This window comes from Firmicutes bacterium HGW-Firmicutes-1 (genome assembly GCA_002841625.1).
GTDB lineage: Bacteria > Bacillota > Clostridia > Lachnospirales > Vallitaleaceae > HGW-1.
Map to the genome: position 1 here is coordinate 230,687 of PHAG01000009.1, position 192,366 is coordinate 423,052.

General features: G+C 33.3%; 147 protein-coding genes, 1 other RNA gene and 3 pseudogenes (1 of these 151 running past the window's edge). 110 read left to right on the plus strand and 41 right to left on the minus strand.

Annotated elements, in window-relative coordinates; all coding sequences use genetic code 11:
- Together CVU84_12065 and cls are read right to left on the minus strand one after the other, a co-directional pair.
- Window positions 1–1,067, minus strand: the 5' portion of a protein-coding gene (locus tag CVU84_12065) for an argininosuccinate synthase (GenBank protein ID PKM94191.1). 145 nt of this gene lie to the left of the window's left edge; the window shows 1,067 of its 1,212 coding nt (coding positions 1–1,067); the start codon lies at window positions 1,065–1,067; the stop codon falls past the left edge of the window.
- 106 nt (window positions 1,068–1,173) lie between these two features.
- Complete coding sequence (gene cls / locus CVU84_12070; protein ID PKM94192.1) at window positions 1,174–2,631, minus strand: cardiolipin synthase; 1,458 nt, start codon at window positions 2,629–2,631, stop codon at window positions 1,174–1,176.
- Window positions 2,632–2,815: 184 nt separating this feature from the next.
- Between cls and CVU84_12075 the strand changes: the two genes are divergently transcribed.
- Complete coding sequence (locus CVU84_12075; protein PKM94193.1) at window positions 2,816–3,271, plus strand: histone acetyltransferase; 456 nt, start codon at window positions 2,816–2,818, stop codon at window positions 3,269–3,271.
- Between the two features lie 54 nt (window positions 3,272–3,325).
- Window positions 3,326–3,573 (plus strand): annotated as a pseudogene (locus CVU84_12080) (IS3 family transposase).
- A 118-nt stretch (window positions 3,574–3,691) separates the two neighbouring features.
- Here CVU84_12080 and CVU84_12085 read toward each other — a convergent pair.
- Both CVU84_12085 and CVU84_12090 read right to left on the minus strand, forming a co-directional pair.
- Entirely contained in the window at window positions 3,692–5,752 is a 2,061-nt protein-coding gene (locus CVU84_12085; protein PKM94194.1) for a hypothetical protein, read from the minus strand.
- 234 nt (window positions 5,753–5,986) lie between these two features.
- Window positions 5,987–6,994, minus strand: a complete 1,008-nt coding sequence (locus tag CVU84_12090) for a sodium:calcium antiporter (protein PKM94195.1) — start codon at window positions 6,992–6,994, stop codon at window positions 5,987–5,989.
- A gap of 518 nt (window positions 6,995–7,512) precedes the next feature.
- Between CVU84_12090 and CVU84_12095 the strand changes: the two genes are divergently transcribed.
- The 7 genes from CVU84_12095 to CVU84_12125 all read left to right on the plus strand — a co-directional run bounded on the left by CVU84_12095 (window position 7,513) and on the right by CVU84_12125 (window position 17,665).
- Window positions 7,513–8,556, plus strand: a complete 1,044-nt coding sequence (locus CVU84_12095) for an N-acetyl-gamma-glutamyl-phosphate reductase (GenBank protein ID PKM94196.1) — start codon at window positions 7,513–7,515, stop codon at window positions 8,554–8,556.
- Window positions 8,557–8,583: 27 nt separating this feature from the next.
- Entirely contained in the window at window positions 8,584–9,804 is a 1,221-nt protein-coding gene (locus CVU84_12100) for an ornithine acetyltransferase (protein PKM94197.1), read from the plus strand.
- Window positions 9,805–9,818: 14 nt separating this feature from the next.
- Window positions 9,819–10,691, plus strand: coding sequence for an acetylglutamate kinase (gene argB, locus CVU84_12105; GenBank protein PKM94198.1), 873 nt, complete (start codon window positions 9,819–9,821; stop codon window positions 10,689–10,691).
- A gap of 112 nt (window positions 10,692–10,803) precedes the next feature.
- Entirely contained in the window at window positions 10,804–11,982 is a 1,179-nt protein-coding gene (locus tag CVU84_12110) for an aspartate aminotransferase family protein (protein PKM94199.1), read from the plus strand.
- Between the two features lie 80 nt (window positions 11,983–12,062).
- Window positions 12,063–13,151: a carbamoyl phosphate synthase small subunit gene (locus CVU84_12115; GenBank protein PKM94200.1), complete on the plus strand. Its 1,089-nt coding sequence runs from the start codon at window positions 12,063–12,065 to the stop codon at window positions 13,149–13,151.
- Complete coding sequence (locus tag CVU84_12120) at window positions 13,144–16,338, plus strand: carbamoyl-phosphate synthase large subunit (protein ID PKM94201.1); 3,195 nt, start codon at window positions 13,144–13,146, stop codon at window positions 16,336–16,338. The genes CVU84_12115 and CVU84_12120 overlap by 8 nt, the downstream gene beginning before the upstream one ends.
- Before the next feature lie 28 nt (window positions 16,339–16,366).
- Window positions 16,367–17,665, plus strand: a complete 1,299-nt coding sequence (locus tag CVU84_12125) for a glutamate-5-semialdehyde dehydrogenase (GenBank protein ID PKM94202.1) — start codon at window positions 16,367–16,369, stop codon at window positions 17,663–17,665.
- Window positions 17,666–17,795: 130 nt separating this feature from the next.
- On the opposite strand, the gene CVU84_12130 is transcribed toward CVU84_12125, so the two are convergent.
- The gene (locus tag CVU84_12130) at window positions 17,796–20,480 is read right to left on the minus strand and encodes a hypothetical protein (protein ID PKM94203.1); all 2,685 of its coding nucleotides are present in this window, start codon (window positions 20,478–20,480) and stop codon (window positions 17,796–17,798) included.
- 317 nt (window positions 20,481–20,797) lie between these two features.
- On the opposite strand from CVU84_12130, the gene CVU84_12135 reads away from it, so the two are divergent.
- From CVU84_12135 to CVU84_12165, 7 genes are all read left to right on the plus strand, one after another.
- Entirely contained in the window at window positions 20,798–21,661 is an 864-nt protein-coding gene (locus CVU84_12135; GenBank protein ID PKM94204.1) for a glucose-1-phosphate thymidylyltransferase, read from the plus strand.
- Between the two features lie 33 nt (window positions 21,662–21,694).
- The gene (locus CVU84_12140) at window positions 21,695–22,570 is read left to right on the plus strand and encodes a glycosyl transferase (GenBank protein PKM94205.1); all 876 of its coding nucleotides are present in this window, start codon (window positions 21,695–21,697) and stop codon (window positions 22,568–22,570) included.
- A gap of 63 nt (window positions 22,571–22,633) precedes the next feature.
- Window positions 22,634–23,506 carry a glycosyl transferase gene (locus tag CVU84_12145; GenBank protein PKM94206.1) on the plus strand — a complete coding sequence of 291 codons (873 nt, stop codon included), beginning with the start codon at window positions 22,634–22,636 and terminating at the stop codon, window positions 23,504–23,506.
- Complete coding sequence (locus tag CVU84_12150; protein ID PKM94207.1) at window positions 23,385–24,542, plus strand: hypothetical protein; 1,158 nt, start codon at window positions 23,385–23,387, stop codon at window positions 24,540–24,542. The genes CVU84_12145 and CVU84_12150 overlap by 122 nt, the downstream gene beginning before the upstream one ends.
- A 24-nt stretch (window positions 24,543–24,566) precedes the next feature.
- A complete protein-coding gene (locus CVU84_12155) occupies window positions 24,567–25,583 on the plus strand; it encodes a hypothetical protein (protein ID PKM94208.1) in 1,017 nt (338 codons plus the stop codon).
- Between the two features lie 115 nt (window positions 25,584–25,698).
- Window positions 25,699–26,625 (plus strand): hypothetical protein, encoded by a 927-nt coding sequence (locus tag CVU84_12160; protein ID PKM94209.1) that lies wholly within the window; start codon window positions 25,699–25,701, stop codon window positions 26,623–26,625.
- Window positions 26,626–26,686: 61 nt separating this feature from the next.
- Complete coding sequence (locus tag CVU84_12165) at window positions 26,687–27,694, plus strand: hypothetical protein (protein PKM94210.1); 1,008 nt, start codon at window positions 26,687–26,689, stop codon at window positions 27,692–27,694.
- A gap of 37 nt (window positions 27,695–27,731) precedes the next feature.
- Here the strand turns inward: CVU84_12165 and CVU84_12170 are convergent, their stop codons facing one another.
- Both CVU84_12170 and CVU84_12175 read right to left on the minus strand, forming a co-directional pair.
- Window positions 27,732–28,697, minus strand: a complete 966-nt coding sequence (locus CVU84_12170; GenBank protein PKM94211.1) for a hypothetical protein — start codon at window positions 28,695–28,697, stop codon at window positions 27,732–27,734.
- 79 nt (window positions 28,698–28,776) lie between these two features.
- Window positions 28,777–29,787 carry a hypothetical protein gene (locus CVU84_12175; protein ID PKM94212.1) on the minus strand — a complete coding sequence of 337 codons (1,011 nt, stop codon included), beginning with the start codon at window positions 29,785–29,787 and terminating at the stop codon, window positions 28,777–28,779.
- Window positions 29,788–29,973: 186 nt separating this feature from the next.
- On the opposite strand from CVU84_12175, the gene CVU84_12180 reads away from it, so the two are divergent.
- The 9 genes from CVU84_12180 (at window position 29,974) to rfbD (ending at window position 39,110) form a co-directional block, all read left to right on the plus strand.
- Complete coding sequence (locus CVU84_12180; protein ID PKM94213.1) at window positions 29,974–30,942, plus strand: hypothetical protein; 969 nt, start codon at window positions 29,974–29,976, stop codon at window positions 30,940–30,942.
- 116 nt (window positions 30,943–31,058) lie between these two features.
- Window positions 31,059–32,198, plus strand: a complete 1,140-nt coding sequence (locus CVU84_12185; protein PKM94214.1) for an aminotransferase DegT — start codon at window positions 31,059–31,061, stop codon at window positions 32,196–32,198.
- Between the two features lies 1 nt (window position 32,199).
- Window positions 32,200–32,727, plus strand: a complete 528-nt coding sequence (locus CVU84_12190; protein PKM94215.1) for a hypothetical protein — start codon at window positions 32,200–32,202, stop codon at window positions 32,725–32,727.
- A gap of 41 nt (window positions 32,728–32,768) precedes the next feature.
- Complete coding sequence (locus CVU84_12195) at window positions 32,769–33,740, plus strand: glycosyl transferase (GenBank protein ID PKM94216.1); 972 nt, start codon at window positions 32,769–32,771, stop codon at window positions 33,738–33,740.
- A 32-nt stretch (window positions 33,741–33,772) separates the two neighbouring features.
- The gene (locus tag CVU84_12200; protein ID PKM94217.1) at window positions 33,773–34,426 is read left to right on the plus strand and encodes a transferase; all 654 of its coding nucleotides are present in this window, start codon (window positions 33,773–33,775) and stop codon (window positions 34,424–34,426) included.
- On the plus strand, window positions 34,423–35,508 hold the full coding sequence (locus CVU84_12205; GenBank protein PKM94218.1) for an aminotransferase DegT: 1,086 nt from the start codon (window positions 34,423–34,425) through the stop codon (window positions 35,506–35,508). The genes CVU84_12200 and CVU84_12205 overlap by 4 nt, the downstream gene beginning before the upstream one ends.
- Before the next feature lie 41 nt (window positions 35,509–35,549).
- Window positions 35,550–36,887 carry a UDP-N-acetyl-D-glucosamine dehydrogenase gene (locus CVU84_12210; GenBank protein PKM94219.1) on the plus strand — a complete coding sequence of 446 codons (1,338 nt, stop codon included), beginning with the start codon at window positions 35,550–35,552 and terminating at the stop codon, window positions 36,885–36,887.
- A 114-nt stretch (window positions 36,888–37,001) separates the two neighbouring features.
- The gene (locus tag CVU84_12215; GenBank protein ID PKM94220.1) at window positions 37,002–38,117 is read left to right on the plus strand and encodes an LPS biosynthesis protein RfbU; all 1,116 of its coding nucleotides are present in this window, start codon (window positions 37,002–37,004) and stop codon (window positions 38,115–38,117) included.
- A 102-nt stretch (window positions 38,118–38,219) separates the two neighbouring features.
- Window positions 38,220–39,110, plus strand: coding sequence for a dTDP-4-dehydrorhamnose reductase (gene rfbD, locus CVU84_12220; protein PKM94221.1), 891 nt, complete (start codon window positions 38,220–38,222; stop codon window positions 39,108–39,110).
- A gap of 27 nt (window positions 39,111–39,137) precedes the next feature.
- Here the strand turns inward: rfbD and CVU84_12225 are convergent, their stop codons facing one another.
- The 5 genes from CVU84_12225 to CVU84_12245 all read right to left on the minus strand — a co-directional run bounded on the left by CVU84_12225 (window position 39,138) and on the right by CVU84_12245 (window position 43,003).
- On the minus strand, window positions 39,138–39,641 hold the full coding sequence (locus CVU84_12225) for a DNA-binding protein (protein ID PKM94222.1): 504 nt from the start codon (window positions 39,639–39,641) through the stop codon (window positions 39,138–39,140).
- Complete coding sequence (locus tag CVU84_12230; protein PKM94223.1) at window positions 39,617–41,155, minus strand: cation transporter; 1,539 nt, start codon at window positions 41,153–41,155, stop codon at window positions 39,617–39,619. Before CVU84_12230 ends, CVU84_12225 begins: the two co-directional genes overlap by 25 nt.
- Before the next feature lie 89 nt (window positions 41,156–41,244).
- Entirely contained in the window at window positions 41,245–41,931 is a 687-nt protein-coding gene (locus tag CVU84_12235) for a potassium transporter TrkA (protein ID PKM94224.1), read from the minus strand.
- Window positions 41,928–42,581 carry a hypothetical protein gene (locus CVU84_12240; GenBank protein ID PKM94225.1) on the minus strand — a complete coding sequence of 218 codons (654 nt, stop codon included), beginning with the start codon at window positions 42,579–42,581 and terminating at the stop codon, window positions 41,928–41,930. The genes CVU84_12235 and CVU84_12240 overlap by 4 nt, the downstream gene beginning before the upstream one ends.
- 26 nt (window positions 42,582–42,607) lie before the next feature.
- The gene (locus CVU84_12245) at window positions 42,608–43,003 is read right to left on the minus strand and encodes a hypothetical protein (GenBank protein PKM94226.1); all 396 of its coding nucleotides are present in this window, start codon (window positions 43,001–43,003) and stop codon (window positions 42,608–42,610) included.
- A 200-nt stretch (window positions 43,004–43,203) separates the two neighbouring features.
- On the opposite strand from CVU84_12245, the gene CVU84_12250 reads away from it, so the two are divergent.
- The 3 genes from CVU84_12250 (at window position 43,204) to CVU84_12260 (ending at window position 46,471) form a co-directional block, all read left to right on the plus strand.
- Window positions 43,204–44,784 carry a histidine kinase gene (locus CVU84_12250; GenBank protein ID PKM94336.1) on the plus strand — a complete coding sequence of 527 codons (1,581 nt, stop codon included), beginning with the start codon at window positions 43,204–43,206 and terminating at the stop codon, window positions 44,782–44,784.
- A gap of 5 nt (window positions 44,785–44,789) precedes the next feature.
- Complete coding sequence (locus CVU84_12255; GenBank protein ID PKM94227.1) at window positions 44,790–45,491, plus strand: DNA-binding response regulator; 702 nt, start codon at window positions 44,790–44,792, stop codon at window positions 45,489–45,491.
- A gap of 86 nt (window positions 45,492–45,577) precedes the next feature.
- Entirely contained in the window at window positions 45,578–46,471 is an 894-nt protein-coding gene (locus tag CVU84_12260; GenBank protein ID PKM94228.1) for an MBL fold metallo-hydrolase, read from the plus strand.
- A gap of 11 nt (window positions 46,472–46,482) precedes the next feature.
- On the opposite strand, the gene CVU84_12265 is transcribed toward CVU84_12260, so the two are convergent.
- Window positions 46,483–46,959 (minus strand): hypothetical protein, encoded by a 477-nt coding sequence (locus CVU84_12265; GenBank protein ID PKM94229.1) that lies wholly within the window; start codon window positions 46,957–46,959, stop codon window positions 46,483–46,485.
- Window positions 46,960–47,121: 162 nt separating this feature from the next.
- On the opposite strand from CVU84_12265, the gene CVU84_12270 reads away from it, so the two are divergent.
- From CVU84_12270 to CVU84_12350, 17 genes and pseudogenes are all read left to right on the plus strand, one after another.
- Window positions 47,122–47,859, plus strand: a complete 738-nt coding sequence (locus tag CVU84_12270; GenBank protein ID PKM94230.1) for a hypothetical protein — start codon at window positions 47,122–47,124, stop codon at window positions 47,857–47,859.
- Window positions 47,860–47,869: 10 nt separating this feature from the next.
- Window positions 47,870–50,086 carry a hypothetical protein gene (locus CVU84_12275; GenBank protein ID PKM94231.1) on the plus strand — a complete coding sequence of 739 codons (2,217 nt, stop codon included), beginning with the start codon at window positions 47,870–47,872 and terminating at the stop codon, window positions 50,084–50,086.
- A gap of 56 nt (window positions 50,087–50,142) precedes the next feature.
- Entirely contained in the window at window positions 50,143–51,297 is a 1,155-nt protein-coding gene (locus CVU84_12280) for an alcohol dehydrogenase (GenBank protein PKM94232.1), read from the plus strand.
- A gap of 241 nt (window positions 51,298–51,538) precedes the next feature.
- Window positions 51,539–52,561: a spore photoproduct lyase gene (splB, locus tag CVU84_12285; GenBank protein PKM94233.1), complete on the plus strand. Its 1,023-nt coding sequence runs from the start codon at window positions 51,539–51,541 to the stop codon at window positions 52,559–52,561.
- 385 nt (window positions 52,562–52,946) lie between these two features.
- The gene (locus tag CVU84_12290; GenBank protein PKM94234.1) at window positions 52,947–56,597 is read left to right on the plus strand and encodes a hypothetical protein; all 3,651 of its coding nucleotides are present in this window, start codon (window positions 52,947–52,949) and stop codon (window positions 56,595–56,597) included.
- A gap of 326 nt (window positions 56,598–56,923) precedes the next feature.
- On the plus strand, window positions 56,924–58,651 hold the full coding sequence (locus CVU84_12295) for a hypothetical protein (protein PKM94235.1): 1,728 nt from the start codon (window positions 56,924–56,926) through the stop codon (window positions 58,649–58,651).
- The gene (locus CVU84_12300) at window positions 58,639–60,186 is read left to right on the plus strand and encodes a hypothetical protein (GenBank protein ID PKM94236.1); all 1,548 of its coding nucleotides are present in this window, start codon (window positions 58,639–58,641) and stop codon (window positions 60,184–60,186) included. The genes CVU84_12295 and CVU84_12300 overlap by 13 nt, the downstream gene beginning before the upstream one ends.
- Before the next feature lie 13 nt (window positions 60,187–60,199).
- A pseudogene (locus CVU84_12305) lies at window positions 60,200–60,274 on the plus strand (zinc chelation protein SecC).
- A 724-nt stretch (window positions 60,275–60,998) separates the two neighbouring features.
- Window positions 60,999–62,618, plus strand: coding sequence for a hypothetical protein (locus tag CVU84_12310; protein ID PKM94237.1), 1,620 nt, complete (start codon window positions 60,999–61,001; stop codon window positions 62,616–62,618).
- A gap of 357 nt (window positions 62,619–62,975) precedes the next feature.
- Window positions 62,976–63,968, plus strand: coding sequence for a hypothetical protein (locus CVU84_12315; protein PKM94238.1), 993 nt, complete (start codon window positions 62,976–62,978; stop codon window positions 63,966–63,968).
- 40 nt (window positions 63,969–64,008) lie between these two features.
- The gene (locus CVU84_12320) at window positions 64,009–64,497 is read left to right on the plus strand and encodes a hypothetical protein (protein ID PKM94239.1); all 489 of its coding nucleotides are present in this window, start codon (window positions 64,009–64,011) and stop codon (window positions 64,495–64,497) included.
- 50 nt (window positions 64,498–64,547) lie between these two features.
- Window positions 64,548–65,060 carry a hypothetical protein gene (locus CVU84_12325; protein PKM94240.1) on the plus strand — a complete coding sequence of 171 codons (513 nt, stop codon included), beginning with the start codon at window positions 64,548–64,550 and terminating at the stop codon, window positions 65,058–65,060.
- An 18-nt stretch (window positions 65,061–65,078) separates the two neighbouring features.
- A complete protein-coding gene (locus CVU84_12330) occupies window positions 65,079–65,273 on the plus strand; it encodes a hypothetical protein (protein PKM94241.1) in 195 nt (64 codons plus the stop codon).
- 110 nt (window positions 65,274–65,383) lie between these two features.
- Window positions 65,384–65,836: an NAD(+)--rifampin ADP-ribosyltransferase gene (locus CVU84_12335; protein PKM94337.1), complete on the plus strand. Its 453-nt coding sequence runs from the start codon at window positions 65,384–65,386 to the stop codon at window positions 65,834–65,836.
- Between the two features lie 367 nt (window positions 65,837–66,203).
- Window positions 66,204–66,599, plus strand: a complete 396-nt coding sequence (locus tag CVU84_12340) for an XRE family transcriptional regulator (GenBank protein ID PKM94242.1) — start codon at window positions 66,204–66,206, stop codon at window positions 66,597–66,599.
- Window positions 66,600–66,601: 2 nt separating this feature from the next.
- Window positions 66,602–67,390, plus strand: a complete 789-nt coding sequence (locus CVU84_12345; protein PKM94243.1) for a peptidase — start codon at window positions 66,602–66,604, stop codon at window positions 67,388–67,390.
- Window positions 67,374–68,003, plus strand: coding sequence for a hypothetical protein (locus CVU84_12350; GenBank protein ID PKM94244.1), 630 nt, complete (start codon window positions 67,374–67,376; stop codon window positions 68,001–68,003). The genes CVU84_12345 and CVU84_12350 overlap by 17 nt, the downstream gene beginning before the upstream one ends.
- A 424-nt stretch (window positions 68,004–68,427) precedes the next feature.
- Here CVU84_12350 and CVU84_12355 read toward each other — a convergent pair whose 3' ends face one another.
- Window positions 68,428–69,039, minus strand: a complete 612-nt coding sequence (locus tag CVU84_12355) for an NAD(P)H:quinone oxidoreductase (protein ID PKM94245.1) — start codon at window positions 69,037–69,039, stop codon at window positions 68,428–68,430.
- A gap of 60 nt (window positions 69,040–69,099) precedes the next feature.
- On the minus strand, window positions 69,100–69,546 hold the full coding sequence (locus CVU84_12360) for a MarR family transcriptional regulator (protein PKM94246.1): 447 nt from the start codon (window positions 69,544–69,546) through the stop codon (window positions 69,100–69,102).
- Window positions 69,547–69,810: 264 nt separating this feature from the next.
- Here CVU84_12360 and CVU84_12365 point away from each other — a divergent pair, with 264 nt between their 5' ends.
- The 4 genes from CVU84_12365 to CVU84_12380 all read left to right on the plus strand — a co-directional run bounded on the left by CVU84_12365 (window position 69,811) and on the right by CVU84_12380 (window position 73,408).
- Window positions 69,811–71,073, plus strand: a complete 1,263-nt coding sequence (locus tag CVU84_12365; GenBank protein PKM94247.1) for a glycoside hydrolase — start codon at window positions 69,811–69,813, stop codon at window positions 71,071–71,073.
- Between the two features lie 74 nt (window positions 71,074–71,147).
- On the plus strand, window positions 71,148–71,573 hold the full coding sequence (locus CVU84_12370; GenBank protein ID PKM94248.1) for a hypothetical protein: 426 nt from the start codon (window positions 71,148–71,150) through the stop codon (window positions 71,571–71,573).
- Window positions 71,574–71,689: 116 nt separating this feature from the next.
- On the plus strand, window positions 71,690–72,649 hold the full coding sequence (locus CVU84_12375; protein PKM94249.1) for a hydroxyacid dehydrogenase: 960 nt from the start codon (window positions 71,690–71,692) through the stop codon (window positions 72,647–72,649).
- Between the two features lie 75 nt (window positions 72,650–72,724).
- On the plus strand, window positions 72,725–73,408 hold the full coding sequence (locus CVU84_12380) for a hypothetical protein (protein PKM94250.1): 684 nt from the start codon (window positions 72,725–72,727) through the stop codon (window positions 73,406–73,408).
- A gap of 14 nt (window positions 73,409–73,422) precedes the next feature.
- Here CVU84_12380 and CVU84_12385 read toward each other — a convergent pair whose 3' ends face one another.
- On the minus strand, window positions 73,423–74,229 hold the full coding sequence (locus CVU84_12385) for a hypothetical protein (protein ID PKM94251.1): 807 nt from the start codon (window positions 74,227–74,229) through the stop codon (window positions 73,423–73,425).
- A 385-nt stretch (window positions 74,230–74,614) separates the two neighbouring features.
- On the opposite strand from CVU84_12385, the gene CVU84_12390 reads away from it, so the two are divergent.
- The 3 genes from CVU84_12390 to CVU84_12400 all read left to right on the plus strand — a co-directional run bounded on the left by CVU84_12390 (window position 74,615) and on the right by CVU84_12400 (window position 77,568).
- Window positions 74,615–75,385, plus strand: a complete 771-nt coding sequence (locus CVU84_12390; protein PKM94252.1) for a cell wall hydrolase — start codon at window positions 74,615–74,617, stop codon at window positions 75,383–75,385.
- A gap of 178 nt (window positions 75,386–75,563) precedes the next feature.
- Complete coding sequence (locus CVU84_12395) at window positions 75,564–77,051, plus strand: threonine synthase (protein PKM94253.1); 1,488 nt, start codon at window positions 75,564–75,566, stop codon at window positions 77,049–77,051.
- Between the two features lie 13 nt (window positions 77,052–77,064).
- The gene (locus CVU84_12400; protein PKM94338.1) at window positions 77,065–77,568 is read left to right on the plus strand and encodes a flavin reductase; all 504 of its coding nucleotides are present in this window, start codon (window positions 77,065–77,067) and stop codon (window positions 77,566–77,568) included.
- A gap of 87 nt (window positions 77,569–77,655) precedes the next feature.
- On the opposite strand, the gene CVU84_12405 is transcribed toward CVU84_12400, so the two are convergent.
- Window positions 77,656–78,537, minus strand: a complete 882-nt coding sequence (locus CVU84_12405; GenBank protein PKM94254.1) for a cation transporter — start codon at window positions 78,535–78,537, stop codon at window positions 77,656–77,658.
- 74 nt (window positions 78,538–78,611) lie between these two features.
- Complete coding sequence (locus CVU84_12410; GenBank protein ID PKM94255.1) at window positions 78,612–80,471, minus strand: OLD family endonuclease; 1,860 nt, start codon at window positions 80,469–80,471, stop codon at window positions 78,612–78,614.
- A 210-nt stretch (window positions 80,472–80,681) separates the two neighbouring features.
- On the opposite strand from CVU84_12410, the gene CVU84_12415 reads away from it, so the two are divergent.
- The 3 genes from CVU84_12415 to ssrS all read left to right on the plus strand — a co-directional run bounded on the left by CVU84_12415 (window position 80,682) and on the right by ssrS (window position 83,382).
- Window positions 80,682–81,773: an HD-GYP domain-containing protein gene (locus CVU84_12415; protein PKM94256.1), complete on the plus strand. Its 1,092-nt coding sequence runs from the start codon at window positions 80,682–80,684 to the stop codon at window positions 81,771–81,773.
- Window positions 81,774–81,961: 188 nt separating this feature from the next.
- On the plus strand, window positions 81,962–83,062 hold the full coding sequence (locus tag CVU84_12420) for an HD-GYP domain-containing protein (protein ID PKM94257.1): 1,101 nt from the start codon (window positions 81,962–81,964) through the stop codon (window positions 83,060–83,062).
- Between the two features lie 146 nt (window positions 83,063–83,208).
- Window positions 83,209–83,382: non-coding RNA, 6S RNA (gene ssrS, locus CVU84_12425), on the plus strand.
- A 166-nt stretch (window positions 83,383–83,548) separates the two neighbouring features.
- Here the strand turns inward: ssrS and aroA are convergent.
- The 4 genes from aroA to CVU84_12445 are packed head-to-tail and all read right to left on the minus strand — an operon-like array spanning window position 83,549 to window position 88,064.
- Entirely contained in the window at window positions 83,549–84,823 is a 1,275-nt protein-coding gene (gene aroA / locus CVU84_12430; GenBank protein PKM94258.1) for a 3-phosphoshikimate 1-carboxyvinyltransferase, read from the minus strand.
- A gap of 11 nt (window positions 84,824–84,834) precedes the next feature.
- Window positions 84,835–85,929 (minus strand): prephenate dehydrogenase/arogenate dehydrogenase family protein, encoded by a 1,095-nt coding sequence (locus tag CVU84_12435; GenBank protein PKM94259.1) that lies wholly within the window; start codon window positions 85,927–85,929, stop codon window positions 84,835–84,837.
- On the minus strand, window positions 85,929–86,942 hold the full coding sequence (gene aroF / locus CVU84_12440) for a 3-deoxy-7-phosphoheptulonate synthase (protein ID PKM94260.1): 1,014 nt from the start codon (window positions 86,940–86,942) through the stop codon (window positions 85,929–85,931). The genes CVU84_12435 and aroF overlap by 1 nt, the downstream gene beginning before the upstream one ends.
- Window positions 86,943–86,972: 30 nt before the next feature.
- Window positions 86,973–88,064, minus strand: a complete 1,092-nt coding sequence (locus tag CVU84_12445) for a histidinol-phosphate transaminase (protein ID PKM94261.1) — start codon at window positions 88,062–88,064, stop codon at window positions 86,973–86,975.
- 609 nt (window positions 88,065–88,673) lie between these two features.
- On the opposite strand from CVU84_12445, the gene fusA reads away from it, so the two are divergent.
- The 6 genes from fusA (at window position 88,674) to CVU84_12475 (ending at window position 93,886) form a co-directional block, all read left to right on the plus strand.
- Entirely contained in the window at window positions 88,674–90,749 is a 2,076-nt protein-coding gene (gene fusA, locus CVU84_12450; GenBank protein ID PKM94339.1) for an elongation factor G, read from the plus strand.
- A gap of 93 nt (window positions 90,750–90,842) precedes the next feature.
- Window positions 90,843–91,175 (plus strand): rubredoxin, encoded by a 333-nt coding sequence (locus CVU84_12455; protein ID PKM94262.1) that lies wholly within the window; start codon window positions 90,843–90,845, stop codon window positions 91,173–91,175.
- 283 nt (window positions 91,176–91,458) lie between these two features.
- Entirely contained in the window at window positions 91,459–92,187 is a 729-nt protein-coding gene (locus CVU84_12460; GenBank protein PKM94263.1) for a DNA-binding response regulator, read from the plus strand.
- A 332-nt stretch (window positions 92,188–92,519) separates the two neighbouring features.
- Window positions 92,520–92,999 (plus strand): hypothetical protein, encoded by a 480-nt coding sequence (locus CVU84_12465; protein ID PKM94264.1) that lies wholly within the window; start codon window positions 92,520–92,522, stop codon window positions 92,997–92,999.
- A gap of 24 nt (window positions 93,000–93,023) precedes the next feature.
- Window positions 93,024–93,380 carry a hypothetical protein gene (locus tag CVU84_12470; protein ID PKM94265.1) on the plus strand — a complete coding sequence of 119 codons (357 nt, stop codon included), beginning with the start codon at window positions 93,024–93,026 and terminating at the stop codon, window positions 93,378–93,380.
- 110 nt (window positions 93,381–93,490) lie between these two features.
- Window positions 93,491–93,886 (plus strand): hypothetical protein, encoded by a 396-nt coding sequence (locus CVU84_12475; protein PKM94266.1) that lies wholly within the window; start codon window positions 93,491–93,493, stop codon window positions 93,884–93,886.
- 23 nt (window positions 93,887–93,909) lie between these two features.
- Here the strand turns inward: CVU84_12475 and CVU84_12480 are convergent, their stop codons facing one another.
- Window positions 93,910–95,286 carry a hypothetical protein gene (locus CVU84_12480; GenBank protein PKM94267.1) on the minus strand — a complete coding sequence of 459 codons (1,377 nt, stop codon included), beginning with the start codon at window positions 95,284–95,286 and terminating at the stop codon, window positions 93,910–93,912.
- Window positions 95,287–96,131: 845 nt separating this feature from the next.
- Between CVU84_12480 and CVU84_12485 the strand changes: the two genes are divergently transcribed.
- Complete coding sequence (locus CVU84_12485; protein PKM94268.1) at window positions 96,132–96,536, plus strand: hypothetical protein; 405 nt, start codon at window positions 96,132–96,134, stop codon at window positions 96,534–96,536.
- 450 nt (window positions 96,537–96,986) lie between these two features.
- Here the strand turns inward: CVU84_12485 and cadA are convergent, their stop codons facing one another.
- Window positions 96,987–99,104 carry a cadmium-translocating P-type ATPase gene (gene cadA, locus CVU84_12490; protein ID PKM94269.1) on the minus strand — a complete coding sequence of 706 codons (2,118 nt, stop codon included), beginning with the start codon at window positions 99,102–99,104 and terminating at the stop codon, window positions 96,987–96,989.
- A 15-nt stretch (window positions 99,105–99,119) separates the two neighbouring features.
- Window positions 99,120–99,494: a transcriptional regulator gene (locus CVU84_12495; protein PKM94270.1), complete on the minus strand. Its 375-nt coding sequence runs from the start codon at window positions 99,492–99,494 to the stop codon at window positions 99,120–99,122.
- A 650-nt stretch (window positions 99,495–100,144) separates the two neighbouring features.
- Here CVU84_12495 and CVU84_12500 point away from each other — a divergent pair.
- From CVU84_12500 to CVU84_12515, 4 genes are all read left to right on the plus strand, one after another.
- A complete protein-coding gene (locus tag CVU84_12500; protein PKM94271.1) occupies window positions 100,145–101,344 on the plus strand; it encodes a threonine ammonia-lyase in 1,200 nt (399 codons plus the stop codon).
- Window positions 101,345–101,414: 70 nt separating this feature from the next.
- The gene (locus CVU84_12505; protein ID PKM94272.1) at window positions 101,415–102,440 is read left to right on the plus strand and encodes an oxidoreductase; all 1,026 of its coding nucleotides are present in this window, start codon (window positions 101,415–101,417) and stop codon (window positions 102,438–102,440) included.
- Window positions 102,441–102,462: 22 nt separating this feature from the next.
- Window positions 102,463–103,134 (plus strand): dihydroorotate dehydrogenase, encoded by a 672-nt coding sequence (locus CVU84_12510; protein PKM94273.1) that lies wholly within the window; start codon window positions 102,463–102,465, stop codon window positions 103,132–103,134.
- Between the two features lie 73 nt (window positions 103,135–103,207).
- A complete protein-coding gene (locus tag CVU84_12515) occupies window positions 103,208–104,179 on the plus strand; it encodes a hypothetical protein (GenBank protein ID PKM94274.1) in 972 nt (323 codons plus the stop codon).
- A gap of 254 nt (window positions 104,180–104,433) precedes the next feature.
- Here the strand turns inward: CVU84_12515 and CVU84_12520 are convergent, their stop codons facing one another.
- Window positions 104,434–105,495: an oxidoreductase gene (locus CVU84_12520; protein PKM94275.1), complete on the minus strand. Its 1,062-nt coding sequence runs from the start codon at window positions 105,493–105,495 to the stop codon at window positions 104,434–104,436.
- Window positions 105,496–105,906: 411 nt separating this feature from the next.
- On the opposite strand from CVU84_12520, the gene CVU84_12525 reads away from it, so the two are divergent.
- Window positions 105,907–107,751: a heavy metal transporter gene (locus tag CVU84_12525; protein PKM94276.1), complete on the plus strand. Its 1,845-nt coding sequence runs from the start codon at window positions 105,907–105,909 to the stop codon at window positions 107,749–107,751.
- Window positions 107,752–107,992: 241 nt separating this feature from the next.
- On the opposite strand, the gene CVU84_12530 is transcribed toward CVU84_12525, so the two are convergent.
- Complete coding sequence (locus tag CVU84_12530) at window positions 107,993–108,898, minus strand: EamA family transporter (protein ID PKM94277.1); 906 nt, start codon at window positions 108,896–108,898, stop codon at window positions 107,993–107,995.
- Between the two features lie 176 nt (window positions 108,899–109,074).
- On the opposite strand from CVU84_12530, the gene CVU84_12535 reads away from it, so the two are divergent.
- The gene (locus tag CVU84_12535) at window positions 109,075–109,410 is read left to right on the plus strand and encodes a hypothetical protein (protein PKM94278.1); all 336 of its coding nucleotides are present in this window, start codon (window positions 109,075–109,077) and stop codon (window positions 109,408–109,410) included.
- A gap of 119 nt (window positions 109,411–109,529) precedes the next feature.
- Window positions 109,530–110,204 (plus strand): cysteine hydrolase, encoded by a 675-nt coding sequence (locus CVU84_12540; protein ID PKM94279.1) that lies wholly within the window; start codon window positions 109,530–109,532, stop codon window positions 110,202–110,204.
- 3 nt (window positions 110,205–110,207) lie between these two features.
- Here the strand turns inward: CVU84_12540 and CVU84_12545 are convergent, their stop codons facing one another.
- The 3 genes from CVU84_12545 to CVU84_12555 form a co-directional block, all read right to left on the minus strand.
- Window positions 110,208–110,939 (minus strand): HAD-IB family hydrolase, encoded by a 732-nt coding sequence (locus CVU84_12545; GenBank protein ID PKM94280.1) that lies wholly within the window; start codon window positions 110,937–110,939, stop codon window positions 110,208–110,210.
- Between the two features lie 16 nt (window positions 110,940–110,955).
- On the minus strand, window positions 110,956–111,231 hold the full coding sequence (locus CVU84_12550; protein ID PKM94281.1) for a DUF1294 domain-containing protein: 276 nt from the start codon (window positions 111,229–111,231) through the stop codon (window positions 110,956–110,958).
- 208 nt (window positions 111,232–111,439) lie between these two features.
- A complete protein-coding gene (locus tag CVU84_12555; protein ID PKM94282.1) occupies window positions 111,440–112,042 on the minus strand; it encodes a hypothetical protein in 603 nt (200 codons plus the stop codon).
- Window positions 112,043–112,133: 91 nt separating this feature from the next.
- Between CVU84_12555 and CVU84_12560 the strand changes: the two genes are divergently transcribed.
- The 3 genes from CVU84_12560 to CVU84_12570 all read left to right on the plus strand — a co-directional run bounded on the left by CVU84_12560 (window position 112,134) and on the right by CVU84_12570 (window position 118,186).
- A complete protein-coding gene (locus CVU84_12560; protein PKM94283.1) occupies window positions 112,134–113,363 on the plus strand; it encodes an exonuclease sbcCD subunit D in 1,230 nt (409 codons plus the stop codon).
- Between the two features lie 17 nt (window positions 113,364–113,380).
- The gene (locus tag CVU84_12565; protein PKM94284.1) at window positions 113,381–116,524 is read left to right on the plus strand and encodes a hypothetical protein; all 3,144 of its coding nucleotides are present in this window, start codon (window positions 113,381–113,383) and stop codon (window positions 116,522–116,524) included.
- A gap of 96 nt (window positions 116,525–116,620) precedes the next feature.
- Window positions 116,621–118,186, plus strand: a complete 1,566-nt coding sequence (locus CVU84_12570) for a hypothetical protein (GenBank protein ID PKM94285.1) — start codon at window positions 116,621–116,623, stop codon at window positions 118,184–118,186.
- Window positions 118,187–118,257: 71 nt separating this feature from the next.
- Here CVU84_12570 and CVU84_12575 read toward each other — a convergent pair whose 3' ends face one another.
- The gene (locus CVU84_12575) at window positions 118,258–118,971 is read right to left on the minus strand and encodes a ferredoxin (protein ID PKM94286.1); all 714 of its coding nucleotides are present in this window, start codon (window positions 118,969–118,971) and stop codon (window positions 118,258–118,260) included.
- Between the two features lie 118 nt (window positions 118,972–119,089).
- On the opposite strand from CVU84_12575, the gene CVU84_12580 reads away from it, so the two are divergent.
- The 3 genes from CVU84_12580 (at window position 119,090) to CVU84_12590 (ending at window position 120,840) form a co-directional block, all read left to right on the plus strand.
- The gene (locus CVU84_12580) at window positions 119,090–119,782 is read left to right on the plus strand and encodes a transcriptional regulator (protein ID PKM94287.1); all 693 of its coding nucleotides are present in this window, start codon (window positions 119,090–119,092) and stop codon (window positions 119,780–119,782) included.
- A gap of 147 nt (window positions 119,783–119,929) precedes the next feature.
- Window positions 119,930–120,139, plus strand: a complete 210-nt coding sequence (locus tag CVU84_12585) for a hypothetical protein (protein PKM94288.1) — start codon at window positions 119,930–119,932, stop codon at window positions 120,137–120,139.
- Between the two features lie 176 nt (window positions 120,140–120,315).
- Window positions 120,316–120,840, plus strand: a complete 525-nt coding sequence (locus CVU84_12590) for a hypothetical protein (protein ID PKM94289.1) — start codon at window positions 120,316–120,318, stop codon at window positions 120,838–120,840.
- 4 nt (window positions 120,841–120,844) lie between these two features.
- On the opposite strand, the gene CVU84_12595 is transcribed toward CVU84_12590, so the two are convergent.
- The gene (locus CVU84_12595; protein ID PKM94290.1) at window positions 120,845–122,248 is read right to left on the minus strand and encodes a hypothetical protein; all 1,404 of its coding nucleotides are present in this window, start codon (window positions 122,246–122,248) and stop codon (window positions 120,845–120,847) included.
- A 1-nt stretch (window position 122,249) separates the two neighbouring features.
- Window positions 122,250–122,711 carry a hypothetical protein gene (locus tag CVU84_12600; GenBank protein ID PKM94291.1) on the minus strand — a complete coding sequence of 154 codons (462 nt, stop codon included), beginning with the start codon at window positions 122,709–122,711 and terminating at the stop codon, window positions 122,250–122,252.
- Window positions 122,712–122,968: 257 nt separating this feature from the next.
- On the opposite strand from CVU84_12600, the gene CVU84_12605 reads away from it, so the two are divergent.
- The 7 genes from CVU84_12605 to CVU84_12635 all read left to right on the plus strand — a co-directional run bounded on the left by CVU84_12605 (window position 122,969) and on the right by CVU84_12635 (window position 135,442).
- The gene (locus CVU84_12605) at window positions 122,969–124,585 is read left to right on the plus strand and encodes an ABC transporter ATP-binding protein (GenBank protein PKM94292.1); all 1,617 of its coding nucleotides are present in this window, start codon (window positions 122,969–122,971) and stop codon (window positions 124,583–124,585) included.
- 829 nt (window positions 124,586–125,414) lie between these two features.
- Window positions 125,415–127,583 (plus strand): hypothetical protein, encoded by a 2,169-nt coding sequence (locus tag CVU84_12610; GenBank protein PKM94293.1) that lies wholly within the window; start codon window positions 125,415–125,417, stop codon window positions 127,581–127,583.
- Between the two features lie 89 nt (window positions 127,584–127,672).
- Window positions 127,673–130,261, plus strand: coding sequence for a hypothetical protein (locus CVU84_12615; GenBank protein PKM94294.1), 2,589 nt, complete (start codon window positions 127,673–127,675; stop codon window positions 130,259–130,261).
- Between the two features lie 548 nt (window positions 130,262–130,809).
- On the plus strand, window positions 130,810–130,935 hold the full coding sequence (locus CVU84_12620) for a hypothetical protein (GenBank protein PKM94295.1): 126 nt from the start codon (window positions 130,810–130,812) through the stop codon (window positions 130,933–130,935).
- Window positions 130,936–131,131: 196 nt separating this feature from the next.
- On the plus strand, window positions 131,132–133,126 hold the full coding sequence (locus tag CVU84_12625) for a hypothetical protein (GenBank protein PKM94296.1): 1,995 nt from the start codon (window positions 131,132–131,134) through the stop codon (window positions 133,124–133,126).
- A gap of 171 nt (window positions 133,127–133,297) precedes the next feature.
- Window positions 133,298–133,561 carry a hypothetical protein gene (locus CVU84_12630; GenBank protein PKM94297.1) on the plus strand — a complete coding sequence of 88 codons (264 nt, stop codon included), beginning with the start codon at window positions 133,298–133,300 and terminating at the stop codon, window positions 133,559–133,561.
- A gap of 276 nt (window positions 133,562–133,837) precedes the next feature.
- Window positions 133,838–135,442, plus strand: coding sequence for a hypothetical protein (locus CVU84_12635; protein ID PKM94298.1), 1,605 nt, complete (start codon window positions 133,838–133,840; stop codon window positions 135,440–135,442).
- Window positions 135,443–135,451: 9 nt separating this feature from the next.
- Here the strand turns inward: CVU84_12635 and CVU84_12640 are convergent, their stop codons facing one another.
- Window positions 135,452–137,104 (minus strand): hypothetical protein, encoded by a 1,653-nt coding sequence (locus CVU84_12640; GenBank protein PKM94299.1) that lies wholly within the window; start codon window positions 137,102–137,104, stop codon window positions 135,452–135,454.
- Between the two features lie 495 nt (window positions 137,105–137,599).
- On the opposite strand from CVU84_12640, the gene CVU84_12645 reads away from it, so the two are divergent.
- The 3 genes from CVU84_12645 (at window position 137,600) to CVU84_12655 (ending at window position 140,938) form a co-directional block, all read left to right on the plus strand.
- Complete coding sequence (locus CVU84_12645) at window positions 137,600–137,971, plus strand: hypothetical protein (GenBank protein PKM94300.1); 372 nt, start codon at window positions 137,600–137,602, stop codon at window positions 137,969–137,971.
- A gap of 298 nt (window positions 137,972–138,269) precedes the next feature.
- Entirely contained in the window at window positions 138,270–140,162 is a 1,893-nt protein-coding gene (locus CVU84_12650; protein ID PKM94301.1) for a hypothetical protein, read from the plus strand.
- 245 nt (window positions 140,163–140,407) lie between these two features.
- On the plus strand, window positions 140,408–140,938 hold the full coding sequence (locus CVU84_12655; GenBank protein ID PKM94302.1) for a hypothetical protein: 531 nt from the start codon (window positions 140,408–140,410) through the stop codon (window positions 140,936–140,938).
- A 218-nt stretch (window positions 140,939–141,156) separates the two neighbouring features.
- Here the strand turns inward: CVU84_12655 and CVU84_12660 are convergent, their stop codons facing one another.
- Window positions 141,157–141,852 (minus strand): hypothetical protein, encoded by a 696-nt coding sequence (locus CVU84_12660; GenBank protein PKM94303.1) that lies wholly within the window; start codon window positions 141,850–141,852, stop codon window positions 141,157–141,159.
- A gap of 236 nt (window positions 141,853–142,088) precedes the next feature.
- Between CVU84_12660 and hydE the strand changes: the two genes are divergently transcribed.
- The 12 genes from hydE to aguB all read left to right on the plus strand — a co-directional run bounded on the left by hydE (window position 142,089) and on the right by aguB (window position 156,240).
- Window positions 142,089–143,132, plus strand: a complete 1,044-nt coding sequence (hydE, locus tag CVU84_12665; protein PKM94304.1) for a [FeFe] hydrogenase H-cluster radical SAM maturase HydE — start codon at window positions 142,089–142,091, stop codon at window positions 143,130–143,132.
- A 142-nt stretch (window positions 143,133–143,274) separates the two neighbouring features.
- Entirely contained in the window at window positions 143,275–143,739 is a 465-nt protein-coding gene (locus CVU84_12670; GenBank protein PKM94305.1) for a GNAT family N-acetyltransferase, read from the plus strand.
- Between the two features lie 23 nt (window positions 143,740–143,762).
- Window positions 143,763–144,383 (plus strand): uridine kinase, encoded by a 621-nt coding sequence (locus tag CVU84_12675; GenBank protein PKM94306.1) that lies wholly within the window; start codon window positions 143,763–143,765, stop codon window positions 144,381–144,383.
- A 26-nt stretch (window positions 144,384–144,409) separates the two neighbouring features.
- Window positions 144,410–145,279, plus strand: coding sequence for a tRNA 2-thiocytidine(32) synthetase TtcA (locus CVU84_12680; GenBank protein PKM94307.1), 870 nt, complete (start codon window positions 144,410–144,412; stop codon window positions 145,277–145,279).
- An 86-nt stretch (window positions 145,280–145,365) separates the two neighbouring features.
- Entirely contained in the window at window positions 145,366–147,606 is a 2,241-nt protein-coding gene (locus CVU84_12685; GenBank protein ID PKM94308.1) for a hypothetical protein, read from the plus strand.
- Between the two features lie 300 nt (window positions 147,607–147,906).
- Entirely contained in the window at window positions 147,907–148,728 is an 822-nt protein-coding gene (locus tag CVU84_12690; protein ID PKM94340.1) for an EamA family transporter, read from the plus strand.
- Window positions 148,729–148,926: 198 nt separating this feature from the next.
- Window positions 148,927–151,338, plus strand: a complete 2,412-nt coding sequence (locus tag CVU84_12695) for a leucine--tRNA ligase (protein ID PKM94309.1) — start codon at window positions 148,927–148,929, stop codon at window positions 151,336–151,338.
- A gap of 59 nt (window positions 151,339–151,397) precedes the next feature.
- Window positions 151,398–152,759 (plus strand): MATE family efflux transporter, encoded by a 1,362-nt coding sequence (locus CVU84_12700; protein PKM94310.1) that lies wholly within the window; start codon window positions 151,398–151,400, stop codon window positions 152,757–152,759.
- Between the two features lie 83 nt (window positions 152,760–152,842).
- Window positions 152,843–153,754, plus strand: coding sequence for a peptidase M15 (locus CVU84_12705; GenBank protein PKM94311.1), 912 nt, complete (start codon window positions 152,843–152,845; stop codon window positions 153,752–153,754).
- A gap of 31 nt (window positions 153,755–153,785) precedes the next feature.
- The gene (locus tag CVU84_12710) at window positions 153,786–154,247 is read left to right on the plus strand and encodes an acyl-CoA thioesterase (protein ID PKM94312.1); all 462 of its coding nucleotides are present in this window, start codon (window positions 153,786–153,788) and stop codon (window positions 154,245–154,247) included.
- A gap of 21 nt (window positions 154,248–154,268) precedes the next feature.
- On the plus strand, window positions 154,269–155,357 hold the full coding sequence (gene aguA, locus CVU84_12715; protein PKM94313.1) for an agmatine deiminase: 1,089 nt from the start codon (window positions 154,269–154,271) through the stop codon (window positions 155,355–155,357).
- Between the two features lie 16 nt (window positions 155,358–155,373).
- A complete protein-coding gene (aguB, locus tag CVU84_12720; protein PKM94314.1) occupies window positions 155,374–156,240 on the plus strand; it encodes an N-carbamoylputrescine amidase in 867 nt (288 codons plus the stop codon).
- Window positions 156,241–156,394: 154 nt separating this feature from the next.
- Here the strand turns inward: aguB and CVU84_12725 are convergent, their stop codons facing one another.
- The 4 genes from CVU84_12725 to CVU84_12740 form a co-directional block, all read right to left on the minus strand.
- Entirely contained in the window at window positions 156,395–156,652 is a 258-nt protein-coding gene (locus CVU84_12725) for a hypothetical protein (GenBank protein PKM94315.1), read from the minus strand.
- A gap of 19 nt (window positions 156,653–156,671) precedes the next feature.
- Window positions 156,672–157,202 carry a hypothetical protein gene (locus tag CVU84_12730; protein PKM94316.1) on the minus strand — a complete coding sequence of 177 codons (531 nt, stop codon included), beginning with the start codon at window positions 157,200–157,202 and terminating at the stop codon, window positions 156,672–156,674.
- Window positions 157,203–157,554: 352 nt separating this feature from the next.
- A complete protein-coding gene (locus tag CVU84_12735) occupies window positions 157,555–157,704 on the minus strand; it encodes a sporulation protein YjcZ (protein PKM94341.1) in 150 nt (49 codons plus the stop codon).
- Window positions 157,705–157,949: 245 nt separating this feature from the next.
- On the minus strand, window positions 157,950–158,342 hold the full coding sequence (locus CVU84_12740; GenBank protein PKM94317.1) for a hypothetical protein: 393 nt from the start codon (window positions 158,340–158,342) through the stop codon (window positions 157,950–157,952).
- A gap of 1,042 nt (window positions 158,343–159,384) precedes the next feature.
- Here CVU84_12740 and CVU84_12745 point away from each other — a divergent pair.
- The 7 genes and pseudogenes from CVU84_12745 (at window position 159,385) to CVU84_12775 (ending at window position 179,819) form a co-directional block, all read left to right on the plus strand.
- Complete coding sequence (locus tag CVU84_12745; protein ID PKM94318.1) at window positions 159,385–164,577, plus strand: hypothetical protein; 5,193 nt, start codon at window positions 159,385–159,387, stop codon at window positions 164,575–164,577.
- A 12-nt stretch (window positions 164,578–164,589) separates the two neighbouring features.
- Window positions 164,590–172,995 (plus strand): hypothetical protein, encoded by an 8,406-nt coding sequence (locus CVU84_12750; GenBank protein ID PKM94319.1) that lies wholly within the window; start codon window positions 164,590–164,592, stop codon window positions 172,993–172,995.
- 94 nt (window positions 172,996–173,089) lie between these two features.
- The gene (locus tag CVU84_12755; GenBank protein ID PKM94320.1) at window positions 173,090–173,731 is read left to right on the plus strand and encodes a hypothetical protein; all 642 of its coding nucleotides are present in this window, start codon (window positions 173,090–173,092) and stop codon (window positions 173,729–173,731) included.
- A gap of 547 nt (window positions 173,732–174,278) precedes the next feature.
- Window positions 174,279–175,203: pseudogene (locus CVU84_12760) on the plus strand (hypothetical protein).
- 252 nt (window positions 175,204–175,455) lie between these two features.
- Complete coding sequence (locus tag CVU84_12765; GenBank protein ID PKM94321.1) at window positions 175,456–175,845, plus strand: hypothetical protein; 390 nt, start codon at window positions 175,456–175,458, stop codon at window positions 175,843–175,845.
- 48 nt (window positions 175,846–175,893) lie between these two features.
- Window positions 175,894–176,256 carry a hypothetical protein gene (locus CVU84_12770; GenBank protein ID PKM94322.1) on the plus strand — a complete coding sequence of 121 codons (363 nt, stop codon included), beginning with the start codon at window positions 175,894–175,896 and terminating at the stop codon, window positions 176,254–176,256.
- 725 nt (window positions 176,257–176,981) lie between these two features.
- Window positions 176,982–179,819 (plus strand): hypothetical protein, encoded by a 2,838-nt coding sequence (locus tag CVU84_12775; protein PKM94323.1) that lies wholly within the window; start codon window positions 176,982–176,984, stop codon window positions 179,817–179,819.
- Window positions 179,820–180,366: 547 nt separating this feature from the next.
- Here the strand turns inward: CVU84_12775 and CVU84_12780 are convergent.
- Complete coding sequence (locus CVU84_12780) at window positions 180,367–180,720, minus strand: hypothetical protein (protein ID PKM94324.1); 354 nt, start codon at window positions 180,718–180,720, stop codon at window positions 180,367–180,369.
- A gap of 204 nt (window positions 180,721–180,924) precedes the next feature.
- Entirely contained in the window at window positions 180,925–181,149 is a 225-nt protein-coding gene (locus CVU84_12785; protein PKM94325.1) for a hypothetical protein, read from the minus strand.
- 395 nt (window positions 181,150–181,544) lie between these two features.
- On the opposite strand from CVU84_12785, the gene CVU84_12790 reads away from it, so the two are divergent.
- From CVU84_12790 to CVU84_12815, 6 genes are all read left to right on the plus strand, one after another.
- Entirely contained in the window at window positions 181,545–182,489 is a 945-nt protein-coding gene (locus CVU84_12790) for a peptidase S8 (GenBank protein ID PKM94342.1), read from the plus strand.
- A 723-nt stretch (window positions 182,490–183,212) separates the two neighbouring features.
- Window positions 183,213–184,592 (plus strand): 2-isopropylmalate synthase, encoded by a 1,380-nt coding sequence (locus CVU84_12795; protein ID PKM94326.1) that lies wholly within the window; start codon window positions 183,213–183,215, stop codon window positions 184,590–184,592.
- Between the two features lie 69 nt (window positions 184,593–184,661).
- On the plus strand, window positions 184,662–185,807 hold the full coding sequence (locus tag CVU84_12800; GenBank protein PKM94327.1) for an isocitrate dehydrogenase: 1,146 nt from the start codon (window positions 184,662–184,664) through the stop codon (window positions 185,805–185,807).
- Window positions 185,808–185,828: 21 nt separating this feature from the next.
- Window positions 185,829–186,521: a GntR family transcriptional regulator gene (locus tag CVU84_12805; GenBank protein PKM94328.1), complete on the plus strand. Its 693-nt coding sequence runs from the start codon at window positions 185,829–185,831 to the stop codon at window positions 186,519–186,521.
- A gap of 103 nt (window positions 186,522–186,624) precedes the next feature.
- Complete coding sequence (acnA, locus tag CVU84_12810) at window positions 186,625–189,333, plus strand: aconitate hydratase AcnA (GenBank protein ID PKM94329.1); 2,709 nt, start codon at window positions 186,625–186,627, stop codon at window positions 189,331–189,333.
- 250 nt (window positions 189,334–189,583) lie between these two features.
- Window positions 189,584–191,881, plus strand: a complete 2,298-nt coding sequence (locus CVU84_12815) for a hypothetical protein (GenBank protein PKM94330.1) — start codon at window positions 189,584–189,586, stop codon at window positions 191,879–191,881.
- Window positions 191,882–192,366 lie beyond the last annotated feature (485 nt).

The window sequence follows — 192,366 nt, forward strand, 5'->3', positions numbered from 1 at the left end:
GAAGTAGCTCCTGCTGGAACGATATTACCTTTGTATAGCTTTAACTTTACAGAACCAGTAATTGTTTGCTGTGTCGAATCAACAAAGGCAGTAAGCGCTTCTCTAAGAGGAGTAAACCACTCACCACTATAGGTTAATTCTGCGAATTTAACAGCAATAGTACTCTTATAAGCAATCGTTTGTTTGTCTAAACAAAGGTATTCTAATTCTTGGTGTGCTGCATATAGAATTGCCCCACCAGGGGTTTCATATACACCTCTCGATTTCATACCCACAACACGATTTTCAACTATATCAACGATACCAATACCGTTTTTGCCACCAATTTCATTCAGTTTAGTAATCATTTGTGATGCAGACATGGATTCGCCGTTTAATGTATTAGGATAGCCTTTTTCAAAGCCAATTTCTACATAAGTAGGTGCATCAGGTGCCTTTTCTGGAGTGACGGACATTTGCAGTAATTTATCATAATTTGGTTCGTTAGCGGGATCTTCAAGTTCAAGACCTTCATGGCTTAAATGCCATAGATTACGGTCTCTACTGTACGTATCGCCTTTTTTCATGGGGGCTTGAATGCCACGAGCATCTAAGTAAGCAATGGCATCTTCACGGGACTTAATATCCCAAATACGCCAAGGAGCAATGATTCTAATATGAGGTGCCAAAGCTTTAACTGTTAATTCAAAACGGACTTGATCATTACCCTTTCCGGTAGCACCATGGCAAATTGCAGTGGCACCTTCTTTGAGGGCGATTTCTACCAAACGTTTTGCGATAACAGGTCGTGCCATAGAAGTACCTAATAAATATTTGTTTTCATATTTAGCACCTGCCTGCATTGTTGGTATAACGTAATCATCAATAAATTCATCAGTAACATTTTCTATATAGAGTTTACTTGCACCTGTTGATAGGGCTCTTTCTTCTAAACCATCTATCTCTTTACCTTGACCTACGTCTACGCAAACTGCAATTACTTCATAATCATAGTTTTCTTGTAACCAAGGAATAATAACCGTTGTGTCTAAACCACCTGAATATGCTAATATAACTTTTTCTTTCATTTATTTTGCCTCCTTATATGCTTAAATACTTATTTGGTATATCATAATGACTAATTATACATTAAAACTAATAATTATGCAAGCTTAAATTAATTTTTTTTTAGAATCAAAGTAGTGGTGAAAACAATCTTGAAACGGTTTCTTTTGTTTTTACAAGAAGTGAACGGTTTTGATATAAAGCTAAAGTCATTTCACGACAATAGTTTAAATCTGCATCAAAAGCTGTTTTTAATTCACTGGTTGTATCTTTGTCATAAATAAAAGCATTTACTTCGAAATTCAACCGAAAGCTTCTGATGTCAAAGTTGCAAGTGCCAGCTGAACAAATAATATCATCAACTACAATGGTTTTTGAATGAAGAAATCCTTTTTCATATATGAAAACCCGCACACCATAGGGAAGTAGTTCACCAATATGAGAGTAGGTTGCCCAATGTACAAATAGGTGATCAGGAATACTTGGAATCATAATTCTTACTTCAACTCCAGATGCTGCTGCAATCTTCAAGGCCTCAAGAATACTTTCATCAGGTACAAAATAAGGCGTTTGGATATATATGTAATTTCTTGCCTTGTTTATCATTTTAATATATCCTTGCTTTATTTGCTCATGAATTGAATCAGGGCCACTGGAGACTATCTGCACACCTGCATGACCTGTTGAGGATGACTCCTTAATATACTGAGTACTAATTTCTAATAGCTTCTTTGATGCATGCCTCCAATCAAGAAAAAATCTTAACTGAAGTGATATAACAGAGTCACCTAGAATTTTTAAGTGAGTATCTCTCCAAAAACCAAATTTCTTTGATTCACCGATATATTCAACACCAATGTTAAAACCTCCGACATAACCTATCATACCATCAATAACTACTATTTTTCTATGGTTACGGTAATTTGCCTTAAAGTTTAAATACTTAAGTTTTGAAGGGAAGAAAAATGCTACTTCGCAGCCATCATTTTTAATGGCTTGAATTAGATGTTTAGGGAGAGATCGTGCTCCCACATGATCCAATAAAATTCTGACCTGAACACCTTCACGAGCTTTTTTTGAAAGTAAGTTTAATAGTTGGTTACCTAGATCATCATTTTTCAATATATAATATAAGACATGAATGTGATGAGTAGCTTTTTCTATTTCCATAATTAAGTCATTAAATTTAGTGTGTCCATCAGTAAAAACGGATATTTGATTGTTTTGAGAGTAAAATGATTCACTTAATCTATTATGAAAAAGTATCATATCGGAAAACCATGCCATATCAACGTCATTAAATTGAAAAGTACCTTCCTTAAAAGATCTGGCTTGCTTGGCTAAGAAGGAAGTATAAAGCTCACTTTCCTCCGCAGTGTATTTGAATATTTTACGTTTAGATATGTTTTGTGATAGTAGTATAAAAAATAGAAAACCTATACCCGGCAAGGATGTCATAAAGAATAGCCAAGCTAAGGTTGCAGTAGGGTTTTTTCGCTCTAAGGAAATAGCAATAGCAGACAACACCAAATTCAGAGCAAATATCGTCATATAATTAATACTTAACGATGTAAAATAGTCAATCATAAGAACCTCCATTTCATCGGGTGATGTTACTTACATTTTACCTATTTTATAGTGGTTGTGGCAACCTTTTTTTCGAAAAGAGGAAAAAAAATGCAACTTGTAACAAAAAAACTTGGATGGTATAATCGGGATAGATAAAGAAACTTAACATATATATGAAAATAAACTTGTACAAGGAGCAAATATGAATGAATTAATTGAAATACACCCTATGCAAGTTGAAGATGCAATATCGGTTCAAAAACTTATAAAAGTAGTTTTTGATTGTTTTGTTGGTCCAGATTATTCTGTGGAGGGTGTACAGACCTTTTATGGATTTATTCATCCTGACAATATAATTGATCGATTTCTTAACAAACAGCATAAAATATTTATTGCAAAAGATAAGGACGAAATCGTGGGAGTTATTGAAACAAGAGATACTAGCCACATTTGTTTATTGTTTGTACATAAGCAATATCAAAGAAAAGGAATAGCCAAAAGGCTATTTAATAAGGCCTTCCTAGATTCCACCTTAGAGCTTACCGTTAATGCTTCCCCATATGCTGTTACGATATACGAAAAATTAGGATTTACAAAAATTGCAGGCGAGCTTATAAAAAACGGTATCACATATATTCCAATGATAAAAGAAAAGTAATGCAAAGGGGACAGGCACTTTTCTCTTATTAGAAGAAGCATTTGCTAAAAACCAGATAATACAAATTTGGTTCTTCATTCAGATCAAGGATGGCAGTATCAGATGAAACGTTATCAATATTTATTACAACAAAAAGGAATAATTCAAAGTATGTCCAGAAAAGGAAACTGTTTAGATAATAGTGTTATGGAAAATTTTTTCGGATTGCTAAAGTCGGAATTATTAAATTTACGTCAATAGAACATTTTAAACAGGAACTAATCAACTATATAGAATATTACAATAATATGAGAATTAAGTGAAAACTAAAAGGACTGTCACCTGTTCAGTACAGATTACAATCCTTGTTAGTTGCTTAATTATGAATGTCTAACTTTTTGGGTTCAGTTCATCCACTTTCTATTTCTTTTTTGATTGCTTCTAATTTAATTTGTATGCACTAAGCTGTTGACCTGCTTGGTAAATGATACACTCTTTAGGAGTATCTTTGCTATCAAATTTAATTTTTACACCATACAACAAGGATTCGAATTCGGTTTCAGATAATGGACTAACTTCAAATGAAGGTTGACCGTCAGCTTGGAAAGTTAATTTTCCATCCTTAACAGAAACAACAAATTCAAATACATTCTTTATCTCGTAAGTACCTGCGAATTTTTTCAGTTGTTCATCAGTGAGCTTAATATATGTTCTATCTGCTGACTTTTCACAAATAGTACGTACTCCAAATACTTGTAGCACAATGGCAGTTACTTCTTGCTTAGTATTTATTGTATATTCAAGTTCAATATCAAAATCTCTTGAATATAACTTCCCTTCTGATTCTGCAACCATTTTACTTGTTAACCCTGGAAGATTCAACATAAGTGTTCCTGAATTATTTACTATATTTACTTCGAAATCTTTCGCTTTAAAGCTTCCAGTATATTTTGTAAGCTCAAGGCTAGGAATAGCATAGCTTCCTCGTTCTTTTAATGGAGTTACGATGTTACCATTTAATATTTTAATTATATTTTCTTTGATACTAACAACGTTAGCATAGCCTTTGTTGGTAAGTATAATAATATGTGCATTTTTATCAGGGAACATTGCATTATCACTTGTAAAGCCAAATGTGTTGCCACCATGTGATATTTCTTCCCCATATGCTCCGGTAGTAAGGCTCCAGCCATAGCCGTAATGACCTATTACTTTTGTTTCTGAATATTTACTAAAGACCTTGGATAAACTTTCCTTTGAGATAACCTGTCCTCTTTGCAAAGCCAAATCCCATTTGTAAAGATCTTCTGCAGTTGAACATAAGAAACCAGCGCCATATGCTGCATTCAATAATATCATATCTAAGCTTTCGGGAACAACGTCCATATAACCGGTGTACCCCTTTGCTTCTACAATTTTTTGATCTAAATCATAAGAGATATTCGTATTTTTCATGCCAACTGGCTCGAAAATATTCTCTTTCATGTAATTTCCAAGAGTTTTTCCGGAAATTTTTTCTACGATTGCACCTAAAACTAGATAACCAGTATTTGAATAACTCCATTTGGTTCCAGGTTCAAAATCTAAAGGCTTATCTTTAATCATGGGTATTAATTTATCGAAGGTCATTTCAGAAGGTTGAATACGATATAACTCAGCAATATTTGTAATATTAAATAATCCAGAAGTATGTGTTAGCAGTTGATGTATCGTTATTTTATCTCCGAAAGGAACATTGCTTAAATACTTTGACACATTATCATTATAGGATAATGTACCCTTTTCAGCCAATTGAGCAATTGCTGCAGCAGTGAATTGTTTGGTCACTGAACCAATTGCAAAGGTAGTTGTATTAAAGGGCTTTATATGATTTTCATAGTCAGCATACCCATAAGAACGGTCTATAAAAATCTTGCCATCCGTCTCAACTAAGATCTGTCCTGAAAAATTTCTATTAAGTTCAAGGCTTGTTAAGTAAGTAGCTAAGTTATCTTGGATTTTTTGCTCTGATTCAGATAACACTTGAGTTTCAAGACTTGCGCTAGGTTTTTGTATGCTCATTGTCTTAGTCTTAGAGTCCAGACTAACTCTAGCGCCTAGGATTTGACTTATAAAATCAGTAGGAACATAGATCCTTGAATTCTTGTTATCAATATTATAACTTAATTTCTTGTCAACACCGTTTATTGTAACAATTTTCGTATCAGGAGTTAAGGAAATTTCACCATTCATGTAAAGAATAACAACACATTTTCTTGTGTTATCCCAAGATACTTCAGCTCCAAGGTTTTCTGCAATTAACCTTAAGGGGTACATTGCTGCTGTATTTTCATTAGAATCGATTGTATAATTTGATGTATCTATAGATTTTCCATCAATTAAGATAGATGAAATCACATCTGTCGATATCGTCTTTGATTGTTCGCTATTTGCAAATGATGTAAATATCGAGGATACAGTAAAAGCAATTGTAATGAATAATACCAATAATCTTTTTTTCATTTTTAATAATCCCTCCAGTTGTTTATAGTTAAATAGTTACCTTATATTAACATAACATACTTAGAGATTGATTAGAAGATTATTAATAAATTCTCTTATCTCCTTTTTCTCTTTATCGATAAACAAAAGCAGCTGTATAATTATTATTTATGCAGCTGCTTTTGTGGGTAGTACCAGCACGCATAGTTATTCATGAACAAAAAAAGACAGGCAAAAGTGCCTGTCCCCTTTAACCTAAACCATCCAGGTAAAGTTTAAAACCAAATAAATTAGATAAAGTGTTAGTAATATGAGTCCTTCTTTTTTGTTAATAGCATTATCCTTACTCTTAGCAAAGAAACGAAATACCAATAAAATAATTAACATTGTAGGGATTTGTAAATAGAAGAAATTTACAGGAACGGTTAAACCTTTTGTTGTTACTGCGGCAGCGGCGCCAACTACAAATAAAACATTTAGAATATCTGCCCCAATGATATTACCAATTGCAAGTTCACCATGGCCTTTTCTAACAGATGATATTGCAGTCATTAGTTCAGGCAGACTAGTACCAAATGCGACTATGGTTGCGGCAATAACGCTTTGAGGAATACCAATACGAATTGCAGTAATCTCAACACTAGGGATAAGAATTTTAGATGATATGATTACTACAGCCACCCCAAAAAAGAGTTTTATTAATTGAAAAAATATTGGGGTTTTTTCTTCATGAAGATCTATTGAGGTATCGCTACTATTTTTAGCCCATTTGATCGAAATATAAATGTAGAGTACGAGTAAAGCCAATAACACAAAGCCCATCCATTGATATATAACCCCTTCATTCCCTTTGCTGAAAAAAGGTAAAGCTAGTATTGCTAATAAAAAGGCTGCACCAATTTGAATAAGTCCTTGTCGATTAATTGTATTACGATCTACAGGCAAGGTTCCTATAAGTGCTGCAAGTCCAATGATTAGACCCGTATCAACAATGATTGAACCGATTGCATTACCTAAAGCTAAATCAGGGTTTCCTTGAATAGCTGCTAGAACTGAAACAGTGGCTTCGGGCAGAGTGGTGCCCAATGAAACAATCGTTGCACCTATAACCATTTTGGGAATTCCCCAATGGACTGAAAGACTTACAGCCTCATCAACTAAAAAATCAGCACCTTTACCTAAAGTAAATAAGCTTGCAGCTGCAATCATAACTAACACTATAGTAGGCAAGTTCTCAAAAAAATTGATTAATAAAGTTTCCATAATACACCTTCCAATAATTTAATATTTTTAATAAAAAAAGACTCACAATCAAAATAGATTGTTGAGTCTTACTAGACGATAGTCATTTAAGCCGGGACATTGTCCGTATTGACGACTTAAATACCTTTTACAAGGCAAGTTACTCCCTCAAACATGTATCTATCATATTCTAATTTAAAATTGCAGAAAAGTCAAACATTTTAATGAATAAAATCTTCCCCAAATTATGAATTCATCTATAGAAGGCATTAAGGATATGATAAATCAATGAAAAAATGGAAAGGTGGAGATTCTTCTATCCATATTTTACCTAAGACAGCACATAACCGAATAAGTTAAGTACCTTGTAACATGAAAATGCGGATGGTATAATCTAAAGTATAGAGCATTCAATTCAAGTTCAGCCAAAACAATCAATAAGAAATAGCAAATAAAAAAATAAAAATTAGGTATTGCATTATTATAAATTAAAATGTATAATTATTAAATAATAAATGATTCTACAAGAGGTGATTGAAATGATTAAAGCAGGTATTGTTGGAGCAACAGGTTATGCGGGTCAAGAACTATTAAGATTATTGACGCAGCATTCTGAATGCGAAGTGAAATATATAACAAGTAGGTCTTATGTAGATCAACGGTTTTCCAGTGTATTTGGTAATTTTGTTAAGATTGTAGACGATGCATGTATAGAAAAAGAAATGATTGAACTTGCAAAGGAAGTGGATGTATTATTCATTGCACTACCACATGGAATCGCATCTGCTAATGTAAACAAAGACTTATTATCAATGACTAAAGTCATCGATTTAGGTGCAGATTATAGGTTAGAAGACATTGAAATCTATGATAAATGGTATAAAACAGTGCATAATAGTGCCGACCTTCTTCAAGAAGCAGTTTATGGTTTATGTGAATTAAATAGAGATAAAATCAAACCAGCAAGGTTAATTGCAAACCCTGGCTGTTACACAACTTGTAGCATATTAGGTTTAACTCCTTTATTAAAGGAAGGATTAATTGATAAAAACAGTATTATAATAGATGCAAAGTCTGGCGTATCTGGTGCAGGTAGGGGCTTAGATATAGGAATTCACTATTCCGAGTGCAATGAATCAATTAAGGCATATAAGCTAGCATCTCATAGGCATACTCCAGAAATTGAGCAAGAATTATCTCATGCAGCAGGAGAAGAAGTTACGATTACCTTTACGCCTCACTTAGTTCCAATGAATAGAGGTATTCTTGTTACCGCATATGCGACATTAAATGATTTTTATTCCTACGAACATATAAAAAATGCGTATGAAAAGCACTATAGGGATGAATACTTTGTAAGGTTATTACCAGAAGGTGTTTTTCCAGAAACAAAATGGGTAAAAGGCTCAAACTTCTGTGATATTAATTTTCAAGTTGATGAAAGAACAAATAGAATTATCGTTGTAGCAGCAATTGACAACCTCATTAAAGGCGCTGCAGGGCAAGCAATTCAAAACATGAATATAGTATTTGGTTTAGATGAAAAAAAGGGTCTAGAATACATCCCGATGTTCCCCGCATAAAAGCAAATGAAAGGATAGGATATATATATGAAAATTATTAAAGGTGGAATAACAGCTCCAAAAGGGTTTAAGGCCTATGGAGATTATGTAGGTATCAAAAAATCAAGAAAAGACTTAGCAGTCATATATAGTGATCAGGAAGCAACATATGTAGGCACCTTCACAACAAATGTTGTTAAAGCAGCTTGTGTTACTTGGAACCTGGAACGGTATCAAAATGAAGATAAAATCTCAGGGGTAGTGGTTAATAGCGGAAATGCCAACGCATGTACTGGAAAAGTTGGCGAGGATAATAATCTGGAAATGGCGCAAATAGCTGCTGAATGCTTTAATCTGAAAAAAGAAAATATACTTGTAGCATCAACTGGTGTAATAGGCAAACAATTACCTATGGATGTAATTGTAGAAGGTATAAAAAAAGTAGCAAAATCAGTAACGAATACCATTGAAGGTGGCTTGGAAGCAGCAACTGCCATTATGACTACGGACACCTTTGTTAAAGAAATTGCAGTAGAGTTTACTATTGGTGATAAAATAGCAACAATTGGTGGCATGGCAAAAGGATCTGGAATGATTCATCCTAATATGGCTACAATGCTTTCCTTTATCACTACAGATATAGCCATTACGAAAGAACTATTAGATAAAGCAGTGAAAGAAAACATTGCAGGGACTTATAATATGATTTCTGTGGATGGAGATACTAGCACAAACGATATGGTAATGCTACTTGCAAATGGGATGTGTGAAAATACATTAATTGAAAAAGAAGGTAAGGATTATGAAGCTTTCAAGGAAGCCCTCAATACAGTAAATGTATTTCTATCCAAACAAATCATACATGATGGCGAAGGTGTAACGAAGGTGCTAGAGGTTCAAGTTGAGGGTGCAAAGGACTTAAGCGATGCTAGACTACTTGCTAAGTCAGTCATTACCTCAAACCTAGTTAAAACAGCTTTTTTTGGAGAAGATGCCAATTGGGGAAGAGTTCTTTGTGCTATGGGTTATTCAGGAGCAAGCTTTGATCCTTCAAAGGTTACTCTATATTATGAGAGTGCAAGGGGTAAAATTAAGCTACTAGAGAATGGTCTTCCAGAGAATTTTAGTGAAGAACTAGCTAATGAGATTTTAAAGGAAAAAGAGATTACAGTACACATTACCCTACAAGAGGGTGAAGCAAGTGCGACAGCTTGGGGTTGTGACTTAAGTTATGAATATGTTAAAATCAATGGTGAATATAGAACTTAAAAGGAAGCGTGAATATGGAAAAAATAATTGAAAAAGCAAAAATATTAATTGAGGCACTTCCTTATATAAAGGAATTCAATAGTAAGATAGTTGTCATCAAGTATGGTGGCAGTGCGATGATAGACGATAGAATTAAAGAAACCGTCATTGAAGACATTGTTCTTATGAAGCTTGTTGGGTTAAAGCCTGTTATAGTTCATGGTGGCGGCAATGAAATTAGCGATGTACTTAAGCAAATGGGTAAAAAAAGCGAGTTCGTTAATGGACTTCGAGTTACAAATGAAGATACAGTAGAAGTAGTTGAGATGGTATTGTCTGGTAAGATAAATAAGGGAATCGTTCAACTAATTCAAAATCATGGTATCAATGCTGTAGGGATTAGTGGCAAGGATGGAAAAACGCTTAAGGTTGTCAAAAAGGAAACAGAGGGTGTAGATTATGGCTTTGTCGGAGAAATCACGGACGTAGATACCAAGCTTATTATGTCCTTGCTTGATAATGATTTTATTCCTGTTATTGCACCACTTGGCACAGATAAAAACGGTCTGACTTATAACATTAATGCTGACTATGCAGCTTCTGCAATTGCTGGAGCACTTAGTGCAGAGAAGCTACTTTTCTTAACAGATGTCGAAGGTGTACTAACGGATGTAGATGATAAAGCTTCACTGATCTCTAGAATTCAAGTTGCAGAGGTAAATAAGTACATTTCAGATGGTATTATCTCTGGAGGTATGATCCCAAAGGTCGAATGCTGCGTTGAAGGAATTAAAGCTGGAGTAAAAAATGTACATATCTTGGATGGCAGGGTCGAACATTGTATGTTACTTGAGATTTTTACAAAAAGCGGCGTAGGAACTATGTTTGGAGAGGTTTTTGATAATTAGTATAACTAGATAATTTTGTTTACCGATGTGCAAGTGAAACTTGCATTCGGTTACGAAACTGTAGCGAATGCGGAGGTTTTGTAACATTGACGCATATATATGAGGTGATAATATGAAAGAAGTTGTGAAAAAAGGGAAGGAAGTTTTTGTGAACAATTACAAGCAATTTCCTGTTGTTTTTGAATATGGAGAAGGCGCCTACTTATTTGATATAGAAGGAAAGAAGTATTTGGATTTTGTATCCGGCATTGCAGTAAATGCACTTGGGTACAACAATACTGAGTTAAATCAAGCCTTGAAAGATCAGATAGATAAATTCACGCATTGCTCAAATTTATACTATAATCAACCTTCCATTGATGCTGCCAATAAATTAATCAATGGAAGTGGTTTAGATAAGGTCTTTTTCTGTAACAGTGGTGCTGAGGCAAATGAAGCTGCATTAAAATTAGCTAGAAAGTATTCCAAAAAGCACTTTGGTGAAGATAAATATGAAATTATTACTATGAAAAATTCTTTTCATGGTAGAACGATTGCAACAATTACTGCTACGGGACAAGAAAAATATCAAAAGGGATTGAGTCCATTATTACCAGGAATTAAATATACTGAGTATAACAATATTGAAGCTCTGAAAAATATTATTTCTGATCATACCTGTGCAATATTGCTTGAAATAATTCAAGGTGAAGGTGGTATTGTAACGATAGATTCAGACTATTTAAAAGCTGTTAGAAAGCTTTGCGATGAGCATAACTTGGTACTCATTTTTGATGAAGTTCAAACAGGAATTGGTAGAACAGGGGAGCTATTTGCATATCAATTATTTAATGTGAAGCCGGATATATTAACTCTTGCAAAAGGCTTAGGGGCAGGAATACCTATTGGTGCAATGGTTGCAAATGAAAAAGTTGCAGATGGCTTTGAACCAGGAGATCATGCGTCTACCTTTGGAGGAAATCCATTGGCTTGTACAGCAGCAAATATTATTTTAGATAAGCTGATAAATGGTGATCTTCAAAGTAATGTTAAAGAGCAAGGTGCATATTTGAATAAAAAATTAATAGAATTAATGAATAAAAAAGATAGTATTATTGATATAAGAGGTATAGGACTTATTCAAGGAATTGCCTTACAAAACGAAGATATTTCAGCTATTATTCATAAATGTATGGAAGAAGGATTATTATTAGTTGGAGCAGGAAGCAATGTAATCAGATTTGTCCCTCCATTGATTATTAGTGAAAAAGAAATTGATGAAGCAATTAAAATATTAGATAAGTGTATATAAAGAAATGAAAAGTGGCTAAAATTGCTCTAGCTTTTTAGCAAATAAGGTCACTTTTCTTTTATTATGAATGGAGGAATCTTATGATAGCAACAATCATTTTAGAAGATGGAACCCTGGTAATAGGTAAAAGTTTTGGGGTAACTGGAACTATTTGTGGCGAACTAGTTTTTAATACAGGTATGACTGGTTACCAAGAAATATTAACTGATCCCTCTTATGCCGGTCAAATTGTTACGATGACATACCCATTAATAGGGAACTATGGTGTGAATGCAACCGATGTAGAATCGAATAAGGTCCAAGTATCGGGCTTTATCGTTAAAGAATATGCTGGCGTGCCTAATCATTGGCAATGTGAAAAAACAATAGATGAATATCTAAAGGAAAACAATATCATTGGTGTTTATGGTATTGATACTAGAATGCTAACAAAGAAAATAAGAATGAAAGGTGCTATGAAATGTATGGTTACAACCCAGGAAATAACACCTGAAAATTTAATAAAGTTAAGAAATGAATTAGAGCAATACAACTTCCCTAAAGATATTGTTTCACAAGTATCTTCAAAAGAAATAACGAATGTGAAAGGTGATGGCAAGAGAGTTGGAATTGTTGACCTAGGTTTAAAGAAAGGCATTGTGAAACAATTGGTTAATCTAGGCTGTGATGTAACTGTTTTTCCATATAATACAACAAGTAGTAAAATCCTTGAAAGTAACATGGATGTACTTTTATTATCAAATGGCCCTGGAGATCCTAAGGATGCAACGCATGCAATTGAAACTACAAAGGAATTGATGGGTAAAATGCCTTTATGGGGTATTTGCTTAGGTCATCAAATCCTAGCACTAGCGATGGGTGCAGATACCTATAAGTTAAAATTTGGTCATAGAGGAGCAAACCATCCAGTAATAGAACTAGAATCTGGAAAGGTCTATATGTCATCACAAAATCACGGATATGCCGTTAAGAGTGAAACGATTACGAATACAATGCAAATTACTCATGTCAATGTGAATGATGAAACCATAGAAGGTATTTCATGTAAAGATTTAGGAGTGCAGTCTGTCCAATTCCATCCAGAAGAAGGACCAGGTCCAGAAGATGCACATTATTTATTTAAAAAATGGTTGGATAACTTAGAAAGGATTGGTGAAAACAATGTCTAGAAATCCTCATATAAAAAAGGTTCTTGTAATTGGTTCAGGACCAATCATCATAGGACAAGCCGCAGAGTTTGACTATGCAGGTACGCAAGCGTGTCAATCCTTGAAGGAAGAAGGCATTGAAGTTGTACTAGTCAATAGCAATCCAGCAACCATTATGACAGATGATAATATAGCAGACAAAGTATATATTCAGCCCCTTACACTAGAGGCTTTAACCTATATTATTGAAAAAGAAAGACCAGATGGCCTACTTGCAACCTTAGGTGGTCAAACTGGTCTTAATATGGCAGTTGAATTAAATGAAGCTGGTGTACTTGGAAAATATAATGTTAAGCTACTTGGTACATCTCTTGAAGCGATTGAAAAAGCTGAAGATCGAGAAAGCTTTAGAAAGCTTATGCTCGAAATTGGAGAACCTATCCCCAATAGTGCTATTGTAAATACGATCGAAGAAGGCATGAAAAGTGCTGAGGAAATTGGTTTTCCAGTTATCGTAAGACCAGCTTATACGCTAGGTGGTCTTGGTGGTGGTATTGCTGATAATAGAGATCAATTAAAAGAATTTCTTCATACGGGATTACTTCATAGTCGAATTAATCAAGTATTACTTGAACAATCTGTAGCAGGTTGGAAGGAAATTGAATACGAGGTTATGAGAGATAGTAATGATACTTGTATTATTATTTGTAATATGGAAAATCTCGATCCTGTTGGTATCCATACAGGAGATAGTATCGTAGTTGCACCATCTCAAACCTTATCTGATGAAGAATATCATATGCTGCGAACGGCATCTCTTAAAATAATTCGCGCCTTAAAGATTGAAGGTGGCTGTAATGTTCAACTTGCCCTCAATCCTCATAGTAAGGAATACATTGTAATTGAAGTAAACCCAAGAGTAAGTAGATCATCTGCACTGGCTTCAAAGGCTGCAGGTTATCCAATAGCGAAAATTGCAGCCAAAATTGCAATAGGTTTGAATCTTCATGAGATACCAAATGCAGTAACAAGAAAAACAAAAGCCTCCTTTGAACCTGCATTAGATTATGTAGTTGTTAAAATTCCAAAATGGCCTTTTGATAAATTCGATTATGCAGATAGAACACTAGGGACTCAAATGAAGGCAACTGGTGAAGTAATGGCTATAGATAGAACTTTTGAGAGTTCACTACTTAAGGCAGTCATATCACTTGAAGGAAAAGAGACAGGTCTTAGAAAAAGCTCGTTAGAGATTCTTTCTAAGGAGCAGTTGACAAAAATGCTTTATAAGGTAGATGATCAACGAATATTTCTTCTTGCAGAAGCCCTGAGAAAAGGGATTACTGTTGCAGAAATCAATGAAATTACGAAGGTAGATCCATGGTTTCTAGAGAAAATCTATAATATTATAAAAATTGAACAACGCTTAGAGTCTGAAACCTTAACAGGTGAACTGCTAGAGCGAGCAGAAAGAATGGGCTTTACTGATTATGAAATTCAAGATTTATCAGATAGTCCTTATGAGATGGTAGATACAATTAGAAGAGCACATGGCCTGTATCCAGTATATAAAATGGTTGATACCTGTGCCGCTGAATTTGAATCTGAAACACCATATTATTACTCAACCTATGAGAAGGAAGAAGAAAATAATATTAGTAAAAAAGAAAAAATTATTGTTATTGGATCAGGACCAATTAGAATTGGTCAAGGAATTGAATTCGATTATTGCTCTGTTCATGCAGTATGGGCTATTCAAGAATTAGGTCTAGAATCCATTATCATAAACAATAACCCTGAAACAGTGAGTACAGATTTTGATATCTCTGATAAGCTATACTTTGAGCCTTTATTTATTGAAGACGTATTTAACGTCATAAGAAAGGAAATGCCAAAGGGTGTAATCGTACAATTTGGTGGTCAAACAGCAATTAATCTTGCCCCTAAGCTAGTAAGTAGAGGGGTTCAAATACTTGGAACATCAATGGATTCAATAGATTTTGCAGAGGATAGAAAGCGTTTTGAAAGACTTCTAAGAGAATTAAACATTCCACAGCCAAAAGGCCGAGCAGTTACTACAATCAAGGAAGCGATTAAGACAGCAAACGAAATTGGATACCCTGTTCTTGTAAGACCCTCTTATGTAATTGGTGGTAGAGCAATGATGGTTGTTAAAAATGAAGAACAACTAAAGAGTTATGTTTACGAAGCAACAGCCCTCTCGTCTGAGTATCCTATTTTAATTGATGAATATCTAGAAGGAACAGAAGTTGAAGTCGATGCAATTGCTGACAGACATAATATTTTAATTCCTGGAATTATGGAGCATATAGAACGTACCGGAGTTCATTCAGGAGATAGCTTCTGTGTTTTTCCACCACAAAATCTATCAGAGGCAGTGATTGCGACCCTAATAGATTACACTGAAAAAATTGCTATGGCCTTACAAGTTATTGGCTTAGTAAACATTCAATTTGTTGTTAAGGATGAAAAAGTATATATTATTGAAGTAAACCCTAGAGCATCTCGTACGGTACCAATTTTAAGCAAGGTGACAAAAATTCCTATGGTTAAAATTGCAATGCAAGTCATTCTAGGAGATAAATTAGCTGATTTACCATATGGCATTGGACTTAGTCCTACAACCAATTTAATCGCAGTAAAAGCTCCAGTATTTTCCTTTGTTAAGCTACCAGACGTAGATGTAGCATTAACACCTGAGATGAAATCAACAGGAGAAGTGCTGGGAATTGATAGTGATTACAGTAAGGCTATGCTAAAAGCCTTTCAAGGGGCAGGTTATGTATTTAGGGAAGAAGGCAAGGTGCTTGTATCTCTAAATGATGAGGTTAAACTAGAAGGATTGCCTTATATAAAGGATTTATCCTCAAAAGGATATACAATTATGGCAACAGAAGGAACCTATAAGTTCTTGAAAAATCAAGGTGTTGAATGTGATTGGATAGAAAAAAATGACTTGCCAGTGATACACGGAATGATGAAAAACAAAGAAATTGCCATGGTCATCAACATTCCTACTAGAGGAAAAGACATTAAAAGAGGCGGTTTTAAAATAAGAAATTTAGCCGAACACTTGAAAGTTCCTTGCTTTACATGTTATGATACGGTAAATGCATATATAAAAGCTATGGAAACTCATATGAAGAAGGAAACAATGACTTATGAGGGCATAGATTATTATATGTAAGCAAAGAGAAATGAAGGAGTGAATAAAAATGTCTATTCAAAATATGGCAAGTGCTGCGAAGGCAGCATCAATACAAACAGCAGCATTAGATGGAGACATTAAAAATAAGGCATTAGAGGCTATTGCATTGGCTTTAGAAGCCAACAAAGAAGCAATTATGAAAGCGAATAGTAATGATTTAAGAAGAAGTGAGCAGGAAAACCTTGAACTTCCACTATTAAAAAGACTAAAGTTCGATGAGCATAAAATTGCTGGAGTAATAGAAGGTATCACTAGTCTAATAGACTTACCTGAACCTGTAGGTCAAACCTTAATGTCTACTGAGCTTGATCAGGGGCTTGAACTATATAAAGTTAGTTGTCCAATAGGTGTTATTGGGATTATTTTCGAATCTAGACCAGATGCGTTAGTACAGATTGCAACCCTTTGTTTAAAGAGTGGCAATGCAGTACTTTTAAAAGGTGGGAGTGAAGCGAAAGAAACAAACAAAATCCTAGCGGACATTATTGAAGAGGCTTCTATAAAAGTTGGAATTCCTACGGGATGGATTCAATTATTAGAAACAAGAGAAGATGTATCAGAGATGCTTAAAATGGATGATTACATAGATTTAATTATTCCAAGAGGCTCAAATGCATTTGTAAAATATATTTTGCAAAATTCGAACATTCCGGTTCTGGGTCATGCAGATGGCATTTGTCATTGTTATGTGGACGATGCAGCAGACCTTGCTAAGGCTGTTGCAATAGTGAATGATTCCAAAACCCAATATGTAGCAGTATGTAATGCCACTGAAACCTTATTGGTTCATGAAGCGATTGCGGGGGAGTTCTTGCCTGCAGTCAAGGTTGAATTAGATAAAAGCAAGGTTATTATTTATGGCTGTGAAAATACATTGAAAATAATTGATTGCCAACCTGCCTCAGACGAAAACTATGCAACAGAGTATTTAGATTATGCCTTATCTGTCAAAGTTGTAAAAAATGTTGACGAAGCAATAGAACATATTAATCACTATGGATCCGGTCATACCGATGCCATCATTACTGAAAATAACGTTGCATCTGATAAATTTATGACACTAGTAGACGCTGGGAATGTGTTTTTAAACTGTTCCACACGTTTTAGCGATGGATTCAAATATGGCTTCGGAGCTGAAGTTGGTATTAGTACGAATAAAATTCATGCCAGAGGACCAGTTGGACTTGATGGCTTACTCATTTATAAGTATAAGATGATTGGAAAAGGTCATATTGCAAAGGACTATTCAGAAGGCATTAGGAGCTTTACACATAAAAAGATAGATAAACCATTTCCTATTCATTAATCAGTGACAATGAATAAGTTCTAAATTATATAAGACTCTCATCAATACCCATTATGATACTTAACGGGTCTGAGAGAGTCTTTTTTTATTATATCAATTGCCTATTCCTTCATGAAGAAGGTTTTATAAATTAATCTAATTCATTTGGTGAATAATTTGTAACTTCGATTTTTACAATTTCATTACCACTTGTCACAAAGGTAACACCTTCGAATGTTTTTCCGTATGTGTAATATTTGAAATTAGTAGATTCATCAACCTCAGTTGGATCTCCATAAGCTTTGAATACTTCTTCGATGGTAGATCTTTCTGTAATTCCTTTTGGTAATTCTAAAGAAATCTCAGCGCCATAGTTGTAGTATTCTATATAAGTAATAAAACAGTGACCTATAGGTGCACCTTTTTCACTATAATTTATAATTTGAGTTCTTAGGATCTGATTATCTTTTCTTAGCTCAATCCCTACTGCACTTCTTTTTCCTGCAACGATTATATCACTATTTGACAGAAGAACCCAACCGTTTTTTTCAAACTCAGCAATAGGAGCTGGTAATTTGTAATAATTTCCACCATACTTTAGTTGGTAAGATAATAATTCTTTACCTATGTTTTTAGGCGTATTATAATTTTTAACTACATCAGGAAATTCTGTAGGAACAGATTTAGATGACGTTTCTTTAGGTGTAACTAGATTTTCCACATCAATACTATCTACGTTGTTACTTTCTTTATCCATTGAAATTTCAACGTTAGAATCGGAATCAGATTGAATGTAATCCTTCAATAATTTTACTCTAGGATAACCTTGTTCGTACTCAATTTGTTCGGGTTTTGCAAGGTTATTATCAAGTAAATAATCATTTATTTTCTTTTCAGCAACAATAATTTTTTTCAAGCATGGGCTTTGCAATACTCTTTTTAACCTTTTGTTAAAGGTAGCGTTATCTATTTCGAAGGATATGTCATTATATAATGCAAAGATAAAAGGAAATTTTCTTTTTTCAACTACGTCTATAAGGGAAGCAGCAGTTGTCAAAGAATCAAAATAGAGCAGTTTAGTATTTATGTAGTCGAGAGCAATAAAGGGGGACAGTTTTCCTTCAGTTTCAGGGAACTTTCTTTTGAAATCAATAATTAACTGATGAATGGTTTCTAAGAAAGCAGTTGTTAAAATTTTCATTGAATGAATGTTTTGAAGATAGCTTATAAATTGTTCATACTTTACGTTTTGTGGATTTGGAAAATCTTCATCAATAATAAGTAGATCATAGCTTTCTAAATACCTTTCATCTCTTCTATGAGCAAATCCGTGCCGCGTTTTGGAGAATTCTACATCATATGTATAATTCAAGAAACGATTATAATCATCAATACACTCGATTGTTTTTTTATTTCTATCATAGGCGTCCTGACTCGACCAAATACCGTGATCATGTTTTCTGTAAAGTGTCATTACAGATTTTATATGACCAATATCCCCTAATTGGGAACAGAAAATATTTAACATCCAATCGCCAACAAACATTTCAAAAAGAGCATCTGGTATTTGTTCTATGAACGGACCATAATAAAAACCACAGGAAATATTTCCAATAATATACCTTTCTAATATATATAATGTGGTAAAAATATCGCCGATAGCTTCTTGTTGCATATTATAAAGCTCTTGTTTTCTTTCATTTTCATAGTCCATAATAATACTATCAAATGAAATTGCACATTCTGGGTGAATTTCCATAAAATTTATATGTCTTTGTATTTTATGATCATGAATCCAGTAATCGTCACCGTCCACCAGCGCCATATATTTACTTCCTTGGCAAGATCTTATCACACGCTTTAAATTTTTTACCATACCTAAATTTACATTGCTTATTAAATGCTCAATAGTAATGTTTTTACTCATTACTGTATTTTTAATATACGTATCTATCATACTCGTTGTTTGATCTGTAGAGTTATCATCACAAATAATAATTTTTAAGTCGAAATCGCCTCGTTGTTTTACAATTGAATCAATACACTCAACTATATATTTTTCGTGATTATAGGCTAATACACCTACATTTATAGTAGGTCTTTTCATTACTGTTTGATTTTCTGTTTCAAGTAATCTTGAATACATATTTTTCAGCTTTCTTGATATAATCGCTGCAGTATCTAAATTTTTCTGAGCTTTATTTTTTTTCATAAGGATGCCAAATTGATTATTTTCAAATAAAACAAGATTTTTCTTTTTAAATTGTTCATAGCATTCTTTTACGGAAGCCCAATTTATTGTGTCGAACACAATAATACCGCCATCTATTACTAAGGGGGCGTAATGATCAATATCTGCTTGTACATTTTTACGATCATGATTACCATCAATATGTAACATATCTATTTTGATTTTTTCGAAATCTAAAACAGCTTGGTTTGAGGTTTTTCTAATGATTTGAACAACATCAGAAAGACCATATTTTTCATTATTTATCAACACATTGTTATACATAGCTTCAAAATCAATACCTTCAAGAAAGGTATTTACCTTATTTCTGAATCCTTCTTCTAAATCATATTCTTTGGCTTCACTGAGACAATATGGATCAATTCCATACGCATTTCCGTTATTGTCCATAAAAGCCTGAGCAACTGAAAATAAACTCTTCCCTTTATATACACCAATCTCAACATAATTTTGCAGCTTAAAGTGAGATGCTAAATAAGCCATTAAATAGCACTTAGGTAGTGGTGAACCCCCACCAAAATCATATAATGAAGTATTACTATGAATCTTTTTCATTCGGTTAAATAAGTTGTCTTCCCCTTGCATTAATATCCTCTCCAATTCGGGTTTTTACCTGTTATTATGGTACATGGTATTATATGCAAAAGTTGTCCTACTCGCAACTGAAATGAACACTGATATTGTATTTTCCACGTAATGCACTTATCCATTTTTGTCTTCATACTATATAATAACTGAGCGCATATCCCATGACTATAAAACTTGGACAAGTAATGAGAGTCAAGGGTACCGAAGGTCCTTGACTTTTCAAAAATGAGAGACAAGGATACCTGAGGTCCTTGACTTCTCAAAATGAGAGTCAAGGGTACCGGAAGGTCCTTGACTTCTCAAAAGGAGGTATCATGAAGGGTATTATATTAGTTAACGGTTCAGAACCATTGCTATTTCCAATAACAAAGGCCCTATCAAAACACATTTTACCAATATATGATAAGCCATTTATTTACTATGAATTGTATATTATGATGATGTCAAATATAAAGCAAATACAGATTATGTTGACTCCAACTGATACAGTTATTCATCAACAATTACTAGAATTACTAGGTGATGGCTCATCATTAGGTATTCAATTAACCTATAAAATTCATGAACAATTAAAGGGAATTGCCGAGCTGTTCCTTTTGGAGAAAAACTTTATTGATAATGAATCAGTTGCATTACTATTGGGAAATACGCTCCTTCTTGGAGAAGAAATAGAAATATATCTGAATAGCATGGATGATTATATTCAGGGAGCTTTCATCTTTGAGGATGGTGCTTATAATTTGGCAGAACGCATTGCATTAAGTGGAAAGAAACCTAAGGAATTGACACCAGACTTAGCTATTCCAGGAATCTATTTTTATGATAATTCAATAGTTGAAATTGTTCACAATTTAAAATCATCATTAACCAGTGGTTTGGAAATTATGGATATAAATCAGGTATACCATGCTCAGCAAAAATTAAAAGTGATACGACTGGAAAAAGGAAGTAATTGGTTTGATACTAGTACATGCATAGGTTTAATAGAAACAGCCAATTTTGTAAGTGAGGCTCAAAAAACAAATGGATATTATATTGGTTGTATTGAAGAGATTGCTTATAAAAAAGGGTACATCTCATATGAACAGCTACAATTACTTGCTAAACCATTAAATCATACGGAATATGGTAAATATCTAGAAAATATTGCAAAGAGACAATGGGAGTGGGAAAGCTAAATATGAATTCATTTATGATTGAGAGGTTTTAAAATGAAGTTACCATTAATATGCTTTATAACATGGAATAGGGCTGGATTAACAGCACTTAATTTAAGAGCACTTCTTGATACGAATGATGATTTTGAATTATACATAATTGATAATAATTCACAAGATGATACCTGGCAGTTTATTCAGAGTGTCAAAGATGAAAGAATTAAATGTAAAAAAAGATTTGATATCAATCGGGGAGAAGTATATGCAATTAATTATGCATTAAGCAAAAGGAATAAGGAGCAATATTTTATTTTAGTTGAAAATGACATACGTATAAAAACAAAAGATTGGGTAACTAAGTTCTTAGATACCATGGAGACCTTTCCGGAGCTAGGATTACTAGGAGCTACGAATCAAGTAATATTAGAGTATGAAGTAAAGCCATTACCAGAATTGATAAGTAAAGGAGAGGTTGGATACTATGGAGTTTATCAAGTTAGAGGGTGTTGCAATTGCTTTCGTCCAGAACTACTTGATCAATTAGGATATTTTAATGAAGAAACCGGATGGGCAGATCGCGATAATTGTTTTCGAATTAATAAATTTACAAACTATGTGACAGGCTATAGTTCATGTATAGAAATTGAATTAACAAAAAGTATACTATGTAATCAATGTTTAATAAAAGATCAATGCTCTCTTCTAAAAGATGCTACAACTTGTTTTGAGGTATATAAAAAAAATGATCAGTATCCACAATTTACTGCAGCAATGAGCGACAAACATGCAGCATATACCCATGAGTTATTAGAAGGAAAACGCTCTATCTACTGTGCATCTATACATGATCCGGAGTCCATTAAGAATCATGTTTATCATAAAGAATGGGCGTTGGATAATTTTCAATTCTTTATAGATAAAGCGAATTAGTGTTGAATACATTTAACCGAATGTGAAGGCTTGTAACATTGACTAGTAAAAAAGGAGAGAATTATGATACCACCAATGGTAAGTTTTGTTACATGGAATAGGGCGGGATTAAATGCACGAAATTTAACCGCACTTTTAAAGACAACAGATGATTTCGAATTGTATATTATTGATAATGGGTCAAAGGATGACACGTGGGAATTTATACAAAGTTTGGAGGATGATAGAATCAAGCTTAGGGAAAGATTCGAGGTTAACCGTGGCTTAGTATACGCAATGAATTATATTTTAAGGAAACGTAAAAAAGAGCAATTTTACATTACATTAGACAGTGATGTCAGTGTATTAACTGAGGATTTTGTTCGTAAATATATGAATGTAATGGATGCCTTTCCTGAGGTTGGCTTGTTAGGTGCGGTAAGAGACACATTTTTTGAAGAAAAAAATATAAAAAGTCAGTTGATTGCTCAAAATGATGAGGGGTTTTACCCCTTTCATATTATAGTTGGATGTTGTATTTGCATTAGACCAGAAGTATTTGAATATTTAGGGTATTGGAATGAAGAAACATGTGGAGCGGACATAGATATATGTGCACGTATTAATAAAATGACACCTTATAAGACTGGCTTTATTCCTACCATTTTCATTGATCAAACCCAAAGGATTTCATGTGACGATTGTTTGCTAAAAGAAAAATGCACATTGATTAAAATGGATGAAAATTGTTTTGACCAATATGATAGGTTGTATAAGCATAGAGAATTTGCAAAAATAATACAGGTTAAAGAAGCTGCCTATTTACAGGAGCTAAATGCAAAAAGACGTACTGCATTTTGTGCTTCTATACATGACCCGGATTCAACAATTGATTATGTATATAATCATGAATCGGCTAAAGAAAACTTTGAATTCTTTATTAAGAATGCAAATTGATTATAGAAATGAGGTGAACAATATGAAGATAGGCTTTTTCTTGTCTTCAAATGAAGATGCAGTTAGTACGTATTCAGATAAAGCCATTGCAATAGGTTTGAAAAAAATGGGATATGATATTGAGATAATTCAAAACAAAGAAGAGAAATTAAATATACTCGAAAACCCTTTTTTTGATGCAATATTTTTTCAAAAAACGATTCAATGTAAAGGTCATACCGAACAATATATTAAGCATCTAAAGGGAAGGGTTCATTTAATTCATATTGATGATGATTTTCAAGATATGGTTGTTAAGGAACATATAGATACCTTGAATATAACCGATCTCATTTTAGTAGGAACCAATCAACATAAGTCAGCATTAGCTCATTATACCTACACACCAGTTGAAGTGTTTTCTTGTGTTGTGGATATTGAAAATTATCCATATACGTTAGTACGTAAAAAAGATAATAATCCCTTAATAATAGGTTGGCAGCAAGGCTGCGCAGATGCTTATGTAAGAGAATTTTTAATGATTAAAGGCCCTTTAAATGCACTACATGAAAGATATGGTATTGAATTACATTTATATGGATGGCACATGGGAAAGGACTATCCAGATAGAAGACAAGTTGTTTTGGAGGCGCTACCTTTTTCAAGATGTGTAGAGTATCAACCTATTAAGGAATATCTTTCAAATATTGTACCTCAAGTTGCAAAATCAGATATTTTTATCATGCCTTATAATATGAGTGATAAAGATCGAATCGGGAAAAGTGGATTTGGATTAAAAAGGGTGATGTCTTTAGGGATTCCAGTAGTTGTAACAAATTCTCTTCATCATAGAAGTTTGATTGAAAATGGCGTAACTGGCTTTTTAGCCTCAACTGAAGAAGAATGGTTTGATAATATTAGTGCTTTAATTGAGAATATAGAATTAAGAGAGAGATTTTCATTGAATGCACGAAGACTAATTGAAGAGCAATATAATGAAGAAGAGGTACTTAAAAGATTTGTTGAATCTGTTAATAAACATATCTCAATATTTTGATAATCAATAGATAGGTGATGTTATATGAAAATTAAGTTTTTTTTATCTGATAATGAAATGGCACCAACAACGATTTCGGGAAAGTTATTTGCTCAGGCTATAAAAAATGAGGGGTATGATGTAGAAGTTATTCAAAATACAGTTGATAAAAAAGACATTCTTGCAAAACCAAATTGTGATGCTATATTTTTTCAAAAAACAATTTATAGTGCACACAGTTATGAAGATATAAAACATCTTAAGGGAAAAGTTTATTTGATTCATATTGATGATGACTTTGTCGGAATGAATCAAATTGAGCACATTAACACCTTAAATGTTACAGATCTGATTTTGGTAGCTAACAAGAAACATGCGGAGCTATTGAAAAATTATGTAGTGACAGCTACTGAAGCAGTTGAAAGTATACCAGATTTTCAAAATTATCCTTATATACCCTTTGAAGAAAGAAAGAATAATCCATTAATTATTTGTTGGCAGAAAAATTTTGCGGATGCTTATGTAGATGATTTGCTAATGATTAAAGATGTTTTAATAAAAGCACATGAGAAATATAATGTAGAATTACATTTATATGGATGGCATTTGGGAAAACATTATGGATGGACCGATCGCAGCTCAAATATTCGAGATGTTCTTCCATTTGCAGAATTCATTCCTTTTCAACCCTCAGAAATTTACTTGAAGGAATTGGTTCCCCAAATTGCAAAATCAGATATTTGTATCGTACCATATTTAAATATACCCGAAAGAGATGGGAAGGGAGCCTTTGGGCTAAAGCCTATGATGATGCTAGGCTTACCTGTTGTTGTATCCGATTTTGAAGTACATAAAAGCTTAATAACGGATGGTGTAAATGGATATTTAGCTTCTACTCCAGAGGAATGGTATCAAAAACTCGAAAGTCTTATTGTATATCCTGAGATTAGAAGAGAATTTTCAATAGCAGGTAGGCATATGATGGAAAGTGAATATAGTTATAATAGCTGTACGAAGGTATTGATCGCTGCATTGAAAAAACATATACCAATATTTAATTGAAAATTTTACTATTAAGGAGGTCATAAAAATAAAAGTATTATTTGTATACTCAGATCCACTATGTGCTAGCACGATAAAATGCTGTTTTGAGCTTTCAAAAGGCATCGAACAACATATGAATAGTTCAGTGATTAGTTATACTCATTTTAACGAAGAACTTGTACTTACCAATGATATTATTATATTTCAAAGAATTGGCGCAAATGGGGTGATGATTTCATCAAATGATGCGAATGGGATTTTTACTTTGATAGATCAATATAAGAACAGTAAAATGTTTATTTATTTATTAGATGATTTGTTATTAGATGATCAAGATGGTTTGCCTATTGAATTTATAAAGCGCTGTAATGCTGTAATATGTTCAAATGACTCTATCGAAAAGCATATCCAGATGTATAATAAAAATGTTCATGTTCTTAGAACATTTGTTGATATGAAGGTTATTGATAAAACACAAGCAATGGAGCTAGCCGGATTTAATATTATATGGGCAAGCACAGGCGGTTTTGGCTTGGATATTATGAAACAAATAATCACTACTATTAGAAATGAATTGGATATAAACTTTATATGTATGGGTGGCAGTGCTAAATTGTTCAAAAGTATTGAGGGTACTACGATTGTTCCAATTGTACCCTTTGAACAAATGGTTTCTTATCTAAAAGGCTGTCAAATACTATTAAATCCAATGATAGCAGATGAAGCGGCTATCATCAGAATACAAAAAAGAAATAGAAGAACGATAAAAGAATTTATTGATTGTAAATCTGAAATAAAATACGCCTTAGCAGGTGCTACCAATACCGCTATTATTTCCAGTAAGACCAGTTCTTATTTATATGCAATCAAGGACAATGAAAACGGTATTTTAGTTGATTCTGCACCAGAAGACTGGATTAAAGCTATTAAGAGATTGTATTATGATGAGAATTTGAGAAGTCATATAATCAACAATGCCTATAACGATGTTGCGAAAAATTATACACTAGATAAGGCAGCGCAGAATATCATAAGCATATTTGGAAAATTGTTTGTGTAGAGAGCAAAAATAGATAGAAGAATAGGATTCTAAAGAATCATTGCTTGGAGGGCGATTTATTATGAAAATAGGGTTTCCTATAGGTACTAACGGTAAAGGAGGTGCAACATCCTGGGTTAAAACCTTTAGCGATTATTGTATATCTATGGGTTATGATGTTTTTTTTAATACTGATGAGGAAGTTGATGTTTTAATTACATTGGCAAACTATTTATCTTTGGAAAAAATTATGGAGTATGAAAAAAGAAATACAAAAATTATCTATAGAATGGATGGTATTTACTTTGATTACTTATTGGAAGACAATAAGAAAGTTGAATTGTTCAATAAGCAAGTTCGGGATTCAATTAGTCATGCTGATAGAGTTATCTATCAAAGTAATTTTTCTAAAGATTTAGTGAAATTGCTTTTTGATGGAAAAGAGATACCCGGAGATATTATATATAATGGTGCAGATACGAAAGTGTTTAAACCAGAAGGAGATGTTTTATTAAGGCCGATAGATAAAAAGATAATTTTATCTATTGCTTATTGGGGCACCCCTTTAATGGCAAATTATAGTATTCATGCAATCTTAAAGATTGCAAAAGAATTTCTCGATAATGAAGCCATTGAATTTTGGATTTTAGGCCTCGCTTATCCAGAAACCGAAAAGCTTATCCAAGATGCTAATTTACCTAATATTACGAAATATGATTTGAAAACACCTATTAAACGGGAAGATATGCCCAAGTATATCAGAACTGCAGATATGATTTTACATACCCGTTCTAATGATGCGTGTTCAAACTTGATTGTTGAAGCAATGAATGTAGGAATACCAATAGTGGGACTCAATTCAGGAAGTACACCAGAGTTATTAGGTGATGCAGGATTGCTGTGTGAGTGCAAACCTTCCTATGATGAATTCCCTGAGATTAATATAAAAGATATGGCTCATAAAATAAGGCAGACCTTTGAACATTATGATGTTATAAAAAATAAAATAAAAGAGCGAGCTATTTTATTTACGCAGGATATTATGTGTGAAAAATATATTGATCAAATTAAGTTACTTGTTAAAGAGTAAATAAAAAGATCCCCCATTTCTTAAGTGGGGGATCTTTTTAAAATCTATTGAAGTTATTGATTGAATTTTCGTAGTCATATTGGTTATTAATCATTGATTCAGCATCATGTATAGAAGCACAATATAAGGAGCGGCTTTTATCTTTTATTTTATCTAAGAATTCATTTGTTTTTACATTTTGTTGCTTATAAAAAGGTGTATAGGATACACTTTTCTTTTTCAAATATTCTTGACAGCACTGACCATCTATTTTTTTATCGTAGGAGCAGTAGTCCTGTGCGATACATTGATTGCAACTTATAAAGTCAATAATATCTATATAAAAGTTTGTTGTAATTGCTGTATAATATTCAGTAAATCTATTTATCCTTCCACACATTTCTGCATCACCTCCATAGACTTCTTCACTCCAGTAGCCTACATGTTTTAATATATTTGGAGTCATATAATTTATATTTCCAAGAATATTAGGAAAAAAGTAAGTAGTTATATTATTTCTACTCATTGGCTTTAAAATAAGAACATTCTTATTCTTCAATATCCATTCGCTATCCATATTAATAGACTCAGAAATAGGAAATCTTCTTTTTAACGATTCTATATATCCTTTTGATACTGCGCCAATTAGAGCTAACTCAGGAAAAGTATCCTGGGTATGCTCGAATTTTTTTACCCAATTTTTATCGAGTATACTTACATCATTTTCTATATGTACAAACGATTGCTTCTCATCTCGGTGGCTTAAACCATAGTTGATCGCACATATACTACCGTAGTTCTTGCGAAATCTTTTTATTTCTTTTATTCGTTCATCCTTTAAGCTCATGATATAATCCCAATTATTTTCCATAGAAAAGTTATCGACGATATATAATTCGAAATCATCTTCTGTTTTAAGTAAAGTATCTAGATTACTAGCTGTAACACCTAGCCTATTATAAGATACAAAGCATACTACTGGTACTGCCATAAAAAGCACCTCCATATATAAAAAAAACCCCATGACAAATATATATATGACTTAACTTTATAGATTATCACTATCTAATTGATTTGAAACCATGGTATGGATTATGTCTAGATTAGGATTCGCAAAGCTTTTTTAGCTTATTTAAATATTTTTCATAAGTTTCCTCTAGTGTAAAAAATTTAGTGCGATCATGCATTTTTTCTTGATAGTAATCTCTTTTTATCAAGGTAATAACAATGTTATTAAACAAATTGTCAATATTTACATCAGGAAACCCCTCTATATCTGTAGTACATTCTGCCAACAATGCAGCATCACCAACCAATTCGGGAAGGCTCCCAGTATTCAGGCCTACCAAAGGCGTTGCAGTATGAATACATTCTATTACAAGGTTTGAACATCCTTCATTTGCTTTTAGATGTAAAACCAAATCAGCAGTTCTTAGATAATAAGGCATTAAGTTATAGTCAATCGGAGTAGTAAGATTGATTACAGAAATATTGGATAGGTTTGCATTTTTAATAAACATTTCGTCTTGAGAAGTTGCTCTACCTAGTACCCAGAACTCAACATCATCTATTCCTTGAAATCTTTTGGCTATATTTAAGAATATTTCAATTAATTTAGCTGAGGTATGAGGTGTTCCCCAATGTGCTATAGCTAATATTAATATTTTATCTTGAGATCTTGAAAATTTATATCCATAACGACTAAAAGCCGATGCATCCGTACTATTATAAATGATGTCTCCATCAGGCTCTTTTCCATTATAAATGCTTCTAAATAAGATTTCTTTAGAAAATTTACTCTGATATACGATTGCATCTGCATAGGAAGTTAGTTCTTTCAAAAGATCATTTTTTCTATCAATCAATACTTTACTTGGATGATCATAGTATAAATAAATTGCGCCGAGCCTCTGAAGAATCTTAATCCCTCTTTCTTTTAACTGCTTTAAGTCAGAAACTGTAGAAATATTCGCTACAGAACAGAATACATCAACATTTAAATCTAAGCCATAACTAATATCGTGTCCTTTATGTTTACAGTAATTACTAAAAGTTTTAATCCAAGATCGAGCACCTCCTGGACCATCAAAATCTGCTGAGAAGCCTATTTTCATTATTACACCTCATTTAAAGATACTTAACTAGCTTACCCTTTCTCATATATATTGATTTTTTGTGTTTTATATGATATCAACTATGAATTTCATTATGTATGATTTCATCTAGGGAACCCAATATATATGTTGTCCATATAATATATTAAATCGCATATAAAAAGTTGATGAAAATAGGGAAGGAGTATATTTATGATCTTAGTGACGGGTTGTGCAGGTTTTATTGGGTTTCATTTATGCCAAAGGTTAATAAAAGAAGGATATGAGATTATAGGAATTGATAATCTAAATAAGTATTATGATGTTAAGCTAAAAAAAGCACGGTTAGAAATAATAAAAAAAAGCGATACATTTGAATTTCATAAGCTTGATATAACCAACAAAGAGAATTTAAATAAACTATTCAGAAAAAATCAAATAACTAAGGTATTTCATTTGGCTGCTCAAGCAGGTGTAAGATATAGTTTGATAAATCCAGGAGCCTATATAGATGCTAATATTCAAGGGTTTTTGAATATTTTAGAGGTATGTAAGGAATATAAAATTGAACATCTTATTTATGCTTCCTCTAGCTCAGTATATGGTGGTAATACTGATATACCTTTTAGTGTTTTGCAAAATGTTGACCATCCAGTTAGTCTGTATGCTGCTACGAAAAAAGCAAACGAGCTAATGGCTTACACCTATAGCTATTTACATAACCTACCTACAACGGGATTGAGATTTTTTACTGTTTATGGTCCATGGGGAAGACCTGACATGGCTCTGTTTTTATTCACCGAGGCTATTCTAAATGATAAACCGATAGAAGTTTTTAATTATGGAAAAATGAAAAGAGACTTCACATATGTTGATGATATTATTGAGAGCTTATTTAGACTCTTAGGAAAGCCTTCAGAAGAAGAGATTCCATATAAGGTATATAACATTGGTAATGGACAACCAGTTGATTTGGAAAAATTCATTGAAGTAATAGAAAAGGAAATTGGAAAAGCAAGCAAAAAAGACTATAAACCGTTGCAACCGGGAGATGTTCCAATAACTTTTGCTGATTGTAAAGAACTGGAGGAGGAAATCAATTTTAGTCCTAATACTTCAGTTGAATTCGGTGTTAAGAGATTTTGGGAATGGTATAAAAGTTATTATAAGCTGTAATACAGTTGATAAATCAAAGGCATGAAAAAATTGTACGTGATAAGAGAACCTTAGTGGATGTCAATTAATATAATGATTGTAGGTCGCATGAAATAATGAATTAAGAGGTTGATAATATGTCAATACAGCTATTCGTTCCAACCTTTAAAGTGGAAGAATGCTTACAAGAGATAAGAGATTGCTTAGAAAAAGGCTGGACAGGCCTAGGCTATAAAACGATTGAGTTTGAAGAAAAATGGAAAGCATATACGGGGTTGTCACATGCTCATTTTGTAAATTCTGCAACGGTAGGCCTTCATTTAGCAGTAAAGATTTTAAAAGATGACCTGGGCTGGCAAGATCAGGATGAAATTATTTCAACTCCGCTCACGTTTATCTCAACAAATCATGTGATTACATATGAAGGACTAAAGGTAGTTTTTGCAGATATTGATGAATCTCTATGTTTAGATCCAGTAGATGTAGAAGAAAAAATAAATGAAAAAACAAAAGCAATTGTATTTGTTGGAATCGGAGGTAATGTAGGTAAGTACAAAGAAATTGTAACACTTTGTAAAAAATACAATTTAAAGCTCATTTTAGATGCGGCTCATATGGCAGGTACTAAGCTTGACGGTGAAAATGTTGGTAAGGAAGCTGATGTTGTTGTTTATTCATTTCAAGCAGTTAAAAATCTACCTACAGCAGATTCAGGAATGATTTGCTTTAAGGATAAGGATATGGATCAAATGGCAAGAAAGTTATCATGGCTTGGAATAAATAAAGATACTTATCTTAGAAGCAATGACAGTGGTAGCTATAAGTGGAGATACAATGTTGAATATGTTGGTTTTAAGTATCATGGAAATTCGATTATGGCTAGTATTGGACTTGTTCAATTGCAGTATCTTGAACAAGATAATAGTTATAGAAGACTAATTGCGAGCTGGTATGATGAAGGTTTTAGTCAGTATAAGGAGTTTATTAGAACGATACCTATCACTGAAGGATGCGAGTCATCAAGACACTTATATATTATTGAAGTGGAAAATAGAAATGAATTAATGAAGGTCCTAAATGATAATGAAATATACCCAGGAGTACATTATATTGATAATACTACATATTCAATGTATTCCTATGCAATGGGAAGTTGCCCTAGAGCCTCTTATAAGAGTGATCATATTTTGTCCTTACCCATACATTTAAGATTAACCAAACAGGATGTTGACATGGTAGTTGGGACTATTATTCAAGCTGTACAAGTAGGTGAGTAAAATGGAACATCAGTATAAGATTTGGGGTGAGAAGATCAACTTAAGACCACTTCTAGAAAAGGACTTAGAAAAAATTAGGTTATGGAGAAATCAAAGGGATATACGAAAGTGGTTTATTGATGCCAAAGAAATTACAATAGAAGGTCAACAAAAATGGTTTCATGAGTATTTGAAAAAGAAGGATGAATTGAATTTTGTAATAGAGGAAATCCAGGGTATAAATCAACCGATTGGAATGCTTTCTTTATATCATATTGATTTGGACAAAAAAGAAGCAGAACTAGGTAGAATATTCATAGGTGTTCAGCAGGCTTTAGGTAAGGGTTATGGCATGGAAGCAACAAAAATGCTTTGCAATTTTGCATTTGAGACATATAAGCTTAAAACTATCCGACTAGAAGTTTTTACAGATAATTCTCGTGCGATCGCTTCTTATCATAAGGTAGGTTTTAAGATTTATAAGGATACTCTTTTAAATGATAGATCGATGCTTCATATGTCTCTGGCATGTAGTGATTTCAAGAAATAGCCTAGTCTACCAAATAAGGAGAAATGAAAGGGTGATACGAAATTAATATACCAAAAATAAGTGTTATTATACCATCCTATAATCATGAAAAATATATTGCCCAAGCAATTGAGAGCGTTTTAAATCAAACGTTTGGGGACTTTGAACTATTAATTGCAGATGATTGTTCAAAAGATAAATCAAGAGAAATTATTGAGAAATACAAGGATCCCAGGATAAAAACTTTTTATACTGAAAGAAATTTGGGAGCAGTAGCTATGTTAGAATCCTTGATTAATCAGTCAAGGGGGGACACGATTGCTTTACTAAATTCAGACGACTATTGGTTGCATGGAAAGCTAGAAAAGCAATATAAAATAATGCAGGATCATCCTGAGTTAGGTGCATGCTTTACTTGGGCAGATATTATTGATGAAAATAAAATGGGTAATGATATAGAATTTGCAGATAAATTAAAACACCAAAACCGAAGTCAAGGAAAGTGGTTACAGCAATTTTTCTATAAAGCAAATTGCCTCTGTCATCCAAGTATATTGATTAAAAAAAAGGTTTACGAAGATGTAGGCTTATATAGATATTATTTGCGCCAATTGCCAGATTTTGATATGTGGGTTAGATTAATCAAACAATTTCCAATTCATATACTACAAGAAACTATGGTTGTTCATCGAAGGCATGGTTCTAATGCAAGTATGAATACCAATGAAAATGTAACAAGAGGAAAACATGAATTGTACCTCATTTACAATTCTTTCTTTGATAATATGAGTGATGAAATTTTCGAAGAAGGCTTTGAGGATAATTTAATCAACAAGAAAGCTACCTTACATGAAGAATTGCTATGTGAACAGGCATTTTTATTACTTAATAATCCAGTATGTGGAAATGTGTGTAGGAGCATCGGCTTAATTAAGCTTGCAAACTTGCTTCAGTATAAAAAAACTAGAGATATTTTATCCTATTGTTATGAGTTTACACCGAACAACTTTTTTGAATTAACGGCAAGAAAATAAAAGATTTAAGTTTAAAAAGAAGGTATAGATATATGGAAGATATAGTGGTTTTTGGCTCTGGTGGACATGCAAAGGTAGTGATTGATATCATTGAAAAACAAAAGCTATACAATTTAATCGGATTAATAGACCCCTATAAAGAGATAAACGATAGGTACTTTGATTATCGAATAATTGGTAATAGCAAAGATTATTCCATTTTAAACAAAGTTTACGGAGGTATCGTTGCGATAGGTGATAATTGGATCAGATTTGAGATGAGCCAAACAATCGATAAAATAGCACCCAATTTTCAATTTATAACCTGTATTCACCCCAATGCTACGATTGGAAGACTTGTAAGGATTGGTGAAGGAACAGTAATTATGGCAGGTGCAGTAGTGAATAGTGATACAACGATAGGAAAGGGATGTATCATAAATACACTGTCTTCGATTGATCATGATTGTAATGTGGGTGATTTTACATCTATTGCACCTAACTCATCAACAGGTGGAAGGGTCATTATACAAAATTATACGGCTATAGGGATTGGGACTAATATTATCCACAACATACACATAGGAGAACATACTGTTGTGGGGGCTGGATCTACAGTAATTGACAACCTACCGTCCTATGTTTTAGCTTTTGGGACACCCTGTAAAGTCATAAAGGAACGATGGAAAGGTGATAAATATTTATGATAAATGTTACAAAGACTTATTTACCAGAGATTGAGAGATATAAGGAGTACATACAGAAAATATATGATAAAGCATGGTTAACGAACAATGGAGAATTTGTAAGAGAGTTAGAGATAAAATTAAGTAAACATTTAGGCGTAAGAAATATACTATTGGTTGCAAATGGAACATTAGCACTTCAAATAGCTTATAAGGCCTTAGCGCTTTCTGGTGAAGTAATAACCACACCTTTTTCATTTGTTGCAACTACGAGTAGCTTGGTTTGGGAGGGATTAACACCGATATTTGCGGATATAGATAGTGATACCTTTAATATTGATCCAGAAAAAATTGAAAGTAAAATAACGGATAAAACCAGTTGTATTGTTCCAACACATGTTTTTGGTAATGGTTGTAATGTGGAGGCAATAGATGAATTATCAAAAAAACATAATCTTAGAGTAGTTTATGATGGTGCGCATGCGTTTGGTATCAATTATAAGGATAATAGTATTTTAAATTATGGAGACATTTCCATTCTTAGCTTTCACGCTACAAAACTATTTCATACTATAGAAGGTGGAGCGCTTATTATAAATAATGATTCCTTATATGAAAAGGTTAAACTGATGATTAATTTTGGTATTAAAGCTTATGAGGAAATAGATGGATTAGGAATTAATGGTAAAATGAATGAATTTCAAGCTGCAATGGGACTTTGCGTGCTAGAAGATATTGATAGAATCAATGAAAAGAGGAAAAAAATCTTTGAGCATTACAAGAATCACTTAAATAATTGTCCACATGTAAGGCTGCAAAAGCATAACGAATTTTGCAATATGAATTATGGATATTTTCCGGTTGTTTTTAACACAGAAGAAGATTTAAATAAAGTGGTTCATAGTCTTAATGATCATCAAGTTATACCAAGAAGATATTTTTATCCATCACTCGACAGGTTACCATATGTTGAACCTTCCGATAATCCGATATCAAATGATATCGCATCAAGAATTTTATGTTTACCCATATATGAGGCACTTGAACTGAAAGATGTTGATAAAATAATTGACATAATACTGACTTGTATAAAATGTTCTTAACAAATATAGTTGCTTTTAATAATCAATAAAGAGGGAATAAAATGAATATACCTGAGATTTCAATAGATTTAAAGGAAGTATTACTAAAGAAAATAATCGAAAAGGTAGCAGTGGTTGGTGTTGTAGGGCTAGGCTATGTAGGTCTTCCGCTTGCGGTTGAAAATGCCAAAGCAGGTTATAAAACAATAGGCATAGATATACAAAAGGAAAAAGTGAATAAGGTGAATGCTGGATGTAACTATATTAGTGACATTATAGATGAAGACCTAAAAAAAGTAGTTGAGGATGGGCGCTTAAAGGCAACAACTGATTTTGCTTTCATAAATGAGTTGGATTGTGTTGTAATATGTGTTCCAACACCACTAGATGAACATCTGCAACCCAATATCAGTTATATAAGACAATCAGTTGAATGTGTTGGACAACATTTACATAAAGGTATGCTAATTATTCTTGAAAGTACTACTTATCCGGGTACTACCGAAGAATTGGTAAAACCTATTTTAGAGAAAATATCGGGTCTAAAATGTGAAGAAGATTTTTACTTGGCGTTTTCTCCAGAAAGGGTAGACCCTGGAAACAAAAATTATCATACTCAAAACACTCCAAAAGTAGTGGGTGGTGTTGGTCAGGACAGTACCAAATTAGCGAAAACTTTATACCAACAAATTTTAGCTAGTGATATTTATGAAGTTTCATCACCAGCCGTTGCAGAAATGGAAAAGCTGTTAGAAAACGTCTATAGAAATATCAATATTGGATTAATAAATGAAATGGCAATTATCTGTAACAGGATGCAAATTAATATTTGGGAGGTCATAGATGCAGCTAAAACCAAACCATATGGATTTGAAGCCTTTTACCCTGGGCCAGGTATTGGGGGTCACTGTATACCACTGGATCCACATTATCTGACCTATAAGGCAAGAGAGTTCAACTACCACACAAAACTGATAGAAACCTCCAGCGAAATTAATAATTATATGCCCGAATATATAGTGGAGAGGATTTCGAAAATACTAAATAGCTTTAGTATGTCTTTAAGAGGTTCGAAAATCTTGATCTTAGGAGTTGCTTATAAGGAGGATATTGATGATTACAGAGAAAGTCCAGTTTTAAAGATTATGGATATTTTAAAAAGACAAGGGGTTCTGGTTACCTATCATGATCCTTACATATCTGAATGTCAGGATGCAGGTATTGTATATATAAATACAGAACTTAATGAAAAAAATTTGAAAGAAGCTAACCTTGTTGTTATTGCAACAAAACATAGTCTTTTTGATTATGATTATATTCAAAGTAATGCAGTTATGATCTTTGATTTAAGAAATGCGATGCATGATGTGCAAAATAGAGAAAATGTCGAAACCTTATAGCACTCATTCCATGGTAAAATCCCATAATAAAGTTAAACAGTGGGATTTTATTATTTGACATAAGAAGTTCTCGAATAGAATATGTAAAAAAATATAATAATTGGAGGGTCTGTTATGAGTAATGTACTTGAAAAAAAGTTAATTATCTTGGATGATTTATTTCCCTATCTTAAGACAGGCTTTAGGGTATCAGAATACAATCATTATCTAGATAAATTTCCTAACTGTGAGATGTATTCCAACGTATATGAAAAATATATTGATGAATATTCCAAAGTCTATCCTCAATATACAGAGAAGATTAAACCAATTGCAAGCTTTGACAGTTCAAGAAGAGATTACGCTTTAATTTACACGGTTTTTATAAATGGTATCATGAATTATCTAAAATTTATTAATGCTACGCATACGCCATTTGTTTTTACACTATATCCCGGAGGGGGATTTTGGTTAAATGATCCAGTTGTAAATAATAAACTCGTGTATGCATTTAAATCTCCATATTTTAGGAAAGTTATAGTTACCCAAAAAAGAACCTATGATTATATTATAGAAAATGGTTTTGTTACAAAGGATCAAGTAGAGATGATCTATGGGATGGTAACACATCCACAGTATTTTAATGAAACAATACCTAAGAAATATTACAAGAAGGATAAGCCTAACTTTGATATTTGTTTTGTTTCACATAAATATATGCCTAGAGGAATCGATAAAGGGTATGATGTTTTTATTGAAGTATGTAAAAAGCTTGCAGTTGATATCCCAGACATTAGATTTCATGTTGTGGGGAATTATAGCAATGGAGATATTGATGTTAGCCAGATTCGAGACAAAATTACGTTCTATGGGTTACAAAACTCGGATTTTTTTCAAAAGTTTTATTCAAGTATGGATATGATTATTTCACCAAATGTTCCGTTTGTATTGGTTAAAGGAAAAAATTTCGATGGTTTTCCAACAGGTTGCTGTATTGATGCAACATTGAATGGTGTTGGTTTATGCTGTACAGATGAGTTGCATCAAAATATATCGTTTAAGCATCATCAAGATATCATAATTGTACAAAGAGATGTGAATACAATTGTTAATCAGGTTAAATACTATTACACTTCACCACAGAAATTGTATAAGTTATCTATGCTAGGCCAATTGAAATCAAAAAAATTATTTGATTTTAATATGCAGATGGAAAAAAGAGTAGCTGTTATCCAAGAAGCAATGCAATAGCTAAAGATACAAATAAATGGAGAATTCAAAGGATATATATGACTAGCTTATCACAGTAGATTCATTGGGATTTGTATTAACTCATATACTGTATAATGAAGGATGATGATTCAATGTCTAGCTATTCTACATCCGAACAGCACATATAGAGGTTATTTAATGAAAAAAGTATTAATCACTGGGGCAGGAGGGCAACTAGGTTCAACGCTAGCCGTACAGAGTGTCCTTTATGATGTTTTCTCTTTTAATAAAAAGCAACTAAATGTTGTAAATAAGCAAGAAGTTTTTCAAGTGTTTAAGGCTATAAAACCACATTTTGTGATTCATACTGCAGCCTATACGAATGTTGATGAGAGCGAAGTCAATAAGCGTATTGCCTTTGAGGTTAATTGTGACGGAACAGAAAACATAGCATTGGCTTGCAAAAAATGGGATTCAGTTATGATTTATATGAGTACAGATTATGTTTTTGATGGTAAAAAAAAAGAGCCTTATACAGAAGAAGATGTACCGAATCCAGTTAATTGGTATGGTTTAACAAAATTAATAGGGGAGGAAACAGTTAAAGTTCTATTGGATAAATATTTTATTTTAAGGACTTCTTGGTTGTATGGTCCTAGTGGCAAAAATTTTGTAAAAACCATCCTTGAGATGGCAGAGACTAGCTTAGAAATCAAAGTGGTGAATGACCAAATGGGTTGCCCAACTTATGTCAAAGATTTGTGTAAGGTCATTTTTCAACTCATCGAAGTCAATGGTTATGGTATTTATCATGCATCAAATGTAGGCGTCTGTTCATGGTATGATTTTGCCAATTCAATACTTAAGATGAGCGGAAATAAAGAGACATTTCTTCTTCCGATTTCTTCAGAAGAACTGAATAGATTAGCAATAAGGCCTCACAATTCAGCTCTTCAAAACACAAAAAGTGTTTATACAATGCCTGAATGGAAAGAAGCTCTAGAGGATTTTATGAAGACTGATCACGAATAGAGAGAGAGGAGATTAGATACGCTCCTCTTAAACCTCTATAGGCTTTTTCATTATTCTATAAAAAAAGTATGCAACGATTACTGCAATGATATTTAAGGTCACTGCGGTAACGATTTTTGTTTGTGTAACTGTTTCTTTCATTTCATAGCCTTCTTCTATAATCTCAAGGCTAATATTATGAACATCTATGTCTCCCCCGTGTTCTATACAGGCTCTACTAAATATCCCTTTTATCTTAATGATGTCACCTTTATGTTTATAATCCCCATAAGTTTTTATTAAATTGGCATCTTCAATTGTAAGCCATATGCCTATTGCATTGGTACCATCGTTTATATTAACCCATGCATAATCGCCTCTTTCCAATGCCTCTCCAATTGCTTCTCCTTGAATAGTAACTTCTTTTTCATCTAACTCTCTTGTGTTTTCGATAAGTTCATTAATTTCTATATAAGATGTCCCGTTGACGATCCCTGTTAAAAGGGTAATGAAAATGAATAATATAATTAATACTTTTGGTTTCTTTCCCATAACTTCTTGATACCTCCGATAAAATAACCGATTAATGCAAAGACTGAAAGAAACTCAAGTCTTCCTAAAAACATAGCAATGATATAGTAGATTTTTAAGAGTGAAGGCATTGAAGGTGAGGTAATTCCAATAGAGAAACCAACATTGCCTGTAACGGATGCTGCTTCAAACGCAGCATCTAAAAGCGGATATCCATAATAGGCCGCTATAGCTGTTCCAATTGTAAAAGTTATCATATAGCAGATGATAATGACAGAGGATGTTTTTATAATTCTGTCGTCTAGCACATGATCCTTTATGTGATGAAACTTATAAGCTTTTACATTTCTTTCAGGGGATAGTAGCCTTTTGACATCTGCAACAATGCCTTTTATAACAATTCCAACCCTGAGTCCTTTAAAACCTCCAGCAGTAGAGCAGGCAGAACCTCCAATTAGCATAGCTACTATCATAATTAAAATTCCAAAGCCACCCCATTCTTTAGCAAACTGCCGAGCATATATAGACCCCAATCCAGTAGTTGTATGAGCAGATAATACATTATATACAACTCTTCTAAATGCAGAGATAGCATTAGAATATATCCCGGTTTTTGATAACCCAATGGCAGCAAAGGTACAGGCAAGAAACGAGGTAATAACGAAGCTTTGTACTTCAATATTTTTAAGTAGTTCCTTTTTTTTGCCTTGCCATATAGCATAGTGAAGACCGAAATTTAAGGAGCCTAAAATGAAAAATACAATTGTAATCACTTCAAAGGAAAAGCTATGATAATACATAATATTCTGAGACATCGGTGAAAAGCCACCAGTGCTCCAGGAAGATACAAACATAAATAGTCCGTGAAAAAATGCTGATACGGGATTTAAACCAATTAACATACCATTTATCCATAAAACAATTGTTCCAAAAATTAAATAGATCATACTGATTTTCCAAATGAGCCTTGTAGTACCTTTTACATTTGGAGCAAGCTCAATATCCTTACCCTCACCGACGTAGAACTTATAGGCGCCACCAACTTGTTTTACTAAAAATGTCAATGCAAGTACTACGACTCCTTGGCCTCCAATAAAAGTAAGCATATGTCGCCACATATTTAAGCTAACAGATATATGATCTAAATCTTGTGTGAGCGCCAAGCCTGTTGTGGTAAACCCACTCATTACATCGAAGCAGGCATCTAGAAATGAAAGGGTATGTCCGCTTAATCTGTATGGAATGGAACACAATACCATTAATAGAATCCATGAAAAGGAGACAACTACAAAACCATGTTTCCATTGTAAAGCTGCTTTGTTTTCACGTATTCGCTGACCGAACAAGACCAAAGACATACCTATAAGAGTAGAAATAACCATAGTGATTGCAAAGTCAAATAGAGGATTCCATTCTTTAAAAACCAAAGAGGTTAGTATCGGTATTATCATAAGAAGAGCTGTTCCCAGAACAATATATCCAGAATAATAACTAATTACCATTGTATTATAAAATCTTATTTTGTTTGTGTTCAAGAGCTCACCTCACTATGATGAAGGTTAATATGAAGGTTAATGATATAAATGAAATAACAGATAAAATCTCAAGGAAGATTCCTTCAAATTCATTTCTTTTGTTTTTCATGATGCACACCTCCATTACGAAACCGTTTCTTTAATTCTTGTAAAACAACATTGTTTGAAACCATTAAAACCCTATCATCTTCAAGAATCTGGTTATCTCCTCTTGGGTAAATGATTTTTTCGTTGCGGAGTATAGAAACGATTATGCATTCAACAGGTAGGTGCAAGTCCCTAATATAAAAATTACACCAAGGGCTACTTTCTTCTATAGATATTTCAACCAATAACATTGCACCCCGTTCAAAGGTCTGCATAATTTTAAAATTATCTCTGTCAAATTCAAATTCAATTAAGTTTGCGATAACCTCAGTACTACAAACTGTTTTATCAACGCCAAGAGCTTTAAACATTACGGTGTTTTTAGGGTTATTAATACGTGCAATTGTTTTATTAATATCAAAATTAATTTTTGATATTTCGCAAATAATCAAATTCTCCTCATCACTACCCGTAACTGCTGCTATAATTTCAGCTTCTTCAATACCTGCATCAATTAATACATCAAGATCTGTGCCATCACCACAAATAATATCAGCTTCAATATCTTCTGCAATTCTACTGCAGGTATTTTTATCTCTTTCTATCATTGTTACATGATAATTTCTATCTTTAAGCGTTTTGAGCAGGAAGTATCCTACCTTACCACCGCCTATAATAATTGATTTCATATTGGCATCTCCTTAGAAATTGAAGATATTAATTTATCTCTGTGTTTTTTATTTATAGTACATATAATTCTGTCGCCATATTTTAAAGGTTCATCTTTTTTAGGAAGAATTATTTCGCCCTCTTTAAGAATTCCAGAAATAATACAGGAGTATTTATCTTCTATGTCTTTTACCAAACAAGGCTTTTCTCTAAGTATTGTAAGCTCAATAATTTCATAATCTTTATCTAATGCTGCAACAATATCAAGACTTTTTACTGTTAATCTGCTTTTAAGTATCTTAACACCTAAGCGAACAGGATTAATCGTGTCAATATCCAGTTTTTCATATATATACTTTTTGTTTGGATCATTAACCCGGGCGATAATATTTGGAACCTTATAAATTTTTTTAGCAATAAGTGCAACAGTAATATTTATGTTATCATCCTGATTCACCGCCAACAAAGCATCTGCTTGTTTAATTCCTGCTTCAATAAGAATGTCATTATCAAATTCTACGCCTTTAATTTTTTGCCCATTAAAACCACTTCCTAAAACGTTTAATTTTTCTCCATTTCTATCAATGATTGAGACGTCATGTCCTGAATCGGTTAACTCCTTAGCTAAATTACTTCCTAATCTTCCACAGCCAATAACTATAATATACATGATTCACACCTTTCTTTTTTGATAAACTAATCCATATCAAAATTAGTGTTGTTATTACCTAAATCAGGTTTTATAGGTTTTTTCCTAAAGGAATAAGTAGTCAGCCTTCTTAGATTTCTGATTGCTGGCAGGTAAGTAGGATCAAGTGCGTTCGCAGCAAGATAATGTCTACCTGCATAACCTAATTCTCCATTTAGTTCCGAAAGGGCACCTAATAAATTGTGTGCTTCAGGAGCATGATAATTTATAGAAATAGCTTTCATAATATTACTTTCAGCCTCTTGGAAAAATTTGTTTTCTAGATAATCAATAGCTTGCAAAATATAATAGTGATATTTATTAAAGTTTTTGATTGTAGCATCCATGTCATTTTTTTCGTTTATTTCATTCAACATGTCATTGATTTCCTGTGCCTTATCCAATCCAATCACCTCGTTTCCAACAAATTAATTTCTACAATATGATGATATCAAGTAACACATGAACAAGGTGTGAAGAATAGGAGTAATGGTGTAAATGTTATGTTAAGATGAGCAAATCTTTATACAATCTTTACATTCTTCTATGATATAATGGCGTTATAAACATAACGGCAATCTAAAGAGGTGAATTTTGAATGAAAATGAAATTATTCGAGCATTTATCTGCAGGTGTTCCTTTTATAGAAGAAGAATGTATACAAAAGAAAGATCATTACAAAAAGGTTCTAAATTTGATGATCACTATTTGTATTATGCTAGGAATCACTTTCTTGTCTTTTGCCTTTAGATTTATTGGATTTCATGAATCCAACATTATTGTTACCTACATTTTAGGCGTATTGCTTGTTGCAAAACAGACAGATGGATATTTTTATGGAATTGTAGCTTCAGTAATTGGCGTATTAACCTTTAATTTCTTTTTTACAGAACCTTATTATACTTTTTATGTCCATAGGGCAGATTATCCGGTAACCTTTGCTATTATGCTGATTGCTGCTATGATCACAAGTACCTTAACTGTAAAAGTCAAGAGAGAAGCCATGCTATCCTATTCAAGAGAACAGAAGACTCAATTATTGTATAAAATTAATAAAAATCTCCTACAGGTAAGAACAATGACCCAAATTGCCGAAGTAGGTGGGAGGGATATTGGGAAATTATTTAGTCGTACGGTGCTTATCGCTACTACTAATCCAGATGATACAAATTATGAACCGTATATTTATGCCCACCATAATGATGAACGAGGAGAGTTGCTGAAATCAAACGATGAAATCATGGCAATCACGAAAGCTTTTCAAACAGGAGAAGCAGTAGGTGCTGGTACGCATGTGTTTTCAAATTGTGTTGCTTATTATTTTCCTATCATAGGTCATGGTAATGTTTTAGGAATTGTAGGTATTGCATGTTTTAATCATCAATATTTATCAGAGGAACAAATTAAGCTATTAGAAACTGTGACAACACAAATAGCTCTTGCAATTGAAAGAGAACGTTTATGGGAAAAACAACAAAAATCTAAACTGGATGTAGAGAGGGAGAGAATTAAGGGGAATTTACTGCGTGCAATTTCTCATGATTTAAGAACACCTTTAACAAGTATATTAGGTGCAACCTCTACAATCTTAGACAATGATCATATTATAGATGGTGAAGTAAAAAGAGAGTTGTTACAAAATATCTATGAGGATACAAGCTGGCTGATTCATACGGTAGAAAATATATTGAGTATAACAAGAATTGATGATGGTAGAATTGAAATTGTAAAGAACATGGAAGCCATAGAGGAAATAGTGGGTGAAGCTGTTTCGCGGATTAAAAAATTATCTACAAATCATACTATAAAAATTAATATACCAGATGATCTGATATTGATTCCTATGGATGGTATGTTGATTGAACAAGTATTGATTAATCTTATAGATAATGCAATTAAATATACACCATATGAATCTACGATTGAAGTTAAGGTATATTTAATCAATAACAAGGTGGTATTTGAAGTCTCGGATGATGGAGAGGGCATTAAAGAAGAAAATAAAGAGGTTATCTTTAATAGATTTTATTCTAATGCACTTGGGAATGATACAGAGAAGCGTGGTACAGGTCTTGGGTTAGCGATATGTAAGTCTATCATTACTGCTCATGGTGGAGAAATATCTGTATTTAATAATTTCTCTGGAGGTGCAACATTTAGATTTATATTAGAGAGTGAGGAGTAAAAGTTATGAATAATAAACCTTTGGTCTTGGTAGTAGAGGACGACAAACCAATTTGTAAGTTTATTTGCGTATCACTTGAGGCTCAAGGGTATGCTTGTGTAGATACTCAAAACGGTAAGACAGCAATATCACTTATTTCATCACACAACCCTGATATTATTATTATGGATTTAGGGCTTCCTGACATTGATGGTATCGAAGTAATTGCAAAGGTTAGACCTTTTACAAAAGCTGCAATTATTGTAGTATCAGCGCGGGGTCACGAAAGAGAGAAAGTAGAAGCTCTTGATAGTGGGGCAGATGACTACTTAACAAAGCCTTTTAGTGTTGCAGAACTATTAGCACGCATTCGTGTTGCTCTTAGGCACACAAATCAAAGTGTTCTTTTTGAAGATGAAGAATCTAAAATTTTTGTGATAGGTGAATTAAGGATTGACTATGAAAGACGACGTGTTTTCATATCAGATGAGGATATACATCTAACGCCAATAGAATATAAATTATTAGTATTGTTGGCAAAACATACCGGTAAAGTATTAACCCATAAGTATATTTTAAATGAAGTTTGGGGGACATATTCAGGTGACGATACGCAGTCGCTTAGAGTATTTATGGCTAACATTAGAAGGAAGATAGAAAAAGATCCTGCGGAACCTAAATATATACTTACGGAAGTTGGTGTAGGGTATAGGATGATTGATGAATAAAGTAGTCTTTGCCATTAAATTGCTCGTATGATATAATTTAACTGGATGACAGATATTTATGTTGATATTTATTTTTGGAGGTTCAAATGGCTAGCTTATCACTTATGCCGATCAAAGGGAATACTTATTATATACCTAGTCCAACTAATATTGGTGTATATGTTCAAAACAATGAAGCAACCATTATTGATAGTGGATTAGATAAAGATGTAGCAAAACAAATTCTTAAACTGCTTGCTGAACAGGGGTGGTCTTTAAGCTGTATTATTAATACTCATTCCCATGCTGATCATATTGGTGGGAATGCTTTTTTGTGCGAAAAAACAGGGTGTCAGGTGATTGCCTCTAAAGGGGAAGCGGCTTTCATCCAAGTACCTTTGCTAGAACCCTCTTTACTATATGGAGGATATCCATATAAGGTATTAAAAAATAAGTTTTTAATGGCCAAAGCTTCTTATGTTACACAGATTATTGAAGCGCCAACTGTTCTAACACACACAAAATTAGAAATTATCCCTTTAAAAGGTCATTCAATAGATATGATTGGCATCAAAACTCCAGATAACATCTTATTTATGGGGGATTCCTTATTTCCTGAAAATATTTTAACTAAGTATAGTCTAACCTATCTGTGGGATATTCGGACTTCTCTAGAAACGATCGATGCATTAAAAACCATCGATGTAGATTTATTTGTTCCAAGTCATGGGGAGCCTATTCAAGATGTATCAGTTCTTTGTGATGTGAATAAGAATAAGATCATTGAAATTGCAAATGTTGTTTATCAGAATTGTGATGAACAAGTAACGACAGAAGACATACTACAAAGAATATGTCTTCATTATCAAACGAGTCTGAATGCGACCCAATATGTTTTGTTATCCAGTACATTACGTTCTTACTTATCCTATTTATATGACGAGGGTAAAATAGAGACTTCCTATGAGAATGGTAAACTCACCTGGATTAAAAAAGCTTGAGTAACACGCTTTTATATAACGCGATTTTCAGTAACTGCTTTTTTATCAAGGTAAAGACCTATCACAAAACCTGCAAGAACACTAACGTACATGCCATATTTTAATGCACCAGGAATGTAGTTTTTTAAGGTGATTGAAACAATAATGCCAAGTACGACACCAATAATTACGCCGAAATTAACATAATGTCTTATCTCAACTATTTTATGTCGTGTTTTTAAATGCTTATAGATCGTATCCATGATTTTAAAATATTGGGTAGTATCATGATTAGATTGGGTTTTGATGAACGAAAGTTCAGTTAAGAGGGTTTCAACTTCAGTCTTTAGCTCACAACATTCGGTACAAGATGATTGAAATAAATCAACCTTAACCAATAGTTTTTTTAACCAATTAATTTGATACTTTTTAGTTTCTTTTTCACTGAATCCGTTGGTTACGGCTTCAATTTTATCTATTAATTCTAAATACCATGTACTTTGTTCCATATGTTTTCTCCTACATTGTAAGTAATCTAGTACTCAGTTTATCTCTTTTGAAGGTTAGTTGTCAATGAAAAGAATTAATGTATGAATGCAAATTTCACTTAAAAAAATACTAATAGTATAGATGTTAAAAAAATAGTGGTATAATAGGGGTATGAAGTATAAGTGGGTGATGTTATTAATCATATGAGTAAGTTTTTTTTTGTGGTAATTGTCATTTTGACTTTAATAGTTATTATAGAAGAGCCATCTGACAAAATAGTAACCGCTTTAGAGCCTCATTTAGATAAGGGGTGTAAGGTAATTGATTATGAAATAATAGACACAAATTTATATGCCATCTTAGGAGATGGACAAGATGCAATTTATGGAAAGACAATAGCAATCTATCAAATTAGAGATGTTGATCAAAAAATCCAATTGATAAAAATATATGAAAATGACTTTTCAAAAATGAAACCTTGGAAAATTGATTGTACAGATCTTGAGGGTGATGGTGAAATCGAAATTGTTATAGGCGTTCATAAGAAAACACATTATGACCAAAATGAAGGTAATAGAATGTTTATTTTCAATTGGGATGGTAAAAAATTATATAAAAAATGGACTGGCTCAAAATTAGGAAATGAACTGCTGCAGTTTGAGTTTATAGAATTGCTAAATCGTCAAGGAGACGAACTAATTGTAATAGATTTAGAAGAAGGAGGTAAGGAAAGAATATTAGTTTATTACTGGTTTGATTTTGGATTTAGCTTGTTGGCAGAAAGCAAAGGTTATGATGATCTATATGATGTGAAACCAATGGGAACAAATTTGTTAGAAATAACGTATAATCATAAAGGGATAAAAAATAAAAAAATAGGTTCAATCATAAAAGGAAAAATGGTTGACACAACCGATTAAGGAGGGAATAATGAAAAGATTATTATGTTTGATTTTGTGTTTAAGCTTTGTTTTAGCAGGCTGTAAGGATAAATACATAGAACCAGTAGAGGAACCATTGATTGCAGTCACTTGGGCTAACTTAGCCGAGTATAAAAATATTGAGGTGCCATATATACCAGTAGCCTATGAGGCAAAGGTGTTGCCATATACAATAGAAAGTGACCTATCTAATATTGAAAATATTGACATGTTTTCTGGATTTTCACAAGAGCAGATTAATATGTTAGTTGATAATGGGTTTGTAGTTTTGCCAAGTAACAATACAAAGTTACATTATACGTATGATGCAAATGAATATTTGCATATTCCAAATTTTGTTACAACAGATTCTGTTCTTCATATGTATCATCAGTTTTATGACAAATCCTTAGCTTATATAGAAGGTGAGTTTCTTGCCGATGACTTAAAACTATTAACTGATAGCATGTTGAAAAAATCAATCAAGGTGAATGAAGCCGTAACGGACACAGAGCTAACAGATTTAACGAAAGAAAATATAGTCTTTTTCTTAGTAGCTAAGATGCTTTTAGCGGGCAATTCCTATGTATCTAAAGAGTATGATAGTGCAATCGTTGAAATTGCAAAAAAAGAATATAATCTAATTCAAGAAGCAGAAGGTTACGTAAGATCACCTTTATTTGACAAGGATTTAGACTACTCCCAGTTTAGAGTAAGAGGCCATTATACAAAAAGTGCAGAATATGAACGCTTTTTTAAGACAATGATGTGGTATGGTTTTGCATCAATGCCTTTAATGGTAAATGAAGGAAAAGGCCTGGATGTTGAAAACGCTCAAAAAGCTATTTTAATGACCTACTCTGTTTTTGTTGATGGGGATCAGGATAATACTGCAAAACTATGGAATTCAATATATGAACCAACAGGTTTTTATGTAGGCTTATCAGATGATTTGAATTTTTTTGATCTTAAGGATGTGTTGATTAAAGTATTTGGCGAAAACCCAGAAATCAATGCCTTTGCAGATAAACAGTATTATGGAGCTCTTTTTGAAGAAATAAGAAAGTTAAGAAATCCTAAAATTAATTCTAAAATTACACAGCAGGATACTGCTAAAGGAAAACAGTTTAGATTTATGGGGCAACGATACGTTTTAGATAGTTATATTTTACAGGAGCTAATGGAACCGATATTAAGACCTGTACCTACAGGACTGGATGTAATGGGAACGATGGGTAGCTTACAGGCAGAAAAAATGCTTTTTGAAGATATGAAACCCCAAGAGCAATGGCCAAAATACGAAACGAATTATAATGAGATTAAAAATGAAATAAGTAAATACGAAGATAGTATATGGCAAAGTAATTTATACAATGGGTGGTTATGGACAATAAAAGCTTCACTTAAGGAATATGATGAAACGTCAAACATGCCTTATTTTATGATGAATGAAGCTTGGAGCAATAAGTCCCTGAATACTGCACTTGGTAGTTATACAGAACTGAAGCATGATACAGTACTCTACGGAAAACAAGCCGCTGCTGAAATGGGCGGGCCAATTGATTATGCCGATCAACATTATGTTGAACCAAATGTAGAATTATATTCAAAGCTATTATGGCTGATGCAATATTCAACAGCCAATCTAGAAGCTAGAGGCTTATTGAATGAGGATTTATTAAAAAGCTCTAAGGAATATATAACAATCCTTGAACTTCTTGTCAACTGTTCAGTGAAAGAGCTTAACAATGAGCCTTTGACAAAAGAAGAAAAAGATAAGCTTTTATGGTATGGTGGTACCTTAGAAAGCATTTCAAATGGATTTTATGTAGGATCAATTCCTAAGGGAGAGGATATACCTCCAGCTGAAAAAAGTGGTATGTTGGTTACGGATGTCGCTACAATAGGAAATGGAAATCTTTCTATGGGTACAGGTTTCTTTGATGAAATATATGTAGTGGTACCTGTAGAAGGAAAGTTATATTTATCAAGAGGTTCGGTTTACTCTTTCTATGAGTTTGTTAGTGATACAAGACTAACTGACCAAGAGTGGTGGGCCTTAAACGGACTCATTATTAAAAGTGAAGAGTATGGAGATGTACTTGAATTCGCAGAACCATCTGTAGACCTTCCAAAACAACCTTATTGGGTAGAAACTTTTAAGACGAATACGAATGAACTTGAAATTGATAGTACCGATATTGACTGGGACGAATTAAACGAATAATATTCAAAAAGGTAGGAAATCAGTTTCCTGCCTTTTTTAAAAGGAGATTATGAAAAATGAAATTTGAATTTATGACTGCAAATAGGATTCTTTTTGAAAGAGGTGCAATTAACCAAATTGGTAAATTAGCAAAAAATATGGGAAACAAAGTATTACTTACCTCTGGAATGTCAACTGAAGATACAGATAAGGTAGTTGGTTATTTGAAAGAAGAAGGGTTAGATACGATTGTGTTATTTGTTCAGGGGGAACCCTCTGTTGAAGGAATAAAAGCTGGCTTAGACCAAGCAAGGAATGAAAAATGTGATATGGTAATTGGCTTCGGTGGTGGAAGCGCGATGGATAGTGGGAAAATCATTGCTGCTATGCTAAAGAATCCAGGAGAAGTCCTTGAATATTTAGAAATTATCGGAGAAGGACGTTCACTCTTAATGCCCTCTGCACCATGTATTGCTATACCAACCACATCAGGTACAGGAGCAGAAGTTACCAAAAACTCGGTATTAAGTTCAAATGAGAAGAAAATAAAAGTAAGTTTACGTAGTCCATTTATGTTGCCTGAATTGGTACTGATTGATCCAGAATTAACAAAGAGTGTCCCGCCAGCAGTAACCGCGAGTACGGGTCTAGATGCATTAACACAAGTATTGGAACCCTTTGTATCGAATGCTGCAAATCCAATTACAGATGCATTTTGTCGTGAGGGAATGTCTCGAGCAGCCAAGTCTTTAAAAAGAGCATTTGATCAAGGAGACGATATCATTGCAAGAGAAGATATGGCAATAGCAAGTCTCTTTGGTGGATTGGCCCTTGCAAACGCAAAACTAGGTGCTGTTCATGGGTTTGCAGGAGTAATTGGTGGTATGTATCCGATACCTCATGGCGTAGTATGTGCAACATTATTACCTCATGTGATTGAAACAAATGTTAAGGCCCTCAAAGAGCGCGACTCTAGTAGTGAAGCGCTAAAACGTTTTGATGAGGTAGCTCAAATATTAACAGGCAATAGCAATGCAAAAGCTGCTGAAGGAGTTATTTGGATTCAAGAACTATGCAATCATCTTAAAGTGCCGGGATTGTCAACATTTGGAATGACTCAAAATGAATTTCCAGCCATTATTGAAAAATCAATGGGTGCAAGTAGTATGAAAGGAAACCCAATTCAATTGACCTATGAAGAATTGGAATATATTTTAAATAAAGCGTTATAACAATTATACACTTTCGTTAAGTTACGATTACTGGTAGGGATCAAACATAAACAACCTCCTTTGATATTTTATATAAGATCAAAGGAGGTCTTTTGTTTTAGAACTTGCAATTTTTACTTGAGTTCAAGTTCACTTGGAAATCTTTCATCATTGGTCAACTATAAATTATTTATTTTATAAATGAAGAAAATAAATTTATCCTAATAGTGACATAATAGTACTCAAAAGGAAGTGAATGATAGTGTTTAAACCAGAAAGAATCATTTTTGAAAAAGATGCATTAAATTATCCCATAGGACAAGAAATAAAAAATTATTTTAATAGCAATGCTAATATTGAACAAACAGTAGTTTCAAGTAACAGGGTAAAAAATTTAATTCCTGGTGATGAATTAAAAGAACAATATGTAAATGGTAAAAAAACATTGGTGGTAGGGGTAAAGAAGGGAATGAAATTTCAATCCTGTAAGCCGTCCGCCCACTATCAGCTACCTTTAGTTTCAGGATGTATGGGTATGTGTCAGTATTGTTATTTGAACACTAGATTAGGCGATAGGCCTTATATAAAAGTTCATGTTAATATTGAAGATATCCTAAATCAAGCTAGAGAATATACTGAGGAACGTATACCTGATATCACAATTTTTGAAGGAGCTGCTACATCAGACCCTATTCCATTAGAACCATACACACATAGTTTGCAAAGGGCAATTGAATTTTTTGGCAATCATGAGTATACAAGATTTAGGTTTGTTACTAAGTATAATGATGTAGATGGTTTATTAGATTTAAAACATAATGGTCATACAGAAATTAGATTTAGCATCAATACGGATACCATTATCAAACAGTACGAACAAGGCACTGCATCTAGAGATAAAAGGATAGAGGCTAGTATAAAAATGATGCAATCGGGATATCCCGTAGGGTTTTTGATAGCACCAGTATTTATTTATCCTGAATGGCAGAAAGATTATCATCAATTGCTAGAGATTCTTAAAGATAAAATACCTAAAATGTTAAAATTCCCTATTACATTTGAAATCATTTCCCATAGGTATACAACTACAGCTAAAAATAGAATTCTTGAAGTATTTCCAGAAACAACTTTACCTATGAATGAAGAAGATAGAAAGTATAAGCATGGTCAGTTTGGATATGGTAAATATATATATAAAAACGAGGATATGAAAGATATTAAAGAGTTTTTTGCACATGAAATTAATCGTTTATTTGATAGTAATGAAATTAAATATATAATATAAACTGAGTTTTTAAAGTTCTGTATTAACGGATTATTATTTTATGAAAAAGAAGTCGAAAATTAAAAGTAAGGCTTGTGACTTGTAAGAAAATGTAATATACTTTTAATAGATATCGGTAAGTAAGGCATGGGAGAGGGTAGTGACAGCTTGAGAATATGACTTATTAGAGAACTATTATTTTATAATTATATATTGATTGTAAAGTTACCCTCGGTGAGCTTTTGAAAGTTTGTAATTGGCAAATTACAGATTATTTAATTGCTGGTTCGGGGGTTTTTTGTGTTGTTTGAAGGTATAAGTAATTATGTCTATAATGCGAAATTTACATTGTCTGATATAAAGCTTGACTATAGCAATAATGGGAAGTAGAGAGGGATGACAAGCCATGGATAATAAACATAATTTTCAAAAATTGACACCAATAAATAAAGCTGACATGGGCATTTACAATGATGCATTAAATTATGTGTTTGACAATCCCGACATAAAAAATGTTGGAATATCTGGTGCATACAGTGCTGGTAAAAGCAGTGTTATTGAAACTTATAAAACACTACGGCCTGATATAAAATTTATGCATATTTCACTTGCAAATTTTCAACCATCATCTGCTGATGCTTATCAAGCAGATAATCAAAATGAGAATGTTCTTGAAGGAAAAATCTTAAATCAACTAATACATCAAATAGAACCTGCGAAAATACCTCAGACTAACTTTAGAGTAAAACGTCAGCTGTCCTCCCCAAAACTATGGCTGGTAACAGCTTTGATTTCGTCATTTTCACTTTTGTTAATATATATATTGAATTTTAGTAGATGGGGCAAATTCATTGGAACACTCACTCCAGCAGTAGTTGGTAAAGTTTTTAGTTTTACTACAGCACCACTAACGGCACTGTTAGCAGGTATCGCTTGTGTCATGATCCTTTTTTATTTGATATTTTCAGTTATTAAAGAGCAATTTAATAGAAACCTGTTTAAGGGAATCAGCGTACAAGGAAACACTATAGAAATCTTCGAGCAAAGTGAAGAATCATTTTTTGATAAGTATCTTAACGAAGTCTTGTATCTCTTTGAAAACTCAGATAGGGATGTTATTGTGTTTGAAGATATGGATAGGTATAATACCAACCAAATTTTCCAGCGTCTTAGGGAAATTAACACGTTAGTTAATAGCCGAAAGAAGAGCACTGAGAAACCTTTACGGTTCTTCTATCTCATGAGGGATGATATATTTATTTCTAAAGAGCGCACAAAGTTCTTCGACTTTATTATGCCTGTTGTTCCTGTTTTGGACGGTTCAAACTCGTACGATCAATTTATTGCCCACTTTAAGAAAGGCATTATTTTCGATTTGTTTAACGAGCACTTTTTACAAGAAATATCATTGTACATTGACGATATGAGAATTTTAAAAAACATTTACAATGAATTCTTGGTTTATCACAATCGCATAAGCACTACTGAACAAGACCCCAATAAGCTGTTAGCAATAATTATTTACAAGAACATCTTCCCGAGAGATTTTAGTGATCTTCAATTAAATAGCGGATTTGTTAATACGCTATTTAGTAAAAAAGATGAGTTCATAAATGATGAGATTGCACGGTTGAGAGTAAAAATTGACACGATTAACAGTATAATAGAAGCTGCTGAAAATGAGCATTTAAAATACGTAGATGAAGTAAATGAGCTTATCAACCCAAAGATTCAAGAACTGCAACGAGTTAATTACTATAATAATAATAATACACAAATAAACATCTTAATTGCAGAAAGAGATCAAAGAATAAGCAATCTAAACAATAGAAGTGATGAAAGGCTAAATAACCTGAAAGGGCAAATCTCCAAAACAGAAAGTGACATCATAGCACTTCAAAATAAGAAACTTCATGAGATTATCAATAAGGAGAATGTGGAACAAATTTTCACTGTAACTTATACAAACGAAATCGGAGAGGAATCAAGCTTTAATGAAATCAAAGGAAGCGATTATTTTGCTCTGATAAAATACCTCATTAGAAATGGATATATTGATGAAACATACCCGGATTACATGACATATTTTTACGAACACAGTTTAAGCCGCATTGATAAGATTTTTTTGCGAAGTGTCACCGATCAAGATGCAAAGGATTATACTTATCAGCTTAAAAATCCAGAGATAGTACTTACACATTTAAGTGTACATAACTTTGAAAAAGAAGAAATTCTTAATTTTGATCTGTCGGCTTACTTGCTTGAGCATCAAACTGATATTAACAAAAATAAGTTGTATAATATGCTCGTGCAGATTAAAGAAGGTAAGAATTATAAGTTTGTTAGTTTATATTTTGAGTCCGGAAAACGTATAGCACCCTTCGTAAAAGTTCTGAATAATGTGTGGACAGAAGCTTTTTACTCTATTCTTTCAGAAAGCAACTTTACAGAAGAACAAAAAAAGAATTACGCATTACAAAGTATTTATCATACTACCACATCTGATTTGGAACGAATGAACTCAGAGAATGCACTTTCAGATTTTATAGCTTCTCACAGTGATTTTCTAGATATTGAGGAACCGGATAGTGAGTGCCTAATAGAGGTATTTCGCTTGTTAGACGTTAAGTTTTTGGATATTGACTACGAAAAATCTAACAAAGAACTGTTCCAAGATGTATACGCAAATGATTTCTATGTTATTGGTTTTAATTTGGTATGTCTCATGTTAAGCAAAGTATATGGTTGTTCGGAAGAAAGCGAATTAAAACAAAAGAATTATACGCTAGTTCTCCGTAAACCTGATGAGCCACTTGTAAGATATATACAAACAAATCTGAATGAGTATGTCAGTGTGATTTTAGAACATTGTGAGGGAAAGATTTCAGATTCGGAAGTAGCGGTTCAGGAACTTCTTAATGATACTGATTTAGAATCATCACTAAAAAGCGATTATATTGACAAGCTCAACACTCCTTTAAGTAATCTACAAGATATTGATGATATCTCTTTTTGGCCTCAACTACTTGATTGCAGATTGATCGTATACTCCGAAAGTAATGTTCTGCAATATTTCTGCCGGAGTGGTAGCGGCCTTGATAAGTCTTTAGCAGATTTCATCAATAGCAAAGGGAACAGTTTTAACTTTTACTATGATGAAATAGATAGTGAATTCGAAAAAGGAAATGGGGCAAAGTTCTTTTATGAGGTAGTGAGGAGCGAGGAGCTGAATATTAAAACTTATGCAAGCATCTTAAATTCTTTAAATAGGCATATTAAATCATTTAATATAGATGGCATATCCGATGCTAAAATGGATGTGCTGATAGACCAGGGAATTGTTACCATGATTCCAGAAGTATTATTATTTATGAGAGGGCACTACCAACATAAGATAATAGATTTTATTAAGCACAATATTCAAGAGTATACAGAAGTCGTTATCTCAGAAGAAACATTTGATTTCAATGAAATGCTAGAAATTTTAGAAACTGATATTGATGACAAATACAAATTATCTATTTTGGTAAATACTGTCGACCCAATATCCGCAATGTTAAATTCCTGCTCAGTAGAAGTTAAAGCATATATTTTACAGAATAATCTAGATTCTAATGATATTCCAAAACTACTTAAGGCATATCCATCTTTTGCCGAAAAACTACAATTCATTGTAAATGATATAGCAATGCAAAACCTTGATGAAATTATCCAAAATAATTTTTTTGTACCATTTCTATTATGCAAACAGTTACTTAGAATGTCTTCAGTCAATACAGATGTCAAATCACAACTTTTTGCAATGACTGTAGATGATTTTTCAGAATCTGAATGCAAAGAATGTCTTTCAATTCTGAATTACACGGATTTGATTAGTGCTTTCAACGGAAAACGGCCTGCTATTCCTATTACAGATACAAACCAAAGAATACTGGATATATTCGTAAAAAAACGCTGGATAGTAGGGTATGACGTGGATAAAAGAGATGAATCTTTGTTCAGAATTAGTAGTAGGCGTATAGCTAAACGAGAAACATTGCCAACAGAATTGCTTTAAATAACTTTCCATTATGTTACGATGGACAAACTTGGTATAGCAATAATGGGAAGTTGAGCCTTATTATAAGTGCTATCTAAACTGAGAAGCTTTGTTTAGAGTTTATGATATGTTGAACCGTATCATAAATGACGGCGTTTTTTTTGATTGCTATGTTTGTAGAAATCAATAGTACCATAAGTAAATGTGATTGTTTTTTAGTTATGTAGAGTATAAATTTTTAAACTATTTGCTGATGAAATTACCAATATAGATAAAGAAGTTTATAACATTTAAATTGTATTGTTATTAAAATATATGGATGATATATAGATAAGGAGGGTTACATGCTACTTAATCACCTAACCATAAAAAACTTTAGAAATTTTGAATCTATAGAATTGTCTCTAACAAATAAGAATGTGGTATTTGGTCTTAATGATATCGGAAAAAGTAATTTTCTTGCAGCAATCAGATTTTTACTAGATATAAACTATAGAAGAAGTGGATTTGTTGATTCTGATTTCTATAATCGTAACACTGATAAAGAGATTGAAATAACCTTAAAAATCGACATATCTGATTTTGCAAATGATGATAATAAGAAGATACGTACTATGATGAAAGGCGCAATTCCATCGAATGAAGATTTTGTTTTTATTCAAGTAAAGTCAGTTTATAATTCTGATATTTTAATCGGAGAGCCTGATATGTTTTGGGGTGTCAATTATCAAAAACTTGAAGCAATTCCGAGTACTCAAACAAGATTTGCACTAGATAACTTTTTTAACATTGTTTACATAGATTCATCGATTCAACTTGATATCACGTTTAGGCGGTACTCAAAAGAGATTTTTAAAAAAGAATCAAGCATCACACAAGATGAAAAGAAAAAACTAGATAAAAGCATCAAAGACTTCAACTCTAGTATAAGTAAGCTAGGCTCTATTAAGTCATTTGAGACAGAAATATTAGATGAATATAAGAGGTTTAGAGAAGAAAAGAATTTAAAAGTTTCAATCCAATCGGAGATTGAAATAAGTAATATTCATAGTAAACTTACACCATTTATTCAAGATGATAAAAGCCAAAATTATCCTACCTCTGGTGATGGTAGAAGGAAGCTTCTGGCATACACACTCGTCACACTAGAAAATAGAAAGATTGAAGATAAAAAAATAAACATATTTCTAATTGAAGAACTTGAAAACCACTTTCATAGGTCGATGCAAATTGCTTTGTCTTATGAACTTTTCAATGATGTTTTATTCAAACATTTGTTTATTACTACTCATTCATCTTTAATTGTTAGCCAGATGGATAACGTCAACTTAATTAAACTATACAAAGAGTGTAAAGTAGTTGGAAAATCTCACGTTTATGTAGTTCCACAAGAGTATAAGAAAATGAAACAAAAGTTGAACCAGAATCTTGCTGAGGCAATATATGCAGATTATGTTTTGCTTGTTGAAGGACCATCTGAAAAAGTGATTTTCGACAGAATATTGGTGGATAAATGTCCAAAGTATGAGAGCTTAGGTGGATATATTTTAGAAGTCGATGGTATTAACTTCAAAGAGTATTATTCAGTATTAAAAGCTTTAGGTATATCCATTATTGCTAAAACCGACAATGATATTCAAAAAGTAAAGTCAAAAGACCTGTATCTATTAACTGGGTTTAACCGTTGCCTTGGATTGATTGGGAAAAGTGCTACACTTCATATGAGTGGATTAGACTTCAACAAATATGAAAATGATTCTAGTTATTCTGTTGATATTAAGAAATCAAATTATGATAAGGCAAAAAGAATTCGAAAGAAATTAAATGACAATCAAATCTTTTTATCTAGAGTCGATTTAGAGAACGACTTGTTTGAAGTAATACCAGGGGTACTGAATAATCTTGCTACTAACAACGGTAGTAAAAAATCTGGTGTTGACTATCTTCAAAGCGCAAAACTTGTAAATATGATAGAACTATGCAAAGATATGACTCCGTACTCCATCAATAAAATTTATTCACATGAACATTTCCAATGCATTAGAAAGTTGGTGAAATTATGCAACCAATAGACTTTGATATCAGAGAAAAAGTTCTTAATGACCAAGGTAATATTGTTATTAGCGCAAGTGCAGGAACGGGAAAAACACATACCACTATCGAAAGAATAAAAGCTGACATTAGCAGATGCAACAACTATCAGACGTTTGCTGCAATCACCTTTACAAACAAAGCATCAAAAGAAATTCAAAACAGACTTGGTCCCAATAAAGGATCAGGTTTTGTCGGGACTAACGATAACTTCATTTTATCTGAGATAATTCAACCATTCATGTATGATGTTTATGGGGAAGAATGCAAGGGAGATATAAAACCTGATTACAGTACTGAAAATCAGATTAAGAGCACAGTTGATGGTATTGAAAAAATAAAAGCAACATTGACAATGTGTAAAGCATCTAATCAAAAGAGAAATTTCCCATTCATTCTTACACTTGATATTTTGACTAAATCTGATTCAGCAAGAAAGTACTTAATGTCAAAGTATTATCGAATATATATTGATGAATATCAAGATAGTGATGTTGACATGCACAGGCTATTTTTATATCTTTGTGATGATTTAAATATTCCTCTGTTTATTGTAGGTGACGTCAAACAGTCAATCTATGGTTGGAGGGGTACGGATAAAGAAGGTTTCATTAGTTTGTTCACTAAAGACGGCTTCACTAAATATGAACTTAGACATAATTTCCGCTCAAATATTCAAATTCAAAATTACTCGAATATACTCATTGAAGATGTAAGACATTATTATCAAAAAGTAGAATTAAAGGATGAAGTTCAGTTATTTGAGTATTCAAGTGAAAATGAAGCGCTAGAATTTATTAAAAGCTGGGTTGATATGAAAGAGTCTTGTGCAATGCTAATATATCAAAATGCACAGGCAGAACGATGGAGTAATATGCTTAAAGCGGATGGTTTAGATTTTTCACACATTCCTTCTTCACCACTAGATAATTCTAACTTAGAAAGTGAACATATTTGGATTGCTCGTGAAATTGCAAAGTATAACTATCGAAGTTCATATAGTGAATACGATTTTATGGATGAAATAGTAACACCTAAAGCATACAAAGTATCAGAAATCAGAAAGCACCTAGAAGATACAGTTTCTAAAAAAGGGAACAAAGCAGAATTGAAAGATTCATATATTGAATTTCTTATTTATCTAGACTATGACGAAGGCACTCTAAACCTAAATCAAACCATTGATACACTATTCAAGGTATTGAATGACGATAAGTATTTCAATACCTATAATCAGGATTTGTTCAAACAGGTGGTTACTACAATTCATTCTGCTAAAGGACTTGAATACAAACAAATCATTATATTTGCGGATAATTATAATTTTCAGGATGATGATAATAGGTTTCTTCATTATGTAGCAGTTACAAGACCAGAAGATAAATTACTAATTTTATGTAATGGTAAATATAGTTTCAACAATTATATGAGAAAAATTAATTATGCAGTTGGTGAAACTAAGAAATTAGGCATTGAGATTGTAGTAGATGGCGTCATTAAAATAATGAACGATTAATGGGGGTACTTAAATGTCAATCGGAAGAAACGACCCTTGCCCATGTGGAAGCGGTAAAAAGTATAAGAAGTGTTGCCTTGACGGTGAGACATCATGGCGACAAGGAATAGTAAATAGTGACATCGAGCAAGCAGTTAAGACTACACTTCTTGGAGCTTATGACTTCATAGTTGAAAAGCAGCTCCAAGGCGGTTGCCATTTGATATCAGCTATTTTATTCATGCTATTATCAGAGCAAGGCTATGAGCCAATTGTTAAGACTGGTGAGGTAGGAATTGCTGATTATCTATTCGACCACTCATGGATAGAATTAGATGGTAAAATTATAGACCTTACAATTATGAACACGTTAGATGACAATAAAAATCTACCACCAATTGTGATGAATAAATCCGTATCGTCTGGATTAGAATCAGACTATAAATATGGGGTATCACCCAACCTTGATTTAGAAGCACAACTTGTTTTAGCTCAGTCGATTGGTCAATACATCCGTGCAGGAAAAGAACATAATGCTTATTTCATTTTTGAATCAATAGCTGAAAAATCTGGCATTCAGATTGAAAATACAGACCTTTTCCTTAAGAAATATATGAAGTCATATAGAAGACGCGCAGTGGCTATACCTAGCGGTGAGCGATAGAAAAAATCGCAGTCTAATATGCCACGTTGAACCGTATCATAAGTAGGAACGGTTTTTTCTATAAGTATTAACAAAGTCTAGAAATTTTGATTTATCTAGCTGTTTTATGTAATCAAGTATGATTGTTATAAAATTAGTATAGATATAAACGGATGAAGGGACAGGAAGTATGAAGAAATATTATGGAGTTATTAAGTCAGACTTTTATAACCAAATCAGGAATAAGTTTTATCAATTTGCAGCATTTACCAGAGGGTACATTCGGTTAGGAAAAGTTAACCGAATTAATGAGAGAAAGAGCTATCATTTTATTTATGAAGAAAAGATGAGTCCAATAAAACATGATAACAGCATACTTGATGGTAAATACTATAGACCTGTCTGCTTCATCGCACATGATATAATTCCAAAAGAGTACCTGGAAGAGTTTTCAAGAAATTTGCAAAAGTTACTGAAGAGACATATGTTTGGTAACCATACAATTATTTTTGAAGATGATAGGATTAAATCAAATGTTAGCATTGATAAACATGTTTGGAATTATGATTCTTGGAATGAAATCGGTTCTATAGATTTTAAGAACGACCGCATTCTAAGTAATCATATCAAATATGTACAATTGAAAACGCTGAATGTATCTGTATCCTATTTTGCCTTGCAGGTTGAAGTGTATTTATCACCAGAACGTCAAGCGGAGATTGAAGAAGTTGTAAATTCCAATTATGATTTAGACAAATACCATACAAGTTTGTTTTTGAGTTCAAAAAAGAATGGTGGGGCGAGAACTCGTTGGACATTGACAAGGTATAATCAAGATCATATGAAGAGTGAAGCTGTTGATGCTATGATGATAGAAACAAAGTGGTTTCTATTCAATAAACTCTCTAAGTGGTTTAGATTACAATTACATGGTAACGGCATTATGCCGCCTAGTGTCAATATTTACAAGACTGATATTCATTATAGTAATGAAGCAGCTACGAGATTCTTTTACTCAGTTGGGCTGAAGAAATTTGATGGTGAATTTCTGAGAGAAAATGCTAAGATATTCTTTGATATAGATCGCTCTTATGGCAACAGAAGCATGTATCAGGATTTCGTATATGTGGTTAATGAGGAAACAGAAGAGAAGCAAGATATGTATGTATCATTTGATCACCAAATAACAACTGAGTTTGAAGAACTTTATACTAAGATATTTAGATTTAGAATTGCAGATTATATTGGAGTTTATTATCATTCTGTATACTCTAAGTATCGTAATATTGTTAAGAGCATGAAATCAAATAAAACAAGCAGAAGGCGAGTGCTGAAAAACATATATAAGTTTGAATCTGATTTTGCCATGTTTGATAGAATCTTTACTGAGATAAAGTGGAAAATAGAAGAGAAGAAGGTGCATAAGTACTTTCCGGAGAAGGAAAAGATTGAAAACGTCCGTCCATGTTTTGGAAATTTCACTACAATAGATTATGCTTCTAGAGTAACGAAAGATCTTAGTATGATTTCGGAAAATAAGACTCAAATACTTGATGAGCTACAAAGAAAGAGCGATTTAATAAAACATAAAAGAGATTTTGAGAATGAGAACCGAAATTTCGCCATATCTGTAGTCATGCTAATGATAACTCTATTGACATTTATGGTTGTTATCTTTGATGGGCTTGCAAAGCCACTTAGTACGTTTATAGTCAATTCATGGGGATGGATAAGTGATAATTATATTATCACCCTTGTTGCGGTAAGTACACTGTTACTTATATTCATTTGGAATAGATGGCAACGATAGGACGTAAAACATAAGAGACCAATTAAGGGATATTATGTTTTTGATATCTGCCTTTATTCTATTCAAAAAAAGACAGGTTATCGTATATTTCTGGTGCTTGTTTTCATTTGTGTAATATCACTTTAGTGCCATTTTATTCGACAATGTAGCCCGACAACTAGAAATTTTATGACAGAGAAGAAAACACAGTTAAGTTCTGACGCTGAATCGTACCATAAATAACTATGAACTTCCGATTATGTTTAAACCCTGTCATGAACCGGTTCGGGACAAATAGTAGCAATAATTGGAAGCTGGATAGATTAAGATTATGTTTAATTTGGGCAATATCAATCATATTAGTGGAGGAGGGCAATAGTGAGTAAATTGCAAGAAGTCTTTAATAATCGTGAGATTGCAGTTGGAATATGGGTTATGTTTGCTGTTGCTATCTCAGTTTTTACAAAACCGGTTCGCCAATTCTTAAAATCAGTATTTCCAATATTATTTTGTCGCAAATTTGTTGTATTTTATATTGTCTTTTTAAGCTATTTTGGATTAGTGACATACGGGTTATATGCCATAGGTTTTTGGGATACTTCATTACTAAAAGACACAATCTTTTGGATCTTGTTTTTAGAGTTACCGTTATTTGTTAAAACAATAGAAAAGGCTAAAGATAACCATTTCTTTGCACAACTAATAAAAGAAAATATAGCATTAATTGTCATCATCGAGTTTATACTGAACTTCTGGACATTTGGAGTAATCACAGAAATTATTATTGTACCAATTTCTGTACTTATTGGTTTTTTATATGCGATATCAGCGAGAGAAAAAAATTACCAGCAAGTTAAACGTTTCCTCGACTGGCTTTTCGTCATTTTTGGTGTAGTGGTAATCATAAATACTGTTGCGAATATTATCCAAACACCGAATGAAATTATAAATGTAACTGTATTAAAAGAGTTATTACTCCCTATTCTATTGATTAACCTTAATCTTCCCATCGTATATGGATTAGCACTATACAATACATATGAACAAGTCTTTACGCGGGTAAAGGGTAATAAATCACAAAAGCCAAAAATTAAACGAAAGGTATTTCGATTCGCGGGAGTTTACCTATCCAAAATTACAGCTGTGCGTAATCATTCAGCACAAACCTTAGTGATTAGTTTAACTGAATCAGATATGAACGCCAATCTAGACAAACTGGAAAAACGGCTATCAATGCAAGTTGGGGAGAATTATATGAAAAGAACACGATTTTATATTATATGGTGCCTAGTCGGTATGCTTGCTTGTATAATCGGTCTTATACTAAGTAACTCTAATGTACCTTTGAAAGAACTATATTCACCGTATTAAGGAAATCATCACATACATTTGCTCTGACGGAATTATCATTTTGTTCTGTTTCTTTATCTATTCCATCGGATTGCGAAAAAAGAAAAACGAAGAAATATCGCAAGTAAAAAAATATTCTCTGCATAATTTGTTTTACCTAATTAAAAGGCAATATAATATATTACAGGAATTTCCACCCATTGACGCACCAAAAGAACTTTTTATGCAGTACATAACTACGGCATACGAATTGAAGTCAGAATGTGATAAATCTGCTGCAATATTCAAAAATCTATTAACAACATGGGAACTGGATATAATAAATCAGTTACAGCAATATATAGCCACATTGGTTCACAATATCGGAATAGACGAAGCTGAAATAAATCAATATACTCCAGATAGCTTCAATTCATATTTTGTGGACAAAAAATTAATGGCACCACAAAATGAAAAAATAAATGTTTTCACACATGATGTTCAAAATGGGATAGAAAAATACACGGAACAGATAAAATTGTGTTTTGAAGAGTTTAAGTCCTATATGTAAATTTAACTTCTCATTATGTTCATTACTTCAGAAAAAAGGAGAGATATATATTGCAAGATAGATATGCAGGTGATGTTGGTGATTTTGGAAAAATTGGCATGTTATGTAAGTTAACTGATAGCGGTTTAAGGATTGGTGTAAATCGGTACCTTACATACAAACTAGAAGAGCATATTAATGCAGATGGCAGACATATCGGATATCTAAATAATATTCTTTTCATATGCTGTGATGATGAACTATTGAAATCTCTTTACGCTATTGCGACTGGGATAAGAGGTGTTGTTCAACTGGAAAATGCAAATCTAATTCCCAAAGCGATTTATTATAGAGAAATACTAAAACCAGGTAGTGATAGAAATTTTAATAGATCAATCTGGTTTAGGAATTCATTAGAAGCATTATCGGAATGTGATATAATATTTTGTGATCCGGATAATGGCTTGATTGTAAAAAGTGTATCACAGAAGTCAAATAAAAGTGATAAGTACATATTACCAGATGAATTGGTTTCTTATTATAAGGCTGGAAAGAGCGTGATTTTTTATAATCATCGATATTGAGAACAAGAGCAGGCATACTTGCAACGGTTTCATACGTTAAAGCAGAGGAATGAACTTGTGGGAGCAGAATTTAAAGGATTAAAATTTGTTCGAGGAACAATACGTGACTTTATTTTTATCCTTCAAGAACAGCACTTAGATTCGATTCGAATAACTATTAAGAATATGATGAAAACAAATTGGCATAAACATTTTTCAGAACTTAATATATAGAACTAAGCATCCTATAATGTTTATTGATGGCTATTTAAAAAAATATATAACAGACAAATTTGAATTTGCATGGAGGACTTAGTATGAATAAACAAAGAGATTTGCTTGAAATGAACAAAGAGGAAGTGACAGAATTGATTACTATATTGCAGGGCGATGAATCCTTGGACTCAGGACCTTACTACCACGGCACAAAAGCCGACTTGAAAATGGGGGACTTGTTGGAAACCAGCCATAGCTCTAACTATGGCAAACGAAAGAAGGCCAACTACGTCTATCTGACCGCGACACTAGATGCGGCTATGTGGGGAGCTGAACTTGCGGTAGGCGATGAACCCGGTCGGATCTATCGTGTGGAACCCACTGGTACCATTGAGGATGACCCCAATTTGACGGATAAAAAGTTTCCAGGGAACCCAACTAGGTCATACCGCACTCGACATCCACTGAGAATAGTGGGTGAAGTCTTGGACTGGGAGGGACACTCCCCAGAGGAGCTCCAGAAAATGCGGAATCACCTTGACGAGCTTAAACGACTCGGTATCGAGGCAACTAACGACTAACTGCGTGTTAGTCGACAAATTCCAATTTGTTTTGCAAATGAACTCACAAGTTGAACTTCTCATTATGTTTATAATGATTGAGTTTAGTCGATGAAGTTTAGAATATGACAGGATGAACCTTACCATAAGTGAGTGCTATTTTAGGCGAGAATGCAAAGAATAAACTATTACTAGACAGGATAAACTATTAATGTTTTGAAAAGGTTACGAAAGATGATGAATTAATATTGAGTGTTACAAGTTTACTTACTAGACAATATATAACTGATAGCAATGTGCGGAAATGATACAAAACATTGACACAAATGTTTAAATGGTGTAATATAATAGTACAGAGGTTTGATATATTAGAGAAGGAGCGATAGTTATGTTAACGTTTGAGCAATTAGGTCTTAAATTGAAAGAGCATAGAGAAAGCAAAGATTTAAGCCAAAAAGAGTTAGCATCTTTATTATTAGAAAAAGGAATAAATTTGACTAGAGAATCTATTAGTAAAATAGAAAGTGGAAAGCGTTTAGTTAATGCAATTGAGTTGAGAGTAATTGCAGAGACTTTGAATACCAATACTGAAACATTATTAGGTGAGGAAGAAGAAGAGATTAATTTAGTTGGATTATGTAGACGAAATGGTGATATAGAAGTGACAGAAGAAGTTGAGTGGGCTTTAGATGACTTATGGTATTTTATGACAACCATTGCTAGACAAAAGAAGCTATATAAAGGCGAAATTAAGATAGAAAAAAATGAACCGAGTTGGGTGTAATTATGGCTAAAGGATATAGTTTTATTGATTATACTAAAGAAGATAAATTATTAAGGTTGGCAATAAGAGAAAAGGCAGAAGAAACATTAATTAGATATGCAAAGAAAGGCATATCTGATATTTTTGATATTGTAGAAAATGAAGCTGTTCTTTTTGTTAGACCAGAAGAAATTGTTAAGATGTCAGGAGCTACGTTATTTAATGACGGTATGCTTTTGATGTTTATTAATTCTGCTTATACTTTGGGGCATCAAAGGTTTACAGCGGCGCATGAGTTAGGTCATATTGTGTTGCACTTGGAAAAAATTAAAGAAGTACATCTATTAAAAAAAGATGAAACTCTAGAGAGAGAAGCAGATTTATTTGCAACAGAGTTCTTAATGCCCGTTAATGGGGTAACAGAAATGTTCTACAAACTAGTTGATGTAGAGCCATTAGATGTAACTTTAGATGATATCATTATTATGCATAATTACTTTAAAGTCAGCTTTAAAGCAATGTTAAAAAGACTTGTCTATTTAGGCTTATGTGCTGTTGAAAATTATGGAGAGTTAGAAGAATGGTGTAGCTTGGATAAGGCTGAAAGTTTGAGGAAAAAAACAGAACAATTGGGTTATAGTTGTGATTTGATAAGTAAGAATAAAAGGTACTATATTAATAAAGAGTACGAATTTATTTTGATGAAAAATTACAAAAAAGGGGTTATTTCTTTTGCGAAGTATGCAGAGACATTAGATTATATGGGTAAAAGTCCCTTGAAAAAGGGGGATTGGGATGCGAGTAACAACTAAGTTTGAAGCAGCAGTTTCAGATACAGACATACTCATAGATTTATACAGAACGGATACACTAGAGTTATTTAGGTTTCTATTTAGTAAGATTGTAATCCCTAACTACATATACACTAGGGAAATACCGAAATCAGCATCAAAGTTTAAAGATGGTACTTTGTTTGGGCTTAAGAAATACATAGAAGAAAGTAAAGGGTACATTGAAATTGTGAAAGATGATGATATGGCAAAAGAAGAGAGGATATTAAAAAAAGCATTAGTAAATGAAATAAAAGATATTGCAGGTAGGGGAGAAGTGGATTGTGTAAGCCACGCTCATGCAACAGGTATAAAAATTGTTATATCAAATAATCATAGGGAATTTGAATATCTTAATAAACCAATACCACCATTAATTAATACATATGCCATTATGGTGAATTACTATCACATATTAACAATCGCTTATATGCATGAGAAAATTGACAAAGCATTGGCTACAGAATATTATAACAAAATTAATGCTGTAAAAGGTTCTTCACACAGCTTTGGACAAAAGATTGACGAATCCATAGAGTATTTTAGAGTGAACAATTATGCAAAAGTTTTGGAGCTGGAAGATGCTATTGATTAGATAATTAAGATTGCTGAGTTGATAAAAACTGCCGTAAATGAAGTCCGGTGAACCTTACCATAATTAGTGGGCTTTTTTCTGAAGTGGTGATCAGTTGGTCTCTTCAAAAGGGACAAGTTGAATAGGAGCTAGGTTACACAAAGTTAAATAAGCTAAAAACTTGCTGTTTTTATCTAGCAATATATATTACTACTGTTAGTGAAAGTCAAAGACACTTGGGAATAATAAATTTTTATGGATAAGAAATTAGCACCATACAAAGAAAAGGTATAATTATTAAAATTGGAAGCGGCAAAAACACCGTATATATATTGCATTTCCTATAAGTAAACAAAATACCTCCTAGTTTTTATACTAGGAGGTATTTTAGCGGATACCACAGTTGAACCTATGACACCCATATATATTAGGGGAGGGGGGGAGATTAGCTAAATAATTTTTTGGCGATTTCAGCTACATGCTTTCCTTGGAATCTTGCACCGTTGAGTTCAAGTTCACTCGGGAATCTTTCGCCACTTCCACCAGTAACCGTTGAAGCTCCATATGGACTACAGCCATTGATTTCGGTTAAGGTCATTTGCTCTTGAAAAGAGTAAGGTAATCCGACAATTACAAATCCATGATGAAGTAAAGTGGTATGGAAGTTCAAAATAGTTGATTCTTGACCTCCATGTTGGGTTGCAGAAGAAGTAAATACGCTTCCAACCTTACCAATTAATTGTCCTTTAGCCCATAAGCCACCTGTGGAATCTAAAAATGATTTCATTTGAGCAGCCATATTACCGAAGCGAGTTGGTGTACCGAAAATGACTGCATCAGCATTTGCCAAATCATCTAGGGTTACAATAGGAACGTCTTCGAAGGCTTTTTGAGCTTCTAATGCTCCTATTGATTCAAGTATTTCTGTAGTCAAAGTTTCAGGTACTCTACGAAGAATTACCTCAGCGCCTTCAACGCTTGAAGCACCTTCGCTAACTGCTGTTGCCATTTTAAATATATGTCCATAGGTTGAATAAAACAATATTAATACTTTCATAGTAAATCCTCCTTGAAAATGTTGAATAAATTGTATTGTTTCAAAAATTCGATCATTTTATTATGAAACTCCACCTAATTTTTTCATGATATTGATGAGTGACTGTTTTTCTTCTGTAGTGAGAACATTAAATATTTTATTGATATTCTCTATATGGTCCGGAAAAACGGTTTCAAATAGAGTCGTTCCTTTGTTAGTTATGGATACGATAGTGCTTCGACGATCATCTGGGGCAGGATATCTAGAAATGAAGCCGTCTTTTTCTAGATTATCGATAACAACTGTCATGTTGCCACCGGTTGATAGCATCTTTTCTATGATTTCATTTATTCTTAAATCGCCCTTATGATATAAAACTTCTAATACACCAAACTGAGATGCTGTTAAGCCTCCTGCCTTTACTGTGTGCATTTCTTTTCTTCTGACAGTTTGAGTACCACGTGTTAGGGTTACAAGAGCTTTTAGATTTATGTCTGTGGATTCGCCGTAACTCAATTTGTTTTTCATAAAATAAGTATAGTACTAATTAGTAGTAATGTCAATAGTAATTATTATTAAATGATAATAATTATCAAACGCATAGTATAACCTCTTTGTCTCTAGGGGATAGGTTGAAAACTATAATAGGTGATGTGAATGGTCATTTTAGATAAACCGTTTGCGTATAATAGGGAAGAGCTATTATATTTATGAAAGATTTTTTTCTTTATTAATAGGGGGATTTATACTATAATTAAGTAGTAACATTAAATATTTGTAAATGAGGTGCTTATGAAGAAGATATGTTTGTTGATGATGATTGCGCTGATTTTCGCAGGATGTGTGAATAGAAATGTACCTTCAAAAGAAGTTTTATCAGAGGTTAAGGATTCGATAAGGGATGTAGAGCCTAAAGAGATTGTTGTTGGTGTAGATGAGAGGGTTGATGTGATTGTTGATTCGATGAGCTTGGAAGAGAAGGTGGGTCAATTATTTGTTGTTGATTTATTTTCGTATAACAATGATCAGGAAGTTGTTGAGATTTCGGAAGAGTTGGAGAGGAAGTTGCTTGATTTTCCAGTTGGAGGTGTGATCTTTTTTTCTGATAATATTGTGAATAGAGAGCAAGTAATTGGTCTTATAGATAAATTGCAAGAGACAAGTGAAGTTCCGTTGTTTATTTCTATAGATGAGGAAGGTGGTAATGTAAGAAGGCTTGGTAAAAATAGTGAAATGGGGATGACGCCGATTCCCGTGGCTTCAATAATTGGAAATACATTAGATATACATAATGCTTATCAAGTAGGGAAAATATTAGGGAAAGAGCTTAATGCATTGGGGTTTAATATGGATTTTGCACCAGTGGCAGATGTGAATACAAATGAGAGTAATCCAGTGATTGGGGTCAGAGCTTTTTCTAGTGATCCTAGTGCAGTTGGTGATATGGTTTCGGAAGAAATAAAGGGCTTGCAGGAACAAGGAGTAGCAGCAGTTGCAAAACATTTTCCAGGGCATGGGGATACCTCCTCAGATACCCATACGGGGGCAGTATTTGTTAATCATGATAAAAAGAGATTGGATGAAGTCGAACTGATTCCTTTTTCTAAGGCTATCAATGTAGGGGTTAAAGGTATTATGGTGGCGCATATTGCGTTACCTAATATAACGAACAATGATGTTCCAGCTTCGTTATCACAACCTATTATTACCGACATTCTAAGAGAAGAAATGAATTATAATGGGTTGGTTATTACAGATGCATTGAATATGGGTGCAATAACTGATTTGTATGAAGCTGATAAGGCGTGTATTCAAGCACTCGAAGCTGGTGTTGATATATTGTTAATGCCAGAGGATTTTGATTTGGCATATGAAGGAATGATCAAGGCGGTAAAAAGTGGTGAGTTAGCAGAAGAAAGAATTGATATTTCAGTAAAAAGAATAATCAAACTGAAGAGTGAGATTGGTTTATTTGAAAAGAATAGGATCAGACAACCGTTAAGCGTTATTGGCTCGAAAGAGCATTTGGATATTATAAATGAAATCATAAAGTGAGGTGGGCAAGTGTTTGAATATTACCCCCATCTTTGGAAACCATAATTAGACAATGTCTAATTAGGAGGTTTGCAATGTCAGGATTAATCTTTGCTATATTAGCGGGAGCATTAATGGCCATTCAAGGGGTTTTTAATACTAGACTAACAGAAAGCAGTAGTATGTGGGTGGCAAATACCGTCGTTCACTCAACGGGGTTATTACTTTGTATACTACTATGGTTTGTCACTGGGAGACTTCCGTTTGAACCAATTTTAAAAGCAAATAAATTATATTTTCTTGGTGGCTTAATCGGTGCTGTAATTGTTTATACAGTCGTTAAAAGTATTTCGAATCTTGGACCAACAATGTCGGTCATGATTTTTCTAAGCTCACAACTGATTGTTGCATACTTAATAGAGTTATTTGGTATATTTGGAACAGAATCAATTGACTTTGAGTTTAAAAAATTAATTGGAATGGCAATCGTGATAGTAGGGATTATCGTTTTTAAAATATAGGGGTTTTACAACAATTAAACAATGCTTTATAATAGAAGAGTAGGAATGTTTGCTAGCCACTAGGTTAGAGTGTTTCTGCTTTTATTTTTATATAAGCTATCGGAGTGGAGGGAAAAATGAAAATTGTTATTTTAGATGCAAATTCCTTAGGTGGGGATCTTGACTTATCAGTATTTGAAGCATTCGGTGAGCTAAATATTTATGGCTTTACTGATAAAAACGAAGTAATTGAAAGAATCCAAGATGTAGACGTCATTATTACAAATAAGGTACAATTAAATGAAACCAACTTAAAATTTGCAGCAAAGCTCAAATTAATTTGTATTACGGGAACGGGAACAAATAACATTGATAAGAGTTATGCGGTGAAAAATAATATGACGGTATGTAATGTCGTAGATTATTCTACGGAAAGTGTTGCTCAACATACTTTTGCTACCTTGTTTTATTTATACGAGAGTTTAGCCTTTTATGATCATTATATTAAGGAAGGTTTGTACATCAATGATGACAAATACCGACATTTCCAAAAACGCTTCTTTGAACTTAAAGGAAAAACATGGGGAATTATAGGCTTGGGAAATATAGGAAAAAGAGTTGCAGAAATTGCGAGTGTATTTGGATGTAAAGTGATCTACTTTTCTACTTCAGGCAAAAATAGGGATAATAAGTATCCGTTAGTGGACCTCAATACTTTGCTAAGAACTTCAGATGTAGTCTCTATTCATGCACCATTAAACGAGCATACATACAATCTAATTACATTAAAGGAACTAAAGATTATGAAACCCACAGCATATTTATTGAATCTTGGAAGAGGCGGAATTGTTCATGAAGAGGATCTTGCCAAAGCGATAGAAGAGGAAGTTATTCTGGGTGTGGGATTAGATGTGCTTGAAAAAGAACCAATGGATATCGATAATCCATTTATTAAATTGAAGGATAATCCAAGATTATTCATTACGCCTCATGTTGCTTGGGCAAGTGTAGAAGCAAGGAATAGAGTAATAAGTGAAGTTTATAAAAATATAGAAGCCTTTCGCAAGGGTGAACAGCGAAACGTGATAACCAAATAATGCCATCGAAATGCCATCAACATATTGTTGAATATGTGATATAATATATGTGGTAAAAATGATTGGAGGATTCACATGAAAAAATATATACCAATATTAATAATATGCTTACTACTGCTGGGTAGTACGGGTTGTAAAAAACAACCAGAAGCAAAAACCTTGATTCAACAACCAAATACGGTTGCAGAGGATGTTTCTAACCAAGGGGTTGAAAGTACAACGGAAGGTGCTCCAGTAACTGATGTTGCAACTGAGGGTACGATTGTGACAAATGAGGGATTATTAACTGAATTACAAGGATTTGTTGAAAAATTTTATTATAATTTTTTGTTTAAACCACAAGCTGAAAATGGAAAATTGACAGATACAGATATGCAGCTTTTTGCTATTTCATTTATTTATCAATTTGAATACAATGAACTTAGATTTGATTCGGAAAAATTTGTACTTTACATACCTGAGGCAAATGTTACAGAGGTTATAAAAAGGTTTTTTGATTATGATTTTACTACACACAAGTATCCAGAAAATTCGCCTATTACGTATGAAGATGGATATTATTTAATGAAAGCTAGAGATGTGAATTTTGGAGCTAAGCCAGTTATTAAGGAAGCGCTTCAATTATCAGAGCATTCTTATAAGATTGTATTTGGATCTTCAGATGCAAATGTGAAGGAAAAATATGAGGCAATCATTGAGGATCGAGATGGTAGATGGGTAGTAATCAGCTATAAAATTGTCAAAGAAGCTGCAAAGTAAATTACAATGATCATTTAAGAAGGAATATATGGTTTTAAATGTAGTATTTTGTATGGAAGTTTGATTTTCTGGTATATTTGATCGTATAATGTTTTATCAACATTATCTAAATAATTTCTAGGGAAAAGCTTATTTGTAATTTTATAATGTTTTAAATAATCAGCAGCCTTGTTAAAAGCAATGGCTGCTTTTTCTTCGGATGTATATTTCCCGACAATAAAATTACCATTAATATGGATTTTAGTGACATATATGTCTTTGCCTTTAGAAGTTACTTTTTCTACGCCATAATATTTATTGATTACGACAATATTGTGGTATCTCATATTATAAGAATTGCCATCCTTGAAATAAAAATCTCTTCCTTCAACAGAGAAATTCTTAATTCCAAATCTTTGTAGTATGTTAGATTGTATTCCAAAGTCATTCACAAATAAATAACCCATTCTTTTGAAGATTTTATGGGTAGAATAATAAAAAAGATCATCAACATCAAATAATAATTCTTGAGATGGATCAATAAAATACGAGAAGTAGTATTTATGCATATATATTGGGTTTTTTATATAATAACCGTTATCTCTGAAGTTGTGTAAAACAATCCATTTCTCAAAAGAAAGCGTAAGGCTGCTGGTATAGTTGTCATAATTATGCTTTCCTTCTAATAATATATCATTAGCATCTAAATAGGCTTGGTGTGCAGATTGTTCATCTTTAAAACTACCAAGGCTTATATGCTTATTTTTATAGGTAATGGATGCTCGAAAATAAAGTGTTCCATCATGTTTAACGGAAGGGTAAACACCTTTTAAATGGGACATGTTCTTTCACCTCACTTGTATTAATTATATCATAGAGGAGGGATTTATTCAAAAATTGGTGGTAAAAAATCAAGGTTTTTGCTTTCTGAGCCATAAAAGTCATAGGCTTTTGAATAATTAAGAATAATAGGGTTATAATAGTAGACAAATCTAATTTATGTAAAACTATACAAAAAAGATATTCTTATAGGCATATTTACCAATATTATCAATGAATATTTCCGATATATGATAATTTTACATAAAGAAGATGGGAGAATTTTCTGAATAATTTTAAAGACTACCAAAAAAACCGAATTGTTATTGACTATTGAAGGAAGGTCTAATATAATTGGCAACGTCCTGACTTTATTAGGAAAATAAATATGTAAGAAGTTTTAAAATCATGATCTCAATATGGATCAAAAAGGTATTACAAAGGAGTTTTCATATGATTAGATTTAAAAAGCTTTTAGGAAAGATTTTCTTAACAATGAAAAGCTTATCCCCAAAAGCATATACAAAAGGACTTGTTATAGTCTCAGCTGGTATGGTGACAGTTCTTTTGTTAGGAACGAATGGATTTATAGTCAATAGTAAAACAAATCCAGAAAAAGTGATTGATCAAGACGAAAAAGTAGTAGAGGAAGTTGACGCAACGAAATTAGAGCAAACAGCTCAAGAAACGGAACTGCCACAGTCTTCTAATTTAATGAAAGAAGAAGAGGACGTAAAAGCAGTATTCGAGGCAGCATCTCAAGAAACATTAAATGAGAAAGAAATTGTAATTTATACTGAAGAGGATTTCATGGCGTTAGTCAAGATTGTCGAAGCAGAAGCTACTGGCGAAGATGTTAAGGGTAAAATCATGGTGGCTAACGTAGTTCTTAACAGAGTAAAAAGTGATCGATTTCCAAATACTATATATGATGTAGTCTACCAAGAATATAATGGTAGAGCACAGTTTTCTCCAATTGATGATGGCAGAATTGACTCTGTAACATTAACGGACGCGACTTATGAGGCAGTTGAAAGAGCGCTACAAGGAGAAGATTATTCAGAAGGAGCAATGTTTTTTGCTGCTCGTTCTATGGCATCAAGCGGAGCGATGAGCTGGTTTGATAATAGCCTTACAAAGGTCGCCCAATACGGCGTACACGAGTTTTACACATATTAGAGCAGTTCAGTAGAGCAGGTGCTCTACTGAAAAGCCAGTAACAACTTAAGTTGGTACTGGTTTTTTAATTTTCTGGAGTCGATTTTCTTTTCTTAGAGTTGTATAGTAAGCTAAAATGTGGTACTATAAAAACAATTATTTTTGGTATTAACGAATACAAGTAAAGGATGGTTACACTATGACTCAAGTTTTGTATAACAGTACAAGAGGACAAGAAAAAAATATAGAAGCATCTTTAGCAATTGTAAAAGGTTTGGCTTGTGATGGAGGGCTTTTTGTTCCAAATCAATTGCCTAAAATGACAACTTCTATGGAAGCTTTATATGCGATGAATTATCAAGAATTAGCCTATGAAGTAATGAAACATTTTTTAACTGATTTTACAGAGCAAGAGCTTAAAGCTTGTATAGCGAATGCTTATGATGATAAATTTGATACGAAGACAATTGCACCACTTGTAAAAAAAGGGGATGCTTATTACTTAGAATTATTTCACGGGAATACGATTGCATTTAAGGATATGGCGCTATCGATTTTACCATATTTAATGAAAACTGCTGCCAAGAAACAAAATATAGATAATGAAATTGTGATTTTAACTGCAACCTCAGGAGATACTGGGAAAGCAGCACTAGCTGGTTTTGCTAATGTTGAAGGAACAAAGATCATTGTATTTTACCCTAAAGACGGAGTGAGTCCAATTCAAAAACATCAAATGGTAACACAAAAGGGAGAAAATACATACGTTATTGGTATTGAAGGGAATTTTGATGATGCCCAAAATGGTGTTAAGGAAATATTTAATGACGAAGCTTTCGGGAAAGAAGTTGAAGCAAAGGGTTATCAATTTTCCTCTGCAAATTCCATAAATATAGGTAGATTAGTACCTCAAATTGTTTATTATTATTATGCATATACATCACTTGTAAATGCAGGTGATCTAAAAGATGGTGAGCCGATGAATGTAGTTGTACCTACAGGCAATTTTGGCAATATCCTAGCAGCCTATTATGCAAAAGAAATGGGATTGCCTATCGCTAAGTTCATTTGTGCGTCAAATGATAATAAAGTACTATTTGACTTTATAAATACTGGAGTTTATGATAGAAAGAGGGAATTTATTTTGACTAGTTCTCCATCTATGGATATATTAATCTCAAGCAATCTTGAACGACTCATTTATCAGATTTCTAAAGGCAACAGTGACTTAACAGCTAATTTAATGAAAATGTTATCAAAAAATGGTGAGTATACGATTACAGATACGATGAAAGATGGTCTGAAGGATTTCTACGGCGATTATGCATCCGATGAAGAAACCCTTGAAACAATAAAAGCAGTATTTGATAAAACAGATTATTTGCTTGATACACATACAGCAGTAGGGTATGCTGTTTATAAAAAATACAAAGCGGCTACCTCAGATACTACGAAAACTGTTATAGCAGCAACCGCGAGTCCATATAAGTTTACACGAAGTGTTATGTTAGCAATTGATAAAGAATATGATAAATATAGCGATTTTGAACTTATAGAAAAGATGGAAGAATTATCACAGGTAAACGTACCAAATGCTATAAAAGAAATCTTATCGGCAGAGGTGCTTCATCGAATGGAATGTACGAAAGAACAAATGAAAGAAAAAATAAATAAAATCCTAAACTAAAAAAGAGGTGATTATAATAAAGGATATAGCGTTTAATGATAAGCTAAAGGAAGTAATGGAGCAATTGGGAAAGGGCGCTTTCTTAACGGTTAAGGTTGGAGAGGAAGTCAATACGATGACAATTGGTTGGGGTATGGTTGGGCTAATCTGGAACAAGCCAATTTTCCAAGTTCTTGTCAGAGAGTCAAGACATACTTACGATTTGCTTGAACGTAGTGAAGACTTTACTGTGAGCTTGCCAATTGGTAAGAATATGAAGGAAGCCCTTGCTTTTTGTGGTAGTACTACAGGGAAGAATATTAACAAGCTTGAACAATCCCTTGTAACAACTAAGAATAGTAAAAAGGTAAAGACTCCAATTATAGGTGAGTGCAATCTCCATTTTGAATGTAGAATACTTGCAAAACATAAACTTGTAGAAGATCAAATTGGAACTGATTTAGGTGTCCTGTTTTATGATAACGCGGATTACCATACCATGTATTATGGAGAAATTGTTGCTTGTTACGAAACATAATTATGAAGGGGCTACTTCAAAAGAGAATTTAATTCTGTTTTGAGGTAGCCCCTTAAGTTATGATTGATTAAGATGGTATTCATATGCTTATGTCATTTGTTCAGGGTGAAATTGTGCTGGATTAACATGGACAACTACATCATCAACATCATCTAATGCCATAAGCTCAAATTTGATTTTATCCGATATTTCATGTCCTTCAAATACGGTTAAGTTAGCATCAATTGATACCTTAACGATTAATAAGAACTTTAAGCCGATTGGTTTAGAAATAATTGCATCAATATGTTCTACGCCTGTTATTTGATTAAGGATATTAGCCATTTTAGTCATAAGTGTAGGGTTGATATTTGTATCCATTAAAACAGAATATGCATCGGTGAATATTCTTACACCTGTGTATGCAATCCAAAAGGAAATTAATATCCCAGCAATTCCATCAACAAATGGAATGTTGTAGTAACCAGATAGGATTCCGATGAGGGTTACCAACGATACAAATACATCGTTTCTATGATCTTGCGCATTTGCCATTGCCAGAAGGCTATTGTATTTTTTACCAATCGATTTCGCAAATATAAATAAGGATATTTTAACGATAATTGTTCCAATTGCAACGACAACTAGCCAGTTAGAATATTGGAACTTGTTTTCTGCGCTTAATGAGTTAAAAGCACTTCTGAAAATAGAAAATGCTACAAGCAGAAGGGAGAAACTAATGATCATTGCAAATATATATTCAGCCTTTCCATGTCCATAAGGATGATCCTTATCTCCAGGTTTGGAGGATATTTTATTTCCAATATATGTCATTAGAGAAGCAAACACGTCGCCTGCGCTATTTAATCCATCAGCTATCATAGCTTGACTATTTGATGTAAATCCAACAATCAATTTTGAAAGTAACAATACTATATTTCCTAGCATGCCAAGAATGGCTACTTTTGTAATTTCTTTGTGCTTTTGCATAAGGTTCACTCCGTATATCAATCTACCTTTTTAGTATTATTACATAATAAGCTATTTGTTGGAAACATACAAGCTTATTTCTTTCGGTTTTCAAAATAAACAAAGGAATCAATGGTATCTAATATATCTTTGAATTCTTCTCTTGGCGCTATTTTAATATATTCTTTTAATATTCGGTTTTGTTCTTCGCGAGATTTGTACCTTCCATAGAATATATCAAAAAGATTATGGCCCCTAATATAAATTTTAATCGTTTCCATGTTATTTTTGAGATCTTCAATGGTGCTAATTTTAACGCCTGTTTTTTCTACCATAATCTTTGCACTTCTTAGATTAAAAATGTATTGTTGGTATCTAGAAAAGAGAATTGTATAAAAATCTTCTTCTTTACTTATGATCCCAAGCTGGGTCATGATCGTTGGATTAAGAAAATAATTTTCGAAGGAGTAATATTTTAGAATCAGTACATTTCTTGGTGTAATACGTGGAATTTTAGCGTCATCATCATGCATTCGTTTAAAATAATAACTACACAACTGCTCAGTTAGAAAATTTGGATCTTTGCCATCACTATCTCTAATCATTAAAAAATTATCTTTTAAATAGGTTTGATTAATATACTTAAGGTTTGCATAGGTTCTAATGTTAGTACAGCTATTTGTGGGAATGATAGCAATCCGATTAAGATTATCTTGTTCATCTCTAATTTCTGAGTAATATTGATCGAGTATTAGGGGTAGCCTATTTCGATCATCCTTTCCTTCAACAATGAATGCAAAGTTTACATTCATTAAATCATTTGCGTTATATCCCAAATCTTCTAAAATAACATCAAGGTTCGTTGTTTCATTTATTGTTGTATGGTGATTTTGATTTAATAGAACTTGTTTAATTTGCTTAGCGGAAAAGTTGAACAACATTGAGGGTGAATGAGTAGTAAAAATAACTTGATTTTTTTTGGAAAGCTTATACAAAATTTCACTCGTAATCTTTTGAAGTTCAGGATGTAAATGAAGTTCTGGTTGGTCAACTAAAATGATACTGCTAACCTTACTCTCTACATCTAAATAGGCTTGAAAGAGAGAAAGGATATATAAGCTTTTCATACTAGTGGAGGCTTGCTGTATGGGCACTTGATGAGGGTTGTTTAAGCTTTTTGCAACTGTATTAATTTTGAGCATTTGAGAGATATCAAAGTTGAATTTATAATGGATCTCGTATTGTTCTCCATAACTTTTTTGGAAATATTTATTAATACCATCTTCATATTTTTTAATATTAGCGCTGTAAAGCTTATGTTTTACCAATAGAAGACTTTCATAAAGAGTTAATGCCTCCGGAGATTTTCTGTTTATGAGTGGAATACAATTAAAACAATCATTGCATTTTTTGCCTTTATCAAATTGACACAAATTATTTTTTACTTCGTCTAAGTCAGTGAAATTTTGAAGGTCTAAAAAGGTATCATTGAGTAAATCAAAGCTTCTGCCTTCATCAACTATATATAGTGAAGGGATTAGCTCTTGAATATAGGCATTGTTGTTTTGAATACCGTCATAGTATTTTTTGCTACCATCAGTATGGATTTTACAGCCTATGTAGACAGATTGATCAGCAAAGGAGGGTATTTTTTTTGTGAAGTCCTCCAACCATTTATCATAATTTTTAAGCTTACTAATCTTTCTAAGGTGATGTAATTCAATTAGATCTTCATTAGATAGTTCCAAGGTCAAATTAATTTCTATATTTTTATTTCGCTGATTGAAATCAAAGGGGGAGATAACATATTGAGATGACATTGCACGTATTGCACTTAAAATTGAGCTTTTACCTGTATTATTTTTACCTACTAAAATCAAGGTATTTTCAATATCGGTTATCGTCATTTCTTCAATAGACTTAAAGTTTTTTATTTGCAAGGTTGTGATTTTCATTTTGGCACCTCGTTGGTTGATTTTTGAAGGTTTATAGTTTATTGTAGCTCTTTTTTTGGGGATTGGGAAGTGCTATTTTGATGAATTCGGTTTATTTTTATTAGGTCAAATATATCAAAACTTGAAAAAAAAAGTACTTTAGTATATAATAAACATATCTATGGTTATTATAAGATGTTTTGGACGAAAAAAGTACTATGGGGGTAACTTATGCGGTACGTGCCAATATCTTGCTTGAGAGAAGGTATGATTGTTGCAAAAAGCCTATACAATACCAATAATAAGTTATTGGTAAGAAGAGGTTTTCCAATTAAGCAGGCATATCTTGAACGGATAAAGAGCCTTGGCTATCAAGGGGTTTATATTGATGATGATTTGTCTGAGGGAATAGAAATCAAAGATATTATTAGTCATGAACTAAGAAGGACAACTGTATATGCTATAAAAGATGTCTTTTCTGCGATGAACATGTCAAAGGATAGTGCTTCTAAAAGTGTTTCTAATAAATTGGATAACACCAAAAAACTAATCGAAAATATCGTTTATGATATTATTAATAATAAAAACGCAATCGTAAATATGGTAGATATTAAAATGTTTGATGAATATACTTTTTATCATTCCGTTAATGTCGCAATACTTTCTATCGCACTAGGACAAGGACTAAAGCTCACAGAAAAGGAATTATACGACCTAGGACTTGCTGCAGTTTTGCATGATATTGGGAAGGTTTATATAGATAAAGATATTTTACTAAAAAATGGTGAATTAACACAAGAAGAGTTTGAAACAGTTCAGATGCATTCAGAATTTGGGTATAGGCACTTAAGAAATTCATATGAAATCCCAATAGCTTCTTATGTAGGTGTATTGCAGCACCATGAGAAATATGATGGAACAGGCTATCCTCAAAAAAAACAAAAGGAAGAAATATCACTATTTGGAAGGATTATTTGTATCGCTGATGTCTATGATGCAATTACCTCAAATAGGCCGTATAGAAAGGCTATGCTACCATCTGAAGCTATGGAATATATAATGGCAAATAGTGGGACTATGTTTGACAGTAATATCGTAAAAATGTTTATCAATAAAATTGCAGCATATCCAATTGGAACGATGGTTAAATTAAGCAATGGTGTGGAAGCTCTTGTAGTAGAAAATAATAATATTACACCTCTTAGACCAGTAGTGAAAATTTACAAAGATGAAAAAGGCGAGCAGATGTTCACTCCCTATATAATTAATTTGGGAGATATGAGTACATCAAAAAATATTACAATTGTCGAATTGGTTTACTAGTCATAATATGACTTTTGTCGCCAAGGATGTATTTAATAATGCATCCTAGTACATAATTACTATTAACAATATCTGAGAATATGATATATTTAACCGTAGCGAATGCGGAGGTTTTGTAACATTGACAAGATGAAGTTTTTGATTTTGTATCCAATCGACCATGAATGATAGAATATAGGAGCGATTTTATGAGATATGTACCAGCTGACGGACTAGTTGAAGGAATGGTGATTGGAAAGAGCCTTTATGATAAAAATCATAATTTGCTGCTCAGTAAGGGAAGCATTATTCAGACTGCATATGTTCAAAGAATAAAAAACTTGGGATATCAAGGTGTATATATAGATGATGAAATTTCCGCCGACATAGAGATCAAAGATATTATAAATGATGAAATAAGAATGAAGATGATTCAAACTGTCAAAGATGTTTGCATACATTCAAATGAAGGTCCAAAGACTAAAAAATCAAGTAAAGACACGATTGAAAAAAAGCTTGATATAACTAAGCAACTAATAGCAACCATTGTAGAGCAATTGCTCATTAATAAGGATACAATGGTTAATTTGATCGACCTAAAATTTTTCGATGACTATACATATTTCCATAGTGTTAATGTTGCGGTTCTTTCAGTTGTGATTGGAGTAGGCCTTGGATTAGATAAAGAAGAGCTTTACAATCTTGGCCTTGGAGCAATTTTACATGATATGGGTAAGATATTTATTGACAAGGATGTAGTGAATAAGCCGAGTAAATTAACTGTTGCTGAATACGAAGAAATAAAAAGGCATTCAGAATTTGGTTATAAATATTTGAAAGAAACTTATCAAATCCCTACTGCTTCCTATATTGGAGTATTACATCATCATGAAAAATATGATGGTAGTGGATATCCATCTAACGTTTCTAAGGATTCCATTTCATTAATTGGGAGAATCATATGCATAGCTGATGTTTATGATGCACTCATTTCAAATCGGCCTTATAGAGCGGCCTTATTACCTTCTGAAGCAATGGAATATATCATGGCAAATGGTGGGCTAATGTTTGATGTAAACATTACCAAAGTATTTGCTAGAAAAGTGGCTCCATTTCCTGTTGGAACGTATGTTAAGTTGAGTAATGGGTATACAGGCATCGTAGCTGAAAACTTTGAAGAGGCATGTATGAGGCCGAGTGTAAAAATAATTCTTGATCCTGAAGGCAAGAAGATAATGCCGCGATTTATTAATCTTAAAGATGATAGAAATCTAAGAGCAGTGACAATAACTGCTGTCAATAATATTTAAAAAAATTGTATTTTTATTATGAAATTGCACATACTATTTTTATTGTATTTGGCATTGTGATTTTCTGATTTACGAAAGAACCACAAATTGACATGTTGAAATTTGTTGCAGTTTATGTTATAATCGTTTTAAGAAACACAGTTGGTAATAACCTGGGATGTACGATAAACCTTATTTTGAACCTACATTATTTATAAGGGAGCTTTATATCGCATATCGGATGTCATGCCCTCAATGCTGGGGAAGACAATAGATATGTTGCGAGCACCCACCTGGCTATGCTAGGGGTCAAAATTGGGTAACGGCATTCTGGGAAAGAACTTCAAAGTTGATAATATTAATTAAAAACCACACGCTAAGCGTGTGGTTTTGTATTTGTATCCAGTAGGAAAGTTCTACTTTCCACGAAGCATAGAACAAAGCGTTAGATAGCATTAATGTTACGTAACACGCTGACAAGCGCTTTGTTCTTGATTTTTTTTATTACTAGAATAAGCTTTTAATGTCTTCAAAAAAGGTAGGATAGGATATATCTATACATCTACTATTCATAAGGGTAGTAGTAGACATTGCATTTAGAGCAGCTATCGTAAGTGACATCGCTACTCGGTGATCATGATAACTATCCACGACAGCCCCTTGTAATGGGTTTCCACCTTCAATAATCATCCCATCATCAGTACCCAAAATATCAACACCCATTTTCTTGAGTTCATTAACCATTGTATCTATCCTGTTTGTTTCTTTCACTTTTAGCTCTGCTGCATCCTTGATTATTGTTTTACCTTCTGCTAAAGCAGCAGCGATTGCAATAATAGGGATTTCATCTATAAGTGAAGGAATGATGCTACCTTCAACAATGGTACCTTTAAGTCTGCTAGATCTAACGATGATATCAGCCACTTTTTCACCACTGATATATCTAATATTATCTAGTTCAATCTGTCCTTCCATGTTTTGGAGAACGTGAATGATCCCATCTCGTGTTGGATTAATTCCAACATCTTTAATTATAATCTCGGAATTTTTTGAAATTAATCCAGCAACCATAAAGTAAGCGGCAGAGGATATATCTGAAGGTACGATTACTTCTTGAGCAAATAACTCTTCTACTGGGTTACATATTACTTTTGTCCCGTTAACTTGGATGTTTCCACCAAAGTGGTTGAGTAGGAGCTCAGAATGGTTTCGTGATGTAAATGGTTCAACTATAGTAGTCACGCCAGTAGTATATAGTGAGGCCAACATGATAGATGATTTGACTTGCGCACTAGAAACAGGGGAAACATAATCAATATTAATAAGCTGTGAGGGCTGTATGTAAAGAGGAGCAAGATTATTTTCATGTATACTCTTAATGTTACCATTCATTTTTGTAAGTGGTTGAATAATTCTTCCCATAGGTCTTTTGATAATTGAGGAATCACCAGTTATGGAACAATCAAAGTCTTGGCCACAGAGTAACCCTGACATGAGTCGCATAGTTGTTCCGCTATTACCAACATCTAAAATTTGTTCAGGTTTCTTCAAACCATGTAGACCATTTCCTTTTACACTTACAGTTTTTTGATTAATACCAATTGAAACTCCCATTTGTTGGAAACATCTAATGGTTGATAAACAATCTTCCCCCATTAGAAAGTCTTTTATAAGAGTATGCCCCTTTGCAACAGAGCCTAACATAACAGCTCTATGAGAGACGGATTTGTCACCAGGTACTTTAATTTCTCCCTTTAATCGATTTACTGGATTGATTTTCATTATTATGCCTCCTAACGTTTGTATACAACGTAATTCATATCATTTAGAACTTCAATACTTTTTTCAAGACAAGTTTCATCATAAAATACAATTTCAAGTACACCACTAGTATGCTCACGGTTATTTATAATACCAATATTTTTAATGCTAATTTCATGATTACTCAAAAGAGTAGCTATTTGCGCTATAATACCGGGTTCATCTACAACATCAACAGTAACAGAATAGGATTGTAAAAGTGCACCAGAAGTCTTTTCTTGAAAAGATTCTCTATATTCTCTAGCACCTTCAAAAAAATCATAAATGTCATGCTGGTTTCCACTTTGAATGGATTTCATTATAGTATCGATATCCTCTTTAAAATGCTTTAATATTTTCACGATGTTGTCTTTGTTGGTAAGACAGATTTGTTGCCACATTACAGGAGAAGACGAAGCAATTCTAGTAATATCTTTAAAACCTCCAGCTGCTAACGTATGTAAATATCCTTCGTCAGAATCAAGGGTTTTAACCATATTAACAAGTAATGCAGCGATGACATGAGGAACATGACTTATCGTTGCAGTAACAAGATCATGTTGATCTGGAGAAATAACAACGGGTAAGGCTTTAATTCCTTTAATCAAATCATATAATATACGCGTTTTAAGTTTATCGGTATCATCAATTGGTGTTAATATATAATATGCATTCTCAAAAAGGTGAGCAGTTGCAGCTGCATATCCATATTTATCTGAACCAGCCATAGGATGGCCTCCTATAAAAGTGCAAGGAGATTTGTGTTTATTGATTTCTTCTATAATATTTTCTTTTGTACTGCCAACATCTGTTATGATACAATCCGGATGAACGATTTGAACTAATTTGTTATATGCTTCAATATTAACATTAACTGGACAGCACAAAAAAATGATAGAACACTCTTTAAAGTGTTCATCAATTCCCTCAGCACAGACATCAACAATATTATCCTGATTAGCTAAAGTCAAGGATAATTTGTCAATATCAAATGCAATTATTTGTTTAGCTAAATTATTTTTTTTAATTGCCTTAGCAATTGAGCCACCTATCAATCCTAAGCCAATAAAGCCAACTTGATCAATCATTAGAAATGCTTTCCTACAAGAGCAGCATATGGACGTAACTCTTCACATAAAGTTTCAAAAGCAGCAGGAGTTAAAGATTGTGGTCCATCAGATAGTGCTGTTGCTGGATTAGGATGCACTTCTATCATTAAGCCATCTGCGCCTGAAGCAATAGATGCCTTGGATAATGGGTTTACAAGCTCTCTAATACCTGTAGCATGACTAGGATCAACAATAATAGGTAGGTGACTCTTTGTCTTAATGATCGGTACAGCGCTTAAATCTAAGGTATTTCTAGTTGCTGTTTCAAAGGTTCTAATTCCTCTTTCGCAAAGTACAACGTTTTGATTTCCTTCGCTCATAATATATTCTGCAGCATTAAGCCACTCTTCAATAGTAGCAGATAAACCTCGTTTTAATAAAACTGGAATATTTGTCTTTCCAACTTCCTTTAGAAGGTAGAAATTTTGCATGTTTCTTGCACCAATTTGAAGCATATCAACATACTTAGCGGCTGTTTCAACGGCTTGCAAGCTAGTTACCTCACATACGATTGCAAGACCAGTTTCTGCTCTTGCAGCTGCCATAAGCTTAAGACCGTCCTCCTCTAAGCCTTGAAAGGAATAAGGAGAGGTACGTGGCTTATAAGCGCCACCTCTTAAAATACATGCGCCAGCTTTTTTGATAGCTCTAGCAGTTTGAATAACTTGGTCTTCGGTTTCAACCGCACAAGGACCAGCCATAATTATGAAATGGTCACCACCAATTTTGTAACCACCTATATCAATTACTGAATAGTCAGCATGAAATTGTTTGTTGGCTAACTTATAACTTTCAGTTACTTGAACAATTTTATCAACACCATCAAGTAGGGTAATATTAGTTGCCAATAGTCTGCTTTTGTCACCAATAACACCAATTATCGTTACTTGAGCTCCACGTGATAAATTTGTTTGTAAACCTCTTTCTTCAACGATAGAAATAACATTCATAACGGCTTTATCAGAGACGTTAGGCTTCATTACAATAATCATTTTATGTTCCTCCTAATAAAATCTGTACATCTATGACATTTGGATAAATTCTTCAACTAGTTCAAAGAAACGCTCCATTTGCTCAATGGTTCCTAAAGTAACGCGTTGATAAGTATTCATTCCAAAGTAAAAACCAGGTCTTACAATAACCCCTTTTTGCTGAAGCTGATTAAAGAGCTCCATACTTGGAAGTTTACAATCTATCATGATGAAATTTCCAAAGGTTTCAATATATGGAAGGCCTAATTCTTGGCATTTCTTATAAGTATATTGTTTGGAAGCTTCATTTAATTGAAAGCTTGCATTCACAAATTCTTGTGCGTCAAGACTAGCACGTGCAGCTTCTTGGGCTTGTGTTGTAACATTAAATGGACCTCTTAGGCGATTCATATATCCAATGATTTCTTTTGTAGATATACCATAGCCGATTCTCAGTGAAGCCAATCCATACATCTTTGAAAAAGTACGAAGTAAAATAATATTATCGTAGTCTTTCATGATAGAAAGGGTATTAGGAAAGCTATCATCTGCTATATATTCATTATAAGCTTCATCCCAAACAACCAATATATGTTTAGGTACTTTTTTCATAAAGCTCACTTGCTCATCCTTTGTAACGATTGTTCCAGTAGGGTTATTTGGATTTGATATAAAAATTACCTTAGTACGTTCATTAATCTTATCCAATATTCCAGCTAAGTCATAGGTGTGGTTTTTTAAAGGCACTTCAATCATCACACCACCCATTGATACAACAGCTGCCTTATATTGTGGAAAGCTTGGAGTACATGTGATTGCTTCATCACCTTGAGTGACAAAGGTTTTACCAATGATAGCGATGACTTCGTCAGAACCACATCCAAAAATCAATTGATCAGATGCAATATTAAGCTTCAGTGATAAAGCACTGCGAAGAGTAGAACAATTACCATCTGGATAAAGGGAAGGGGATTCTAAAGATTTAATTACTGCAGCTTTTGCTGCTTCTGAGCATCCCAATGGGTTTTCATTGGAAGCGAGCTTAATGACATCATCTAAACCATATTCTCTTTTTACATCGTCAATTGGTTTTCCGGGCACATAAGGTGTTAATAATTGAACTTCTTTTCTACATTCTATCATTTCATCTGCTCCTTATTATTCTGATGCTAAAGCCAAACAAAAACGAAGGCTAATTCATCGTATTTTTTTACTAGAAAAGTTCTGCATAAACAATTGGAAAAGCGGCAGAAGTGTAATAAGAATTATAACTTGGTGAAGCCGATTTTCTTGTTTGTTATGAAAGTTCTGCATATGCAATTGGAAAAGCGGCAGAAATGTAACAAGGATTTAGCTCTGCTCAGCCGATTTTCTTGTGATTATTATATCATATTAATCAAGGTATATTAACTTATTTCTCACATTTTACACTTTAAAAAAGGATATGTCAACAGTACATCACTTTAAAGTGCGAAAATGTAAGTGTGAATATTTGCTTGTCGAAATTTGTATAATATGCACAAAAAAGCAATTGTATATTTCTCAATAATAGGATAATGGTTAGTTGTTTTACATAGTTATTTTTCTTTGTGTACAATTTAAATAAAAACTTACAAAGATTTTAAAAAAAATGAAGGAAATTTATGGACCAAGTTGAATATTAATGTTATCGGTAAATTGTAGTTTAACTTATTTGACCTTATGAGAAAAATGATGATTTTCTCAAATAAACCAATGATCGGGGGACAAATTATGAAAGTTTATTCATCGGAAGAAATTCGCAACATTGTGCTGTTAGGCCATGGCGGTAGTGGGAAGACCACATTAGTTGAAGCTATGGCACATGAAGTAGGTATTACAAAACGACAAGGAAAGGTTGAGGAAGGTAATACAATCAGTGACTTTGATAAAGAAGAGATAAAACGTGGATTTTCAATCAATACTTCTTGTGTTCCTATAGAATGGCAAGATTGTAAGATTAATGTGCTTGATGCTCCAGGTTATTTTGACTTTGTTGGGGAAACTAAACAAGCAACGCGTGTTGCAGATAGTGCTATCATTGTTGTATCAGGTAAATCAGGTGTTGAAGTTGGAACCGAAAAGGCTTGGGAATATGCGGATGAAATGAATTTACCTAGAATGATTTTTGTAACGGATATGGATGATGACAATGCGAATTTAAATACTGTATTAGATCAACTTAAAAACCATTTTGGCAAGTGCATAGCACCATTTCATGTTCCTATTCGTGAAGGTGAACATTTTATTGGCTTTGTAAATGTTGTTAAAATGGAAGGAAGAAAATTTATAAAAGATCACATTGAAGAATGTGGAGTTCCAGAAGGCATGGAAGATGAAATAGATCCTGTTAGAGATATGATTTTAGAAGCAGTTGCTGAAAGCAATGAAGACTTAATGGAAAAATACTTTGAAGGCACACCGTTTACGGTAGATGAAATTCAAGATGCAATACATCAAGGCGTTATTGATGGAAATATTGTTCCCGTTCTTATTGGTTCAGGTACGAACAATTTAGGGGTACAAGTTTTATTAAATTCAATCGTAAAATTCATGCCATCTCCAAAAGAAGAGCATACTACTGTTACTGGAGAGCACCCAGATACAGGAGCTGAAATTGAAGTCGTTTGTGATTTAAACGAACCTACGTCAGCTTTGGTGTTCAAAACTATAATTGACCCGTATATTGGTAAACTATCATTATTTAGAGTGTATTCTGGTAGTGTAAAAGCTGATACTCAGTTGCTAAATGCTAACACTGAAGAGATGGAAAGAATAGCCCATGTTTATGCTTTAAGAGGAAAAGAACAAATTGAAGTTTCAGAAATAAGAGCTGGCGATATTGGAGCAGTAGCAAAGCTTATTGATGTAAGCACCGGCGTTACATTATGTGATAAAGATCGTCCGGTGAAATTACAAGGAATAGAATTCCCTGAATCCTTGGCATATAGAGCAATTGTTCCAAAGACGAAAGGTGATGAAGACAAGATCGGTAGTGGTATTCACAGATTAATGGAAGAAGACCCTACAATCAAGTTTATTTTAGATCATGAAAATCATCAAGAACTTTTATATGGTGTTGGTGGACAACATTTAGACATCATTGTCAGCAAGCTTGAATCAAAATTCAAGGTAATGGTTGACCTCAAAAAGCCAAGAATACCTTTTAGAGAAACGATTAAGAAAAAAGTTCAAGTAAGAGGTAGGCATAAGAAGCAATCTGGTGGACATGGACAATATGGTGATGTTGTAATGGAATTTGAACCATCAGGAGATATGGAGAAACCATACATTTTTGAAGAAAAAATCGTAGGGGGAGCAGTTCCTAAAAACTATTTCCCAGCTGTAGATAAAGGTTTAGCAGAATCAGTGAAACGAGGAGTTCTAGCAGGATATCCGGTTGTTGGTATTAAAGCAACCTTAATAGATGGTTCCTATCATCCAGTAGATTCTTCGGAAATGGCATTTAAACTAGCAGCTCAAAATGCTTTTAAAGATGCAATGGCTCAAGCGACTGCAACTTTATTGGAACCAATTGCGAGTGTTACAGTAGTTGTACCAGACCAATACATGGGCGATATTATCGGAGATCTTAATAAGCGTCGTGGTAGAGTGCTTGGAATTAACCCTAACAAAGGAAAGCAAGAAATCATGGCTGAAGTTCCAATGGGTGAATTATATGGTTATTCTACTGACCTTAGATCATTGACTCAAAGTAGAGGAATGTTTACTCAAAAATTTGAACGTTACGAAGAAGCTCCTCGTGAAGTTCAAGAAAAGGTTATGGCTGATAAAGAAGTAGACGAATAAAATATGGAATAATATGGATAATGATTATTATCTGTGTTATAATAAGCATTGAAACTAGATAGTAAAGTAGACATATTTATAGGAGGATGAAAAATGAAATTATTCAAATGTTCAGTTTGTAATTATATTTATGAAGGAGAGGAAGTATTAGATAAATGCCCAATGTGTGGCGCTCCTAAGGAAAAAATGGACGAAATGACTGAAGAAGCTGCTGATAAAATCTATGCTGCTGATTTCACAAATGGACTTCATACTGAGGTTATCAATATGGCAACATCAATTATTTCACTTTGTGAAGATGGTATTGAAGATGAACTTGATCCAATGTGCGTAAAGATATTTAACAAATCTAAGGATCTTGCTTGGGAAATCAAACAATTATCCAAAGCTGAAATTGGAAATCATGTAAGAAAAGAAAAATGGTAGAAAGATAAAGTAAGGCCTTGAAGTTGAAAAACTTCAGGGCCTTTTTTGATACAATCAATATATTTAACTTGTTAAATAAAGGGATTTATTGTATAATATTGCAATAATATATAGAGAGATTTTTTGAGGGTGAGAAAAAAGTTATATAGATAAAAAAGCAGTGTATTTTTAATATAATTGTAGAGCATAGCCCTCGATATAGCTATAAATTTTTCGTTTCAGAATAAACGAAGGATTCATAGTTTTATATTCGAGGATTTTTTATTTGGGAGGAGAAGTTAAGATGGGAATAATATTAATAGTAGAAGATGATTTAAATATCCGAAGTGGTTTGGTTGAAATTGTTAGAAATATTGATGAACATTTTGATGTTTTTGAGACTGGAGCAGCAGTAGAAGCCTTAAAAATTGCGGAAACAAAAGTAGTAGATGCATTTTTCTTTGATATCCAGTTAGAAGATTACACAGGTCTTGAACTTGCCATGCAAATAAGAGAAATCGATCATTATAAATTTACACCTATAATATTTATTACAGGGGATCATTGTAGCGAAATAGAAGCCTTTAAGAATATTCATTGTTATGAGTATATATTGAAACCATTTACTGAAAATGAAGTTATAAAAGTGTTTCAAGATGTTATTACCCATGGAATAGTTGAAAAAAAATCAGATCCCAAATTAGGCATCAAGGAAAAAGATTTTACCTATGTGATTAATCAAGGTGATTTAATCTATGTTGAGATGATGAATAGAAATCTATACATTAAAACGATTCATGAAGAAACAGATATTAGAAATTGTTCGTTATCTAAACTTTTAAAACAATTAACAAATCAATTCATACAATGTCATAAAAGCTTTATAGTAAATCGGTCTTATATAAAAAAAATTGATAAAGCTAATAATCTAGTATATGTTGAGAAAAAGGAAGAGCCGATACCTATAGGAAGAAAATATAGAGATAATGTATTACAGTTGTTGGATAAAACGATAAAAGACTTTGTTGATTGATGAAATAGTCATTTAATGACTCGTTAGACTGTCGACAAAAGCATTTTTTCTGATAGGTGTGTACTCATTATTGGCAGTAAGTGTTCATTTTTCTGGCCTTTCCCTTCGGCCGGTCTGGCGAAAAATGAACACTTACTGCCTTTCGCATTAATTTTGATGAAAAAATGCTTTTATCTCTGAATCGTTAATTGATGTTTCTTTAAATTGTCAACAACCGGAAGAGTCATTTAATGACTCTTTATATTGAAAATACGAATACTTGACAACACTTTATTGGTCGTGATATACTAATTTAGTAAATTACTAAATTAGTAAATAAAAGGGGTGTTAATATGAAAATTCCAGTAACTTTAAAACATAAACCAGTAATCGTAGTCGAAAATTATGATCAAGTCGATGGTCGATATGCATATAATTCAGATGCGAAAGGATTATCCCTTGGACTTGCTCAATGGAATGATCGTGGGAAAATTGAAATTTCTGCCAAAGTATGGCGTTATACTGGTGAAAAATGGTCAAGACAATCAGAAGAACTACCACTGCATAGAGCTCTTGATCTTGCGTTATTAATCTGTAAAACAAGATTACATTTTAAGGAAGCTTATCGCTACGAAAAATTATACGATCCAGAAAATACAACTATCGATAGAATGGGTCTACAAGGTGACGCAATGACAGTAAATGTTTGTACTGATAATCCAATGATTGACGAGGATATCAAGTTATTCAGAGACTGCATTAGTAAAGACGATGAAATGATAGGTGAACGATTAAGAGCTCTATCAGCAATATTAAAAGAGCTAGGTTATTAATGACTGACGAAAGGGTTATAGGAAATGAAATTATCAAGTGATAAAAAGAAGGAATTACAAGAAAAGTATAAGCAAATGAAGTTTGATATGGGATTATTTGCAATTATAAACAAATCCAATTCTAAACACTATCTAGAAACCTCTCAAGATGTGAAAGCATTAATCAATCGGAGAGAATTTACGCTAAAGATGGGAATGCATCCTAATAAAGAGTTGCAAAAGGATTGGCAACAAATTGGACAAGATGGTTTTGAAATCAAAATTTTAGAACAATTAGAATATGATGAGGACGACTCCAAAACGGATTATTCAGATGAATTGGAGTTGCTTAAGATGATTTGGATAGAAAGACTTATAAAAGAAAATATTGAGATGTATTAAGAAACGCCTTTTTGGAATATGCAAGAATAACTATAAATTTACTAAAGGTAGTGCAATAAGAATTGTTAGTTTTGTGAATAGTAAATGTTATCCATTGATTCAATTAATCTATGAATACGATGTTAATCTTGAAAAACTCCATTGTTAATAGAATTTACAATGAGTACCTAGAAGGAAAGAGTTATCAAAAGATTGCTGATGGGCTTGAAGCAGACAGAATTAAGACAGGGGCGCAAGGGTCTAAATGGTGGGACAGTACAATTTCTAAAATACCTCGCAATGAAAAATACTACGGTGAACTGTTGCAACAAAAAACAGTCACCGTAGATTTTTTATCCCATAAAAGGGTTACTAATCGAAACTACGCTGATAGATATATTGTTGAGGATAATCATGAGCCAATAGTTTCAAGAGAAGTATGGGGTGAGATACAAAAGAAAAAAGAGAAAAGGGCTTTAGCAAAAAACAATATTCTTTATGTAATTAAAATCACTTTTAGTTTGTAAAGCGCTAACTTTTGATTGTTCAATCAATCAAGACTGTACAAAATTGTTTTATCTCCCACTAAAGTTGAACCGCTATTTACAAAGTAGAAATTGGATGATGTGTCTAATACAAGCGGGCCAGTCCACGTAATTGCACCAAACTGGCTGCTGAAAATACCTGTTGGAGGCACATCGGCTAAAGCCGAACCAACAATCACAATACCATTGATAAACGAATTTGTAATGTGTGAATATCCATCCATGTCTATGAATCCATCAGATCGGCTATCAACCATACGTTGAATTCTTAAACCATCATGGAACATGTTGTTGATTCGACTGTTGTAAATATAAGTGTTGAGAAGACCTTGATGTGGACCAATTGGAGATGGCATAATGCTTCCTACAACATTAGCGTTTAAAAGTTGAAACTCAATCGTTGTAAAAGGGTCAATGAGATCTACGGTTTGGAAGATAACATCTCCACTAATAATAGCACCGTCAGTGTAATTGGTATGAGTGCTTACAGATGTCCCGTTATCAAAGGTACCAATTACCGTAACAGGTCGTGCGTCAAACGCAGGACCCTGCACAAGGTATACGTTTTCTGCAGCTTGACTTGTTTGGATGGTAACATTTCTAGGAACAGACGATGCAAAATTGGCTAAAGCTGAGTCGCCAAGCACCCATGGGCCTAAGCCAAGTAACTGTACATGTCTTGCTGGTGGTATGACAACATTCTCGTCAAACGAAGAGTTTGCTGCGATAAGAACGATACAACGCGCTCTCATACCATTTGTGACTGCTGTTGCACTGTTAGTTGCTGCATCAATGGCTGCCTGTAAGGAAGTAAATGGATCGAAAGGTGTCCCAGTTCCTGGACCAAGAGCATTTGAATCTGCCCATATAGTGCACTCACCCCATTCAAAGGTGACTGGCGTACTAGCGCTTATCACCTCTAACAGCGATACATCATCCACAACGATATCAGATGTACCAGCTTGGGCTAGCGTACTAATCAATACCATTGCCTGGGTTGTCCCAACAGGGGACGGATCTGTAGTTTCATAGATTGTCAGCCAGTCCTTTGAACTTGCTTGCGGAAGATTACCTTCCGGAATAGTTACTGATAGACCTTGTCCAAGAAAATTATTAGCTGCATCCAGATAACCAATAAACAAAGATGTTAAAGGATTGGACGCTGCCCCAATTCTGGTCAAAGATACAAGAAACTCAAAGCTTTGTTCTGGGGGCACAGGAAGGAATTGCAAAATAAATGAACTTGAGAACCCACCTGCTAACCGTGCGGCAAAGAATCCAGAATGACTAAACTGGGATGTAATAGTTGCACCAGATGAAATCCATGGAAATAAAGCCGCCGTCTCAAAACCACCATTTACGATTTGATCATTAAAAGACATTTAAAACACTCCCTTATATAATTTGTTGTTACATTCTGCGGAAAAAAATACAGTGTAACACATTAATAGTATATGATTTAGTTTACATAATGTGACATAAAGGTTGAAATGCCTTTCTATTGTTCACCACGCTAAATATCAGATTGACAAATGACGTTATTTTGTTAATAATTCTGGAAGTTCCAAAAATGAAAGGTGACGAAGATCAGCTATTTGATAGCAAAAGGATGGAGCTTACCCTAAACTAATTTCACTAACTACGGGATCTGTTGCATCAAAAAACAATCACCGTAGATTTTTTATCCATAAAAGGGTAAAAATCCCCTATACTCAAAATATTAGAATGAATGTTGGAATAATTGCAGAAACAATTTGTAGACACATAAATTGACAAATAAGTAGAATTGACGTATAATGCATTTATACTAAAAAAATGTGTGGGGCAAAGAATGATGAACATATTAGCGAAATCCATTGTATCAAACTCTGAAATGATAAAAAATTATAAAACTTGTAGAGAACACAAAGCATTGGGGAAATATTTGTATTGAAAAAATGATTGCTTCTTTTCCAAAAGCAGGGCGTAAGCAGACCCACTCTCTTGATTATTTGAGAAATCTTTAAGAAGAACATGAATAAATTGAATTTTTACTATGAAATTAAACAACTTGAGAGTTTTAGGGTGTAGATTTAATTTAAAGAAGCACCCTTTAATTATAGATGAAGCCATTTTGCAAGGGTGGTACGCACATGACAGGGTATTAATGAGTAAAGACCCCTGTTTGATTTAAACAGACGGTTTGAGTTATTTTAAATTTCAAATCGATGAAAACGGAGGTTTTATAATGATGAAATTGAAGGATTTAGAAATCTTATTGAGCAAAAAGAAAAGAAAAAAAGAGAGGATAAAGGTAGCAGGAAAATTCGCTCTATTAGTGGGCGTATTAACGACAATAGGTGCGACGGTTGGTATTCTTTTTGCTCCAAAGTCAGGAAAGGAAACACGTGAAAAAATAAAAGAAAATACGATTGACACGGTAGAGACTATTAAAGATACTGTTCAAAAGTCGGCAGAAGCGACAAAGAATTCCATTCATTATGTTGCAGAGGAAGTGCATCAGGTCATCAACGGTGTTCAAGAAAAAGCGGAAGATATAAATAAAGATCTTAAAGACGGCGGTCATGAAATAGCACAAGATATTCATAAAACTGCTGAAAAAATTTCAAAAGAAATCAAGCAACCTTTATAAATATTAATTATAGGAGGACGAAATATATGATATATACAATCGCAATAATTTTAATAGTTCTATGGCTTCTTGGTGTTGTAACAAGTTTTACAATGGGTGGATTAATACATATTCTTCTCGTAGTTGCTATAATTGTAATTCTGGTTAGAATCATTCAAGGCAGAAAGATACTTTAGCTACGTTAGCATACTTTTATAGTATGATGCTGATATCAGTCTAGAGGACGAAAATGGGCATACCGCATTGGATAATGCTAAAGACAAGAAAAACAAAGATATTGTACATAAATTAGAAAAAACAGATTAGGATTAATATTTATAGATAGTATATATTGAGGATAATTTAATTGAAATCGTCCTCAATATATATAAATTTGGACCATAAAAAGAAGGGTACTTATTTTGTAATTTCAAGTATGACTTATTAAGCGTTCTTTAGAATTTCTAACAATTATAAATGATCTACCTTCATAACACGCATTGCATTTAAGATTGCAATAACAGCAACTCCAACATCAGCAAAAACGGCTTCCCAAATGGTTGCGATACCGCCTGCACCAAGCATAAGTACAACACCTTTAATAGCCAAGGCAAATATAATATTTTGCCATACAATATTACGGGTTCTTTTCGCAATTTTAATAGCAGTAACAAGCTTAGATGGTTCGTCAGTCATAAGTACTACATCAGCGGCTTCAATGGCTGCATCAGACCCTAAGGCACCCATGGCAACACCAACATCAGCTCGGGCTAAAACTGGTGCATCATTAATACCATCTCCTACGAAGATTAATTTACCCTTGGATGCTTTATTACTCTCAAGCATTTCAAGCATTTCTACCTTCTGTGCTGGAAGTAGTTCTGAGTATACAAGATCAAGTCCAAGCTCTGAGCCGATTTTATCACCAACAGTCTTACTATCACCGGTTAGCATAACGAGCCTTTTTACCCCAAGCTCTCTAAGTGCAATCATAGTTGATTGGCTATCATCTTTTACTTCATCAGATATTACTATATAACCAGCATAGTTGTGATCTACACAGAGATGAACTATACTACCAAGGCCATTGTATTCATCAAAAGCAATATTTTCTGCCTTCATAAGTTTCGTATTACCGGCAAGAATAACTCTTCCTAATATGTTAACCTTGATACCATGACCTGATATTTCATCATAATCTTGAATGTTATTTCTATCAATTTCCTTACCATATGCTTTGAGTATTGATACTGCTATTGGATGAGTTGAATAGCTTTCAGCATATGCAGCATATTCTAGTATTTGATCATCAGTAAGGGAACCTTTACTAATAATTTCAGTAACCTTAAAAATTCCTTTTGTTAGTGTACCTGTTTTATCAAAGACTACGGTATGTACATTATTCATAGCTTCAAGGTAGTTACTTCCTTTAATCAAAATTCCGTTTTTGGAGGCACCACCGATACCGCCAAAAAAGCTAAGAGGAATTGATATAACCAATGCACATGGACAAGAAACAACTAAAAATACAAGAGCTCTATGAATCCAATCAGTAAAGGTCGCACCTTCAAGTATGAGTGGAGGAAGGATAGCTAAAAAAAGAGCAGAGAAGACTATGATAGGGGTATAGTATTTGGCAAACTTAGTAATGAAGTTTTCGGTAGGTGCTTTTTTACTACTTGCATACTGAACCAATTCAAGGATTTTAGATACTGTCGATTCACCGAATTCTTTTGTTACGCGAACAGTTAATAATCCGTTTTTATTTATGGAGCCAGATAAAATCTCTGATCCAGCTTCAACTTCACGAGGCAAAGCTTCACCAGTAAGAGCTGATGTATCTAAAGTAGAGTAGCCTTCAACGATTACTCCATCAAGAGGGACTTTTTCACCAGGTTTTACTAAAATCAAATCATCAATCGAAACATCATAAGGAGAGACTTTTTTATAATCATTATCAATAAGTAGATTAGCAAAGTCAGGTCGTATATCCATTAATGCAGCAATAGATTTTCTCGATTTATTGACTGCCATATCTTGGAAAAACTCACCGATTTGATAAAATAACATGACCGCTACGCCTTCTGGAAATTCTTTAATTGCAAATGCACCAACAGTTGCAATGCTCATTAAAAAATTCTCATCAAACAATTGTCCTTTAGTCATATTTCTGATTGCTGTTATAAGTACTTCGCCACCAACCAATAGGTAACTTATAAGATATAAGCTTAGCTCAGCCTCAAAAGGGAGTTTTAATAAAACTGCAACTAGAAATAGGATTGCGCCTATAGCAAACCTAGCAATCTTGAATTTGTTAATGCGTTCTGGTGTTGTTATGTTCTCGATCTTATGTATTGATTTTTCATTTACTTTAACATGTGGTTCTAGCTTTTTTATTAACTTGGTAAGTTCAACCACTATATGATCAATGTTTTCTGCGTTTTCACTCTCTACAATTAAGGTTTTTGAAGCGAAGCTTAAGGATGCAATTGATACACCATTTATTTTACCAATACCTTCTTCAATTTTCGTGCCACAATGTGCACAATCAAGGCCTTCTAGTATGAACTCTTTTTTTATTCTTGACATAATAATTCCTTCCTTCTAATTAGTTGTGTCTTCATTTATGTGAGTAAAGCCTTCTTTAAATATGTTATTTACATGGTCGTCATCAAGAGAATAATAGACTATTTTTCCATCCTTTCTATATTTAACTAATCTAGCATCCTTCAAAACTTTTAATTGATGGGAGATTGCAGATTGTGTCATATTGAGTAGTACTGCAATATCACAAACACACATTTCTGATTCTGCTAAGCCTGAGAGAATTTGAATTCTAGTTGTATCACCAAATACTTTGAAGAGGTCAGCCAAATCATATAGATTTTCTTCGGAAGGCATTTTATTTCGTACATTTCTAACCACATCTTCATGTATTACATTACAATTGCATTTTTCAATTTCATTTTTACGAACCATCTTATTACTCCTTTTTCTCTGTCTATTAACATATGAACAAACATTCATATGTTATGGTGTAATTATAGTGCAAATATTAACAAATGTCAAGAATTATATGAATGAACATTCATGCGTCTCTGAACCAGTTATGATAATGTCCTAGTATATCATTTGTGATTATGTCCCATTTCAAATCAATGGTTTATAATATACCCTCATGAATATTTCCATCGAGGCGATAACCACTCAATTAACGAAACAGAGATAAAAGCATTTTTTCTTCAAGATGAATATGAAAGGCAGTAAGTGTTCATTTTTCGCCCGACCGGCCAAAGGGTAAGGCCAGAAAAATCTAGTGCTTATGTTTTAGTTTTATTGGGACATTTTCAAAAATGCTTGACAGAGTTCCATGAACGAACATCCATGTGTTCCTAGAAAAAAATGATTGTGTAGTATATTAAATAATATTTAACATTATATTAGCCAATGTTTGTTGCATTAAACAGGAGTAAGGATTATATTAATAGGAGATGTTTATGCATTTTAAGCGAATGGAATGCGGAAGATTTGCAATATTAACTTAAAGCTATTGCTGTGAAAATAATTATTGTAACATTATATTGATATATATCTTTCTGAAATCATAACTTATCGAAAGGAAGTAAATTATGGAATTTGATAAAGTCAAAGAAGCTCTCATTAATTTAAAAGGAATCATTAAGGAAACAAAACTAATACATAGTAAAGTATTTAGCAAAGAAAGTGGTAATGAAATATATATTAAACCTGAAAACTTGCAAATAACAGGCTCCTTTAAAATTCGCGGAGCTTATAATATGATTCATAATCTTAGTGATGAAAGTAAGAAAAAAGGATTGGTGGCTGCATCTGCTGGAAATCATGCACAAGGTGTTGCTTTTTCAGCTAGAGAATTAAATGTTCCCGCGTGTATCGTGATGCCTAAAACGACACCTTTAATTAAGGTTGAAGCAACAAGAGCCTATGGTGCAGAGGTGATTTTATATGGTGATTGTTATGATGAAGCACACCATAGAGCAATGGCCCTTCAGGACGAAAAAGGCTATACTTTTGTACATCCCTTTGATGATGAAGAAGTCATTGCAGGGCAAGGGACAATTGGTGTAGAGATTGTTGAAGAGCTAAGCAAGGTGGATTATATTATTGTGCCAATTGGTGGAGGAGGTTTGATCAGTGGTGTAGCATTGGCTGCTAAGTCCATCAATCCAAATGTAAAAATAATCGGAGTTGAACCAGAAGGTGCAATGGCTATGAGCCTATCGATTCATGAAAATAGATTAATAGAGCTTGCAAAAGTTGATACGATTGCTGAAGGCGTTGCAGTAAAAAAACCTGGAATAAATACTTTTGAAATTGTGAAACAGTATGTAGATGAAATTGTAACAGTATCGGATGTAGATATTATGGATGCCTTTTTATTGCTATTAGAAAAAGAAAAGTTGATTGCTGAAAATGCAGGTGTACTTTCTTTGGCGGCGTTAAAGAAGCTTAATATAAAAGATAAAAATATAGTTTGCATAGTGAGTGGAGGAAATATTGATGTTGTAACGATATCAGAGCTTATTAATAGAGGCTTGGTGATACGTGGTAGAGTATTTTGCTTTTCGGTTGAGCTTACAGATAGGCCAGGTGAGCTTTTGAAAATTTCTACATTACTTGCTAATTTAAATGCAAATATAATAAAACTAGATCACAATCAATTTAAAACAATAGATCGTTTTAAACAAGTATTTCTTGAAGTGTCGCTTGAAACAAATGGACATAAACATATCCAAGAAATCAAAGATTCTCTGAAAGAAAATGGCTACGAACTTCAAGTAGTATATTAGAATGTGGAATAATTATATAAAAACTGCGGATACTAAAAGTGAAATATAACATTTAAGAGGTGGTTTTTATATGACAAAAATAAGATTAGCAGTAATTGGTACAGGGATGGCTTGGGAAAGACTTCATTTGCCAGCCCTAAAAGAATTAAGTGATTATTATGAAATAGTAGCACTATCTAATGACAATGAAGACAGGCTGGTACAAGCTGCAAATGAAATTGGCTTAACTACGGACCATATTTATACGAATTATCATGATATGCTAAAGGGAGAGGAGATTGATGTAGTTAACATCGCTGTCCCAATAGAAATGAACTATCTTGTTTCTGAAGAAGTTGCAAAAGCAGGGTTTAATATTATTTGTGAAAAACCGTTAGCACCTAGTTTAGACCAAGCAGAAGATTATCTGAAGCTACAGTCTAAATATGGTGTTAAAATATTAATAGCTGAAAATTTCCGTTATAATGAAGAGAATACGATAATTAGAGATCTCATTAATGATAATAAAATTGGAGATGTTCTATATTTTATTAAAAACAATGTTTCGAATTTTGAGGATGCAATGGTTAAGGATACATTTGCAGCAAAGGAATGGCGTCAACATCCTGAATTTAAAGGTGGAGTTATATTAGATGCAAGTGTACATGATATTGCAACCTTAGAGTTTATTTTCGGTGAAGTAGAATCTGTTTCTGCTTTTGGAGTTCCTTTAAAGGAAGATTATGCTCCCTATTCTGTAATCAACTCCATTATGTTATTTAAAAGTGGGCTAATAGGCACTTATAATTACTGTTTGAAAGGAAAAGAGCTACAATATCCTTTGGTTGGCTTTAGAATTTTTGGAACAGAGGGAACGATTTATTTGGAAGATCGTATGTGTGGAGCAATTAACGTAATGTATAAGAAAGACAATAAGCATGAAATATATAATTATACTCCAGATAGAGGCTACTATAATGAATTTAAGAATTTTTATGATGCGCTTACGGCTGATGTGGATGTTGCTGTTCCGCCTAATGTAGAAATTCAAGATGCTAGAATTGTCTTTACTATTTTGAAATCAGCTAATAAAAAGAAAGCATTAACAGTGGATTGATGTGTGATTAAGGAGTACTTTGGTGGAAAATAAATTATTTACTAGAATTCCAAATCATATTGGTATTATCCCTGATGGAAACAGAAGATGGGCGGAGTCTAAAAATTATGAAAAACAACAAGGCTATACTCATGGTATCATGCCTGGATTTGAAATTTATGAATTAATGCTCGAATTAGGAGTAAAAGAAGCAACCTTTTATGGTTTCACTATGGATAATACGAAAAGAGCAAAAGTACAGACACAAGCATTTGTAAAGGCTTGTGTCGATGCTGTGGAGATTCTTGCTAATCGAGATGCAAATTTACTAGTGATAGGGAATGAAGATTCTACAGTTTTTCCCAAAGAATTATTAAAATACGTTAACAAACGAGTGCTTTTCGGACAAGGATTAATGAATATTAATTTTTTAGTTAATTATGATTGGCAATGGGATTTAAGCCACGCATATCATTTAGACAATAATGAGAAAAAAAAGATAGATTTGTATTCTAGTATTGCTTCATCTGATATTTCAAGAGTTGATTTGATTATTAGATGGGGTGGCAGGAGAAGGCTTAGTGGGTTCTTACCGGTTCAATCAGTTTACTCGGATTTTTATGTTGTAGATGATTATTGGCCTGATTTTAAGAAAGAGCAGTTTTATGAAGCTTTGAAGTGGTACCAGACTTCGGATGCTACATTAGGTGGATAAGACTATAAATACAAGCACGTAAATAATTGTGCAACCATATTATGTAGTAAAACAATAAGATAGGTATTTCTCTATGTTCTATTTTCCTAGATCAACGGGGAGGAATTATGAAGATTATGATTCTACCGCGTGTATAAATCAGTATAATAAGATTAGACAAATGAATAATAAACAACCAAAGAATAGTTATCCAATGGATAATGATATACTATTTAATAATCAACCATTGAACGGACAGCCATTGGATAATCAACCATTGAACAATAGACGACCAATGGACAACAATCAACCATTAAACAATAGACGACCAATGGATAACGACCAACCGTTGAACAATGGGCGACCAATGGACAACAATCAACCATTGAACAATAGACGACCAATGGACAATAATCAACCATTGAACAATAGGCGACCAATGGACAACAATCAACCATTGAACAATAGACGACCAATGGACAACAATCAACCATTGAACAATAGGCGACCAATGGACAATAACCAGCCATTGAACAATAGACGACCAATGGACATTAACCAGCCATCAAATAATTTGCGTCCAATCAATGATTATAATGAACAAATAAATGATAATATTCCAATGGATTATTATGTGGATGATTATGATCCTTCTGAAATTAGAGAGGCTTTGGTGTTTATTAAAAATGCTGTTGAAGGTGAGAAAGAAGATGAGCTTTTTTATAATGATCTTATTGGATTAGCACCAGATCAAGAGCAAAAGGACATCATTGCATCTATTCGAGATGATGAGATTAAACATAATAGTTTTTTTAGTGAAATATATGAAGAGTTAACAGGAGAAGTAGTAAAGCCATTAGTAGATGTTCCTTACGAAAAACCAACATCATATATAGATGGTATCGAAAAAGCGCTTTTCGGGGAACTTGGAGCTGTTGAGAGATATAGAATGATCTATAATGCTATGCCAAATAAATATTTTAGAGATCTATTATTTGAAGTAATTACCGATGAACTAAAGCATGGATCAAAGTACAATTATTTATACACTATTAATTACAAGTAATTGTTAATCCAAATACGAAAGAGGAGATGTCTATGAAGGATAATTTTTTTAGAGAAATAATTTTTGGCGAGACATTAAATGGACAAAGCCAGGATAAAAATGATGATAATAAAGAACTTGAAGAAATAGAAGTTGAAGAAATTGAAGAGGTTGAAGAAAAAGAAATTCAAGAGATAGAAGAAACTGGTGAAAGTTCAGAATAATAAAAAGCCAATCCACCTTTGGGAAACCTTAGAATGGATTGGCTTTGTTCATTATTCAGTTAAAGAAATTCTTCTTTTTTCAACATTGCTTTCTTTTGCCAGCTCAATTAGATGAATCACATCTCTAGCTTGATCGGCAGTTACCTCTAAGGATTTACCGTTAACGATGGCATCATAAATGTTCTGATAATAGATTGTATAATTACCTGCAAGCGTTTCTACAGAGCCTCTAATATTTATGTCATTTTCTATATAATTTATTGTTCCATAATTTGCAGGATCTTCCAAGCCCCAATCTTCCCATTCATCAGGTCTGAAGTTTTGTTTTAACTCTGCTTCTTGAGGATCAACACCATACTTAACATAGCTTCCTTTATCACCTAGTAGGATAAACCTTGGTAAGGGTTCCTTAACTAACATACCAGATTTCAAGGTAACCTTTAAATCCGTATAATACAGGATTATTTCAAAGTTATCATCAACTAAGCTATTTGGTCTTTGTGTTCTAATATCGGCATATACTTCATTTGGCATTCCAAATAGTTGAACTGCTTGATCAATTAAATGGGAACCTAAATCAAAAAGAATGCCAGAACCTGGCAACATAGATTCTCTCCAAAGCTTAGAATTAGTTGCTGTTCTAAAACGATCAAAATGAGATTCAAATTCTTTAATATCCCCAAGAGTATTATTATCGATAATTGTTTTTAAGGTTAAAAAATCACCATCATATCTTCTATTATGAAAGACTGACAACAATTTTTCTTCTTCTTTGCTAGTATGAATGAGAGCTGTTGCTTCTTCGGTAGTATTTGTGAATGGCTTTTCAACAACAACATGCTTTCCAGCTATAAGTGAACGTTCAGCCATTTCATAGTGAGAAGTGTTAGGTAAAGCTATAACAATTAAATCAATATTTGGATCATCTATAATAGATTCCACATTATCAACTACGTCTGCTTCTGGGTAAAGAAGCCCTGCTTGCTCTTTCTTTTGTTCACTTCTTGTGAATATTTTTGATAAATGAAAGCCTTCTACACTGGTAAAAATTGGAGCATGAAAAACCCTGCCTGATATACCAAAGCCTAATAGTCCAACATTAATTTGTTTCATCTTATCACCTGATTAATGCAAGGGTTGCATTACCTTTCTTTTTTTATACACTATTAATCACTAACATAGTATGTCCTTATTATAACACTTCAAAGAAGTTTAACCCAATATTTAGGTGTATTTATGATGATCCGTAGCTTGAGATACCGATTTAATGCTTTTATTGGTATATACTATTAATATAAAGTTATTAACCCCTCCCCATATTTTATATAAATACCCTTTTTAAAACGAGAGGGTATTTTTTTGAATTATTTTTGCATTCTCCATAAAATCTACAAATACTACTGCTATGATGATTACAATAGGAGTGGATCATACCGCTTAAAATTGATTGGGAAGTAAAACTTCAAGCTTTGAGGACAGTCCTACTTAATAAAATATCAATACGAATATTAGGAGCGTGAGTACATGAATCAAAATTTAACAAGTAAGGTTCTAAAGGTTGAAGGAATGACCTGTGTAAGTTGTGAAATGAGAATACAAAATTCTTTGAAAAAAATAGAGGGGGTTACAGAGGTAAAAGCCAACTTCTCAAAGTCTCTAGTAGATATAACTTATGATTTAAATACTACTAGCTTAAATGATATCATAGAGGTTATAGAAAAACTCGAGTATAAGGTTGTTGATGATCGCATCAAACAAGTTGAGGAAACTAAAAATAAGCCATTGATCAATCCTCTTATTGGCTTTGCAATTATTCTGCTTGCAGGGTATACAATTATCAATCATACCATTGGTTTTAATTTTATTCCTACTGTAACAAAAAACATGGGATATGGTGTATTATTTATCGTTGGATTATTAACCTCCCTTCATTGCATCGCAATGTGTGGAGGAATTAATCTCTCTCAATGTATGTCATATAAGTTTGATGAAAATGATACAAGTCGTTTTTCGAAGTTTAAACCAAGCTTTATGTATAATCTAGGTAGAGTAGTATCTTATACAATAATAGGTGGTATAGTAGGTTCAATTGGTTCAGTAGTTAGCTTTTCTGGAATGGCACAAGGTTTAGTCGCAATCATTGCTGGAGCATTTATGGTTATTATGGGACTAAATATGCTGAATATTTTTCCTTGGCTTAGAAAATTTAATCCTCGGATGCCAAAAGTATTTGGGAAACTAATACACGAAAACAAGAGCAAGCATGGTCCGTTTTATGTTGGTTTATTAAATGGATTTATGCCTTGTGGACCACTTCAAGCGATGCAGTTATATGCATTAGGAACAGGAAGCTTTGTAGCTGGGGCGGCGTCAATGTTTTTCTTTAGTATTGGAACAGTTCCACTTATGTTTGGATTTGGGGCGATTAGTTCGTTTTTTAGCCAAAAGTTTACGAAAGATATGATGAAGGTTAGCGGAGCGTTGGTTATAGCTTTAGGAATTGTGATGGCAGGTAGAGGACTTAGCCTTTCAGGTATAAATGTAATGTCATTTGCAACAGGACTGAGTGATAAGTCTGTTAGTATAGCTAAAACTGAAGAGGGAATTCAGTATATTACAACAACATTGGAATCAGGAAAGTACACTCCAATTGTAGTTCAAAAAGGTGTGCCTGTTCGCTGGACAATTGAAGCAGCTAAGGGTGATTTAAACGGATGTAATAATGAAATAATCATTAAAGAATACAATATACAAAAGAAGTTAGTTGTTGGAGAAAATATAATTGAATTTACACCAGAAGAAGAAGGAAAGTTTACCTATACATGTTGGATGGGAATGATTAGAAGCAACATTAAGGTTGTAGCTGATGTGAATGATGTACCTAAAGATCAACAAGAGGATACACTGCTTGATACTGGGTTACCAACATCAAGCGGAGGTTGTTGTGCAGACGGTTCAAAAGCGGTGAAATTCGCTAACGGAAATATTCCTACTGATGATATATTAGTTGCTAAAATAGTTGATAATAAACAAGAGGTTACCATAACGGTTAATGAATTTGGTTATTCACCAGCAGCTATTGTTGTTCAAAAAGGAATTGAAACAAAGATTAAATTTAATACAGAACAACTGAATTCTTGTAATAATATTGTTGTATTTCCAGAATATAATGGGCAATTAGATTTAGAGGAAGTAACCGAAACGCCGTGGCTTTTACCTGAACAGGATTTTACTTTTGCCTGCTGGATGGGAATGCTAAATGGATATGTTAAAGTAGTTGATGACATTAATGATATTGACATGACAGAAATAAAAGAGGGAATTTCTAGCTATCAACCAATAGGTGGCGGTGGGTGTTGTGGTCAATAATACTTATGATATCGTATCATTTAAAATAGAAACAAACCCCAACTTATAGAGGGGTTTCAGGCTGTCGACAAAAGCATTTTTTCTGATAGGTGTATACATTATTGGGCAGTAAGTGTTCGTTTTTCTGGCCTTACCCTTTGGCCGGTCGGGCGAAAAATGAACACTTACTGCCTTTTATATTCATCTAGAAGAAAAAATGCTTTTGTCTCTGTTTCGTAATTGAGAATAAATTATTTTTTTGCTATTCAAATGGAATGCTTGTGATTTCTTGGGGTTTTCGTTTTATAAAGGATAATTTAGTTTCTGAAATAATGATAGAGCCAAATATGAGTACACAGCCTGCTATCATTTGCAATGCAAAGGTATCTTTGAAAAATAGGACTGCTAACAATGCACCGAATAAAGATTCAGTGGATAATAAGATTGCAGCTTTAGTAGCATGAGCATATTTCTGGCCAACGGTTTGCAGAAAGAAGGCTAGAGATGTACTAAATATGCCTAAGTAAAGAATTGCCACTGAAGAAGAAAGATTGATGACAAAGGTTTCTTTAAATAGGATAGCAAATATAAAGGATAGAACGGCGCCAACGATCATTTGAATCCAAACCAAAGTACTAGCAGCTTCCTCCTTAGCAATTAAGGAGGTTATTGTTATATGTGCTGCAAACATTACGGCACATATTAAAGTGAGCAAATCACCAATATTTATACTTAAAGAATCATGTAAGGTTAATAAGCCAATCCCTATTAAGCACATAAAGGCTGCTATCATAGAGTAGAAGTCTACCTTTTTTTTAGCGAGCCACCATGTTAAGAAGGGAACAATGATGACATTAACACCTGTTAAGAAGGCGTTTTTTGAAGTTGTTGTATAGTCAAGACCTATGGTTTGAAAGGTAAAACCTAAAAACAGCAAAATTCCTAAAAAAGATCCTCTTTTTAAGGTTTGTAAGGAGATACCCTTAAATTTTGTTATTTGAAAAGGCAATAGTGCTAATGCAGCAACAGAAAATCTTAGAAACATCAAATAGAATGGATCCATTCCATTGTTTAAGCCGATTTTCACTGCAACAAAACCAAATCCCCATATGATTGCAACTAACAATAACATCAAATCTCCAAAGTAGCCTTTTGTATTTTCTTGCATTTTTTCACCTCTAGATTGATATAATAATTCTAAAGCATTATAACACTTTAAATTATTTTATGCTACAAAATCAATATGAAATTAATAAGCTAAATTTAAAATATATGAATATTATTGGGCAATAACTGCAAATACTATGAAAGGTTAGATAACAACTAAATAATAGGAGGTTAATTATGAATCAAAATTTTAGCAATAATAATAATCAAACTGGTTTAAATAATACGTCAGCTACCGCTGGAACATCTGGTGCAATAAATGCATCAGGCGTAGCTTCTAATTTTTCTGGAACAACAGGAGTCAATTCCAATTTAAATTCTAGTGTAACGACTGGAGCGGTTGGTGCAGGTGTAAATACTGGAACACAAAATGTACAACAGATTAGACAGCAAGTTCAAACATTACAAAATCAGCTTCGTCAAACATCAACTGCAGGAACAAATAATCAAGCTTACACAGACGCAGCCAATAGATTACAAGATGCCTATGAGATATTGAATAAGTTACAATAATAATAAGAGATTAAAAAGCTAGCGTTTGCTAGCTTTTTTTAAAACCCCTCTAAACTATTTACAAAATAATTTTTAAATCATATAATAAGGTAAATGCTTTAATAGGTAGGAGAATTATTATGAGAAGAATTAATAAAATAGATTTTATAAATAAAAGTACATTAACAATTGAAAAGATATTTGATAAGGTTATGGAACAGGCAACAATTAAGCTTCAGGATTTACCTGCTCAGAATACTGGGTTCGTAATGATTGATATGGTAAATGGCTTTACACGAGAGGGTGCATTGAAAAGTTCAAGAATAGAAGCAATTATTCCTGAGCTTGCTACATTATCTAGAAAATGTGATGATCTTGGAATTGTAAAAATTGCATTTGCTGATCAACATTCTAAGTCTTCCCCAGAGTTTGAAGCTTATCCTGAACATTGCTTATTAGGAACCAATGAAATAGAAATCGTTGAAGAAATAAAAGCGGTTGCGGGATATCAATTAATTTATAAAAATTCTACGAATGGATTTTTAGAGGAAGAATTCCAACAATGGCTAAGTGATCATGATCAAATTGATCATTTTATTATTACAGGCGATTGCACAGATATATGTATTCAACAATTTGCGATTACATTGAAAACTTGGTTTAATAAGCAAGATAAGAAATCAAGAATTATTGTACCTATTCATGTCGTTGATACCTATGATTTGGATATACATAATGGTGATTTGATGCAAGTGATGGCATTGTATAATATGATGGGAAATGGAATTGAGATCGTTAACTATATAGAAAGTTAGGCCCTAATTTATACAAGAAAAGCACTCTGGCTTTAATTGATAGATCATATCCTTGCGTTCAACAACAATGCTTACTTTTTGGCTTGTCTCAGGGTCATTTGTAACACTATTTAATAATTCGCGAGTGGGGTTCATAGCAACAGGATAGGCAACTGATTTGAGCATTGTATAATCTCCAGTTGTATCACCATAGGCATAGGATTTTGATAAATCAATATTGTATTTATCAACAAATAAGTTGATTGCTTTTTGCTTGTTTGCACTATCCCACATGGGTTTAACCACACCAGTATAGAGATTGTTTTCGTCAGTTATATATTCTGAACCAATATAATCCATGAAACCATATTTTTTTGCCATTTCTCTGACAAGCTCAACAGGCGAACCACTAATGGTAAGCACAATGTGTCCTTGTTCTACATGCCATTTTATTCTATCTCTCGTATAAGTATAAACACGGTCGCCTTTTTGCTCAACGACTTTTTTTGCAATAAATTCTATTTGACTTCTGTGGAGACCTTTGATTGCTTCGGTATATATTTCGGCCATTTTTAACAAATAATCATCGTAATCTCCAATACGTTTGTCCCAATTTATATATTTTTCTCTTACTTCGTTATACCATCTTTGACTATCAATAATATCTGATTTTATTAGTTTTTTAAAGGTTTCAGTTATTAACCCTTCTCTATATAGAGTTCCATCAATATCAAAAAATGCAGCAATTGTACTCATAACAAAAAACCTCCTTTTATATGTATAACCTAATTCCCAAGAACCATATTGTAATGTGAATTAATAAAAAAATAGGGACTAGTAAAATGAACTTCAGTTTTTTGATTTTATGTCTAAACAACAACATACTTAATAATGAACCGGTAGGACCAACTAAAGACAACAATAACAATGTTTTTTCTGGAATACGCCATTGATGGCGAATCGCTTTCAATTTATCAATCCCAAAAGCGATAAATGCTAGTACATTGATAAAAATATATAGGTATGTTATAATTTCAAACAATTCCATAAAAATACCCCTTTATGTTTTTTAATCCAGTAGGAAAGTTCTACTTTCCACGAAGCATAGACATTGGAAAAGCGGCAGGATGGTAACGAGAAATTTAACTCGGCGCAGCCGATTTTCTTGTGATTATGCTGTTGAAAATAGTATACATGAACATATCAGATGCGTCAATTAACAAAAAAATCACCCGCATAAAACGGGTGTTAGTATACTAATATCGAATACCTAGTGAACGTATTGCTCTTTCATAAGCATCATTTATATTGGGAGCAAGATCAAATGCATCTCTATCACCATCTCTATAAGCTCTTTCTTCCTCTATACTTGTAAAACTATTATATTTTTTAGATAGGTTATTATAGGTATCATAACCATTTTGATAATAAGATATAATAGCATCATGATCTTTACGATTATTACCTGTATAACTTAATCGATTAACACTATTGAGTGCCTTCCTATAAACAGAAGCTCTTTGTGAGTAATAATCAGATTGTTTTTTAAGATAGTCTTTATCATTAGCATCTATCTTAACTTTATCCAAATCTGTAACAGATGTTCTTAATGTACCATCTAAATCTCGTAAAGAGGTTGCATAAGGTGTTTGCTGTCCTGTACCCATTGGTGTTGCTTTGTTTTGACGTTGTGTATTGTTTGCTGTGCCATCAGGATTTAATATTAAATCTTCAGAAGTATTCCCAGGCGTCAATGCATCATTACCAATATCATCATTACCAATATCATCGTTTCTTGCACATCCATTTAGAGCAAATGTTAAACTTAATACTATAAGTAAAACCAGTGATTTTTTCATTTTAACTCTCCTTTCAGTTTAAAGTCGTTATTATTATTCATTTTTATGAAGACTAATATACTGGTATTAATTGTTGGAGGTTTTTAAAGGTTTGACAACTAAATTTGAATATAATATCATTGGTTTAGGAGTGATAAAGGAGGCTGTTATGAAATTTATACATACATCTGATTGGCATATTGGAAAATCCATACATGAAGTTAATTTATTAGAAGATCAAAAAGCAGTTTTGAAAAAATTTCTAAATATAATTGATGAGGAAAAGCCTGATGCAATCATCATTGCAGGTGACTTATATGATAGAGGAATACCGAATAAAGAGGCTGTAAATTTGTTGGACGATGTTTTACATGAGATTGTGACAATAAAACAGATTCCAATATTATGTATTGCTGGTAATCATGATAGTGGAGATAGATTAGAATTTGCTAGTAGAATACTAAAAAGAAATGGCTTACATATTGAAGGTAAGTTTAAAAAAGATGTTCAAAAAATTGAACTTCAAGATTCACATGGTAAAGTCAACTTTTACTTGATTCCGTTTGCTTACATTTCTGAAGCAGGTTGTATTTTAGAGGATGAAAGCATTAAAAGTTTTGATGATACATATAATATCATTTTGAAAAAAATTGAAGAAGAAATGAACCTTGAGGAGAGAAACGTAATCGTTACACATGGTTATATAGTCACCGATTCAGAGGCTTTGGAGGTGAATGATTCTGTTCGACCGTTAGCGGTAGGTACATCAGAATATGTGAATGTAGAGTATTTCAAAAACTTTGACTATACTGCCTTAGGCCATCTTCATAAGCCACAAAAGGTTGAGTGGGAGCATGTAAGATATTCGGGCTCATTACTGAAGTATTCTTTTTCAGAAACAAACCATAATAAGGGAATCGTTGTAGTGGAAATGGAGGAAAAAGGAAATATAACTATTCGGAATATTTCTTTAACACAAGACCCCGAATTGAGAAAAATTGAAGGTCTATTAAATGATTTGATTAGTGCAGATCCAAACGGAGAAGGACTTGCAACGGATTACTTTATGGCAATATTGACGGATGAAAATCCTATTTGTGATGCAATTGGACAATTAAGAGCAGTTTATCCAAATATACTTAGAATGGAGTATAAAAACAGGATAATGACTGAACATCAAGGAAGCGTAGTTTCACTAAAAATCAAAGAAAAAAAATCTGAAACAACCTTGTTTCAAGAATTCTATCAAGATATGACAGGTAAAGAACTTACCAAAGAAAAGGCCAAAATAGTAGAAAATGTGTTTCAGGAAATGCTTATAAAGGATGGTGAATTATTATAAAACCTATAAACCTTAAGATGACCTCCTTTGGACCATTTATTCGTGAAACAATTGATTTTTCTAGTGTAGAGGGCAAAGGTATTTTTTTGATAACAGGAGAAACTGGTAGTGGTAAAACAACAATTTTTGATGCCATATGCATTGCCTTATTTGGGGAAAGTAATGGGGATGAAAGAACGGTTGAAAGCTTTAAAAGCGATTTTGAAGGTGCTGATGAGATTATGAAAATAGATTTTACCTTTGAGCTTAAGGGTAAGATTTTTAGAATCATAAGAGTGCCCAAGCAGTTAAGGAAAAAGTATAAAGGTGAAGGATTTACAGAGGAGCTTGGCAGTGTATCCTTATTTGAACTCATTCATAATGAAGAGGTTGCGGTAGATTTTTCCAAGGATGCCAATGGGAAAATACAAGAGCTTCTAGGAATCAATGCGAAACAATTTCGACAAATTGTTATGATCCCTCAAGGACAATTTAGAAAGCTCATTACTGAAAGCAGTGATGAACGAGAAAAAATATTGAGGAGCATTTTTGATGTTCATAAGTATGAGAGATTTCAAAAGCATCTAGATTCAGTCAACACGAGTTTGAAAAATTCAATCTATGACCATAAGAATGTTTTGTACTCGGAAGTTTCTCATATTAAATGCAATGAGAGCTCCGATTTATTTAGTGCCATTCAATCAGACGATAAAAATATTTTATGGATCATTGAAGAGTCCAAAAGGATGATTGAAGAAGATAATTTAAATAAACTCACACTTAGTAGGGAGCTTGAAACCAATCGAAAAAAGAAGATTTCAGCAGAAAGACAACTTACAATGGCTAAACAAAACAATATTCTACTTGATGAATTCGAGAAGTTGAAGATAGAGAAAAACGAGTTGGACGAAAGAAATGAGTATTTTCAATCAACTAAAGTGATAGCAGAGATGGCAGATCGAGCATATCGAATTGTACCAATAGAAGAGCATCTTAAACAAAGAAAACAAGAGCTCATACTGCAAATGAAGTTTTTAGAAAACAAGTCAATGGAGAAACTTCAATTTGAAGCGGAATTACAATTGAAGGAAGCAGAATATAATAGTCTTAATAGTGAGGAAGCCATCTATGAGCTTACGCAGTATAAGCAACAAGTATTGTTTTATCATAGTATACGCCCCAAGGTAGCGGCGTATAAAGCTTTAAAGACATCGGTTGATAGTTTAATGCAAAAGTATGCGGATGAAGTAAGTAATATGGATGAACTTCGCGAAAGGACCATAAACAATCAAGAAGATTATAAAAGTATTAAGAAGGAAATAGAAAGGCTCAAGGGTTATTCTTCCCAGCAAGAAAAAGCAAATAAAGATAAGGTTGAGCTTAATTATAAGCTAGAGTTAATAAGGCAATTAAATAAGTGCTATGTGTCTTATGGAGAGACCAATGAAAAGTATGCGCATTCCAAAGAGAGCTTCAGTAAAATAAGTGAAGAAAAAATCGAAGCACATAAATATTATGATTTACAACAAAAACATTGGTTGGAAGGACAAGCAGGCATTTTAGCTCAAGGTTTAAAAGATGGAGAGGAATGTCCTGTTTGTGGTAACCAACATCATATCAAGCTGGCAATTCTTCCGAAATCTATACCAAGTAAGGAAGACTTAGAAAAATTAAAGGAGAGTTTGACTAAAATTGATGAACAATATAATAAAATGCAAAAATGCTATGCTGCAGACGAACAAAATAATTTAAACAAAAGAGAACTATTGGAGGATGCAATTCAAGCGATTAACAATACCTTTGATGTAGAACTCCTAATGAATAGCGACGAGATAGATGTTTTTTATCAACAAAAAATGGTTGATATAACAGAAGAAAGTGTTGAAAATCAGTTAGACTTAAAGCACATTCATAATCAATTATTGAAGCTTGAAAATGCGCAGGAGCAATTGGAAAGTTTATTAAAACGTCAAGAGAGCCTACAAAATCAATTAAAAAGCCTTGAAAGTAATCATTTGAAAACATTAGAAGAAAAAACAATTCAAGGAAGTCAATTAAAAATCATTGAAACTGAATTACCTCAAGAATTACATAATGAAACGAACCTTATAAATCAAATTAAGGTTATTGAAGAAAAAATACTAAAGATTGAAAAACAAAGGGATTCTGTAAAAAATGCTAGGGATGAAATTAAGAGCCTGTTAGCTACTATTGAAGGTGTTATTAACGAAGGAGAAAAGACGTTAAATGACAAGAAAAGGCTATGTGATGCAGCTATCGTTGATTTTGATAACGCTTTAAAAAACAATGCCTTTGCGAATTGGGAGCATTATGAAGAGATGAAAATTGATGAGTCACGTATAAAGCTGCTTAGAGATGAGTTATTGGAATTTGAACAAAAGATACGTGGAAACCTTCAAAGACTATTACAACTTTCTGAGGATGTAAAAGTAATTGAAAAAGTAGACATCCAGGAATTGGAAAAGCAATGCTCATTGATGAATAACAATATTGAAGACGTGGCAAAGCAGTTAACACGTATAGAACTACGTATTGAGGAAAACCTAAGACAGATTTCTAAGATAGAAAAGAAATATGCTCAATATTTGGAGTTACTTGAGGAGCAAGCAATTATAAACGATTTAAGCAGTGTAGCAAATGGTAGTTCAAAAGGGGCCGCGCGGATTACCTTTGAACGATACATTTTATCCGCTTTTCTGCAAGAGGTTGTAAGTGCTGCAAATATTCGATTACATAAAATGTCAAACTCTCGATATGAGTTAGTAAAAAGCCAAGGATCGGATAAAAGAAAGAATTCGGGTTTGGATTTAGAGGTTTTTGATTATTATACTGGAAAGACGAGAGATATCAATACCTTATCAGGAGGAGAAGGCTTTAAAGCAGCACTTTCTCTGGCGCTAGGCCTTGCAGATATTGCGCAAGCGTATGCTGGAGGAATTAGTTTAGATACGATGTTTGTTGATGAGGGATTTGGCTCACTTAGCGCAGATTCATTAGACAATGCAATTAATTGTTTGATGGATTTAAAAGAAGGGGGAAGATTAGTTGGAATAATATCTCATGTTCAAGAACTAAAGGATAGGATTGATACAAGGCTTGTTGTGGAAAAAAGCAAAACAGGTAGTCGAACTTACTTCGAAGGTGTATTTGGACAAAATTAATTCCACTTTACCTATACTGTATTACATGGTAAAATATTACTGGCAAGCAGGAAAAATGTTTAATATTACACAATAAGTTACAGGAGGCTAAAAGAAATGACAAATAATAAGAAGTACATTTCTTTAAATAAGAAGATTATTGCATATTCTTTCGCTGTAACGTTCATAACCCTTGTCTCAATTTGGGGTATTACTCATATTTTGGTTAAAAAGGTTGTGGAGCTAGAAAATCAGTTAATGAATCAGGATATGGAAAGGATAGTCAATTCCATAGACTATAATATTTCTCAAATGAGTGCAATAAATATAGAATATTCTTGTTGGGATAGTACTGTTGAGTATATATTGGGACAGTACCCCGAATTAATAGAAGAGAACTTTATGGATGAAACCTTTGAAAGCAACAATTGGAATGCAATTCTATTGATGAATCTTGACGGTGAAGTTGCCTACCAAAAAGGATACGATTTAGAAAATCAAGAAGAAGTTTGGGTAGATCCATTGTTACTAGATCAAATATGGAGTGCTAATTTTACTAAGACGATTAAGAATAAGGATGACAAATTAACAGGAATCTTACTACTTAAAGATGGTTCAATGATGATAACGATACATCCTATATTATCCAGTTATAAAGATGGTCCTGTAAATGGATATTTTATAACAGGTCGATATATGGATCAAATGTTTTTGGATGAACTAAGTAATCTCACAAAGTATGATATAGGGTTGAGTGAAGAACAATTTCTTATCCCAAATGAGAAGAAGATTGAGTTATCCAATATTAGAAAAGCTCATATATGGACAACGATAGGAAGAGGTAATTGGATTAAAGGACACGCTATCATATACAGTTTGGGGGGAAGTCAAGCTCTAAACTTAAGTTACCAGAAGCAGATGGGATTTTATGCGGAAAGTAAAAATACAATCTATTATTATGTTGGTATTATTATTATCATTATTATTTTAAACCTGTTTGGTATTCTTGTGTTTGTAAATAAAATAATTATAAAACGACTTAATAGTGTTCTACATAATATCGGTATGATTATTACGAATCAAGATATTTCTACTAGAGTAAACATAACTTCAAATGATGAGCTTTCAGTACTAGGAACACGTTTTAATAAAATGCTTGATACAATTGAAGAGCTTAATCAACAACTATATTATAGAGCACATGTCGATCAATTAACTGAGCTACCCAATCGACATTATTTTTATGATCTAGTTCATGAAAGAATGAAACAGGAAGCTATTGTGTTTTCTGCAATTCTTTTTATGGATTTAGATAAATTTAAAGAAATTAATGACTCTTATGGACATAGAGTTGGTGATGAATTTTTGAAAAAATTTGCAAGTACAGTAAAGGAAATACTAAACCCTCAAGATATTATGTGTCGTCTCGGAGGGGATGAATTTGTTATATGGATGGACTCCTTTAGTAATATGGACGAAGTGAAACGATTTACAGAAACAATTCTAGAATTTTTAAAGGATCCAATTGAAGTCTGCGACAATAATCTTTACTGCCTTCCAAGTATAGGAATAAGTATATACCCAAGACACAGTACAGATATTGACACTCTTATTAACAACGCCGACAGTGCAATGTATAAAGCCAAAAATAGCCAAAATGGATATGCATTTTATTCTGAATAGAAAAAGAAATGAAATCAGCGCATAGGCGCTGTTTTCATTTCTAAGAATGTCCTACAAAAGCAATTACATGCTTAATTTTCTAATATAACCCCATCAGTACTGATTGTAACTATATTCCAAGGAATCATTTTTTCGCTATCTCTAATTGCTTGTTTAGCGGCGCTTTCAATACCGCCACAACAAGGTACTTCCATTCTAACAACCGTTACACTTTTAAGCTCATTATTAGAAATAATAGCGGTTAACTTATCTGCATAGTCTACGGCATCAAGCTTTGGACAACCAATTAATGTGATTTTATTTCTCATGAATTCTTGATGGAAATTAGCATACGCGTAAGAAGTACAGTCTGCAGCTATTAGTAAGTGAGCTCCATGAAAATAAGGTGCATTAACAGGAACAAGCTTTATTTGACATGGCCATTGGCGAAGCTCGGATTTTATTGCGCTACTAGTAATTTGAGGTATAGGCGTTTCTTCAGCTCTGTCAATGGCTTTTGCTGCTGTTCCGGGGCAAGTAAAGGTGTTATTTGATTTCACTTTTGCCATTTCTTCCATACGAATTTTAACGGCTTCTTCATCGAATGGATCAGCATCTCTTTCTTCTAAACCAATCGCGTCCATTGGACAAGTGGGTAAACAAGCGCCCAATCCATCGCAATAGGAATCCGAGACCAGCTTAGCTTTCCCATTGATTAATTGAAGTGCTCCTTCGTGACATCCTGTAATACATAATCCGCATCCATTACATCTATCTTCATTTATTGTAACCATTTTTCTTTTCATCATGATATCTCCTTTAAAATCTAATTTTCAATTTTCAGTTGTCTTATGAGTTAAATTATATTATAATAAAAAATAATAATCGGTAGCCATAGATACACAAAACACGAAGGAGAACGCTATGTACAATAAATGGGAGTCAACACTAACAAAGGTAGAGCTATTTCAGGATATAAATGACATTCAATTAGATAGTATGTTATCTTGTCTCAAACCTAAAATTAGCTATTATAAAAAGGGAGAGAACATTGCAATTGCCGGTGATCGTTTCGAAGGAATTGGTATTGTTCTTGAAGGCGAGATTATGATTACAAAAGAAAATGCAGCAGGCAACAGAGTAATTCTAACAAAGCTTCAAAAAGAGAGTATATTTGGCGAAATGATAGCATTTTCTCATGTGAATGTTTGGCCTGCTACAGTGATTGTTCTTGAGGATTGTAGTATCATGTTTATCGAACCCAATAAAATTATTGGAAGCTGTCAACAAGCATGTAGTAGTCATACCACACTCATTCTAAATATGTTAAAAATAATTTCTAAAAGGGCTTTGGTTTTAAATAGAAAGGTTGAATATTTAGCAATCAAAAGCATGAGAGAAAAAATAAGCACCTTTTTATTGGAACAATTCAATATGACTGGCAAAACTACCTTTATGATTGCTTTAAATAGAAACGAGCTAGCTGATTTTCTTAATGTATCGAGACCTTCAATGTCTAGAGAAATTGCTAAAATGAAAGATGAGGGCATTCTAGATTATTACAAATCATCATTTAAGATCGTTAATCTAGAATTATTAAAAGCATGTATCGGATAAATTTTTTAAAATTTTTTTTGATTAGGGATTGAAAAATAGTTCATAAGTTGCTAAGATACATATATAGGAGATTTGCATAATGCATTTTTTGATGTTCTCCAAATATTAACATAAAATCAACTATTTCTTATGGAGGTATAGTAGAAAGTGAACAAGAATGTTAAGAAATCATCTGGCAATACATATGCTGAGGACAAGAATAAGAAGCTTGAAACTAAGTTGAAAGTAAAAAAAGATATCATTAAGACGAATCAGATGTATAATAAAGTTCTTAAAGACTTAGATATTCAAGATTTGCAGACGTTTGAAGATGTAGAATATGAATTGTTAGAGCAGAAAGCTAAAAATAAGAAATAGCAATTTGTTTTTTTAACTTCACACAATATTATATTAGAAATAAAAGGACAGGCTGATAACAAGTTTTGTCCTTTTTGGTTTATAAAGGGAGTACTTTCTTATAATAAAACTTGAAATCATTCCAATAGGGGCGTACAATGTTATAGACACAGACGTTATGCAAAGGAGAAATGATTATGATTACAACAATAGGATTCTATTTTCTAATACTAATAGTGAAAATATTTGAAGTTACTTTAGCAACAACAAGGATAGTATTAATTACGAAGGGTGAAAAAATAAAAGGAGCTTGCATTGGCTTTTTCGAAGTAATCATATGGATCATGTTGGTTTCAACTGTGTTAAAGGATATTTCATCTGATCCAATAAAAATATTTGTATACGCATTAGGCTTTGCACTAGGAAATTATGTTGGAACCTCTTTTGAAGAAAGGCTTGGCATTGGTACCGTACGTATTGAAGCAATCGTAAAAGAAGAAGATGGTGAACAACTGGAATGTGCATTAAGAGAAAAAGGATTGGCGTTAACGGTAGTTGTAGGTGAAGGTATGAACTGCAAAAGGCATGTTATTATTATGCATGTAAAAAGAAAGAGAACAAATGAAGTGGTCACCTTAATTAAAGGATTACAGGAAAACGTAGTAATCACCATAAACGAGGTTAAACCTATTTATGGCGGCTATGGTGTAATAAAAAAGTAAAAATCTATTCTAAGATGTTAATCCATTTTTCTATAGCATCAATTCTTTGAGTAGTTAATGATTGAATGAAATCGATAAAATGTTCTTTCCAGATATTTTCGGTATTACTATGATCTAAATTAACAGCTAATAAACAAATAGGACCATTCCTTAAGTCTTCAGAAAATACTATTTTTCCTAACACAGATAACTCTACATCACTTAGAACACTATATAAGGATAGATATTCAAAGTCAAACAAGCAATCTGCCTCAAGAGCGTCAACAACATCTTCCAAGGAATTTAACTGTGTTTTTATAATTCCAATTTTATCAGAAGTGTTTTCGCAAGCTAGAATATTCTTGATGATACGTCGAAAACTATCATCATCAACTTTTACGCCATTTTCAAAGGAAGAATATCCGCTTTTTACATACTTATCTATACCATTGAAAATGATGAGATATTGATAATTTTGTGCTTTTGAGGCTTTTATGATTCTAGGTATTAGTTGTTGCTTAAATCTAGCTATATAGGAGAGCAAATTTTCTTGATCAATTGATAATTCTAGTATCATTCTACCGATGGCATTATCAATTTGTGTGGTTAATTCCTCTTCTTGTAAATTACATAATTTGTCTTGCAAATATGCAAATTCTTCTTTAGATATAATTAATTCATTAGAATCTCTACCCAGCAAAGTGGAAAAAATTGAATTATTGATGACCACTTCAAATATATTTATTGGAGAATTTTTAATGTTCATATTATATAACCAACCATAGTTTTCCATGAGTGACACAATATCATCTATAGTGAAGAAGTTACAAAATTGATTTTCAGTCGTTAGGTTTTCAATATATTGCTTCATGTAATCAATGCCACTACGATTCGTATCATCAAATATGATGGGATAATCCATACTTGACATGGTTTCATGGGCATAGAACAATGGATCATAATCACTGAAGAAATCAGGAATACCTTTGTTTATTGTATCGGTATATATTTCAAAGGGAACATCGAGCATATGCAATTTCAACTCAGCATAAAGGACGTTGGTTTTTTTTACACTGGACTTAATAAGTCTAACACCTTTCAAATAAACATCTTTTATACTTAGAGTTTTAATAAGGGAGACTGCCTCTTCATGATGTTTGCATTTTAACAACGCGAAATCAAGGGTGTAATATATAGAGGTAAGAAAACTCTCGGCAATTGCTGTTTTGATTGAGCTGCTTTCCCCTTCTGTGTACTTCGTAATAAGCTCTTTTAGAATATACATTGTATCTATTTGAATTTTTTTTGCCTCGTCAGTACTCATACGACCAGTTCGTAAGCATTCTTTTAGAAGAGAAATGGTATATTGATTAACATCTAAATTACTATTCGTTAATAATTCGTGTTTAGGATAATGAATTAAGCTCATATTACTTATCTCCTTTAAAGTGAAAATCATGTATTTGATTATTTCGCCTACATGTTTTCGTATAGGATTCCATTTCTCTTCCTTGCAGCAATGAAATAGAACCTTCACATGTACTATTAAAATAATAGTACATGACGTCAATAATTTCATCGTCGCAAATACTATCTTCAGTTTCGTTTTTGGTATAGTAAAATACCTTTTGTAAATCATTAAGCATCGTTACATAGTCACCTTGGTTGATGTATTTAGAATCATTAAAACGAACAATCAATTTCTTGATTACATCAATACCAAGTTCAAGTCTATCATAGCTAGTTAAAAGATGATTTCTTGTTTCAATCATTTCCACAGCTTCGCGTTTGGTTAAGATCAAGTTACTTGAATTATTCGTTTGCAGTATTTCATCAATATGGATTTCAATTAATAATGAATCAATGGGATTGAGTAGGGCAGGTAATAACATGAGGTGCCTCCTTTTGCTTAGTTCATAATGAAGATTATTAATGTTAAAAAGTTATTGACAAGGGTAGCAAAATGTGCTATCATGAATTATAGTAGGGAAGTTATGTGTGCCATTATTATACATCTAATATGAATATGTGTCAACATTTAATTATGTACCCTTGTTTTAATATGGGTATATTTTTTATTGACTAGGAATGGCATATTAGCTTGAAATTGACATATAGTTCTTAAGATATTAATTGGAGGATTTGAATATTGATTACAGTATCAGATATTGGACTAAGGTTCGGCGATAAAAAATTATTTGAAGCAGTTAATTTGCAATTTACTGCAGGTAACTGTTATGGCATTATTGGTGCAAACGGTTCTGGAAAAACAACATTCTTAAAAGTACTATCTGGTGAAATTGAACCTAATCAAGGTGTAGTATCTTTATTACCAGGCAAAAGAATGGCAGTACTTAAGCAAGATCACTTCGAATTTGATGAATATAGTGTAATAGACACAGTGATTATGGGTCATAAAAGACTTTATGAAATTAGTCATGAAAAGGATGCATTGTATGCGAAGGAAGATTTCTCCGAGGAAGATGGGGATAATGCAGCGCATTTAGAAGCTGAATTTGCTGAGTTAGGTGGCTGGGATGCTGAAACGAATGCAGAAAGACTGTTAATGGGTCTTGGAATTAAGAAGGATTTACATTATAAGCTACTGAAAGAATTAGAAGGATCTCAAAAGGTGAAAGTATTATTAGCTCAAGCAATTTTTGGTAATCCTGATGTTCTCTTACTTGATGAGCCTACTAACCATTTAGACTTTAGAGCCATTGCTTGGTTAGAAGAATTTTTACTTAATTATGAGAATACTGTTCTAGTAGTATCCCATGATAGACATTTCTTGAATAAGGTTTGTACGCATATGGTAGATATCGATTTTGGCAAAGCCAAGTTATTTGTTGGTAACTATGATTTTTGGTATGAATCTAGTCAATTGGTTCTTAGATTGATGAAGGACCAGAATAAGAAAAGCGAAGAAAAAATTAAAGAACTTCAGAATTTTATTGCAAGATTTAGTTCTAATGCTTCCAAGGCGAAGCAAGCTACTTCAAGAAAGAAATCCTTAGATAAAATCGTGCTAGAAGATATTGAACCTTCTACAAGAAAGTATCCATTTGTTGGCTTTGTTCAGGAAAGAGAAGCGGGTAAGGACATTCTGAGTGTGGAAGGATTAACGAAGACGATTGATGGTATTAAGGTGTTAGATGATGTTACCTTTACAGTTAATAAGGGAGATAAGATTGTTATTCTTGGTAGAAACGAAATAGCAAGAACGACTTTATTTAAAATATTAATGGGTGAAATAGAACCTGATGAAGGAAGTTTCAAATGGGGAATCACAATTAAAAGTGCATATTTGCCTAAAGACAATTCGGAATTTTTTGAAGGTATCGAGCTATCCTTAGTGGATTGGTTAAGACAATTTTCTGTTGATCAAACAGAAACCTTTATTAGAGGGTTCTTAGGGAAAATGTTGTTTTCAGGTGAAGAAGCGTTAAAAATGGCTTCGGTTTTATCAGGTGGAGAAAAGGTTAGATGTATGTTTTCTAAGTTGATGTTAGCTTATCCCAATGTAGTTATTTTGGATGAACCAACAAATCACTTGGATTTAGAATCTATTCAAGCAGTTAATAACGGATTAGTGGCTTTTGCTGGTACGATGTTATTTGCATCACATGACCATAGCTTTATTGAAACGATTGCCAATAGAGTTATTGAAATTACACCTAAAGGTCTGTTTGATAAGGTTATTGAATTTGATGTATTTTTGGAAGATGATGATATACAAAATGCGATTGATGCGATGTATGAATAGGGGATTAGGTAGATTTAGATGTTGAAGAAGTAAATGATAAGTTCGGAATATGTATATTTATAAATGGTAAAATGTAAATGGTAGTGAAAATTGTCTGTGTAAAATATCTATCCTGGTTATATAGCTGGGGTAGATTTTTTGTTTAAAATTATTATTTCAATCTTAACTATATAATGCATGATAATAAGCAAATATGGTGAATATGCCTTTACCGATGGAGCCAATGTTGAATTGACTATCTGTTGATAGTCAATCATTTTCAAAGTAAAGTCAGTTTTGTATGTTGCAGGAGAACCTATTATGATTAGGGGAAATCATCTATGTATTTTGTGTGGGGTGAATAAAACAACCCTAATTAAGGGTACTGATGATATTTCTTTGATATATTGATTTTGAAATAAAGATACGTGATTCGACATATCGATTCGTTAAAAGACGAAAAACCGTGGATTATGTGGTAAATATTAATGAAGGGCTAAAAGAAATTTTGGCTTTTATTTGTTAATATGTAATATAAATATCCAGGTCACAATTTTATGCTTGTAAATAATTGACAAATAAGATAATAGTAATTATACTGTTTAGTATATATAATTCTGCATTGTCTAAATGCGTCTAAAGGGATAAACGGGTGGGATTTGGAGAGTAGTGAAATATCTATTTAATCCCCAATACTAACAACTTAATAATAAAAATTTAAACTTGTTGAAATTTTAATAAGTCTATTAGTTGTGCTAATAAAAATATTGAATAATTAAATATCTGTAATAGATATTAGATTATAATGTTTACAAAATAAAATGACAAAAAGGGAATCAAGGAGGAAATTATGAAAGAGGTAAAAAAATTATGCTTTAAAAGGTTAAAAAGGGCAATTAGTTTAGTGGTTTTATTATCAATGGTACTTTCTTTAAACAATGCGGTTGGTGCAAGTAACCAAGAAATGAATTGGCAATCGATAGATGATTTTCGTTCATTTAAATATCGTGATATAACAATAAGCGATAAAGGACAATATCTTTTGGTAGGAAGTGATGGTTTAATCGGCACTTCAACCGATTTAAAAAATTGGGACTATACTTCTATTAATGAAAGTATAGCATTATATGGAGCTGCTTGGGGAAATGGTAAGTATGTAGTAGCAGGGGATACAAGTACTATTGGATATTCATCTGATGCAATAAAATGGGAATTTGTGAAATTTGATCAAGATATAATTTTTCAAGATGTTAAATGGGTTAAGGATAAGTTTATTGCCGTAGGTGCAAAGTATCCTTTAAAAGGAAGAGATGATGTCAGATATATAATGGAATCGAAAGATGGTATTAATTGGAATACTGTACTAGAGAATAAAGGAGAATTTTCTTGGAATACCATTAAATATATCAATGATACATATGTAGTATACGGGATATGGAAAGATATTGCTATTTCTGAAGACGGTATTGCTTGGACAGTTAGAGCTATTAGTAATAGTGGTTCTGATATAAATGATATTATTTGGGACGGAAGTAAATATGTTGCAGTTGGTGAGAATTCAAAAGTATACACATCATCTGATTTGTCAAATTGGACTGAAATATCGGTAAATATTAAACCAGGATATTATCTTCATAAGGTCACTATGTATAAAAATGCGTATTATACGGTTTTATCAGATAATAATAATAATGTTATTTTGAGTTCGACCAATCTTACAGAATGGAACCCAATTAATGATAAATTGTATGCTGAAATATCATCCTTTATTGAAAATCAAGGAAATTTAATTGCAGTAGGGTGGCATAATACAATAATTAAAACATCGGATGGTATCAATTGGGATAGCAGCGAACAATTTGCGCCTATATTCTTGAAAGTTATTTGGAATGGGAATGAATTCCTTGCAATAGGTAACGATGGAACGATAGTAAAATCAGATGATGGGATTTCTTGGAAAAAATACTATTCTGGAATTAAAGAAACATTAGTGGATGTTGTGTGGACAGGAGAAAAATACACAGCATTATCAATTACATACAAGGACTATAATATAGATAATTCAAAAATATATCAATCTAATGATGGTGTTACTTGGAGTAGCTTAGGTAGTATTAATCAAGAAAATATTGAAACCCTTTATTATTTTGACAATAAGTATTTTTTGTTAGGTAGAAAAGGAGAGATTTTAACATCAAATGATGCCAAAAATTGGACTAAACAGATATCAAACACTTCAAATTGGCTTGAGGATATGACATGGAATGGCAAACAATTTGTATCAGTAGGTATGTTTGGAACAATCATTATATCTAATGATGGATTAAAATGGTCTATAAAAAATTCTGGAGTACAAAACGATTTGAAGAAAGTAATCTGGACAGGCAAAAACTTTTTTGCTGCTGGTAACTGGAGTACGATTCTATCTTTTGCATCTGATACATCATCTGTAAATAAGAAATATGCGAATCAAGATATTACATTTGAGAACTTAGTATGGAATGGTAAAGAATGTCTTCTTGCTACTAGGATGGGTGAAATATATACTACTAAAGATGGGAAAAAAATAAATACAATTTCTAGTAATTCGCTTAGTTCCCCAAGGAGCGTTGCTTGGAACGGAGAAGCTTATGTAATGGTTGGGGATGATGGTAGAATAGCAATACATAAACCAAGTGATATTATAAAAGTTAAAGTTGACGAAGTTCCTGTTATATTTGATGTAGCACCACAAATAATATCAGGTCATACCATGATTCCTGCTAGAGCTGTATTTGAGAAGATGGGAGCCACAGTAACTTGGGACAGTAAAACGGAAACTGTAACAGTAACGAAGGCAGACACTGTTATAAAGGTTAAAGTCAATAGTTCAACAGCAAATGTGAATGGAAAAAGTAAAAAACTTGAAGCACCTGCCGTAAATATCGATGGAAGAATATTTACACCTGCAAGATTTGTTGCAGAAGAATTAGGAGCAAAAGTTGATTGGAAAAACAATACTGTATTTATTGAACAGTAATATTATGAGACTATATAAGTAAAAGATGCCTATAAAAGTGTAGTACGAGTAGATGTTTAAATAGGTATTTAGGATAGGGGGAGAATATAATGTGCAAAATTAAAAGAATTATTGTAACACTACTCTTGATGTGCGTAATGGGTACTTTTATTGAACAAGGGAACATTTATGCATTTGAGTCAACAAGTCATCAGGAAAGTTCATACGAATTATTGACATCTGTATCTGAAGGAGCTAGCCTCTGGGCTGTACAAGCTATACAATCTATTTATAAGAAAGGAATTCTTACAGAAGATCTAATTGGAAATTATAAGGATAATATAACAAGAGAAGAATTTGCCAAATTGTCAGTAAATTTATATGAGTACTTAATTGACAAGGATGTATTAGATAATAAGCAAAATCCCTTTAGTGATACACAAAGTCAAGATGTTTTAGATGCATATCATTTGGGTATAGTTAAAGGTAAAAGTTCGGATAAATTTGTACCAAATGGATTAGTTACTAGACAAGAGCTGAGCACTATGCTCTTTCGAACAATACAGAAAGCTGTTAATGATTTGGATGATACAAGATCTGTTCTTAAATTTTCCGACCGCTCAGTTATTGCAAAATGGGCCGAAGAACCAATTGAATATATGTTTCATTATGAAATTGTTAAAGGCATAAATAGTAAGGAGTTTATGCCTAATGGAAATGCAACTATAGAAACAGCTATAGTTATGATTAACCGTATTTGTAGTAAGGAAGATATTTTTATTAGAAATAATTTTGATGAATTTGATGAAATACATATAGGTTCGCAAGGAAAGAAAGTAGAAGAAGTTAAAGTGCTATTAGCGGAATGGGTAAAATATAGTAACAATAAATTACCAAACAGTTGGAAAAAAGATGATATCTTTGATATGTCTGTTTCAAAAGCAATCGATTTATTCCAGACGGAGAATTATTTATGTATTACAGATACAATAAATTATGAAACATGGTTATTTCTTCATGATAGAGAAGCATGGGATAATCCCGATAAGGAAGTTAAGTTCACGGATATTGATCTTGAAAACTGGATAAGAGATATTGTGGGCAAAAATACAGGAAAATTAATGATATCAGATTTACAAAATATAACTGAGTTAAGCATCGCTGATGGAACGAAGGTTAAGGACTTACAGGGAATACAATATCTTAAGAATCTAGTAATCTTATCAATTTATAACCAGGATATAAACGATTATACGTTAATTAACAATTTACATAAGTTAAAAGAAGTAACTATCAGAGGTGATGAAATAAATGACTTATCATTTCTTAAATATTTACCTTGTTTAACTAATTTAGATTTGACAAAAGATAAAATAAATAACATTGATGCCCTACAAGGACTCGGTGATTTACAAGTTGTGTCACTTGAAAGTAACAATATAACAGATTTGAGTCCATTAGAAGATTGTAATCAACTTAATACACTTTTTCTACTCAATAATCAAATTAAAGACTTGTTTCCTTTAAGGAATATGTATGCAATGGAATGTTTATTCCTATCGAATAACTTAATAAGTGATTTGACACCCTTATCTGATTTAAATAATTTAATAAGCTTAGATCTATCAAATAACAGCATAACTGATATTAACGCAATTAAGGATAAATATAATATTACTTATCTATTTATTGATAATAATAAGATAGGATCAATTGATGCAATAAAGTCACTCACCAAAATCCGCGGGTTGGGTATAAGCAGTAACTACATAAAAGACATATCAGTATTAAAGAATTTTAATAAATTATCAGAATTAAGAATTGAAAGTAATATGATATCTGATATTACGCCAATTAAAGGTGCCACAGATTTATATGTATTGTATATTGGTGACAACCCAATTGTAGATATCAAAACTGTAGAAAATTTCAGCAAATTAGGTTATTTTTCTATTCAAAATTCTAGTATAGTAGATATATCACCTTTAAGTAAATTAAAGGAATTAGAATTTATTAATGTTACTGGATATGATATTTTTTCTTTTGCAAAGTATGAAAGTGTTTTCAATAAATTAATTGAAAACAATCCAAATATATTTATCATGAGTAATGATGAGGTTAATGGATTTGTAGAATTTGGTAAATCTAAATATTATGATAAATATATTGGCTTGCCATTAAGTTTTAAAGACTTTTCCGATAAGACTATATTTGAAAAATCCAGAAAAATCACTTCTTTTATTGAAGAATTCGATTTTTCAGGAACAACAGATTATGAAAAGGTTTACAATATTTATAAATACCTTACCATGAATGTTAAATATGATTGGGAGACAAGTGATATTATTACAAATAAAAAGTTAGATATTATTAATTATGATAGAACTACTTACATTGGAGCCCTATTAGATAATAAGGCGATTTGTAGTGGCTATGCCGAAGCGTTTAAACTCCTTTGCGATTATATTGGTATAGAATGCTACATTATTATAGGAGAAGTTGAAAATAGTACAGGAAGAGGAGGACATGCATGGAATATTGTTAATATTGATGGGAAATATTATCAACTTGATTCAACATGGGATGGGGAAACTTCATCATGGAGCCATTTTCTTTTAAGTGACACTACAATGAAAGTTAAAGGGAATCGTTCATGGGAGCAATCTAAATACCCAACTTGTCCTATTGATTACAAATAAAAATATTTTACAGAGGAATTTGTTTTCTTGACCCCATACCTTATTAAGCTCAATGCAGTAACAACTGCCAATAAAATTCATACAAATAATGATGGAAATTGATGCAAACTTAATTGGAGTGCTGATAACAAATACCTTATATTGCTAGAATCACTGAAAATGGTAAGTGCGTTTAATATTAGGGTGACTTTATGGATACATTAATCTGTGTGATAATCATAATAAAATACTATGGTGTAACCAAAATGGCGTAAACGACTATACCTATTACTATTGGCTCAAAAGAATTCGAAAAACTGCCTGTGTAAGGATCAATCAGATACAGCTGATATAACTCCATCACTGGTAGCATTTGCAAAACTTCCAGTTAATAACAAAATTTCACCAGGTACTGCAGCGGTCATTCTTCACCTATCAAATGCAACTATTGAGGTTTCGGAAGGTACTTCATCTGCCACGGTTGAAGCTGTGCTTCAAGCTTTAAAAAATATACGTTAGGCGATATTACAGTTGCAAAGGATATTTATATCGCTTGTGGCTACACAGATATGAGAAAATCTATTGATGGACTAGCTGCTATTGTTCAAGAAAGTTTCGATATGAGTCCTTTTGCACCAAGTATATTTTTATTTTGTGGTAAGCGTCGAGATCGCATCAAAGCACTTTTGTGGTAAAATGATGATTTTGTACTTCTATATAAACGTCTAGGCACCCTAATATTAAGCGCTTACGAAGCGTTTGAAATTAAAATTGCGTGGGATAGTAATACAAATACGATGGGGAATAGGATGCTACGGGAGGATACGCAATACCATAGAAAAGAAGTGATAAAGAGCATAAGAGTAATAAAATAAAAGGAGAATATAAAAAATGAGGGAACTATTAAAAAGAATTACAACGGGGTTATTTACAGTAGTAATGATGTTATCTATGATAATGAACATGCCAATGATAGCAAAGGAATATGAAATCACATGGTTGGATGAAAAATATGATTTGGTGACTAATGTAGAAAATAATTTGATAGAGGTAGAAAAGAATGGAAAAAAAGGTTTATTAGACAAAATGGGTAATGAGATAATTCCAATTATATATGACGAATTCTTTTATTATGATGAAGGTTTTGTAATAATTATGAAAGATAAAAAAATGGGTGTTTTTAACATAACGAGTAAAGAAATTATTGTTCCAGTTATATATAAGTATATAAGTAGCTATGAAGAAGGATTAGCAGAAGTAAATAAAGATGGGAAAAGTGGTTATATAGATAAAACAGGAAAAGTGATAATTCCTATTATATATGATTATGCATGGGATTTTACTGCTTATTATGCTTTTCCTGAAGGATTAGCACGAATTGAAAAAAATGGAAAAACAGGTTATATAGATAAAATGGGAAATGAAATTGTTCCTATTATTTATGATGATGTAAAAGTTCTTGCAGAAGGATTATTTGGTGTTGAGAATGATCAAAAATGGGGTTGTATAAATAAAACTGGAAAAGAGATGTTTCCTATTATTTATGATCAATTAGATTGCTATTCAGAAGGCTTAGTAAACGTTAATAAAAATGGAAAATGGGGATATATTGATATAAATGGCAATGAAATTATACCTTTTGTTTACGAGAGTGCATCACCATTCTTAGAAGGTTTAGCTATAGTTGAAAATGGTCACTTAGGGTGTATAGATAAAACGGGAAAAGAAATAAGTTCTTTTATATATAGCATCATGTGTTACTTTTCAGAAGGTGTTTCATTAGTTCTTAAGGATAATAAATGGGGATATTTAAACAATACTGGTAATGAGAGTATTCCAATTATTTATGATAGATTAGATGCTTTTGATCAAGGGATAGCAAAAGCTGGAAGAAATGACAAATACGGATATATAGATAAATCGGGTAAAGAAATAATCCCGATTATTTATGATAGTATTGGTGATTTTTCAGAAGGTTTAGCATTTATTGAGAAAAATGGAAAATGGGGATATATAGATTTAAATGGACAAGAAATTGTACCTGTTATTTATGATGATTTATCATCCTACTACGCAGAAGGCAGACTGTTAGTTGAAAAAAATAATAAATGGGGATTGTTAGATAAAAAGGGTAATGAAATTGTTCCAACTATATATGATGATGCAATTGGTTTGTTTTGTGGAAATACAATAGTTAAACAACATGGCAAATATGGATGTATAGACGCATCTGGAAAAGAGATGCTTCCAATCATTTATGATAGTATAGATAGTTGTATAAATGGGTCTTTAATAGTAGAAAAAAATGAGAAATACGGCTTAATAGAAAAGACAGGTAAAGAAATGATACCAATTATTTATGATAATATGAATATTAATCGTGAAGTGAAAGTTGCAATTGTAGAACTTAACGGTAAAAAAGGCATTATTGACTTGACAAATAATGAAATTATTTATATAAATGCGACACCAACATCCTCAAAGGTTTTAGTAAATGGAAATGTAACTTCGTTTGATGCTTATACAATTGACAACAGCAATTACTTTAAGCTAAGAGATTTAGCAAAGATCTTAAAAGGAACAGAAAAAGAATTTGAAGTGTCTTGGGATCAAGATAAAAAGGCGATTAACCTTATCTCAAATACTCCATATACGGTAGTTGGAGGAGAGATGGATAAGGGAGATGATAAACCAAAAGACCCGACTGTTAACACTTCTAAGATATACTTAGATGGAGAAGAAGCTAAATTAACGGCCTATACAGTTAATGGAAATAACTATTTCAGATTAAGAGATATAGCTGAAGCGATCGATATTGAAATCACTTGGGATAGTAATACAAATACAATAGGAATAAATACTACGAAGGGATATACAATACCTTAGAGAAGAAGTGATAAAGAGCATAAGAGTAATAAAATAAAAGGAGAATATAAAAATGGGGGAATTATTAAAAAGAATTACAATCGGGTTACTTAAATCAAAAGGGTGAAGAAATAACGCGGAGGGATTTTTTGAAGAAAAGATTTACAATAAAGTAGGTAGTTTGTAAAGGAAATATCACCATTGGGACATACAAATTTATATCAGTATAATAAAAATGGTAACCTTGAAGTAAAAACGGATTGGCGAGGAAACTCTATTACATCTAAAAATGATTCGCTAAACAGATTGGTTGAACAAATAAATCCTTTAAATGATGTTATTGTAAAGAAGCAGTACAATAACAACCATGTAGAAATAGCTACATTTGACGGTAAGGGAAACAAGATATCTTACACATACGACAAAAACAATCGACTTGTTTCTACAACAGATTAAGTAGGTAACATCACAAAACAAACCTATGATAAGGTTGGAGTTATACCAAATGGTGCATCTGAGATTGGAATAAAAAATTTATGGATGCTGCAAATCAATAAAGCAACTAAATATGTATACGAAACGGACAAGTTTGTGTTAAAATTACATAAATAGGATAAACACCATTTTAAAAAAACGAATTTAATAAGGATAATATGAAAATCAAAAGTGATATATTATAGCGTCAAGCGGTAATTTGGTCTTGAGTACAATAAAAACTAGAAAGCAGGGAATATGACTAATCATTTTAGCAGTTTAGGTGTCACATCCTCCATTATAGAGGCGATAAAAGAAATGGACTTTGTTACAGCAACAGACGTTCAACAGGAGACAATTCCTCATATTCTGAACCATCAGGATCTTATTGTTATGTCAAAAACTGGCAGTGGAAAGACGGGTGCGTTTGGTATTCCAATACTTCAATCCATCGATCCAAAGGGATACGGACCACGCGGTTTGATTTTGACACCTACACGAGAACTGGCAGTCCAAGTGGATCAAGATCTTAAGAAAATGTCTAAATATTTGGATATTCGTACAACAGCTGTTTATGGACAGCACGATATAAAGATTGAGATTCAGGCATTAAAAAGTGGTGTATCTGTTGTGACTGGAACACCAGGTAGAGTTTTTGATCACCTCAAAAGAAGGACATTAGAAACAAAAAACATCCAATTTGTTGTCCTCGATGAAGCTGATCGTATGCTAGATATGGGGTTTATTGATCAAGTGGTTCAGATTATTAAAGAACTACCCAGAAAGCGTGTAACGCTATTGTTCTCAGCCACGATGCCTCCAGAAATCAAAAGAATTTGCCAAGCATATATGAATAAACCAATTACCATAGAGTTACAATCTGAAACTATGACGGTGGATACTGTTAAGCAAGTATACTACCGAGTTCTATCAAATGAAAAGCTGATTCAATTGAACCGATTACTGAGAGTAGAACAACCCGACCGCTGTATGATTTTTTGCAATACAAGGGATGAAGTGGATAGAGTGCAAGTTTATTTATCGAAGAAAGGGTACATAACAGAAGGTCTTCATGGTGCGAATACGCAAGGCCACCGAATGAGAACAATTCAAAAATTTAAAGAAGATAAACTAAAGGTTCTTGTAGCGACAGATGTAGCTGCTCGGGGAATACATATTGAAGATTTGTCATTGGTCATCAATTACGATGTACCAGGAGATAAAAATAGTTATGTGCATCGTATTGGACGAACAGCAAGAGCTGGTAACAGTGGTAAAGCAATTACCTTGGCAACAAGTGAAGATATCATGTCTTTATATGAGATAGAAGAGCACGTTGGGGTATTGCTAGAAGAAGTGGAACTACCCACGGATGCGTACTTCAAAGAATGTATAGAAAAAAATCCACAACCTATGAATATGAAATATCCAAACAAGGAGTATCAACAAGAACCTACTAAGAAATATTCCAACAAAGAACATCTACAAGAGATTTCAAAGAAGTATCCTGACAAGGAACATCAACAAGAGATTTCAAAGAAGTATCCAGATAAGGAACATCAACAAGAGATTCCAAAGAAGTATGTAGACAAAGAATATCAACAAGAACTTCCTAAAAAGCATACAAACAAGGAGTATAAACCAAAATTCCCTGAAACCGAACTGACAAAAAGGGTACCAAAGCCAGAAGTAGCAAAGGCACCCAGAGAGGAAAAGAAAAAGGGTAAAGAAGTGACTATTATGATAAAAAATATCGGACCTGTAAAAGTTACTTACCGAGAAGAAATAAAAGAAAAAAACTCCTTTTTGAAAAATCTGAAGATTGTAGAATGCTTTTCAGGTTTATTCAAGCGGGAGAAGTAATTATACTTTTTATTTACCACCTAGACTGAAGTGCATATAATCAGCACCGTTTGGCCATAGCATATCTGGACTCCAGTGCCAGCCATATCTATTGAAGGCTCGGACTACATCTCCATCTGATGATATGGAATATGGATTTTTACCAGGTTGCCATAAAGCACCTACTTTGATTAGTCCACTCCACTCAATAAAATAATTTTCTTGTGGGTTAATATCAATAGCGGTACCGCTAGTGTGCTCAGATGTTCCGTTTCTGTAAGCGTAAGCACCACAGCTTTTAATAGGAAACTTTTCCTTCCCATTGTATATATCCGTGAATATTTTTTTAACATTTTCAGCAACATTTTTGTTGACTGTGAGATAAAGAGTGGATGTTACTTTTGTGCCTGAGGTTGTCAGTTTCCATATATTAACTTTGATACTTGTCATACTTAAAAGGGCTTCACTGTTACTGGTGAAGGAAGTCTTCGTAGAGTCTCCGAAAATCATTTCATTCTTATTGGCCCACGGTTCAATCGTAAATTCATCTGTAAGGAAAAAAACTGAAGGCTCACCATTGCTATTGACTGGAACTACATTCAAGGTAACATGAATCCTTTGTTTGTCGTCTCCAAATATAGTGCTATAGAGCGTATTTGTATATTCTGTGATGTCATAAGCTTTGGTATCTCGATTATATGTAGATGAGCTTGTCCGTAAATCTAAGTAATTATTCTCTGTTCTTGTTGTATAAGAGGATATGCCATTTTTAAAAACAGTGACATCGTAAGCTGAAGCCAAGGGAATATCATTCCAACGTAGATAAACATCGCCCCTATAATAAGACTCTGAGATGTAAATTCCTGTTGGCATGGGCAATATGCATTCTTTCACTCCTGCAGCCCGGATTTGAGATTCATCGCAATAGGACAATACATTAAAAGACAATAATACTGCTTGCTCGCGTGTAATATAGCTCTGAGGATCTAATTTACCTTCTCCAGTACCTGAAAGGATACCGCGTGTATATACATCCGCCATATAAATCTTTGCCCAGCTAGATATTAGATCGCCGTCAGTGGAGTATTTAGAAAGTGTTTGGATTGCCTGCTGACCATCCATTGGCTCCGTATAGGTGAGAGAACCAGTAGATGTTTTAGATACAGTGTTACGGTTTTTAAAATAGCGATCACTGCTATAATTTTGATTGTTTCCGATGTTATTCCAATCAATATTTTTATTGTTATTATCAGTAGTGTATTGAAAAAGTATGCGCAATTTTGAGAGCATGACAGCAGCCATTTCCCTTGTAAGAGGCATTTCAGGACTAAAAAGACCAGCGTCAGTGCCTTGGGTTAGACCCAACATATATGCATTTACAGCATTGATGTCCGTTGTATCGGAAAAAGGGGAGGACATGGGTGCTGAGGGTAATGTTATTCCAAAGGTTCGACAAGTGTTAAGTAACAATTCACAAAAATCAAGTCTTGTGATGCTTTTGTTAAAGGGTATGGTATCAAAGTCTACAGGAGTGATACCAGCGGTTACTGATATTGCAACCTTTTGGGACGCCCATGAACTAGGGTAATAGATTACATTTGCATAGGCCACGGATGAATTTGCTAAGAATGTTAGTATTAAAAACAATGCTGAAATAACATTTCCAAGTTTTATGTTTTTCATTATTAGATTCCTTGTTCCTTTCAGCTAAATCATTGTTGATAGTAGTATAAAGAAACAGATAGAGATGGTATTAATTTGAAATTGTTGTATATTGATTTTAAAATAGGAAAGTAATTAGTGGTAGGATGAAAAAAGTAGGATATGTACTAAGAACGCATGATTATGATTCATTAAGACTTTCGAGACTACTGCAGGAGATTTTAAGAAGATTTGATGATTGCTTTTATCAAGAGTAGATCTTAAACCTCCACAAATTGAACGCTTGACTTGCCTTATTATAGCATACTGAATTATGAAAGTACGTACTTAATGAAAATGTAATATAGTAAATCTTGTAATTCTATTTTAAGAGAATTTCAGGAATCTATAATGGAAATGTTCATAAAAGTGTTGATAGGACAATCGGTTAATGTCATAATAAAAATGTGCGTTATGGGTAAATCGATCATGTAGTAAAACACAAACAAGGCTAACAATTGAGGAGGAATACTCATTATGATTTTAGCATTCAAATCTAAATATATAAAATTCAATAATGAAGAGATTAAACGGCTTGGTAGCTTTGGTATCATTGAGATTCATTCTAAGCAACAAGAATATATGCATATTATTGTTGTTAATTATGAAGGATTGGTTCTTGCTGCAAAAGTGAAAGCCATTATAGCCATTAAAGGATATAGAAGCTACACTCCATTAAATGAAAGCTATTCAGAGTTTGGAGCAGGGGGGTTAGTAAGCCTTAATACGAAGGATCAACAAGGTATGCTTGAAGGCTTGGCTACGCAGCTAGAATTTAACTATACAGACCTATCCAAGGCATTTGGGGAAGGGTTAATCCAATTATCAGATGTAGAACAACACGATTAAATTGATGTTTATAAAAGAAAACTTGAATTTGTAAAAGCCAACCCACAAGAGCCAACCTCACAAAGTTGGTTCTTGTTTTATTTGTAGCTTATTTAGAAAAAGGTCCCATAAAAAACATTTTAATACGTATTATATAATAGCGAAGGTGATTATGAAACCCTATTCATATTTGCTTGATTCGCTTCAAATAACAAGATGTACATTTTGGAAAAGTTGCAATTTATCTTAAGGTGGTTCGTGCATCTGTAATTCAACACAAAATAGAAACAATATCACATTGATATTAGGAGGAATGATTATGAAACGCATTTTTACAATATTACTTATTTTAACAATTCTAGTAACTAGTTCGGCTTCTGCTTTTGCAATAGAAAAAGGAGAATTTGATAAAAATGAAAATAAAGTCCAGAATCATAAGGGCAAAGATAAATCACAGAAACTTAAAAATGTAGATAAAGCTCAAACTTTATATGACTTAGGACTTTTCAAAGGTACAAGTCGTACGAGTTATATACCTGATCTTGATCGTATGTCGACAAGAGCTGAAGCCATTGTTTTAATAGGTACATCATTAGGTTGGCCAACAACCAATATTACTTCAGTTCCTGGTTATCCGGATGTTCCTGCTTGGGCTGCACCATATGTAGCTTACGCACTAGAAAATAATATCACTAAGGGTACTGGTCATAATAAGTTTGGTGCAGATTTACCGGTAAATGAGAGAATGATTTATACTTGGTATTACAGAGCGCTCTTATTCACAGGTGACTCATGGAAAAACTCTGAATTTTTAGTAACTGCAGGATTGATTACGCAAGAACAGGCTGATCAGATGAAAGATGAACTTACCGGTCTAACAGATACGGCAGTAATCAGAGATAAGATTGTAGGGATTATGTTTGATTCAATGCAGTGGAAAGAAAAGGGTTCAAATCAAAGACTTATTCAAAAACTTGTAAAAAATTCACGAGTTGATTGGAAAAAAGCAAAAGATCGTGGATTAATGCCAGATTCTAATGAATTAACGTTTGATGTAAAAGCAACATCTTTAAAGGCAGTGTCTGTTGAATTTAGCCAATTATTAAACATTTCAACAGTTACTAGTGCACTTTTTGATATTAAGGTTGGTGAAGTTTCAAAAGTATTTGGTACTGACTTTACTCTTGAAACAATTGACAAAACAGTTTATATTGTGTTTAACAATTTATTAACTCAAGCTTCAACAGTTTCTGTTGGTGTTAAAGAAGGTATTAAATCAGTTGATGGTGTAGCAGTGACTGTAGCAACTAAATCAGTTATTGTAAATGACATTGTTTCACCACTCGTTACTGCTGTTGAAGTAACCAATCCAACTACTATAAAGATTAATTTCAGCGAGTCTATGAACATTTTAACAGGCAACTTGACACATGATAATATTTTAATAGATGGAAGCAAAGCAATTGGTACCTCAACCATGAATGCATCAAAAACTATTTTAACATTGGTACTTGATACTGCCATTCTAGGAGGCAATCATAATATTCAAGTGAATAGTGGTCTTGCAGACTTTTCAGGCTTAAAAACAATAGAATATAATAAAGCATTTTCATTACCTCTAGACATTACTTCTCCTTCAGTTATAAGCGTTACAGCGGATGAAAGAGATAAAATAGTTATTAAATTTAATGAAGAAATAAACAAAAATGAAGGTTTTATCTTTGTTGGTCAAGTTCAATATCCATTAACGGCTGCAATCATTAATGGAGACACAGCTTATCTTCCTTTAAGTATACCTTTAACAACTGAGAGTACTATTTTAGGAACACTTCTTACGATTAAAGGTATTAAAGATTTAAGCAACAATGCTGTGGATTCAACCGTTGGTAAGAATTTTATTTTCAAGGCAACAAATGATATAACACCTCCAACAGCAACTGTAAAGGTATTGGTTGATAAAACCATAGAAGTTCAGTTTAGCGAAGTAATTGACGCATTTACGCTTGCTGATTACACCTTGACTGCAAACGGTGTGATTGTACCTTCAACAATTAGTTATAATAGCGCAGATAAAAAAGCAATCATTGTTATAACAACCGCACCTGTTGAGAGTACTACTTATACTTTATCAATATTAGATACAGTTCTAGATAACTCAGTTTCACAAAATAGATTCGTACCAATATCATTTCAGTTAGTAATCAATAATTAATTAAATTAAGTTCAGAAAAACATTTCATAAGGACGCCCCTGTGAACTCATGTAAGTAATGGGTTCGCAAGGGCGTTTATCTTGTATTATCAAAAGCTGTATTGGTTTGTACTATTAATATTGCAAAATGGGTTGAAGTTAATTGTAATATAAATTAAAATAAGGTAATAGGCTTGAGATATTAATGAGGTAACATCAAATTTGCAAAAAGTTTGATTTATATTCATATAATTAGGAGGTAAGAACATGATCAAAATTCTAATGGTAGTTGATGACTTAGCGGAGGATTTAGAATTATACTATCCGTATTATCGATTAATGGAAGAGGGCTGTGAGGTTATTATGGCAGCTGACAAAAAGAATATGGACTTTCATGGTAAATATGGAGTGCCTTATTCCTCGACAATGAGTTATGATGAAGTAAACGTTGATGATTTTTCAGGGCTTTTAATTCCAGGAGGATGGGCACCAGATAAAATCAGAAGATACGAAACTGTACTAGATATTGTGAAAAGTTTTCATAAACAAAATAAGCCCATCGGTCAGATCTGCCATGCTGGTTGGGTAACGATATCTGCAAATATCTTAAGAGGTAAAAATGTAACCTCTACCCCAGGAATAAAGGATGATATGATTAATGCAGGAGGTATTTGGACCAACGTCCCAGTTATAGTGGATGATAATCTTGTTTCAAGCAGATGGCCTAAAGATTTACCTGAATACATGAAAGCATATATCGAAGTACTAAACAAATATCTAGGCAAAGGGGACAGGTAACTTTAACTCATAAATAGAGGCCCCATTACAGCAGACTCCTAGGCAATAGTCAACCTTGGTACGCTATGAAGGCATAAAGGTTACGGTTCTTTAACATGCCTTAACGGCTACCAATAATAAAGTGTTACAAAGGTGCTGAAAGTAATGTTGTTTATATTAAAATGGATAAATAAAAAAGCCAACCTCGTGAGGTTGGCTTAAGCTTTAATTTAGGGTAATTATATGATTCTTCTACATCCGATAAAAGGTTTATTCCCTCTATCATAAAGTCCGCTAACTATAATTCCAGTTGATGAAGTACTTGCATGTACTATTTTCCCGTCACCTATGTAAATGCTTACGTGAGATATTGAACCATTGTATCCGAAGAAAACCAAATCTCCAGGTAATAATTCACTTACTTTAACAGCTTTGCCATTGCTGTACTGTGAAGAAGAGCTTCTATTTATTGAGTATCCAAAGTTCTTATATACTGATTGAGTAAATCCAGAGCAATCTGTTCCATTTGTTAAGCTTGTACCACCGTATACATACGGATTACCAACGTACTTTTTAGCAAATGTTACAAGGTTTGATCTAATATCTGTCGTTGTTGCGCTTTCAGCTACTACGGGTTTTTCTGCTGTTACGATCACTTGACTGGCATCAACAGGTTGTACAAATTCACCGTATATAAATGCAATTTTATTATTTGCTAAAGTAATTTTATACCAGTCGCCTTCCTTAGAAGCTATTATAATTTTGTCGCCGGTATTGAATTTATCTAAAATGGAGGAGGAAGTACTTGGACCACTTCTTACATTAACACGATCACCAGTTACTTTTCCTTCTGTACTTCCGAATGCGTTTAGACTTGTAAAAAGACTAAAAACCATAGTTAGTAAAAAGATTTTGAAATACATTTTTTTGTTCATAAAAACCCCCTAAAACTATTTTGATGTCAATTGTTGTAAAAGTTATTAACAACTTATTACAAAACTATTATATAATAATGACGTAAAAAAGTCAAGCCTTCTGGAAAAATTAGAGAATTGTAATATCTTTGTAGCTATAGCACTTGATAAGAAGACCTTTTGTCGGTATACTTGGTATACTAGAATATAATTATGGAAGAATATAAAAAGTGTAGAAAGAAAGAGGTTAAACATTTATGAAAGAATTAATAGATAAACTATACGTAAATAATTCTTTAACGAGAGAAGAATTGCGAAGGTTACTTGACAATATTAAGGAAGAAGACATTGCATATTTACAAGAAAAAGCTATAGAAACACGAAAAACTCACTATGGAACCAAAGTGTTTATGCGTGGATTAATTGAATTTACGAACTTCTGCGCAAGGGATTGCATTTATTGCGGTATTAGAAAATCAAATAAAGCAGCAGATCGTTATAGACTTTCTAAAGAACAAATACTAGAATGCTGTCAAATAGGACATGACTTAGGCTACAAGACATACGTACTTCAAGGTGGAGAAGACCCATATTATACTGATGAACGAGTAATAGATTTAATTGAAAGCATTAAGGCTGAATTCCCTGAATGTGCAATTACTTTATCTATTGGAGAAAAGTCTTACGAAAGCTACAAGAAGTTCTACGATGCAGGTGCTGATAGATACTTACTTAGACATGAAACAAATTCTAGACATTTATATGAAGCACTACATCCAGACATGTCTTATGATAACCGTATTAGGTGCCTAGATGATTTGAAGAAAATTGGTTTCCAAGTAGGTGCTGGCTTCATGGTTGGACTACCAGGCCAAACCAATGAAGACTTTATCAATGATTTGTTTTACTTGAAAGAGTTAGATCCAGAAATGGTTGGAATAGGTCCGTTTATTTCACAGAAGGATACACCATTAAGCGATGAAAAGTCAGGTACTGCAGATATGACATGCATTTTACTTTCAATCATACGATTGATGATTCCAAAGGTATTGCTACCAGCTACCACAGCTCTTGGCTCAATCGATAAAAAAGGCAGGGAACTTGGAATTAAGTCGGGTGCCAATGTAGTTATGCCGAACTTATCACCTACAAATGTTAGAGATAAGTATGCATTATATGATGGGAAAATTTGTACGGGTGACGAAGCTGCTCATTGCAGACATTGTATTGAAGGCAGAATTCGCTCAGTTGGCTTTGAAGTAGACATGAGTCGAGGAGACCACACGGATTATCATAAATAACCAATGATACGAGCTCAATTAGTTCCTGTTTTGAGCTCGTTTTTTCTTTGTCAAAATGATTTTGTTTTTTTGAATAAAGTTATCAAGAAATTGTGTTGTTTTCAAAGACAATATAAGACATTCTATGATATAATTATCATGTATGATTTACTATAGATGTTTTACAGAAGGAAAAAATGAAATGATAACCTTGAGACAAGCAATAAACCAAGAAGAACTTGAAAAAGCATTTAAAATAAGGAAAACAGTTTTTGTCATTGAACAGGGTGTAAGTGAAGAAATTGAATATGACGGAAATGACAATAAGGCAATACATATTCTTGCGTATGAAGGTGAACAACCAGTTGGATGTGCAAGAATGTTACCTATGGAACATGGTGTAAAAATTGGTAGAGTTGCTGTTCTTAAGCCTTATAGAGGCAAAGGTATAGGCCAAAATATGTGTGATTCTTTAACATATATTGCAAGAGAGATGAAAATTGAATATGTTTACCTACATGCACAAGCAAGCGCAAAGTCCTTTTATGAGAAAATTGGATTTACAGTAGCAGGTGATGGCTTTTATGAAGCTGATATACTACATTATAAGATGGAAAAAACACTATAACAGAGCGCTAGTGGAGGAAGGATATGAATAATACAATCATTATTGGAATCGCAGGTGGAACAGGTTCAGGCAAAACAACATTAGTAAAAAAGCTTAAGGAAGAGCTAGGTGATGAAGTATTAACCTTAACGCATGATCACTATTATAAAGCGAATAGTCACTTACCCATTGAAGAAAGAGCATTATTAAATTATGACCATCCTAATTCCTTCGATACAGAAAGCTTCGTAAATGATTTATTAAAGTTAAAAGCAGGTTTACCAATTGAAAGACCCTGTTATGATTTTTCGCAGCATACAAGATCCAATGAAATTGTAATAGAAGTACCTACAAAGGTTATTATCGTTGAGGGTATTTTAATTTTTGAAAATATCGAATTAAGAAACATCTTCGATATTAAAGTTTTTGTTGATACAGATGCAGATGTAAGAATTATCAGAAGGCTTCTTCGAGATGTTAAGGAAAGAGGAAGAGAGCTGGACACAGTAATCAGTCAGTACTTAAATACTGTAAAAATAATGCATGAAGAATTTGTAGAACCCTCCAAAAAGCATGCAGATATCATTATTCCTCAAGGCGGTTATAATAAAGTAGCATGCTCCATGTTATTAGATAAAATTAGAGTTCTATTAATTGATAAATAGTTACATATAAATATAGAGGTGAAAAAATGAGTACAATTAGTGGAAGTGGTTGTGAGCTTCTCAGACCCTTAAGTGATAGAAAACCACTAGAGGAAATTGAAAGAAGTCTTATTAAGACATATAGGTCCCAAATATGGTCTAAGTTTGTGAAGGCAATTAAAGAGTTTAAGTTGATCGAAAAAGGCGATAGAATTGCAGTAGGTATCTCAGGTGGAAAAGATAGTTTACTTATGGCAAAATTATTTCAAGAAATTCAAAGACATGGTAAGATCCCTTTTGAGCTTGAATTTATAGTAATGGATCCAGGATATTATATTACCAATAAAGAGCTACTTGAAAACAATTGTGAGTATTTGAATATTCCAATTCGTATTTATGAATCTGGAATTTTCAAGGTTGTTGATAAAATAGCCAATGACTACCCGTGCTACATGTGTGCTAAAATGCGTAGAGGTTTTTTATATGCCAAGGCTCAAGAATTAAATTGTAACAAGCTAGCATTAGGACATCATTTTAATGATGTAATTGAGACAACACTGATGAATGTTTTATATGCTGGTTCCTTCCAAACAATGCTCCCTAAGCTAAAGTCTCTTAATTTTGAGGGGTTAGAACTTATAAGACCTTTATATTATGTTGAAGAGGAGCATATTAAGAATTTTACTGTTAATGCGGGCTTATCTCCATTGAACTGCGGTTGTGTTGTTGCAGCTAAAAAAACCTCGAGTAAACGTAGAGAGATCAAAGATTTAATCAAACAGCTTAAGGAAACATCAGAAGATGTTGATAAATGTATATTAAAGGCTGCTCATAATGTGAATTTAAATTGTATTGTGGGATGGAAAAAAGATGGGCAGAAGCATTCTTATATCGATGAATACGAAGAAATCAAATAAATGGAGGGATTGCCAGAGACTTTAGAAACTGATGATGATATTATAATAATTATCGCTAAGAAATAATCAAACCAGGAGGATATTCGGTGAAAATAACAACAGACAATCAAACCAGTGTAGACAATGTGTTTGATCAAGCAAATGAAGAAGGAAGAAGTATATTATTTGAACATGAAGTATATCAAATTCTTAACGGTATTGGTTTAGACATTCCTAAGTATCATTTCTTAAAGGTTTCAGAGGAAGTAACTGCAGACATACTTTCAAGCTTTGGAGATGAAGTTATTGTCAAAATTGTTTCTTCAGACATTGCCCATAAGCAAAAGGTTGGTGGAGTAAAAAAAGTTAAAAATTACGAACCACTATTTGTTCAATTTGTGTTAGAAAAAATGAAGGAAGAAGTGTTATCTCATTATAGTGAAGAGAACAAACCACAAATTAACGGATTTCTAATTGTAGAGCTAGTAGATTTCAAACAAAGCATTGGATATGAAATATTACTAGGCGTGAAAGATGATCCATCCTTTGGACCAGTTGTTACACTAAGCAAGGGTGGAGATGATGCGGAATTTTTTGCTAAATATTATGACAAGGCTAATCTGCTTTTACCTCAATTAAGCTATGAAGAGGCTCAAAACATTACGAATAAACTAAATATCAAACATAAATTTAAAAGCATCGGTCATGAAGAATACCTAGATTTCATTGCGAAAGCAGCTTCGGTTATAAGTTCATTGGCACATCATTATTCCTATATTCACGGAGAAAGACCAAAGTATTTTATCAAAACAATGGATATAAATCCTTTCGTTATTACTAAGGATAATAGATTTATCGCAGTAGATGGATACATTGAATTTGAAAAGGCAGCTGACAGTAAGAAATATTTACCACATGTGAACACTCTTAATATTAAGTCCTTCTTTAATCCTAAGGGTATTGCTGTTATTGGTGTATCTTCAGACCCAACTAAATACAGTATGGGAAGAGAAATTGCGAGATTACTTCATGACTTAAGAAGAGATGATCTTTATTGTGTTAACATGAGAGGCGGAGAAGCAGTACTTGGTAATCAAACATATACTTTATATGAATCAATTGAAGATATTCCAGCTGATATCGAAATGGTAGTTTATGCGGCTCCAGCAAAACATATTACTTCTTTCTTTGCTAACTTAAAAGGGAAAGGACCTAAATCCGTTGTTCTTATACCTGGAATTTCTCAAGATATTGATTATAATAGTTTTACAGAGGAATTAAATAAAGTAATACCAACGGATGTTAGAATCATTGGACCTAATTGCATGGGTGTTTTTTATGGTGAAGACGAACATCAACTTGGTGTTAATACACTTTTTATTGATGAAGAAAGACTGCATTTGGCAGTTTCTGAACATAGCAACACAGCCTTGCTTACTCAAAGTGGTGGAATGGCAATCACCTTAATTGATAAAATGCCAAATGCTCCAATATTCAAATCCATAGTCAGCTTTGGTAACAAATATGATGTTAAGATTACTGACTTAATTAAATATTTTAATGAAGATGCACAAATCAAAGTAATTGCACTTTATATTGAAGGCTTTGCGCCAGGTGAAGGAAGAGTGTTCTATGATTTGATGAAAGAAGTGCATAAACCTGTGATTGTATATAAATCAGGAAGAACTGATGTAGGCGCTAAAGCGGCAGCTTCTCATACTGCAGCAATGACTGGAGATTATGATGTATTTGAAGCGGCTTGTAAACAAGCAAAGGTACTACTCATTGATGATACAGAAGCTTATCACGATAGTGTGAAAGCCTTTGCCTTATTGGCAAATAAAAAGGTTACAGGGAATAAAGTTGCAGGTGTATTAAATGCTGGATTTGAAGCTACAGTTGCTTCGGATGAGTTAGGTATACTTGAACCTGCTATTTTCTCCAAAGCTACACAAGAACGTATTGACAGCATCAATAAACTTGGTCTTGTTAATACGAGCATGTCAATCTTAGACGTTACACCTATGACTGATGATATATTGTTTAAGGATTTTATTGAAGCTGCGTTACAGGATGATGCAGTTGATTGTGTATTCGTCGGAATTGTTCCTCACGTTGAAAACATTAAAGCGACTCCAAATACCTGTAATGATGAAAACAGTTTAGCCAATCTTATCGTTAGGTTAACAAAAAAATATGATAAGCCATTGGTTGTTTCGGTAAATGGTGGAGAATATTACGGTGATTTTGTTGATATTATGGAAAAGGCAGGAATTCCTGTTTATGCAGATGTTAGAGCGGCGGTGAAGTCATTAGAACGTTTTGTAAAATATCATTTGCAAACATAGATTTCTAAGTGTAAATAAGTGAGTTGAAAAGGTTCTTTTAATCAATTGATTAGAGGAACCTTTTTACATATACACTATAATAATTAGTTTCTTGTGTTATTGAAGATGGACTTGTTGTGTGTTATTCTAAAAATAAAAATATGTATAGGAGATTTGAAAAATGAATTTAATTAAAACGGCGCTACTTGCTTCAGCTAAAATTCTTCCATTAGAGAAAGTGTTGAGGATGCTTAGTTGAAGATAAAAAATAATGTTCTATTTTTAGGTATCTTATATTCCACAATATTCGGCTTCTCTTTTATGTTTACCAAACTTACACTAACGCATGTTCATGATATTTATCATATGTTAGCCTTTAGATTTCTAATTGCTTTTGTGGTTATGACAGTATTATTACTATTTAAAGTAATAAAAGTAAGTTATCGGGGAAAGAACCTTAAAATGCTTTTTTTACTTGGTTTGTTTCAACCGATTATATATTTTATATTTGAGACGAAAGGAATACAATTGCTACCATCTTCTCAAGCGGGAATCATGATAGCGTGTGTTCCGGTAGTTGTAATCGTTTTTGCTATTATTTTTCTAGATGAAAAGATATCTTTCATGAGATTCACATTTATTATGCTTTCTGTAATTGGTGCTATTGTAATTAATTCAAACAATCTCATTGGGGGAAATATCAAAGGTATTGTATTTCTGCTGATCGCTGTCTTTGCGGCAGCTATATATAATGTTATTTCAAGAAAACTTCACTTAGAATTTACTTCTATAGAAATGACTTATTTAATGATGGGATTTGGAGCTATTGTATTTAATGTGATTAGCTTGGGAATACATATCAGTAATGGAGTTTTACAAGATTACTTTAAGCCATTAATTAGCCCCCAAGCTCTATTAGGATTTTTATACTTGAGTATATTATCGTCAATTGTTGCATTCTTTGTGTTGAACTATACATTATCAAAGGTTGAAGCATCTAAAGTTGCAGTGTTTGCTAACTTTACGACTGTAATTTCTGTACTAGCTGGAGTATTGCTTTTAAATGAAGTATTTAAACCACAACAATTAATAGGCGGTGTGATGATATTGGTTGGAGTATATTTCACTCAAAGGACGACATAGTAAACATTTGTCTATCAACATTTGACTTGCTAAATATTACACATTATGCTAATATAAGTAATTGAATAAATAAAGACTTTGATGATAATTATAGAGAATAAACTTGAGTTGAATTGTGATTATAATCGTCTCTATGCTAAGCATAGAGACTTTGTTATTTACTAGGAAATCTGATAAAAATATAAGGGAGGTTCTTTCATGGCTATTATATACAACCATAAAGAAATCGAAAAAAAATGGAAAGCTGTATGGGATAAAGACCCAGTGAACAAACCATCAAAAGATAAAGAAAACTATTATTGCTTAGATATGTTTCCTTATCCTTCTGGAAGTGGGCTTCATGTTGGACATTGGAGAGGTTACGTATTAAGTGATGTGTGGAGTAGATACAAGGTTTTGCAAGGATACTATGTATTACATCCAATGGGATGGGATGCCTTTGGTTTACCAGCAGAAAACTATGCAATTAAAATGGGGGTTCATCCTGCAAAAGCTACTGCAGAAAATGTAGAGAACTTTAAAAAGCAATTAAAGGAAATTAGCGCAATATATGATTGGGATAAAGAGGTAAATACTACAGATCCTAATTTTTATAAATGGACGCAATGGATTTTTGTTAAGATGTTTAAGGAAGGCCTAGCTTACGAAAAGCAAATGCCAATTAACTGGTGCCCTGATTGTAAAACAGGTTTGGCTAATGAAGAAGTAGTAAACGGTGAATGTGACCGTTGTAGTTCAAAAGTAACGAAAAAGAATTTGCGTCAATGGATGCTTAAGATTACTGCGTATGCTGAAAGATTATTGGAAGACCTTATTCCGTTGGAATGGCCAGACAAGGTTAAAAAAATGCAAACAGATTGGATTGGTAAATCCTATGGTGCAGAAATTGATTTCACCTTAGAAGGTGTAGATGAAAAGATTAAAGTTTTTACAACAAGACCAGATACTCTTTATGGTGCAACCTTTATGGTATTAGCACCTGAACACGAAGTAATAAAAGCAATAACCACTGAAGGCCAAAGTGCAGAAGTTGAAAATTATGTATTTATGTCCTCTATGAAATCCTCAGTAGATCGTTTACAGGACAAAGAAAAAACAGGGGTTTTCACGGGTAGATATGCAATTAATCCACTGAACGGAGCAAAACTTCAAGTTTGGGTTTCAGATTATGTATTAGCGGATTATGGAACTGGCGCAATTATGTGTGTTCCAGCTCATGATGAAAGAGACTTTGCCTTTGCGAAAAAGTTTGAATTACCTATTATTCAAGTCATTATTCCAGAAGGCCAAGATTTAATAGAGCTTGAAGAAGCTTATATCGGCGATGGTATTATGGTAAACTCAGATGTTTTTGATGGTATGAAAGCATCAAAAGCAAAGGAAGCAGTAGCGGCTTATTTAGAAGAACATGGCATTGGTAATAAAACAACAAATTATAAATTAAGAGATTGGGTATTTTCAAGACAACGTTATTGGGGAGAACCAATTCCAATTATACATTGTGAAAAATGTGGTGCTGTAGCAGTGCCAGAGGAAGAGCTTCCAGTACTATTGCCTGAGGTTGAATCTTATCAACCAACAGGAACTGGTGAATCTCCACTTGCTGCAATTACGGAATGGGTTAATACTACTTGCCCAGAGTGTTCAGGACCAGCAAAGAGAGAAACAAATACAATGCCTCAATGGGCTGGCTCCTCCTGGTATTTCTTAAGATATGTTGATGTTAATAATGATAAAGAGTTAATTTCTAAGGAAAAAGCAAAAGAATGGGTGCCTGTTGATATGTATGTTGGCGGTATTGAACATGCGGTACTTCATCTGCTTTATTCAAGATTTTATACGAAGTTTTTATATGATATTGGTGTTGTAGACTTTTCTGAACCCTTTACGCGTTTATTCAATCAAGGCATGATTTGTAAAAATGGTGCAAAAATGAGTAAATCAAAAGGCAATGTAGTTTCACCCGATGAATTGGTTGCTAGATATGGTTGTGATTCCTTAAGAATATATGAATTATTTGTTGGACCACCGGAACTAGACTCTGAGTGGGATGATAGAGGAATCGAAGGAGTTTATCGATTTATCAATAAAGCCTGGAACTTACTAAACGATAATATAAATAAGCAAGCAACAACCACTAAAGAACTAGAAAAAGTTAAAAATCAAATGATTTATGATATCACTACTAGATTAAATAGTTTCCATTTTAATACAGGGATCAGTGCTTTTATGGAATACACAAACAAGCTAGTAGACATTTCAAAAAATCATGGTGGCGTAGATTATAAAACACTTGAAGCATTTACAATATTGCTTTCACCATTCGCACCACATATGGCTGCAGAAATGTGGGAAAAGCTTGGACAAACAAAGAGTGTATTTGAAAACAGCTGGCCAACTTATGATGAAGAGAAAATGAAGGAAGACGAAATCGAAATGCCAGTACAAGTCAATGGTAAGGTAAAAGGAACGATCGTCATTGGTATTGAAGAAGGAAAAGATTCTGTTCTTTCAAAGGCAAGAGAATTGGTTTTATCTAAAATTGAAGGATGTACAATAGTAAAAGAAATATATGTTCCTAATAAAATAATTAATATTGTAGTAAAATAGTTAGTGGGGGAGACGAGTTCTCCCCTATTAAAATTCAGCAGGTAAGGAGGTTCCCGTTCGTGTCAGATAAAAGGAAAGAAATACTAGGTTCAATGGACATCAAGAAATCATTATTAAAATTAGCGATACCAGCAATCATAGGTATGCTCATTAATGCTATCTATAATGTTATTGATAGAATTTTCGTTGGAAAGTTAGGTACAGAAGCCTTAGCTGCTACGAATGTTGTATTTCCTTTATTTGCATTAATTGGAGCAGTAGGATTAACCTTTGGTATTGGTGCTGGTTCTTATGTATCAAGATTATTAGGACAAGGTAATAAAGAGCTTGCACAAAGAGCTGCGTCAACCGCGATATTTTCTAGTATGATGTGTGGATTCATTTATACCTTAATTGGGTTGTTCTTTATCGTTCCAATATTGAAGTTCTTTGGTGCATCTGATACAGCCATGGCCTACGCAGTAGATTATGGTAAATATCTTACGATGGGTGCTATTTTTACTATGATGAATATGACTATGAATAATTTGCTGCGTTCTGAAGGTAGCCCTATGATGGCAATGCTTGCTATGTTAGCGGGTGCATTGACAAACATTGTGCTTGATCCAATATTTATTTTTGTATTAGATATGGGAATTGCTGGTGCAGCGATTGCAACGGTTATTTCTCAAATGCTTTCAACAGTATTGCTGATTTCATATTATTTGAGTGGTAAGAGTTCTCTGAGGATCAATGTTAAATTGATTACTTTTTCAAGAAGTTTGTATGCGCAAATTATGAAAATTGGGACACCAACCTTTTTGCGACAAGTATTAGCAAGCTTATCCCTTGTAATTGTAAATCACGCCGCTAGACAATTTGGAGATAGTGCTCTTGCGGGTATGGGTATTGTAAATATCGTTTTCTTAATTGCTTTTTATGTATTATTTGGCTTTAACCAAGGCTTTCAACCGCTTGCAGGATATAATTACGGCGCAAAAAATTATAAAAGACTGGGCGAAGCGATTAGAATTGCCATTATTTGGGCAACACTCTACTGTGTTATCATTACAGTAATATTTTCAGTTTTTACAACAACAATTGTCGGAGTATTTTCTGTGGATTCTGAAGTAATCGAAATCGGAACAAAAGGGATAAGAGCATTTTCAGTGTTATTACCTTTTATGGGCTTTATTATTATAATTACAGGCCTATATCAAGCGTTGGGACGTGCAACAGGATCAGCAGTTTTATCTCTATCAAGACAAGGATTATTTTTAATTCCAACCGTTCTTATTTTACCTAGAATTTTTGGGCTTAATGGTGTTATTTATTCACAGTTGGTTGCAGATTTCTTAACTCTCATAGTGGCAAGTATATTCACGATACACATTATGAAGAAATTAAAGCACGAAGAATTGGACATGCTGAAAGGGTCATAATTATTTATTTCCTATTGAAATTAGTCGAATTATATACTATGATGATACATGATACAATGAAAAATAGGAAAAGGAAGTGACTTATGAAAAAGCTTGTATTAATCACTGTTGTTTTGTCACTTATTTGTATTGGTATCGTCGGTATCATTATTCTGATAAATAATCGTTTAGAAGAAGCTGCACATGCGATTGAAATCCAGGACACAAATAATAACAATGATGATAATGAGGATCAAGACATAGTAGAAGATAACGATGACGATGAAAATCAAGACGAAGAATCAGAAGATAATAACGATAATCAAGACATCAATGAAGAAGAATTACATAATGATAGTAATATAGATGAAATTAAAGAATTCGTAGGTGAAGAGGTGTATAATTTTGATGCAGGACAAATACTGCAGGTAGAGAATCAAGATTCCTTACATGTTCTTGTTAATAAGAAAAATGAACTTGATTCAAATTATGAACCTAATGATCTTGTCGTTCCAGAGGTTAAATTTTCATTTGATGGGAACGATCAAAAAAAACAAATGAGGTCAGTTGCAGCAAATGCATTAGAAGAATTAATAAATGGAGCACTGGAGAATGACTATAGGTTAGTTGCAGTGTCTGGATATAGATCCTATAATCGTCAACAAACTATTTACCAAGGAAATGTTGACAGGATGGGTGAAGAGGCTGCGAATAAGGTAAGCGCAAAGCCGGGTCAAAGCGAGCACCAGACGGGTCTTGCAATGGATGTAAGCTGTGAAAGTATTGGATATTCCTTAGAAGAATCACTAGGAGACTTGCCAGAAGGAAAATGGCTTGCTAAAAATGCACATGCATATGGCTTTATCATAAGATATCCAAAAGATAAAACAGATATTACGCAATATAATTATGAACCATGGCATGTAAGATATGTTGGTAAAGCGTTAGCAACCTATTTATATGAAAATGATTTAACCTTAGATGAATTTTATGAACAAATAAATAATGAATTCTAACGAATAAAACAATTTGAGAAAGAGGAAGTTAATGGATAAGAAAACTACAAAAGAAAGCGAAGTACGTATGACGGAATTGGTGCTTCCTAATGATACCAATTTGATTGGTAATTTATTAGGTGGAAGACTTATGTATTGGGTTGATATTGTAGGTGCATTAGCTGCTTCACGTCATTGTCGTAATGTTGTTGCTACAGTACAAGTGGATAGCATTGATTTTAAGAATCCTATTAAAAGAGGGGATATGGTAGAATTATTTGCAAAGTTAACTTGGGTAGGAAGAACATCCATGGAGGTAAAGGTCACTGTTTATTCAGAGAATTTATTTACAGGAGAAAAGATTTTAACAAATGAAGCCTATTTGGTTTTTGTATCTTTAGATCGACATAGAAATCCTGTTAGAGTGCCGGGATTATTGCTAGAAACTGAGGATGAGATGGTAGAATGGGAGAAAGCAATTGCTCGAAAGGCCTATAGGATGAAAAACAAGTAGTATATTAGAAGGGATATATATATGATTAACGATTCAACTCCAAGAAAAGATGGTTTTAGAATGCCTGCTGAATTTGAAGAGCAAAAACAAGTGTTTTTGCTCTGGCCAGAGAGAAAAGATGTTTGGCATCATGAAGCGAAAAGTGCACAGAAGGTTTTTACTGAAGTTGCCCACGCAATAGCAAGGTTCGAAGAAGTAACGGTAGGTGTATCTGAAGAACAGTATGAGGACGCTATGAGAAAATTAGGTCCAAATGTCCGTACTGTAATTATGCCTCACGATGATGTATGGACTAGAGATGTGGGGCCAACTTTTGTTATCAATGACAAAGGTGATACCAGAGGCATTGATTGGGATTTTAATGCATGGGGTGGTATTGATGAAGGTGCATATTATCCTTGGGATAAAGACGGTAGTGTTGCAGCGAGTATAATTACATTAGAGAATGTGGAAAGCTATAGGACTGAAAACTTTGTACTCGAAGGGGGATCTATCCATGTTGACGGTGAAGGAACCCTTTTGACAACAAAAGAATGTCTTCTTAACAAAAATCGAAATCCTCATCTTACACAAGAGGAAATTGAGGAATACTTAAGAGCTTATTTAAATGTTGAAAAGATTATTTGGCTTAATCAAGGACTTTTTAATGATGAGACTGATGGACATATTGATAATATTTGTTGTTTTGCTCGTCCAGGGGAGGTGATTTTATCTTGGACGGATGACGAAAGTAGCCCCAATTATGAAATATGTAGAAGTGCCTATGAGATATTAAACAATTCCATAGATGCAAAAGGCAGAACGATAAAAGTCTATAAACTAGAATTACCACAACCAATATTTGTTACAAATGAGGAGGATGATGGAATCCTTCAGTCTGCAGATGCTACAAGATTTTCTACAGATGAACCACTTCCAGCTTCCTATGTTAATTTTCTTTTTTGCAATCATTCGATTATTATGCCGATTTTTAATGATCCAAAAGATGAATTAGCAATAAAAACCTTAAAAGAAATATTTCCGGATAGAGAAATTGTCACCATATACTCAAGAGAAATTATTTTAGGTGGAGGGAATATACATTGTATTTCCCAACAACAACCTAAATAAAGGAGGATTTAATATTATGAGAGAAGTAATTGTTGCCGCTACACAAATGAAATGTTCTAGTGTAGTCAGTGAGAATATAATAAAAGCTGAGAAATTAATACGAGAAGCTGCTGATAAAGGAGCAAAGATCATTCTCGTTCAAGAGCTTTTTCAAAATCTCTATTTTTGCCAAGTACAGATTGAGGAATATTTTAAGTTAGCAAAAAGTGTTGAAGAAGATGAAGGAATTATACACTTTAAAAAATTGGCAAAGGAATTACAGGTTGTATTACCAATCAGCTTTTTTGAGAAAAAGCACAATGCTTTTTATAATTCTGTTGCAGTTATAGATGCTGATGGGGAATATCTTGGAACCTATAGAAAAACGCATATTCCAGATGGTCCTGGTTATTGTGAAAAGTTTTATTTTACACCAGGAGATAGTGGAATTAAGGTTTTTACAACGAAGTATGCAACAATCGGGATTGGTATTTGTTGGGATCAATGGTTTCCTGAAAGTGCAAGAGCGTTAACTCTGCAAGGTGCAGAAATCATATTATATCCTACAGCAATAGGCTCAGAGCCTTCAAAACCAGAATATGATTCAAAGGATCATTGGCAAAGAGTAATGCAAGGACATTCAGCGGCAAATATTATTCCAATAATAGCCTCTAATAGAGTAGGATATGAGAAAATTGAAGAATCAGAAATTACCTTTTATGGTTCATCTTTTATAACGAACGGGATAGGAGAAAAAATTGCTGAGTTAGGAAGAACAGAAGAAGCAGTAATTACGGCAACCTTTGATCTAGATGCAATAGCAGAACTACGAAGCTTTTGGGGCTTTTTCCGAGATAGAAGACCATCTATGTATGCAAGTTTGTTAACGAAAGACGGAGAATAGGGTATAGAACGCAGAAATGAAGGCGTGGAGACGTTCTAAGGCTATTATTTACTTAGCCTTGAAACGTCGCCATGCCTTATTTTGTTTGTTATTTAACGCGGCGCAGCTGATTTTCTTGTGTCTATTTTTTTTGCTTATTCCTGTAGTTCTTGGTTTACATATTCCTGAGCATATTTCCAATCATATCGATTTTGCTTTTTTCTTCCTCGTTTAAATTTACCTTAAGGAGATCTATGAGTAAGCCAGATTCTTCTTTAGTAAAAGACAACCCCTTACTTCTCATTTCCATTCCATAAGTAAATAAAACTTGTAATCTTTCATCTGCATTTTTTTTGTTCAGATCATTAAATAGTTTGGATATTATTTCGAGCTTTTGTTTATCAATTTTTCTAAAAGCATCTTCATCAAACATCTTTGAGTAAATATCTATGTCAATCACCTTCCTTTTCATCAATAATTTTATTAACCATCTTCATAAATTGATTATAACCATCATTGTCATGCGTAGCTTCTTTTTGTATATTATCAGGTTCTTGGCCATGAGATTGAAGCAACTTTGGATTGTTCTTATAATTTTCCATGGTTGTTTGCATATTTAAAAGAGATATGATCATATTCAGCTTTTTCTGTTGTGGTTCATCACAACAATTTCTGATATCACTTAAAAAACCAAGCGTATTTAACTCTTTTTTTTGCTGAAAGGTAGTATGTAGTTCGGAAGAAGGACGAAATACGTCCATGGTTTTTCTAAACTCTAATAGCTTAATTAACATTGCGAAATTTTTCTGATAAGGATAATCAAAGTATGGTAAGGTGGCTTTCATAATGCGAAGATCTTGATTGTTCACTATTTTATCAATTGGTGGAACCTCAGGAGGTGTTATTTTTTCTTGATTCTGAGACAGTGTTTGTGCCATTTTTATTACTTCAGTAAAATCCATATTGGAATTATGTTCATTCATACGTTTCTCCTTCATATTAGGATATACAATAGTCTATGTAACTGGATAAAACTTTTTGACTACTTTCAATAGAGTATTACATATATTAAATTAAAAACAGCTAGAATAAGGTGACCAAATGGAAATGAAAGATCACATCATTATTGATGGCAACGCTGTCTATGAAATAGATGACGACTGTAAAAATAAAATACAAGCAACAAGTACGCATCAAGATACGGATGTAATACTTCAACTTTTAATGATATTGTTAATGTTGTAATATGTATTTGGTGGGGTTAGAGATAAAATCTCAGAGACCCCACCAATGCTTAAGTAAAAAAGATATGTTCTACGATCAATTACTTGGCTCCTAGTTAAATAACATTAACATTAAGAGTAAAAAGAAAATATTATTGTCGCCAAAACCACCGCCACCGCCAGGACCATGACCGGGACCACCTAAGAACCCACCACAACCCGAGCCTCCACTAAAAAGTAACAAGAAGAAAAGCAAAAACATCATTGAGTTATCCATTCCGTCGCCTGCTGGAAACATACTAGCATTCATATCGCTCATATCAGCACTCCTAATTCTATTCATAATATTTTATGAGTCAAGAGTTGAAACTATGATTAAATATCATGATATGCTTAGAATAAGAATTGATACAAATTGAAATTTGGGGGAATGAATAAACAATTTTGAAGAAATGATGCAAACGCAAGAAAAGCTATTGGCAAAATTACCAATAGCCCAGTAGTGCATCATTTGTTAGATAGTGGTGGCGTTCCATCCCAAGATGAAGGAACAGTAGTGCCATTTACATCATCATGATTAGATAGCGGTGGTGTTCCATGCCAAGATGAAGGAACAGTAGTACCATTTATTTTATCAGTATTAGTGAATGGTGGGGTTCCATCCCATGATGAAGGAATAGTTGTTTCATTTACATCATCATTATTAAATGGCGGTGGGGTCCCATGCCATGATGAAGGAACGGTAGTACCATTTACATCATCATGATTAGATAGAGGTGGTGTTCCGTGCCATGAGGCAGGAACAGTAGTACCATTTACTTCGCTCGTATCAAAAGGGCCGGTAGATTCATTGGGATTAACTGTTTTGTGTGGTGTAATAGACTCGTTATTAGAATTCATAATTTTCACCTCTTTTTTAAATAATCTGATATATTACAAATAAATATCTGTAAATCAGTTGAATCAGAAAGTCGGGAAGACTTTCTCAAAGAACAATAGTTGCGTAATAAAACGCTTATTTGTTCTACTCATTATTATTCATCAAAGTGTAAATAAAGATGCATGCAATTGTAAAAATATATCGTTAGAGAGTTTGCAAATATAAGGGAAAATGTATTTGCGTCAAGGTTCATAATAAAAAAATAAGATTGGGTACTGATCTTTAGACATAGAATACAAAACAATCTACACACAATAATAAAAACTATGGAGAATAAATAAAGAGTTTGAATTTTTCACAAAAACTGGCTTTAATGACAAAATATATTGACAAATCTCACAATCAGTTTATACTTTACAGTATACAATTCTGCATTTTGTCTAAAATGCATGACAAAGGGATAAATGGGTGGGATTAGGAGAGTAGAAATATCTAGTTAATCCCCATTAAAAATAATTAAATAATAGAAACTGAGAGTCTTATTGGATTTTTTAATAAGTCTATTTAGTTATTTGCAAAAATGCAATAATTTGAACCTTAGCCAATTAACGAAACAAGTTAATGGCTTATCAATTGTCTGTAAAATTATGACCAAGCAAATTAATTATTAGAATGTAAAGGAGGAAAAAGATTATGAATATTTGGAAAGGATTTAATAGAATTTATTGTTAGTTTTTGTTTTATTTATGGATGCAGGAATGGGGTTGGGTAGTAGTAATGGGGAGCCATACTAAAAGTCGTATAGCTCCTATTTCTTAACAAAGGAGATTTGGAAATTTTAAGTAGACAACTTAATAATTTACCCAGAGAAAAATCATTTGGACTTTCTCACAATAAAAACAATCCCCTTGCTACTATAACTCTGTTTGCATTGCTTATATAATCAGGTGGAAAAGAACGTTTGTACTTGATTGTATGTGCTATGTAAACAACTTATTGTAGCAACAAAATTAAATTGAAACTTAACTAATTAATTATTATATTGATGAGGAGAAAAAGATTATGAGAATTTTGAAAGGATTTAAGAGAACTTTATCGTTTGTTTTAGTACTAAGTATTTTTGCGGGAATGGGTTGGGGGAGTAGTACTAAAAGTTATGCAGCTACGGCAACACAGTATACGTTTGAATCAATAGCTGGTGGATATGAATTTGCAGTTGGTTTAAAAACAGACGGAACGGTTGTATCTGTTGGGACTAACAATGTTAACCAAAGCAATTCGGTTCTCACATGGACAAATATAGTGCAAATATCAACTGGGATACAGAGTGTTACTGGGTTAAAGTCAGATGGAACAGTCGTAATGGGTGGGGATATTCCTCAAATATATACATCTGGTTGGACAAGTATAGTTCAAGTTTCAGCTGGATCACAACATGTAGTGGGGCTGAAGTCCGATGGAACTGTTGTGGCTGGTGGGTTTAATACATATGGTCAATGTGATGTTAATGGATGGACAAATATTATACAGATAGTAGCAGGGAATCATTTTACATTAGGATTAAAGGCTGACGGAACAGTAGTAGCAACCGGATATAACGTTAATGGGGAGTGTAATGTATCTGGTTGGACTAATATTATTCAAATAGCTGCTGGAAGCAATCATTCTATAGGATTATATTCAAATGGAACAGTTGTAGCTACTGGATTGAATTTTTATGGTCAATGTAATGTTGGCGGTTTGTCTAATATAAAACAGGTTTCTGGAGGAGAAAGTCATACACTAGCGTTAGGAACCAATGGTGGAGTAACTTCTGTTGGACATACGGGAAGTGGGCAAGGAAATGTTAGTGGGTGGACAAATATAGTTCAAATATCTGCGGGTGGGTATTTTAATATGGGACTTAAGGCGGATGGAACAGTTGTAGCCGTTGGAGCTAGTTCATTTGGTCAATTAGGGTGTACTAGTTGGACTAACATTAAAACATATAATAATGTTCCAACAATTAATGTAACAACAGCAAATAATCAAACAGTATTAAATTCTATATCTTTAACTGGTACGGTAAGTGATACAGATGAAGGAAATATCATAACTACTAAATATCGCATAGGCAACGGAGCAACGCAAATAGTTGAAGGAACAGTAACAACATCAGGAGCATTCACGACAACAGCAGTTGACACATCTGCCCTAACAGCAGGAAACCACACTCTTAGCGTATGGTCAGAAGATAATAAAGGTGGAGTAAGCGCAATAACAACCAAGAATTTTATAAAACTTGTTGAGTATTATTATGATAAATATAATATAGCAATGCTATGGAATGAGCCTTATTTAGAGTATGCGGGAACGGGTTACGGTAGTTTTAATCAATATCAAGGATATACATTTAATAAATCAAATAATACATTTAGTCCAGTTGGAAATGCAATCGTAAGAAATGCTTCTGAGGGAGCTGTAGGGGAGCTTGCAGGATATCTAGTTGAATCATCTAGATTACTGAGATACTACTATCATACAGGATCCATGTGGAAGGTATACATACAATATACAAGCAATTCTACACAATCACTACAAAAATCAACTCTAAATACAACTAATATTAAAGCCTTTGAAGGTACATACCCAGTTGACGGTCTTCATACTGACAATTACTGGTATGTTCGTGGTGCAGTAGTAAATGATAATCCTACAATAACTATAGCAACACCTACAAACGGAGAGACCTTTTTAGGCAATATATCACTAACAGGTAGTGTTATAGACAATAACGTAGGTAATACGCTTACTACCAAATATAACATAGACGGTGGAGTAACCCAAACAGTAGCAGGAACAGTAACAACTAGTGGAGCATTTACACCAACATCAATAAATGTATCCGCCTTAACATTAGGTGTACATACACTTAACGTATGGGCAGTTGATAATACAGGAAAACAAAGCAATATTTCTTCAATAAACTTTAAGGTTGATGAAGATACAATAATACCTCAAATGGATTCAGTAGATATAACTGCAACGTCTTCAACAATAGATGTAAGAATCGCTGCATCAGATGATAATCTTCCAGCTACTCCTTATACTTATATAATAGATGGACAAGCAAGCGAAAGTATAGCCAGTAATAGCCATACATTTAGTAGCCTAGAAGCAAATAGAAAATATACCGTCGAAGTACAAGTAAGAGACGCTTATGGCAATATTTCTACTTATACAGAAGAAACCTACACTAAGATGCAAACACCAACTATAAGTGTATCAACCATATTGGGCAACCAATTAAAGCTTAATCTATTAGACAATAACTCAGCAACCACACAGTATCAAATCATGTGTAATAATATGTATATAAATGCAATAGGTCAAGAGACAGCAACTCCTATATGGATGACACTACTAGAAAAAAGTGTGATTCTTGAAGGTCTCGAACTTAACACACAATATGCAATTAAAGTAAAAGCGAGAACTAAGCTAGGTCAAGAAACTGCTTTCAGTGAAATTGTTACAGCAAAAATAGATGTAGCATCCCTACTTGACGTTGAAGACCTTAGTGATTCTTTTAAAGTGCTATCTAAAACAGGTAGAGAAGTACAACTTAGCTGGAGTGCACCAATAGATCCAGCTCAAATTAAAAAATATGAACTTTACCGAGATGGTAAATTAGTAGAAACAACTAAAAACACAACATTTACCGACCATAACCTTGACTATGCGACAGCCTACATATACGAAATCAAAGCCTACGATACATCAAACAATATATCTGATTTTGGTGAGCCTTTAAGTGTAATAACCTTAGATGTAGATCAAGTCAGCAAAATCTCATCAGGACAAGTACATAACCTTATGTTAAAAAGCGATGGGACAGTATGGGCATGGGGAGCTAATACTTACGGACAACTTGGTAACGGAACAACAGAATCTAGCAATAGTCCAATAAAAGTAAAAGGATTAGACCATATCATCAATATATTCGCAGGAGATGAGCATAACTTAGCCTTAAAAAGTGATGGAACAGTATGGGCGTGGGGAGTAAATGACTACGGACAACTTGGCAACGGCACGCTAGATGATAAGCACGAACCTATACAAGTAAAGGACATTTATGATGTCATAAGTATGTCAGCAGGATATGCACATAGTATATTCTTAACTAGTGATGGAACTGTATGGGGTTGCGGAATCAATGAAGAGGGGGAATTGGGTGATAATACATTTATATCAAGAAAAGTACCTGTAAAAGCAGTTGAAATAAAAAACGTAAAAGTTATTGCAACAGGAGATCGTCATAATTTAGCAATTAAGCATGATGGAACAGTATGGGCATGGGGAGCAAACAGGTCCGGACAGTTAGGTGATTCAACGCTAGTAGATAAAAATATACCTTTTCAAGTAACAGGATTAGAGGACATAGTCCAAGTAAAAGGGGGTAAAGAGCATTCATTAGCGCTTAAAAAAGACGGAACTATATGGGCATGGGGATATAATGAGCACGGGACACTTGGAGATGGAACAACAATTGATAGATTAGAACCAGTGCAAGTATTAGGATTAGAAAATATAATAGATTTGGATGCAGGAAATAACCATAATATTGCTTTAAAAAATGATAATACCGTATGGACTTGGGGTTTTAACTCTCAGGGAATGCTAGGTAATGGATCATTGAACTTTAGTTCAATACCTGTTCAAGCAATAGGGCTATCAAATGTTGAACAAATCACAGCAGGAGGAGAGTATAACTTCGCTATAACAGCGGATCAAAATGTTTGGTCATGGGGAAAGAATGATTATGGACAATTAGGAAGTGAAAATATAGGTAATATAACCCTACCTCAATTATTAGAAGGGTTTGTCATAGGTACCGTCTTTGACAGCCTAACAGAAGTAGTGTCAGATACATCCCTAATGATTAACTGGTCAGGCGGAGCAGATACTGCAACCTATGAAATGGAACTAAACAACACCATCATAACAAGCACAGAAAGAAACTATCTACAAGTTGATGGTTTACAACCAAAAACAGCCTATACATATCGAATAAGACAAGTAAACTCCATGGGAACAACCGATTGGAGTGAATCAAGAAGCATAACAACCTACGCCCTGCCAACACCTTATTCTTATGAAGGCTTAATAGATGAAACAAAAATAGAAATCAAGTGGGATGCTATCAAAGATGCAACAGCATATGAAATAGAAGTAGATGGACAAGTAATAAATGTAACACCTATAGAGATATCGGGAACGCCTACAGATGGTACAACACCAACAACAACTATAGCACCAGTTCAGATATATACCCACATAAACCTAGAACAAAACACCACCCATAAATATAAAGTACGAGCAATAGGAGCTGAAGGAACCAGTTCCTGGAGCGAAGAAGTACCAGTAACTACACTACCCGTACGCCCAGAATCACCAAATGACTTAAAAGGTTTTTCAACAGATACAGTAGTCAAACTTACCTGGACAGCAGTAGGAGGAGTCATTGGATATGACATTGAGTTAGACAGTGTCATGATAGAAAATGGAACAGAAACCACTTATGAACATACAGACCTAGACCCATATACACAGCATAAGTACCGAATAAGATCAAGAAGTGACCTAATTGAAGGTAACTGGAGTGATTTTTTAACAATCTTTACACTCCCAGGAAAACCAAAAGCACCAGAAAAGATTACCGTATCAACAGTAGGAAAAGTATCAACTATCAACTGGGAATCAAAACAAGGAAGCCTAAGGTATGAAATAGAAGTAGACGGTACAGTCTACAACGTAGGCAATAATACTACCTATATCCATAGAGGTATAACTCTAGGTAAGGAACACCTATATCGAGTTAGAAGTGTTAATAAGATTGGCACAAGTGAGTGGAGTGGTTTCGTAGTAAATAACTCCATAAAAGCCATCAGCACTAAGAAAAAAGATTTAGAACTAGGTTTAACAGCATCTAACATAACAGACTTTAGCCAATACGAATTATCAGTCTTTTATAATAAAGATGTAATTAAAGTAAAAGACCTATGTGCAAAAACAAGTGTATTTGAACTAAGCCCAGGATTCATCGAACAAGAAGGCATTACCATCAAAAGTTTTGAACCAGGAAAAATAACCTTTACAGTAGAAAAAGACATAGAGCTAGGTTATGACTGGACAGGAATCGTAAATAATATCATATTTGATGGACAAGTATCAGGTGGAACTACTATAGATTATACAGTATACATTATACCTAATTAGGGGGGAGAAAAGATGAAATCATTAAAAATAAGTAAAGTGAAAAAGATAATCGCTAAACTAATTATTGTATGCTTTATCATAATTAATGTATTTACAGGTGAGCTACTAGCAATGGCATCAACAGCAACACAAAGAGCAATTAACACAGCATATACAAGGTACGCAGCTGGGCAAGAATATCTAAGCATCGATAAGAAACAAATAATAGTAAAGTACAAAGACAATACAAAAGGTACAACTACCAATATTGAAACAACCAAGAAGAACACGCGAGATAAAGTAAAAAGTAACTTAAAGATTAAAAAGTTAGATACAAAAAAGAAGTTTAAAAACCAATACGTAGAAGTACTAGAAATCCAAGAAACAGACAATATAACAAAAGTAGTAGAAGCACTAAAAAAAGACCCAGCAGTTGAATATGCACAACCAAACTATAAGCTGTTTTCTGTAGGAAACATAACAGATAGTGACTTCAAAAACCAATGGGCAATCTATCAAGAAGCAACTACACAAGCAGGAGGAACAACAAAGTACTCACCAACAAATGGTATCAACGTATTACCAGCCTGGGACGCCCTTACCACTAACAATTCCAGCATACTAATAGGCGTACTAGACACAGGAATAGACATTAACCACAAAGACCTAAAAAGCAACATATTTATAAATACCAATGAAATACCAGGAAACGGTATAGACGATGACGGCAATGGTTACATAGACGATGTAAACGGCTGGGACTTTGCAAATAAGGATAACTCTGTCTATGACGATGCTTCAAAGGATAAACATGGAACCCATATAGCAGGAATCATTGCAGCTGATGATAACGGAGTAGGAGTAGTTGGAGTTGCAAAAGATGCAAAAGTGTTACCACTTAAATTTATTAACGGTACATCAGGCTATACCTCAGATGCAATAGAAGCAATAGAATATGCTGGGCACATGGGAGTAGACATTATCAACTGTAGTTTTGGAAGTAGTGACTATAACTACGCCCTCAAAGAAGCAATGGATAAATCAGATATCTTGTTTGTAACAGCGTCTGGAAATAACGGCTTAGACACAGCAACGAATCCAATATATCCAGCCTGCTTTGAGCTAGATAATAACATTTCAGTTGCTGCCTATGACTCAGCTGGAAAGCTTGCAAGCTTTTCTAACTATGGAACTAAAATAGACGTAGCCGCACCAGGAGTAAATATCCTAAGTACTACACCAAATAACACCTATGAACAAATGAGTGGAACCTCAATGGCAGCCCCTCATGTTACGGGTATAGCAGCACTAATAAAAAGTAACTACCAAGACATAAGTACACAAGATGTCAAAAGTAGAATTAAAGGAAACACCGTAAAGATAGAAGCCCTAAGTGGTAAGATATCAACAAATGGAAGAGTAGATGCTTATCAAGCCGCAACAGGTAATGTACAAGTAGTCGAAGAAGAAAAAGAAAAAGAGGAAGAGGAAGAGGAAGAGGAAGAAAAAGAAGACCAACCAAAGGATGGACAATTGAACGTTTTAGCAGCAACAGTAGATCCTAAGCTTTTGGAACAAATACATTATGGAGAAAATGGCGTTAATGCTGCAATAGGTAATTATTCTACCAGCTCAGTAGATATGACCATGGCATCACCAGGCTTTAACATCAACATTAGTAGAACCTATAACTCAAAGGATGATAGAACCGTAAGCTTAATGGGAAGAGGTTGGACCTTTGGATTTGAAGGAAGCTTTAAGGTAGATGCAACAACATCAACTCTTTACATTGCAAAAATGCCAAATGGTAGCTCCCATATGTTTGTTAAGAATGCAAACGGTACCTTTACAGCCAATGACTTTAGAGGTACGTTAGTAGTCAACCCAGAAGGCGGACATATCTTAACAACACCAGATCAATATACCTATGGTTATAATGCATCTGGCTGGCTCATTTGGATGAAAGATCCTAGTGGAAATAAGGTTACAATTGAAGTAGATAATGCAACAGGAAAAGTACTCTCTATATCAGACCAAGTAGCAAGAAAATTCACGGTTACTTATAATGCCAATAATCAAATAGCAACTATAAAAGATCCAATGAATAGAGTAGTTACTTACTCCTATACAAATCTATTGCTAACAAGTGTAATGGATCCAGCAGGAGGCATTCAAAGATATGAATATGATACTTCTAACTATTTAAAAACAGTAAAAGATCATAACAGCATCGTACAAGAGACAATTGTTTATGACCATACACCTACAACAGGCGTTCATAAGGTAAGTAGTTATACAAATATCTATGGTAATGAAAATACATATACCTATAATACCGCGAATAGAAAAACAACAATCAAAGACAGCAACAATAGACAAATCATAAAGGGTTATGATAGCCAATTTTACACAATCCTATCACAAGATCCAGAGAACAAGCAAACAACCATTACATACTTCTTAGATACAGCTGGAGTAAATGTGTATGGTGAAGAAAAAACCATAACAGATCGTAATGGTAATACTACGACTTACGAGAGAGATGCTTATGGTAACATAACAAATATCATCTATCCTGATGGTAGTACAAAAGTTTACACCTATGATGATAAGAACAACAATACTATGGAACAAGACCAACTTGGTAATAAAACCTACTATGTTTATGATGCAAATAAGGTAAAACTTACAAAAGAAGTAAGACCACTAAACGGAACAGATGCATATAGTACTTCAGCAGATCAATCAAAGTTTATTATTAAAACTTATAGTTATTATTCAGATTCAGAAGCAACAACTAATGGGTATAAAGCAAAAAGTTTGCTAAAATCGGTAACCGAGGGAGAAGGTAATAAGACAACATATTCTTATGATACTTATGGTAACATCGAAAAAGTAACAGATCCAGAAGGAAATGTAGTAACAAATAGCTATAACATACTTGGGTGGCTTACTAGTAATACTACTGCAGAGGGCTATAAAACAGCTTATACATATGACCTAGCAGGTAGATTAATGAAACAAGTTGATGCAGGTGGTGAAACAACGAGACTAATTATCGATCAACTAGGTAGAACGATAAAGGAAGTAACTTCAAATCTATATAATAGTAGTGCAGATGGATTAAATGCTACAACATCGCAAAACACTTATAGTGAAGATGTTGGTTATAGGTACGAATACTTTGCTAATGGTCTGATGAAGAAAAAAACAGATCCAGAGAATTATGTGTATTCCTACACCTATGACTTATATGGCAATTTATTGACAGAAACCTTACCAAATGGTTCTATGAATAAGTATACTTATGATGTGATGAATAGGAAGGATAAGACGTACTTTAGCGAAAATGCTCAAACAGCATATTATATTCTTGAAGCCTATACATATGGCATCAATACAGATAAGACTACTAAAAAGACTTATAAGAAATACCTAGAAAAATATACAGAAGCACAGATAACAGGTGGCACCACGGTACCAGAAGGTAGTATTGCTGAAACGGTATTTACCTATGATTATGCTGATAAACTTATTACGCAAAAGAATGCGGATGCTACAACACAGTCTATTAACTACCTTAAGAATGGGGCAATCAATTATTCGACTGAGGCTAATGGTGCTAATACTTATTACAGATATAATGCACTAGGACAAAGGATAGGTACCTGGAAGGAAGCTGAAACAGACAAGTACTCCTATTTAGGTAATGTATATGATAAAGCAGGAAGAATTACAGAAACTAGACTTGGTAAAGATTTAGTAGGGCTACATATTGTACCAAGTGAAGACAGACTAGTTGTTACATATAATACGTATGACGGTAATGGTAATGTTCTATCTTTAACAGATACATCAGGGAAAAAAGTACTCTATGGATACGATAAAGAAGGACGACGCATAAAACAAAATGAATATACTACTGATACTTATTCAAATGCTACTGAGTTTGAATATGATCATAAAAACAATGTAATAAAAAAGACTATTTATGTTATAGCACTGGATTTAGCAGGTAATGATCTTAGTGATAGCAGTTTAGTGCCTATTACTACATCCTTTAAGTACGATAAAAATGAAAACTTAATAGAAACAATTAACGAAAATGACAAGATTACTAAATATTCCTATGATAAGATAAATCGTGGACTTTCTATAACAACACCAGGCCAAGATGAGAATTTAAATTTCATTAATATAACGTCTTCCAAAGAGTATGATTTTAGAGGAAATGTTATAAAAGAGACAGATCCAAATGGTTGTGTGACAACTTTTATCTATACACCAAAAGGTGACTTAGATAAAATAAAAGAGACAACTGAAAAAGAAGGTGTTGTCACAGAGTTTACCAGTACGTATGCTTACGATGTGGCGGGTAGAAAAACAATAGAAGTAACACCTGATAATTACGATAATACTAAAGCTTTAACAGATCTTACTAGAGTTGAATATATCTATGATAAAATGGGACGCGTTTTAACCAAGAACGATATTTATAAAGAAGCAGGAGAGACAACTTGGTCAACCATTTCACATTCCTTCACATATGATGTCCTTGGAAATGTAATAAGTGAAATTGATGGTATGGGGTATGAAACAAAATCTACATATAACCTAGCAGGTCAGTTGGTTACAAAGACTGATCCAGAAACTAAGAAGTTAAACTTACCTTACACCGTAAAATATTCACATGATGGACTTGGTAGAGTGGTTTCAGAAACAAAAGCAAATGGTTCAGTGTCAACTAACTACTACGACGATGCAGGAAGGATTATTAAGCAAACTGCAAGAAAGTCAGCATCAGATACAGAATACGCACTAATAAGTAACACCTATGATCTTACTGGTAACCTTATCGCAAAAATAGATGCAAATGGTAATGAAGCTACATTTACTTATAATGCATTTAATAAACCTCGTACTGCAACACATCCTGGTGATGAATCTATTGAAGCAAATATTATTTCAAACCAGTATGACAACAAAGGTAATATCATTAGTCATCGAGACAGCTTTGGAACGGTCAAGTTATTTACTTATGATGAACAAAATAGAGTATTAACAAGTACAACACAAAGTATTGATGGGAAGAACAAAATAAAGACCTCAATAAGGTATGATAAAAATGGTAACCAAAGATATATAACTGATGGCAATGGTAATACAACTGAAAAGATCTACAACGAATTGGGACAAGTTATTAAGGAAATATCGCCATTAGGACATACAAATTTGTATCAATATGACAAGAATGGTAATCTGATTACAGCAACCGATTGGCGTGGAAACTCGGTTACTTCTAAATATGATGCACTTAATCGCTTGGTCGAACAAACAAATCCATTAAATGAAGTTATTGTTAAGAAGGAATACAATAAAAACCATGTAGAAACAGCGTCATTTGATGGTAAGGGAAACAAGATAGCTTACACATATGACAAAAACAATCGACTTATTTCTACAACAGATCAAGTAGGCAACATCACAAAGCAAACCTATGATAAGGTTGGAAACGTGGCAACAACAATAGATGGTGAGGATAACATCACCACATTTAAATATGACTTCTTAAGTAGACTTAGTAGTGTTGAAAATGCTAAAGGTGAAATAACTGCTTATACCTATGACTTGATGGGTAATCTATTAACTCAGAAAGATGGAAACGGGAATACAACAACCAAAGAGTATAACGTGAGTAATCTGTTGGCAAAAAGCATCGATCCTAAAGGTATTATAACAGATATAGACGGCTCAAATACCTATGACATGACTAGGGTTGAAAGTTATACCTATTATTCAAATGGTTTAGCAAAAGAAAAGAAAGATAAGAATGGTAATATTACAGTCAATACATATGACGTATTTGGTAGGTTATTAAAAACAATTTGTGGCGAAGAATCGATTACTAATACTTACGACAATAATGGAAATACAAAAACTATTACAGATTCTACAGGAATAACTGTAAGAACTTATGATAAGATTGGTAGAGTATTAGTGAAATCCATTCCTAAAGTCGGTGTTATGACCTATCAGTACGATATAATCCAAGATGTTGAGGCAGGTCATACTGCAGAGAAAAGTATTGATGCAAGAGGTAATACCGTTCTAAAGACCTTTGACCAGTTAGGAAGACTTGAAACTGTTATTTCTGATGGGAACACTACAACTTTTGAATACGATTTAAATGGTAACAAAGCGAAGGTTACTTATTCAAAAGGTGGAACAGAGGAGTATACATACTTTAACAACAATCAGTTAAAAATATTAACAAATAAAAAGAAAGATGGAGCAACATTAAGTACGTATTCATACACATATGATAATGCTGGTAACCAGTTGACAAAGGTAGATCAATCAGGTACTACGACTTATGGCTATGACTGTTTAAATAGGCTTGAGACAGTATTAGAGACAGATGGTATTGGCAGAAGTTATGTGTATGACAGTGCGGGTAATAGACTACGAGAGATTGTTATTAATGGATCAAATGTTAAGAAAACAACCTATACTTATAATGAACAAAATCGTTTGATTCAGACTCAAGGTAGCTCAGAAGCTGGAGCTTTAGAGACAATAAAATATACCTACGATGCTAACGGGAATCAAACCTATGCATCAACTGAAATGATTAAGCCAGCTTCGCCAGCAAACAAACCAAGCTTTGGTATTTTTATTGTAGGACAAACGAAGACAGAAGACAACCCTATAGCAGGGTATCAAAAGTCTTATAAATACGATAAGTTTAACCAAATGATTTATGTTGCAAATGGTGGTACAGTGTCTGAGTTTGCCTATAACGGAGAAGGACTAAGGGTAAGCAGTGTGGTAAATGGAAAAGTAACAAAATATGTGTACGAAGCTGATAAGGTTGTGCTAGAATTAAATGAAAAGGGTAAACAAACAGCTAAAAATGTCTGTGGGGACAACCGTCTTATTTCAAGAACAGGGGGAAGCGAGACTGCTTATTACTTCTTCAATGGGCATGGAGATGTAACGGCGTTGATTAATGATCAAGGTACAGTTATTGCTACTTATACATATGATGCGTTCGGTAATCATAAAGTAAGAACAGGGGCTGCAGACAATCCATATCGTTATGCGGGATATCAATACGATGAGGGAACTGGACTCTACTACCTTAATGCTAGAATGTACGATTCAATTACAGCAAGATTTATGCAAGAGGATAGCTACTTAGGTAAGAGAAGTGATTCGTTAAGTTTGAATAGGTATACGTATTGCTATAATAACCCGATACGGTATTGGGATCCAACGGGACATATAGTAACGCAATGGGATTTAAATCATTTAAGTGAACAAGAAGTAGCTCGAATAGCTGCTGCAACAGAGAAATGGGAGAATGCAAATAGAGCTGGTAATACAACTGCTAAAGAAGCAGCATTTGTAGAAGCAGAGGCGATAAGAAATCCAGCTCGGATAGCTAATAAAGAAAATGTTATTTATGTAAGTAGTAATAATCATGATGGTAATACCTATCATGTTGATGGAAGTGAATATAAACCTAAGGAAACTATTACTATACTTGAACCTATCAAACAGACAGATGATGTGTTTGACAAAGGCGTTGCGATAGCTTCTATGGGTGGTATTAGTGGGGATATTGGAATAAATAAAGGAAATATAACGGATATAATTAAAAATGTTGAGACTCTTGAACAATTGTCTTTGCAGTACTACAAAGGTCAATACAATAAACAGCAAGTAATGGCTTTTATTAGAAGAAAATACGATGATACTAAATGGCAAATAACGGCAGGAGATATCGATGATAAATTCGTTAAATATGTCAAAAAAAATAATAAAAAATTATTTGATTATTTTAGTGATACTGGAAAAGGGGCAGAGTTAGTTGATCCAATATCTGGAGAAAAGATAGATTTCCTACATATGATAGTATCGGCTAATGCAATAACTCATGAAACCGGTTCGCCATTTTATGATACTGAATTTAATGATTTAGCAGGTTGGGCTGGGGATTTACAGCAAGCTATTGGTGATTTGCAAAAATACCAAACAGCGTATAAAATTAAGGACAATTCTCCTCACTTAATAATTGCGGCAAAATCCATCATTGGTGATAAGCAAAATATATTCACAAGCTTCAGTATAAATGATATGCTAGCTGATGTGGATGGATATAACATCGGCATAGAACTTGATAGTTCAACAAGACTATCTAAAGTGCTGAAAGATTATTATTCAGATGGTGTGAATAATAGGTACTCAAGTTTTGTTAATAATATTGGTGGATTTGACGCGCTACAAGAAAGAACTAATTATTATACAACCGATGCTTCAGGACCGGTTAAAACAAAGATACTAAACGATTTTAAAGTTTCTAAGATTACATATTATCAACTTAACGCATTAAATATAGCATTTATGGATTACATTAAAAACAAAGGGGGAAATTAGAATAATTTAAATGAAATTTATATCTCTCGGGCATAAGTAATGCTTAAGAGAAATGTATAATTGTGCTAATATTGAAAGGAGTGTGAAGTAGTTTATGAAACCAGGTAAATATAATAAAAAACAATTAATTATAATATTAATTTTGGTAGCAATAATTTCGACTATTTTATTTTGGTATATATTTAATAATAACAAAGAGAAGTATGAGATTACCATGTCATTACAAGATAAATTTTTGATTACTGAAAAGCTTGTTAATACATTCCCAGATTATACTTACGATGTTGAAATATTTGATTACTTAGATAAAGGGAAAAAATCTATACTTAAGATTCGCAATGTAGAAAACGTACCAAAGGAAAAAATTAGTAATTTATATTCAAGTGATAATATTAATTGTTATCTTTATATGCGCTATATAATTTACAAAGAAAAATCTAGTGATTGTTTCAAATCATTAGATATCATTAAATTTGAAAATCTTGATGCTGATGAATATGGGTATTTAGTTCCTATAGCAAAAGAAATGGCACTTAGAAATTGGGGATTTGCTCATTATGTGTCAGAGTTTTTAATAAAATCTAATGATGCCGAGGCTATAGGTATGATAAAACGATATGCAGAAGGAAACTTCAATTCAAAAGAAATAGCGTATAATAGGAATTCTGGCTTTTCAACAAAAGAGATGCAGGAATATTTTAATAGCTTACTAGCAAAGTATAATATTAATAAATAATGAGCAAGCTCCGGTCGCAAAGCTCCCCTCGCTAGGATACCTGACAGTGCGTCCGAGCAAGGTCGTATCATATAGTAGGTGCGAATCCCATCGGGTAAGGTTGACTAACCGCCCGTAGTTAGCCTTGGAGCTTATTGGGTAACTAGTAAGTTTAAACGTAGGTAAACAGGATAGTAGGCCGAAAGCTGAAAAGCTGAAGTGATTGAGCCACAAAATATCCAATATAGTAAGGCAGATGCTGTTGTCAGAGCAGAATGCAATATTATGTCCGATGCAAAGGTAAGAAGGACGTAACTTCCTCGAGGTCGTTGAACTCGGCATGCTATATAATGTTATGATACGGGAACTCGGGAGACCCTAATTGCTCTTCGGACAATAGTCTGGAGTACGTATAACAAGCAATAATAAAGTGAGGAAACGGATGGCATTAGGGAGTCGGATTGTAGTATATTACTGATGATACAGGGTAATGCCTGAGGAGGAAAGACTACAACATTTTATAGACCTTGAAAAGGAAACATTACCTACACATGGAGGTAGAAAGTTAATGGAAACGAAACTAACAAGGATAGCACAGATAGCAAAAGAAAGACCTGATGCTAGAATTACATCCCTTGCTGGACTAATCAATAAGGAAAGTTTGAAGGAAAGTCATCGAAAGATGTGTGGAAATAAGGCTGCGAGAATGGATAAAATAACTAAAGATGAATACGATAGGAACTTAGATGTGAATATCGAGTCGTTACTAGACAGGATGAAGAAGCAAGCCTACAAACCACAGCCAGTCAAAAGAGTATTCATTCCCAAGGCTGGAACTGATAAAATGCGTCCACTTGGAATACTTGCGTACGAGGATAAGCTGGTACAAGATGTGCTCAGCGACATCCTAAATGCAGTATTTGAAGGAGATTTTCTTGACAGTTCCTTTGGATTTAGACCCAACAGAGGATGCCACGATGCACTTAAAGTAGTGAATAAAATCATCTGTGAGCGGAAACCATTTACATAGTCGATGCAGATATCAAAGATTTTTCGATTCCATGGACCATGAATGGATTATGAAATTCATAGACCACAGAATTGGTGATGTCAATGTACATAGGCTGATATCAAGGTTTCTGAAGTCTGGGATCATCGAGAATGAGGAAAGCAAAGACGCAATTAAAACAAATGCACGGAAAAAGATGTTATCTGAAATGCCGTTAGGAGCTGGAGCGAATATTTATTTAACATCAGTTTATAGAAAGGGAGATGAAAGTCTTAATGATCCAACTGATTATACAGGAGACTCTGAATCAGTATCATTGCAAGTTAAAGGGTTTGAAGTGTCTACGTCATGGAACACTACCAAGGATATTAGAACATTAGCTGTAGGTCTATCAACATCGGTGTTTGGGGTTGGAAGAGGTAGCTATTATATAACACTTCCAGATCCCGTCTATGAAAAGAGTGCTGAAGATCCAATAGCATAATATATAAGGATGAATAGGATAAATACAACAGATAATAGAGACAAAATCAGATAAAGATAGAGATACTAATACAATATTCAATGCTAGAGACTTGAAAATAATGACATCTTGTACCAAAGTAACTGAAAAACAGGGGAAATATTAGATGCTTTTCCTTTTAGTGGAAATGATTTTGAAGTATATGATGATTTAATCTACTCCTATTATAAACATTCAAGTATTACTTGTTCAAGTATAGAGGATAATTCAGAAGTGTGGCTTATTTATGGCGATTATCAGGGAATACATGTTAGCGAGGATAGTGTGTTTGTGTATAATTTTGAGACTGAGACGCTAGATAGCTTTAATAGATTTACTGGAGACTTAATTTGGCAGGCAGGCGACTGGTTACCAAATGGAATAAATAACTATATTGAACATGATGACTATTATATATTTGAGAACCAGCAATCAGAGTTGTATTTACTTAATAAATTAACTGGAGAAAAACTATGGGCATATACTGCTCCAAAAATTACTTATAAGATTGATTGGTATTTATATAATGATGATCTTTATATTTTTGATGGAAATGAACTTATAGTCTATGATACAACATCTTTTGAAGAAGTGCCTTTTGTGGAGCCAATAAGTGAGCCATGAGCAAAGGCATGATAATAATAGTTTAAGGTAATATGAAAGGAGAATAAGATGAAATCAATGAACAAATATTTGCTAGGTATAATAACGATCTATCCTATAGTATATATTGCTTTTTTTATAATTTATTTCTTGTCCATGATGAGTAAGATGTTCAACTCTACAACTATGGATGGTACGTTCTTATTTAATACAATGCCATATATTTTTTTCTTTCACATATTGGCGATGATTGTATCGATGTTTTTGCTGGTATTCTATATCATTCATGTTGTAAAGAATAAAAGAATTAAAGATGATATGAGAATTATCTGGATTTTGATAATATTTTTTGGAAGCATGTTTGCTATGCCGGTATATTGGTATTTATACATATTAAAAGAAGATAAAATTTCAGAGCGCGAGGGTGTCTGACACCATGAACAAAGTGTAAACAAAAGTATTTAGAGGATTATCTTGGGATAGTCCTCTATTAATGATGAATTATCTTTTTGATAAACCTATAAGTAGGGATGTAGATAAAAGAACTGAAACAATTATATGGGATTAATTTCCTGCTATTTTGTATGCTACTAGCGAATCAATTATGATGGAATTGAACAGGAAATAGAGGAAAAGATGGAGAGGATATAGATTGCATCAATTATTAAAAGTTTTGCTATTGCAGGGGTTAACGGCTATTTAGTTGGGATTGAAACCAATACACTTTTTGGGCAGCCTACCATCGCCATAATTATGCTGGGGGATCAAGCCAGCAGTGAAGTGAAAGGATTCGAGCAGCCATTTTCATGATACGAAGTGCTAAAAACTAAGATTGTTATAAATTAAGTATCCAGTTACATTAAAAAACAGGGATCTCATTTTGATATGGCAATAGCAATAGGTTCGCTTAAATAGACAAATCAAATAACAAGGCGTTGTACAGAGTATTAGGGATACATCGGTGAATTATAATTAAATGGAAGGCTGCATGAGTGTAACGGAGTTCTCGTAATGGTTCTTGCGGACAAAATGATAAGGTATTTTGAATGTAATCGTACTAAGTGTTAAACAAATGTTTTGTTACGCTACTAATGTAATGAAGATGTATTATAATTGAAAAGGAAAAACAATGGTATATAATCGTTATCTAAGGTAGAATGTGTGTAGAAACTAAAATGCTGGATGAAAATGATGAATTGCTTAGATTACAGTCTAGATTTAGCTTAGATAAGAAGGGAAACTGCAAGTGGAAGTTTGTATTAATAAAAAGGACTGATAAAATGAAAACAAATCTTAAAAGTTTATTGAAAAGAATGTTAACCATGTCACTTGTTTTAACTTTAGTATTTTCTTTAACAAATACCACCTTTGCTGAGCAAGAAACTTGGAATAAAGGAGAAATATCAAGCTTTGTGCCTTCTTTTGAGCATCAAACGTATGAGTCTAGTGAATGGACAAAAAGTTTAGTGGATTTATATCAACTAAATTGGTACGAAAATCCAAGTCGTCAAGTATTAAAAGGCGAGTTTATGTTAGTTCAGTTGCGTGTAATACAAGCCGCATTAGAAAGACAGGGTTTAACAATACTTTCTGTAGAGAACGAAATCTTGAATTTTAAAGATAACGATACTTTACCTGCGGCAGTTCAAGAAGAAGCAAAGATCTTAAAGTCTTTAGGAATTCTAAGTGGAACGCCAGAGGGCTATATGGCAATGACCAATCCAATTAAGAGATCTGAAGCTGCAAAAGTAATAGCTACTTTTAACAATAAAGTTTTAAGTATTAATTCAATAAAGAGTCCTAAAGTCTTTACAGATACAAAAGGCCATTGGTCAGAGCACAATATAAGTATTGCATATCAAATAAGTCTATTAAATGGTATGTCCAATACTACATTTAACCCCGACCAATCACTTACACTTGAACAAACTCTTCAAATCCTTGAAAATGAAATTGGCTACGGCGGTATTAGAAGAGTCGATATAGCCAAAGCTATGAATGAAACTTTTAATGTTACTGTAAATACCGATTTATCGAACAACATAATTTTTAAAAATTCATATGTTAAGTATGAAGAAAAAATGAAAACCTACGGTTTTTACAAAATGTATGATAACCAAAGCGCAAAATCTGATGAAGCTGTAACAAAAGCAGAAGCATTAAAACTAGCATTAAGTGTAACTCTCAATACGGATGAATTAGACGGTTATTCTGAAAAAGACGAGGAATATCCAGGTGCGATATGGGTTAACTACGCAAAAACGATGGGGGTTACTAAGGAAGAGATAAACATTACTAATTACAAAGATAAAGCAACGTATATCGATGTTATATCCTATTTTGAAGCGTGCAAAGTATTGTTGAAAAAAGACTTGCCAGTCAACTCAGTAGAAGTATACCTGAAGGATATGTCTACATACAAAGCAGAAGAACAAGTAGCAATAAAGGATATGGTGGCAAATAAGATTATATATTTATTGACTGATAATTTAAATGCGAATGATTATATATTCAAAGGGCAGTTAAATGAGTTAGCTGTTAATTATGCGCAGCAGTATAACACAATTGTTGAAATGGGCGAACAGATTAACAAAAGTCCTGAAAAGATGCCATCAAATGCTAGTCTATTTCCATATATACTAACTAACATTGATAAAAGTATATATGAAAAACCGTTTTTTTCAAGAGATCATAAAGCTTCAATGACAGCAAAAGATTTATATATTACAAGAAAAGAGACATTTCCTCAAGCAAAGTATATATCTGAAGAATTCTTTAAAGATATTTTGAATATTGACTATCGAACTATAACCGTAGAAAGTTTCAAGAAAAGTTTAAGTCGGTACATGATTTTTGCTGCAAATGATAAGAGCATAGAAGAATATGTTAAATATGTAAAAGAAAACGAAGTAATTATGAAAGGAAACGCGCAGTTCCAGTCTCCAGTATTTTACTATGACGGAGTAACATTCAGGACAAGACTGAAGCTTGATTTTGAAGTAATAAATTCAAAAACAAACGAAAATCTACTATATCCAGATTTGAATGATTCCTCTGCAAGTATTTATGGGGAAAAAAAGTATACTATAATCGTTGACTATTACCTAGCAAGTTCAACAGGAAATGGCAATATGTATATAGTTAAACACGAATTATATGATGCAATATTAGATAAAGAAAACTGCAGAATAACGAAAGAATTAGATTTCAAACTCAATAAAACGAGTGCTTATCCTGGTGATAGCTTTGCTGTTTTTGTTTCCAATACCAATTCAGCAGAAAATTTTTCTGTTACTGCACCCTTTTACACTAATAAAATTCGTTTCTATAAATACAAAGATGGATTTATCGGCTTGATACCAATTTACGCTTGGTCTACCCCTGGTAAATATCAAGTCAAAGCTACTAACTCGCAGACAAAATTGCTGACAACCTTAGATGTTGAAATATTACCTAAAGCTTTCGATGTTCAATATCTTAAAGTAGCAAAATCTACAGTTGCGATTAAAACAACAAATAATTCTGCAAAAGATCAAGTGTATTTTGATGCGGCAAGAGCCAATCCAATTCAGGAAAAATTATGGGATGGCGCATTTATTCAGCCTGTTAAGGGGAAAATTACAACAGAATATAGCGCAACACGGTACACAAATGACAATCCTACTCCGAGCAGACATCTTGCTATTGATATTGCAAATATTTCTGGAACACCAATCATGGCTTCTAACAACGGAAAAGTGGTATTAGCCAAAGAACTTATCATTACGGGCAATACCATAGTAATTGACCACGGATTGGGGGTATTCACCTCTTCCTTTCACCTAAGTAAAATTCAAGTAAAAGAAGGAGATTTCGTTAAAAAAGGAGATATTATTGGCAAAATGGGATCAACAGGCTACTCAACAGGATCACATCTTCATTTTGCTATATGGAAAGATGGTACATTTTTAAACCCATGGACATTTTTTGAGAATGATCCTATTGAATTTAAATAATATTTACCAAGAATCGGATATTATGCAAATAGAAAATGCAGTTGATAATAACGAGATTGTAACTAACATAAAAAGAGATAAGGTGGATAAAAAGGTGCCGTAAAAAGGTGCCTGACACCATGAACACACACCTATGAGGAAAAATGCTTTTGTCGACAGTCTGAGATAGCTTGTGCTATCTTTTTTTGATATTAATTACTACTTGCAGTTTCATGGCGCATGCATATTTGCTAACTAACCGAGGTCAATACTGCAGCCTAAAAAAGGCCATTGGCAAGTTATGCCAATAGCCCAATATTTAATTCCAGTCAATACAACCAAAAGTTGATCGTTTCTTATTTTTCTTAATTACTATCAACAAGTAGTTGTAACTAAAGAACTGCCGTATACCGAACGGGTATACACGGTCGTGTGAGATGTCAGTTATTTATTAAATAAAATCTTCCTACTAAATCTAAAATATTGTTAGCTCTGTAATTGCATTGCCATGACTTTGTGTTGAGTTTTGATTTGGATTAGACACAATCCATCATTTTGTCATATTTGTTTACTTTTCTGAATCTGGTGTAGTTGTACTATAAATTTCAGTGGCATCGGATGCTGTAACTTCCTCATAATCTGATGGGAGTGGCTTACCATTCACATCCTCATTACTTGATGGCGGTGGTGTTCCATCCCATGATGCAGGAACTGTAGTCCCATTTACTTCATCACCATTAGGTAGCGGTGGAGTTTCATCCCATGTTGTAGGAACAGTACTGCTATTTATTTCATCATTATTTGATTGTGGTGGTGTTCCATGCCATGATGAAGGAACGGTAGTACCGTTTACTTCTGTATTGGTAGTTTCATTGTTCAAAATTGTTTCTTCCGGTATAATAGATATGTTACTAGATTTCATAATTTTCGCCTCTTTTTTATTTTTATAATAAAGTAATATTCTAAATTAGTATCTGTAAATCATTTGAATTAGAAAGTCAGGAAGACTTTCACTAGGAACAATATTTGCGCCATAAAACGCATATTTGTTCTACTTGTTATTATTCATCACAGCTCAATTAAAAATGAATGCAATTATAAAATATTATCGTTCGAGTGCTAACATCTATACTTTTATTATACTCTTAAATAAATTTATGTCAAGTTTTGTAATAAAAAATAATAAATTTAAAAGTATATGAGACATACTTGGATTGATTGTTTTTTGTAAAAAGATGAAAATATTTTCATGTATCGGGATAATAGCTTTATTCAGGAATTTTTGATTATTATCTTTTTCTATTGATAATATGTAGGGAAAAAACGAAAATATTAATGGAGAGAATATCATAGGCATATTACCCCTAACCCAAGAATACATATAGATTGAAACGCTATAAAAAGGATATGGGACTTATGAGCTTATTGCCCATACTACCACTATTATTGAGGCAAAAAGTGAAACACCAGGAAATGAGTGCACTAAACAACCTTGAAGATGAGCAGCATGCAAGTGAGCACCAAGAAAAGGAACAGCTAGAAATCAAACGTGAAAAGATTCAAGTCATAGTCAACTGCGAAGAGACTGAAATGTATAGAGAAGAATTAGAAAAAATAGGAACCTTAAAATATTCACTACCAATGATTAATTCATACGTCTTAGAAATCTATGAAGAAAATATGGGTCAGCTCCAAGGACTAAAAGGAGTAGTAAAGGTTGAACAAGATGCCAATATTACTGCCCAAATGAATTCCGCCAGAGAAGCCATTCATGCCTTCTGGCATTCCGATGAAAGTGCCATGGGAAAAGGAATAACCGTAGCAATATTAGACACCGGCTTATACCCCCACAACGATCTCGTAAAAAAAAACAATAGAATTCTTGCATTCAAAGACTTTGTAAATAACAAGCAATATACCTATGACGATAACGGCCATGGCACCCATGTAACCGGTATAATAGCAGGGGATGGTTACGAGAGTGATGGTAAATACGAAGGCATCGCCCCTTTATGCAACATTGTAGCAGTAAAGGTCCTCGGCAAAGAGGGTGCTGGTAATATCTCAGATGTCTTAGCCGGAATTCAATGGGTTCTAGACAATCAACAAAAATATAACATAAAGGTAATGAACCTATCAGTCGGCATGGAGGATCTTGAAGGCGAGAACTCCGCCCTGGTAAGAGGAGTAAACGTAGCCTGGGATAATGAAATAGTCGTAGTATGTGCAGCAGGTAACAATGGACCATCTAACAGCACGATTACAACCCCTGGTGTAAGTAGAAAGGTAATTACAGTCGGTTCCTCAGATGATGCGCAAGAGGTTAGAATCCTAGGCGACTTTATCTCAAACTATTCCAGTAGAGGCCCAACAAAAAGCTGCATCAAAAAACCTGACGTCGTAGCGCCAGGATCTAATATTATATCCTGCCATTGCAATCCAATCTTTGTGGCTAACACGGAACTATATCCGAAACAAATCATAGGCTACATCAAAAAAAGCGGTACTTCAATGGCAACACCGATTGTAACTGGAATTATCGTTCGATTGTTATCAGATTATCCAAACTTATCGAACAAAGACATCAAACTAAGTCTTAAATATTCAACCTATGATTTGGGTTTTGGTCAGGAACAACAAGGTTGGGGACTCATTGATTTACAGAAGCTTTATGAACATATTATAGAATAAGAAAATAAAAATGCCTAGGTTAATTGCCTAGGCATTTCAGATATTATGAAAACTCTGCATAAGTAAAAGCTAGAAAGTGACTCGTATCTATCTCTTTAGTGGCAAGCACTTTCCTGTCAATTTAAGTGGCAAATAACTTTTAGTTTAGAGGATTGTTTTGCATTAGTAATGGCCCATACCACCAAATAACATCATAAATAACAATAAGAAAAAGAATAAACTATTTTCTGCAAAGGATTGCTTGCCACCACCACATGGTGATCCATTGTCATTGAATAATAATAATAAGAAGAACATAAAGAACATATTATTTCCTGAAGAAAATTGATTCATGATATACCTCCTTTCAAAACAATGTATTCTTTCTCTTTTGTATAATATATTGTATGAAGGTCATTATTGATATGTGAAAAAAAGATGTGATGATAAAATTGAAATAATATGAAAGATTACATTCAAATATAAATATTGTTAACTAGAAAGGAACCAATTGTAGATATTTGACATATGATTTGCAAAAGCTGTGAATAAGAGTGTGGATAGTGTGGAAAAGTACGCAAATATTCAGACAATTGCTCAAATTGTTAAATAAATATAAAGAGAATGTTAAGAAAACATTAAATAAAATGGGAGTTTTTCGGTTAAATTTTCTCTTGACAGACAAGGTATTATTGTATACAATCATACATAAGAACAATTATGGTTGATTATGGAGGATAACAAATGATTGAGTATGATAAAAGAACCAATTTACTAGAGAGAACAGAGTTTAGTTACCCACTACAAGATGTTTCTGAACCAAATCTATATAGAAATTTATTTCCATATGATGAAGCACCTAAAATTGCATTTAATCACCGTGTAGTTCCTATTAATATGCCAGAGGATATTTTTATTACTGACACTACCTTTAGAGATGGACAACAATCTAGAGAACCTTTCACTACTGAGCAAATTGTGACTATTTATGATTACTTACATAGATTAAGTGGTAAGAACGGTATTATTAGACAAAGTGAGTTTTTTATCTATAGTAAAAAAGATAGAGACGCTGTTTTTAAATGTCTTGAAAGAGGATATGAGTTTCCCGAAGTAACTACTTGGATTAGAGCTTCAAAGAAAGACTTCGAATTGGCGAAAGAAATCGGTATCAAAGAAACAGGTATCCTAGTAAGTTGCTCTGATTTTCATATTTTTTATAAAATGAAAATGACACGTAAACAAGTTATGGATTATTATTTAGGTATAGTAAAAGAATGTATGTCTTATGGAATCAAACCAAGATGTCACTTAGAAGATATTACCAGAGCTGATTTTTATGGTTTTGTGGTACCTTTTGTGGCAGAATTAAATAAATTGAGTGTTGAATCTGGAATTCCAGTTAAAATAAGGGCTTGTGATACAATGGGTTATGGCGTTAGTTATCCAGGTGCTGTATTACCAAGAAGTGTTCCAGGTATCATTTATGGTCTACATCACCATGCAAGAGTGCCTTCAGAAATGCTAGAATGGCATGGACATAATGACTTTTACAAGGCTGTACAAAATTCATCTACAGCTTGGTTATATGGATGTTCCAGTGTGAATTGTTCCTTATTTGGAATTGGCGAGAGAACTGGTAATACACCACTTGAAGCCATGATTTTTGAGTACGCACAATTTAAAGGCTCTTTTGACGGCGTAGATACTAGAATTATCACTGAAATTGCTGAGTACTTTGAAAAGGAATTTGGCGATGAAATCCCAGCTAGAACACCTTTTGTAGGTAAAAACTTTAATGTAACTCGTGCAGGTATTCACGCAGATGGATTGCTTAAAAATGAAGAAATATATAATATTTTTGATACCGATAAACTACTAAACAGACCAGTTAGAGTTGCTGTAACAGATACCTCAGGTTTATCAGGAATAGCTCATTGGATGAATACTTTTTATCAATTAAAAGGCGACAAGGCGATTGATAAGAAAAGTCCTATCGTTGCAAAAGTGAAAACATGGGTAGATTCCGAATATGAAGGCGGAAGAATTTCATTTATTGCGGAAGAAGAGTTGGTTCGAGAAATCGATAAAGCTTGTGTAGAGTTAAATATGAAAGTAAAGTAATTGAATTGCCTTGCTAAAATGAGTGGCTACACTTATAATGGTGTAATATAACAATGGAGGAAAATTAAAATGGATTATATTGAAAAATTTGAACAAATCATTAAAGAGCAATTAGCTCGAGTAGAAATGATGAAACAACAAAAAGACTTTATTAAATATGAAGAATTGGATACGATTATTATTGGTGTATGCGGTGGTGATGGGATTGGTCCTGCTATAACAGCTCAAGCTCATAGAGTATTAGAATATCTTTTAGCTGCTGATGTTAAAAAAGGTAAGATTGAATTTAGAACGATCGAAGGTTTGACAATAGAAAATCGTGTATTAGCCAATAAAGCAATTCCAGATGATGTATTAGCAGAGCTTAAAAAATGTCATGTTATTTTAAAAGGACCTACAACCACACCTAGAAAAGGTGATCCATGGCCAAATATTGAAAGTGCTAACGTTGCAATGAGAAAAGAATTAGATTTATTTGCAAATGTTAGACCTGTTAGTGTTCCTGAAAAAGGGATTGACTGGACTTTCTTCCGTGAAAATACAGAAGGTGCGTATGTACTTGGAAGTAAGGGTGTAAATATAGATGAAGATATCGCTGTAGACTTTACAGTTGCTACGACACAAGGTACAGAAAGAATTGCTAGAGCAGCTTTTGAATTTGCTAAAAAAAATGGCAAAAAGAAAGTTACTTGTATAACTAAAGCAAATGTGATTAAAACAACAGATGGAAAATTCTTAGATATCTGTAGAGATATGTCAAAAGAGTATGAAGATATTGAATTTGATGACTGGTATATTGATATCATGACAGCAAAGCTTGTTGATGAAAAAAGAAGATCTCAATTTCAAGTAATGGTACTTCCTAACCTATATGGGGATATATTAACTGATGAAGCTGCTGAATTCCAAGGCGGTGTAGGAACAGCAGGAAGTGCAAATATTGGAAAGACCTATGCAATGTTTGAAGCAATTCATGGCTCCGCACCAAGAATGGTTGACGAAGGCAGGGATATTTATGCTGATCCATGTAGCGTAATCAGAGGTGGAGCAATGCTTCTAGCTCATATTGGATATACAAAAGAAGCTGAAAAACTTGCGAAAGCTTTAGACATCTGTGGAAATACAGAAAAGAAATTGGTAATGACTGGTAGAGATACGGGTGCTACAAGTGCTGCATTTGCTGATTATCTCATGGAAACCATTGAAAAGCTATAGATAGGTTTTAGGAGGAATATTATGAGTAGTTATATTGGAGGAAATGATGCCTCTGATAATTATTCCCTACGAGGACGCGTATTTAATCGAATTAGGGAAGATATCTTAAGAGGTAGGTTTAAGCAAAACGAAGCCTTGATAGAAGTAAAGATTTCCGAAGAACTTGGAGTTAGTCGCACTCCAGTTAGAGAAGCAATCAGGCAGCTTGAGCTGGAGGGTTTGGTTACAAGTATTCCGAATAAAGGAGTAATTGTTACAGGGATTAATTCAAAGGATATTGATGACATTTATGTAATTAGATCTTTAATAGAAGGTTTATCTGCTAAGTGGGCAGCACAAAATATTACTACTGAACAAATTGAAGAATTAGAGGAAATCGTTTATCTTTCTGAGTTTCATCTCAGTAAAAATCATCTAGAACAATTATATGAGTTAGACAATAGATTTCATGAAAAGCTATATGATATTTCCAACAGTAAAATATTAAGACATGTTTTATCTGATTTCCATCATTATGTTCAAAGAGTGAGAAAAGCTTCCTTATCCTCATATGAAAGAGCAGAAAAGTCAATTTTAGAACATAAAATGATTCTTGAAGCGATTAAGGAAGGGGACTATCTTAAGGTTGAAGCCCTTACAAATGAACATATCATCAATACTTCTAAGAATGTTGCGGATAAAAAGATTATGGAAAACTTAAGGCTAGACGATTAAAACTAAAGGAAGTACCATTTTGGTACTTCTTTGTTTCTTTACTAGGATAGTGTTTTAACGGTATAATGGTGTATAACTATAGTATAAATGATAGGAGATAAATATGGAAAAAAACAATGTGTTATCAATAAAGCAAAAACTACAAGTTAACAATAAAGAATATATGTATTATCCACTGGATACACTGGAGAAATTGGATTTTGGCTCTGTCTCTCGTCTACCTTTTTCAATGAAGGTATTGCTAGAAGCAGCAGTGCGTCAACTTGATGGTAGAACCATTATGATTGACCATTTACATCAGATCATAGGCTTTGCAAATAAAGATACAAAAAAAGAAATCCCTTTAATACCTGCTAGAATCTTGTTGCAGGATTTTACTGGGGTTCCGGTTGTTGTAGATTTGGCAGCTATGCGTGATACTATGGAAAGCTGTGGTGGCGATGCCAATAAAATCAATCCAATCGTACCCGTTGACTTGGTTATTGACCATTCTGTAATGGTAGATCGTTTTGGTACGAAGGATGCACTTGAATATAATGTGAATAGAGAATTTGAAAGAAATGATGAGCGCTATAGGTTTCTTAGATGGGCACAAACCGCCTTCGATAATCTTAGAGTAGTGCCACCTGCTACAGGAATTGTGCATCAGGTTAATCTAGAATATTTAGCCTCTGTTGCTGCGACGAAAAAAGTGGATGGGGAAGTCCTTGTCTACCCGGATTCCTTGGTTGGAACGGATTCCCATACAACGATGATCAATGGACTTGGTGTGCTAGGTTGGGGTGTAGGTGGTATTGAAGCAGAAGCTTGTATGTTAGGACAACCCCTATATTTTATCACGCCCGAAGTTGTAGGATTTAAATTATCGGGAGAGTTAAGTGAAGGATCGACCGCTACAGATTTAGCATTAACGATTACCAATATGTTGAGAAAAGTGGGTGTAGTAGGAAAATTTGTGGAATTCTATGGTTCAGGCCTTGCTAATATCAGCTTGGCAGATCGTGCGACAGTTGCCAATATGGCGCCTGAGTATGGTGCAACCATGGGCTTTTTCCCAGTTGATGATGAGACGTTAAATTATTTAAGAGCTACTGGAAGAGAAGAAGAACAAATTGCTCTTGTAGAAGCTTATTATAAAGCGCAAGGTATGTTTAGAACTGCAGTTACTGAAGATCCGATTTTTAATACAACGCTCGAATTAGATTTATCGACAATTGTACCAAGCTTAGCTGGTCCAAAGAGACCACAGGATTTGGTACCATTAACCTCGATGAAAGAAGTATTTAATAAAGTTATGAGAGCACCTATTGCAGAAGGAGGATACGGTATAACTGAAGAAAAGATGAATACGCAAATTGTGCTTCCTTCTCTTGATGAGAAAAGTGAATATTTAAAGACGGGATCGGTTGTAATTGCGGCAATTACAAGTTGTACGAATACTTCCAATCCTAATGTCATGCTTGGAGCTGGACTTGTAGCTAAGAAAGCCATAGAGAGAGGTCTTGCGAAACCAAACTATGTAAAAAGTAGCTTAACACCAGGTTCCTTGGTAGTTACCGATTATTTGATAAAAGCGGGACTATTAGAACACCTTGAAGCACTTGGTTTTTATGTAGCAGGTTACGGTTGCGCAACATGTATTGGTAATAGTGGACCACTTCCAGATGAAGTGAGCAAAGCAGTTTTAGAAAATGATTTAACAGTAGCTTCTGTACTGAGTGGAAACCGAAATTTTGAAGGACGTATTCATGCGGGGGTAAAAGCAAATTATCTTGCTTCGCCCATGCTAGTGGTAGCTTATGCCCTTGCGGGGACTGTTAATATTGACTTTACTTCTGAACCACTTGGTTTTGACCAAGAAGGAAATGCAGTTTTCTTAAAGGATATATGGCCATCAAATCAAGAAATCAAGGAAGCTCTAAATAAAGCAATGAGTCCAGAGATGTTCCGTGAAAAATATACTAATATTTTTGCAGCGAATGCAAGATGGAATGATATTCCAATTAGTGGAGGAAAATTATTCGAATGGGATGATAGTTCTACTTATATTCAAGAACCTCCATTTTTTAAAGATCTGCAATTAAAAACGGGTGATATTCAAGGTATTTCAGCTGCAAAGGTCTTGGCTTTATTAGGGGATTCTGTAACGACAGATCATATATCTCCAGCAGGTAATATATCTGAAAAAAGTCCTGCGGGTCAATATTTAATGGAGCATGGGGTAGATAAAGAAGCATTTAATTCCTATGGTTCACGTCGTGGAAATCACGAGGTTATGATGAGAGGAACATTTGCAAATACCAGAATAAGGAACCAAATGACGCCAGGTATAGAGGGTGGCGTTACGAATTATTTGGAAAATAATGAAGTGATGTCCATTTATGATGCTTCCATGAAGTATCAACAAAATGATGTGTCTTTAATTGTTTTAGCAGGTAAGGAATATGGAACAGGAAGCTCAAGAGATTGGGCTGCCAAAGGTGTTTTTTTACTAGGTGTGAAGGCCGTATTAGCAGAAAGCTATGAACGTATTCACAGAAGCAATTTACTCGGAATGGGTGTATTGCCAATGCAATTTTTGGAAAATGAAAACTGGAACTCTTTAGAAATAACAGGTACAGAAACCTTTACGATCAAAGGATTATCTAATGAAATACTACCCGGACAAAAGGTGAGAGTAGTCGTAACACGAAAGGATAAAAGTCAATTTGAAATTGAAGCAATCCTTCGCTTAGATAGCTTGATTGAGATAGATTATTACCGTAATGGGGGCATATTACAAACTGTATTAAGACAAATGATGGCTGAATAATAAATAGTGCATATGGATTAAACCTATAAATAGAATGGCGCCGAAGAGATAAAATCTATCTGTTTCGGCGCTTTTTTTATCCAATAGAGATAAATATGATTTAAGGAGTATACAAGCGCATACTTCTTGAAATATTCTGACAATTGTGCTAAAATATAACATAATTAACCAAGTTTCTACATAATGACATAAAGATCAATGAATTTAATGGATATTCACAAAACGACTGATAAGATGTAGGAGGTTCTATATGTATAAAAAAGCTTTTTATATTTATATTAATTTGATTCTATTGTTGGTGATAACAGTTTTATTTACCTATATATTTATTCGATCAGAGTTTTCTGCACAAAATGATGAGATCTTAATTTTAGATCAATTCAAAGTCAATGGTGTTGAAGATGAATTAAAATATAGAAACCTTACGCAGGAAAGTGAAAAATTCAATGTAATCGAAACTACCTTTGAGAAAAGTGAATTAGAAAACATAAATGGAAGTCTGGAGTTATTGATTCCCAAGTTATCAGCCAATTGGTATAAGGTTAAAATGAATGATGTTTTAATCGGTTCTGTTGGTAACGATAAAACAAATGCAAGTTCCATCTGGAATGCAATTCATACTTTTACATTTGATAAATCACAAATAAAAGATTTGAATACCGTCACAATTGAAGCATATTCTGATTATAAATTTGGGAAATCAGTGCTACCTATCGTGATAACCAATTCCGAAAGTAGTTATAAAATTATAATGTTTTTAAGATTATTTCTTACGGATTTTAATTATGTCTTATTAGGCATTCTTTTTGCAATTTCATTGTATATATTGTTCTTGATGTCCACTACAACAGAACTTAGAAACTTTGAACGTTTAATACCAGTTGGTGTTTTATTATTGAGTATCAATATTCTTGATTATACTCCAATCTATTATATGCCCTTTTCTCTTTTAACCTTTAGAAAACTTGTTTTTCTTTGCTTATATTTGGCGACAGCCTGTATTTCTTTTGGATTTAGTTATGCTTATAAGAAAAAACTGTTGAAAATACTGGGTATTTTATTGGTTTTGAGTATACTCATTGCAATTGTTTTTTCACCAGATATGATTACATTTAAAAAGTTTTATGTATGGATAAATCTTGGATTGATGGTAAATGTAATAGGTTGGATCATTGTTGCACTTCAGGATATTAAAACCAATAAATATCAATCGCTACTAATCAGTGTAGCAGGTTTTTCTGTTATTGTTCCGGGTATTTATGAGATTATACTTTTGATTTTAGGCATAGATCCTGTATTAAAGATTAGTATTTATGGTATGTTAAGTTGCGCGGTAGGATTGTTAATATTATCTTTCTATAAATATTTTAATTATCAAAAAAATATTTACACCCAAAGTATATTACTTGAAAAAGAAAAAGAGCTCTTAGGTAAAACCTTGATCACAGATGAGCTTACAAATATGTATAACCATCGCTACTTTCACGAGCAGTACAGTAAAATTATTGAGAATACGAATAATAGCTTTAGTCTTTTGTATATTGATATTGATAAATTTACTTTAATAAACGAAAAATTCGGTTATTCAATTGGAGATGAAGTGATTAAGGAAATTAGTTGTATACTTCAATCGAAATTTACCGATAAATTGAAGCTGTTTAGATATGTAGGGGATAACTTTATAGCGATTATGGACTCAACAGAGGAAGAAGAAATTATCAGATTTGCAGATTCTATTCGACTCCCTGTCATTGAATCAGAAACCTTAAAAAAATGTGCGGGGTTTTTTCCTGCAACGATATCTATTGGGATTTCAAGATTTCCAGAAGATGCATTTGATTTAAGAATGCTCATATATTGTTCTGAAAAAGCAGCTCGCTTCGCTAAAATGACAGGTGGAAATAAAGTGAATTTATTTAATACTAGTCTTATTTCTTTGATGGATCAAGAAAAAGATTCTATTAAGAAAGGTATGCTCACTGATTTTGTATGTACCTTTGCATCAGCAATTGATTTAAAAGATTGTTACACAGGTAAGCATTCAGAAGAAGTATGTAGATTATCCATGCTCATCGCCGAAAAGCTTGGATTAAATGAAAATGAAAAACATGATTTAATGATAGGTGGAATGCTCCATGATATTGGAAAACTAGGTGTTCCAGACTCCATTATTTTAAAAGATGGCCCACTCAATAATGAAGAATATTCAATCATTAAAAATCATCCTATTTATGGATATGACATGATAAAACAATTTATCCAAGATAAAAAGATGCTTTCTTGTATTAGGAGTCATCATGAACGTTATGATGGGAGAGGCTACCCCGATCGCTTATCAGGCACTGAAATTCCGCTATTAGCAAGAATTATAACAGTAGCAGACTCTTATCATGCCATGGTATCAAATCGACCTTATCGTAAATCTTTATCTAAGGAAATAGCTATTTTAGAGTTAATAAAGAATAAGGGGACTCAGTTTGACCCTAAAATCGTCGATATTATGGTTGAGGCCGTATTAATAGAACCAAGGGTAGAGCAAGTGGGATAGAATCATAAATTATAAAAGTATTTTCCTTTGTTAGCGCTTTTTGTCCTAAATAAATCCAAAACATAAGCACCTGTTATAGTTGGTGATAAGACGGTCGACAAAAGCATTTTTTCTGATAGGTGTATAGATTATTGGCAGCAAGTGTTCATTTTTCTGGCCTTACCCTTTGGCCGGTCGGGCGAAAAATGAACACTTGCTGCCTTACATAATCATCTAGAAGAAAAAATGCTTTTCTCTCTATTTCTATAATTGAGTGGTTATTACCGCGATGTTAATATTCATAAGGGTAAATAAAACCATTGATTTGAAATGAGACATAATCACAAATGATATACAAGGACATTATCATAAATGGTTCATAAAATAAACAGTGTTTATAAAAACAATATGTCAATTATTTGTGAAAATGTCCCAATAAATCCAAAACATAAGCACCAGTTATAGTTGGTGCGCTGACTGTCGATAAAAGCATTTTTTCTGATAAG

Coding starts and splice junctions, on each gene's coding strand:
- CVU84_12745 (PKM94318.1), top strand. CDS start 159,385: ATGAGAATTTTGAAAGGATTTAAGAGAACTTTATCGTTTGTTTTAGTA.
- CVU84_12135 (PKM94204.1), top strand. CDS start 20,798: ATGAAGGGTATTATATTAGTTAACGGTTCAGAACCATTGCTATTTCCA.
- CVU84_12470 (PKM94265.1), top strand. CDS start 93,024: ATGAAATTATCAAGTGATAAAAAGAAGGAATTACAAGAAAAGTATAAG.
- CVU84_12300 (PKM94236.1), top strand. CDS start 58,639: ATGCAACCAATAGACTTTGATATCAGAGAAAAAGTTCTTAATGACCAA.
- cls (PKM94192.1), bottom strand. CDS start 2,631: ATGATTGACTATTTTACATCGTTAAGTATTAATTATATGACGATATTT.
- CVU84_12350 (PKM94244.1), top strand. CDS start 67,374: ATGCGAGTAACAACTAAGTTTGAAGCAGCAGTTTCAGATACAGACATA.
- CVU84_12215 (PKM94220.1), top strand. CDS start 37,002: ATGAGTAATGTACTTGAAAAAAAGTTAATTATCTTGGATGATTTATTT.
- CVU84_12395 (PKM94253.1), top strand. CDS start 75,564: ATGACTCAAGTTTTGTATAACAGTACAAGAGGACAAGAAAAAAATATA.
- CVU84_12800 (PKM94327.1), top strand. CDS start 184,662: ATGGATTATATTGAAAAATTTGAACAAATCATTAAAGAGCAATTAGCT.
- CVU84_12710 (PKM94312.1), top strand. CDS start 153,786: ATGGATAAGAAAACTACAAAAGAAAGCGAAGTACGTATGACGGAATTG.
- CVU84_12340 (PKM94242.1), top strand. CDS start 66,204: ATGTTAACGTTTGAGCAATTAGGTCTTAAATTGAAAGAGCATAGAGAA.
- CVU84_12525 (PKM94276.1), top strand. CDS start 105,907: ATGAATCAAAATTTAACAAGTAAGGTTCTAAAGGTTGAAGGAATGACC.
- CVU84_12505 (PKM94272.1), top strand. CDS start 101,415: ATGACAAAAATAAGATTAGCAGTAATTGGTACAGGGATGGCTTGGGAA.
- CVU84_12140 (PKM94205.1), top strand. CDS start 21,695: ATGAAGTTACCATTAATATGCTTTATAACATGGAATAGGGCTGGATTA.
- CVU84_12495 (PKM94270.1), bottom strand. CDS start 99,494: ATGGTTCGTAAAAATGAAATTGAAAAATGCAATTGTAATGTAATACAT.
- CVU84_12075 (PKM94193.1), top strand. CDS start 2,816: ATGAATGAATTAATTGAAATACACCCTATGCAAGTTGAAGATGCAATA.
- CVU84_12600 (PKM94291.1), bottom strand. CDS start 122,711: ATGTTATTACCTGCCCTACTCAATCCCATTGATTCATTATTAATTGAA.
- CVU84_12545 (PKM94280.1), bottom strand. CDS start 110,939: ATGAGTACAATTGCTGCATTTTTTGATATTGATGGAACTCTATATAGA.
- CVU84_12260 (PKM94228.1), top strand. CDS start 45,578: ATGGCTAGCTTATCACTTATGCCGATCAAAGGGAATACTTATTATATA.
- CVU84_12595 (PKM94290.1), bottom strand. CDS start 122,248: ATGAGCTTAATTCATTATCCTAAACACGAATTATTAACGAATAGTAAT.
- CVU84_12435 (PKM94259.1), bottom strand. CDS start 85,929: ATGATTGATCAAGTTGGCTTTATTGGCTTAGGATTGATAGGTGGCTCA.
- CVU84_12115 (PKM94200.1), top strand. CDS start 12,063: ATGATAGCAACAATCATTTTAGAAGATGGAACCCTGGTAATAGGTAAA.
- acnA (PKM94329.1), top strand. CDS start 186,625: ATGGAAAAAAACAATGTGTTATCAATAAAGCAAAAACTACAAGTTAAC.
- CVU84_12375 (PKM94249.1), top strand. CDS start 71,690: ATGAAAATTGTTATTTTAGATGCAAATTCCTTAGGTGGGGATCTTGAC.
- CVU84_12520 (PKM94275.1), bottom strand. CDS start 105,495: ATGAAACAAATTAATGTTGGACTATTAGGCTTTGGTATATCAGGCAGG.
- CVU84_12385 (PKM94251.1), bottom strand. CDS start 74,229: ATGTCCCATTTAAAAGGTGTTTACCCTTCCGTTAAACATGATGGAACA.
- CVU84_12725 (PKM94315.1), bottom strand. CDS start 156,652: ATGTTTGATGAAGATGCTTTTAGAAAAATTGATAAACAAAAGCTCGAA.
- CVU84_12780 (PKM94324.1), bottom strand. CDS start 180,720: ATGAAATCTAGTAACATATCTATTATACCGGAAGAAACAATTTTGAAC.
- CVU84_12145 (PKM94206.1), top strand. CDS start 22,634: ATGATACCACCAATGGTAAGTTTTGTTACATGGAATAGGGCGGGATTA.
- CVU84_12420 (PKM94257.1), top strand. CDS start 81,962: ATGAGATATGTACCAGCTGACGGACTAGTTGAAGGAATGGTGATTGGA.
- CVU84_12750 (PKM94319.1), top strand. CDS start 164,590: ATGAAATCATTAAAAATAAGTAAAGTGAAAAAGATAATCGCTAAACTA.
- CVU84_12705 (PKM94311.1), top strand. CDS start 152,843: ATGAAAAAGCTTGTATTAATCACTGTTGTTTTGTCACTTATTTGTATT.
- CVU84_12410 (PKM94255.1), bottom strand. CDS start 80,471: ATGAAAATCACAACCTTGCAAATAAAAAACTTTAAGTCTATTGAAGAA.
- CVU84_12515 (PKM94274.1), top strand. CDS start 103,208: ATGTTCTATTTTCCTAGATCAACGGGGAGGAATTATGAAGATTATGAT.
- CVU84_12740 (PKM94317.1), bottom strand. CDS start 158,342: ATGAATTCTAATAACGAGTCTATTACACCACACAAAACAGTTAATCCC.
- aroF (PKM94260.1), bottom strand. CDS start 86,942: ATGATTATTGTAATGAAGCCTAACGTCTCTGATAAAGCCGTTATGAAT.
- CVU84_12805 (PKM94328.1), top strand. CDS start 185,829: ATGAGTAGTTATATTGGAGGAAATGATGCCTCTGATAATTATTCCCTA.
- CVU84_12730 (PKM94316.1), bottom strand. CDS start 157,202: ATGAATGAACATAATTCCAATATGGATTTTACTGAAGTAATAAAAATG.
- CVU84_12155 (PKM94208.1), top strand. CDS start 24,567: ATGAAAATTAAGTTTTTTTTATCTGATAATGAAATGGCACCAACAACG.
- CVU84_12570 (PKM94285.1), top strand. CDS start 116,621: ATGACAAATAATAAGAAGTACATTTCTTTAAATAAGAAGATTATTGCA.
- CVU84_12120 (PKM94201.1), top strand. CDS start 13,144: ATGTCTAGAAATCCTCATATAAAAAAGGTTCTTGTAATTGGTTCAGGA.
- CVU84_12125 (PKM94202.1), top strand. CDS start 16,367: ATGTCTATTCAAAATATGGCAAGTGCTGCGAAGGCAGCATCAATACAA.
- CVU84_12240 (PKM94225.1), bottom strand. CDS start 42,581: ATGTATATTATAGTTATTGGCTGTGGAAGATTAGGAAGTAATTTAGCT.
- CVU84_12695 (PKM94309.1), top strand. CDS start 148,927: ATGGCTATTATATACAACCATAAAGAAATCGAAAAAAAATGGAAAGCT.
- CVU84_12190 (PKM94215.1), top strand. CDS start 32,200: ATGGAACATCAGTATAAGATTTGGGGTGAGAAGATCAACTTAAGACCA.
- hydE (PKM94304.1), top strand. CDS start 142,089: ATGAAAGAATTAATAGATAAACTATACGTAAATAATTCTTTAACGAGA.
- CVU84_12650 (PKM94301.1), top strand. CDS start 138,270: ATGAAACGCATTTTTACAATATTACTTATTTTAACAATTCTAGTAACT.
- CVU84_12310 (PKM94237.1), top strand. CDS start 60,999: ATGAAGAAATATTATGGAGTTATTAAGTCAGACTTTTATAACCAAATC.
- CVU84_12590 (PKM94289.1), top strand. CDS start 120,316: ATGATTACAACAATAGGATTCTATTTTCTAATACTAATAGTGAAAATA.
- CVU84_12130 (PKM94203.1), bottom strand. CDS start 20,480: ATGCAAGGGGAAGACAACTTATTTAACCGAATGAAAAAGATTCATAGT.
- CVU84_12625 (PKM94296.1), top strand. CDS start 131,132: ATGAGGGAACTATTAAAAAGAATTACAACGGGGTTATTTACAGTAGTA.
- CVU84_12655 (PKM94302.1), top strand. CDS start 140,408: ATGATCAAAATTCTAATGGTAGTTGATGACTTAGCGGAGGATTTAGAA.
- CVU84_12150 (PKM94207.1), top strand. CDS start 23,385: ATGCAAAAAGACGTACTGCATTTTGTGCTTCTATACATGACCCGGATT.
- CVU84_12675 (PKM94306.1), top strand. CDS start 143,763: ATGAATAATACAATCATTATTGGAATCGCAGGTGGAACAGGTTCAGGC.
- CVU84_12360 (PKM94246.1), bottom strand. CDS start 69,546: ATGAAAAACAAATTGAGTTACGGCGAATCCACAGACATAAATCTAAAA.
- CVU84_12795 (PKM94326.1), top strand. CDS start 183,213: ATGATTGAGTATGATAAAAGAACCAATTTACTAGAGAGAACAGAGTTT.
- CVU84_12475 (PKM94266.1), top strand. CDS start 93,491: ATGAATACGATGTTAATCTTGAAAAACTCCATTGTTAATAGAATTTAC.
- CVU84_12235 (PKM94224.1), bottom strand. CDS start 41,931: ATGAAATCAATTATTATAGGCGGTGGTAAGGTAGGATACTTCCTGCTC.
- CVU84_12345 (PKM94243.1), top strand. CDS start 66,602: ATGGCTAAAGGATATAGTTTTATTGATTATACTAAAGAAGATAAATTA.
- CVU84_12250 (PKM94336.1), top strand. CDS start 43,204: ATGAAATTATTCGAGCATTTATCTGCAGGTGTTCCTTTTATAGAAGAA.
- CVU84_12690 (PKM94340.1), top strand. CDS start 147,907: ATGTTTACCAAACTTACACTAACGCATGTTCATGATATTTATCATATG.
- CVU84_12755 (PKM94320.1), top strand. CDS start 173,090: ATGAAACCAGGTAAATATAATAAAAAACAATTAATTATAATATTAATT.
- CVU84_12365 (PKM94247.1), top strand. CDS start 69,811: ATGAAGAAGATATGTTTGTTGATGATGATTGCGCTGATTTTCGCAGGA.
- CVU84_12770 (PKM94322.1), top strand. CDS start 175,894: ATGAAATCAATGAACAAATATTTGCTAGGTATAATAACGATCTATCCT.
- CVU84_12455 (PKM94262.1), top strand. CDS start 90,843: ATGAAATTATTCAAATGTTCAGTTTGTAATTATATTTATGAAGGAGAG.
- CVU84_12540 (PKM94279.1), top strand. CDS start 109,530: ATGAGAAGAATTAATAAAATAGATTTTATAAATAAAAGTACATTAACA.
- CVU84_12415 (PKM94256.1), top strand. CDS start 80,682: ATGCGGTACGTGCCAATATCTTGCTTGAGAGAAGGTATGATTGTTGCA.
- fusA (PKM94339.1), top strand. CDS start 88,674: ATGAAAGTTTATTCATCGGAAGAAATTCGCAACATTGTGCTGTTAGGC.
- CVU84_12670 (PKM94305.1), top strand. CDS start 143,275: ATGATTTACTATAGATGTTTTACAGAAGGAAAAAATGAAATGATAACC.
- CVU84_12500 (PKM94271.1), top strand. CDS start 100,145: ATGGAATTTGATAAAGTCAAAGAAGCTCTCATTAATTTAAAAGGAATC.
- CVU84_12485 (PKM94268.1), top strand. CDS start 96,132: ATGATGAAATTGAAGGATTTAGAAATCTTATTGAGCAAAAAGAAAAGA.
- CVU84_12295 (PKM94235.1), top strand. CDS start 56,924: ATGCTACTTAATCACCTAACCATAAAAAACTTTAGAAATTTTGAATCT.
- CVU84_12550 (PKM94281.1), bottom strand. CDS start 111,231: ATGGAATTGTTTGAAATTATAACATACCTATATATTTTTATCAATGTA.
- CVU84_12165 (PKM94210.1), top strand. CDS start 26,687: ATGAAAATAGGGTTTCCTATAGGTACTAACGGTAAAGGAGGTGCAACA.
- CVU84_12775 (PKM94323.1), top strand. CDS start 176,982: ATGTGTGTAGAAACTAAAATGCTGGATGAAAATGATGAATTGCTTAGA.
- CVU84_12280 (PKM94232.1), top strand. CDS start 50,143: ATGAAATTTGAATTTATGACTGCAAATAGGATTCTTTTTGAAAGAGGT.
- CVU84_12335 (PKM94337.1), top strand. CDS start 65,384: ATGAACAAAGAGGAAGTGACAGAATTGATTACTATATTGCAGGGCGAT.
- CVU84_12405 (PKM94254.1), bottom strand. CDS start 78,537: ATGCAAAAGCACAAAGAAATTACAAAAGTAGCCATTCTTGGCATGCTA.
- CVU84_12785 (PKM94325.1), bottom strand. CDS start 181,149: ATGATATTCTCTCCATTAATATTTTCGTTTTTTCCCTACATATTATCA.
- aguB (PKM94314.1), top strand. CDS start 155,374: ATGAGAGAAGTAATTGTTGCCGCTACACAAATGAAATGTTCTAGTGTA.
- CVU84_12095 (PKM94196.1), top strand. CDS start 7,513: ATGATTAAAGCAGGTATTGTTGGAGCAACAGGTTATGCGGGTCAAGAA.
- CVU84_12100 (PKM94197.1), top strand. CDS start 8,584: ATGAAAATTATTAAAGGTGGAATAACAGCTCCAAAAGGGTTTAAGGCC.
- CVU84_12265 (PKM94229.1), bottom strand. CDS start 46,959: ATGGAACAAAGTACATGGTATTTAGAATTAATAGATAAAATTGAAGCC.
- CVU84_12170 (PKM94211.1), bottom strand. CDS start 28,697: ATGGGGTTTTTTTTATATATGGAGGTGCTTTTTATGGCAGTACCAGTA.
- CVU84_12160 (PKM94209.1), top strand. CDS start 25,699: ATGAATAGTTCAGTGATTAGTTATACTCATTTTAACGAAGAACTTGTA.
- CVU84_12200 (PKM94217.1), top strand. CDS start 33,773: ATGGAAGATATAGTGGTTTTTGGCTCTGGTGGACATGCAAAGGTAGTG.
- CVU84_12575 (PKM94286.1), bottom strand. CDS start 118,971: ATGAAAAGAAAAATGGTTACAATAAATGAAGATAGATGTAATGGATGC.
- CVU84_12790 (PKM94342.1), top strand. CDS start 181,545: ATGAATTCCGCCAGAGAAGCCATTCATGCCTTCTGGCATTCCGATGAA.
- CVU84_12185 (PKM94214.1), top strand. CDS start 31,059: ATGTCAATACAGCTATTCGTTCCAACCTTTAAAGTGGAAGAATGCTTA.
- CVU84_12210 (PKM94219.1), top strand. CDS start 35,550: ATGAATATACCTGAGATTTCAATAGATTTAAAGGAAGTATTACTAAAG.
- CVU84_12090 (PKM94195.1), bottom strand. CDS start 6,994: ATGGAAACTTTATTAATCAATTTTTTTGAGAACTTGCCTACTATAGTG.
- CVU84_12555 (PKM94282.1), bottom strand. CDS start 112,042: ATGAAAAAATCACTGGTTTTACTTATAGTATTAAGTTTAACATTTGCT.
- CVU84_12660 (PKM94303.1), bottom strand. CDS start 141,852: ATGAACAAAAAAATGTATTTCAAAATCTTTTTACTAACTATGGTTTTT.
- CVU84_12530 (PKM94277.1), bottom strand. CDS start 108,898: ATGCAAGAAAATACAAAAGGCTACTTTGGAGATTTGATGTTATTGTTA.
- aguA (PKM94313.1), top strand. CDS start 154,269: ATGATTAACGATTCAACTCCAAGAAAAGATGGTTTTAGAATGCCTGCT.
- CVU84_12480 (PKM94267.1), bottom strand. CDS start 95,286: ATGTCTTTTAATGATCAAATCGTAAATGGTGGTTTTGAGACGGCGGCT.
- CVU84_12175 (PKM94212.1), bottom strand. CDS start 29,787: ATGAAAATAGGCTTCTCAGCAGATTTTGATGGTCCAGGAGGTGCTCGA.
- CVU84_12815 (PKM94330.1), top strand. CDS start 189,584: ATGTATAAAAAAGCTTTTTATATTTATATTAATTTGATTCTATTGTTG.
- CVU84_12445 (PKM94261.1), bottom strand. CDS start 88,064: ATGATAGAATGTAGAAAAGAAGTTCAATTATTAACACCTTATGTGCCC.
- CVU84_12535 (PKM94278.1), top strand. CDS start 109,075: ATGAATCAAAATTTTAGCAATAATAATAATCAAACTGGTTTAAATAAT.
- CVU84_12640 (PKM94299.1), bottom strand. CDS start 137,104: ATGAAAAACATAAAACTTGGAAATGTTATTTCAGCATTGTTTTTAATA.
- aroA (PKM94258.1), bottom strand. CDS start 84,823: ATGAAAATCAATCCAGTAAATCGATTAAAGGGAGAAATTAAAGTACCT.
- CVU84_12085 (PKM94194.1), bottom strand. CDS start 5,752: ATGAAAAAAAGATTATTGGTATTATTCATTACAATTGCTTTTACTGTA.
- CVU84_12110 (PKM94199.1), top strand. CDS start 10,804: ATGAAAGAAGTTGTGAAAAAAGGGAAGGAAGTTTTTGTGAACAATTAC.
- CVU84_12275 (PKM94231.1), top strand. CDS start 47,870: ATGAAAAGATTATTATGTTTGATTTTGTGTTTAAGCTTTGTTTTAGCA.
- CVU84_12620 (PKM94295.1), top strand. CDS start 130,810: ATGAGAAAATCTATTGATGGACTAGCTGCTATTGTTCAAGAAAGTTTC.
- CVU84_12290 (PKM94234.1), top strand. CDS start 52,947: ATGGATAATAAACATAATTTTCAAAAATTGACACCAATAAATAAAGCT.
- CVU84_12735 (PKM94341.1), bottom strand. CDS start 157,704: ATGTTTTTGCTTTTCTTCTTGTTACTTTTTAGTGGAGGCTCGGGTTGT.
- CVU84_12680 (PKM94307.1), top strand. CDS start 144,410: ATGAGTACAATTAGTGGAAGTGGTTGTGAGCTTCTCAGACCCTTAAGT.
- CVU84_12255 (PKM94227.1), top strand. CDS start 44,790: ATGAATAATAAACCTTTGGTCTTGGTAGTAGAGGACGACAAACCAATT.
- CVU84_12355 (PKM94245.1), bottom strand. CDS start 69,039: ATGAAAGTATTAATATTGTTTTATTCAACCTATGGACATATATTTAAA.
- CVU84_12205 (PKM94218.1), top strand. CDS start 34,423: ATGATAAATGTTACAAAGACTTATTTACCAGAGATTGAGAGATATAAG.
- CVU84_12610 (PKM94293.1), top strand. CDS start 125,415: ATGAAAGAGGTAAAAAAATTATGCTTTAAAAGGTTAAAAAGGGCAATT.
- CVU84_12580 (PKM94287.1), top strand. CDS start 119,090: ATGTACAATAAATGGGAGTCAACACTAACAAAGGTAGAGCTATTTCAG.
- CVU84_12225 (PKM94222.1), bottom strand. CDS start 39,641: ATGGGAAAGAAACCAAAAGTATTAATTATATTATTCATTTTCATTACC.
- CVU84_12380 (PKM94250.1), top strand. CDS start 72,725: ATGAAAAAATATATACCAATATTAATAATATGCTTACTACTGCTGGGT.
- CVU84_12565 (PKM94284.1), top strand. CDS start 113,381: ATGACCTCCTTTGGACCATTTATTCGTGAAACAATTGATTTTTCTAGT.
- argB (PKM94198.1), top strand. CDS start 9,819: ATGGAAAAAATAATTGAAAAAGCAAAAATATTAATTGAGGCACTTCCT.
- CVU84_12615 (PKM94294.1), top strand. CDS start 127,673: ATGTGCAAAATTAAAAGAATTATTGTAACACTACTCTTGATGTGCGTA.
- CVU84_12460 (PKM94263.1), top strand. CDS start 91,459: ATGGGAATAATATTAATAGTAGAAGATGATTTAAATATCCGAAGTGGT.
- CVU84_12370 (PKM94248.1), top strand. CDS start 71,148: ATGTCAGGATTAATCTTTGCTATATTAGCGGGAGCATTAATGGCCATT.
- CVU84_12645 (PKM94300.1), top strand. CDS start 137,600: ATGATTTTAGCATTCAAATCTAAATATATAAAATTCAATAATGAAGAG.
- CVU84_12465 (PKM94264.1), top strand. CDS start 92,520: ATGAAAATTCCAGTAACTTTAAAACATAAACCAGTAATCGTAGTCGAA.
- CVU84_12390 (PKM94252.1), top strand. CDS start 74,615: ATGATCTCAATATGGATCAAAAAGGTATTACAAAGGAGTTTTCATATG.
- cadA (PKM94269.1), bottom strand. CDS start 99,104: ATGTCAAGAATAAAAAAAGAGTTCATACTAGAAGGCCTTGATTGTGCA.
- CVU84_12635 (PKM94298.1), top strand. CDS start 133,838: ATGACTAATCATTTTAGCAGTTTAGGTGTCACATCCTCCATTATAGAG.
- rfbD (PKM94221.1), top strand. CDS start 38,220: ATGATGATTCAATGTCTAGCTATTCTACATCCGAACAGCACATATAGA.